Genomic DNA, 227519 nt, shown 5'->3' with positions numbered 1-227519 from the left:
CGAACGTTCGAGGGGGATGGCATGGCCACCGTTGAACTCCGCTTCAGCGCCCAGCCTGAACATGTCAGGACGGCCCGCCTGGTGGCGGCCGCCGTGGCGCGCCGGGCCGGCGTGGACGAGGCGGTGCTCGACGAGGTCAGGCTCGCCGTCGGCGAGGCGTGCAGCCGCGCGGTCGGGCTGCACCGCAGTCACGGCATCACCGCGCCGGTCAGCGTCGCGTTGACCGAGGAGGAGAAGGCGTTCTCCATCGAGGTCGGGGACAGCGTGCCCGGCCCCGGCGGCGATTCCGCCGAGCCCGGGGCGCACGACGCCGCCGGTGCCTCTGGAACCGGGCTGGACCGGTCCGACTCCGAGTCGGACGGTGAGGGCGAGGACGAGATGGGCCTCGCGGTCATCAGCGGTCTCGTCGACGACGTGGAGGTCCGTTCCGGTGCGGGCGGCGGAGTGATCCGCATGAGCTGGCCGACGGCCGTCGCAGCGGTACGCCCCTGAGGCCGCGCCCGCAGGCCGTGAGCCCTCGCGCCCGGAGGCTCTGAGAACCCGGCCTGGAGGCTGTGAGACCCGCCCGAGGCCCTGAGAGAACCCGTGACCGACGGTCGCGGGCTGGCCGGAGGGTCCTGGCCACGCGCCCAGGCCGCCCTGAGGCCAGGCCCGCCAGGCGCTGTGCCCGCGCTTGCGAGCCCGGCCGAGTCTGTCCTCGCGCATCGAGGCTGCGCCCGTACTCGTGAGCAGGTGTCGCGACCCGCGCCCGTGATTCCCAGGCCCTGAGGGCCGTGCCCGCGATCCCTGGGCGATGCTGAGGCTCGTCTTGCGGTCTTGCGGCCCTGTGGTCCTGCGGCCCGATGGTCCTGCGGTCCTGTGGCCCTGTGCCTCCGAGGTCCTGCGGACTGTGGGGCCCGAGGTGTGCGGGGGATGTGATGTTTCGTTTTGCCGGGCCCTGTTGAGCAGGGCCTTTTTCGCTTGAGGCCGCGCGGTAATGCGTCTGCCCTATTACTGCATTCGAGCAGTATCTCTCCGCTGATCTTTCGGCGTTGGGGGGAGAGCGATCAATTCTCTTCCCGCCCACTGTTTTGATCAGGTTCCGCTCCCTACAATCCGTCCACGACTTGAGCGCTGAGCGTCAAGGAGGACGTATGGCGGAGTTCTTCACCACCCCAATGGCAGCACTGACGCAAGAATCCGCATTTTCCGACCGGCCCGTCTCCCTCGCGGCGGCGGTACTCACGGACGGCAACCGGCTGATCGTCATCGTGGTGGCGGTCGTCGCCGTCGCCGCGCTGATCGTCGCCCGGCTGCTCGTACGCCAGGTCCTGGCGGCCGGCGAGGGCACCGAACGTATGAAGGAGATCGCCGCGGCGGTCCAGGAGGGCGCGAACGCCTATCTGGCCCGACAACTGCGCACGGTCGGTGTTTTCTCCGTCGTCGTGTTCTTCCTGTTGTTCCTGCTGCCGGCCGACAACTGGTCGCAACGCGCGGGGCGTTCCCTCTTCTTCCTGGTGGGCGCGCTTTTCTCGGCGGCGACCGGATACATCGGCATGCGGCTCGCCGTACGGAGCAATGTGCGGGTGGCCGCGGCCGCGCGTGAGGCGACCCCGGCGGAGGGCGAACCGGAAAAGGATCTCACCGCCGTCTCGCACAAAGCGATGAAGATCGCTTTCCGTACCGGTGGCGTGGTCGGGATGATCACGGTGGGACTCGGTCTGCTCGGGGCCTCCTGCGTGGTGCTCGTCTATGCCGCCGACGCGCCCAAGGTGCTGGAGGGGTTCGGCCTCGGCGCGGCGCTGATCGCCATGTTCATGAGGGTCGGCGGTGGGATCTTCACCAAGGCCGCCGACGTGGGCGCCGACCTGGTGGGCAAGGTGGAGCAGGGCATTCCGGAGGACGATCCGCGCAACGCCGCCACCATCGCCGACAACGTGGGCGACAACGTCGGTGACTGCGCGGGCATGGCCGCCGACCTCTTCGAGTCGTACGCCGTGACGCTCGTCGCCGCGCTCATCCTCGGCACGGCGGCGTTCGGCGACTCCGGTCTCGCCTTCCCGCTGATGGTTCCGGCGATCGGCGTCGTCACCGCGATGATCGGCATCTTCGCGGTCGCACCGCGTCGCGCCGACCGCAGTGGGATGACCGCGATCAACCGAGGCTTCTTCATCTCCGCGGTGATCTCGCTCGCCCTGGTGGCCGTGGCCGCGTTCTCCTATCTGCCGTCCTCGTACGCCGATCTGGACGGGGTCAGCGACGGGGCTATCACCGAGCACGGTGGCGATCCGCGGATCTTCGCCCTGGTCGCGGTGGCCATCGGCATCGTCCTGGCCGCGCTCATCCAGCAACTCACCGGCTACTTCACCGAGACCAACCGCCGCCCGGTCCGGGACATCGGGAAGTCCTCGCTCACCGGTCCGGCCACCGTGGTGCTCGCGGGCATCTCCATCGGCCTGGAGTCGGCGGTCTACACCGCGCTGCTGATCGGCCTCGGCGTCTACGGGGCGTTCCTGCTGGGCGGTACGTCGATCATGCTGGCGCTCTTCGCGGTCGCGCTCGCCGGAACGGGGCTCCTCACCACGGTGGGCGTCATCGTGGCCATGGACACCTTCGGGCCGGTCTCGGACAACGCCCAGGGCATCGCCGAGATGTCCGGAGACGTCACGGGGGCCGGCGCCCAGGTCCTCACCGACCTGGACGCGGTCGGCAACACCACCAAGGCCATCACCAAGGGCATCGCCATCGCGACCGCCGTTCTCGCGGCGTCCGCGCTCTTCGGCTCCTACCGTGACGCCATCGCGACGGCCGTCGCGGACGTCGGGGCCGGTGCGGGCGAGCTGGGGCTGAGCCTGGACATCTCGCAGCCCAACAACCTCGTCGGCCTGATCCTGGGCGCCGCGGTCGTCTTCCTGTTCTCCGGGCTCGCCATCAACGCGGTGTCCCGGTCCGCCGGCTCCGTGGTCTACGAGGTCAGGCGGCAGTTCCGCGAGCACCCCGGGATCATGGACTACTCGGAGAAGCCGGAGTACGGGCGCGTCGTCGACATCTGCACCCGCGACGCCCTGCGTGAACTGGCCACACCGGGCCTGCTCGCGGTGCTGGCGCCGATCGCGGTGGGCTTCACCTTCGGCGTCGGCGCGCTCGGCTCGTATCTCGCCGGCGCGATCGGCACCGGAACGCTGATGGCGGTGTTCCTCGCCAACTCCGGCGGCGCCTGGGACAACGCCAAGAAGCTCGTCGAGGACGGCCATCACGGCGGCAAGGGCAGCGAGGCCCATGCCGCGACCGTCATCGGCGACACGGTCGGCGACCCGTTCAAGGACACGGCGGGCCCGGCGATCAACCCGCTCCTCAAGGTGATGAACCTGGTCGCTCTGCTCATCGCTCCGGCGATCGTGCAGTTCAGCTACGGCGCGGACGCGAACCCCTGGGTGCGGGCACTGGTGGCCGTCGTCGCCATCGGGATCATCGTCGCCGCCGTGTACGTCTCCAAGCGGCGAGGCATCGCCGTGGGTGACGACGACGCCTCGGCAGGCGACGGGCCCTCGGTCCCCGCGCCGGACCCCGCGGCGGCTCCGTGATCCGTACGTACGGTCCTGACCAGTGACGAGTGACGTGCGTCGCGTGTGATGGGGGATCAGCGAGTGGGCGGGCGGTGCGTACTGATGTGCCGTCCGCCCACGCCCTGTACCCCGGGGCAATGATCAGGAGCAGCCTTTCGGGTGAGTTATCGCTCGTGCGTCCGATTCTCTGCGTGAGTGGCATCTCCCTCATTTCCCTTGGTGCAAATGGCTTCAAAAGCGTGCACACCGGATGACCGGCACCCGGCTGTCGCCCCCTCGGCGTGTAAGTTCCGGGGCCGAGAGCCTTGGAAGGGACCACTCCGGTGAACAAGAAGCTTGCAGCCGCACTGTCCGGCGGTGCGGTACTCGTACTGACGCTGTCGGGTTGCAGCGACGACAGCGACAACAAGGTCAACGACTGGGCCAAGAAAGTCTGCGACCAGGTTCAGCCGCAACTGCAGAAGATCGCCAACGCCAACGCCTCCATCCAGCAGCAGACCGCGGACAACAGCAAGCCCGCCGACGTCCAGAAGACCGACTCGGCCGCCTTCCAGCAGATCTCCCAGGCGTACAAGTCGCTGGGCGCCGCGGTGGACTCGGCGGGTCCGCCGCCGGTCGACGACGGCGAGACCACGCAGAAGGAAGCGGTGAAGGAGCTCAACGCCTCCTCCAAGGCGTACGCCGACCTCAAGACCGACGTCGACGCGCTCGACACCAAGGATCAGGCGAAGTTCGCCGACGGGCTGAAGGGCATCGCCGACGATCTGAACAAGATCAGCACCAGCGGTGACCAGGCGCTGAAGAAGCTCCAGTCCGGCGAGGTCGGCGTTGCCATGTCGAAGCAGAAGGGCTGCCAGAAGCCGACCGCCTCGACCGGCCCCTCCGGCTCCGGGGCGGCCGACGCCGACGCGTCCCCGGAGGCCTCGGCCCCCGGGAAGAAGGAGTCCTCGGAGAAGGACTCGGCCGAGAAGGACTCCGAGAAGACCGAGAAGGACTCCGAGAAGACCGAGAAGGACGCCGAGGAGTAGAAGGCCTGAGCGCCGTTCTCCCGGCCCGGACACCCGCCGGGTGTCCGGGCCGCTGCCGTTGTCGGTGGGACCGGACACAATGGGTGGGTGAGTAAGAGCAGCCTTCCCGCACCCGACCACGCCGCCGGCCTCCGTGAGGCCCTGCTCGCCGCGGACTTCACCGCGGACGGGCTCCTCGACCGCCTCGGCGCGCCCGCCTATGCCGCCCTCGCCCGCAGCGAGACCGTCCCCGCGCTGCGGGCCACCCGGGGCGACACCCCGCTCGACACGCTGGTGCGGCTGTTCCTCCTGCAGCGGCCCGTCGCCGAGGAGCGGGCCCGCGCCGCCCTGCCGCTGGACGAGTGCGTCGCGGACGGCTGGGTGACCCGGGCGGCGGACGACGGCACGGTCCGCGCGAGCGTCGACGTACGGCCGTACGGGGGCCCGGACGGCGAGGACTGGTTCATCGTGTCCGACCTCGGCTGCGCGGTCGGCGGTGCGGGCGGGATCGGCTCGCGTGAGGAGGGCGTCGTCCTCGGCGTCGGCGGGGCCTCCACGACCCTCGCCGGCATCACCGTCCGTACGCCGGTCGCCTCGGCCCTCGACCTCGGTACGGGCTCCGGCATCCAGGCGCTGCACGCCGCCCAGCACGCGACCCGGGTCACCGCCACCGACCTCAACCCCCGCGCCCTGGAATTCACCCGGCTCACCCTCGCCCTGTCCGGCGCCGACCCCGCCGAGCTGCGCGAGGGCTCCCTCTTCGAGCCGGTGGGCTCCGACACGTTCGACCTGATCGTCTCCAACCCGCCCTTCGTCATCTCGCCCGGCGCCCGCCTCACCTACCGGGACGGCGGCATGGGCGGCGACGACCTGTGCCGCACGCTGGTGCAGCAGGCGGGCGACCATCTGAACGACGGCGGATACGCCCAGTTCCTCGCCAACTGGCAGCACGTGGAGGGCGAGGAGTGGCAGGACCGGCTGCGCTCCTGGGTGCCGTACGGCTGCGATGCCTGGATCGTCCAGCGTGAGGTGCAGGACGTCACGCAGTACGCCGAGCTGTGGCTGCGGGACAGCGGGGACCACCGCAGCGATCCGGCGGAGTACGACGAGCGGTACGAGGCGTGGCTCGACGAGTTCGAGGCACTGGGCGCCACGGCCGTCGGGTTCGGCTGGATCACCCTGCGCAAGTCCGCCGCGGCGGCGGACGGGAACCCCTCGATCGTCGTCGAGGAGTGGCCGCACGCGGTGCAGCAGCCGCTCGGGCAGGCCGTCCAGGACCACTTCGCCCGCCAGGACTACCTCCGCGACCAGGACGACGCGGCGCTGCTCGCCGGGCACTTCTCCCTCGCCGCCGAGGTCGTGCAGGAGCAGGTCGGCCTGCCCGGCGCGGAGGACCCCGAGCATGTGGTGCTGCGTCAGCACCGCGGCATGATGCGGGCGACCAAGGTCGACGCGGTGGCCGCCGGGTTCGCGGGTGTGTCCGACGGCTCGCTGCCCGCCGGGCGGATCCTGGACGCCATCGCGCAGTTGATGGCGGAGGACCCGGTGCTGCTGCGCGACCGCACCCCGCAGGCGATCCGGCTGCTGGTCGAGGAGGGCTTCCTGGAGCCGGTGCCCGGCGTCGGACAGCAGGGCGTGCGGGGCGCGTAGGCCCTGCCCGTACGGCCGGGCGTAGGCCCTGCCCGTACGGCTGCCTTCCCGTCCCGGCCGGGGCCGCCCGTACGGCTGTCTTCCGGTACGGGCCGGGGCCGCTCCCCGTTCGGGCGGCGGTGACCTTGTCACCAGTGTGTTCGTACTCGGCGCTCCCTCCGACGCGCCCGGACCGCGTATTCCGGTCGCGGTCGGACCACGCGGTCCGGGCGCGGTGCCCGGGACGGTCCCGCCTGCGTTCTCCGGAGGCCGGTCCATGCCGGTCCGTAAGCGGCCGATGGTGTTCCGCCGGGCGGCGGGAGAGTGCTGTTCACCCCGGGTTCGTGTGGACGATGCCCCGGAGTGACAACCTCCCCGTGCCGGACCGCCGAGGTCCGGATCCGACGGGCCGGCCGGCCCGTCCCGGGCGGGTCCGCCCGACGGGTCACACGACGGTCCAGGAGTACGACATGGAGAGCGTCTCAGCAGTCTTCGCCGGTACGGCCCTGGCGCTGTTCGGCGCCGCCCTCCTGATCTGGACAGGGGCGCGAGCCCTGCACCGCGCGCCGGTGGCGCACGGTGTGAGCCCCGTCGCCTCCACCGCACTCACGACGCTCTTCGGCGTAGTTTTCCTCGGCCTCGGCGTGTGGTGCTTCACGCTCGTCTGATCCTCGCCTCCGGCCGGGCGGAGCCCGGGACGACAGGTCTTCCGAAGGTCACCGTGACCGCCTCCGAAAGGCCGCAGGCCGAAGCTCCGCACGGCGCGGACCCGGCGGTCCGGGCGGCAGGAATGGCGGAAGTCGGGTTACCGTTCGAGTGGCCGTTGCGGGCTTTTGCCGTTTGACACGGGGGCGGGTTGTACCGTCACACTCCGCAGCGACAGCACCGCGGGCAGCGTCACGACGCTGCCCGGATGCCCACCGAGTGTCGACCGGAGAGAAGAGCGAAGTTGTCCCCGACCAGCGAGACCGCACAGGGCGGCCGCCGACTCGTCATCGTCGAGTCGCCTGCCAAGGCGAAGACGATCAAGGGCTATCTCGGCCCCGGATACGTCGTCGAGGCGAGCGTCGGGCACATCCGCGACCTCCCGAACGGCGCGGCCGAGGTCCCGGACGAGTACACCGGCGAGGTCCGCCGCCTCGGGGTGGATGTCGAGCATGACTTCCAGCCCATCTATGTCGTCAACGCCGATAAGAAGGCCCAGGTCAGGAAGCTCAAGCAGCTGCTGGCCGAGTCCGACGAACTCTTCCTCGCCACCGATGAGGACCGCGAGGGCGAAGCCATCGCGTGGCACCTCCAGGAAGTGCTGCGGCCCAAGGTCCCGGTCCACCGGATGGTCTTCCACGAGATCACCAAGGACGCGATCCGGGCCGCCGTCGCCAACCCGCGCGAGCTCAACCAGCGCATGGTCGACGCCCAGGAGACCCGCCGTATCCTCGACCGCCTCTACGGCTACGAGGTCTCGCCGGTCCTGTGGAAGAAGGTCATGCCGAAGCTCTCGGCGGGCCGCGTCCAGTCCGTCGCCACCCGCCTCGTCGTCGAGCGGGAGCGCGAGCGCATCGCCTTCCGCTCCGCCGAGTACTGGGACCTGACCGGAAAGTTCGCCACCGGCCGCACCGGTGACGCCTCCGACCCCTCGACCCTCACCGCCCGCCTCAGCGCGGTCGACGGCCGCCGCATCGCCCAGGGCCGCGACTTCGGCCCCGACGGGCAGCTGAAGGCCGGCTCCGCCCAGACCCTGCACCTGGACGAGACGAACGCCCGCGCGCTCGCCGCCGCGCTCGCCGACTCCTCCTTCGCGGTCCGGTCCGTCGAGTCGAAGCCGTACCGCCGCTCCCCGTACGCCCCCTTCCGGACCACCACCCTCCAGCAGGAGGCGAGCCGCAAGCTGGGCTTCGGGGCCAAGGCGACCATGCAGGTGGCGCAGAAGCTGTACGAGAACGGCTTCATCACCTATATGCGTACGGACTCCACGACCCTCTCGGACACCGCGGTCTCTGCGGCCCGGGCCCAGGTCACGCAGCTGTACGGGGCGAGCTACCTCCCCGACAAGCCGCGTACGTACGCCGGCAAGGTCAAGAACGCGCAGGAGGCGCACGAGGCGATCCGCCCCTCCGGCGACCGCTTCCGCACCCCCGCCGAGACCGGGCTCACCGGCGACCAGTTCAGGCTCTACGAGCTGATCTGGAAGCGGACCGTCGCCTCCCAGATGAAGGACGCGACCGGTAACTCCGTCACCGTCAAGATCGGCGGCCGGGCGAGCGACGGCCGCGACGCCGAGTTCTCCGCCTCCGGCAAGACGATCACCTTCCACGGCTTCATGAAGGCGTACGTCGAGGGCGCCGACGACCCGAACGCCGAGCTGGACGACCGCGAGCGCCGACTGCCGCAGGTGGCCGAGGGTGACGCGCTGTCCGCCGACGAGATCACGGTCGACGGGCACGCCACCAAGCCCCCGGCCCGCTACACCGAGGCCTCGCTGGTCAAGGAACTGGAAGAGCGCGAGATCGGCCGCCCCTCCACGTACGCCTCGATCATCGGGACCATCCTGGATCGCGGTTACGTCTTCAAGAAGGGCACGGCACTCGTCCCGTCCTTCCTGTCCTTCGCCGTGGTCAACCTGCTGGAGAAGCACTTCGGCCGGCTGGTCGACTACGACTTCACCGCCCGCATGGAGGACGACCTCGACCGCATCTCGCGGGGCGAGGCCCAGTCCGTGCCGTGGCTCAAGCGCTTCTACTTCGGCGCCGGCTCCGGTGACGACACCGCCGGAGCCGGATCGGCCTCCGACGCGGGCAACGGCGACGGCGACCACCTCGGCGGCCTGAAGGCACTGGTCACCGACCTCGGTGCGATCGACGCCCGGGAGATCTCCTCCTTCCCGGTCGGCAACGACATCAAGCTCCGCGTCGGCCGCTACGGCCCGTACATCGAGCGGGGCGAGAAGGACGCCGAGGGCCACCAGCGCGCCGATGTGCCCGAGGACCTCGCGCCCGACGAGCTGACCGTCGAGCTCGCCGAGGAGCTGCTGGCCAAGCCGAGCGGCGACTTCGAGCTGGGCGCGGACCCGGTGACCGGCAACCAGATCATCGCCAAGGACGGCCGCTACGGCCCGTACGTCACCGAGGTGCTGCCCGAGGGGACGCCGAAGACCGGCAAGAACGCGGTGAAGCCGCGGACCGCCTCGCTCTTCAAGACCATGTCCCTGGACACGGTCACCCTCGCCGACGCCCTCAAGCTGATGTCGCTGCCGCGCGTCGTCGGCGAGGACGCCGAGGGCGTCGAGATCACCGCGCAGAACGGCCGCTACGGCCCGTATCTGAAGAAGGGCACCGACTCCCGGTCGCTGACCTCCGAGGACCAGCTCTTCGACATCACCCTCGAAGAGGCCCTCGCGATCTACGCCCAGCCCAAGCAGCGCGGCCGGGCCGCGGCCAAGCCGCCGCTGAAGGAGCTGGGCACCGACCCGGTCAGCGGCGCGCCCGTCGTGGTGAAGGACGGCCGCTTCGGCGCGTACGTCACCGACGGCGAGACCAACGCGACGCTGCGGACCGGTGACAGCGTCGAGGAGATCACGCCGGAGCGCGGCTACGAACTGCTCGCCGAGAAGCGTGCCAAGGGTCCCGCCAAGAAGAAGACGGCCAAGAAGGCCCCCGCGAAGAAGGCGACGGCCAAGAAGACGGCCGCGAAGAAGACGACGGCCACCAAGACCACGGCCGCCAAGAAGACCGCGGCGAAGAAGACGACGACGGCCAAGAAGGCGACAGCCACGAAGACGACCGCCAAGAAGACGACGGCTGCGAAGAAGACGGCTTCGGCGTCCGCCCCGTCGGACGACTGACGGCCGCACCGAGCGGATCGCACCCCGCCCGGCGTCCGGATCCTCGTGATCCGGACGCCGGGCGGCGGTGCGTCAAGGGCCTGCGGGCGCCATGGCCGAAACTGTCTGCGTCCATATGTTCGGACGGGCCGACAGCCGCCGCACCGCTGCCGATAGGCTGGGCGGATGACGCGAGCCGAGCAGCCAACGGTCGTGAGCCCCACCTCCGACACACTTGCCGCAGACTCACGCGAGCGCGCCGTACGGGCCCTGTTGCGCATTCCCCCGCTGAAGCGGTTGTGGAGTGCCCAGCTCGTCGGCGGTATCGGCGATGCACTCGCCCTTCTCGTGCTGGTGCTGCTGTCGCTGCAAGCGGCGGTCCTTGAGGGCTCATTCGGCACCGGATACCGCGGGGCGGCCTTCGCCGTCGCCGCCGTCTTCGGTGCCCGGATCCTTTCCACCCTGTTCTTCGGAGCCGTACTCCTGGGGCCCCTGACGTCCCTCACGGGGCCCGGCGGAAAGCTGGACCGGCGATGGCTGATGATCGGGGTGGACGGGCTGCGCCTGGCGCTGCTGGTCGTCGCCCCGCTGTGGATCGACTGGACGCCCGACAAGGCGCTCATGATGATCCTCATCACCGTCTTCGTGACCGGCGCCGGTGAGCGCCTGTGGGCCGTGGCCAAGGACAGCGCCGCCCCGGCGCTGCTGCCCGCCCCGCCCCTCGAAGGCGCGGCAGTACGCCCCCTGCCCGACCACCACGACGCCCTGCGCCGTCTGTCGCTCCGCACCAACTTCCTCGCCGTGCCCGCCGCCGCGGTGGTCCTGCTGGTCGCCACACTGGTCGGCAACCTCCTCGGCTCGGGCCTGGAGTGGTTCTCCTTCCACCAGGCGGCCCTGGGGTCCTACGTCGCGGCCGGACTCTTCTCCGCCTCCATCTCCACCCTGTACTTCCTGGAGTTCCCGGCCACCCAGACGCCCCGGCCGCGCTCCCCGCTGGAGGGCCTGCGCCGCCCCGTCACCGGCAACGGCCCCGACAAGGGCCGCACCGGCGCCGTGCCGCTGCTCGTCGCGGTCTGCGCGGCCGTCGCCGGAGTCGTCGCCGCGGCCGCGGCCGTCTCCGTGCTGCACGCCTACGACCTGGGCGGCGGCCCGGCCACCTTCGCGCTGCTGATCCTCGGACTGACCGGCGGCACCGCGCTCGGCATCCGTACGGCACGCCACGTACTGCCCACCCTGTCGCGCCGCCGCCTGCTGGCGCTGGCCACCGCTGTCACGGGCCTCGCGCTCCTCGCGCTCGGCCTGGTGCCGGACACCGCGACCGGGATCGCCATCGCGCTGCTCGCCGGCTACACCGCCGGGGTCGCCGCCAACACCGGGCACACCCTGATCGACCAGGAGACCGAGGCGTTCCGGCAGGCCCGGACCACCGAGCACCTCCAGGCCGTCGTCCGGGTGCTCGTGGCACTCGGCGCGGTCGCCGGTCCGCTGCTGGCCGCCGCGATCGGCCGGCACCGCCTGGTCGCCGGTGACTTCGTCTTCGCCCACGGCGGGGCCGCCTTCACCCTGATGCTGCTCGGCGCGCTGCTGCTGCCCGTCGCCGCCGTGGTCCTCGCCAAGACGGACGACCGGGCGGGTGTGCCGCTGCGCCGGGACCTGCGCGAGGCGCTGCGCGGCGACGAACCGGCCGTCGCGCCCGCTGCCACCGGCTTCTTCCTCGTTCTGGAGGGCGGCGACGGAGCGGGCAAGTCCACCCAGGTCGAGGCGCTCGCCGAATGGATCCGGGCCAAGGGCCACGAGGTCGTCGTCACCCGCGAGCCCGGGGCCACCCCCATCGGCAAGCGGCTGAGGTCGATCCTGCTGGACGTGTCCTCCGCCGGTCTCTCCAACCGGGCCGAGGCCCTGCTGTACGCCGCCGACCGCGCCGAGCACGTCGACTCCGTCGTCCGCCCGGCGCTGGAACGCGGCGCGATCGTCATCTCCGACCGCTACATCGACTCGTCCGTCGCCTACCAGGGCGCGGGCCGCGACCTGGCCCCGACCGAGATCGCCCGGATCTCGCGGTGGGCGACGAGCGGCCTCGTACCGCATCTGACGGTGCTGCTGGACGTCGACCCGGCGACCGCGCGGGAGCGGTTCACGGAGGCGCCGGACCGGCTGGAGTCGGAGCCGGCGGAGTTCCACGAGCGGGTGCGGTCCGGGTTCCTGACCCTGGCCGCCGCCGACCCGACGCGTTATCTGGTGGTGGACGCCGGCCAGGAGCCGGAGTCGATCACCACGGTCGTACGGCACCGGCTCGACCAGCTCCTTCCGCTCTCCGAGGCCGAGATCGAGGCCATCGAGGAGGCCCGGCGCAAGGCCGAGGAGGAGGCCCGGCGCAAGGCGGAGGAAGAGGCCGCCCGCAAGGCCGAGGAGGAGCGCCTGGAGAAGGAGCGCCAGGAGCAGCTCGCCCGGCTGCGCGCCGAGGAGGAGGAGCGCAAGCAGCGCGAACTGGAGGAGGCCCGCCGCCGCGAGGCCGAACGCCAGGCGGAGGAGGCCCGGCAGCGTGCCGAGGAGGCCCGCCGCCGCGCCGAGGAGGACCGGCTCCGGCTGGAGGCCGAGGAGCGGGTCCGCGAGGCCGAGCAGGAACGTCTGCGCAGGCAGGCCGAGGAGGAGGCACGGCAGCGCAAGGAGGCCGAGGCCCAGCGGCTGGAGAAGCAGCGCAAGGCCGAAGAGGCCCTGCTGCGCGCGGAGGAGGCCCGCCGCCGGGCCGAGGCCGAGGCCGCCGCCCGTACGGAGGCGGCGCGGGCCGAGGCCGAGCGGGTATCGCGTACGTCCGGTACGGAGACGTCCTCGCGCTCCGAAGGCGCGTCGGGTCCGACGGTGCCGGAGAACGAGCTCACGGTGCCCACACCGATCGTGAACCCGAACGAGATCACGCAGCCGGTCCCGACGGCGCGTCCGGAGGACGACCGCCCTTCCGGATCCGGTACGGGCACGGGGTCTCGTTCCGGTTCCACTTCCGGTACGGGTACGGGTTCTCGTTCCGGTTCCGGCGCTGCTTCCGGGGACGACGAGACGGCGATGCTGCCGCGCTTCACGGACCAGCGGTCGGGGGACCCACGGCAGGCCCGGGACGCGGACGAGACGGCCGTGCTGCCGCCCGTGCCCGCCGACCAGCCCTCCGACCGGGTGCCCCAGGGCTTCTTCCGGGACGAGAGCCCGGCGGCCGCGCCCGCGGAGAGGGAGAACGAGCGCACCCGCGAGCTGCCGCAGGTCGAGGACCCGAACGCCGGGGCGACGCCCGACCGGAAGCAGAGCCGCCGCAAGCGCCCCCGCCCGGACTGGGCGGAGGAGACTCCGCTGGACGATCTGCCGACCCTGGCGGACGAGCTGCTCGGCGGCCAGGACGACGAGGGCCCCGGGGGCCGGGGGCGTCGCCCGCGCGGCTGACGTACCCGCCGCACAGCCGACGGTGAAGTCCCGGCCCGTCCGTCCCTGCGGGGGCGGGCGGGCCGGACTGTCAGTGGCGTCCTCCACAATGGACAGCGACGACGCACCGCGGTTCGCGGGAAGTGCACGACACCACCGGAAGGGCGGTGACCCATGACCGTATGGGACGACCTGGTCGGACAGGACCGAGTGCAGGAACAGCTCGCCGCTGCCGCCCGGGACGCCGATGCGCTGGTCACCTCCGTGTCCGACGGCAAGCCGCTGGACCAGGGCTCGAAGATGACGCATGCCTGGCTGTTCACCGGACCGCCCGGTTCCGGCCGGTCCACGGCGGCGCGGGCCTTCGCCGCCGCGCTCCAGTGCACCAGCCCGGACCGGGCGCTGGGCGGCGCACCCGGCTGCGGTTTCTGCGACGGCTGCCACACGAGCCTGATCGGTACGCACGCCGACGTCCAGGTCATCCGCACGGACCTGCTCTCCATCGGTGTGAAGGAGACCCGTGACCTGGTCCGGCGCGCCCAGCTCTCCCCGGCGGTCGGGCGGTGGCAGGTCATCGTCATGGAGGACGCCGACCGGCTCACCGAGGGCGCGGGCAATGTGCTGCTGAAGGCCGTCGAGGAGCCCGCGCCGCGCACGGTCTGGATGCTGTGCGCACCCTCGCTCGAAGACGTCCTGCCCACGATCCGTTCCCGCTGCCGGCACCTGACCCTGAGCACCCCTCCGGTGGAGGCCGTGGCCGACGTCCTGATCCGCCGCGACGGCGTCGACCCCGAGCGGGCGCACGCGGCGGCGCGGGCCACCCAGGGGCACATCGGCCGGGCCCGCCGCCTGGCCACGGACGAGCGGGCGCGGGCGCGGCGGGCGGCGGTGCTGAAGGTTCCGCTGCGGGTCGCCGATGTGGGCGGCTGCCTCAAGGCGGCCCAGGAGCTGATCGACACGGCCACGGACGACGCCAAGCAGATGGCGGAGGAGGTCGACGCCAAGGAGACCGAGGACCTCAAGGCGGCGCTCGGCGGGGTCGCCGGGGGCCGGATGCCGCGCGGTACGGCGGGGGCGATGAAGGAGCTCGAGGACAAGCAGAAGCGCCGCAAGACGCGTACGCAGCGCGACAGCCTGGACCTGGCGCTGACCGAGCTCACCGGGTTCTACCGCGATGTGCTGGCACTCCAGCTCGGTTCGAAGCTGGCCATCGCCAATATCGACGTGCAGGACTCCCTCGACCGGATCGCCGAGTCCTCGACGCCCGCGCAGACCCTGCGCAGGATCGAGTCGGTGATCGCCTGCCGGGAGGCGATGGACCGCAACGTGGCGCCGCTGCTCGCGGTGGAGGCGATGACGATGTCGCTGCGGGCGGGCTGAGGGATCCTCCGGCACAGCTGCCCCTGTTCACCCGAATGAGCAGGGAATCGGACGACTCGTCACCCGCCGGATACGCTCCCTGAATGACTACCAGGCGGCTGCTCCGCACCTTCGCCATCGGGATCGGCACTGCCGGCCTGCTCATCTCCGGCTGCAGCGGCAGCGGCTCCTCGCCGAACGCCTCGGCCACCGGCACCGCCGCTCCCGAGGGGTTGTCGTCGTACTACACGCAGAAGCTGAGCTGGCGCGACTGCGGGGTGGAGGGCTTCGAGTGCACGACGATGAAGGCGCCGAAGGACTACGACAAGCCGGATGACGGCGACATCGACCTCGCCGTCTCCCGCAAGAAGGCCACCGGACCGGGCAAGCGGATCGGTTCCCTCCTGGTGAATCCGGGCGGCCCGGGCGGCTCCGCGATCGGCTATCTCCAGGGGTACGCGGCACTCGGCTATCCGGCCCAGGTGCGGGCCCGTTACGACATGGTGGCCATCGACCCGCGCGGCGTGGCCCGCAGCGAGCCGGTCGAGTGCCTCACGGGCCCGGAGATGGACGCCTACACCCAGGTCGACCAGACGCCCGACGACGACGCGGAGGTCCGGAAGCTGAGCGCGTCCTTCGAGAAGTTCGCGACGGGCTGCGAGAAGCGGAGCGGCGAGATCCTCCCGTACGTCTCCACCGTCGACACGGCCCGCGACATGGACGTCCTGCGGGCCCTCCTCGGCGACGAGAAGCTGCATTACGTCGGAGCGTCGTACGGGACCTTCCTGGGCGCCACGTACGCGGACCTCTTCCCGAAGCGGGCCGGCCGCCTGGTCCTGGACGGGGCGATGGACCCGTCCCTGAAGGCCGTCGACATGAACCGCGACCAGACCGCCGGCTTCGAGGGGGCCTTCCAGTCCTTCGCCGCCGACTGCGTGAAGCAGCCGGACTGCCCGCTCGGCACCACGTCCACCGCCGACGCGGCGACCGCCCTCAAGCGGCTCTTCACGGACCTGGACGCGAAGCCGATCCCGACCGGCGACGACCGCGAGCTGGGCGAGTCCCTGGCCACCACCGGGGTGATCGCCGCCATGTACGACGAGGCGGCCTGGCCGCAGCTCCGCGAGGCGCTGGCGGGCGCGCAGCGCAGCGACGGCTCCGGCCTGCTGTCCCTGGCCGACAGCTACTACGAGCGCGAGCCGGACGGGAAGTACGCGAACCTGATGTTCGCCAACGCCGCCGTGAACTGCCTCGACCTGCCGCCCGCCTTCGACGGCCCCGATGCGGTCGAGAAGGCGGTCCCGGACTTCGAGAAGGCCTCCCCGGTCTTCGGCCGCGGCTTCGCCTGGGCCTCCCTGAACTGCACCTACTGGCCGACGAAGGCCACCGGAACCCCGCACCGCACCGAGGCGAAGGGCGCCGCCCCGATCGTCGTCGTCGGCACCACCCGCGACCCGGCCACCCCGTACAAGTGGTCCGAGTCCCTCGCCGAGCAGCTCTCCTCCGGCACCCTGCTCACGTACGACGGTGACGGCCACACCGCGTACGGCCGGGGCAGCGACTGCATCGACACGGCGATCAACACGTACCTCCTGGAGGGCACCCCGCCCACCAACGGCAAGAAGTGCAGCTGACCCACTCTGAACAGCACAAACGCCTCCGGGGGTGCCGTGTACGGAGCACCCCCGGAAACTGTGTAGACTTGGCTCCGCTGCTGATCGCACCATAGTGCGACAGGGCGCGCCGCCTTAGCTCAGTTGGCCAGAGCAACGCACTCGTAATGCGTAGGTCTCGGGTTCGAATCCCGAAGGCGGCTCAGAAAAACCCCAGGTCAGACCTATGACCTGGGGTTTCTTGTACTGGCTGACCTTGGGATTCGGGCCAATCGGGCGCGTGTGGTCTGTGCATCGCAATGCGTAGGTCGACCTTTCACATGCTGTTGTCGATAGGCTGCCGCAACGCTGTGAGCTGCTGTTTTGCTCGGCTGAACCACGAAGCCCGTCAGATCTCGGAATCTTCGGTGGACAGCCGGTGGACAGCTGTGTGTGATGGTCAGTCAGGAGTTCTCTGGCCGAGTCCGGGTTCTGTCGCCGGTCGGGCGGTCCGGGTGCTGCGATCAGCGGTCTCGGTCCTGTGTCGTTCCGACAGCCGTAGGCGGAATCGACGGTCCCGCGATACATATGGGGAACGGCCTCGGGGTGGCGCTCAGCGGCGGAGGGCGACGACCTCGCCCTCCGCGTTCATGGCGCGGAGCCGTCATGCAGACTGGAGCAGGGAGACTTGCGCGAAGGTGAGCCGGACTTCGTCTGATAGGGCGACTCGGGACAGCCCTCTGGTGGTCGTGGACGCCTTCGTGGGCGCGGCGAGCTCATCGCGAAGCGGCTGAACCCTGGTGGCGTGCTCGCGTTCAGCCGTGCAAAGCCCATCAGGGGCTACGAGGGCCCACATGCGCTGTATGGCAACCTACTGAAGTCCCTTGACCTGATCCTTGGCCCACCACAGGAACGCGGCGGCGTGCTGCTGGTTGGCGAAGCCCTGGCCGACGAGGTCATTCAGGAGGTCGTTGCTCCAGAGGATGAGACGGCCGAGAGTCCAGTTTACCGACTCGGGTGGCGGCAGCTCCAGTCCGTAGACCATTCGCGCGATCTCGCGCTTGCCGCCCGCCTCCGTCGTGTACTTGAGGATCGTCAGGAACCGGTCGGGGTACATCACGCAGAGAACCCTCGTGAGAAGGGCCTCCTTGAAACCGGTCATGGCGAACGGCTTGGTGCCGTCCAGCAGATGCTGGAGCCGGTCTTCGAGCGGCACGTCGTCAGGGCCGTACAGGAGGTACTCGATCGTCCTGCGGGTCGCCTCCCCGGCCGTGGCATCGCCCATGTCGTTCCACGCGGAGTTGAAGGTGGCTTGATTGCCGGGGCGGGCTCCGACCTCGGAGTTGGCGAAGTCCTTGAGAACTCTGGGATCGCATGCCCACAGCCCTTTGGGGGAGAAGATCCGCTGGTACTTCGACCAGTAGGCCGCCACGTCGGTGGCGAAGTCCGGCTTGACGGCGAGGTACTGCTCCTTCAGTCGGACTACGCGCTCCAACTGCTCGGGATCGGCGTCCTCGGGTTTCGGGAAACGGGCCTTGAGGTCGTCGAAGGTGCGGAGCGGGTTCCTCTGCGGGACGGTGGGCTCCTTGTGCTCCCATTCGTAGCCGCACCGGTGCTTCACGAGACGACGTCCGCCGTCGAGTGTGCGGGTCACCTCAATGTCCTCGTCGTCGCTGCACATTGGACATATAACCAACGCCATGGCTACCCCCGTTCCAACAGTGCTCGTGCCCACCCCGAGCCGATGCACTTGTCCACCCAAGGGCCGCATTCTTGCATTCGGTAAAGGTGGGCGGGATGTGGGGCCATCCAGAGAGACTGGGATCGGGGACCTCCTGTCCGTCGGATTCGCCTGTCGCCGGCTGCGGTCGTCCTGGTCCTCGGCGCCCCATGGCAGCCTGGGCAGCGCGCCGCCCTTCCCTCGGACACGGTTCGAGCGGGGTGTCTCTCACTACGAGAACAGGAGCGCCGTGCGGGGCAAGGCTGGGCGTCCCGAGCAGCAGCTTCGTTGGTGCGCGGGAGGTGGCGCTGTTCCACGTCGGCGAACTGGCGGACCAGGTTGTCTACTCGCGCCGCCCGGTCCGCGGGCATGAAGGCGCATTACTCGAAGACACCATCCGGACCATCACGCGCATCGCTGCTCAGCAGAGGGCAGTGCCCGTCCTTTCAGACGCGCCATGCACATAGGATGCGCACACTCTTCATACTTTGGTTCCATCAGTTCAGCGAGGTGGCTCGTGCCCGCATCCGCCGTGACGCCCGACGATGTTGTCCGCCACGTCTTCCGTTACCTCGCGGAGGTGGGTGAGAGCCGCACCAAGCCGGTGCGGACGCACGACGACGCCAGGCATCAGGTGTGGTTCGCCGATCTGCCCGCGCAGTTCGGCTCCTTCCTCACTGACGCCGTCCCCGGTGACACGCCGTTGTGGCTGCGGGCCGACCGACCCGTACGGCACGAACCGCCGACTCCTCCGCTGCCGCTCGCCCACTGGCTGGCCGACCGGGAGATCCACGACTCGGCACGGGAAACGCCCCCCGAACTGCGGGCCGAGACGGACATACCGGCGGAAGAGATCTCCGCCGAGGGAAGCGCACGCACCCGGCACATCACCGTGTCCCTGGCCGACTCGCCCCAGCGTGACACCGTGTACGCCCAGTACCGTGCCTGGTCTCGTGAATGGGAAGGGTGGGCACGTCGCGACCGCGTAATGAAGCCCGTCATACGTGCCTACGACCGCCTCTACCGCCTGTGCGTGGACGCCTCCGAACTCGGCGAGACCTTCGAACTGGTCGTCGGATTCGGCTACCTCACCTGGTCGGCGCAGGGCGAGCCGATCCGCCGCCATCTCGTCACTTGCCGGGCCGTCATCACCATCGACCCCGACACCGGAGCCATCACCGTCGGACCCGATCCCGAGCACGGCAATCCGGTGCTGGAGGAGTCGATGCTCGACCCCGGGCAGAAGGCGCGTGCGGACACTCGTGCCCTTGTACGGCAGGAGCTGGAAGCCGGCGGGGACACCACGGATCCGCAGCTCGCCGACCACCTGCACCGGGCCCTCACCACCTGGATCATCGCGGCCCACGAAGCAGGACGCTACGACCGCGCACCGAATCGGCATCGAGCAGCGGGAGACCCCGCCGTACCGGTCGTCAGCTTCGCGCCGGTGTTGCTGCTCAGAGAGCGCACCCGGCGCAGCATGCTCGAAGCGCTGCGCGCCGTCGCCGTGTCCATCGAGCAGGGCGCCGAGCCCACCGCTCTGCTGCGGGCGATCGCCGGTGCGGGCGGTGACCGCCCGCTGGGGGAGCCGGTCAGCGGTGACGCAGCAGGACCGCCGCCGGAGCTGTACTTCGCGCTGCCCTCCAACGACGAACAGCGCACCATCGCCGAGCGGCTGCGGGACCGGGATCTCGTCGTGGTCCAGGGACCGCCCGGCACCGGCAAGACGCACACCATCGCCAACCTGGCCACCGACCTTCTCGCGCACGGCAACCGCGTATTGATCACCAGCCATACGGCACGTGCCCTGAAGGTCCTGAAGGACAAACTCCCCGTCGGCATCCGCGAGCTGTGCGTGAGCCGTACCGACGACGGAGCCGGGCAACTGGAACTGGAGCAGTCCGTCAAGGCCGTCCTCGACCGGCAGGGAGACTTCTCCTCACAGGCGTACCGGCGACGCATTCAGGGGCACGAAGAGCGCCTCAGATCCGCCCGGTCCGCGCAGGCGCTCGCCCTGAAGGCGCTGCGTGCGCTGCGGGAGCAGGAGACATACCACCATCCGGCCGAGATCGGCGACTACGAGGGAACCCTCGCCCGGATCGCCCAGCGGCTCGCCGAGGAACACCCGCGGTTCGGCTGGATCGGCGCCGTCCCCGCTGACGCCCCGACGCTGAATGCCGAGGTGCTCACGCGCCTGCGCCGTGCGGCGCTCGCCTTCACCGACCGGCACCGTGCTCTCGCCGCATCGGTGAGTGCCTCGCTGCCCGAGCCCGGGCAACTGCCCACGGTGCCCGCCTTCGCCGAGGCGGTCGAGACGGCCAAGGCGGCAGAGGCCGACCTCGCCGCTCTCCGGCAGGACGGCCCCGTCTCCCACCTCGACGACGCCGTGTCCGCCCTCGCGCCAGCACAGCAGGACCAACTGACCACCGCACTCGACCACTTCACTGCCGCAGCCAGGGCGGCCACCTCGATGCCGGCCGCGTGGGCCGCCGAGCTGCGTGACGAAATCCTCGCCGGACAGGACCTCGGCGCGCGCAGCCGCCACGAGCGCACCACCGCGGCCCTGACCACGATCGAGGAGGCGGAGCGTGCCCTCGGCACCACCCTGGTCACTGGGCTGGAGGCATACGACGTGCCGATGGCCCTCGGTCTCGCCGGCACCCTCCGGGACGGGCTCGCGTCCGGTGCGAAGCTGCGCGGAGCCCTGGGCATGAAGACCAAGCTGCGCAAGGCTGTCGGCGACTTCCCCGAGGCCGTGCGCGTCGACGGCCGCGCCGTGGAGACAGCGACCGCCGCGTCCGCCGTGCTGCACCGCGTCACGCTGGAGCGGCACCTCCAGGACATCGAACAGGAGTGGGGCGACGGCCACGACGCATGGCAGGCCACCGCCCGGCGCAGCGCCCGCCTGCGCCAGGACATCGCCACCCTCACCACTCTGACCGCTCTCGCCGACATGCGCCACGCCGTGGTCAGCACAGCCGCAGCCGCACCAGGGCTGGCCGGCGTCGGCTGGGGCGACCCGGAGCGGGCCACCACCGTGCGAAACCTCCTGAAGGCCAGAGCAGCGCGCAGGAACGCCGACCCTGCCCGCACTCTGATCGACGACGCCCTGCGTGTACTGCGCGCCGCAGCCCACCGCAGGGGAGCCTCGGCAGCCCTGGAACGAGCCCGCGCCGCGGTCGAGTCCCGCGACCCGGCGGCCTATAGCGCCGCGGTGAACGACGTGGACGACCTGCGGGAGGCACTCGCGCGCAAGAAGGCATGTGACGACGCCTACCGGCCGGCCGCGGCCGAACTCCCAGACCTCGCCGACAGAGTGGAGTCCACACCCGAGGACGAAGAGTGGGACACCCGGCTCGCGGACTTCGAGGCCGCGTGGGCGTGGTCGGTCTGGTACGACCGAATGAAGGAGCTGACGGATCCAGAGGCCGAGGCCCGGCAGATGAGGCTGCTCGCCGAGGCGGACGTCGAGATCCGCATCGGCCTGGAACGGCTGGCGGCCGACAAGGCCTGGTTCAGCTGTCTGTCCCGGCTCACGGACGACCAGGCCGTGGCCCTCACCTCGTACCAGCAGAACGTCCGCAAGCTGGGCAAGGGCACCGGCAAATACGCGGCCACCTACCGCAGACAAGCCCGGGAGAGCTTGCAGGCCAGCCAGGCGGCGGTGCCCGCCTGGATCATGCCGCTGCACCAGGTGACCGAAACCGTGCCGATGGATCAAGCCGGTCGCTTCGACGTCGTGATCGTCGACGAGGCCAGCCAGTCCGGCCCCGAGGCCCTGCTGCTCGCCTGGCTGGGTGCGAAGGTGATCGTCGTCGGCGACGACCAGCAGGTCAGCCCCGCCCAGGTGGGCGTGGACCACGACGAGCAGTTCGCGCTCCAGCGACGGCTCCTCGCCCAGTTGCCCGCCGCCCGCCGCAACCTGTTCACACCGACCGCCAGCCTCTTCGACATCGCGTCCGGTCTGGCCGGAGGCCGCGGCAGGCTGATGCTCCAGGAACACTTCCGGTGTATGCCGGAGATCATCGGATTCTCCAACGAGCTCTGCTATGGCGGTCGGCTCCAGCCGCTGCGACAGTACGGTGCCGACCGGCTGCGGCCCTTGCGCCCGGTGCATGTACCCGATGGCTATGTCGAAGGGAGCGGGCAGAAGCAGGTCAACCGGTCCGAGGCGGTGCGGCTGGTGGATGAGGTCGCCAGGTGCATCGCCGACCCCGCATACGCGGGACGCACCATAGGTGTGATCACCCTGCTCGGCGCAGGACAGAAGTACCTCATCGAAGACCTGCTGGCCGACCGGATCCCGCTGGATGAGAGACAGCGCCGACGCCTGCGCGTGGGCAACGCCGAGGAGTTCCAGGGCGACGAGCGCGACATCGTCTTCGTCAGTACGGTCGTGTCGCTCACCGGTCCTGACGGGCCGCGCCGCATCGGCTCCTTCAGCAGCTCCCTGAACCGGCAGCACCTCAACGTGGCCGCATCCCGGGCCCGCGACCAGGTGTGGTTGTTCCACAGCTTCACTCTCACGGAACTCGGCGAGACCGATCTGCGGCGTGCCTATCTGGACTGGTTCTCCCGCCCGGCCGAGGAGCAGAACGGCCTCGGACTCGGCGAGGTCCGGCCGGACGTTCCGCACGAGGCATTCGACAGCCTTTTCGAGCAGCGTGTCTACCTGGCTCTGCGAGCCCGGGGCTACCGGGTGCGGCCGCAGTATCCGGCCGGCCGCTACCGCATCGACCTCGTCGTCGAGGGCGGTACCAGACGCCTTGCCGTGGAGTGCGACGGCGACGCGTTCCACACGGAGGAGAACGCCGACGCGGACGCGGCACGCCAGCGCGAACTGGAGCGCGTGGGATGGACGTTCGTCCGCATCCGGGGCAGCCGCTTCTTCCTCGACCCGGAACGGGCACTCGAACCGCTGTGGACGGAACTCGACCGACTCGGCATCGAGTCGGCGGCGTACCCACCTGGCGGCGGGCTGCGGGCAGCGTCGCCCTTGAACCGAGCCCCTGAGGACAGGGTTGCGGGCCCGACCGGTGACCTTGTGGACCCGACCGGGGACGACGGCGCGGTCCCCGATGGCGGTACGGTTCCGACAAATGACGGCAGTACAGCCCCCAGGCGCGACGGCGACACGGACCCGCTCGGCCACAGCCCTACGGTCCCTACCGGCCACAGCGACGACGCCGCAATTGGCAGCGTGGAGCCCGACGTCATCGAGAGACTGATGCGCGGCGCATCCAATGCGGGCGTCATCAGTCAGCGGGCCTTCGCCCTGGAGGCGGACCGACTCGGGCTGAGGACCGATGAACAGCAGCAAAGACTTCGTGACGGGCTGGCCGCTGCTGGCATTCACGTAAAGGTGTCGCGCCGGGGAGGCGTGAACCTCCATCCCCCGCACGGCGCCGAGGAGGCGCAGCCTCAATTCGTGACCGTGGCACGGTTGCACCGCGACGAGGTCAATGCGGCCCAGCACGCCTTCAGTATGCGGGCGACTGTGCCTGGGGCCGCGCTCTTTCTCAGGGGGGCGGGCGCGCCAGGCTTCCCGGAGGCCGACGCCGTGGACATCCTGCGCGAGGGGCATGCCGTCGTGAGGGTCGCCCACCCCGAGGTGCAGGCCATGATCCGCGCTGCGATCGCCCGATTCGAGGTACCCGTACTGAGCAACGACGGTCAGGTAGGGCTGGCGCGGCACCATGCCCCTGGATCCTCCGTCGCCTCCCTCGCCTCAATAGACCGCACGATGGAACTCCTGCGTGCACGACCGCCGGCCGACCGGGCCCCGGCGAAGAGGCTTCCGGCAGTGCCGCGCCAGGCACCCCGTGGCGCCGAACCCGCCACCGGTACGGCATCCACGGTGCCCGGAGGAACCAGGTCCTCCCTCCGGCTCCCGGTCGCCCGGCTCAGCGTCGCCGCCCATCGACGGGTGCAGCGCGAGCTCCAGCGCGTGCAGGACGCGCTGGACCGGCCGCTTCCGGAGATCGTGGCTGTGGACTCGTCCTCCAGGAAGGCCCAGCTGGCCGACCACGACAGGCGGCGCCAGGCCCTGCGGGAGCGACGCAGCCACCTGCGTGCCGTGCTCGACCAAGTGGTCCCTGACTCCTCCGTGACGGGCGGGGCGATGGTCGTCCCCGGCTGCCTCGTCGGAGTTGAGGACCCGGACGAGCCCGGCATCATGACGTACGAGATCGCGATGCTCGCGGGTGACGAGGCGGAGCGGCTGAGCCCCGAGACCCCGCAGGGGAAGGCGCTGATGTGGCGAGAGGTCGGGGACGAGGTGAGCTGGCAGACGGAGCGGGGCACGCGCATGCGCGTCATCGTCCGGTACATCCAGGACTGAGGGACCGCAGCGGAGCGGGGCTGCGCGGCGGCTGCGGGGCGGTCCGTAGCTGGTTGTGCCCAACGGCCCGGCGTCCCACCAGGCCAGTTTGCTGGCGTGCGTGACCCGGGAGCGCTCCGCAACCGCGATGAGCCGGACGCGCTCTGTCGCCACTCGCGGCCCGGTCCTCCAGCGCCATCAGGTAAATCCGGCGGATACGGAGCGTCAGGCCGGTGGCGACGGGCTTGGTCGCCGTCCCGAGCAGAGGTGGAACAGGCGGAGGAGGGCGCTTGCGATCGGCGCCAGGAAGAAGATGGCGAGGGCCGGTTCGACGAGGCCTACCCCGGCGGGTCCAGCCCAGGACCTGCAGGGCTCCACACAGCTGGGCTGTACAGGGTGACCAGTGCGCTGACGCAGGCCGGCTGCCGAACTCCCCAGCGACCATTCGATGGGGGCACCAGACAACTCATCGGAGGTGAGGAAGGCTGGCATCCTCATCGGTCGGCGCTGCCGGGCGGGACGACCCATTCGGTGGGTTGGCCGGTGAGGGAGGCGATCATGTCGAAGTCCCCGTCGTAGTGGAGGACCGTTCGCCGGTTCAGTTCCGCTGTGGCGGCGATCAACAGATCGGGGAGGGACAGAGCGCGGTGGAAGCCTGAGTTGAGGGCAAGGCGCTGGATCTCGAGAGCGCGGGTGAAGATGTCGTCGTCGGTGCGGAGGTAGTCGAAGGCGTGGAGCCACGTGCTGATCCGTGTTGCTTCCGAGCTGTCCCGTGCTGAGTGGATCATCTCGAACTCGGTGGGCTGGGATACGGCGAGGAGGTAGCGCTCGTGCAGAGGCTTGAGCACCTCCTTGACGCTCGGCTTCGTCCAGCGGGCGAGGGCGGACTTGTCGATCAGGTAGCTGTCCTGCATCAGGCGGCCCGGCCTCCGGCGCGGTTACCGGTGCGCTGGAGGGAGCCATCGGCATTGCGGGGGCCGGTGTTCTCGACGATCTCGCTGAAGTCGAGCTCACCGGCCTCGATGGCGTCGAAGCCCTCCTGTCGCAGGTGCCTCTTGACGGCGTCCTCCATGGCGAGGCGGACAGCTTTGGCCTTGGTCTTGGTGCCGAAGATGCGCATGGCCTCGGTGACCATGTCTTCGTCGAGGTCGATGACGGTTCTGGCCATGCGAATGGTCCCTTCGCGAATGCTTCTGCCATGAAAACGATAGCATCGATCGCCGATGGTAGATATCGTTTTGAGGGGGGCTGTCGTTGTGGATGAGGCCTCGGCGCCTGGCTGCGTGTGGCGCTGTCGCCGGGATCGCCCCTTGTAGGAGACGGACAGTCGTCCTCATGGCAGGCTCTGCCCATGTCGGGAGTCTCGCCAGAATGGATGCGGCGGGCGATGGGTAGCTGATCGGGCGGCCCCGCCGGTGGACAGCCGGTGGACAGACGCCTTTGGACCGTGCATCACGGGGTGGCATAGGTCAACTCGCAGCACATGCTTTGATCAGACAAAACGTCACCGGGCAGCATGGCGGGGCACCACTCAGCACGATCGCTCGCGGTCTCGTAATGCGTAGGTCTCGGGTTCGAATCCCGAAGGCGGCTCAGAAAAACCCCAGGTCACATAGCCCGTGACCTGGGGTTTTCTGTTGCTCGGGGCATGGCGGGTCACACGGCCGAGTTGCCGTGACGTTGCTTGCGTGAGCGATGCGTGAGCGGAGCCGCTCGGGACCTACTTCTTGGGCTTGCGGCGTGTGGCCTTCTTGGCGGCCTTGGCCTGGGCTTTCGCCTGGTCTTCCTTCGGCTTGCCGCCCTTGCCAGCGTCGGCCTCCTTGGCCGCAGCCTTCCTGGCCTTCTCCTTCTTCGCGGCCTTGCGCGCGGCCTTCGCGGCCTCGGCCTTGCGCTGGAGGGGGACGAGCTTCGCGGTCGCCTCGGCGGCGCTCTTCCCCACGTGGGGGAGGACGCTTTGGCAGATGTCGCGCGTGATCCGGGTGTCGCTGTGCCCGAGGGTGTCCGACACGATCTTGATGTCGATGTCGGCGGCGAGCATGAGGGTGGCCGCGCCGTGCCGCAGGTCGTGTAGGCGGATCGGCGGGAGGCCGGAGGCGGCGACGAGGCGCTCGAAGAGGTCGGTCACCTTGCCGGGGTGGAGCCAGGAGCCGTCTTCCTGGGTGAAGACGTGGCCGGTCTCGACCCAGGCAGTGCCCCACTTCTCGCGGGCCGTTTCCTGCCGTTCGCGGTGGTGCTTCAGGACGTCGACCGTGTCGTCGTCGAGGGCAACGACGCGGGAGCCGCTGTCGGTCTTGGGGTCGGACGCCTCCACCTCCCAGCCGTCCTGGACGAGTTGAGAGGAGACGGTGAGGGAGTGGGTGTCGAGGTTCGTCTCCGACCACGGCTGGCCGCACGCCTCGCCACGGCGGAGGCCGCGGAAGGCGATGAGGTGCCACATCGCGTACAGCCGGTCCTCAGCGACGAAGTCGAGGAAGGCGCCGGTCTGCTGGGGCGTCCAGACCATCACGGGGGACGGCTTCTCGCCCGTCTGCTCCCATTTGGCGACCCGCTCGTCGGTCCACACCAGCGCCTTCGGCTTGCGTACGGGGTCGATCTCGACGTGGGCGGCCGGGTTGAACGTGATGATCTGCTGCCCGATCGCCTCGTTCAGGGCCGCACGAAGAGTGGCCTTGACGTGCAGGCGCGTGGCCGGTCCGGTGACACGCCTGAAGGGCGGCATCTCGTCGATCGCGGCCTTCATCGCCTTGCGACGAGCCCGGTTTCCGACGCCCTTCCACGGCACCGTCGCCAACTCGTCGAGTGCGGCCCTTCGCTGGGCGTTGTCCTCCAGGATCTGGGCGTTGGCCTCGCGGATGTCGGTGAACATCTCGCTGAGGTGGCTGACGCGCAGCCGGTCCAGGCGCCGGTTGCCGATGCGCGGCTTCAGGTGGACGCGGATGTCGGTCTCGTAGCGGTTGAGGCCGGATTTGCGTATGCGCTTGCCGGCCAGCCACCGGTCGAGCCATTCGGCGACGGTCAGGCTTCCGATGAGGTCCTGACCGGAGTTGAGGCGCCGCCGCGTCTCCTCGACCTCGGGCAGAGGTGACCGCTCTCGACTTACCTCGGCCAGCATCTCGGCGAGCAGTTCGGTGCCCTCGGGGTCGTCCGAGTCGGCGAGCCCGAGGAGGGCGCGTACGCGGTCGAGGTCGGCCTGGGCGGCCTTGAGACTCGCGTACCCGCCACGGGCGAAGGAGCGGCGGCTGCCGTCCTCGCGGGGTGAGAGCTCCTGGCGTACGGAGTAGGTGCAGTGGTTCCTGCTGTTGCGCTTGGGGCAGGAGGTGCCGAGTTCCCTGCCGGTCCTCGGGTCGCGGCAGGAGCAGCGGCGATAGGTGGAGCCCTTCAAAGATCATTCTCCTCGCGGGTTTCGGGATCGCTCCCGGATGAGTCGATTACGTCGGCCAGGTCGGGCCACAGGAACGGGGGCGTGACGCCCTCTTCCTCGATGAAGGCGCGAACTCTGCGCAGGCGGTCTTCGGCGTCGTCGGCCGTCTCGGCGGCACGGGCCTGGGAGCGGAGGGCCTCGGCCTTCCGGTCGGCATTCGGGGCGGTCTGGGCGTGGTAGCGCGCGTACTCCTCGTCGCGTCGCGCACTTCGAAGCCGCTCCTGGGCGGCGTGATGGGCTCGGAAGTAGCGGAGCATGTCGTCGTCCGCGCCGAGATCGGTCTCCTCTCCGGTGAACCAGCGCAGCGCATCCAGAGTGGAAGTGGAGTCCTGGAGCGGGAGCCGCTGCACGTCCTCGATGTAGCCCACGGGATAGAGCAGGCAGATGGGTGGGGTGTTCAGTGCTTCGGCCAGCACCATGACGTCGACCAAGGGCAGGTTGGAGCGGCGTCCGGACTCCATGTTGGCGATGACGTTGCGGGGGATCGGATGGTCGATCTCCGCGCATCTGTCGGCCAAGTCCTGTGCGCTCCATCCCAGTTCCTTCCGTCGTCTGCGGACCTCGGCGGCCACGGTGGCCATGACCTGGTCCACCCACTCCGGGACGTCGTCCTCGTCGTCGGCCTTGCTCGATCCATGGTGACTCCGGCGTTGTGTCATGCAGACACATTAGCTCGCTTAGCGTTGATTCCAAGACCTGGAGACGGGCGCGGAGGTCGCGTTCGCCGTGGGCTCAGTCATGGATGGAGTGCGCATGCGCCAGAACGAAGACGCCGGAGGGGCGAAGGGGATGAGTCGCGAGGAGCTTCTGGGGCTCCCGGCGGCCGTTGACCTGGAGACGGGTAACCGCGCGCTGGGGCTCGGCCGGAGCAAGGGCTACGAGCTGGCCAAGCGCGGCCAGTACCCGTGCAAGGTGCTCAGGCTCGGGAACGCCTACCGGGTGGTGACCGCAGACCTGTTGGCCTTGCTGGGGCTGGCCGCATGAGGCACCTGATGCGCCGTAGGCACTTCTGCGCTGAGCTGACACAGAAGCGCTGGACTGTGGCACGGCGTGGACGTACTGTCCGTGGTCGCTCGCGGTACCGAAACCCCCGCGAGAAGAGGGAGAGCCTCCGGCGGTCCAACGCCGGAGGCTCCAGGACTCCCCAGCAATCCCGTGAGATCCGACCCGGCGGCAAGGGCGTGCAAGCCCGACACCGCCAGACGAGGAGCCGCCCAGTGCAACCCGAGAATCCCGACTCCTATTCCACCCCCGCCCGAGCGGGATGGCCCGCCACTGCCATCCCCGGGCAGCCCGGCGCTCATCTGGGTCCGGCCCAGGCCGCCTATGCCACAGCGGAGATGCACGATGGTCCGGCTGGCGGCAGCGAGGCGGATCCGGCAAGGAGCCTGGAGACCATTCCCGACGCGGAGCCGACGCCAGGCTCGGATCTGCTGGACGAACTGCGCTCCCAAATAGCCCAGTTCGTGATTCTGCCCTCTCCCGAGGCGCTGGACGCGACCACCCTGTGGGTGGCGGCGACGCAGCTCCAGCCCGCCTGGCAGCACGCCCCACGGCTGGCAGTGGTGGGACCTGCGAAGCGGTGCGGGAAGTCCCGGCTCCTGGACGTGCTGACCGAAACGGTCCACGAGCCGATGCTCACCATCAACACCACACCAGCGGCCATCTTCCGCTCGATCAACGAGGAGGAGCCGCCGACGCTGCTGGTGGACGAGGCCGACACCATCTTCGGCCCCAAGGTCGCGGAGAAGAACGAGGAGACACGCGGCCTCCTCAACGCCGGCCACCAGCGCGGCCGGTACGTCACCCGGGTCGTTGGCAACGACCACACCCCGCACAAGTTCGCCACCTTCGCCATGGCGGCCATCGCGGGCATCGGTGACCTGCCGGACACCGTCATGGATCGATCCGTCGTCATCCGCATGCGCCGCAGGGCCGAGGGCGAGAAGGTCAAACCCTTCCGCTCGCGACGCGGCATCCCCGCTCTGCACGAACTGCGCGACCGTATCCGCGCCTGGGCCCTCCCGCTACTGGAGGACGCTGCGAGCCTGGAGCCGGAGATGCCGGTCGAGGATCGAGCCGCCGACACCTGGGAGCCTCTTGTGATCGTTGCGGACCTGGCCGGCGGCCGCTGGCCACGGCTCGCGCGGATCGCGTGCGCACGGATGGTCGCGGCCGAGGTGGCGGCCGAGGAGGACCACCCGAGTGGGGCGCGCATCCTCGCTGACATCCGACGGGTCTTCTTCGCGCAGCGGGAGGCGGACAGCCTCTCCACCGAAGACCTCCTGCACCACCTGAACGCGGACGCCGAAGCCCCGTGGGGAGAGCGTGGACGCTACGGCCTGACCTCCCGGGAGCTCAGCGGGATGCTGCGCGACTACGACATCCGGCCCGGCAACGTGCGCATGGCCGACCGGACTCAGCGCAAGGGCTACACGCGCAACAAGTTCCTGGACGCCTGGCGGCGCTACTGCCCGACCGTCCACCCGGTCGACGCTCGTCGCGGCGAAAGCTGACCCCCACCTCCCTGGTTGCCGTACTTGCCGTCCCTGCCGTGATCGTGCAGGTCAGGGCCCACATCAGCAAGACGGCAGCCGAGGGCAAGACGGCAGCGCACGCGCCTGAGCACGTGCAGCCAGCAGGGGCACGGCGTCCAGATCCGTCTTGCCCCGTCCCAGGCGTCTTCGCCGTATCGCAGCAGGTCACAGTCCTGCTCGCTGGGACGGCTGCCGCGACCGGCCGTCCCAGCGGATGCAGGCGCTCGGACACGAGCCGGGGCGGATCCGCCTCACCCCTGTCCCGAGTCGGGACAAGACGCCAGAGCTTCTGCCAAGACGGCACGTCCGGCGCGCTGCCGTACCGCGCTGACCTGCACGTGCAACGCACAAGACGGCAAAGACGCCCCTCACCCACTACCCCCAAGGAGATTCCCGCTTGACCGCCCCGCCCCTCACCACGTCATCGCCGCAGACCCGAGATGACGTCCCAGCCGAAGAGCAGCGACCGAAGCGTGCCGACGCAGAACAGCTCGCGCTCGGCGCGGCCGGCATCGTCATCGTGGCCCTGACAGCCGGAGCGTTCTGGCTGTCCTACGCGCACCTCGCCGATGTCGCCGGCCAGCACGGGCTCGGCGCATCCCCCATCCGCCGGTGGGCTTGGCCTGCCACCTTGGACGCGTTCATCGTCGCCGGCGAACTGCTCATGCTGCGTGCTGCGCTCCGGCGTACGACCGACCTCTGGGCGGTCGCCGTGACCGCTGCCGGATCGGTCGGCTCTATCGCACTGAACGTCGCTGGGGTCAGCGGCGCGGACAACGGACGCAGCGTTCCGCTCCTCGACTACGTGGTCGCTGCCGTCCCTCCGGCCGCCGCGATGGTCGCGTTCGGCGTGCTGATGCGACAGATCCACCAGCTTGTGGCACCAACCGATGCCCCATCCGGTATCGGCTCCGTAGCTGTGCGGAACCGGCCGGTCGGTGAGCACGGTGAGGGTCGATGGCAGGACGCTGCCGCCGAGGATCCGCAAGTTTCTGGCGAGGAGCGGACGGAATTTACGTCCTCGGTGCCAGAGGCCAAACCAGTTGGCGGCCGTCCTCCGAAGGCGACCATCGCGGAACTGGAGGCCATCGGTCGGGCCGCCGGTCGTCAGCACGGCAAACTCACGCGTGACCTGCTGCGAGCTGCCGTGAAAGAACGGAATCTGACGATCGGAAGCGCGCGGCAGACCGAAGTCATGGAGTCGCTCCGGCCGGAACTCGAAGCCGCTGGCGTCAAGGTCTCCGGCGGTTGACGCCTCGCGTGCTCGGGTGACCGGAACCCTTCCGGTCACCCGAGCACCCGCCGGTCGCCCCGCAGATCCCCACACCTGTGGACAACGCAATGGCTCGCGCCACCGGGTCGCCGTGACCCTGTCCGCCGAGCCGCATTTGGAGCATCTTCCATGCAGCACAGCCAGCACCTACCTGACGACACGCCCGCTGAGCCGTCCGCCTCGACACGGCCCCCTACGCTGCTGTCCCGTCTGCGTCGGGCATTTTGGCGGACGGCCCCGGGCGGAGCCAGTAGTACCCCGAGTCCGACTCAAGGCCGGTCTTCGGGGATCTCCGCCCCGGGGGTGGCGGAGACGGCCCAGCGCCAAGGGGCGCCTGGCCGGCAGGTCGGGGCCGAGGGCGGCCCCGACCAGGACGAGCTCCACGCCGTCCAGCAGCAGATCCTTCGCCCAGCACATGCCACCGAACCGACGGCCGGCGAACGAGCACCGCAGAGCGTGCAGCCGACGATTCGCCGCTTCACCGGCACCAAGCGGACCGTCCGTGTCGGACCGCTGCGCTTCACCGGCGACGAGCACGCCGCGCTCCAGGAGGCAGCAGCCGAGCACGGCTACAAAGGGGAATCCGGCTTCACCGCGGACATTGCCCTCGCCTTCATCACCGGTCGGTTCACGGCGAACCTGCCGCTGTCCGAGGACCGCCGCCGCACCCACATGTTCCGCGCTCAGGTGCTGCGCGAGCTCAACCGGATCGGCGTCAACGTCAACCAGATTGCCCGCGCCCTCAACAGCGACCTCACCCCGCCCGACGTACGTGACCGTCTCGACGAGCTGCACCACCTGCTGGACCTGCTCGCCGGGGCCCTGTGTGAACCCGCCGAGGCGGAGAAGGAGAAGGCCGCGTGATAGCCGCCATCAAACCGGCCGGAGCCAACACCCGTGGCCTGCTCGCCTACCTCTACGGCCCCGGCCGCCAAGACGAGCACCTCGACCCGCACATCGTCGCCGGCTTCGCGATGCTCGGCATGCCCGACCCCGGCCGGAACCCGGACGCCACCCTCACCCAGCTCGCCCACCACCTGGACGAACCCGTGCACCTCCGGAACAGCGAGTTCGGGAAGAAGATCACCGACCACGTCTGGCACTGCCCCGTCCGCGCAGCCCCCGAGGACCGGCACCTCTCCGATGCCGAGTGGGCCGACATCGCCCAGCGCATCGTCGAAGCCGCAGGCATCGTCCCGCCCGGCGACGACCTCGGCTGCCGCTGGATCGCGGTGCGCCACGCGGACGACCACATCCACATCCTCGCCACCACCGTCCGCGAAGACGGCCGCTGCCCCAAGCTCCACGGCAGCGGTATCCGTGTCGGCGATGCCTGCCGCCAGATCGAGACCGACTACGGCCTGCGCCAACTCAAGAAGGGCGACCGCACCGCCGGAAAGCGCCCCAGGCAGGCAGAGATACACAAGGCCCAACGCCTCGGCTGGGAGCAGACCAGCGGCGACTGGCTCCAGGACCGCATCCGCGCCGCCATCCCCCACGCCAGCAACGCCGAGGAACTCCTCGCCTACCTCGAAGCCGACGGCATCGCGATCAAACCCCGCCGCGGACCGTCCGGAGACCTCCTCGGCTACGCCGCCGGCCGCCCCGGCGACCTCAACAAGAACGGGAAACAGATCTTCCACCCCGGCGGAAGGATCGCCCCTGACCTCACCCTCCCCAAGCTCAAGGCCCGCCTGGAAACCACCGCATCCGAAGAACACCCCACCGCACGCCGACAGCGCCCCACCACCCCCTGGCACCAAGCCACCGACGCCCTCGACACCCTCCACCAGGGCATGACCGACGACACCCACGCCCAGGCCCACATCACAGCGCTCGGCGAACTCATCGAAGCCACCGCACAGAAAGCACCTGACCACTCCCGAGCCGAACTGCGAACCGCAGCAAGGACATTCGCCCGCGCCCAGCGCTCCCAGATCCGAGCCGAGCACCAAGCCGCCCGTACCCTGCGCCGCGCGACCCGCGACATCGCCCACACCGCCACCGGCCCCGACGGCAGCGCCTTCGCCGCCCTGCTCGCCGCCCTCGTCTGGGCCACGATCGTCGCCGCCCGCTGGCACGAGGCGAAGAACCACGCCCACCAGGCCGAAGCCGCCCGTCAGGCCCTGCACCAACTACACACCGCCGCCGACCACGCCCTCGTCCCGGTCATCGATAGCCTCGCCGCTCGTCAGCCGAGCGACCATGCCCGCCGAACCCTGGCCCATGACGTCCGGGCCGCCGTCCCCGACCACGCCGACCGCATCCTCACCGACCCCGCCTGGCCGGCCCTCGCCACCGTCCTCGCCGACGCCGAAGCCGGCGGCCACAAACCCCACCAGCTCCTCATGGAAGCCGCCGCTCAGCGCGAACTCACCACCGCTCGCCAACCCGCCCGCGTCCTGATCACCCGCATCCAGCACACCAGCCGTAACCCCGCACCCAACCCCCGCGCCGAAGCGGCTCGCAGGACTACGACCATGCGACTGTCCGCGACTGCACTGTCGGCCGGTGTGGCTGAGCCCGCACGGTCGGCGGTCCCGGCCGAACAGAAGCACCGTCCACGTCTGTGAGGCAAGAGGCGTTCCTTGGCTCGGAAGTCCTGCATCCAGGCAAGATCCAGTAGGTCGTGGAGCCTGGTGCTCTCCCGCAGTTCCCCGCCGGAACTTGGAGCGGCCTACGCGGACAAGGTCCCGTCGAGGTAGTCCTGCACCGGCTCGAACAGCCCGTACGGCACGTACTCCGGGATGTCGCCATGGGATACCCAGGCAAGCTCGGCAAGCTCCTCGGTATCGGCGACGTGAGCTGTGCCGCCCAGGATCTGGCACGCGGTGTAGGACATGAGGCGGCCTGTCTTGGGGTGAACGCGCTCGCCGAGCAGCTTGACCGCCTCGACGGTCAGCCCTGTCTCCTCCTGGGTTTCCCGTACGGCGGCGGCCTCACGTTCCTCGCCGGGCTCGACCTCTCCGGCGGGGAACTGCCAGGAGAGTTGCCCCTCGCTCACCCGGCGGCGGACCATGAGCACGCGGCCCTCGTGAACGACGATGGCGGCGGCGATGCCCGGCCGCTCGTCCATGGTCTGCTGCGTCACGACTGCTCCTCCAAGAGGTCCAGGATGGGTGGGAAGACCGTATGGGTGGACGTGAAACGGTCGCTGCGTTGTCAGACCGTTCGTCTCGGAGCTTCCGTCGAAGGCGCGCACGCCAAGGACCCGCCCCGGCCACGGGCTCTCGCTGCGGGGGACAGCGGGCGCCAGCGTGAACGGGGCGGGGGCTTAACTGCGGCGGAAGAGCCTGCTCTGGCCCCGATGCTTGCCGGTTCTCTTGCCGGAGGTCGACTGCCCCACCTCGGCGGATTCGCTTGGCTGGCTGGAGCCGGCAGGGCGGTTCTCGTTGAAGAAGGATTGCCAGACCCGTTCCTGCAGCTCGCCGATGCAGGCGCCGCACGCGTACATCGGGGCTTGGGCCCCGGCGACTCTGGCGGGGCCGATCCACAGGACGCGCGTCCACCGCTGTCCGCAGTAGAGCCAGCAGAGTCCGTCGACCCACTCGTTGCCGTCGTCGGTGGCCGCAGGTGAGGGCAGTCCTCCTCGGGCGAACTCGGCGATCCCGGGGATCACCCTGTGCTGTAGGGCGACTTCCGTCAGCATCGCTCGTCTCCCTCCGTGATCAACGGTCCTGAGTCGCAGGAGAAGCGTCTTTCTGCTTCTCGGCTTCGGAGAACAGGAGCGTGGGCTCGACGAGGATGTCGCGGCTGGACTCGCTCTTGTAGATCTCGTCTACGCTGCCGAACCGGGCCTCGGAGTAGTCGAGGTCCAGCAGCGCGGCGGCCTGGCGCACCGACGCCTCGTCGGGTCCTTCGATCTCCAGAAAGGTGGGAAGGTCCGGCCAGCTGTCGAAGTCGAAGGCGACCTCGCCCAGGCGCCATTCCTCGCGGTAGTTCTCCTGGTACCGGACCTCGGTGAGGCCGACCCGGCGCAGGATGTCGGCCATGGCGTGCAGGTCGGTGACCTCGGTTTCGATCTCCTTGGTGCCGTCGATCGTCGTGGCGTCGGTGACCTGCTTGAGGGTGAGCGTCGAGCGGGTGCCCTCGTCCCGCAGCCGAATCCAGGCCCCGCCGTCAAGGGAGTCGTTCTCGAAGATCTTGCGGGTGAGGAGAGTGCGGGGGAACGCCTGGACGGCACCGAGGGCGCTCAGCTTGGTCTGGACGTCGGCGACGTCCACGGCCAGGAACTTTGCCTCGTACTCGTGCTTCATGGGGCCTTCTCTCAGAAGTGGTCGGTGAGGGTGGACGTCCGGGCCGCGAGCAGCAGGCCCATGCGGTGGGTGTGGTCGTGCAGCTGGCCGACGTGGGGCCGCTCGGTGAACTCGGTGGTGCGCAGGGTGAGCAGGACTTCCCAGTCGCCGATGAAGTGGGGGGCGAAGGCGTTCCGGGGAGGTGTAGTGCTCGATCATGTGGTGCCGTCTTTCGACGGGCATCATGAACTCCGCGCCAAATACACCGGCCGGGCGGACCAGGCGCCGCATGCGGTCGACGAACTCGCCGAGCGGGCGGTGGTGGTTGGCACTGTAGTGCCACGAGCAGCTCGTCCAGACCGCGTCGCACTGCAGGTCCCGGGCGACCAGGCAGGCGTGCTCAGAACTGCCGCCATCGCCGACAGGGTCCCCGTACCGGTTGCCCTCTCCGGGACCGGAGGGTCGCTGAACACGGTGCCGAGGACTGAGCTCACGGCCGCCACGGCGGCTTCTCCGTCGGTGTGCGACGACGCTCGCCGCCTTGCGTGACCGGTCTCCGGCCTATCCTGAGCGGGCGTCAACGACCGCACGGGATAAGGCCATCGGGGGATCGGTTCAGCATGGGCAAGGGCAAGGACAGCGGGCGGTACACGGCGATGGAGGGCATACGGCCGCTCGTGGCCGGTGATCCGGTGCGGATCGGGCCCTATCCGTTGCTCGGCCGGCTCGGTGCGGGCGGGATGGGCCGGGTGTATCTGGCCCGTTCGGCGGGCGGGCGCACCGTGGCCGTGAAGGTGGTGCACGAGGAGCACATCGCGAACGGGGAGTTCCGGGCCCGTTTCCGCCGGGAGATCGAGGCGGCCCGCCGGGTCGGCGGGCGCTACACCGCCCCCGTGCTCGACGCCGGCCCCGACGCCGAGCAGCCGTGGGTGGCCACCGGCTATGTGCCAGGCCCCTCTCTGGAGCAGGCCGTACGGGAACACGGCCCGCTGCCCGCCGCCTCGGTGAACGCCCTGGCCGAAGGGCTGTTGAGGGCGCTGCGGGGCATTCACGCGGCCGGGATCGTCCACCGCGACCTGAAACCGTCCAACGTGCTGCTCACCGTCGACGGCCCCCGTGTCATCGACTTCGGCATCGCCCGCGCGCTCCAGGTCTCGGTGGAATCGCTGTTGACCAGTACGGGCATGGTCATCGGCTCGCCCGGTTTCATGGCGCCCGAGCAGATCCTCGGCGAGGAGACCGGCCCCGGCGCGGACGTCTTCTCGCTCGGCTGTGTGCTGATGTACGCGGCCACCGGGCAGCTGCCGTTCGGCGCGGGCGTGAGCAACCAGCACGCCGTGATGTTCCGGATCGTCCAGTCCCCGCCGGACCTCACCACGGTGTCCGACGCACTCTTGCGCGCACTGATCGAACGCTGCCTGACCAAGGACCCGGCCGAACGTCCCGGCGTGGAGGCTCTGTTGGAGAGTCTGACGCCCGAGCAGTCCTCGGATGTCGCGCGCGGCGCGTGGCTGCCGCCGGTACTCCTGGCCCGGCTGGCGCAGCAGTCGGCCCTGCTGCTCGACGCGGAGGTGCCGGACGCCCCGGATGTCGCTGAGGGTGCGGACGAGCCGGAGGGTCCGGTCTCGCCGGCCGCTGCGGATGTGCCGGGGGCCGAGGGCGTACCGGAAGCCGAGGGCGCACCGGAGGCCGGGGACGTAACGGAGGCCGAGGGCGCGGAGCCTGCTGCTGGTCCAGGGCCCGGCCCTGGCCCCGCTCCCGTATCCGCTCCTCGTGACCTCGGCACGGTCGATCTGCGGCCGGCATCCGCATCCGCATCCGAGTCGGCACCTGCACCGGAATCACCGGATGCGGCAGCCGGGCCGAGCCCCGAACCGGCCGGTGCCGCCGCGGCTGTTCCGGTCGCCGCGCCGGTCGCCGGCGGGCCACGGCGTAGCCGTCGGCGGGCCTGGGTCGTCGCGGCCGCCGTGGTCGCCGTTCTGGTCGCCGGTGGGACCACGGCCTTCCTCACCCGCGGTCCCGGCGGCGGCGCGCCCGGGGCGGAGAGTCCACCGCCCCGCCCGCCGCCGGTGCCACGGCCTCGCCCTCCGGGAAGGGCGACGACGAGGACGACAAGGGCAGTGAGGAAGAGAAGGCCAAGGACAAGGTGGAGGAGAGGGAGAAGGAGAAGGAGAAGAGGAACGGCGACGACGGGGACCAGGGCGGTGACGCCGGTGGCGGGCAGGGCGCCGGAAGCGGCGACGGCTCCGCTTCCGGCGGGGGATCGTCCGGGGACGAGGGGTCCGGCGCCTCCGGCGGAGGCGGCGCGCAGGGAGGGGCCGGTTCGTCCGCCTCGGGCGGGTCCGGAGGCGCCGCGAAGCCGCCCGCCGCGGACCCGGACCCCGCCCCGGACGGCCGGGTGCCGCAGCACTTCGTCGGGACCTGGTCCATCGCGTCCCAGTACGACGCACTCCAGCCGCACACCGTGGTCATCCGGCGGGTGTCGCCCGGGCAGTCGGCGGTGACCCTCATCGCCGACGTACAGGGCTCGGGGCACTGCGAGTACACGGCGAAGCTCGGCTCCGTGGCGGACGGCGGACAACGGATCAACGTCGGTACGGCCGTGGTGGACCAGGCCCGTTCCACCGGTATGTGCCGCGACACCGACCCCTCGTTCTTCACCGTCGCCGGGTCCGGCATCCTCCACGACGTCGGCCCCGCCCACGGCAGCGGCTACCGCTACAACCGCGCCTGAGCGGGGCGGAAACCCGGGCCGGATCAGTCCGCGGTCTCGCCCGGGTACGCGTTCTCGAACGCCGCGTGGAACAGGGCCGTGACGTCCTGGCCGGTGAGGCCTTCGGTACGGGCCTGGACCAGCCAGTCGGCGAGCGCGGCGCGCAGCGGTGAGTCGGGGCCGGACTGGGGCTGCGCCAGGGTGCGGGTGATGAACGTGCCCGCACCCTGGCGCACTTCGGCGAGGCCCATGCGTTCCAGTTCGCGGTAGGCCTTGAGGGTCGTGTTGGGGTTGACCTTCGTGGTCGCGGCGACCTGGGCCGCGGTGGGCAGCCGGTCGCCCTCCTCCAGCGCGCCCATGCGCAGCGCCTGCTCGACCTGCCGGACGATCTGGAGATAGGTCGCCACTCCACTGCGCCGGTCGATGCGGAACACGACCACGGACTTCACCTTCCGCTCGATTGCCGACACTTTACGTAGGGGGGCCGGGGCGTGCTCACAGAGGGCGGCGCGAGACCCGCCACAGGGTGAACGCCGTCAGCAGGGCCGTTCCGGCGAGCAGGAGGCCCGCCGCGGCCCACTGCATCGACGCCATCTGGCTGTAGTCGAGGTACTCGATGACGTTGTTGACGATGCCGTGCTCCTTGATGCACGCGTTCTGCGCCTTCTCGGTCGCCTCGGCGCAGGTGCCCCAGCCGTACAGCGTTCCGTCCGCGCTGCCGACCCAGCGGTCCATCTCGTACGCCTCGCCGAAGCGGGCGGGCAGTTCGGAGTCCAACGGGTACGTGAACATCTGCGTGGAGCCGAGCCGTACGCGTACCTCGTCCCAGACGAACATGGTGGTGATCGCCGTGAAGAGGAACGTGACCACCATCGCCGGGAGCACCCGGCGGACCAGGACGCCGATCGTGATGCCCGCGGCGGTGAGGAACAGCAGGAACGCGGGCAGGACGGGCCCGGTGTTGTCGAAGATGACGCCGTCGATCCACTCGCTGAGGAAGACGGAGCGGTACGGCTTCCACCACCAGGTGAACAGGACCGAGAGCACCAGGCCGGAGACCAGCGCGAGGGTGTAGGCCAGGCCCAGCTTGGCGATCAGCCACTGCCGGCGGGTGACGGACTGGGTGGTGACGAGCTGCGCGGTGCCGTTCTCCTGATCGCCCGCGATCAGCGGGGCGCCGATGAAGACGGCGAGGATCAGCGGCAGGCCGTTGATGATGCTGGTGATGTAGTTGTAGCCGCGGTTGTTCTCCATCGGCTGTCCGGCGTCCTTCTCCGGCCAGCCCTTCGCATCGAGCAACTGCACCAGTTCGTTGCGCTCGTACAGGATCCACAGCGAGGTCAGCAGGGTGAGGCCGAGGACGCAGGCCAGCGCGACCCGGTGCTGGCGTACGACGAGCCATGGCATGCCGCGCAGCAGGCGGCGCCCGGAGCTGATCTCGGAGGGCTTGTCGGTGAGGGTGGTGCTCATGCGGCCTGGGTCCCTTCGGCCTCGACGCGGGCGCCCTGGGTGTAGAGGGAGGGCGCGTCCGGGGAGCGGAGATGGGCGAGGAGGACTTCCTCCAAGGAGGGTTCGGCCGTCTCCCAGTCGGCCGGGAGCGGGCCCTTCGGCCGGATCATCGCCTGGAACTGCCGTCCCTGGAGGCGGGTTTCGACGACCGTGTGGTGGTCGAGCTCGGGCGGCAGCGCGCCGTCCCGGGCCACGCCGGTGACCAGGGCGTGGGCCGGGACCAGCGCGTCGGCGTCACCGGCCATCCGGATCCGGCCTTCGGCGACCACCAGCAGGTAGTCGCACATGTCCTCCAGCTCGGTCAGCATGTGCGAGGACATCACCACCGTGGTGCCGCGTTCGACGGCCTCCGCCATCAGCAGGGTGCTCATCTCGTCGCGGGCCAGCGGGTCGAGGTCCGACATCGGCTCGTCCAGGAGCAGCAGGTCGGGCCGCTTGCCGAAGGCCAGCGCGAAGGCCACGCGGGTGCGCTGACCGCCGGAGAGCGTGCCGACCCGCGCGTCGAGCGGGACATTGCCCGAGCGGACGATCCGCTCCGCCGCCACCGCGTCCCAGCCGGGGTTCAGCTCGGCGCCCATCCGCAGGGTCTCGGCCACGGTGAACCGCTTGAACAGCGGCTTCTCCTGCCCGAGGAACGCGAAGGTGGGCATCACAGCGGGGTCGTCGACCGGTACGCCGAAGATCCGCAGCTCGCCGGTGGTCGGCTGCACCTGTCGGGTCGCCAGCCCGAGCAGGGTGCTCTTGCCTGCTCCGTTCGGGCCGACCAGGCCGCAGATGCGGCCGGCCGGGATCCGGAAGGAGCAGTCGCGCAGCGCCCAGCCGCGCCGGTAGCGCTTGCCCAGGCCGCGGGCTTCCAGTGCCCAGCTGCCGGACGTCGCGTTCGGGGTGCTCGTGTGTGCCACGCGCCTCACCTCGGTTCCGTGAATCCGTGATCGTGATTCCATGAATCAATTAATGGAATCATGGAGTCGTGAGGGAATGGCTGTCAAGCGCGGCAGGTCGGGGAGGGGGGAGGGCGGGAGGGAGGTGAGTGTGCCGGGGGGCGCTCCGGTCGGGGCCGATCCCGGCGGCCGGGGCCTCGCACCCGCTAGGCTCGCCCCATGGGCAGTCACCCGGAAAGTCTTCCGAACCCGACCACCCCGGCCGGCCGCGAGGGGCTCGACGCCGTTCTGGCCCGGCCCGACCGTGCGGTCGTCGCCCTCGACTTCGACGGCACGCTCGCCGACATCGTCCCGGACCCCGAGCAGGCCCGCGCCCACCCCGGGACCGTCGAGGCGCTCGCCGCGCTCGCGCCGAAGGTCGCCGCGATCGCCGTGATCACCGGCCGCCCGGCGGGCGTCGCCGTGCGCTACGGCGGCTTCGCGGGCGTCCCCGGTCTGGAGCACCTCGTCGTGCTCGGACATTACGGGGCCGAGCGCTGGGACGCCGTCACCGGCACCGTCCACGCGCCCGCCCCGCATCCGGGCGTCACCGCCGTACGCGCCGAACTCCCCGGCGTACTGCACGAGTTCGGCGCGTGGAACGGCACCTGGATCGAGGAGAAGGGGCAGGCCGTGGCCGTGCACACCCGGCGCGCCGAGGACCCGCAGGCGGTCTTCGAGACGCTGCGCGGACCTCTCGGCGAGCTGGCCGCGCAGCACGGGCTGATCGTCGAACCGGGCCGCCTGGTCCTGGAATTGCGCCCGCCCGGCATGGACAAGGGCGTCGCGCTCGCCGGGTTCGTCGCCGAGCTGGACGCGGAGTCCGTGATCTACGCGGGCGACGACCTCGGGGACCTCGCCGCGTTCGCCGCGGTGGAGAAGCTGCGGAGCGAGGGCCCGGACGGCATCCCCGGTCTCCTGGTGTGCAGCGGCAGCGCCGAGGTGCCCGAACTGGCCGAGCGCGCCGACCTGTCGGTGCCGGGCCCGGCCGCGGTGGTGGACTTCCTGGCAGCCCTGGCGGACCGCCTGTAGGCGGCCGGAGCGGCAGCCCCGGCGGACCGACTCCGAGGCGTGCGGGCGAAGCCCCTCACTCCTGCCGCAGCGCCTCCAGCTGGTCCAGGAACCACTGCTGCGGCGGGAGCGCGGTCGCCGCCTCCGCGAGCCGCTTCGTGCGTCCCGACCGCTCGTCCCCGCTCATCGTCAGCGCCTCGTGCAGGGCCTCCGCCGTGCCCGTCACGTCGTACGGGTTCACCACGATCGCGTCCTCGCCCAGTTCCTCGTACGCCCCGGCCTCCCGCGACAGCACCAGCGCGCAGCCGTGGTCGGAGACGACGGGCACCTCCTTGGCGACCAGGTTCATGCCATCGCGGATCGGGTTGACCAGAGCCACGTCCGCCAGCCGGTACGCGGCCAGCGAGCGGGCGAAGTCGTCCTTGACGTGGAGAATCACCGGGGTCCAGCTCTCCGTGCCGTACGCCGCGTTGATCTCCGTAGCCAGAGTCTGCACCGCCGCCGTGTAGTCCCGGTAGACGGAGAGGTCCTGGCGGGAGGGGTAGGCGAAGGCGATGTGGACGACGCGCCCGCGCCATTCGGGGCGGGTCTCCAGCAGCGTCCGGTACGCGTGCAGGCCGCGCACGATGTTCTTGGACAGCTCGGTGCGGTCCACCCGGACGATGGTCTTCCTGTCCTCGCCCACCTGCTCCCGCAGGGCCGCCATCCGCTCGTCCACGTCCGCCTCGTGCGAGCGGCGGCGCAGGAAGTCCGCGTCGGCCCCCAGCCCGTGCACCCCGATCCTGGTCCGGCCCGTGCCGCCGAGGATCTCCGTACAGCAGCCGATGAACGCGTCCGCCCAGCGCCGGGTCAGGAACGCGGCCCGGTCCGCGCCGAGGATGCCGCGCAGCAGCTGTTCCGCGATGTCGTCGGGCAGCAGCCGGAAGTAGTCCACCGGGGCCCACGGGGTGTGCGAGAAGTGGCCGATCCTCAGGTCCGGGCGCAGCTCGCGGAGCATGCCGGGGACCAGGGCCAGGTGGTAGTCCTGGACCAGGACCGCCGCCCCCGGCCCCGCCTCCTGGGCCAGCGCCTCGGCGAAGGCCCGGTTGTACGTCTCGTACGCCGCCCACTGCCGCCGGAACTCCGTGTCGAAGACCGGCTCGACGGGGGTCTGGTACAGCAGGTGGTGGACGAACCACAGCACCGAGTTCGCGATGCCGTTGTACGCGTCGGCGTGCACCTCGGCGTCGATGTCGAGCATCCGGACGCCCTCCTCGCCGACTCCGCGGCGCACCGCCTCGCGGTCCCCGTCGCCGAGGGCCGCGCAGACCCACAGCTTGTCGTCGACGGCGCTCAGCCCGGAGACGAGACCGCCGCCGCCGCGCTTGGAGTCCAGCGTCCCGTCCTCGCCGAGCGTGTACGTGATCGGGCCGCGGTTGGACGCGACGAGAACCTGGGCATTCGAGGAAGACGTGTGCTCGGAGACCATGTAGCGGAACCTAGCCCGTTCGGGAAGCCGTCAAACGCCTCGGAGGGGCACGCGCCCCACCCGCTCACGCCGCGTGGCGCTCCGCGTACTCCGCGATCTCCCGCATCGGCGGCCGCTCCTCCGTGTCCACCGCATGGGTGCGCGGCACGAAACCGTCCTCGCCGCGCTCGAACTGGGTCAGCGCGGGCCGCACCAGATGGCCCCGGGAGAGCCGCAGCTGCGCCGTGCGGTAGATCGCCGCCGCCATCCGGCCCAGCGCCTGCCCGTCCTGGTGGCGGTGGATGCGCACGCCGACGTCGACCTGGCCCAGCGCGTCCAGGCCCACCGTGTGCAGCGCGTCGACCAGCAGGCCCAGCTCCACTCCGTAACCGACCGGGAACGGCAGTCGCTCCAGCAGGGACCGCCGCACCGCGTACTCGCCGCCCAGCGGCTGTACGAATCCGGCCAGCTGCGGCCAGTGCAGATTGAGCAGCGGGCGTGCCACCAGTTCGGTGACGCGACCGCCCTGCCCCGCGCTGTCGCCGAGCGGGCGGTCGTACATCGCCTTGACGAACTGGACGGCCGGATCGGTGAGCAGCGGCCCGACCGTGCCCGAGACGAAGTCCGCCGAGAAGTCCTTGAGGTCGGCGTCGACGAAGCAGACGATCTCGCCGCTGGTCACCAGGAGCGACCGCCACAGCACCTCGCCCTTGCCGGGCAGGGGCGGGATCCGGGGCAGGATCGCGTCCCGGTGGACCACCCGGGCGCCCGCCGCCCGCGCCACGGCGGCGGTGGCGTCGGTGGAGCCGGAGTCGATCACCACGAGTTCGTCGACCAGCCGGACCTTCTCCATCAGCTCCCGGCGGATCGTCGCCACGATCGTGCCGACCGTGGCCTCCTCGTTCAGCGCGGGCAGCACGACGCTCACCGACGTGACGCGCGGATCGGCGTTCCGGGCGTCGGTGAGCCGGTTCAGCGGGCGGTCGCCGGACGACCAGGAACGCCTGGTCAGCCAGCGTTCCACCTCTTCGAGCACGGTCGGCACTCCCTGTGTGTGATCCATCTCGCGGTTCGGACGACTATCTCAACGGTCCGATGCTTCGGTTACAGTCTTGAACAACGCGTATGGCCGTCGCATGTCGGGGTCGGACCGCACATAAACGCCTGGATCGAAGATCCAGCGCCATAGAGCTCATCCAGAGGGACTGAGGGAACGGCCCGTTGAAGTCCCGGCAACCCTCCTGCCGACCGCGAGGTCACGGTGGGGAAGGTGCCAATTCCGTCTTGTGGCGAAATGCGTCGCAAGGAAGATGAGGAGAAAGGGCCTCCGCCATCATGGCTGTTCAGACCGTTGCAGGTACTGCCACCACCGCCCCCGTGGACCTCGGTCCCGCCGCGGCGCTTTCCTGCCGCGAGTGCGGCGAGCGTTTCGAGCTCGGCCCGCTTTTCGCCTGTGCGTCCTGTTTCGGACCGCTGGAAGTGGCCTACGACCTGCCCACCGGCTCCCCGGAGGAGCTGCGGAAGCGCATCGAGGCCGGTCCGAACAACATCTGGCGCTACGCACCGCTGCTGCCGGTGCCCTCCGACGTCGCGGAGAAGCCCAACATCAACCCCGGCTTCACCAAGCTGGTCAAGGCCGACAACCTCGCCCGTGAGCTGGGCGTCACCGGCGGCCTGTACGTGAAGGACGACTCCGGCAACCCGACGCACTCCTTCAAGGACCGCGTCGTCGCGATCGCCGTCGAGGCCGCCCGCGCCTTCGGCTTCACCACCCTCTCCTGCTCCTCCACGGGCAACCTGGCCGGAGCCGTCGGCGCCGCCGCCGCCCGTGCCGGACTGCGCTCCTGCGTGTTCATCCCGCACGACCTGGAGCAGGGCAAGGTCGTCATGGCCGCGGTGTACGGCGGTGAACTGGTCGGCATCGAGGGCAACTACGACGACGTCAACCGCTTCTGCTCCGAGCTCATCGGCGACCCGCTCGGCGAGGGCTGGGGCTTCGTCAACGTCAACCTCCGCCCGTACTACGGCGAGGGTTCCAAGACGCTGGCGTACGAGATCTGCGAGCAGCTCGGCTGGCGGCTGCCCGACCAGATCGTCATCCCGATCGCGTCCGGCTCCCAGCTCACGAAGATCGACAAGGGGCTCCAGGAGCTGATCAAGCTCGGCCTCGTCGAGGACAAGCCGTACAAGATCTTCGGCGCCCAGGCCGAGGGCTGCTCCCCGGTCTCCGCCGCCTTCAAGGCCGGTCACGACGTCGTACGGCCCCAGAAGCCGAACACCATCGCCAAGTCGCTGGCCATCGGCAACCCGGCCGACGGCCCGTACGTCCTGGACATCGCCCGCCGCACCGGCGGCGCGGTGGAGGACGTGAACGACGAGCAGGTCGTCGACGCGATCAAGCTGCTGGCGCGCACCGAGGGCATCTTCGGCGAGACGGCGGGCGGGGTGACGCTCGGTGTGACGAAGAAGCTGATCGAGGCCGGCGTCATCGACCCGACGCTCACCACGGTCGTCCTGAACACCGGCGACGGGCTCAAGACGCTCGACGCGGTCTCCGCGACCTCGCAGGCCACGGCGACCATCAAGCCGAGCCTGGACGCGTTCCGCGCCGCGGGCCTCGCCTCCGCCTGACCACCCCAGACCGCAGGAAGAGAAGGGCATCCACCATGAGCGTCAAGGTCCGCATCCCCACCATCCTCCGCACGTACACGGGCGGCCAGGCCGAGGTCCCGGCGGAGGGCGCGAAGCTCTCCGAGGTCATCGAGTCCCTGGAGAAGGACCACCCGGGCATCGCCGCCCGCGTCCTGGACGACCAGGGCAAGCTGCGCCGCTTCGTGAACGTGTACGTCAACGACGACGACGTGCGCTTCGAGGGCGGACTGGACGCGGCCACGCCGGACGGCGCGGGCGTCTCGATCATCCCCGCGGTCGCCGGCGGCTGCTGAACCGCCCCGGGCCGTCCCACGGCGGCCCCCACCGCACCTCTGTGTGACCACGATTGCCCCCTCCGCGAGAGAAGCGGAGGGGGCAATTCTGCATGGTTGAGCACGGTACAGTTGGGGAAGCCCCATCCGCTGCCCGTGCCGCCCGCATATGAGAATGCGCCCGGCCCCGATAAGAAGCAGCCAAAGTGCGTGAACCTCTTGTGGCATAAGTGCCCTTTGCCTGGCCCGACTTGCCCGTAAATCTCAGCAAACCCGCATATTCGCGTGTTCTCCCGCGCCCAGAATTCTCGTCCGATTGACCTGTTGCAGAGGGCAGTTGGGCGGATACATTCGGCCGCGGTCGACGCGCTGCGGCGCCGCACACCCTCTCCTGTCGGAGGGTGAGTTCCGACCCGGGTCCGCGAAGTGCGGTCCCGTGCAAGGGCCAGTAATAGGGGAGTTAGGCATGGCTCAGGGCACCGTCAAGTGGTTCAACGCGGAGAAGGGGTACGGCTTCATCGCGGTCGACGGTGGTGCGGATGTTTTCGTCCACTACAGCGCGATCCAGATGGACGGGTACCGCACCCTCGAAGAGGGTCAGCGAGTTGAATTCGAGATCTCGCAGGGCCAGAAGGGGCCCCAGGCCGACATGGTCAAGCTCGCCGTCGGCTGAGCTCGGCGCGGTCGTCCGACGACACCACTCACGCACGTAGGGCCCGAACCCCGGATCAGGGGATCGGGCCCTACGCGCGTCCGGCGACCCGGTCCGGCGACCCGGTCGCCGGGGGCGCGCCGCCGTCCGCATCCGACGTCGCCGCCGTCCGCATCCGACGCCGCCGATGTCCACATCCGACGCCGCCGATGTCCACATCCGACGAGGGACGCTTGCACTCGCAGGGGTCGAGTGCTAATCATTGGCGTTAGCACTCTCCAGGTGAGAGTGACAGAAACTTGGACCGGGCCGGTGAGGCCCGCAGGCGCGGTGGGGCAAGGAACCACCACGCACGCAGGCCGTCCGTCGCGGGCGCCTCTCGGTCCGGAGAAATCCACCCCTGTCCGGGAGGACCACTTCACATGGCCAAGATCATCGCGTTCGACGAGGAGGCACGGCGCGGTCTCGAGCGCGGGATGAACCAGCTCGCCGACGCCGTCAAGGTCACCCTCGGCCCCAAGGGCCGTAACGTCGTCCTCGAGAAGAAGTGGGGCGCGCCCACGATCACCAACGATGGTGTTTCCATCGCCAAGGAGATCGAGCTCGAGGACCCGTACGAGAAGATCGGTGCGGAGCTGGTCAAGGAGGTCGCCAAGAAGACGGACGACGTCGCCGGCGACGGTACGACCACCGCCACCGTTCTGGCTCAGGCTCTCGTCCGCGAGGGTCTGCGCAACGTCGCCGCAGGCGCCAACCCGATGGCCCTCAAGCGCGGCATCGAGAAGGCCGTCGAGGCCGTCTCCGCCGCTCTGCTGGAGCAGGCCAAGGACGTGGAGACCAAGGAGCAGATCGCTTCGACCGCCTCCATCTCCGCCGCCGACACCGAGATCGGCGCCAAGATCGCCGAGGCGATGGACAAGGTCGGCAAGGAAGGCGTCATCACCGTCGAGGAGTCCCAGACCTTCGGTCTGGAGCTGGAGCTCACCGAGGGTATGCGCTTCGACAAGGGCTACATCTCGGCGTACTTCGCCACCGACATGGAGCGTATGGAGGCGTCGCTCGACGACCCGTACATCCTGATCGTCAACTCGAAGATCGGCAGCGTCAAGGACCTGATCCCGCTGCTGGAGAAGGTCATGCAGTCGGGCAAGCCCCTGCTGATCATCGCCGAGGACGTCGAGGGCGAGGCGCTCTCCACCCTGGTCGTCAACAAGATCAAGGGCACGTTCAAGTCCGTCGCCGTCAAGGCCCCGGGCTTCGGCGACCGCCGCAAGGCCATGCTCGCGGACATCGCCATCCTCACCGGTGGCACCGTGATCTCCGAGGAGGTCGGTCTCAAGCTGGAGAACGCCGGCCTGGACCTGCTCGGCCGCGCCCGCAAGGTCGTCATCACCAAGGACGAGACCACGATCGTCGACGGTGCCGGTGACAGCGACCAGGTTCAGGGTCGCGTCAACCAGATCCGTGCCGAGATCGAGAACTCCGACTCGGACTACGACCGCGAGAAGCTCCAGGAGCGCCTCGCGAAGCTGGCCGGCGGCGTGGCCGTCATCAAGGCCGGCGCCGCCACCGAGGTGGAGCTCAAGGAGCGCAAGCACCGCATCGAGGACGCGGTGCGCAACGCCAAGGCCGCCGTCGAGGAGGGCATCGTCGCCGGTGGTGGCGTGGCTCTGCTCCAGGCCTCGGCCGTCTTCGAGAAGCTCGACCTCACGGGCGACGAGGCGACCGGCGCCAACGCCGTGAAGCTCGCGCTGGAGGCCCCGCTCAAGCAGATCGCCGTCAACGGTGGTCTCGAGGGTGGCGTCGTCGTGGAGAAGGTCCGCAACCTGCCGATCGGCCACGGCCTCAACGCCGCGACCGGCGAGTACGTCGACATGATCGCCGAGGGCATTCTCGACCCGGCGAAGGTCACGCGCTCCGCCCTGCAGAACGCCGCGTCCATCGCCGCGCTCTTCCTCACCACCGAGGCCGTCATCGCCGACAAGCCCGAGAAGGCCGGCACGGCCGCTCCGGGCGGCATGCCGGGCGGTGACATGGACTTCTGATCAGCCACGGAGGCTCCGGCCTCCCCGCCTGATCGAAGTTCCGCGTACGTCCCCGTACGTGCGCAGTACGTCCCACAGGGGCGGCATCTCCTTCACGGAGGTGCCGCCCCTGTGGCGTTTCCGGCCGCGCTGGAAGAATGCGCCGGGGGTCGGGGGCCGGTGGACCGGTCGCCGCGAGAACGGGGGACGGGGACGGGATGACCAGGGACTGGAAGGGGGCCTCGTTCGTGCTGGGCGGGGCCGTGCTGTTCGTGCTGGGGCTGTGCGTCGTGGTGACCGGGACGGGGCTCTCCGGCGCCCTCGGCATGCGGGTCGAGACCTTCGGCCGGATCGGCTGCCACGACACGCGTACGAAGAAGGGGCAGACCGTCCGGCACTGCTTCGGCGAGAGCCCGGCCCAGCAGCGCGCCAACGACGCGGAGCGCAAGAGGGTGGCCCTGGAGTCGCTGCGCGCCCATGTGGACGGCACGCCCGAGCCGGCGGATATCCAGCGCGTCAGGATCCTCTTCGCCGACCACGACGGTCGCAACGACCCCGAGACCATCACCGCGGCCCAGGTGTTCGACGGCGGACGGTGGTACGCCCACTCCTCGACGGTCGTCGGCTACGGAATGATCCCGCTGCTGCTGGGGGCGGGAGCGGCGGCCTGGGGCGGCTACCGGCTGCGCAGCCGGTAGGCGTGTGGCCGAATGCGTACTTGTAGCGCCCGGTGCCGTACCGCACCGCGGGTTCACCCGGTTTCGGCGATGTCGGTGGCGCGCCGGCGACCGGTGAGGTAGGGCCGCCGCGCGGGCTGCCGGGCCCTCGCCCGCCGTGGTTCCTCCGTTCCGTCGGATGCCGCCGGCTCTCTTGGCAGCTCAGTGCCCGGTCGGGCCGTCGCGTACAGCCATTGGTCCAGTCCACTGCCTCGTCGCACCCCGGTGCTGTGCGACTGCACATGCCGACCGGTCGGTGCCCCGCGGTCCCGTGGAGAGGCCCGCAGCGGCCCTGCGCCCAGGCCTCGGCCCTCACGCTATCCAGCCAACTTCGCACGGTAAGTCGGAATCATGCGTACCGGATCGGCAGCGGGACATGATGGCTCTGGTGTTCACGTGGTGAACACCAGTCGCACGAATAACTTCAGTTATGCAGACGCAAGTTGGGCATAACGGTCGTCAACCGCACAGAAGGGAAGGTGTCATGAAGCAGCAGAAGAAGGCTTACGTGAAGCCGTCGCTGTTCAAGCAGGGCGACTTTTCGAAGAAGACCGCCGGTTACTTCTACGGCTCGTACAAGGAGTACTGGGTCCGCCGCATCATCTGATCCGGCCCCCGGTTTCCAGTGCGTCGTACGAGAACTTCCGGAAGGTGAACATGCCCGGCCAACTGCGTGACTACTTCGTCGTCCTGCCGGACAGCGTGGCGGGAGCGGCGGTGGCCGGGCAGCTTCCTCCGGGGGCGGGCGGGGCGCCGGTGGTCGCCCACGCATCCGGGCGGCCCTGGATCCTCGCCCGCCCGCTGGTCCGCGAGGTGAGCCACCTCCGCCGGGGCGGCGACGCCCTCGTGCTCATCGGCCCGGACCGGGTCTCCGACGCCGTGCTCTCCGGTCTGCTGGAGGGGGCACGCGACCGGGCCGGCCTGGAACGCCGTCTCGCCCGGCTGCCCGGCCTCCACCATGTGATCGCCCAGCTCTCCGGAGAGACCTGGATCCGGGGCACCGCCTCCGGGCTGCGCCGGATCTACCACGCCCGGCACCCGGAGGCCGGAACCATCGCCTCCGACCGGGCCGCCGTCCTCGCCCGCCTGATCGGCGCGCCCCTGGACGACGGCGCACTGGCCCTGCGCATGCTCGACTTCCTGCCGCACCCCCTGAGCCGCCGCGTCGTGTGGCGCGGCGTGCACGAGACCGGCGCCGGGTACGGCCTGGCCCTGCCCGTCGCAGCACCGGGCACGGCCGCCGTCCCCGGCCCCACGGAGCACCGCTGGTGGGAGCCGCCGCCCGCCGAACTCTCGCTGGCCGAAGGGGCCCGGGCACTCGGCGACGCCATCGCCGCCTCGGTACGGGCCCATGTCGGCGGCCTGGACCGGATCAGCTGCGAGCTGTCCGGCGGCATGGACTCCACGGCCCTCACCTTCGCCGCCCACGCGACCGGCCCCGCCGAACTCTCCCTGCTCACCGTCGCCGCCCGCGACCGCTACAGCGAGGACGAGACCTGGGCGCGCAGAGCGGTGGAGGCTGCGCGAGGCGGCGAGGCGACGCGGAAGGCCGGCGGCGTCACCGGCCTGGACCACCACATCGTCCCCGCCGACGACGCCCCCTACTTCTACGCCGATCTCGCCTCCACCGCGGACGAGTTGAACGACGAACCGCTCCCCGTGGCCCCCGGCCGGGCCCGCGCGCACCTGCTCCTGAGCCGTGCCTACGCCACCGGCTCGCGCTACCACCTCACCGGCTACGGCGGCGACGAACTCTTCCTCGGCCTGCCCCACGCCTACCAGGACCTCTTCCACGGCAACCCGCTCACCGCCTGGAACCACCTCGGCGGCCTGCGCCACCAACTCGGCTGGCCGCTCCTGCCGACGCTGAAGGCCCTGCTGAGCCGCTCCACGTTCCCCCGCTGGCTCGCGGGCGCGATCACCGCCGAACCCCAGCCGGTCACCCGTACACCGCTGCTCTCCTGGGGCGTACGGCAGTCGCTGCGCCCCTGGTTCACGGACCACGCGAACGCCCTGATCACCGAGGAGTTCCGGGCCGCCGCCGAGCACGCCGAGCCGATCGACCCGTGGCGCGGACGGCACGTCGACATCGACGCCGTACGGATGGGGGCCCGGCACTTCCAGGCGATGGAGGACATCGGCATGACGATCGGGCTGCCGGTCGCCGCGCCCTTCTACGACGACCGGGTCCTGGAGGCGACCCTCGCCGTACGCCTGGCGGAGCGCATCAGCCCGTGGCGCTACAAGCCGCTGCTCGTCGAGGCGATGCGCGGTGTGGTCCCGGACGCGCTGTCTGCCCGCACGACGAAGGACCACATGTCCTCCGACGAGCACCAGGGCCTGCGTCAACACGCCTCGGAACTGGCCGGCCTGTGGACGGGATCGCGACTCGCCGAACGCGGCCTGGTCGACTCCCGCCACCTTCTCCGGCTCGCCGCCGAACCCTTCTCGCCGGTCCTGGTCGAGCACTCCATCAGCTCCACCGTGGCCGGCGAGACCTGGCTCCGCACCGCCGAGAACGCCTGGCCGCCACCGTCACCGGCACCGTCGCCGCCACCCCACCGCACCTCCAGGACCAGCGAGGCAACCCTGTGAAGCTCAGAAAAGGCATCGCCGTCACGACCACCGAGTACGGCGGCGTCCTCCTCGACGAAAAGGACGGCAGCTACTGGCAGTTGAACGACACCAGCATCATCGTCGTCGACACCCTCGCCGCCGGACACACCCCCGACATCGCCGTGGAGCGGATCCTCGCCGCGTTCGACGTCGAGCGAGCCGAGGCGGAGTCGGACGTCGCGGAACTGACCCGGCAGCTCGTCGACGCGAAGATCCTGCGCCCATGACCACCGAGATGACGATGCCGCGCCGGGGTGCGGGAGCGGGCGGGGTGCGGCTGCGCACGGCCATCGTCGCCGCGTTCGTCCTGGCCCGCCTGAAGCCCGGACGGCTGCGCCGGGTGCTGGCCAGGTGCGCCCGGGGCGCGCGCCCGGCCTCGTACGCGGAGACGCTGGAGGTGCTGGAGGCGGTCGTCACCACCAGCCGCCGCTGCGCGAGCCGTTACGGCTGCCTGCCCCGCTCGGTCGCCGTCGCCCTGGCCTGCCGGATGTCCGGCGTCTGGCCCGACTGGTGCGCCGGGGTGCGGTCGGCCCCACCGTTCGCCCCGCATGCGTGGCTGCAGGCGGAGGGCCGTACGGTCGGGGAACAGGCGGAACCGGCGGATCTGCGTCCCTTGATGGTGGTGACGGCGGAGGCGGTCGCGGCAGGCGGAGGGGTACGGGATGAGCGCGGTGTCGGGGACGACGGAAGCGGGCAGAGGGTCTGAGGACGCGGGGACGGCGGTGGGGCCCGCCGGTGAGCCGGTAAGGCCCGGTGAGCCGGTAGGGCCCGGGCGGCCCGCCGGGGAGGCGGCGGTCCCCGAGGGACCGGCCGGTGGGTCCCGCACGGAGACCACCGGGAACCCCGATCAGGGCAGGACCGGCCCGTCCCCCCTCCGCCTCCTCCTGGCCCGGGTCCGCCCGCACCGGGGCGTACTGATCCGCGCGGGCCTCCTCTCGCTCACCGGCTCCGCGGCCGGCCTGGCGATGCCGCTGATGGCGAAGTACGCCGTCGACGCGTTCGCCGCCGACCGCTCGCCCGTGGCCCCGCTCGTCGCGCTGACCGCCCTCGTACTCGCCGGAGCCTGCATCTCCGCGTACGGGCGCTACCTCATGGCCCGTACGGGAGAAGGCGTGGTGCTCCGGGCCCGCAACCAACTCGTGGGCCGCATCATGCGGTTGAAGGTGCCGGCGGTGGACCGGCTCACCCCCGGGGACCTGCAGTCCCGGGTGACCAGCGACACCACTCTCCTCCGGACGGTCCTCTCCAGCGGCCTGGTCGAGTCGTTCAACAGCGTGCTGATGCTGCTGGGAACGGTCGCGTTCATGGCGTACATGGACGTGACGCTGCTGGGCGTGACGCTGGTCGTCATCGTCGGCATCGGAGCCGTAACGGCCTTGCTCATGCCGCGTATTCAGCGCGCGCAGCTCCGGGCGCAGGAGTCCGTCGGGGCGATGGGCGCGGCCCTGGACCGGGTGCTCCAGGCGTTCCGAACGGTCAAGGCGAGCGGTGCCGAGGAGCGGGAGACGGCGGCGGTCGCGGAGGCGGCCCGGCGCGCGCACGACCGGGGCGTCTCGGTGGCGAAGTGGTCCTCGGTCTCGGACGTCACGATGATGATGTCGATCCAACTGGCCTTCCTGGCCGTGCTGGGCGTCGGCGGAGCGCGGGTCGCGTCGGGCTCGCTGGAGATCTCCTCACTGATCGCGTTCCTGCTCTACCTCTTCTACCTGATGGGTCCGATCGGCGGCCTGGTCGAGGGCTGGACGGGCCTGCAGAGCGGCCTCGCGGCGGTGCGCAGGATCGACGAGGTGGAGTCGCTGCCGGGTGAGACCTCCACCGGCCCCGGGGCCGTGCGGCGGGAGGGCACCCCGCTCGGGGTCACCTTCCAGGACGTGACCTTCGGGTACGGGGACGAGCGCGCCCCCGCCCACAAGGGGGTGACGTTCGACGTTCCGGCCGGTGGACTCGTCGCGCTGGTGGGCCCGTCCGGTGCGGGCAAGTCGACGGTGTTCAGCCTGCTGGAACGGTTCTACGACCACGACGGCGGCACCATCACCGTGGACGGCCGGGACATCCGCGACTGGCCGCTGGCCGAGCTGCGCGCCTCGCTCGCGTACGTGGAGCAGGACGCCCCGGTCCTGGCCGGGACCCTCCGCGAGAACCTCCTCTTCGCCGCCCCGAATGCGGAGGGCAAGGCGCTGGAGGACGCGGTGACCCGCACCCGCCTGGACGCCCTGGTCGACCGGTTGCCGGACGGCCTGGACACGGCGGTCGGCCACCGGGGCGTCACGCTCTCCGGCGGCGAACGCCAGCGGATCGCCATCGCCCGCGCCCTGCTGCGCCGCCCCCGGCTGCTCCTCCTCGACGAGGTGACCTCGCAACTGGACGCGGTCAACGAGCAGGCGCTGCGCGATGTCATCCTCGAAATGGCCGAGCGGACAACGGTGTTGGTGATCGCGCACCGCCTGTCCACGGTCCGTCATGCCGACCGGATCGTGGTCCTGGAGGAGGGCCGGGTCCGTACGGCGGGCACGCACGAGGAGTTGATCGCCGGGGACGACCTGTACCGCGAGCTGGCGACGACGCAACTGGCGGCGGACACGGTGGACGTGGCGGATACGGCGGACTTGGCGGATACGGCGGACACGGCGGACACGGGGGACGTGGCGGATACGGCGGTTGCGGCGGATGCGGCGCGATGACGGTTCGGCGGCGAATGCCACGATGGGGGACATGGGAACCGGAACCGGAACCGTCGAAAGCCCCGAAACCCCCGCGACCCTTTACGGGCCTGTCTCGCTGGGCCTCGGTGTCGTCGCGCTGATCGCCGCGTTCTTCCTCGGCCTTTTCGCCCTCCTGGCCGGGAGTCTGGCGATCACCTTCGGTGTGCTGGGCCTGATCAGCGGGTTCAACCGGACCCAGTGCCTCGCGGGCCTCGTCCTGGGAGCTGCGGGCGTCCTCTACCCGCTCTCGTTCCTCTTCGCCTTCACGGGCGGCTTCTGACCGCGTCGGAACCGAGGGCAGCGGGTCAGCGGGCGTAGTCCTTGAGTTCCTCGGTGTCCAGGGTGATGGGCACGGGGTGCACGGTCATCGGTATGTCCTTTCGGATCGAGGGACGAGCCCCGCCCGGACCGCGTTCATCCGGTCCCGTACGCCGGGCGGCTGCACGGTTCCCGGCGGGCCCACCGGCGGCTCCGGAGACGGCCCCCGGCACGGCCGGCAGAGGCCGCCGAGGAGGGCTTCGGGCGGTCCAGGCACTCCGCACTCGCCGCATTCGAGGGTGCGCAGGACGGTCCGGGGCCCCGGCAGGACCGGCTCGGGCGGCAGCTTGTCGCGCAGCCGCCGTTCGACGAGGCGGGCGGCGCAGTGGACGGGGGACGGCAGCCCGCTGGTGAGGGCGTGCAGCAGCTCCGCCTCGGTCGCGCCCCGGGCGATCCACTCACCGACCTGCGGCTCCAGGCGTACGCAGTCGGCGGCGGACAGCGTCAGCGCTGGGGCCGTCCGCCCCAGGGCTGCCAGCAGGATGAACGCCCGCGAGCGGGTGGGCCGTTGCGGCTCGTCCGGCGGGGCGTCACCCCGGGTGCAGGCGTCCCACCAGGCGTCCTCGCGTGCGGTGCGGGAGAAGAAGGTCCGGGTCACCCAGAGCATGACCTCGTCGGTGATCACGCACTCGCTGCCGCGCCGTAAGTGCCCGGCGGCCTGGAGCCGGTTGAGGGTGGTGCGCAGGGCGCACTGGCCGTACGGGAGGTGCTTGGCCAGCGTCTTCACGGAGATGTCGGATCCGTCGGGCAGCCGGTCGATGTAGGTGGCGACGGCGGCGTCACGGGGGAGGAGGTGGGCGAAGTCGCGGTCGGTGCGCGGACGTTCGCCGGGCGCGGAGCGCTTGCCGTAGCCGGGGTTGGCCATGGGGTGCGGGCTCGCGGGCGGGGTCTCGCGCGGAGCGCGGGGGGCATCACTAAACTGGCTGTCAGCCATGGGGATCGCTTTCTTCGCTTTCTCGATCTTCGGTGGCTAGACCCCTGTCGGTGTTGGAGCACCGGTGGGGGTCGTCTTTTGCCTGGTCGTGGTCTTCCCGCACGCTAGAGCCTGGCGACCGTGCGTCGCAACTCGATCACAAACGGTCAACTTCGCGGCCAGGGTGGGCGGGTGGGACTACTGACCCATCCACCCCATCACTGTTAAGAGCGCTCGGATCTCGCTGCTTGAGCTCCGGGAGATGCGGCGTGGGGAGCGTCGGGGCGCGGGGGCCTGGGCCGTTCGGGTCCTGTGACGACCGTCACCCCGGATGTGTGGCGGGTGGTGTCGACCGGATGGCGCGCGCCGGGCGTATACCCGGTGAAGCGAAAGATCCGGGAGCAACTTTTGACCGTCGAGGAGTTCGAAGAGTTCTACGCCCAGGCGGTCGCGCGTCTCACAGGCCAGCTGTACGTGATGACCGGCGATCTCCAGGAGGCGCAGGACGTCGTGCAGGAGGCCTTCGTCAAGGCGTGGGTCCGGCGCGGGCGGCTGGAGCGGGACGGGCAGCCGGAGGCGTGGATCCGTACGGTCGCCTGGCGGCTGGCGGTGAGCCGTTGGCGCTTCCGGCGGCGTTCGGCGGATGCCTGGGGCCGGGGGAGCGGTGCGCCCCAGCACGTGGAGCCGCCGGACCCGGGCCATGTGGTGCTGGTCGACGCGCTCCGGGAACTGCCCGCCCAGCAGCGGCGGACGCTGACCCTGCACTACCTGTGCGACCTCACGGTCGAGCAGATCGCCGGGGAGACCGGGCTTTCCACCAGCACGATCAAGACGCATCTGGTCCGTGGACGGGCGGCGCTCGCGCACCGTCTGCAAGACCCCCGCATCGAGGAGGCTCCTGATGTCTGAACCGCGGGATCCGAGGGATTCGAGGGATCCGTTGCGATCCCTGTTCCGGGAGGCCGGTGACTTCGGGCAGGTCCGCTCGGTGGCGGACCCGGCGTCGAGCATCACCGAACGCGGCATGCGCGCGCAGCGCCGCCGGATGGCCGTGGTCGCGGTGGGCGTGTGCCTGGCCGTCGGCGGGGGCGGGGCGGTCGCGGTGGGCCTGCTGCCGGTACGGCCGGAACCGGTCGCCCCGGCGACGAGTCCGTCACCGAGCTACCCCTCGCCGGCACCGTCGGAGGGCCTGTCGACCGAGCAACCGTCGCCGCCCCCCTCGCCGAGCAACACGCTGCCGGGCGGTCTGCCCACGGGTATGGGCACGGGTGCGCCTACGGGCACGAGCCCGACCACGACGAAGCCGCCGCCGACGACGTCCGAGTCCGCATCGGCGACGGCGACGACGACCGGCGGAGCCACATCGATGCCCTGACCCGGCAGCCCGTACCCCGTACACCCCCTCCCTTCCACTTCCCTTCCGCGCCCCGGCGGCTTCACCGGGCGACCCCGCACGCCTTCGCGGCGACGTGTCCGTGAGGCGTGCCCGAAAGGTGCCCGAGTGGCCGACCTGTCCACGCTCTCCTCCGAGCTGCGCACCTCTGCTGCCGTACGCCCTGAGCCCCGGGCCGAGGCCCCGCCACCCGAGCCCCGGGCGGGCCGGCTCCGCCGGGCGGCCGCGCGCCTGACCGCTGCCGACCGCAGCGTTCTGTGGCTGTACCTCCTGACCCGTATATCCCTGTGGATCACGGCCCACCTCGCCCGCTGGCTGTTCCCGGCCCACCCCGGAACGCGGAAGGCGGCACCCGTCCTCGCGCCCTTCCAGCACTGGGACGCGAACCACTACCTCCACATAGCGCGCGACGGCTACTTCCCGGCCGGTACGGGCCCGTGGACGAGCGGCTGGGACAACCGGGAGGCGTTCTTCCCGGGCTACCCCTTCCTCCTGCGTGCCGTGCACACGGTCGTCCCGGACTGGACGGCGGCCGGGCTGCTGATCTCGTTCGTCGCGGGTGCGGTGGCGGTGCTGGCCCTGGCCCGTATCGCGCGGGCGTACCTGCCGGAGGATGCGGCGGGCCACCGTACGGCTGTCCTCTTCCTGCTCTCGCCGTGCGCGGTGTTCCTGGCCGCCGGCTACACGGAGGCGCTGTTCCTCGCGTTCGCCCTGCCCGCGTGGCTCGCGGCGATGCGGCACCGGTGGGCGCTCGCCGCCGTACTGACCACGCCGGCGACGACGGTGCGCGTCAGCGGTCTGTTCCTCGCCGCCGCGGTCGCGCTGCTGTTCGTGCTGTCCGCCCGGGCGGGGAGGCACTGGCGGGCGGCGGGCTGGACGCTGGTTCCGGCACTGCCCCCGGCCGCGTACAGCTGGTACCTGCACGCGCACACCGGCGACTGGATGGCGTGGAAGCACGCGCAGGAGCGGGGCTGGTACCGCACGTTCCACACCCCGTGGGAGGCGTGGACGAACACGTGGCACGGGGCGTTCGAGGGTACGCAGTCGACGGGGTACGCGTTCATGTTCCAGGCCGAGCTGGCGGCGATGCTGGTGGGCCTGGCGCTGGTGGCGATCCTCCTGCGCCGTCGTCGCTGGCCCGAGGCGGTGTACGTGGCGCTCAGCCTGTGGGCGCTGGGCACCTCGTACTGGTACACGTCCATTCCGCGCGCGACGCTGCTGTGGTGGCCGCTGTGGATCGGCCTTGCGGCGGTGAGCCTGCGGCGGCCGTGGTTCACGACGGCGTACCTGTGCGTGGCCGCGCCGGTGACGACGATCGTCGCGCTGACGTTCCTGACGGGGAGGTGGGCGGGGTGAGGAGGTAGGCGTACGGCCTCGGCCACGCACCCACCGGGGCGGCGCGTGTCAGACCACGGCGAGCCGGTCCACCAGCAGTTCCACCCTCCGCTCGCTGTCCTCCGGCGGCAGCCGTCCCGCGCGGGTGAGGGTGGCCAGCCCGTGCAGGGATGCCCAGAACAGCTCGGTGAACAGCCCTGGGTGAACGCCGTCCCCTGCCACTTCGCCGAGGGGTTCCAGGAGGGCGGCGAAGGCGTCCTTCAGTGGCTCCGGGGTGTCCTCCTCCGCGAAGGCCAGGCCGCCGTCGAGCCGGAACATGGCGTCGTAGACCGCCGGGTTGGCTGCGGCGAAATCCAGGTAGGCGCGGGCGAGGGCGGCGACCCGGGCGCGAGGCCCGTCCGTGGCCGAGGTCGCGGCCCGCAGTGTCCCGGCCATCTCGGCGGCGCCTTCGAGGGCGACGGCGCCGATGATCTCGCGCTTGCCCCGGAAGTGGCTGTAGAGGACGGGCTGGCTGTATTCGATGCGCTCGGCGAGCCTGCGGGTGGTGACCGCGTCCCAGCCCTGCTGCTCGGCGAGTTCGCGGGCCGTCGCCACGATGAGCCGCTCGCGGCCCGCCCGTTCGCGCTCCTTGCGTTCCTGTACCGACATGATGCGATCCTAGCACCGCTAGACAATCGAGCGGCAGTAGGTCTAGCGTTGCCTCATCATCTAGCACCGCTAGATTCCAGGAGGGGTCATCATGCTCAACGCGCTTGAGATCGTCACCACCGTGATCGTCGGACTGCTGGTGGGGGTGGAGCTCTCCGTCGCCTTCGTCATCAACCGGATCCTCGACGCGCTGCCCGACGACAGCACTCAGCTCGGCCGAAGCCACGGGGGCCGGATGCTGGGGGCGGTGATGCCGTTCTGGTACATCGGCTCGCTGGTCCTGAGCGCGATCTGGGCCATAGCCGGATGGGGGGAGGTGGGCGTCGGTCTGGTCGTCACTGCGGGCGGGCTGTTGCTCCTGAGCGTGGTGATGTCGGTCCTGCTGCTCGTCCCGATCAACAACCTGGGCAGGACGTGGACCCCTGAGAACCGGCCCGCGGACTGGAAGGAGCAGATGAACCGCTGGGACCGGTACCACTACATCCGCGTCGCAGTTCTGATCGCCGCCTTCACGCTACTGGTCGCGGCTCTGGTCTGAGTCCGCCCAACCGCTCCAACTCCAGCCGCACCGGCGGTGGGAGCGGCCCGGCGGCCGGTGTGGCGCGGAACGACTCCAGCAGGTAGCCCACCAGCCGGCGGGACGCGGCGGCGGCCTCCGGGCCGGCCCCGTTCGCCACGCCGTTGTTGGCCAGCAGGGCCAGCACCACGTCGGAGACGTCGAAGTCCGGGCGCAGCGCTCCCGCCTCCTTCGCCCGGCGGACCAGCAGGGCCAGGCCCTCCTCCGCCCGGTCGCGCTCCCCGGTGTACGCCGTGTCGCCCGGGAAGCGGGCCAGGAAGGCGTGGGTGAAGCCCCGGTCGGCGGCCTGCATCGCGCACACCTTCCGGAGTGCCGTGCACAGGCCGCGCCAGGGGTCCGGGTCCTCCAGGGCTTCGTCCAGCGCGCCCGCGCACTCGGTCAGCTGCTCCGTGAACGCCTCGGTGATCAGCGCGCCGCGGGTGGGGAAGCGGCGGTAGAGGGTCGCCACGCCGACCCCGGCCCGGCGGGCGATGGCGCTGATCGGTACGTCGATGCCTTGCAGCGCGTACGCCTCGCGGGCGGCCCGCAGGATGCGTTCCCGGTTCTCCCGGGCGTCCGCCCGCAGCGTCTCGGGGCCGGGGTCCGGAGTGCCTGGGGGCGGGTTGTGAGAGGGCTGAGCTGGCATGTCTCTCACTTTACGGTAAATGGAGGGGGTCTTCCGTTTATCTGCCTACCGTGGAGTGAGGGCAGGGCTTCCCCCTCCCCGTACCGACGGAACAGACAGGACCCCTCCACCGTGAACGACGACATGCGCGCGGCGCTCTACGACAGCTACGGACCGCCCGAGGTCCTCTACGAGGGCCGGGTGCCGGTGCCGGTGCGCAAGCCCGGTGAGGTGCTGGTCCGGGTCCACGCGGCGAGCGTCAACGGCGGTGAGCTGTACGGGCGCGCCGGGCGGGTCCGGTTCGTCACCGGCCGCCGGTTCCCGCAGCGGACCGGGCTCGACTTCGCGGGCGAGGTCGCCGAGGTGGACCCCGGCCTCACCGGTCTCCGCGTGGGCGACCGGGTGTGGGGCACCCTGGGGCGTACCTTCGGCAGCGCGGCCGAGTACGTCTCGGTCCGGCCGCGCCAGATCGCGTACGCCCCCGAGAACGTCACCCTCACCGAGGCCGCCTCGCTGCCCGCCGGGGGCACCACCTCCCTCACCGCCCTGCGCGACAAGGCCGGTCTGCGGGCGGGCGAACGCCTGCTCGTGCGCGGGGCGTCCGGCGGCGTCGGCAGTGTCGCCGTCCAGCTCGGCAAGGCCCTCGGCGCGCATGTCACCGGTCTCGCGGGGGCCAAAAACGCCGACTTCGTGAGGGAGTTGGGTGCGGACGAGGTGCTGGATCACCGGGCCACCGCCCTGGCGGACCTGGACCGCTACGACGTCATCATGGACACCGTCGGCACCGAACACCGGGCGCTGCGGCAGCGGTTGGCTCCCGGCGGCCGTCTGGTCTCCATCGCCTTCGACATCGACCACCCGGTCCGGAGCATCGGCTGTCTGCTGGGCTCGGCCGTGCACGGCAGGCGGCGGGTCCGCTTCTTCAGCGGCAACCCGAAGCACGACCTGTTCGCCGAGCTGACCGCGTACGTGGAGCGCGGTGACCTGCGGCCCGTCGTCGACACGGTCCACCCGCTGTCGGACATCGCCGCCGCCCACCGCGCCCTGGAGGAGGGCGGGGTGCGGGGCAAGCATGTGATCCGGGTGGTGTGAGGTCGCTCCCCGTCGGATGTCGGACGATGCGCGGAATGACCTCGTTGCGCTTGGCCGACCAGTTGGTGACGACCGGCTTGTCGACGGTGGGCGCGTCGGGCAGCTCGACCTGGGCGGGGTTCGGGTCTCCCTCGGAGGTGGCGATGATGACGTGCTCGAACTGCTTGCCGCCGTCCCCCTCGGCGGAGGATGAAGAAGTGGAGGAGGGGGCGGCGGGCGCGCCGTTCTCCCTGGGGTCCTCGGGTCCGGGAGACGAGGATGTCCGGCGTCCCTCTGTGAGCCGGATCACGGTCGTCCGCGGTCCGGACCGGTCGGCGGGCCGTGGTTAGGATGGATGTGCTCGGCCCCGTGGTCGAGGTGGTCAGACCCGGCCGTCCGGTGTCCGGTCCGAGGCTTGAAACCTCCGGCGCTCGTCAGACAGAACCCCGGAGGTTTTTTCGTGTCTGTCCCCCTGCCGTCCCGGCCCACCGATCCTGACCCCCGCCGCTGGTGGGCGCTGGCCGTGATCGCCCTGACGCAGCTGGTCGTCGTGCTCGACGCGACGATCGTCAACGTGGCCCTGCCCCAGGCCCAGCTCGAACTGGAGCTGAGCGACACCGAGCGGCAGTGGGTCATCACGGCGTACGTCCTCGCCTTCGGCGCGCTGTTGCTGCTCGGCGGACGCGTCGCCGACTACTGGGGGCGAAAGCGCAGCTACATGGTCGGGATGCTCGGCTTCGGGGCCGCCTCCGCGTGGGGCGGTCTCGCGCAGAGCGGGACCGAGCTGATCGCGGCGCGCGGCCTGCAGGGCGTGTTCGCGGCGCTGCTGGCACCCGCGGCGCTCGCGTTGCTGACGGTCACGTTTCCGGCCGGGCGTGAGCGCGGAACGGCGTTCGCCGTCTTCGGCACCGTCGCCGGTACCGGTGCCGCCGTCGGCCTGGCACTCGGCGGTGTCCTGACCGAGTTCGCCGACTGGCGCTGGTGCCTGCTGGTCAACATCGTCTTCGCCGTCGTCGGCCTGGCCGGCGCCCTGATGTTCGTCTCCGAAAGCCGGGTCGAGGGCGGCAACGGATACGACGTCCGGGGCACCCTGGCCGTCACCCTCGGCCTGGCCGCCCTCGTCTACGGGTTCACCCTCGCCGAGTCCGGATGGACCGAACCGGACACCATCGGCTTCCTCGCCGGCGGTCTGGTGCTGCTGGCGGCGTTCGTGTGGATCGAGGCCCGTGCCGCGCAGCCGCTGCTGCCGCTGCGGATCGTGCGGGACCGCGCACGCGCCGGGGCGTTCCTCATCCAGGCGACGATCGGCGCCGTCTACATCGGGATGACCCTCTACCTGATGTTCCACCTGCAGATCGTGCTCGGGCTCTCCCCGCTGATGGCCGGACTCGCGAGTCTCGCGATGACCTTCGCGACCATGATCACCGCGCCCGTCGCCGCCAGGCTGCTGCCCACCAGGGGCCCGCGCGTCCTGATGACCGGTGGGCCGCTGATCGCGGCGGCCGGGATGCTGTGGCTGACCTTCATCACCGCCGACGGAAACTACTGGACCGAGGTCTTCGGCGGGCTGGTGGTCGTCGGCATCGGGATCGCCTTCGTGATCATCCCTGTGCAGAACGTCGCCCTCGCCGGCGTCGGCCACCATGATGCCGGTGCCGCATCGGCCCTGGTCAACTCCGCCATGCAGATCGGTGGTTGCGTCGGTCTGTCGGTGTTCACCACGATCTACCTCGGCGCCGTCGAACGTTCCGCCGCGGCCGGCGGCGGCCGGGCGGCCGCGCTCACGGACGGTTACTCCGCGGTCTTCCTCGCCACCGCCGTCACCCTGGTGGTCGCGGCGGTCATCGCCGCGACCATGCTCCGCGGTCCCCGCCTCGCGGCCACCCCGCACCAGCCCGCCGAGGTGCCGGCCCACGCGGCCGCGCATTGAAGACCGGGTGTCTACGAGTGACCCGGTTGACGTTTGACCAGAGTCGTGAGGCCCTCGATGAGTGGGGCGGGGTCGAGGTCCGGGTCGAGTGTGCGCTGGAGCAGGAAGCCGTCAATCGCTGCGGTGAGGGTCACTGCCGCTGCGAGCGGGTGGGCAACACCTTGCTCGGCGAACCAGTCGTGCAGTCGTTGTCGGAGCTGGGACAGGGAAGCGGCGATATCGCTGCGTAGCTGTTCGTCCCGGTTCGCCGCTACGAGGGACTCGTACAGCAGGAGCAGTTCCGGTTCATGTGCGTCGCCGGTGCACAGCGAGCGGACGATCAGTTCAACGGCCACTGCGGGATCCTGTGGTGAAAGGGCTCCGTTGATGCGGTCGAGGAAGAACATCCGGATCTTGCCCACTGCGGCGATGCGCCGGAGTTCGTCGATGCTTCCGACGTGGTAGTGGATCACGCCGGTGCTTACCCCCGCACGCTCCGCGACACGCCTGCTGGTCACTCCACCCCAGCCCACGTCGGGAATGAGGGAGGCCGCAGCCTCGATGATTTTCTCCCGGGTGCTCGTTTCGGCAGGGGGAACGGCGTTCACAGTCGAATCCCTTGGATCGCGATCACGGCGCCCACGCCGGCGGACGCCAGCGCGATGGCTTCAAGGACGAGCAGTTGGACCGGGAGTGGATCGGGCACGACGGGGAACACCGCGCCGAGGTCGGCCGCGAAGACCGCGGCGTAGCCCAGGGCCAGGACCAGTGACGGCACGAATACCCAGTCATGGCCCGCCATCGCGAACCCAGCTACCACGAAGCTCGCCAGCCCCAAGGAGGTGAGGTAGACGTTGAACCCGTTGTACTGCCAGCGAGGGAGAGAGGAGAAATCCCTCGTATCGACAAGCTTGCCCGGGACCATGGGGATCAGCAGGAGTGCTTCCCAGACCAGAAATGCCCCGGTCAAGGTTGCCAGCAGGGAATGTTCCATCACGTTCTCCAGAGGTGCAGAGAATAGTTCGATCGGCTCATTTGGACGATAGTCCTGGACGGTCGTCCAAATCAAGTCGGTCGAGACCAGGTTCGCCCGCCCCTGGGTATCCCGAACGCTGTGACCGTCACGCACATCGGTGAAGCCGCCCCTGGGCGGCCATGATGAGCATGGGTCGCCTCGTCGCGGTCCGGGCACACCAAAAGGGCTCCGGGGTGTGCACCCCGGAGCCCCTGGACGGAACGCCGGCAGAGAGCCCACAGGCCCGCAGGCGACTCGGGCCCGCAGGCCGTCACCCCCTCGGGCGGCTCAGCCCCTCACCCCTCCAGCCCGCCCCGCGCGATCAGATCCGCGTACCACCGCGCGCTGTCCTTCGCCGTACGCCGCTGCGACGCGAAGTCCACGTGCACGATGCCGAACCGCTTGCTGTAGCCGTACGCCCACTCGAAGTTGTCCAGCAGCGACCACAGGAAGTACCCGCGCACGTCCACCCCGTCCGCGATCGCCCGGTGCACGGCCGCCAGATGGGCCTCCAGGTACGCCACCCGCTCCGGGTCGTGGACCTCGCCCTCCGGGTCGGCGTAGTCGTCGTACGCCGCGCCGTTCTCCGTCACCAGCACCGGCACGGAAGGGAGTTCGTCGCGCAGGCGGGTCAGCAGTTCGTACAGGCCGTTCGCGTCCACCGGCCAGTCCATCGCCGTGCGCGGGCCCGCCGCCGGGGTGAACGCCACATGCTGCTCCGCGCCCGCCCACGGCGAGGGCGACTCCGAGACGCCCGCCGAAACCACGCTGGGGGAGTAGTAGTTGATGCCCAGCGAGTCGATCGGGGTCGACGTGACCTCCAGGTCGCCGTCCTTCACGAACGACCAGTCCGTCACCGCCGCCGTGTCCTCGACCAGGTCCTGCGGCAGCCGGCCGTGGAAGACCGGGTCCAGGAAGATCCGGTTCGCCACCGCGTCGATCCGGCGCACCGCGTCCCGGTCCGCCGCGGTGTCGGTCAGCGGGCGCAGGGCGTGGAGGTTCAGGGTGAGCGAGATCTCCGCCGACTCCGGGAGGCGGTCGCGCAGGACCCGCGCGCCCGCGCCGTGCGCCAGGTTCAGGTGGTGGGCGGCGCGCAGGGCCGCGAGGTCGCTGGTCCGGCCGGGGGCGTGGACCCCGTTCCCGTACCCGAGGAACGCCGCGCACCAGGGCTCGTTGAGTGTCGTCCAGGTCGGCACCCGGTCGCCCAGCGCCCCCGCCACCAGGCCCGCGTACTCCGCGAACCGGTGCGCCGTGTCCCGCTCCGGCCAGCCGCCCGCGTCCTCCAGTTCCTGCGGCAGGTCCCAGTGGTAGAGCGTCGCCACCGGTCTGATGCCGGCCGCCAGCAGCTCGTCGACCAGCCGGCGGTAGAAGTCGAGGCCGCGCTCCACCGCCGGGCCCCGGCCGGTCGGCTGGACCCGGGGCCAGGAGACCGAGAACCGGTAGTCCGTGACGCCGAGCTCCTTCATCAGGCGTACGTCGTCCGGCATCCGGTGCAGATGGTCGGCGGCGATGTCACCGGTGTCGCCGTTGCGCACCTTGCCCGGCGTCCGGCTGAAGGTGTCCCAGATCGACGGCGTACGGCCGTCCTCGGCGGCCCCGCCCTCGATCTGGTAGGCGGCGGTGGCCGTGCCCCACCGGAAACCGGTCGGGAAGCGGAGCACCGTACCGGCCTCGGGGCGGGCGCCTGTGGAGGTCGCCGGGCGGGCATCGACAGCGGTCATGAGACTGACACTCCAGGAAGTGAGGGGGCGAGCAGAGGGGGGAGCGCGGATCAGCCCTTGACCGCGCCCTGCATGATGCCGCCGACGATCTGCCGGCCCAGCAGGCCGAAGACCAGCAGCACGGGCAGCGTGCCGAGCAGCGTGCCGGCCATGATCACCGACTGGTCGTTGACGTAGCCGCCGCCGAGCTGACGCAGCGCGACCTGCACGGTCGGCTCCTGCGAGGACAGCGCGATGATCGGCCAGAAGAAGTCGTTCCACGCCGTCATGAACGTGAGCATCCCGAGCACCGCCATCCCCGGCCGCGCGATCGGGACCACGATCGACCAGAAGATGCGGGCCGTGGACGCGCCGTCCACCCGGGCCGCCTCGATCAGTTCGTCCGGCAGCGACTGCACCAGGTACTGGCGCATGAAGAAGACACCGAAGGCGGAGACCAGGCCCGGCAGGATCACCGCCTGGAGCTGGTTCACCCACTGGAGTTCGGCGATCAGCATGAAGAGCGGGATCACACCGAGCTGCGGCGGGATCATCATCGTCCCGATCGTGAGCGTCAGCAGCGCGTTGCGGCCCTTGAACTTCAGCTTGGCGAAGGCGAATCCGGCCAGCGTGCAGCACAGCACCGTGCCGATCGTGATCGAACCCGACACGATCAGCGAGTTCAGCAGCGCCTTGCCGATGTCCGCCTCTTCGAGGACCTGCTCGAAGTTCTTGATCAGGTTCGGGCCCGGCAGCAGGCTCGGCGGGACCTTCGCCATGTCCGCGTTGGACCGGCTGGCCGTGACGATCGTCCAGTAGAACGGGAACGCCGAGATGAGGAGGGCGAAGCCGAGGATCAGGTAGGAGAGCCAGCCGCCCTTCATCGTGCGGCCCGCGCCTCCCTTGCCGACGCGCCTGCCCGACGGCGGGCTCTGCGGCGGATCGCCCTTCTCGGGCGCGGTCGGCGGTGCGGCGAGCGCGGTCATCGGCCGGCCTCCTTGCGTGCGCGGCGGCGCACGAACAGGGCGTTGACCCCGACGAGCACCACGATCAGGACGAACATCACCCAGGCGATGGCCGCGGCCCGGCCCAGGTGGAAGAAGCCCCAGCCCTGCTCGTACATGTACAGGCCGAGGGTCTGGTACTGATGCGAGATACCGCCGGAGATCGACCCCTCGAACAGCAGCGGCTCACCGAAGAGCTGGGTCGCGCCGATCGTCGAGATGATGACGGTGAAGACGATCGTGGGGCGCAGACCGGGCAGCGTCACGTGGAGGAACTGCCGCCAGCGCGACGCCCCGTCCATCTCGGCCGCCTCGTACAGCTCGTGCGGGATGGACTGCATGCCGGCCAGGTAGATCAGCGCGTTGTACCCCGTCCACCGCCAGACCACGATCGTCGACACCGCGATCTGCGAGGCGACCGTGCCGGTCTGCCAGTCCACCGGATCGAGGCCGACCAGCCCGATCACGTAGTTGATCAGCCCGAAGTCCTTGCCGAAGAGCTGCGCGAAGACGAGGGTCGCGGCGGCGACGGAGGTCGCGTACGGGAGCAGGATCGCGGTGCGGATGAAGGTCCGGCCGCGCAGCTTGTAGTTGAGCAGATGCGCGAGACCCAGCGCGATCGCCAACTGCGGGACCGTGGACAGCACGCCGATGGTGAACGTGTTGCGCAGCGAGGTCCAGAAGTACTCGTCCGTGAACAGCGCCGTGTAGTTGGCGATGCCCCGCCACTCCATCTCGCCGCTCGTCTGGAGCTCGACCCGGTAGAGCGAGACGAACGCGGTGTAGAGGAGCGGGAAGAGGCCGAAGGCCAGGAAGAGCGTGAAGAACGGGGCGATGTAGGCGTACGGGGAGGCCTTGCGCCAGGTGCGCCGGAGCGCGGCGGCCCGGCCGTCGTCGGGGCCGGGCCCGGTTCCGGCGGGGCCGGGGGGCCCGGCCTTCGCGGTGGCGGTGAGGGACACGGTGCGGCCCTTCGGGATCGGGGGCGGTCTGTTACGGAGGTACAGGGGTACGGGGGTGGGGCCGGGCCACCGTGGTGTGCACCGGTGGGCCGGCCCCAGGGACGGGCGGGGAGGGAGCGGGACCGTGCGGACCGGCGGGTCAGCCGATCACGTTGTCCACACCCTTCTTCGCGGTCTCCCACGCCTTGTCCGCCGGCTTGCCCTTGCGCTCGACCTCGCTCAGCGCGTTCGTGATCTGCTGCATCACGTTCTGGTCGTGCACACCCAGCACCTGGACCGGGGACTCCTTGGCCGCGTCACCGAAGATCTGGCCGATCGGGGCGCCCGAGAAGTACTCGTCCTTGGCGTCCGAGATCGTCTCGATGGCCCCCGTCGAGGACGGGAAGTTGCCCTGCTTCTGGAAGACCTTCGCCTGCTGCTCGGGGGCGGTCAGCCACTCGATGAGCGCGTACGCCTCCTTCTTGTGCTTGGCCGCGCGCGGGATGGAGAGGTACGAGCCGCCCCAGTTGCCCGCGCCGCCGGGCAGCTTGGCGATGTCCCACTTGCCCTTGCCGGCGTCACCGGCCTGGCCCTTGACGTAGCCGAGCATCCAGGCCGGGCACGGGATCGTCGCGAACGAACCGGCCGCGAACGCCTGGTTCCACTGCGGCGACCACTGGTCGAGCTTGGCGCTCAGGCCCGCCTCGGCCGCCGCCACGGAGGTGTCCCAGGCCTCCTTGACCGCCGGGTTCTTCTCGTAGATCAGCTCGCCGGAGGCGTCGTAGTACCGCTCCTCCTCCTGGCCGATCATGATTCCGTAGAGCGAGCCGACGCTGTCCAGCCAGGCACTCTTGGCGGGGGCCTTCTTCTTGTACTCCTTGCCCAGCTCCAGGTAGCCGTCCCAGGTGGCCCACTTCTTCGCGAGCTCCTCGCGGTCCGTGGGCAGCCCGGCCTGCTTGAAGAGGTCGGTGCGGTAGCACATCGCCTCCGGGCCGACGTCCGTGCCGAGGCCGAGGATCTTGCCGTCCTTGGTGGTCGCCGCCGACCACTTGGCCTCGGCGAACTCGTCCTTGAGCTTGTCGGCCCCGAATTCCTTCAGGTCCTGGAACTTGTCGGCCTGCTGCTGGGTGACCGACGCGATGCGGCCCACCTCCACGCCCTGCACGTCCGCGAGACCGCCGCCGCCCGCGAGACGGGTCTGGAGCGACTTCCAGTAGTCCGCCTCGTCCTGGGTGTCGCTCTGCTTGATCGTGATGTTCGGGTTGAGCTTCTGGTACTCCTCGTACAGCCCGGCCTCCTTGAAGCCGAACGACCCGAAGAGGTCGACGTTGAGCGTGACCTTTCCGCCCGCGCTGTCGGACGAGTCCGACGAGTCGCCGGATCCACAGGCGGCGAGGAGGGCCCCGGCGAGGACGACCGCGCCGAGGCGGACAGTGGCTCGCTTGGCGGCTCGGGCGATGGGCATGGGAAGCCTCCCTTGGCTTCGGGATGAACCGAGCGCCTTGAGAGCGCTCTCAAAACCTGCGTCTGGAGCGTCCCCCACCACCCCCGCCCCGTCAAGACTCGAACGCATAACAGCTTGGGGTTACAGCGGACTACCGCCCAACTGCCTTCGTTGTGCGTTCTCTTGACACTTACGTTTCAGGAGTTTTACGTTCCTTGACACTTGAGAGCGCTCTCGAACGCGCTCTTCGCCCCCCCATGATCGAGGTGCTGCTCGTGCTGACCTCCCTCTCCGGACTCGTTTCCCGAGTCACCCCCAGACCCGCCGCGGCGGCGCTCCTCGCCGTCGCCGTGGCCGCCGTGGGCCTGGGCCCCGCCGCATCGCCCGCTGCCGCCGCCACCATCCCCGCCGGCGCCGGCAGCTACACCGACAGCCGCCCCGCCGGCACCTCGGGCCCGACCACCAACACCGGCGCGCCCGTCACCCCGAAGGTCACCGCCGCCGCGCGGAACAAGCCGGTCCCGACCAACGACTGGTGGTCCTCGCTCGCCTTCCAGCGCTACGGCGACAACCCGTACAGCACCCCCATGTACGGCCACCCCCTCACCTACCAGGCGACCTCCGGCGGACTGGAGGTCGGCTACCCGACCACGCCCGCGATCGTCGGCGACGGCCGCCAGTACGAGTACGCCCACAAGGCCGACCTCACCGTCGGGCTCTCCGGCCTGAACTCACCCGACACCAAGGCCGACGCCTGGTCCGACTGGACGGTCACGCCGTACTGGGCCGACGGCTCGCGCACCTTCCGGGCCACCATCGGCCACGGCATGCCCTTCGTGTACGCCAAGGGCTCCGGCGGCGACGCCCGCGTCACGACCGCCTCCGCGCCCACCGTCTTCTCCGACCAGGGCAACGTCCTCGGCATCACCGTCGCCGGCCACCACTACGCCCTCTTCGCCCCGGCCGGCAGCGACTGGAACGTCTCCGGCTCCACGATCACCGCGGGCCTCGGCTCCAAGGACTACTTCTCGCTCGCCGTCCTGCCCTCCACGGACGCGCTGGCGACCTACCGGAAGTACGCCTTCAGCTTCGTCACCGGCTCCCAGGTGGCCTGGCAGACCACCGGCGGCAACGTCCGGGCGACCTACAGCCTGACCACCGAGGCGAAGGAGGGCACCGAGCGCGGCACGCTCCAGGCCCTGTACCGCCACCAGTGGCTGCACACCACCGACGCGCTGACCCCGTACACGTACGTGTCGCCGCGCGGCACGATGAAGGTGCGTGAGTCCGCCACCTTCACCACCAGCCAGAGGAACAACGGCGTCGTGCCCGCGCTGCCCGCCTCCAGCGGCGTCGACAAGGCCCGGCTGACCGGCTACCTCAACGAGGTCGCCAACGCCTCGGACCCGTTCTCCGGCGCCTCGGACACCTACTGGACCGGCAAGGCGCTCGGCCGTCTCGCCCAGCTGGTGCCCGTCGCCGACCAGATCGGTGAGACCGCCACCCGCGACAAGCTCCTCGGCCTGATGAAGGGCCGGCTCCAGGAGTGGTTCACGGCGGGCGGGGCGAGCGAGTTCAGCTACGACAAGGACTGGAAGACCCTCACCGGCTACCCGGCCTCGTACGGCAGCGACACCGAGCTCAACGACCACCACTTCCACTACAGCTACTACGTCTACGCGGCGGCGATCATCGCCCAGTACGACCAGGCCTGGGCGGCCGACTCGGCCTGGGGCACGATGATCAAGCACCTGATCCGCGACACCGCCAACCCCAGCCGCACCGACTCCGCCTACCCCTTCCTGCGCGGCTTCGACGTGTACGCCGGCCACAGCTGGGCCTCCGGCCACCAGGGCTTCGCGGCGGGCAACAACCAGGAGTCGTCATCGGAGTCCATCAACCTCAGCGCGGGGCTCGTCCTCTGGGGCTCGGCCACCGGTGACAACGCGCTGCGGGACCTCGGCAGTTACCTGCTGACGACGGAGTCCGAGGCCATCACCCAGTACTGGTTCGACGCGAACGAGCAGGTCTTCCCCTCCTCCTTCGGCCACGACACGGTCGGCATGGTCTGGGGCAGCGGCGGCGCGTACTCCACCTGGTGGACGGCGAACCCCGAGGAGATCCACGGCATCAACGTCCTCCCGGTGACAGGCGGTTCACTCCACCTCGCCCGCGAGAAGGCGGCCATCAAGCGCAACATCGCCGAGATGGAGCGCGAGAACGGCGGACCCGCCCAGGAGTGGCGCGACCTGCTCTGGGAGTTCGAGTCGCTGGCCGATCCGGCCGCCGCCAAGGCCAAGTGGGACGGTGTGAACGGGAACTACGAGCCGGAGCAGGGTGAGTCCAAGGCGCACACCTACCACTGGATCAACACCCTCGCCTCCGTCGGCGCCCCCGACATGACGGTCAGCGGCGACATCCCGACCTCCGCCGTCTTCGCCAAGAACGGGACGCGCACCTACACCGCGCACAACCACGGCTCGACCGCCCGTACGGTGACCTTCTCCGACGGCAAGACGCTGTCCGTACCGGCCCGTTCGACGGCCACGAGCACGGGACCCGGCGGCAGCGACCCCGACCCGGAGGAGCCCGGCCCGTCCACCGGCAACACCTTCCGCCTCAAGACCGGCGGCGTCCTCACCACCGCCACCACGGACCCGGCGGGCACGGACACGATCGCCTCGGCCGACGGCGTCAACCGGGACGGCACCCCGTACCGGCCGACCGTCTACGAGGTGAAGCAGGTCAACGGCAAGGTCTCCGCCGGGGCCGCAACCGCGTTCCGCCTCCGGGTGGACGCGGGCACGGCGGTCGGGCTCGCCCCGCAGGTCCGGGTCAGCTACGACCTCACCGGCGACGGCACGTTCGACCGGGCCGAGACCTTCCGCTACTTCGCGACCGACCCGGTCACGGGCTGGGAGGAGTACACACAGGCGGCGGGCGTCCAGGCGGCCACCGGCAGCCTGGGCGAGCTGAAGAACGGCACGGTCCGGCTGGAGATCTGGAACGCGCTCGGCAACGGCACGTCCCGGGTGCAGACCGGGACGGACGCGGCGGTGCTGCGGATTCCGTACCAGTGACCGCTGCCGGTCATCGGCCGGCCGACGGCCGGCCGATGACCGGTGGGCGGTGATCCTTACCGGCCGACCCCTGGGGGACGGCCGGCACGGGTGACGCAGAGCGCGGCGGGTCTCCGGTTCCTCAGGCGGAGGCCCGCCGTACCAGGGTGACCGGGGTGATCACCGACTGCGGGACCTCGCCGCTGCCCGTACGGTCCCGGTCCAGCGCGCGCAGCAGCAGCCGGGCCATCAGCCGCCCCTGCTCCTCGATCTCCTGGCCGATGGTGGTCAGCGGCGGGTCGGTCTCCGAGGCCACCGAGTCCATGTCGTCGAACCCGACCAGCGCCACCTGATCCGGCACGGCGATCCCGCGTTCGCGCAGGACCCGCAACGCGCCCGACGCCATCAGGTCGTTGGCGACGAACACCGCGTCCAGATCGGGCCGCCGGTCCAGCAGCTCCGTCATCGCCCGCGCCCCGCTCTCCACGGTGAACGCCCCGGCGGCGACGAGCGTCGGGTCCACGTCCAGCAGCACGTCCCGGTAGCCGTCCAGCCGGTCCATCGCCGAGGTCTGGTCGGAGGGCCCGCCGATGTGCGCGATGTGCCGCCGCCCGAGGTCCTTCAGATACTGCACGGCCAGCCGCGCCCCGCCCCGGTTGTCCGCGTCGACGTACGGCACGGCCTGGTCGCCCGGGTCGGCGGTCCAGCTGGGCCGGCCGCCGTACACCGCCGGGATCCCGGCCCGCCGGGTGATCGCGGGCACCGGGTCGTCGGTGTGCAGCGAGAACGCGAGCGCCCCGTCCACATGCCCGCCGGACAGATACCGCGCGATCCGGTCGAAGTCGCCGGGGCCCTCCACGAGCAGCAGGACGAGCTGGGTGTCGTGGGCGGTGAGCTCCTTGCTGATACCCCGGATCTGCTGGGAGAAGAACGGGTCCGAGAAGAACCGGGTCTCCGGCTCGGCGATGACGACGGCCACCGCGCCGGTGCGACGTGTGACGAGGGTCCGCGCCGCGTGGTTCGGTATGTAGCCCAGCTCCTCGACGGCCTTGAGCACCTTGTCCACGAGTGGCTTGCGGACTCCGTCGCCCCCGTTGACGACCCGCGAGGCGGTGGCCCGGGACACCCCCGCACGTGCCGCGACGGCTTCCAGGGTGGGCCGGGACCCGGGGGACTGCTCGGGCAAGGCGGTCGCTCCTCGTCGACGGGGGCGGCGATACGCGGGCTGGTGCGCGGGGACGCGCGTGGGTGCGCGCGTGGTGCGTCGTGCGCGTGTCGTGTGCTCGGTGTCGCCGCCGGATCGGCTACAGCCTAGCGCCGGGCGCCGACAGCGCTGAGAGCGCTTCCAGGGAGAGCCGGCGGAGGCGATGACCGTTCCGGGGCCGTACGGGGCGACGTCGGGGTTGCCGGAACTGCGCCTCTTACGGGCCAACTGCGCGTTGAACACGCTGGGTATGCATGGTCATCACTCAGAGTGGAAGGTGTGCGGCATGGAAGCGATGGAGCGGCGCAGGGCGGCGGCGGACCGTGTGCGGACGGCGGAGGACGCCGTGGAGCGGTTGCGGGAAGGCTTCGCGGAGCACGGGGTGAAGCTGCCGTCCCTGCGGATCGATCCGGTCTCGTGTGCGGGCGACGAACCGGCGCCCCTGGTCGACCTGGGCCGCTGCAACATCGACACCGTGTTGCGGCTGTGCGAGGTGCTGGCGGAGAAGGAGAGCGGTCATGACGGGTGAGGGATGTGAGCCGGGTGCGCCGGAGGCGGGCGCGTTCGCGGTGGACGGGCGGGACGGGCGGGTCGGCCGGGTGACGGGCCGGTCCGGGCCGAACGTGCGGCTGCGGCCGCCCGGCGGCGGGCCGGAGTGGGAGTGTCCGGCGGAGGCGGTGCGGCCGGCGTCCCCGGGGGTGGTGCTGCGGGCCCGGGTGACGGAGATCAACCGGGAGGGCCAGCTGCCGCGTTGAGGCCGGGCGGGGTGCGGTCGGCCGGGCGGCCAGCTGCCACCCGCTCGCCGGGCGGGGTGCGATCGGCACTCGTTACGCTGCCCCGATGGCCGGTGACGAGGGAATGCGGGCGGGGGCGCGGGCGGCGCGCCGTCTGGCGGAGCTGGGTGTGTGCGAGCTGGGGCCGGGGCTGAGCGATGCGGAGTTCGGCCGGATCGAGGCGGAGTACGGCATCGTCTTCGCCGACGACCACCGGGGCTTCCTGGCGGCCGGGCTGCCGGTGGGCCGGGCGGGGCGGCCGGAGGAGGGCGAGCCCCCGCGGAACCCGTGGCCCGACTGGCGCGACGGCGACCCGGCCCTGCTCCGGGAGCGGCTGGAGGGGCCGGTGGAGGGGCTGCTGTTCTCGGTGGAGCACGGCTGGTGGCTGCCCGGCCGGTGGGGGGTGCGCCCGGCGGACCCGGTGGAGGCCGTCGCGATGGCGCGGGCCGCGCTCGCCTCCGTACCGAAGCTGATCCCGGTCCACGCGCACCGGTACCTGCCGTCGAAGGAGCCGTGCGGCAGCCCCGTGCTCTCGATGCAGGGGGCCGACATCATCCACTACGGGCGGGACCTGGCGGACTGGGTGGAGCGGGAGTTCGTGGGGTGGGAGGCGGGCGCGGCGGATGGGCCGTCCCCGGCGGACGGGAGCGGCCCGCCGTTCTGGTCGGACCTGGTCTTCTGAGGAGCGCCGGGGAACGTACGGGGCGGCGGGGCCGACCCCTCCTCGGGGCCGGGCCCGCCGCCGTTCGGGGGCGTACACCGGGTCGCCGTCACATGATGCGGAACGCCAGGTAGTACGCGGACAGTTGCTCGTGGTAGCCCGGGTCCTCGGCCTGCCGGTGGCGGTCGAACTCCGGGGAGTCCTTGACCTGTTCCCTGGTGAGTTCGACGTAGACCTTCCGCTCCTCGGGGTCGATGCGCTTCACCGTGCCCGCGGGCAGCAGGACGTCCTTGCCGAAGATCCAGACCCCGGTGTCGACGAGCAGATAGGCCGAACCCACCTCGTCGGAGTGCTTGTCGACCTTTCCGATACTGCCGTCGGTCGCCTCGACCGAATAACCGGTCAGATCGGCGCCCGCGGTATGACCGCTCGACGGCTGGTAGCCCCACAGCGAGTCGCTCATTGTGGCTCCTTTCGCGAAGGCCGCCCGGATTATTATTGCGGCGGTTCGTCGATGCGTTATTGATATTCCGCTGAACGTCGTGTGCCCGGGGAACGACGGCCTACACCTGGCCCGTGTGCCGGGACGGAAAACGGGGGCGGGACCGGGCGCTCGCCCGGTCCCGCCCCCGTTTTCACTGGTCAGAGCCGTTTATTGGGCGACTACCAGCGGTACCACCGACCTCGTCGGCCACCGCTTGCGGCGGGGCGGACGAAGAACCCTATGAGCCAGAGGACCAGCACGATCACGGCTATCCACCAGAGAGCCTTGACCGCGAAACCAGCACCGAAGAGAACCAGGGCGAGCAGAAGAACGAGTAGCAGGGGAACCATGATTATCAACCTCCAGAAATTCAGGTTCCCGCTGTTCTTTCTTCTACACGCGGAGGGTGCGGAATCATTGATGAACGGCGGCAGCCGGCGGGCGGGTGACCACCTTGATGTTGAAGGTGTGGGAGCCCACCCCGCCCGCGATGCCCATGAACAGAAACGCGAAGTGCTCCTGGCCGCGCGCCGTGGTGATGCCTCCGATGTCGAGCTGGGAGGACTCCGGCCAGCCGAGGTCGGTGAGCAGCCGGCCGGTGGTGCGCTTGGCCTCGGCGTCGTCGCCGGAGAGGAAGACCGTGCCCGGCTCGGTGAGGTCGCCCGGGGCGGTCATGGTGGTCGAGTCCATCGTGCAGAGCGTCTTGACGACGGGCGTCAGGGGGAAGGCCTCCTGGATCAGTTCGCCCAGGCTGCTGTTGGGGTGGGTGAGGGCACTGAAGTCGTCGGAGAGGCCGACCCCGACGTCGATCAGCAGGGTGCCCGCCAGGGCCGGGGCCCCGATGGAGCGCAGCAGCTCCACGGAGACGCCGCCCGGGGTGGCGTTGACCAGGACCTCCGCATGCGCGGCCGTCTCGTCGAGGCCCGCGACGGGGAGGCCGAGGCCGGTGCGTTCCTTGGGCCGACGTGATCCGAGGAGGACGTCGTGCCCTGCGGCGCGCCAGCCGTGGGCCAGGGCGCGGGCGACATTTCCGGTGCCGAGCAGTCCTATACGCATGGGGACGACGCTAGTCAGCGGGGCTGCCGGGGCGGATCGGCCGATGGGCCCACGCGAGGCCGGACCTATGGTGTAGTCCGCTGGGCGGGCGCCGGTGCGCGGCGTCAGCGGTGGTCGGCCGCGCGGGCGTCACTTCCCATGGCTCCGGCCGCCGCACACGCGGCGGCCGGAGCCATGACGGCTGGACTGTACGCGGACGTTCGCCGGCCGCTACCCGGCGGTCAGACGCCGGCCGGTGTCTTGGCCGGGTCGGTGCCGGGGTCCGTGCCGTCGGGGCCGCCCGGTCGGTCCGCGTTCGGTGCCGGGTGCGGGCCGCCCGTGGCGGCGACCGTGGACGGGGCCGGTTCCTGGGAGACGTTGAACTCGGTCAGCAGGTCCTTGCCGAAGCCGAAGAAGTACGTGGCGAGGAAGCCGGCGACGTAGCCCACCAGCAGGCCGCCCCCGTAGATCGCGATCGTCGAGCCCAGGCCGTGGTTGCCGTCCAGGAGCGGGAACAGGGCCCAGCCGGACGGGCCGATGGCCGTCGAGCCGACCGTGTCGCCGAGCTGGTTGAACAGGCCGACGAATCCGCCGCCGAACGCGCCGCCGACGCACGCCGTGATGAACGGGCGGCCCAGCGGCAGCGAGACGCCGTAGATCAGCGGTTCGCCGACGCCCAGCAGGCCAGCCGGGAGCGCCGACCTGATGGTGCGGCGGATCGACTCGTTGCGGGGGAGGCGGAAGTAGACCGCCATCGCCGCGCCGACCTGGCCCGCCCCGGCCATCGCCAGGATCGGGAGCAGGACCGTGTAGCCCTGCTGCTCGATGAGCGTCGTGTGGATCGGGATCAGTGCCTGGTGCAGGCCCAGCATGACGAGGGGGAGGAAGAGGCCGCCGAGCACGAAGCCCGCGCCCGCGCCGCCGTTGGAGAGCAGCCAGTCGGCGAACGTACCGATGGCGGAGGAGATCTCCCCGGCCACGTACATCAGGCCGAAGATCGTGACCAGGCCGGAGATCAGCACCGTCAGGGTCGGGGTGACCAGGACGTCCAGTGCCTCCGGCACCCACCGGCGGCACCACTTCTCCACGTACACGGCGAGGACCGCGGCGCCCAGGGCGCCCAGTACACCGCCCTGGCCGGGCGAGAGGGTCTGGCCGAAGGCGTCGATGTTCGCGACGCCCGGGAAGACGATGATCGCCGCCACCGCACCGCCCAGGATCGGCGTGCCGCCGAACTCCTTCGCCGTGTTGTAGCCCACGAACACCGCGATCAGCGCCATGAACCCGGACGCCATCGCCGCCAGCGCGGGCGTCACGGCGGGCAGCCACTCCAGGTTCACCAGCAGACCGTTGAGGCCCGCGATGATCCCGCAGCCGATGAGCGCCGGGATCAGCGGCACGAAGATGTTGGCGATCTTGCGCAGGAACAGCTTGAAGGGGGTGGCGTTCTTCGCCTTCTGCTGTGCCTTGATCGCCGCGCCCTGTGCCGCCAGATCGTCGGACGGGACGGCGGCCGGGCCACCGGGTCCGGGGGCCGGGGCCGTCTCGCGTTCCTCCTCGACGAGCTGCTCGAACTCCGGGGTGACCCGGGCGACCGTGCCCGGACCCAGCACGATCTGGTACGTGTCGTCCTCGACGACGCCCATCACGGCGGGGAGAGCCTTCAGCGCCTCGTCGTCGACGAGGGACCTGTCGTGCAGCCCGAGGCGGAGCCGGGTCATGCAGTGGGCGATGGAGGCGACGTTCGCGGCACCGCCGACGAGCGGCAGGATCGCGGCGGCGGTGGCGCGGTTCTTGTCTTCTGTGGCCATGGTGCTCGGTGCCTTGCTGTGCGGGGGGTGGGATACCCGGTGGGTCAGGTGGTGCGTACGGCCGCGAGGGCGGCGCGCAGGTGGCCGTCGGACTCGGTGAGGAGCCCGGTGGCGGTGGGGCCGTCGACCTGGCCGAGGATGACCAGGATCGCGTTCTTGACCTCGCCGTCGGTGGCGGTGAGGGCGGCCTCGATGTCGGCGTCGGACGCGCCGGTGGCCAGGGAGACGATGTGCCGGGAGCGGGCGCGCAGCTTCTCGTTGGAGGCGCGTACGTCGACCATGAGATTCCCGTACGTCTTGCCGAGCCGGATCATCGTGATCGTCGAGATCATGTTGAGGACCAGCTTCTGCGCCGTGCCCGCCTTCAGCCGGGTGGAGCCGGTGAGCAGCTCGGGGCCGGTGACGATCTCCAGGCCGTGTTCGGCCGCCGCGGCGAGCGCGGAGTCCGCGTTGCAGGAGAGCCCGATGGTCAGGGCGCCCTGCGCGCGGGCGTGCTCGACCGCGCCGATCGCGTACGGCGTGCGGCCGGAGGCGGAGATGCCGATCACCGTGTCGTCGGCGCCCAGCTTCAGCGCGTCCAGGTCGGCGGCGGCCAGCTCCTTGCTGTCCTCCGCGCCCTCGACGGCCGTGACCATGGCGGAGGGGCCGCCCGCGATCAGACCGATGACCTCGGACGGGTCGGTGTTGAAGGTGGGCGGGCACTCGCTGGCGTCCAGCACCCCGAGCCGCCCCGCCGTGCCCGCGCCCGCGTAGATCAGCCGTCCGCCGCGGGCCATCCGGGCGGCGGCGGCGTCGATGGCGGCGGCGATCTGCGGCAGCCGCTCGGCGACGGCGGCCGGGACGGTGGCGTCCTCGCCGTTCATGATCCGGGCGATCTCCTGTGTGGCCAGCCGGTCGATCTCGGCCAGCTCGGGGCGGAACGCCTCGGTGGTGAGGGTGGCCAGCTGGGCGCGGAGCTCGCCGTACGTGCCGGAGGACCCGGGGGTGTCGGTGGCGCCGGGGGTGTCGGTGGTGGAGGTCATGAGGTGCGGCTCAGCTTTCTCGGTTTTCTCGGGGTGCTCGGTCTCGTACGCGTACGGGGGGTGCGTGGCCCGTGGTCGGCGGGCCCGGGACGGTCAGCGGGTGCGTGGGGTGTGGCGGTGGGCGAGAGCCTCGTAGGAGGCGGCCAGGGCGGGTGCGGCGGTCTCGTACGTCCGCTGCGCGACGCCTATGAACAGGCAGTCCACGACGAGCAGCTGGCTGGTGCGGCTCGACATCGCGGCGGGGCGCAGCTCGCTCTCGCGCGCGGTGGACGTGGTCAGCACATGGTCCGCGTACTGCGATACGGGCCCGTCGGGCCGCCCGGTGATCGCGATGGTGGTCGCCCCACGGTCGAAGGCGACCCGCAGCGGCTCGATGACGTCGCCGGTGGAGCCGGAGTGCGTGATCGCGATGGCCACGTCACCGCTGCGCAGCTGCACGGCGTTGGTCACCGCGAGGTGCGGGTCCATGTGGGCGTGGGCGATCAGGCCGATCCGGAGCAGCTTCTGCGCCAGGTCCTGGCCGACGAGGGAGGATGCCCCGACGCCGTAGATGTCGATGCGGCGGGCGGTCGACGCGGCGGCGACGGCGGCCCCCAGCTGTACGGTGTCGAGCCCGGCGGCGGTGTCGGCGAGGGTCTGCTGCTCGTCGTAGGCCAGCTTGGCGACCACGTCGGCGATCGGGTCGTCGACCGCGATGTCGGCGGTGACGGCGGGGGCCCGGCCGGACTCCTGGTGCGCGGCGAGGCCGGCCAGCGCGAGGCGCAGATCCCGGTAGCCCGGGTAGCCGAGGAGGCGCGCGGTGCGGACGACGGTGGCTTCACTGGTGCCGGTGAGCTCGGCGAGACCGGTGACGGTGAGGGCGGCGCAGCCGGCCGGGTCGCCCGCCACCGCTTCGGCGACCAGCTGCATCGAGCGGGTCATGGAGGGGGCGAGGGTCCGGACCTTGGCGGCGAGGGCCGCGGGGGCCGGCGGGGAATCGCCGCTGAAAATTTCCTTCACGTCACTGGTCACATCTGAAAGATATTTTCAACCTCGTGGTCCGTCAACCCCCCTCCGGTCCCTACCTCTGGCGGCGCCTCCGGCGGCTCCTCGCGCACAATGGGGGCATGGAGTTGAACCCCCTGGAGCAGTCCCTGCACACCGCCCGCGCGCTCGTGATGGCCGATCTGGCGGCGGGCGACGTGGCCGAGGCGGACGTCGTCTCGCTGGTCGAGGACGCGGTGACCCACCGGCGGTGGTGGGTGGAGCAGTGGCCCGAGGGGGCGGAGTTCGTCGCCGGTCTGGTCGCCCAGGACGTCCAGGACGCGCTGCTGGAACGGTACGGGCGGTGGCCGCTGTGCCCCGCGTGCTCGCCGGAGGAGGAGCCGCACGCCCTGGACGTCGAGCCGGAGCTGGGGCCCGACCCGCACTGGGTCTGCACCAAGGCGGCCGTCGCGGTGGCGCCGGTGGGGGCGCTCGGCGAGGTGCTGCGGCGGTGACGGTCTATATCGACCCGCCCACCTGGCCCGGACACGGCCGCCTCTGGTCGCACCTGGTCAGCGATGAGTCGTTCGAGGAGCTGCATGCCTTCGCCGCCGCGATCGGCTGCCCGCCGCGCGCCTTCGAACGCGATCACTACGACGTGCCGGAGGCGCACTACGCGGACGCCGTACGGGCCGGGGCGCGGGAGGTCGGCTCGAAGGAGCTGGTCCGGCGGCTCACGGCGGCGGGCCTCCGGCGGCCGAAGGGGCGGCCGGCGCCGGGGTAGCCCGCCCCGGCGGCCCGCCGCCCGGCCGCTCCGTCGACAGGGCCCGCTAGGAGAGCGTGCCGTCGTAGTCCGGGAGCTTGAAGCCGCGTTCGGCGTGGCCGCCGACGATGTCGGTGGTGTTGTTCCCGATGTTGGCGATGATCTTGTAGCCCTTCGCCTCGATCGCGGCCCGCTGCTCGGTCTTGTAGGCGCTGACCTCCTCGAAGAGGTCGGGCAGGCTGCGGACGTACAGCCCGTCGACCGGGTAACCGGCCTTCTTCAGGTTCCAGTCCGTGAGGGAGTGGATGATGCCCGGCCGGGCCGTGACGAAGAAGACGGCCACACCGCGCGCGTCGGCGTACCGGGCCAGTTCGCGGACGTCCCCGACGGCCGGGGTGGGCAGCTCCCAGAACGGGTGGAAGTGCGTCTCCAGCGCGGTGTTGTCGATGTCGAGGACGATCGCCTGCTTCTCGCTCCCGGCACTCTCCGACCGGGCTTCGATCCAGGGGCGCGCCTCGGCGACGACCGCCGCGACGTCCTTTCGCCAGGTGCCGTAGTCGACATCCGCGGCGAGGGCGGAAGCGGCGGGTGCGGTCGCGGGAGCGGTACGGGCCGGGGTCTGCGTCTCCGTCGCGCCGGCCGAGGTGACGGGGACCGCGACGAGGGCGAGCGTCGCGGCCAGTGCCGCGGCGGTGCGCTGGATGGTGGCGCCTGCATGCATGGGGACTCCTGGGTGGGGAACCTGCCAATGGCCCGTACGCCGTGACCCGGCGACGGGTTGTCATGCTCGCGCTCAATAATGAAGGGCGGGTGGATATCTCACTACTGATCGGTAGCGTCTTTTTCGGCTGCTGTTCGGCTGCCCGGCGGAAATCGGCCGGGCGGGTGGCCGGGAGTGGCTCGGTGAGCCCGGGGCTACGGAGTCACCCGGCCGTCGGCGGGTACGGAATCGACCCGCGCCGGTCGCCCCGTCCCTCTCGCCACGCTCTTCGCGATCAGCCGTGAGCGTGAGCGCGTCCGGTCGCCGTCGCCGTCGCCGCGCTGGAGGCGCAGTGCCACCCCCACCGCCGCCAGGGCCAGGGCCGTCATCGCCGCGCCCGCCCAGGCCGTGGACGCGAAGCCGAAGTCCAGGTCGATCACCGTGCCGCCGAGCCACGGGCCGCTCGTGTTACCGAGGTTGAACGCCGCCGTCGTGGTGGCTCCGGCCAGGGTCGGGGCGGCTCCGGCCACGTTGAACATCCGGGCGTTCAGCGCGGGGGCCGTGAAGAAGGCGGACAGGCCCAGCAGGAACGCCAGCGCGACCACCGCGAACTGACCGGCCGCGAACAGGGCCAGCGCCACCAGGAACACCGTGGACGCCGTGATGCCGCTCAGCATCACCCCGAAGAGGTGCGCGTCCGCGACCCGGCCGCCGATCATCGTGCCGATCAGCGCGCCCACGCCGAACAGACCGAGGATCCACGGCACCCAGCCCGAGTCGAGGCCGGCCACGTCCGTGAGCAGCGGCGCCAGATAGCTGAACGCGCAGAACACCCCGCCCGCCGCGAGCGCGGTGATCACGATGGCCAGCCAGACCTGCCGGTCCCGGTAGATCGCCAGCTCCCGCTTCAGCTCGGGCCTCTTGTCGGGCAGCGGGATGTGCGGGATGCGGGTGGCTACGCCGACCAGGGCCACCGCCGAGGCCGCGCCGACCGCCCAGAACGCCGAACGCCAGCCGAGGTGCTCGCCGAGGAAGGCGCCCAGCGGCACGCCCAGCACGTTCGCGACGGACAGGCCGCCGATCATCACGGCCATCGCCCGCGCACGCTGGTTCACCGGGACCATCGCGATGGCCACGGCCGCGCCGACCGCCCAGAAGCCCGCACAGGCGAGCGCGCTCACCACCCGGGAGACGAAGAGGACCTCGTACGTCGGGGCCAGCGCACCGGCGATCTGGCCGAGGCCGAACACCGAGATCAGCGCGATGAGGGTGGTGCGGCGCGGCAGCCGCAGCGTGGCGACGGCCAGCAGCGGGGCGCCGACCACCATGCCGATCGCGAACGCGGATATGAGGAGTCCGGCCTGCGGAATCGACACGTTCATGTCGTCGGCGATCGGTGGGAGCAGGCCCGACAGCATGAACTCGCTGGTGCCGAGTGCGAAGACCGAGAGGCCGAGAATGTATACGGCTACGGGCATGGGTGCGCGGCGGGAGGCGGAGTCGGGCATGACTCGTCACAACGCCAGGGAACGCTTCCGCATTCCCCGGCGCCGGGTGGTGGGCACGCTTCTTCATGCCCCTGTTACAGGCTCCTGTTACGGGAGCGGGAGAAGGGCGTGCCCCGTCACGCGGGCAGGGCGTGCAGCTTCTTGCCGTGCAGGGCGAAGACGTGCTTGCCGTCGGTGGCCACCAGCCACGCGTGGAAGTCGCCGGACTTGTCGTTGAACGTCCAGCGCAGGGCGCCGGTCTTCGCGTCGAAGGCGTGGACGCCGCCCTGCTTGTCGAGGTCGGTGGCGCCGTAGAGAACGCCGCCCGCCTTCACGAACTGCCGCGGCACCTGCGCGCCCGAGTCCTTGAGCGCCGTGGACTGCCAGACCTTCTTCCCGGTGCCCGGCTGGAGGGCCCACAGCGTGCGGCCGCTGTCCGCGATGTACAGCACGTCCTCCACGAGGCTCGGCTCGCGGAACGTGGTGAACTTCTCGGTCTCCACCGACCACTTCTCGGACCCGTCGGACAGGGCGAACGCCTGGATCCGCCGGCCCTGCGGGACGATCACCAGATCCTGGTGGACGACGAAGGGCCCGTAGCTCGTCTTCGTCGTCTTCTGCGTCCACACCTGCCGGCCGGTGGCGGTGTCGCGGACCGTGAGGTTCTTCTTGAAGTCGGTGTAGACGAGATAGCGGCCCTGCACGGCGGCGTGCACGCCGTTCTGCTGGGTGCCGAGGTCGCGCTGTTCCTTCCAGACGACCTTGCCGGTGCCGCTGTTCAGCGCGGCGATCACATTGGTGTGGGACGAGCTGTCGGGTTCGAGGATCTCGGCGATGACGTACACCTGGTCCGCGTCCACCGCGACCGGCCTCGGCTGCCGGTACTCCTTGCCCAGGTGGCTGCGCCAGGCCTCCTTGCCGGACCCCGGTACGTAGCCGATGACGTTGCCGTCGTACTTGCCGCTGGCCAGGTACAGGGTGCCGTCGCCGAGCAGCAGCGGTGCACCGGGGACCGCACCGCCCGGCAGCGACCACCGCTCCTCGCCGCTCGTCGCGTCGAAGGCGGCGAGCGGATCGCCGCTCGCGATCACCACGCCGTCCACGGTCACCAGTTCGTCGTTGTCGCCGTAGGTCTGCGCCGAGGTCGCCCTCGTCCACAGCGGTGCGGGGGCCTCCCCGTCCTTCGGCGCCTTGCCCTCCTCGGGGGAATCGCCGCGCGGCGGCGGCGTGCTGCCATCGCCGCCGGTCGCGAGCTCGTCCTCGCAGCCGGTCAGGCCGGCTCCGAGCGCCGCCACCGTGACCCCGACTCCGGCCAGTCGCAGTATTCGCCGTCGTGAAGGCCTGCCGGCCTTCGTGCCGTGTCCCGCGGTTCCCTTGAACATGTCGCCGTACCCCCGGTGGAGTCATCAAAGTGTGTGCAACTGCGATGCCAGACGTTAGCGGGCGTGCCGCGGCACAGGCCGGGGCAGGTCATGACCGGAACAACTCCGTGAAGGAACCGGAACATTTACTCATCGGAACCCGACCGGCTGCCGGTCACCGCGGACCGGACGGACCCAGCAGCTCCAGCTCCGTCGCCAGATTGTGCCGCGCCCGCGCCTCCCACTCCGCGGCACCGTACGGCGTACGGAACAGCCGGGGCAGGTCCAGGAGTTGCCGCAGCACCGCCGCCCGGCCCGCCCGGAACGCCTCGTCGGGCACGAAACCGTACTCCTCGCGGACCTGGGCCGCGTAGGCCCCGTACGCCTGCGGGCCGCCCGCCAGGACCGCGAGGTCCGCGTCGCACAGCACCTCGCCGTTGCGGTCGCCGTCCGCCGGGTCGTGCGTGACGGTGAGGCGAACGAGCCGGGCCACCTCCGCCACCGCCGCGTCCGGCACCCCCGCCTCGGGCAGCGCGCGCTCGGCGAGGGCGGCGCTGCGCTCCTCGTTCTCGCTGCGGTCGGGCCGGTACACCGCGTCGTGGAACCAGGCGGCGAGGCGTACCGCGTGCACATCGTCGGCGTGCCCGGCCAGGGCGTCGATGCCGTCCAGGACGGCGATCAGGTGGGCGGTCGTGTGATAGCGGCGCTGCGGTTCGGCCCAGCGGGCGAGGAGGTTCTCGGCGTACGGGAGCGGATCGGGCCCGTCCGCCCCGGCACGCGCCGCCAGCAGCGTGTCGTGCCAGCGGCGCCGGAGGCCGGCGTCGTCCCGGGACGCGGTGTCGCCGGGGCCGGCGTCGTCCGGGGAGGCGGCTGCGTGGGGCGGGCGGGGGCTCTCCGTCATGGGGGCGACTCTAGACGCCCTCCGGGGCGGGTGGGGCGCCCCCGTACCGGCCCTGCGCCCGTCCCCGTTCCGTCCTCCGGACCGCCCCTTGTCGCTCCGGCCGAACGGTCATTACCGTGCGCCCGTGATGATGGATCTCAACGCGGACCTCGGTGAGGGCTTCGGCAACTGGACCCTGACCGACGACGACGCGCTCCTCGCCTGTGTCACGAGCGCCAACGTGGCCTGCGGCTTCCACGCGGGCGACGCCTCCGTGATGCGGCGGGTCTGCGACGCTGCGGCGGCCGGCGGGGTACGGATCGGGGCGCAGGTCTCCTACCGGGACCTGGCCGGGTTCGGGCGCCGGTCGATGGATGTGCCGGCCGCCGAGCTGACCGCCGAGATCGCCTACCAGATAGGCGCGTTGCGGGTCTTCGCGGAGTCCGCCGGGTCCGTCGTCTCCTACGTCAAGCCGCACGGCGCGCTCTACAACCGGGCCGTCTGGGACGACGAGCAGGCGGCCGCGGTCGTCGCGGGCGTACGGCTCGCGGGCGGCGATCTGGCGGTGCTCGGGCTGCCCGGATCCCGGCTGCTCGCCCACGCGGCCGACGCCGGACTGCCCGCCGTGGAGGAGGCCTTCGCCGACCGCGCGTACACCCCGCAGGGCACCCTCGTACCGCGCGGTGAACCGGGTGCGGTGGTGCACGACGCGGACGACGTCGTACGACGGAGCGTCGGCATGGCCGTCGAGCGGGCCGTGACCGGGGCGGACGGCAGCCGGATACCCGTCGCGGCGCGCTCGCTCTGCGTCCACGGCGACACCCCGGGCGCGGCGGCCCTCGCCCGCCGGATACGGGCCGCGCTGGAGGAAGCGGGCGTCGCGGTACGGGCGTTCGTGTGACCGGCCCGGCCGGTACGGGAGGCGTACGCGTCCTGCCCGCCGGGCCGCACGCGCTGCTCGTCGAGCTGGCCGACGGCGAGCAGGCCGAGGCCTTCCACGCCGAAGTGCTCCGCCGCCGCGAGCACGGTGAACTCCCCGCCGTACGCGAGATCGTCCCGGCCGCCCGGACCGTCCTGCTCGACGGGATCGAGGAGCGTACGCCCGGAGCGCGGGACCGGCTCGCCCGGGAGCTGGTCTCCTGGCGGATACCGCCGCCGCGCCGCGCGGGCCGCGACGCGGTGGAGATCCCCGTCGTCTACGACGGCCCCGACCTGGACGAGGTCGCCGCGCTCTGGGGCGTCCCGGCCGCCGAGGTGGCCGCCGTGCACTCCCGTACCGCGTTCCGGGTGGCGTTCTGCGGGTTCGCCCCCGGGTTCGGCTATCTCACCGGGCTGCCCGAGCCGTTGCACGTGCCCCGGCGCACGAGTCCGCGCACCCGGGTCCCGGCCGGGGCGGTGGCCCTCGCCGGGCCCTACACCGGGGTGTACCCGCGCCCCTCGCCCGGCGGCTGGCGGATCATCGGGCGGATGCCGGACCCGGGCGAGCTGTGGAACCCGGGCCGGGAACGGGCGGCGCTGCTGGAGCCGGGTACGCCGGTGCGGTTCGTGGCGGTGGGGGAGGGCGCCGGTGGTGCGGTGCCGAGTCCTCGGGCGGCGGGCTCATGATGCCGTCCGTCGGTTCCGGTGCGTCCCACGCCACCGCCGGCCCGCCCGTCGGCTCCCGTCTGCGCGTCGTCCGGGCCGGGGCGTTGACCACCGTGCAGGACGCGGGCCGGCCCGGCTGGGCGCACCTCGGGGTCGGGCGGGCCGGGTTCCTGGACGCGCCCGCCGCCCGACTGGCCAACCGGCTGCTGGGCAACCCGCCCGACGCCGCCGTCCTGGAGACCACGCTCACCGGGTGCGCGGTCCGCCCGGACCGGACGGTCGTGGCCGTCGTCGGCGGGGCGGGCTGCCGGGTGACGGTCGACGGGCGGCCGGTGGCGTGGGGCGCGCCGGTACGGATACCCGCGGGCGCGGTGCTGGACGCGGGCCCCGCCACGTACGGCCTGCGCGGCTATCTGGCGTTCGCCGGCGGCCTGGTGCCGGAAGCGGTGCTGGGCAGCCGTTCGGCGGACCTCCTCTCGGGGCTCGGGCCCGCCCCGCTGAGTGAGGGCGACGAACTCCCGCTGGGCGAACCGGCGTCGGGCGCTCGGCTGCCGCCCGCCGGGCCCGTTCCCTGGCCGGGCGCCCCCGCCGAGCTGGTGCTCCCGGTCCACTCCGGGCCCCGGCACGACTGGTTCACCGAGGCCACGCTCCGTACGCTCCTCACCGCCGCCTACCGGGTCTCGCCGCACAGCAACCGCATCGGGCTGCGGACGGAGGGCCCGGCGCTGGAACGGTCCCGTACGGGCGAACTGCCCAGCGAGGGCATGGTGCTGGGCGCGATCCAGGTGCCGCCGGACGGCCGGCCCGTCGTCTTCCTCAACGACCATCCGACGACCGGCGGTTACCCGGTCGTCGGCGTCGTCCCCGAACGGTCCCTCGCCGCGGCGGCGCAGGCGGTGCCGGGAACCCGGCTGCGTTTCGTACGCGCGTGAGCGCGGCGGGACCGAGGGGCCCCGCCGCGCCCGGACGTCGTGTCCCGGGCCTCACACGCCCTTGAAGGTGCGCAGCCGCAGGGAGTTGCCGACCACGAAGACGGACGAGAACGCCATCGCGGCTCCGGCGATCATCGGGTTGAGGAGTCCGGCGGCGGCCAGCGGAAGGGCGGCGACGTTGTAGGCGAAGGCCCAGAAGAGGTTGGTGCGGATGGTGGAGAGGGTGCGGCGGGAGAGGCGGATCGCGTCGGCGGCGGCGTTGAGGTCGCCGCGGACCAGGGTGAGGTCGCCCGCCTCGATGGCGGCGTCGGTGCCCGTGCCCATCGCGAGGCCCAGGTCGGCCTGGGCGAGGGCGGCGGCGTCGTTGACCCCGTCCCCGACCATCGCGACCGAACGGCCCTCCGCCTGAAGGCGCTTGACCACATCGACCTTGTCCTGCGGCATGACCTCCGCGTACACCTCGTCGATGCCGACCTCGGCGGCCACCGACTCCGCCACGGCCCGGTTGTCACCGGTGAGGAGGATCGGGGTCAGGCCGAGGTCACGGAGCCGGCGGACGGCCTCGGCGCTGGTGTCCTTCACCGCGTCGGCGACCTCCAGCACCGCGCGCGCCTCCCCGTCCCAGGCGACGGTGATCGCCGTACGCCCGGCGGCCTCGGCGGCCTTCTTCGCCTCGGCGAGAGGAGCGGGGAGACGGATCTCCCACTCGGCCAGCAACTGTTCGCGCCCGACGAGGACGGCGTGGCCCTCGACGACGCCCTGGACGCCGAGTCCGGGGATGTTCTGGAAGTCCTCGGGGGTGGGCAGCGGGCCGGTGGCGTCGGCCGCGGCGGTGGCGACGGCCTGGGCGATGGGGTGTTCGGAGGCGTTCTCCAGCGCGCCTGCCAGGCGCAGGACTTCGGCCTCGGTGGTGGTGTCGGTGGTGTGGGTGGTCTGGAGGGTCATGCGGCCGGTGGTGACGGTGCCGGTCTTGTCGAGGACGATGGTGTCGGCGCGGCGGGTGGTTTCCAGGACTTCGGGGCCTTTGATGAGGATGCCGAGTTGGGCGCCGCGGCCGGTGCCGACCATGAGGGCGGTGGGGGTGGCGAGGCCGAGGGCGCAGGGGCAGGCGATGATGAGGACGGCGACGGCCGCGGTGAAGGCGGCGGTGAGTCCGGCGTCGTTGCCGAGCCAGAAGCCGAGGGTGGCGAGGGCGAGGGCGATGACGATGGGGACGAAGACGGCGGAGATGCGGTCGGCGAGGCGTTGGGCTGATGCCTTTCCGTTCTGGGCGTCTTCGACGAGGCGGGCCATGCGGGCGAGTTGGGTGTCGGCTCCGACGCGGGTGGCTTCGACGACGAGGCGTCCGCCGGCGTTGAGGGTGGCTCCGGTGACGGTGTCGCCGGCCGAGACCTCGACGGGTACGGACTCGCCGGTGAGCATCGAGGCGTCCACGGCGGAGGAGCCCTCGACGACGGTTCCGTCCGTCGCGATCTTCTCCCCGGGGCGGACCAGGAAGCGGTCCCCGACCTGCAACGCGGCGGTCGGGATCGTCGTCTCGACGCCGTCGCGCAGGACCGTGACCTCCTTCGCGCCCAGCTCCATCAGCGCCTTCAGCGCCGCCCCGGCCTTCCGCTTCGAACGTGCCTCGAAGTAGCGCCCGGCGAGGATGAACGCCGTCACCCCGGCCGCGGCCTCCAGATAGATGTTCCCGGCGCCGTCGCTGCGGGCGATGGTCAGCTCGAAGGGGTGCGTCATCCCGACCATGCCCGCGGTCCCGAAGAACAGCGCCCACAACGACCACAGGAACGCGGCCGACGTGCCGACGGAGATCAGCGTGTCCATCGTCGCCGCACCGTGCTTCGCGTTGGTCCAGGCGGCACGGTGGAACGGCCAGGCGGCGTAGGTGACGACCGGTGCGGCCAGGGTCAGCGAGAGCCACTGCCAGTAGTCGAACTGGAGCGCCGGGACCATCGCCATCGCGATCACCGGGACGGACAGGAGGACGGCGGTGACCAGGCGCTGGCGCAGGGTGGTGAGCCCGTCGTCCTCCGCGCTCTGTGCCGCCGAACCCGCCGTGCCGGCCGCGCCCGCCGTCTCCGTACCGTTGCTCCCGGGGGAAGCGGGCGGTGCGGGTGGCGCGGGTGGCCGGGCGGTGTAGCCGGTGGCCTCGACGGTCGCGATCAGGTCGTCGACGGACACATCGGCGCCCAGGTAGGTGACCTTCGCCTTCTCGGTGGCGTAGTTCACGGTGGCCTCGACGCCGTCCATCCGGTTGAGCTTCTTCTCGATACGGGCGGCACACGAGGCGCAGGTCATCCCGCCGATCGCGAGCTCGACCGCGGTGGTGCCGGCCTCGGAGCCGGCGGTGGTACCGGCGGTGGTGGCGGAGTGCGCGGACACGGGGTCCTCCCTGAAGCCGTCTGGATACCCCTAGGGGGTATCTCTTTCTCTCCTCATGTATACCCCCCACCCCTATGAAGTGCAAGGTGTGGCGGGAGAGGTTGCGGAGGGAGTGCCGACGGCGCGGGTCACTCGTCTGCGGGGCCGGCTCGCGCGCCGCCGCGGTCGTGCGTTGAGATGGAGGGCTGGGCTGTCCGTCTACCGACCCGTAGGCTGGCCATTGGACTAGACCTATAGCTGTGTATCGGAGGAATGGGGACCCATGAGCAACCGTGCAGTCCTGGAGGTGATCGCTCTCGACGCGGAGGACGCGGTCGCTGCCCAGGCCGGTGGTGCAGACCGCCTCGAACTGGTCACCGACATGGCCGCCGACGGTCTGACACCGTCACGGGAGACCTTCACGGCGATCAGGTCCGCCGTGGACATCCCGCTGCGCGTGATGCTCAGGGTGGCGGACGGCTTCGCCGCCGGTGACATCGATGTACTGATCGGCAAGGCCCGCGAGATGCGGGAGGCGGGGGCCGACGAGTTCGTGCTCGGCTTCCTCGACGAGGAGGGCCACCCCGACCTCGTCGCCGTCGAACGGCTCGTCGCCGAGCTGGACGGCTGCCGGTGGACGTTCCACCGGGCGATCGACCGGGCCGCCGACCGCGACGCCCTGCGCAAGCAGCTCGCGGACCTGCCCGGGCTCGACACGTTCCTCACGGCGGGTTCGGCGGCCGGGGTGGACGCGGGCATTCCGACGCTCCTGGCCGAGGCGGCCCGTACCGGCGAGCCCGGATACGAGGCGCAGGTCCTGGTCGGCGGCGGGCTCCACCTGCACCACCTGCCGCAGCTGCTGGCCGCCGGGATCGACGCCTTCCACATCGGCGGCGCGGCCCGGCCCCGGGGCTGGTCGGCGCCGGTGGACGCGGCAGCGGTACGGGAGTGGCGCGAGGCGCTGGACGCCTGAGGCCCGCCCGGGGAGCCGGGGGCGGGACCGGAAGTCCCGCTCCCCCTCACGGTCCTACGCCGCCAACGCCTCCGGCAACGGGGCCGCGTGCAGCACGGTCAGCCCCGACACCGCACGGGTCAGCGCCACGTACAGCCGCCGCAGCCCGGTCCGCTCGTCCGGTTCGCCGTCGACCACGGCCGCCGGTTCGTCGAGCACCACGTAGTCGTACTCCAGGCCCTTGGCCAGCGACGCGGGCACCAGCGTCAGCCGGGACGCGGCGGTGGTCTCCTCACCGGGGGAGAGATACGCGTGGCCCGCCGCCGTCAGGGCCGCGCCCAGCCCCGGGATCCGGGCGTCGGCGGCGATCAGCCCGATCGACCCCTCGTGGCCGAGCGACTCCTCGCAGGCGGCGACGACGGCCGCGTCCAGCTCCTTGGCCGACGCCACCTCCCGTACGGACAGGGAGCCCGGCGACTCCCGCACCGACTCCACCGCCGCAAGCCCCGGCGAGATCGCGGGCAGCAGCCGGGAGGCGTACGCGATGACCTCGCGCGGCACACGGAAACCGGCCGTCAGCTCCTCCACCACCGCGTCAGCCTTGCCCAGGTGGAACAGCGCCTCGCCCCAGCTCTCCGTGGACCACGGCGTCGTCCCCTGCGCGAGGTCGCCGAGGACGGTGGCCGAACCGGTCGAGCAGCGCCGCCCCACCGCCCGGTACTGCATGGGGGACAGGTCCTGCGCCTCGTCGAGCACGACATGGCCGAGCGAGTGCGTCCGGGCGATCAGATCGCTCGCCTCGTCGATCAGCACGGCGTCCGCCGCCGACCACTTCGCGGACTTCACACTGCGGGCGGGCTTCGCCCACAGCAGCCGCTTCTGCTCGTCCTCGCTCAGCAGGCCTTCCGCGTGCGCGGCCAGGAACTCCGCGTCGGAGAGCAGCCGCAGCACCAGCTTCGCCGGGTCCACGGCGGGCCAGACCGCCTTGACGGCCGCCTTCACGGCGGGGTTGCGGGCCACGGCGTTCTGCACCCGGTCGTCGGGCGCCTCCCCGGCCTCCTCCATCCGTACGAGGACGGCGTGCGCGATCCGCTGCGGCAGCGCCTCGTGCGCCGCCCCGTACCGCATGTCGCGGGCCAGCAGCTCGTCGACCATCTCCTGGATCTCGTACACCGGCACCCGCCAGCGCCGGGAGCCGCGCACCACGACGACGGGCTCGGCGGGGGCGGTCACATGGGAGCGGACGGCCCGCCGCAGCACCTCGGCCATCCGGGCGTCGCCCTTGACGACGGCAGTGGCCGCCTCGTCCTCGCCCCGGACCTCGACGCCGGTGCGCACCAGATCGTCGACGGTGGCCTGCCTCACCTCCAGCTCGCCGAGCGCGGGCAGGACCTGCTCGATGTAGTGCAGGAAAGAACGGTTCGGCCCGATGACGAGGGTGCCGGTGCGGGCGAGCCGGTCGCGGTGCGCGTAGAGCAGGAACGCGACCCGGTGCAGGCCGACGGCGGTCTTCCCGGTGCCGGGCCCGCCCTGCACGCAGACGGTGCCGCCGAGGCCGCTGCGGACGATCTCGTCCTGCTCGGGCTGGATGGTGGCGACGATGTCGCGCATCGGGCCGACGCGCGGCCGCTCGATCTCCGCCTGGAGGAGCCGGCTGGTGTGTTCGGCCCCGGGGCCGTCCTCGGCGGGATCGGTGAGGTGCTCGTCCTCGTACGCGGTCAGCTCGCCGGCCGTGTAGCCGAAGCGGCGGCGGAGTCCGACGTCCTGCGGGTTCTTCCGGGACGCCTGGTAGTACGGCTGGGAGACCGGCGCACGCCAGTCGATGACCATCGGGTCGCCGGCGGCGTCGTGGACATGGCGGCGGCCGATGTAGAACCGCTCGCCGTCCGCGCCCTCGGCCGGCTCGCCGCCGACGGCGTGCAGATAGTCGAGACGGCCGAAGAACAGCGGGGTGTGCGAGAGATCGGCGAGCGCCTTGATGCGGTCGTCGATCTGGGACTGGAGCACTTCGGCGTTGACCCAGTTCGCGGTGACATCACGGATGTCGAGGGCCTGGACGTCCTCGCGCATCCCGCGCAGTGCGGCGCGGGACGCGGCGAGATGGGCGCGTTCGTGCGCCAGCGGGTCGACGGGGTCCGGGGGGTCGGTCGGGTCGGGGGTGGAATCGCTTTCTGCTACGTGCGCGGGCACGGTGATGCCTCCGGCTCTTCAACGCAGGACGGCGGACCGCGCGCCGGCACCGGCTGAGGCCGGAGCAGGGCGGTCCGCTCGGAAGGTCGCTTCGCGTGGTTGTCGGCCGGTTTCCGTCCGGCCGGCGGCGCTCCCCCGGCTGCCGGCAGCGAAAGGCCGGTACCACGGTTCGGGAGGCGGGCAGACCGGCGATTGTAGCCACAGGGCGGGGCTCGGTCGAAACGGAATACGGGCTCCGCCGGAGGCGGCGGTCCAAGGGATACCCGTAGGGGACGCCGGGCCCCGGCATGGCACCGCAGACCTACGCGCCCGCTCACCGGGTTCCGTCTGCGGGCCGACGCGCCCGAACGGGTGACGGGAGCACCATGGATACATGAGCACAGCCACCCTGAACCCCCGCACGACCGGCCCCGCGCACGGCGCGACCGCGGCGACCGGTGACCACCGACCCCACCGCGTCGGCGACGCGCTGCGCGCCGTGAAGGTCTTCGTGACCACGGCGTTCGGCGTCGTCGTCCTGGGGGAGTACGCGGAAGAGGCGGGCGTCGTCGGCCGCGGCCGCTGAACGCCCGCCCCTTCCGGAGGCGTCAGTTGCCCGCGAGCAGCTCGTCCGCGTCGACGATGCGGTACGCGTACCCCTGCTCGGCCAGGAACCGCTGGCGGTGCGCCGCGAAGTCCTGGTCGATGGTGTCCCGGGCGACGACCGAGTAGAACCGGGCCTCGTGCCCGTCGGCCTTCGGCCGCAGGACGCGGCCCAGTCGCTGCGCCTCCTCCTGGCGTGACCCGAAGGTTCCGGAGACCTGGATGGCCACGGTGGCCTCCGGCAGGTCGATGGAGAAGTTGGCGACCTTGGAGACGACGAGGACGCTGATCTCGCCCTGGCGGAACGCCTCGAAGAGCTTCTCGCGCTGGGCGTTGCTGGTCTCGCCCTTGATGACGGGCGCGTCCAGGTGTTCCCCCAGCTCGTCGAGCTGGTCGATGTACTGCCCGATGACGAGGGTCTGCTCGCCCTGGTGCTTGCGTACCAGCGCCTCGGTGACCTTCCGCTTGGTGGCCGTGGTCGCGCAGAACCGGTACTTCTCTTCCGTCTCGGCGGTCGCGTACGCGAGCCGCTCGGAGTCGGTGAGGTTGACCCGTACCTCCACGCAGTCGGCGGGCGCGATGTAGCCCTGCGCCTCGATCTCCTTCCACGGGGCGTCGAACCGCTTCGGGCCGATGAGCGAGAACACATCCGACTCCCGCCCGTCCTCCCGCACCAGGGTCGCGGTGAGACCCAGCCGCCGCCGGGCCTGGAGGTCGGCGGTGAACTTGAAGACGGGCGCGGGCAGCAGATGCACCTCGTCGTAGACGACGAGCCCCCAGTCGCGGGAGTCGAAGAGCTCCAGGTGCGGGTAGACGCCCTTACGCCGGGTGGTCAGCACCTGGTAGGTGGCGATGGTGACCGGCCGGATCTCCTTGCGGGTCCCGCTGTACTCGCCGATCTCGTCCTCGGTCAGCGAGGTCCGCTTCACCAGCTCGTGCTTCCACTGCCGGGCGGAGACGGTGTTGGTCACGAGGATCAGCGTGGTCGCCTTGGCCTCGGCCATGGCGCCGGCCCCCACCAGCGTCTTCCCGGCCCCGCAGGGCAGCACCACGACCCCCGACCCACCGTGCCAGAAGCCCTCCACGGCCTGCTTCTGGTACGGCCGCAGCGCCCAGCCGTCCTCGGCCAGCTCGATCGGATGGGCCTCGCCGTCGACGTAACCGGCAAGGTCCTCCGCGGGCCACCCCAGCTTGAGCAGGGTCTGCTTGACCTGCCCGCGCTCGGAGGGGTGCACGGCCACGGTGTCCGGGTCGATCCGGGCCCCGACCAGCGGCTGGACCTTCTTCGACCGGAGGATCTCCTCCAGCACGGGCCGGTCGGTGCTGGTGAGCACGAGCCCGTGCACCGGGTGCTTGGACAGGGTGAGCCGCCCGTACCGCGCCATCGTCTCGGCGATGTCGACCAGGAGCGCGTGCGGCACGGGGTAGCGGGAGTACTCGACCAGGGCGTCGACGACCTGCTCGGCGTCGTGCCCGGCGGCACGGGCGTTCCACAGCCCGAGCGGGGTGACCCGGTACGTGTGGATGTGCTCGGGCGCACGCTCCAGCTCCGCGAACGGCGCGATGGCACGACGGCAGGCGTCCGCCTGGTCGTGGTCGACCTCGAGGAGCAGCGTCTTGTCACTCTGGACGATGAGGGGTCCGGTCACGCGCTTCGGCCCTTTCTGCGGGGTACGGCCACGGCTGCGGCCAAACGTCCAGTGTGCCGCATCGCGGGGCGGGGCGGGGCGGGGTGGGCGTGCGCGCAGGGGCCCGCCCCACGGACTGCGGCCGGTCAGCCGATCACGTGTCGGGCTGCGACGCCCGGACGATCCCCGGTCACGTCGACTCCGGCGGGTGCTCCTCGACGGCGGCCAGCAGCTTCCGCAGGGTCGCGTCGAATGCGTGCGCCTCGTCCTCGGTGAGCAGGGAGAGGAGGCGGTTCTCGTTCGCGGCGTGCTCGGTGACGGCCGCGTCGACGAGCACGATCCCCTCGGGCGTGAGGCAGATCCGGAGGCTGCGGCGATCCTCCGGGTCGGCGCGCCTGGTGACGAGGCCGCGCGCCTCCAGGCGATCGACGCGCTTGGTCATCCCCGCGCGGGTGATCAGGAGGATCTCCGCGAGCTGCGAGGGCGGCATCTCGTGCGGCGCGCCCGTACGGCGAAGGCTGGCCAGGACGTCGAACTCCCCGCGGTCCAGGCCGTGGGCGGCGAAGACCGCGTCCACACGGCGACTGCCGGCGATGTGGAGTCGGGCGAAGCGCGCCAGCGTGGCCATCGCGGTGAAGTCGAGATCGGGGCGCTCCCGTTCCCAGTGGGCGACGGCGACGTCGGCGAAGTCGGGGCGGATGTCGGAACTGTCGGCCATACCGCTATGGTACCGGACTCGTTATTCGGTATATGGTCAACTGGTTAATCAAATGAGGAAGGTGCTCTGATGAAGCCCATCGCTGTGCGCTCCACGGCCGTTGTGCAGGCTCCCGCGGGGTTCGTGTGGGATTTCCTCCGCGTCTACGGCAATGACCTGGAGTGGCGGTCCGGTCTGGAGAGAATGACCCAGAGCCCGCCGGGCCCCGTGCGGGACGGAGCCCGGGTGGAGGAGACGCTTCGTGTGCTGGGCAGGGTCGTGGAGAGCCTGGTCGAGGTCTCGGACGTGCGTGAGGGGCACTCCTTCGCGTGGCGGGTCGTCGAGGGCGCGACCGCCGAGGGCAGCCGCTCGGTGACCGCGACCGGCGAGGACACGTGCCGGGTGGAGATAGTCAAGCGCGTGACCCTGACCGGGAGCGATCGCCTCCTGCGCCCCCTGATCGCCGCCGTGGTCTCGCGCACCGAACGGGGGGATCTCCGACGGGTTCAGGAGATGCTGGAACAGGCTTGGCGGAGCCGCTGAGTTCACAGCCGGACAGCGGGTGTGCGCGGGGGCGGCGCATCGGCGGCGGGGTCTGGTTCGCCGTGGACCGGGGGAGCGAGAGCGGCGGCGACGACGCCAAGTCACCGACGACCGTGGGGACCCCGAGCGCGTCCGGGGCCGACGGGAGCACCGGGGAGAGCCCGGAGGCGACGGACCCGACGACGGGCCCGGACGTTGAGCCGTCCGCCTCGCCGCCCGCACGCTCGGACAACCCGCTCGTGCCTCAGCCCACCGGCACCGGGCTCCAGGCGGTGTGGAAAATGCCGGACTCCACGATGCTCGGGCTCGGCGAGGCGCACACCGACGAGCCCGCGAGGATCAACGCGATCCTCAGCATTCGCGACGGGTTGCAGTGCAAGGGCCGCTGGCAGGAGGACGAGAGCGGTGACTTCCTGGAGACGGCTCTGCTGTGCGAGGAGAACGGCGTCCGGGGCAAGAGCAAGGACCGGGTCGGCTACCTGCGGCAGAACGGCGGCACGTTGACCGTCACCTGGAAGAAGGGCGCCACGGGGGCGGACACCTTCGAGCGGTTCTCGGACACGGCTCCCGCCTGACGGCCGTACCGGCCCGGGGCCCGGGGCCGCCGAGGCCTCAGGTCCCGCGCCGCTGCGGCCCGAAGCGCACGGGGACGCCGGGGGAGTACAGCACGCTGACCGGATCGCCGACCGGCGCGGGCAGCCCTCCGGCGGCCACCAGGTCCTCGTCGCACTCGGCCAGCTCCGCCCGGTGCAGGGGCCACCGGGGATGGACGTTGGGCAGATGGACGGTCCGCCCGAAGAACGAGCTGTGCAGGGCCCAGCGGGCGGTCAGGAAGTGCTCCAGGGGGGTGGGTTCGTCGATCACGTCCCCCGTGCGCAGCACGATCCTGCTCCGCGCACCGCGTGGACCGGGCCACCGCCGGGTGCTCGTGTACGTGAGGGTGTCGCCGGAGCGCGCGATGTCCATCCGGGACCACACGTACGGCAGCCGGAACGCGGTCCGCGCCACGGTGACCGGAATCAGGCGCGAGGCGTCGAGGGACCGGAAGACGACGCCGCGCCGACCGCGTTCGTCCACCGAGTACAGCCGGACGTTGGTCTCGGGGAACGTACCCAGGTACGGAATCCCCGGCAGCCCGAGCCCGCTCACCCGGTGCATCCGGAACGCCACGAGCCCCACGTAGGTCGCCCCGTCGAAGGTGTCCGGCACGGTGCCGCGCGGCAACAGCGGTGCCACGTACGCCGGATCGACGGCCCAGTGCAGGAACGCCAGATCCAGCCAGGACTGCGTGAGCAGCGGAGGCATCGGCGCGGCGGGCGGGATGGGCGACACGGGTTCGGGGGTCATCGGCCCGGGTGTCACGGTCTCCGGCGGCACCCGCTTCGGCTCGGGGACGTGGTCGGCGAAGGACATGCCCGCAGCATCGCAGACGGCCCCCACCCGGCTGTCAGGACTTCCCGTCCTCCGCCAGTTCCGCCACCCCCGTGATCCGGTGCAGCGGGTAGGTGCGGACCTCGTCGGCCGTGTGGTCGTACGCCGTGACGAAGCCGCCCTCCACGCGGACCGGGGCGATGACGCGCTGGCTGGCCGCGCCGTCCGCGTTGACGTAGCCGATCCAGACCGTGGAGCCCGTCATCGCCGCGGCCTGGACCGTGGCCAGGGTCTCGGCGGGGGTGGTGCGGGGGAGGGAGCCGGAGGGGGCATGCGAGGAAGGGGCATCCGCCGGTTCCTTGCGGACCGCCGTGGCGGCCGTGTCGCCCGCGCGGATCGCCCGGACCGCCGCGCCGAGCAGCGTGTCGTCCGGGACCGGCGGGCCCTCGGGGACCGGGACCGGAGGTGTGCGGGGCGGGGTGCGGCGGGCGGTCGGAGAGTTCTCCAGGGGCGAGGGTTCCACACGTACGGCAACCGGAACGCGGGCCGCGCCACGAGGAACCGGGACCGGTCGCGAGGCGTCGAGCGACCGTAAATCCACCCCGCGCCGATCGTGCCCGGCCATCATCCACATGCCTGATAGAACTGGTGTCCAAGGAGAAACCATCTCGACGCGTACCACGGGGGCAGCAACGATGGGATTCGACGAGGAATGGGCCCAACTGCGCGGCGAGGCGGCCGCACGCCAAGACGACCGCATGCGCCTCAATCAACTGGCCCCGGCAAGCGGCGGGGGCGGCGGGTCCGACTTCGGTACGGACTCGGCGCAGAAGAAGGCGGCTTCCGGCAAGCTGGCCGGCGAGATCAGGACCCAGACCGAGAACGCGGGAAAGAAGAGCGACGAGGAGACGGCCGTCGCGATCACCGCCTTCGCGGGCTGGGACACGGCGGCGGGGCTGAAGACGGCCGAGGAGACCTGGAACAAGCAGGTCAAGAACCTGCTGGGCCGCCTGGCCACGGAGTCCCACAACCTGGGCGTCGCGCGGAGTATGTACCTCGGGAGTGAGCTCGAGGCGTACGCGGAATTCCAGCTACTGAAGAGGCAACTCCCTTTCAACGGCGCGTACGGCTGGCAGGAGCGGTAGGACATGGGGCTCACGTACAAGAAGATCATGACGACCAGCTACGGCAAGCTCACCGCTGCTGCCAAGGCCTGGGACGACATGGCCGCCGAATTCAAGAAGGCGGAGTCGGCCTACGCGGCCGCCACCGGGCCACTCGCGAGCGGCAACAACTGGCAGGGCGAAGGCCAGCGCAGTGCCTACACGAACTTCGCGGGCACGCAGTACGAGTACGCGGCGGCCCGGACGCAGGCGAAGGCCATCGCGAGTCTGCTGCGGGACGCGCACGGACAGTTCACCGAGCTGAAGCAGCGACTCGAGTCGCTGGTGGCGGACGCCCGAAAGGACAAGATGGCCGTCGATGATGAGGGAAACGTCCGCCCCGCTCTGAGTGACAAAGAACGCTTCAGGTACGTCCACGACCCCGACGGCCAAGCGGCGCTAGCGCAGTACGACAAGGCGGCGAACAGCTGGGCCGGGCAGATCAAGAAGTACGTCACGGCGTTCGAGGACGCCGACGCCGGTGTGAAGCTGGCCCTCCAGGCTGCCGTGAAGGACAGCAACAAGGATGCCGTCACGGGTCAGGACGCCACACGCAACGGCTTCAACGCGGGTGCCAAGAGCGACATCGAGCAGTACGAGCTGGAGTATGTCAGGGACGTGTCCACCCGGCTCAACAACGGCCAGGACGTCTCGAACGCCGACGTTGAGGGATTCGCGCGCATCGTGCGTGACAACAACAACCCGGCCTTCGCCCACCGCACGGAGTTCAGTCGCGACTTCGTCTCCGGCCTGGGCGCCGAGGGCACGATCAAGCTCGCCAACACGCTGAACAACGTCGCGCATTCCGGTGACGCCGGCCGTAGGGGTCTGTACGGCGAGACGAACAAGCTGCTGGCGAACACCCTGTCCACCGCGACGCAGATGGTCTTCGTCGAAGGGAAGAGGAACCCTGCGTACGGCACCAAGGAGTACCAGGATGCGTTCGCGAAGTGGTCGAAGACCGAGGACGCGAAGTTCTACAACGACTTCATGACCGACCTGAAGAAGACGGGCCTCGACAGGTTCGAGCTTGATGTCGCGGCCGAAAAGGCCCCCCTGACGCGGGGCCAGGACCAGGAGATCCGCGGCTACCAGGGACTGGCCACCCTCATGCAGCAGGGCAGCGGCTACTCGCCGCAGTTCCTAGGCGACCTCACGGACCAGATGATCGAGGCCGAGACGAAGGACCAGGATGTCTGGGACCTCTACGGCCGGTTCGAGGGCAAGAACGACGGCTGGTTCGCCAACGACCCCGTCGACGGCGCGCTGGAGATCATGAGCCGCGACCCCGAGACGGTGACCGGTTACCTCGACCCGGCGGCGGACGGCGACAAGAATCGCCTGGAGTACCTGCTGACGAAGCGCGACTGGGACATCGCCAACACCGTGGACTGGCGCGGCAACCTCGAGATCCCCGGCAAGGACACATTCGACAAGGACATCCGGGCCGGACTGGGCCTCGCCCTCGAAGCTGCCACCACGGGGCGCCCGCCGGGCTCGCCGGGCGAGGAGCTCGGCCGCCACACCGAGGCCGAGGCTCGCATCATGCACGACACGATCAACCTGCTCGACTACGGCGACGCCGAGGGCAAGGAGGGCAAGGCGGACCGCATCGGCAAGGCCGACGAAGTGCTCAAGAAGGAGGAGTACGCCAACATGCGGGATCCGCTGGCCAACGCGCTGCTCACCTACACGCAGGACACGGGGGACATCCTGGCGGGCAACGGCACCGGTGGCCGGGTGGGGAGGGACGACGAGTACGCTCACGGAGACGATTCGAGGATCCAGAACAGCCAGACCAGCGTTCTGCGCTTCATGCGAGGAATCTCCGACGTCCCTGAGGGCGAAGAGCCCGAGAACTTCGTCAAGCTGTATCAGGGGCAACTCGGCTACATGGCGGAGCAGCTCGCGTCCGACACGTACGCCGACGGCGACGCGATCACTCCTCGTGCGGCGAAGATCGGCGAGGTCTTCGGCAGCATGACCGCGCTCGGCGGAGACCTCCGCATCGGGCAGCTGGAGCAGGCGAACTCGGATGCCGCCGACAAGAGGTTCTACGGCTACCACGTCGGAGGCGGTCTGATCACCGGGATCCCCGTGATCGGCGATATCGCGCAGCGCTCGGTCGACATCGGAGCCAACCAGTGGCTCACCGCGGTCACGAATGAGAACGGAATGGTGGCGCGGGAAGACCGGTCGACACGAAACGCCGTAGCCATGGACGCACTCGATGCCTTCTTCGACAACTGGCACCAGGAGCAGCCGGGCGCAGCGTCCAATGCCGTGACGGAGGTCGCCAAGAGCGAGGCCCAGCAGAGCTATGCCGCTGGCCGCGGCATCACCATCGACGCGCTCAAGCCGAAGGTCTAGAACAGGAATCCGGCCCGGAAGCAGGATCAAGGCATGAAGAACAAGAAGGCGATCGCCGCCGTCGCGAGCGGCACGGGCCTGTCGGTCCTAGCCGGGCTGTTCCTGTGGTGGGACACGAACGTGTTCGCCGCCACGGAACTGTGCGCGGGAAAGCTGACCGGCGAGCAGGCCGAGTCGCTCCTCGACACCCGGGGCCGTATCTCGGACGTGACGGAAGGCATCAGCGACGAGGTGTCGTTCCGCTGCACGGTGAGCCGCACCAGCAGGATCACGGGGGCCGAGGAGCTGGAGATGGTGATGAACACCGCCGTCCACCCACCGGATTTCCAGTTCAGTACGCACGCCTGGGACAACTCCTCAAGCAGGTCCTTCCTGTCGGGGGGAGTCACCGGGGCCGTCTCCGGGAGCCGCGGCTGGGTCATGCTGCCCGAGAAGTGCCGGTACAAGGTCCGCGGGGTTCTGGACGGCGGCGTGAAGTTGGCCCCGGTACCCGACAACGCCCAGGTCGTCGAGGTGGAACTGAGAAGGGGAACCGTGGACCCCCAGAAACTCACGAGCGTGCTCGTGGACGCAGCGCAGAAGGTCGCCGCCGCTGCCGGGTGCTCCGACGACACTCCGTTGCAGGCACCCAAGGTGCAGCCGCCTACGAGCCCGGAGGCGATCACAGCCGATTCGATATGCGAGATCCCCGGATTCCATCTGCCGGGCAGAGCCGTGGCCAAGGGCGATGCCACGCTCGAAGTGCAGCGCACCAGCGGAGCACCCTCGGACTCCTGGGCCTGCGACCTCTACCAGTCCGGCGGTCAGGACGAACCCCAGTTGTCGTTCGGTTCCACCTTCGACCCGAACATCGTCAACGAACGTCTCAAGACAGGCGTGGGCTTCGAGGACCTGCCGGACGGCACGGGTGTGGTGGACGGAAACAGCAGGGCCATCCTGAAGTGCGGAGGCAAGGACCTCTACCTCGGCGTGCACTGGGACCATCGCTACCTGAAACGGTTGTACCGCTCGGATCCGTTGGACTCGGCCTCCCGAGACGTCTTCCAAGCCTTCCTCGACGCCGCCGGCAAGCAACACGGCTGCCCCTCCGTGAAGCTCCCGTCCAACTGACCGGTCCCATGCCGCACGAGGTCGTTCCCACGTCACTCACAGGCCGGGAAACTCCCTCCTACCCCTTCCCGTCCTCCGCCAGTTCCGCCACCCCCGTGATCCGGTGCAGCGGGTAGGTGCGGACCTCGTCGGCCGTGTGGTCGTACGCCGTGACGAAGCCGCCCTCCACGCGGACCGGGGCGATGACGCGCTGGCTGGCCGCGCCGTCCGCGTTGACGTAGCCGATCCAGACCGTGGAGCCCGTCATCGCCGCGGCCTGGACCGTGGCCAGGGTCTCGGCGGGGGTGGTGCGGGGGAGGGAGCCGGAGGGGGCATGCGAGGAAGGGGCATCCGCCGGTTCCTTGCGGACCGCCGTGGCGGCCGTGTCGCCCGCGCGGATCGCCCGGACCGCCGCGCCGAGCAGCGTGTCGTCCGGGACCGGCGGGCCCTCGGGGACCGGGACCGGAGGTGTGCGGGGCGGGGTGCGGCGGGCGCCGGCGCGGGTGATCAGGACGTCGCCGTCGGCGGATTCGGCGGCCGGTGCGTAGCCCATGTCGCGCAGGGCTTCGAGGAGGGAGCCGGGGTCGGACTGGGAGGCCAGGACCGTGGGGGCGAGGCGGCGGAGCCGGAGGCCGGTGGAGCGGCGGTCGGCCAGGATCTCGTTGAGGACCGCCTCGTCGTCGCAGCGTACGTACGCGGACGCCGCCCCGATCCGCAGATGGCCGTGGCGGCGGGCCACGTCGTCGATCAGATAGCTCAGCGGCTGCGGCACCGGCGTACGGCTGTGCGCGGCCAGGAACGCGTGCAGGTCCGACGCCGCCTGCCCGGCGTCCAGGGCGCGGCGCACCGAACCGGGCGTGAAGCGGTACACCGTCGCCCCGCCCTTCGACTCCACCTCCGCCAGGACCGAGAGCGTGTCCGCCAGCGGGCGTTCCAGCGGACCCGGCGCCACCGCCGTCAGGTCGGCCTGGAGCAGGACGTGGTCCAGGGGGTCGGGGAGGAGAGGGGCGAGGCGTGCCGCGGCGGCTTTCTCGCCCTCCGCCAGCAGTGCGCGGGCCTGTGCGGAGAGCGCGCCCCGGCCCGTGATGCCCAGCAGCTCCGCCTCGTTGAGCGTCCACAGGGCGAGGCGCGAGCGGAGGTCCGTGCCCTCCGGGCCCTGACCGGTGGCCGACGCGGTCGGTCCGCCGCGCAACGGGCGTTCCCAGCGCAGCCGTCGCAGCAGCGTCTCGGCGTCCGGCGCGGTGCCCGGCGGGAGTTCGGCGAAGAGGGCCAGGACCCGGCGGCGTACGTCGGGGGCGGCCGAGCGGTCCAGCTCCGGGCCGAGCGTGGACAGGGCCCGGCCCTTGGCGTCCTGGCCGCCGACCAGGCCCGGGGTCCGGGTGGCGGCGAGCCAGGCGGTGGCGAGGTGCGTCCAGCGGTCCTCGGCGGGCAGGTCGAGCCACTCGTCGGAGGCGGGCGTCGGCGCGTACCGTTCGTCCGTCTCGCCGTCGGGCGCCAACAGGCCGGCACCGTAAGCGAGTTCGATCCAGAAGGCGGCGATCGGCTCCGTCACGTCCAGGGCGTTCGCGGCGCGCTTCAGCTCCCGTACGCTCAGCCCGCCCGCGCGCAGGATCGCGGGGCCGCCGCCGTTCCAGAGCTTCAGCAGCTCCTCGACGGTCGACAGCGCGGTGAACGCCTGGCCCGCCGCCGCCCTGTCCACAGCCTGTGGATCGCGTTCCGCGGCCGCCGCGACGGCCGGGGGGACCGGTTCCGGTACGCGGTGCGCGCGCCCGGCGCGCAGATGCAGCGCCGCCTCGCGCGGCAGGACCACCGTCCGGGTGGAGACCGGCAGCAGCAGGCCCCGGTCGCGCAGCCACTTCACCGGTGGGGTGGGGTTGGGAGTGACCTCGCCGTACGGCGGGCCCCACACCAGCCGGTCCAGGACCGACAGCGCCTCCACCGGGGCGGTGTCCAGCAGCGCCGCCATCCGCGTCCGGTCCGTGAAGAGGGACGAGAGTGCCGCCACCGCCGAGACCGGGTCGTGCGTGGCGGGCAGCCCGGTCGCCGCCAGGATCTCCTGGAGCCGGCCCGGCGACATGCCCGCTGTGGCCTCGGCGACCGTGGGGCCGAGGCCCGTGGGGGAGGGGTGCTGCGGGGACGGGGCGAGCAGTTCGCGGGCCGTGCGCACCAGCCGCAGCCGGTCGTCCTCGCCCCAGACGAGGGCCTGTTCGCGCAGCGTCGCCAGCGCGCCCGGCAGCGCGGCGGTGATCGCCGCGCCCGCGTCGTCGCGCTGTTCGCCGTCGTCGAGCCCGTCGCCGGTGAGCAGGGAGAGCAGGGTGTCGTACGGGGCCGGGTCCGGGGCCACCGCCAGCGCCTCGGCGGTCTGCAGCGCGAACCGGTCCAGGTGCTCCAGCGCGCGGACGACGGACGCCCGGGTGCCGGCCCGGGTGGCGAGCTGGGTGATGTCGTTCGGCACCGGGTTGAGGAGGTCGGGGCGGGCACGCAGCAGCCCTGCCAGCGATTCGTCGCCCCGGGCGCGCAGGGCTTCGGCGAGCGTGCGCGGTGGTGTGGTCGTCCCCATCCGTCCCACGGTAGCCGCTGGAACGCTACCGTCGGGGCAGGGCCGGTAGAGGGGATGCACCGCGTGGGGATCGAGAGCGACCAGCTCGTCTACGACTACCTGAGCCGGGTCGGCGACCTGGCTCAGCAACAACAGCTGTCGTCGGGCGCCCGGATGCGCCTGGTTTCGACGCTCCGGGGCGAGATCGACCGGCAGCGCGGCACGGAGGGCGCGGACTCCCCGGCGGCCGTGCGGCGCATCATCGGCAGGCTGGGCAGCCCGGACGAACTGGTCGCCGCGGCCGCCGGGTCGGCGGACGGCACGGTCCCGCTGCCGTCCGCCCGGACCGGGCCGGGCACCGGCGAGCAGCAGCGGCGCGGCCTGCCCCGGCCCCGGAGCGGACTCCTCCGCAAAGGGCCGGGAGGGCCCAAGGAGACCGCGCCCGGGGCCGGCGGGAGCCGGGAGGCCCAGAGCCTCGGGAAGCCGAAAGCCGGTTTCGGGCGGGGCGCGTCGCGCCGCGATGCCGAGGACACGCCGGACAGCCGTACGGACACGACCGCCGACACGGCCGCCGTACCCCACCCCTCGACCGCCCCCGACGACGCCGACGTACCGGTCCGCGACTGGCCCGACCCCAACGCCCCGCACATGCTCGGCCAGGACCGACAGGGGGACACGGACGGCGCGGCCGACTGGTGGCGCCTGGAGCCGGGCCCCTTCGACGAGGGCACCGCCATCCCCGGGTTCTTCGGCGGCATCGAGGCCCCGGAGCTGCTGGGCCGCCGACCGAGCCCCCTGGAAAAGGACGAGAAGAAGGAAGAGAAGCAAGGCGACGGGAAGGAGCCCGAGGAGGGCGAAGCAGCGGAGGACGGGGCCGCCGGGACCGCCCGGCGCCGCCGCGCCCTGCGCCTCGTGAAGCTCCGCCGCCGCAAGGCCGCCCCCGTCGTCGCCGAGCCCGAGGCCGCCGCCCCCGGCCCCCGCGGCGGCTTCGCGCACCCGCTGCTGGTCCTGGCCGCCGTCCTGCTCATCGCCGGCGTGGTCACCGGCTCCTGGCTGCCGCTGGCGGGCGGCTGGCTGATCGCGTACAGCTCGCGCACCCTCTCCCGTACGGAGGCGAAGTGGGCGGCGCTGGGCCTGCCGGGCGTCGTGGCGGCCACGGCCCTCGTATGGATCTGGGGCCGGATGGAGGGGCGCTGGGGCGAGCCGATCCGCGAGGGCGCGATGCGGGACGTCCTGCTGGACACCTGGCCGGTGGTCGTCCGGGTCGCCGCCGTCGCCTCCGCGCTCTACCTGGTGTGGCGGGCGCGGAGGCGTACGGGGTGACGGCCGGGCCCACCTCCTCCAGGGCCTGTCGTCCAACTGCCGCCGTCGCCCGGCAGGCGGCAGTTCGACGAAGGTCCTACCTACGGCATGTCCGGCGGACTACTTCGTCAGGCTCTTGTGGAGTTCGCCGAGGATCTTGTCGGCCGCCGTGTAGCCGATGCCCTGGATCCACAGCTGGTCGTCGACCGCGAAGACCTTGCCGTTCCTCACCGCGTCCATGTTCTTCCACAGGCCGCTGCCGGTGGTCTCCGTCTCCTTGGACTTCTTAGGGTCGCCGTACGTCGAGTGGAAGACCACGTCCGCGTCCGCGAGGTCGATCTTCTCGGGGCTGACGTCGTAGGAGAAGCCGTCCTCGGCCTTGTCCGTGATCGCGGGGCGGCCCAGGCCCACGTCGGCCAGGATCGTGGCGATGTAGTTCTTCTTGCCGTAGATCCGGATGTCCGCGCCCTCGACGAAGCGGACCATGTTGACCTCGGTCGCGGCGGCCTTGTTCTTGCCGCCGAGTGCCTTGGTCACGTCCGCCACGTGGTTCGCGTAGTCGTCGGCGACCATCTTCGCCTCGGTCTGCTTGCCGAGGGCCTCCGCGTGGAGCTGGAAGTTCTCCTTCCAGGGGTGGCCGGTGTTCTCCGTCATCACGGTCGGCGCGATCTTCGACAGCTCGTCGTACTTGTCGCCGTGCCGGATCTTGCTGGTGAGGATGAGGTCGGGCTGCAGGGCGGCGATGGCCTCCAGGTTCGGGGTCATCATCTGACCGACGTCCTTGATGCCCGAGAGCTGGTCCTTCGGCAGGTAGTTCAGGAAGCCCGACGTCACGTCCGCATGGGTCGCGCCGACCGGCTTCACACCGAGGGTGAGGGCCGAGTCCAGTTCGGCGGTGTCCAGGACGACCACCCGCTCGGGGGCCTTCTTGACCTTCACGTCGCCCATCGGCGTCCTGACCGTACGCGTGGAGCCGCCGGAGGAAGCGGAGCCGGATGCGGAACCGGAGTCCTCGGACCCACCGCAGGCGGCCAGGGTCAGAGCGGCGACCGTGGTCAGGGACACGGCGGCCAGGGCGCGGGGAAGGAAGCTGCGCTGGGTCATGGGTCAGAGGACCTTTCCGGGAGTCGGGTCGGAGGCTGAGACGGACGGGGCGGGCGACGTGGTGAGCGCCGGGGCCCAGGGGGCGCTCGGGACGACGAGCGGCGAGCCCGTCACCGGGTCCGGGACGATCACCGCCTCCAGGCCGAATACCTCGCGGACGAGCTCGGCCGTGACGATGTCCCCGGGGGCGCCCTCCGCGACGATCCGGCCCTCCTTCATGGCGACCAGGCGGTCCGCGTACCGGGCCGCCTGGTTGAGGTCGTGCAGCACGGTGACGACCGTACGGCCCCGGGTGCCGTCCGCGGCAGGTGAGGCCAACTGCCTTACCAGGTCCAGGACTTCCACCTGGTGTGCGATGTCCAGATACGTCGTCGGCTCGTCGAGCAGCAGCAGGTCCGTGTTCTGGGCCAGGGCCATCGCGATCCACACCCGCTGGCGCTGGCCGCCCGACAGCTCGTCCACCGACCGGTCGGCCAGCGCCGTCACATCCGTACGGGACATGGCGTCGGTCACCGCGCGCTCGTCCTCGTCCGACCACTGCTGCCACCAGCTCTGGTGCGGCTGGCGGCCCCGGGCGACCAGGTCGGAGACGGTGATCGCCTCCGGTGCGACCGGGGTCTGCGGGAGCAGTCCGATGGACCGGGCGATCTGCTTCGTCGGTATCCGCGCCAGCTCCGTGCCGTCCAGCAGGACCGCCCCGCCGCGCGGCTTCAGCAGCCGGCCGAGCGCCCGCAGGGTGGTGGACTTGCCGCAGGCGTTCGGGCCGACGATGACGGTGACCTGCCCGTCGGGCACGGTGAGGTCCAGCTCGTGGACCACGGTGCGGTCCTCGTACGCGAGCGTCAGGGCGCGGGCCGCGAGGCGGCCGGTCCGCTGTGCTGCGTCGGATGTCGTCGGGCTCATGCGGTGCCTCCACTGCGGCCGCGGTGACCGCGGATGATCAGCCAGATCAGGTACGGGGCGCCGACCGCCGCCGTGAGGACGCCCACCGGCAGTTCGGTGGGCGAGAACAGCCTGCGGGCGAGCAGATCGCCGAGGACGACGATCACCGCGCCCAGCAGCGCCGAGGACAGCAGCGGGATCTGCGCGGTCCGGGTCATCCGGCGGGCGATCTGCGGGGCGAGCAGCGCCACGAAGTCCACCGGGCCGGCCGTGCCCGTCGCCACGGACGCCAGGACCACACCGAGCGCGACCAGACCGAGCCGTACCCGCCCCAGGCGCACGCCCAGCGCGGTGGCGGTGTCGTCGTCCATCGTGACGGTGCGCTGCGCGCGGGCCGCCCAGGCGATGGCGGGCAGCAGCACCAGCAGCGTCCAGCCGATCGGGGCGGCCTCCGACCAGCCCCGACCGTTCAGCGAACCGGTCATCCAGATCTGCGCCTGCTGGGCGACCAGGTAGTCGCCCTTGGTCAGGAACAGTGTGGTCACCGACCGCAGGGCGACGGCGAAGCCGATGCCGATGAGGACGAAGCGGGTGGCGTGCAGGCCGCCGCGCCAGGCGAAGACGTAGACGAGCGCCGCCGCGGCCACTCCGCCGATGACGGAGAGGTAGGGCAGGACGGTGTACGAGGTGATGCCGAAGGTCATCGCACCGACCGTGAGCGCGCTCGCGCCCTGGCTGATGCCGATGATGTCGGGGCTGGCCAGCGGGTTGCGGGCGACCGTCTGGATCAGCGCCCCGGCGACCCCGAACGCGGCGCCGACCAGCAGCCCGACGACCATGCGCGGCAGCCGGAGCGTGCCCACGACCAGCTCGGCCGAGGACGGCTGCCCGAGGATCACCTTCACGACCTCGCCGGGCGCGACGAAGCTCTCGCCCACGCAGAGGTAGGCGACGCACACGGCGGCCAGGAGGACGACCAGGGCCGCCGCCGCGACGGACGCCCTGCGGTGCAGCAGGAACCGGCCGCGCGGCCCGGCCTTCACGACGGCGTACCCGGCGGGCCGGACCCGTACGGGCTGCACGGTCTTCTCGGGCGTACGGGCGACACTCATGCCGGCACCGCCTTCCGGCGTACGAGGGCGACCAGGAACGGCACCCCGATCAGTGCCGTCATCACGCCCGCCGGGACCTCGCTCGGCGGGAAGACGATCCGGCCGACGACGTCCGAGACCAGCAGCATCACGGGCCCGATCAGCGCCGCCATGGGCAGCACCCAGCGGTGGTCGTTGCCGACGACCGCGCGGGCGATGTGCGGGACGGCGAGCCCGATGAACGCGATCGGACCGGCGGCGGCGACCCCGACCCCGGTCAGCACGGTCGCCCCGATGCCACCGACGATCCGGACCGCCGCGACGTTCTGCCCGAGTCCCTTCGCCACGTCCTCGCCGAGCGCGAGCGCGTCCAGGCCGCGGGCGACGGAGAGCACGAGGACGGTGCCGAGGAGCAGGAACGGCCACACCTGCTGGACGACGTCCGCCTCCCGGCCCGCGATCGAGCCGACCTGCCAGAAGCGGAACTCGTCCAGCGCGGACGCCTTCGTCGTGAGGATCCCCATCGTCACCGACACCAGCAGCGCGTTGATCGCCGCACCGCCGAGCGCGAGCTTCACCGGGGTCGCGCCGCCGCGTCCGCGGGAGGCGATGGCGTACACGGCGACCGAGGCGAGCGCCGCGCCCGCGAAGGCGAACCACACATACCCGGTGAGCGTGTGGACCCCGGCGAACGCGATGGCCATCACCACCGCCACCGACGCGCCCTGGCTGATGCCGAGGATGCCGGGGTCGGCGATCGGGTTCCGGGTGATGCCCTGGAGCACCGTGCCCGCGAGCGCCAGCGCCGCGCCGACCATCAGCCCGATGAGCGTGCGCGGCACCCGCATCGTGCGGATCACCTCGGCGGCGTCGGAGTGCCCGCCGTGCAGCAGGGCGTCCAGCACCTCGCCCGGCGGGATGGAACGCGCGCCGACGGCGAGGCTCAGCAGGATCGCGAGCAGCAGGGCGACGACGGCCGCGACCGTCGCGGTCGCGCGTCGGGAGAGGCGGGGTGCTCGGGGCACTCCGGGTGGCGCGGCGGCCCGCACCGGTGCTGACGCTGACATCTGAACCCATCGTGTCGGCCCGGTGCGTGAGGGTGACCGGGCCGGGGCTGGTAAGGCTTGGCTAAGTACGGGCCTCAGTCTAGGCGGCGGGATTTCCGGTCCGACGGGGGCTTCCGGACCGCCCCGGGCCCGGCCCCGGCAGGTCGGCACAATGGCAGGCATGACGTCCACCGCTCCGCACTCCGTCCAGCACCCGCACCGGCGCCCCCTGACGGTCGGCTTCGACCTCGACATGACGCTCATCGACTCCGGCCCCGGCATCGCCGCGACCTACCGGGCGCTGTCCGCCGAGACGGGCGTGCCCATCGACGTGGACCTGGTGGTGAGCCGGATCGGGCCGCCGCTGGAGACGGAGCTGGCGCACTGGTTCCCGGCCGACCAGGTGGACGCGGCCGCGGACCGCTACCGGGAGATCTACCCCGACCACGCGATAGCCCCGTCCACGGCCCTCGCCGGAGCGCGGGAGTCGGTGGCCGCGGTGCGGGCGCTCGGCGGCCGGGCGATCGTCGTCACGGCGAAGTACGAGCCGAACGCGAAGCTGCACCTGGACCACCTCGGCATCGAGCCGGACGCGGTCGTCGGCTGGCTGTGGGCGGAGGCCAAGGGTGAGGCGCTGCGCGAGAACGGCGCGCAGGTGTACGTCGGCGACCACACCGGCGACGTGCGCGGGGCGCGGGCGGCCGACGCGCTGTCGGTCGCGGTGACGACGGGCCCGTGCGACGTGGCGGAGCTGCGGACGGCGGGCGCGGACGTGGTCCTGCCGGATCTGACGGGCTTCCCGGCCTGGCTCGCCGCCTTCGACGCGGACCGCACGGCGTAGGCCGGCGGACCTGACGGCGTACGTCAGGGGCGGGAACGGGCCAAGATCGTCAGAGGCGGTTCGCGGCCCGTTTCGGAGAGTTGGCCCAGGCCGAGCGGACGACGCCGGCCCCGGCGATCAGGAACCCGACGCCCATCAACATGCAGACGGCGTAGGCGACCGGAGGGAACGGGTCCGTGCCCAGGAACAGCGGAGCCACCGTGACCAGCGTGGCCAGTGCGCCGACGAAAAAGACGATCGCGCCGACCTGAACAAGCCGGTCACCTGCGCCTGAAGGAGTAGTACTCACGCGACCAGGGTAGTTCCCAGCCCGGAGGAACTCTCCGGCGACGTCTTGTCACCGGCCGTAGGGCCATTAGCCTGGGACCGGGCGGGTCACGGTGACCCGCTGTACTGCTATCCGGAGCCGTTTCCCCTGGTGCCCGAGGGGGACCGGCTCTTCCGCACACCGACGAGTACGAGGACGAGGACAGACGTGCCCACCGGCAAGGTCAAGTGGTTCAACAGCGAGAAGGGCTTCGGCTTTCTCTCCCGCGACGACGGCGGCGACGTCTTCGTCCACTCGTCGGTACTCCCTGCCGGAGTCGACGCGCTCAAGCCCGGCCAGCGCGTGGAATTCGGCGTGGTCGCGGGCCAGCGCGGCGACCAGGCCCTTTCCGTGGTGGTCCTCGACCCCACCCCGTCCGTCGCGGCCGCACAGCGCCGCAAGCCGGACGAGCTGGCGTCGATCGTGCAGGACCTGACGACGGTCCTGGAGAACATCACGCCGCAGCTGGAGCGGGGCCGCTACCCCGACAAGGCCGCCGGAGCGAAGATCGCGGGCCTGCTGAGGGCGGTCGCCGACCAGCTCGACGTCTGACCCGAAGCGGTCGGCGGGCTCAGGGGAACGCCAGCGCGTCCGGGCCGAGGGGCGGTACGAGCCCCTCGGCCGCCGCGCGGGTCAGCAGGCCGCGGACCGCCGCGTAGCCGTCCTCGCCGAGGTCGGCGGTGAACTCGTTCACGTACAGCCCGATGTGCTGGTCCGCGACGGCCGGGTCCATCTCCTGGGCGTGCTCCAGGACGTACGGCCGGGAGACCTCCGGGTGGTCCCAGGCGAGGCGGACCGAGCTGCGGATCGTGTCGGCCAGCCGGCGCAGGGCCTCCTCGCCGAGCGAACGCTTGGCGATGATCGCGCCGAGGGGGATCGGGAGGCCCGTGGTGTCCTCCCAGTGCCGGCCCATGTCGGCGAGGTTGTGCAGACCGAAGTTCCGGTACGTGAAACGGGCCTCGTGGATGACCAGACCGGCGTCCACCTTGCCGTCCCGTACGGCGGGCATGATCTCGTCGAACGGCATCACGACGACCTCGCCGACACCGCCCGGCACCATGTCCGCCGCCCAGAGCCGGAACAGCAGGTACGCCGTCGAGCGCTCGCTCGGCACGGCGACCGTCCGGCCGGTCAGGTCGAGGCCCAGCTCCTTGGTGAGGACCAGCGGACCGCAGCCCCGGCCCAGCGCCCCGCCGCACGGCAGCAGGGCGTAGTCGTCGAGGACCCACGGCAGCACGGCGTAGGAGACCTTCAGGACGTCCAGCTCACCGCGCTCGGCCATGCCGTTGGTGATGTCGATGTCGGCGAAGGTCACCTCGGGCGCGGGCGCGCCGGGGACCCTGCCGTGCACCCAGGCGTCGAAGACGAAGGTGTCGTTGGGGCAGGGCGAGAAGGCGATCTCGATCGCTTCGCCGGCCGGGCCCGGGTTCGCTTCAGTGGTCATGCCGGTTCCAACCTTCCAGTACGGGTGCCGTCTTCCCGAACGCGTCCGTGAGCGCCGCCAGCGCGTCGCCGATGCGCCAGGCGTCGCGGTCGCGGGGTCCGACGGCGTTCGAGACGGCCCGCAGTTCCAGTACGGGCACACCGGCCCGGGCGGCGGCCTCCGCGACCCCGAAGCCCTCCATCGCCTCGGCCAGCGCCCCCGGGTGCGCGGCGAGCAGGCCGGCGGCGCGTTCGGCGGTGCCGGTCACGGTGGAGACGGTGAGGACGGGGCCGGCGCCGGCGCCGGCGGTGGCCGCCACACGCCGTACGAGGGCGGGCGGCGGGGCGAACCGGTCCCGGCCGAAGCCGAGCGCGGTGACCGGCAGAAAGCCGTCGGGCGTGTCGGCGCCCAGGTCGGCGGCGACGATGTCGCTCGCCACGACCAGCGAGCCGAGCGGCGTCAGCGGGGTGAACGCGCCGCCGATCCCGGCCGAGACGACGAGACCGTACGGCACGGGGGCCGACGCCCCGGCGGCCAGGGCGAACGCGGTGGCCGCGGCGGCGGCGGCCGGGCCCGCACCGCCGGCCAGGACGTCGAACGCCCCGCTGCGGTGCAGCTCCGCCCCCGGCACCGCCACGGTCTGCGGGGCGCCCCCGAACGCACGCGTGACCGCGTCCCGTTCCACCGGGACAGCGGTCACGACGAGCACACGCACGGATTCAGCCTCGGGTCGAGGACGGGGGAAGAACAGGGGAAGTGCTCTCCGGGCGGCCGGGTCAGTCCTTCTTGAACTCGAACTGCCAGATGCCCGTGAGCTTCTTGCCCTTGGTCTCCACGATGGAGATGTTCGTCTTGTCGGCCGGCTGGCCGGTCTGGCTGGCGAAGAAGGCGTTGCCGGGGATCGTCCGGTAGGTCTTCTTGAACGGCTCCTGCTCGGCCTGCTGGCCGTTGATGAAGAGCGTCCAGCCGTTCTCGGCGATCTCCGGGTCGACGCCGAAGCGGACCTGGTCGTCCATGGAGACCTTGATGGTCTTGTCGGCCTTCTTGTTCAGGCAGCCCTGGATCAGGGACTCCTTGATCGCATCGCCGTCGTTGTAGCAGGCGGCCTCGGTGTTCACCGAGTCACTGCCGACCGTCACGGTGGCGAGCGGCGTCGGCTTGTCGCAGGCGGACAGGACAAGGAGTCCCGCGGACACGGCACCAAGAGCGACGCCGATTCGACGGCCCTTACCGGAGAAGAACGCAACGGTCATGGGCCGAAGGCTATCGGTCGCCTCCGCTCACGCCACGCGGGGGTGCGGCGTGCCGCGCCGCGCGGCCCCCAGGAGGCCCCGTACGGAGGTGGCCGCGCCGAGCGCGAGGATGCCCGCGGCCACCGACATACCGACCACCGCGTTGAGCGGCAGCGCGATGCCGATACCGCCGCCGACCACCCACGCCATCTGGAGCAAGGTCTCGGACCGGGCGAACGCGGAGGTACGGACCTCCTCGGGCACGTCCCGCTGGATCATCGCGTCGAGTGACAGCTTGGAGAGGGCCTGGGTGAAGCCGGCGACCGCGCCGAGCGCGGCGACCAGCAGGGTCGAGAAGAACACGGCGGCCAGGATCGCCACGCCGAGCGCGAGCCCCAGCACCGTCGCGATGATGATCTCGGGGCCGCGCGCCCGGAGCCAGGAGCCCACCGCCGTACCGCAGGCGTTGCCGACCCCGGCCGCCACGCCGACGATGCCGAGCGAGACCGCCGCGCTCTGCCCGGCCAGCGGGTGCTCGCGCAGCAGGAACGCCAGGAAGAAGATGAGGAAGCCGGAGAGGGCCCGGTGCGCGGCGTTGGCCTGGAGCCCGTGCAGGACGGACCCGCCGACGGACCGCAGACCCGGCGGCCGCTCCTTGGCCGGTTTCTCCCCGTTGCCGCCCCTGCGGAGGCCGGCCCGGGTGCTGCCCTTGCCGGGAGCGGGGCGCGGTACGGACTCCTCGCCGTGGTGCGGGTCGATCAGCCGCGCCCGGCGCTCGCCCTTCGCGGAGTCGACCTTGGGCGGCAGGGTGAAGGCGAGGAAGGTGCCCGCGACGAAGATCGCGCAGGCGCCGTAGAGCGGCCAGGGGGAGCCGATGGTCTGGAGGCCGGCCCCGATCGGGGCCGCCACCCCGGTGGCCAGCAGCCCCGCCAGGGTGACCCGGGAATTGGCCTTCACCAGGGAGAACTTCGGTGGCAGCAGACGTGGCACGACCGCGCTGCGCACCACGCCGTACGCCTTCGACGAGACCAGGACGCCCAGCGCGGCCGGATACAGCTCCAGACCCCCCGTGGCGACCGCGCCCGACATGGTGATCGCCAGCAGCGCGCGGGCCAGCATCGCGCCCGCCATCGCGGCGCGGCGGCCGTGCGGCAGCCGGTCCAGGAGCGGGCCGATCACCGGGGCGAGCAGGGTGAAGGGGGCCATGGTGATGGCGAGGTAGAGGGCCACCCGGCCCCGCGCCTCGTCCGTCGGCACCGAGAAGAAGACCGTGGAGGCGAGCGCGACGGTGATCATGACGTCGCCCGCGCCGTTCACCGCGTGCAGCTCGATCAGTTTGCCGAGGCCGGATTCGCCCGCGCCGTGGGCGTGGGTGGCCTTGCGGATACCGCGCGCCGTACCGGTGAACGGGGCGCGCAGGGCACGGCCCGTCGCCCGTCCCGCCCTGCGGAGCGGGCCGGGACCGTCGTGCGACCTGGCGGCAGTCACCCCGTCATAGTGCCCCAACCCTGGCCGGTATGAACGGTGATCGCGTGCGGACGCGCGTGTGACGCCCTGTTGGACGCGCTGTCGATACCGGCGTCCGCCGGAACGGACCGGAACGGATACGGCACGTTTGGGGCGGGCAGGTGGGCGCGGAGCGGCGGAGAGGGTAGCGTGCGTAACGCGCCACCGGCGGTTGTTCTTGGCCGCGCGCCTCTCGGCGATCCCGCAGAATGGGTGGCAGAAGGCGCGCCCGAGGCAGGCACAACGGGTGTGGACGTCGACGCGGCCCCCAGGTCCGCTCCGCCCGCACCTGTCTGGCCGAAACGGCAATCGTGCTGCAGCTGGCGCGCTCGTGAGACTGGCGTATGGAGAGAAGCGAAGACCTGTGAGTGCTGCGACGACGACGCGAAGCCGTACGGCCCGGACCCCCGTTCCCGACCGCCTGTGTGCCGAGGCGGTGGACCTCGCGCGCGCTGCCGCCGAGGAGGCCGCCGCGCCAGGTGTGGTCGGTGAACATGCCGGCGTGGTCTCCGAGGGGGACCGGGTCGTCACGCACTACTTCGAGGCGAAGGAGCCCGGCTACCGGGGCTGGCGCTGGGCGGTGACGGTGGCGCGGGCCTCCCGCGCGAAGAACGTCACCCTGGACGAAACGGTGCTGCTGCCGGGGGCCGACGCGCTTCTGGCGCCGGAGTGGGTGCCGTGGAGCGAGCGGCTGCGCCCCGGCGACATGGGCCCCGGCGATCTGCTGCCCACCGAGGCGGAGGACCTGCGCCTGGAGCCCGGCTGGACCGGTGAGGACGAGCCGCCGCCGAACTCCGCGGTCTCCGAGGAGCTGGCGGAGCTGGTCGACTCCGAGGACGCCGAGCTGACCGACCGGCCGGTGGCCGCGACCAGCCGGGGTTCCATCGCCGCGGTGGCCGAGGAGCTGGGTACGCGCCGGGCGCGGGTGCTGTCGCGGTACGGGCTGTACGCGGCGGCCGACCGCTGGGACGAGGCGTTCGGCCCGAAGACGCCGATGGCCCAGGCGGCTCCGGCGACCTGTGTCAGCTGTGCGTTCCTGCTCCCGATGGCGGGCTCGCTGAAGCAGGCCTTCGGGGTGTGCGCGAACGAGTTCGGTCCGGCGGACGGGCATGTGGTGTCGCTGGCGTACGGGTGCGGCGGGCACTCGGAGGCCGCGGTGATGCCGTCCCCGCCGAAGCCGGCGCCGCATGCGATGGACACGATGCGGGTGGACGCGTATTCGCTGCGGCCGGAGCGGGGCGAGGGCTCCGTGCCCGCCGAGACGGACGGCGAGTCGGAGGACCTGGGCCACTCCTGAGCGCCCGCGCATCCGGTGTCCCCGATCGCCGGACGGGCTTGATTTCCCGCATCCGGCCCGTCCGGGCGCCTGCCCAGCCCGTCCGGCGTTCGAGGACGGAACCCTTGCGCAGGTGAGCGGTCGGCAGAACAGGGCCCCGAGAGCCCGGGCACGGGTAGCCGCACCCCGGATCACGGCCACGGTTCCGTCCTCAATCGCCGGACGGGCTTGGGGTGCCCTACTCAGCCCGTCCGGCGTTTGAGGACGGAACCCTTGGCCTGGGTAGCGGCCATCTGAACAGGCACCTGGTGCGCAGGGCCCTGCGGTGGCATCGGACCTGACGTCGACGGTTCCGTCCTCAAACGCCGGACGGGCTTGGCGGCCTGGGACGCCGGGGCGGCGGGCGCGGTACCTTCGGGCGCACACTGGGCCGCAGGCATACGCGGGCCACCCACAACGCGGACGGAGTCGAGAGCGTGAGCATGAAGGCGACCGAGGGGGCCGATCCGTTCGGGACGGCACGGCTGCGGCGCGGCGTGCTCGACGCGTGGGGCGCCGGGCCCGCCCGGTTCCGGGAGGACGCCAACGCCGAGGAGGACCTCGCGCTCGGCGGCTACCGCGACCGCCTCGTCGTCGAGCTGGCCCAGAACGCCGCCGACGCCGCCGCCCGCGCCGAGACCCCCGGCCGGCTCCGCCTCACCCTGCACCCCGCCGCCCCCGGCGACCCGGACGCCCGCTGCGTGCTGGCCGCCGCGAACACCGGCGCGCCGCTCGACGCCACCGGCGTGGAGTCCCTGAGCACCCTGCGGGCCTCCGCCAAGCGCGAGGGCCACGAGTCCGCGGTGGGCCGCTTCGGCGTCGGGTTCGCCGCGGTCCTCGCGGTCAGCGACGAACCCGCGGTGCTCGGCCGGCACGGCGGTGTCCGCTGGTCCCTGGCCGAGGCCCGCGAGCTGGCCCGCCAGGCGGCCGTGGGATCCCCCGGCCTCGGGGACGAGCTGCGCCGCCGCGACGGACACGTACCGCTGCTGCGCCTGCCGCTGCCCGCCGAGGGCTCCGCACCCGAGGGGTACGACACCGTCGTCGTGCTGCCGCTGCGCGACGGGACCGCCGAGGACCTGGTGGCCCGGCTGCTGGCCGCCGTGGACGACGCGCTGCTGCTCACGCTGCCCGGCCTGGACGAGGTCGTCATCGAGACCCCGGACGGCACGCGGACCCTGAGCCGGTCGCAGCACGGCCCGTACACGCACGTCGACGACTCCGCGCGCGGCCTGAACCGCTGGCGTACCGTCCTTCGCCACGGGCCCGTCGAGCCCGCCCTGCTCGCCGACCGCCCGGTCGAGGAGCGGCTGCGTCCGCACTGGTCGGTGACCTGGGCGGTGCCGGTCGACGAGTCCGGCGCCCCGCTCCACCCCCGTACGGCACCGGTCGTGCACGCCCCGACCCCCACCGACGAACCGCTCGGCATCCCCGCCCTGCTCATCGCCTCGCTCCCGCTGGACACCGCCCGCAGGCACCCCGCGCCGGGGCCGCTGACCGACTTCCTGGTGGAGCGGGCGGCGGACGCGTACGCGGAGCTGCTGGGCGCCTGGCGGCCGGTGTCGACCGGGACCATCGACCTGGTGCCGGGCCAGCTGGGCAAGGGGGCGCTGGACGGGGCCCTGCGCGGGGCGATCCTCGCCCGGCTGCCGCGCGTCGCGTTCCTGGAGCCCGCCGCGCCCCGGGACCCCGAGGCGGAGCAGAGCTGGGCGGACGACTGGGACCGGGACCGGGACCAGGAGCGTACGGAGAGCACCTCCGCCCTGCGGCCCGTCGAGGCCGAGATCGTCGAGGGCGTCGGGGCCGGGACCGTGACGGTGCTCGCCGAGGTGCTGCCCTGTCTGCTGCCCGCCGGGCTTGAGCGCCGCACCGAACTGCGTAGCCTCGGCGTCGCCCGCGTACCGCTGACCGAGGCCATCGACCGGCTCGCCGGTCTGGAGCGCGACCCCGCCTGGTGGTACCGGCTCTACGACAGCCTCGCGGGCACCGACCCCGACCGGCTCACCGGCCTGCCGGTGCCGCTCGCGGGCGACCCGGACGAGGAGCGGGCGGGCCGCCCGCCGCGCACCGCGATCGGGCCGCGGCAGATCCTGCTGCCGCTTCCGGACGGGCTCACCGGCCCGGTCCTCGCCCGGCTCTCCCGGCTCGGTCTGAAGGTCGCCCACCCGGACGCCGCGCACCCGCTGCTGGAGAAGCTCGGCGCGCTGCCGGCCACGCCCCGCGCCGTGCTGACGACCCCGCAGGTACGGGCGGCCGTCGCCGGTTCGCTGGACGCGGGGGAGATCTGGGACGAGGACGCGCTCGACGGCGACGAGCTGGCCGAGACCGTGCTCACCCTCGTCCGGGACGCCGAGCTGGCCCCCGGCGACGAACCGTGGCTCGGCGCGCTCGCCCTCCCCGACGAGGAGGGTGAGCCCGCCCCCGCCGGTGAACTGGTCCTCCCCGCAAGCCCGTTCGCCCAGGTCATGCGGGAAGGGGAACTCGCGCTCGTCGACCAGGAGCTGGCCGACCGCTGGGGCGAAGGCCCGCTCACCGCCTGCGGGGTGCTCGCCACCTTCGCGCTCGTACGGGCCACCGATGTCGTCCTGGACCCGGACGAACTGGAGCCCCGCGACAGCGACTTCGCCGAACCGGACGACGCCGGGCTGCTGGACGCCGTCGACGTCTGGTGCGAGGACCTGCTCGACCAGCTGCCCGAGACGCCCGTGCCACCGGTCGCCACCGAGATCGTCGCCGTACGGGATCTCGACCTGGTCGACGACGACGCCTGGCCGCAGGCGCTCGCGATGCTGGCCCGGCCGCCGCTGCGCGACGCGCTGACGCAGCCGGTGCGGGTGCTGCTGCCGGACGGGACGACGCAGTCCGTGCGCCCGTACACCGCGTGGTGGCTGCGCGACCACCCGGTGTTGGACGGCCGCCGCCCCGCCGGTCTCCGCGCCGCGGGCGGCGACCCCCGGCTGACCGGGCTCTACGACGCGGTGGACGCCACCGGCTTCGACGACGCCGAGGTGCTGCGGGCCCTCGGGGTGCGCACCTCGGTGGCCGCGCTCCTGGACGAGCCGGGCGGCGCGGCCGAACTGCTGGGCCGGCTCGCCGACGAGGACCGCCCCGTCACCCCCGTACAGCTGCACGCGCTCTACACGGCCCTCGCCGAACTCGACCCGGACCAGGTGACGTTGCCGGACGAGCTGCGCGCGGTGGTGGACGGGGAGGTGACGGTGGCCGACGCGGCGGACGCCGCGATCGCGGACGCCCCGGACGTGCTGCCGCTGACGGCGGGTCTGCCCCTGCTTCCGGTGGCTCCTTCGCGCGCCGCCGAGCTGGCCGATCTGCTCCAGGTGCGCCGCCTCGGCGAGACGATCGAGGCGGGCGTGACGAGCGAGGGCGAGGAGCACCGCGTACCGGAGCCGGTCCGCGTCCTGCTCGGCGCCGGCACCCCGGACACGTACATCGAGCACCCCGAACTCCGCGCGGGCGGCGTCGAACTGGACTGGCGGCGCACCCCGGACGGTGTCGTCCACGCCGCGACCCTGGAGGGCGTGGCGGCCGGGCTCGCGTGGGCGGCGGGCCAGTGGCCCCGGCGCTTCGAGGTCGCGGCCCTGCTGGAGGACCCGTCCCGGACGGAGGAGCTGGCCCGGGACCGTTGGTTCGACTGAGGGGCGGGGCCCCATCGGGGCGTGAACTGCGACTTCACAGAAAGGTCACAGATCCGCACAACCGTTCACCTGGTTCGCCTGTCTGTTCCATTGAGCCAAGAGGCTCATGGACCAGATGGGCCCCGCCGGGCTGACGACACAAGCGCGCCCCGGGACCCCTTCTCCACTTGGGGACACATGCGTATTCGTGCCACCGTGGCCGCCGTTTCCGGCGCCCTGGCCCTTTCCGCTCTCGCAGTACCGGCCGCGCAGGCCGATGACGGCCGTTCGTGGAACCTGGACCGCGGCTTCACCGCCACCCAGCCCTCGGCCGGGGAGAAGTCGAAGCGCGCGTTCGCCGCCACGAAGGCCGGCGACGCCAAGATCACCTCGGCGGTCGTCAACGGCGGCAAGCCGATCGTCGTCGGCACCAAGTCGAAGGTCACGGTGCCCTACACCGTGACGGCCACCGACGACTCCGGCATCGCCGGCGCCGCCGCGTTCATCTGGATCGGCTCGTCCGTCGACGACGAGAACAGCTTCGGCTTCGGCCCGAACGAGAAGTCGATCTCGTGCAAGGCGGCCGGCGCGACCACCACGACCTGCAAGGGCACCATCACCCTCACCCCGGGTCTGATGCTCAACTCGGACGCGACCTGGTGGCGCGTCGGTGCGGCGGCCGGCGCCAACGACGGCCAGGAGGTGGAGCGTGACGCGGTCTCCAAGGTCCGCGTCCAGCGCTTCTCCAAGCTGACCGTGAACGCCTCCCCGGAGCCCGTGAAGAAGGGCAAGACCATCACGGTCACCGGCAAGCTGACCCGCGCCAACTGGGACACCGGCACGTACAAGGGCTACAGCAAGCAGTCCGTGAAGCTCCAGTTCAAGAAGAAGGGCGCCAAGAGCTACACGACGGTCAAGACCGTCAAGACCAGCTCCACCGGCACCCTGAAGACCACCGTCAAGGCCTCGGCCGACGGCTACTGGCGTTACAGCTTCGCCGGCACCCCGAGCACCCCGGCCGTCTCGGCCAAGGGCGACTACCTCGACGTGAAGTAGCACCCGGCACATTGAAGCCCCCGGGAGGCGCACCGTCCTCCCGGGGGCTTCCGCCTGTCCGCGTCCTACGCCCCGAAGCGCCGGCCCACCCAGCGCCAGGTGAACTCCAGCAGCGCGGCCGCCGCCACCGCGATGCCGACCGCCGCCCACGGCATCGTCGTGCCGACCAGCTTCAGCGCGAAGAAGTCCTGGAGCCACGGCACCACGAGCACGATCAGGAAGCCGAGCCCCATCGCCGCGACCAGGCCGATGCGCCACCAGGTGTACGGGCGGGCGATGATCGCCAGGACCCACATCGAGACCAGGAACAGCGTCAGCGTCGCCGCGCTCGTCTCGGCCTCCAGCGCGCCCTCGCCGCTGTAGTGGTGCCGCGCCACCAGGTACGTCGCGAAGGTGGACGCCGCCGCGATGACGCCCGAGGGGATCGCGTACCGCATCACCCTGCGGACGAAGTGGGGCTGGGCGCGCTCCTTGTTGGGCGCGAGCGCCAGGAAGAACGCCGGGACGCCGATGGTCAGCGTGGACAGCAGGGTCAGATGCCTCGGCAGGAACGGATACTCCACCTGGGTGCAGACCACCAGGATCGCCAGCAGCACCGAGTAGACCGTCTTGGTGAGGAAGAGGGTGGCGACCCGGGTGATGTTGCCGATCACCCGGCGGCCCTCGGCGACCACCGAGGGCAGCGTCGCGAAGCTGTTGTTCAGCAGCACGATCTGCGCCACCGCACGCGTCGCCTCCGAGCCCGAACCCATCGAGACGCCGATGTCGGCGTCCTTGAGGGCCAGCACGTCGTTGACGCCGTCGCCGGTCATCGCGACCGTGTGGCCGCGCGACTGGAGGGCGGCCACCATGTCCCGCTTCTGCTGCGGGGTGACCCGGCCGAAGACCGCGTGTCGCTCCATGGCCGTGGCCATCGCGTCCGGGTCGGCGGGCAGCCGGCGGGCGTCCAGGGTGTTCTCGGCGCCCGCGAGGCCCAGCTTCCCGGCGACCGCGCCGACCGAGACCGCGTTGTCGCCGGAGATGACCTTGGTGGCCACGTTCTGGTCGGCGAAGTAGGCGAGTGTGTCGCCCGCGTCGGGCCGCAGCCGCTGCTCCAGGACGACCAGGGCGGTGGGGGCGGCTCCGGCGGCCGCACCGGGCGCGTTCAGCTCGCCCTGCGCCCGGGCCAGCAGCAGCACCCGCAGGCCCTGCTCGTTGAGGTGCTCGATCTCGGTGAGGGTCGCGTCGCCCTCGGGCAGCAGGACGTCGGGGGCGCCGAGCAGCCAGGCGGAGGCCGTTCCGTCGGCCTCGGTGAACGCCGCGCCGCTGTACTTGCGGGCGGAGGAGAACGGCATCGCGTCGGTGACCGTCCAGGCGGCTCCGTCCCCCTGCGGGTACGCGTCGATGATGGCCTGGAGGCTGGCGTTGGGCCGCGGGTCCGATGCGCCGAACGTCCGCAGCACCTCCTGGACGTACGCCTCGTCGCTCCCGTTCAGCGGCCGGACCTCGGTGACGTCCATGCCGCCCTCGGTCAGCGTGCCCGTCTTGTCCAGGCAGACCACGTCGACCCGGGCGAGGCCCTCGATCGCGGGCAGCTCCTGCACCAGGCACTGCTTGCGGCCCAGACGTACGACGCCGATGGCGAAGGCGACGGAGGTCAGCAGGACCAGGCCCTCGGGGATCATCGGGACGATGCCGCCGACGGTCCGGGCGACCGAGTCCTTGAAGTTGTTGTCCTTCACGACCAGCTGGCTGATGATCAGCCCGATCGCCGTCGGCACCATCATCCAGGTGACGTACTTCAGGATCGTGCTGATGCCGCTGCGCAGCTCCGAGTGGACCAGCGTGAAGCGCGAGGCCTCCTCGGCGAGCTGTGCGGCGTACGCCTCGCGGCCCACCTTGGTCGCGGTGAACGCGCCGCCGCCCGCGACGACGAAGCTGCCCGACATCACCGGGTCGCCCGCCCGCTTGATCACCGGGTCGGCCTCGCCGGTGAGCAGCGACTCGTCGATCTCCAGGCTGTCGGCCTCGGCGACCGTGCCGTCCACGACCACCTTGTCGCCGGGGCCCAGTTCGACCAGGTCGCCGAGGACGATCTCGGAGGTGGAGATCTCGGCGGCGACCCCGTCGCGGCGCACGGTCGGCTTGGCCTCGCCGATCACCGCGAGGCTGTCCAGGGTCTTCTTGGCCCGCCACTCCTGGATGATGCCGATGCCGGTGTTGGCGACGATCACGAAGCCGAAGAGGCTGTCCTGGATCGGCGCGACGAACAGCATGATCACCCAGAGCACGCCGATGATCAGGTTGAACCGGGTGAAGACGTTGGCCCGGATGATCTCGGTGACCGAGCGCGAGGAGCGTACGGGTACGTCGTTGACCTCACCGCGCGCGACCCGTTCGGCGACCTCGGCGGTGCTCAGACCGTCCGGTCGATGGGCCGGTGGCGGTAGCTCGACGGGGTGCACGGGATCGAGTTCCGCCCCCGCGTCGATCATGGCCGGCCGGGAGGGTCCGGGGGTCTGCTCCCCGGAGGAATCGAGTGCCCGCTGCGTCATGGGTCCGACGTTACGGGCGTGCGCGTCGAATCACCCACCGAGGGGGTCGAAGATCCGACCAGGGGAGGACCAGGTCGGTCCCGTGGTCGTACGGAAGCGGAGTCGGGCGGTCCGGTCCGGGCCGGTCGGCTCAGCGGCCGAGCGCTTCGTCCGCCTCGGCCCCGGCGGCGTCCTTGGCCTCGGCCCGGGCCGCGTGGCGCTTGAGGGCGGCGTCGCGCCCGCGGACGTACCAGATGCCGATCAGGCCCAGCCCGGCGCCGGCCAGCGGGGTCCACACCCACCAGGTGTGGCCGCGGTCGGCGAACCAGCCGTAGAAGGGGAGCTGGGCGAGGAAGAGGACGAACCAGAGGATCGTGCCGCCGACGACGGTGGCGACGACGGGGCCCTCCAGAGGTTCGGGCGCCTCGTGCTTCGGTGTCCACTTCTCCATGGGTTCAGTGTATGGGGCCCGGCACGGGTCACTCGATCGGCGGGTTGCGGCCGCTCGGCCCAAGGGTCTACGCGCGGAGATAGCGATCTTCGCTTGATGTATTCATACTGAATCTGCTTTGGGCTGGCTCGAATTGTTCGTCTGAACATCCAAATTCGATCACCTCTCGCCCTTTGCCTCACCTCCCCTACGTACGACTGAGGTCACCCATGCCCCCCTCGGCCACCGCTCCGGTCGACTCCCCGCCCCCGTCGGCTCCGCAGCCCCAGGGCAGCCTGGACCGGTTCTTCAGGATCTCCGAGCGGGGGTCGACCGTCGCCCGTGAGTTCCGCGGCGGCTTCGCCACGTTCTTCGCGATGGCGTACATCATCGTGCTCAACCCGATCATCCTGGGCAGCGCGAAGGACATGTACGGCCACCAGCTCGACAACGGGCAGCTGGTCACCGCCACGGTGCTGTCCGCCGCGTTCTCCACGCTGCTGATGGGCGTCATCGGCAATGTGCCGATCGCGCTCGCCGCCGGCCTCGGCGTCAACACCGTCGTCGCGCTCCAGCTCGCTCCCCGGATGAGCTGGCCGGACGCGATGGGCATGGTCGTCCTCGCGGGCATCGTGGTGATGCTGCTGGTCGCCACGGGGCTGCGGGAACGGGTGATGAACGCCGTGCCGCGCTCGCTCCGCAAGGGCATCGCGATCGGAATCGGCCTCTTCATCCTGTTGATCGGCCTCGTCGACTCGGGCTTCGTCTCGCGCATCCCGGACGCCGCGCACACCACCGTGCCGCTCCAGCTCGGCGGCGACGGCCACCTCACCGGATGGCCGATTCTCATCTTCGTGCTGGGTGCGCTGCTCACGCTCGCGCTGATCGTGCGCAAGGTGCCCGGCGCGATCCTGATCTCGATCGTCGCCATGACGGTCGTCGCCGTGGTGATCGACGCGGTGGCCGGGCTGCCCGAGGGCGCCTGGGGTCTGACGACGCCGTCGTGGCCGGGCAACCCGGTCTCCGCGCCGGACTTCGGGCTGCTCGGTGAGGTCAGTCTGTTCGGCGGCTTCGGGAAGGTCGGCTATCTGACCGGCGTCCTGTTCGTCTTCACCGTGCTGCTGTCCTGCTTCTTCGACGCGATGGGCACCATTCTGGGCGTCGGCGACGAGGCGAAGCTGATGGACCAGGACGGCAACTTCCCCGGCATCAACAAGGTGCTGTTCGTGGACGGCATCGCGGTCGCCGCGGGCGGTGCGAGCTCCTCCTCCGCCACCACGTGCTTCGTGGAGTCCACCGCGGGCGTCGGCGAGGGCGCCCGCACCGGACTGGCGAGCGTGGTGACCGGTCTGCTCTTCTCGGTGGCGCTGTTCCTCACACCGCTGGCGACCATGGTCCCGTCGCAGGCGGCCACTCCCGCCCTGCTGGCGGTCGGCTTCCTGATCATCGCGGGCTCGGTGCGGGACATCGACTGGAGCGACTACACGCTCGCGGTCCCGGCGTTCCTCGCCATGGTGATGATGCCGTTCACGTACTCGATCACCAACGGCATCGGTATCGGCTTCGTCGCCTTCTCCGTGCTGCGCCTGGCGGCCGGCCGCGGCCGCGAGGTGCCGATCGCGATGTACGTCGTGTCGGCGGTCTTCGTCTTCTACTACGCGATGCCGGCGCTCGGCCTCACGTGATCGGTGGCGTCACGCCCCTCCTGGCGTCCACGGGGGGCGTCACGCCTCCCCTGGAGTCGCCGTAGAACTTCTCCGTCTCCTCGACGGCCGCCTTGAAGCGTTCGTCGAAGTCGTCGCGGACGAGCGTCCGGACCACATAGTCCTGGACGCTCATTCCGCGTTTCGCGGCGTGCTGCCGGAGCCGGTCGAGCAGCTCACCGTCTATCCGCAGGCTGAGCACTGTCGATCCCATGTCCAGCAGGGTCGCCGCCGCGGAGCGCTCTTTGCGTCACTTTCCGCTTCCAACTCACTCGTTCGGGTGATCGGAATTTACGGGAGGCTCAAGCGGGTGGTATTTAGATTGGGTAATGAGTTACGCTAACAAACATGCCTGACCTGATCCACGACGGCGACAGTGCCGCCGCCGTGAGCTCCCTCCGCTCCGCCGTGATGCTGCTGGGCCGCCGCCTGAAGCACCAGCGTGTCGACGAGTCGCTGAGCCCCACCGAGATGTCGGTGCTCGGCACCCTGGCCCGCTGCGGATCCGCCACCCCCGGTGAGCTGGCCCGCAAGGAGCACGTCCAGCCGCCGTCGATGACCCGCATCGTCGCGCTGCTGGAGGCGAAGGGGCTGGTCAGGCTGGAACCGCACCCCGATGACCGTCGGCAGAAGAGGGTCAGCCAGACCGAGCAGGCCGAGGCCATGCTCGCGGAGAGCCGCACCAAGCGGAACGCCTGGCTGTCCCACCTCGCCGAGGGCCTGGACGAGGACGAGTGGGAGACGCTTCGGGCCGCCGCGCCCGTCTTGGAGAAGCTCGCCCACCTGTGACCCCACGGGCGCGTCGACGGTGACCCGCCGCCGTACCGGAAGCACGGCATCCGGACCGGCTCGGACCACCGTCGGAGCGCCCGTCGTCACGTCCTCGTCGGACCGAACGCCGCAGACGCCCGAGGAGGCGAACTCTTTTGAGTACGGGATCCGGAGCAGACTCCGCCCCCGCACCGACTTCCACCCACGAGAGCAAGACCGGCGGGACCTTCTCGTCGCTGAAGATCCGTAACTACCGCCTGTTCGCCACGGGCGCCGTGATCTCCAACACCGGTACCTGGATGTCCCGCATCACGCAGGACTGGCTCGTGCTGAGCCTGACGGGTTCCGCCACCGCCGTAGGCATCACCACAGCCCTGCAGTTCCTTCCGATGCTGCTCTTCGGCCTGTACGGCGGCGTCATCGCCGACCGCCTCCCGAAGCGGCAGATCCTGCTCGTCAGCCAGGCCATGCTCGGCCTGTGCGGCATCGCGCTGGCCGTCCTGACCCTCTCCGGGGTCGTCGAGGTCTGGCACGTCTACCTGGTCGCCTTCCTCCTCGGCATGGTGACCGTCGTCGACAACCCGGCCCGCCAGTCGTTCGTCTCCGAGATGGTCGGCCCCGCGCAGCTGCGCAACGCGGTCAGCCTGAACTCGGCGAACTTCCAGTCCGCCCGGCTCATCGGCCCCGCCGTCGCGGGCGTCCTGATCACCACGGTCGGCAGCGGCTGGGCGTTCCTGCTCAACGGCCTCTCCTTCCTGGCCCCGCTCATCGGCCTGCTGATGATGCGCACGAACGAACTGCACGCCTCGGTGACCGTGCCCCGCGCCAAGGGCCAGCTCCGCGAGGGCCTGACGTACGTCCGCGGCCGCCCCGAGCTGATCTGGCCGATCGTCCTGGTCGGCTTCGTCGGCACGTTCGGCTTCAACTTCCCGATCTGGCTGACCGCCTTCGCCGACGAGATCTTCGACGGCGGCGCGGGCATGTACTCCTTCTTCAACATCCTGATGGCGGCCGGTTCGCTGGCCGGCGCACTGCTCTCGGCCCGCCGCCGCTCCTCGCGGCTGCGGATGCTGGTGGCGGCGGGCACGGCGTTCGGCCTGCTGGAGATCGCCGCCTCGCTGTCCCCGTCGGTCTGGCTGTTCTCGATCCTGCTGGTCCCGATCGGCATGCTCGGCCTGACGACGAACATCACCGCGAACACGAGCGTCCAGATGGCCGCCGATCCGGAGATGCGGGGCCGGGTGATGAGCCTGTACATGATGGTCTTCGCCGGGGGTACGCCGGTGGGCGCCCCGATCGTCGGCTGGATCAGCGACACGTACGGCGCCCGCATCGGCTTCGCGGCCGGCGGCGCGATCTCGGTGATCGCCGCCCTGGCCGTCGGCTTCGCCCTCGCCCGCGTCGGCGGCCTCCGCCTGAAGGTCGACCTCCGCCCGGGCCGCCCGCACGTGCGCTTCGTCCCGCGCGAGCAGCTGGCGACGGCGGCGTAGAGGCACGCGAAAGGCGCCCTCCCCCCGGAGAGATCGGGGGAGGGCGCCTTTCGCGTGTCCGGGTCAGTCGCGGGGGAAGGTGTCGGTCTTCAGGACCAGGTCCACGGCGGTGTCGGTGAGATCGACGTCGAGGCCGAAGTCGACGACGACCTTCTTGTGATAGCCGCCGTCCTTCGGCTCCGAGTGGAGGAGGCAGCGACCCACGTACGGGTCGACGATGAGGAACACAGGGACGCCGGCGGCCGCGTAGGCGTCCTTCTTGGGCCCGTAGTCGGCCGCGGCCGTGCCCTTGGAGATGACCTCGCCGACGAACTCGATGTGCTCGGGGAGCCAGCGGCCCTGGCTGTTCTTCGCCGCCTTGTCGAAGAGCTTCACGACGTCAGGGGCGAAGCCGTTGCCTTCGCCGAAGTCGATGCGTACGTCCGAGAGGGCCCTCACGTCCATTCCGAACCGGTCCTCCAGAGCACGGACGATCCTGCGGATGATCTCCCAGTGCGTGTCCCGCTGCGGCGACATGTGGACGGTCCCCTCGACGATCTCGACCTTGAATCCCTCGGGGGTGGGCTCAAGCCACTCGAACATCTCGTCCAGAGTGCGCTCGTCGCTGGTGTCGGCCATGTCGATCCTGTCGGTGTCTACGACGGTCATCGTGCCGCTCCTGCCCGCTGCCGCACGGGCGTGCGGGCAGCCGCGCAGGACCACGATAGGCCCGGCGCCCCGGACACGCCCGGACCTGGAAGACTCGCGCCCATGAGCAGCCGCGATCCCGGTCGTCCGCCCGCCCAGCGCCTCTTCGCCGCCGTCCTGCCGCCCGCGTCCGCCGTGGCCGGACTCCGTACGGCACTCGCGCCGCTCCACACCCTGCCGGGCTCGGAGAGCCTGCGCTGGACGGGCCCCGAGGGCTGGCACTTCACGCTGGCGTTCTACGGGGAGGTGCCCGAGGACGTACGGCCGGAGCTGGAGGCGCGGCTGGAGCGGGCCGCGCGCCGCACCGAGCCCTTCCCGCTCCGGGTGCACGGCGCCGGGCACTTCGGCGGGCGGGCGCTCTGGGCGGGGGCGGCGGGCGGCCTCGACACACTGCGGCTGCTCGCCGAGCGCGCGGACGCCGCCGCCCGGCGGGCCGGGCTGCCGATGGAGGAGCACCGCCGCTACACCCCGCACCTCACCCTGGCCCGGAGCCGCGGTGACGCCGACCTGCGGCCCTTCGCCGCGGCGCTGGCGGGGTTCGAGGGGGAACGCTGGGAGGCCGGGGAGATCAGTCTCGTACGGAGCGAGCTGCCGGTGTCCGGGGTGCCGGGGGAGCGGCCGCGCTACGGGACGGTGCGAGCCTGGCCGCTGGGCGGGTGACCGTTGCGGTTACGCTCGAAGGGTGGACCCGAAGACCAGAAACCGCATCATGGCGGCCGTGCTCGTGCTGATATTCGTCGTCGTCGCCGTGGGGGCCGCCATCGGCGGCTGAGACCGGCGGGCCGCCGGCCGGCGTTCCGCGCCGGTCCGGCCGCCCGGCGCGTCCGGGGCCCGTGCTTGCCTGGAGTGGACTCGAAGGAGTTGGCTTGGGCGTCATGAAGTACACACAGCTCGGACGTACGGGACTCAAGGTCAGCCGGCTCGTCCTCGGGACGATGAACTTCGGCCCGCAGACCAATGAGTCGGACAGTCACGCGATCATGGACTCCGCGCTCGGCGCGGGCCTGAACTTCTTCGACACGGCCAACGTCTACGGCTGGGGCGAGAGCAAGGGGCGCACCGAGGAGATCCTCGGCACCTGGTTCGCCCAGGGCGGCGGCCGGCGCGACAAGGTGGTCCTGGCCACCAAGATGTACGGGAACATGGGCGCCGACGGCGAGGCCTGGCCGAACCACGACAAGCTCTCCGCCGTGAACATCCGGCGCGCGGTCGACGCCTCGCTCAAGCGCCTCCAGACCGACCACATCGATCTGTACCAGTTCCACCACGTCGACCGGAACACGCCCTTCGACGAGATCTGGCAGGCGATCGACGTCCTGGTCCAGCAGGGCAAGATCCTCTACGCCGGGTCCTCCAACTTCTCCGGCTACAAGATCGCCCAGGCCAACGAGCAGGCCGCCCGGCGCGGTTCGCTCGGCCTGGTCAGCGAGCAGTGCATCTACAACCTCGTCGAGCGCCGCGCCGAGATGGAGGTCATCCCGGCCGCGCAGGAGTACGGCCTCGGGGTCATCCCCTGGTCGCCGCTGCACGGCGGACTGCTGGGCGGCGTGATCAGGAAGACGACGGAGGGCGGCCGACGCGCCGCGGGCCGCGCGGCCGACGCCCTGGCCGACCCCGCCACCCGCGCGCAGCTCCAGGCCTACGAGGATCTGCTCGACAAGCACGGCCTTGAGCCCGGCGAGGCGGCCCTGGCCTGGCTGCTGACCCGTCCCGGCATCACGGGCCCGATCGTCGGCCCGCGCACCGCCGAGCAGCTGGACAGTGCGCTGCGGGCACTTGAGCTGGAGCTCCCGGAGGCGGTCCTCACCGGCCTGGACGAGATCTTCCCGGGCCCGGGGCCGTCGCCGGAGGCCTTCGCCTGGTAGGAGCCGCACCGCCTGAGGCCCGCCCCTGGAATGCGCCGGCAGGGGGCGGGCCTCACCGCTGCGTCATCGCCTCGCCGCGAAGCCGTCCAGCGCCTCCAGCACCGCCCGCCGGGTCTCCGTGCCGCCCATGTGGCCCGCGTTGTCGATGACCGTCAGTTCGGCGTCCGGCCAGGCGCGGTTCAGCTCCCAGGCGGTGATCAGGGGGCCGGCGATGTCGAAGCGGCCGTGGATCAGGACGCCGGGGATGCCGGTCAGGCGGTGGGCCTCGGCGAGCAGCCGGCCCTCCTCCAGCCAGGCTCCGTGGGCGAAGTAGTGGGAGCAGATCCGGACGAGCGCCAGCTGCTCGCGGCCCGGACGCCCGCTGTACGGAGCCGGGCCCGGGACCGACTCCATCGAGACGACCGCGTCCTCCCAGGCGCACCAGTCGGCCGTCGCCTTCTCCCGTACGGCGGCGTCCTCGCTCTCCATCCGGCGGGCGTACGCCGCGACCAGCCCGGCCGGGTCGCTCACCTCGGGGACGCCCGCGCGGAAGGCGTCCCAGGCCTCGGGGAAGAGCTGTCCCGCGCCCCGGTAGAGCCAGTCGATCTCGCTGCGGCGGGTCGTCGTCACCGAGGGGATCACCGCCTCCGTGACCCGCCCCGGGTGCTCCTCGGCGTACGCCAGGATCAGGGTCGAGCCCCAGGAGCCGCCGTACAGCAGCCAGTTGTCGATGTTCAGGTGTTCCCGCAGGCGTTCCATGTCGGCGATCAGGTGGGCCGTCGTGTTGTGCGCCATGTCGGTCGCCGGGTCGCTCGCGTGCGGCGTCGAGCGGCCGCAGCCCCGCTGGTCGAAGAGGACCACCCGGTAGCGGTCCGGGTCGAAGTACTGGCGGACGCGGGGCGTGCAGCCGGAGCCGGGACCGCCGTGGACGACCAGGGCCGGCTTGCCGTCGGGGTTGCCGCACACCTCCCAGTACACGAGGTTGCCGTCGCCGACGTCCAGCATGCCGCTGTCGTACGGTTCGATCGGCGGGTACAGGTCGTTCGGTTCGCGGTGCACGGCGTCGTTCCCCTCGGTACGGCGGGCGGGTGGGCGGCTGGCCACGTTACGCGGATGCGGTCGTCGGAGGAGTCCCGTACGGTCCCGCCCATGCCTGTACGCATCGATCTGACCCTGGACTGCACCGACGCCCAACTTCTGCGCGCCTTCTGGAAGTCGGCCCTGGGCTATGTGGACCTGCCACCACCGCCGCCGTTCGCGACCCGGGAGGAGTGGCTCGCCCAGTTCGATCTGCCGGAGGGCGAGACGGCGGACGACGGGGCCTGGCTCTGCGACCCCGAAGGCGTAGGCCCGCACCTCGCCATCCTCAAGGTGCCCGAGCCGAAGACCGCGAAGAACCGGCTGCACATCGATGTGCGGATCGACGGCCACGGCACCCCGGCCGAGCGGTGGGACCGGATCCGGGCGGAGGCCGCGCGGCTCGTGGCGGCGGGCGGGTCCGTGCTGGCGGAGGTCGACGAGCACCATGTGGTGATGGCCGACCCGGAGGGCAACGAGTTCTGCGTGGCCGCGGCCGGCGCGCCCGCCCCGCAGGGCTGAGTGCGCCGGACCGGCGACCGCCGCGAGCCCGCCCCGCCGACGCGGCGTAGCCTGGACGCCGTGAACGCCGACCCCCGGATCCTCGCCGTCCTCGACACGCTCCTCGCCTCCGCCGCCCCCGGCGAGCGCGGAGCGCTGTGGCAGCTGGCGGAGCCGGGGCGGGAGTTGGACGCCAATCTGGTGCGGCTGCCGCCGGACGCCGAGGTCGGTGAGCATCAGGAGGACGTGCTCGACGTGCTCCTCGTCGTCCTGGCGGGCGCGGGCAGCGTCAGGGCGGGCGACGGCCGGGTCCTGGACCTCGCGCCCAGCACCGCGCTCTGGCTGCCCCGCACCTCACGGCGTGCGCTGGCCGCCGGACCGGACGGGCTGGTGTATCTCACCGTCCACCGCCGCCGCCCCGGCCTCGCGATCAAGCCGCCGGGCGGGGCGTACGAGGGCGGCGACGCGCCCTGCATGCTGGACCGGGTCTGCCCGGAGTGCGGGCGCCTTTCGCAGGACCCCGCACCGGTCTTCTGCAGCCGGTGCGGGGAGCGGTTCCCGGAGCGGTGAGCCGGGCCGGCCCGTGCACGGGCCGGGGGGCGACCGGGTCTCAGTACCCCTCGCACTCCGTCAGGTCCGGCAGGCCCGGCGGGTTCTCGTTGCCCACCAGGCCGGACAGGTTCTCCTTGTACATGTCCTCCCAGACCCTGCTGTCCAGGATCGTCCGGAGCGCCGAGCACACCTCGCCCTTCAGCACCGGGGTCTTCGGCCGCATCGCCACGCCGTAGCCCTCCGCGCCCTGGATGTTCTCCAGCCGCCGCACCTTGCCCGGGTTGGCCTCGACGTACCCGGCGAGAATGATGTCGTCCGAGGCCACCGCGTACACGTCGGACTTCGGGTCCAGCAGCTTGTCCAGGCAGTCCTGATAGGTGTTGGGCTGCGACTTCGCCATGGTGAAGCCCTGCTTCGGCAGCGCCTTCTCGTACGTCGACTCCCGTGCCGTGCAGACCTCGACGCCCAGGTCCCGCAGGTCGCTGGAGTCGTTGATCGTGTACTTGGCCGACTTCTCGCGGACCAGGAAGCCCCGGCTCGCCTCGTAGTACGGGCCCGCGAAGTCGACGCTGTAGCCGTCGGGCGCGGCCGTCTTGCGGTCGTCGGTGATGCTGTACGAGGCGATGACCAGGTCCACCTGCTTGGTCTTCAGCGCGGTGCTCCGGTAGTCCGTGGCGACCGTGGTGAAGGCGACCTCGCCCTTGCCGTAGCCCATGCTCTCGGCGACCGCGTACGCCAGGTCGATGTCGTAACCCTTGTACGTGCGCGACTTCTTGTCGAAGATGCTCAGCCCGGGCTGGTCGTCCTTGACGCCGATCTTCAGGGTGGGATGGGTGTCCTTCCACCGCTCCTGGGAGCCGCTGCCCGCCGCCCCGTCGCCCTCGCCCTGGCCCCGCACCGAGCCCGCCCGGTCGCCGCCCCCGTCCTTCTCGCCGTCGCCCTGCGAGACCAGCCAGCCCGCACCGGCCAGCAGCGCCACGCACACCGCCGCGGCGGCCACCTTCCAGCCACGGTGCCGGGCGCGCCGGCCGCTCGCCGCCTGGGGTACGGGAGTCGGCGCGGGCGCCACCGGTGCCGGCGGAGGCGGGGCGGCCGGACCGGACGCGGGCGTCGAAGGGTTCGGCGTCGAGGGGTTCGGTGTGGACATGGCGGTCGGCGGGTGCGTCGCCGAGGCGGCCCGGTGCGCGTGCGGTGCGGCGGGATCGCCGAGCACCTCGCGGAGCATCGCCTCCGCCGTGGCCGCGTCCAGCCGCTCCCGGGGGTCCGGGATCAACAGCCCCTGGACGACCGGGGCGAGCGGACCGGCGTACCGGATGACCGGATCGGGCGACTGCCGGATGTTCTCCTGGACCTCCCAGACCTCGTGCCCGGCGAAGGGCGCCCGGCCCTCGACCATCTCGTACAGCGTGACGCCCAGCGCCCACAGGTCGGAGGCCGGGGTGGGGCCCGGGGAGGCGGGGGCGAACAGCTCCGGCGCGAGGTACGGCGGTGTGCCGATGACGCTGCCGGTCCGGGTGACCCGGTCCGCGCCCTCGAAGGTGGCGATGCCGAAGTCGACCAGGATCGCGAGGCCGTCGTCGCGGACGAGGACGTTGCCCGGCTTCACGTCGCGGTGGACGACCGAGGCCGCGTGGACCGCCCGCAGGCCCTGGAGGATCTGCAGGCCGATGTTCGCGGCCCTCGGTACGGCGAGGACGTGCTGGGCGGTCAACAGGTCGCCCAGGGAAGGCGCTTCGAGCAGCTTCATCACGATCCAGACCTGGTTCTCGGTCTCGACCTGGTCGTGGACCGTCACCACGTTCTGGTGCTCGATCTTCGCGATGGCCTCCGCCTCGCGCCGGGCCCGTTGCAGTGCCGCCGACCGGTTCGCCGCGGTCATGGTGTTCCGGTCGAGCAGGCCCTTCACCGCGACGAACCGGCGCAGCCGCAGATCGTGGGCCTTCCAGACCTCGCCCATCCCGCCGCTGCCGATCGGCTCCAGCAGCTCGTAGCGGCCGTCGATCACGGTGCGGGGGGAGGGCACGGCGTCGCCGATTCTCCCGGACCTGTCTTCGCTGTGCATACGACCCCCTGTGCACTACATGGATTACGCCAGATTAGACGCGACCTCGATGCGCGGAGGTTCGCCGTCGCGCCGGGCCCTACGAAGCCGCGCCGCCGTTGCTCTTCAGCAACTGGCCGTTGACCCACTGCCCTTCGGGCGAGCACAGGAAGTCCACCAGGTGCGCGGTGTCCCGCGGGGTGCCGAGGCGGCCGAGCGGGGTGCCCGCGGCCAGGGTCTCGCGCAGGTCGTCGGTCATCCAGCCGGTGTCCACCGGGCCGGGGTTGACGACGTTCGCCGTCACACCGAGGTGGGCCAGCTCGTGCGCGGCGGCCAGGGTGATGCGGTCCAGGGCGCCCTTGCTCGCGCCGTAGGGGAGGTTGCCCGCGGTGTGGTCGCTGGTGAGCGCGACGATCCGGCCCGTCGCGGTGCCGGGCGCGCTGCGGAAACGCAGCCCGTACTCGCGGATCAGCAGCCAGCTGGCCCGGGAGTTCACCGCGAAATGCCGGTCGAACGCCTCCACGGTGGTGTCCAGCAGCCCCGAGTCCACCGACTCCGCGTGCGAGAGGACGAGCGCGGTCACCGGACCGCCGAGGCGCTGCTCCGCCTCGTCGAAGATGCGGGTCGGCGCGTCGGGGTCGGACAGGTCCGCCTCGACCGCCGCCGTACGGGCCCCGGCCTCCGTCAGCTCCTTCGCGATGGACGCGGCGGCCCCCGGCTCGGCGCCCCAGTCCATGCGGCGGTCGTACGGCGTCCAGTAGGTGAAGGCGACGTCCCAGCCGGAGGCCGCCAGCCGGCGCGCGATGCCCGCGCCGATGCCGATGCTGCGGCCGACGCCGGTGATCAGGGCGATGGGGCGGGCCGGGGCGGGGGTGGGCGAAGGCTGTTCGGTGGTCGTCACGCGGTGATCCTTCGTGACCCGTACGGCGCACGTCAATGGCCTTTCCGGTCACCCGGGCGGCACCGGTGCGCCCGCGCTGACCTGCGGTGACCCATGTTCCTGGTGGTTCGACGCGATCTTTGTGTTTCCCCGTGGCGGGGGCGCGCTCCTAGCGTGGACGACGGAAACTACAACGAACGCCGCATATCGGAATGCGGCCGGTGGAGAGGATCCGTCATGAGTGAGCAGCAGAAGCCGCTGGCCGGCAGGACCGCCGTGGTCGCCGGTGGTGCGAAGAACCTCGGGGGCCTGATCAGTCGCACGCTCGGCGAGGCCGGCGCGAACGTCGTCGTCCACTACCACAGCGAGAACACCGCCGCCGATGCCGAGAAGACGGCGGAGGCCGTACGGGGCACGGGCGCGCAGGCCGTCGTCGTCCGCGAGGACCTGACCCGCGTCGAGGGGGTGCGGAGCCTCTTCGACCAGGCGCTGGACGCCTTCGGCGGGGTGGACGTCGCCGTGAACACCACGGGCATGGTGCTGCGGAAGCCGATCGGCGAGACGACCGAGGAGGAGTACGACCGCATGTTCGCGATCAACTCCAAGGCGGCGTACTTCTTCCTCCAGGAGGCCGGCACCCGCCTCAACGACGGCGGTCGCATCGTCAGCCTGGTCACCTCGCTGCTCGCCGCGTTCACCGACGGGTACGCCACCTACGCGGGCGCGAAGGCCCCGCTGGAGCACTTCACCCGGGCGGCGGCCAAGGAGTTCGCCCCGCGCGGCATCGCGGTGAACAATGTGGCCCCGGGACCGATGGACACGCCGTTCTTCTACCCGCAGGAGACGCCGGAGCGCGTGGAGTTCCACAAGTCGCAGGCCATGGGCGGCCGGCTGACGGAGATCGAGGACATCGCGCCGCTGGTGAAGTTCCTCGTCACCGAGGGCGGCTGGATCACCGGCCAGACGATCTTCGCCAACGGCGGCTACACGGTCCGCTGACCGGCGGCCGTCGGCCGATGGCGTCCGGGAGGACCGCGTGAGTCTGGATCTGCGCAAGCTGGAGCATCTCGTCGCCGTCGCCGAGGAGGGCGGGTTCACCCGGGCGGCCGAACGGCTGCACCTGAGCCAGCAGGCGCTGAGCACCTCCATCCGCACCCTGGAGCGCCATGTCGGCGTCCAGCTCCTGGACCGGGGCCACCAGCACGTCACCCCGACCCCGGCCGGGCAGGCCCTCATCGACGACGCCCGGGCCCTCAGCGCCCAGGCGCTCGCCGCCCTGGACCGCGCCCGCCGGATCGGGCGCGGCCGGGCCGGGCACCTGCGCATCGGCCACACCCCGGCGGTCACCGCCGAGGAGGTCGTGGACCTGCTGACCCGGGCCCGTACGGAGGAGCAGGGCATACAGGCCCACGTCCGCCAGCTCTTCCCCGACGAGCTGCGCGAACAACTCCTCACCGGCGCCTGCGATCTGGGCCTGAGCCGGGCCATGCCCGCCGACACGGGCCTGACCCGGGCCCGGATCGCCGAACACCGCCTGCGGATCGCCGTCCCGGCCGGGCACCCGCTCGCCGCCCGCTCCGTCGTGGCCCTGGCCGATCTGCGCGGCCAGCCGCTCACGGTGTGGGGCGAGCCGGGCTCGTCCGCGTACACGGACCTCCTGATCGGCCTGTGCCGTCAGGCGGGCGTGGAGCCGGACACCCGGCGCAACCCGGTCCAGGGCACTCCGCCGATCACGGCCGTCACCGCGACCGGCCGCATCGCCTTCGTCACGACGCCCCCGGGCCCGGCGGCGGGCGGCGCGGCCCACGTCGTGGACCTGGACCCGCCCGTCCATGTCCCGGTCCACGCACTGTGGCCCGCGCACACGACGTGTCCCGGGCGGGATCTCTCTTCCTCAGCCGGACCGGCGGACGAACCGCATCCGGAGCGGTGAGGGACGGCATGCGGCGGTGAACCCGCCGACAGAGACTCGGGGCAAGGAAGAAGAGAAGGAAGAAAGGGAGCAGCACGATGACCACATCGATCAGCGACCCGGTGGTGGAGAAGTTCATCGCCACGGTGAACGCGGGCGACAAGGACGCCTTCTTCGCCGACGTCCTCACCGAGGACGCCACGATGTCCGACGACGGCAGCGAACGGGACCTGGCGGCCTGGACGGAGAAGGAGATCTTCTCCCCGAAGGCCAACGGCCGTATGCAGGTCGTGGAGGCCTCCGACGACGGCCGGACCCTCGTCGTCGACTACACGAACGACACCTGGGGCACGATGCGGACCCGCTGGGTCTTCACGGTCTCCGGCGACCGCGTCAGCCGCTTCGAGACGGGCCAGGCGCCGGCCTGATCGCTGCCGCCTCGTCCGCCGCAGCTTCGTCCGCCGCCGGTCACAGCCGGCGGTAGGTGCGGCCGCCGCGCCGGGGGAGGGCCGCCGGGTCGTCGGGGCCGTTCCGGGTGGCCCGGAGCGCGAGGTGGAGTTCGGCGCGCACGGTGGCGTCGGCGAGGTTCTGCGCGAGGTGTTCGGCGCACCGGCCGAGCCAGATGGTCAGGGTGGTGCGGTGGACGTGGAGTTCGGCCGCCGCCGGGGCGGTCCTGGCGTGGTGGCGCAGCCAGCAGGCGAGCGCGATCCGCTGATGCGGCTCCAGCCCGCCGACCAGGCCGTACGCCCAGGAGCGGGCCGCCTCGCCGTCCAGCAGGCCGTCCGGCAGCGCCTCCAGCCGGTCCGGGCCGGGCGCTCCGGGCGGCAGGGGCGCGTTGCCGCCGTCGTCCGGGCCGGGCGCGCGCAGGGCGAGCAGCAGATGCGCCTGCACGGTGGCGTCCTCCAGGTCCGCGCCGAGCAGCCGGGCCAGCTCGCGTATCCGGGCCCGTACCGTACCGGCGGACAGACCGAGCGCGGCGGCGGCGCGGGGCTTGCTGCCGGTGCGGAGCCACACCAGGAGCAGGTGCCGGTGGGCCGGGGCCAGCGGACGCAGTACGGACTCCGCCCACCGGGCGTACGGCACGGTGGGCAGGAGGGGCGCGAGCCGGGAGGTGCCGACGGCGTCGGCGGGGACGATCCGGCGGTCGGGTGTGGCGCTGTGCCGGGCGGCGGCGGCTCCGCTGTGGGCGGTGGGCATCTCGGCCAGGGGCAGCGGTCCGGCCATGCCGGCGAGCAGGCGGTGCCGCTCGCTCACCCGGGAGACCAGGCGCAGGACCCTTCCGTCGTCGCCGCCGTGGTGGAGTTCGGCGACGACGAGTTCGCCGGCCAGCCGGCCCAGCAGGGTGCAGGCTTCGGCATGCGGGTCGAGGGAGGGGCGCACGGCCCGCCAGAGGACCTGGTGGGCGGCGGGGACGTCGGCGCCGGTGAGCCGGTAGACCGTGACATGGGTGAGCCGGTTCCCGCCCGGGCCTTCGGTGACGGCTGCGGAGTCGGTGGCGGTGTCTCGGCCGAGGCCCTCGGCGACGGCGGTGTCGCGGCCCAGGGTCTCGGTGACGACGGAGGTGTGGCCGGCCAGCAGCAGCCGGATGAGGGTGGTGTGCAGCCGCATCTGCTCGCCCCGCAGCTCCGCCGCCCGCTGCCCGCGCACCTCCAGGAGGGCCGCGGTGGTCGCGGCGACATGGCCGGTGTGCTCAGCGGGCGTGGTGGGGGCCGGGGCCAGGACGAGGACCGCTCCGGCCGCCGGGAGCTGGACGCAGTACGGGTGTTCCTGCGGGGCGGCGGCCGCGTGCACGCCGTCGGCGGCGGCCGAGGCGGGCGTGCTGTAGACGGCCCCGGCGATCGGGTCGGCGAGGACCGCCCAGCCCTGGACCAGGGCCGCGGCCTCGGCGACCAGATGCGCACCGGAGCGGGTCGCCGCCCGCAGCAGCCGGCCCGCCGTCTCCCGTCCGTCCCGGGCTCCCCACGAGTCGGCGGCCTCGCGGTCGGTGGTGCCTGTGGTGCTCATGCGCAAGCCTCTGCGGGCGGTGCGCACCGCGCACGGGGAAGGCCCGTGCGCGGCGCGGCAGGTGCGGACGTGGTTACGGAACGCGGGCGACCGCGCCCCACCCGGCCCGGGCCGTGGTGGTGCCGGTGTTCGCGTCGGGCCGCCAGTTGGGCCAGGACACCATGCCCGGCTCCACCATCTCCAGCCCGTCGAAGAACGCGATCGTGGTCTCCGGCTCCCGGAAGATGTACGGGATCGCGCCGCTCGCGTTGTACTCGTCCTGCACGGCGCGGTGGGCGTCGTCGGACGCGGTGGAGTGGCTGAGCGAGAGGTAGCTGCCGGAGGGCAGACGCTCCACCAGCCGCCGCACCAGGGACAGGGCGTCGTCCCAGTCCACGATGTGGCCCAGCACGTCGCTGATCACGAGGGCGACGGGCTGCGTCAGGTCCAGGGTCTTGGCCGCCCCGGTGAGCACGGTCTCGGTGTCGCGCATGTCCGCCTCGACGTAGGCGGTCGCGCCTTCGGGGGTGCTGGTCAGCAGCGCGTGGACGTGCAGCAGCACCAGGGGGTCGTGGTCGACGTAGACGACACGGGACTCCGGGGCTATCCGCTGGGCGACCTCGTGCGTGTTGTTCGCGGTCGGCAGCCCCGCGCCGACGTCCAGGAACTGCCGGATTCCGGCGTCGCGGGCGAGGTGGGTGACGGTCCGGCGCAGGAAGTCCCGGGACTCCTTCGCGAACGTCTCGATCAGCGGGTACTTCTCCCGGTAGGCGTCGCCCGCCGCCCGGTCGGCCGGGAAGTTGTCCTTGCCGCCGAGCCAGTAGTTCCAGACACGTGCGGAGTGCGCGACGCTCGTGTCGATCTGCGCGGGCAGTTCAGGCCCATTTCCGGTCGTACTCATCCTGTAACGCCTCTCCTGTTCGGGCCGGCCGCATCGCCATCACGCACGACACGTCCAGCATTCCCTGATACGTCTGTACGGGGTGGGGGCTGTCCCACACCTCCGCGGTGCCGGGCAGTCCGCCCTCCCGGACCACATGGTCGGCGATCTCCCGGATCTCCACCCGGTAGAGGGTCAGCGCCGGAACGCCGGTCAGCGGATGGGGCGGTGTGTACTCGTCGTGCAGCTGCACCGTCACATCCCCGCGCTCCGCGATCTGCTGGAGCGTCCTGAGCTGCTCGCGCATCACCTCGTCGCCGCCGACCCGGCAGCGCAGCGCGGTGACGGGCAGGACCGCCCAGAGCCGGGTCTGCTGTTCCTGGAGCCGCTTCTGACGCTCGACCAGGAAGTCCGCCCGCCGCCGGCGCTCGGCCGCGTCCCGGCCGGGGGACATGATCTCGTCGACGGCCATCGCGTACGCCGGGGTCCGCAGCAGCAGCGGCACCAGCGCCGGATGCCAGGTGCGTACGACGCTCGCCGCGGACTCCACGCTCATCAGGTCCATCAGCCAGGGCGCCATCGCGTCCCGCCACGGATGCCACCAGCCGGGCATGTTCGCGGCGTTGAGCCGTCCCATGATGTCGTCGGCCTCCGCCGCACCCGCCCCGTAGACATCGAGGAGGGCGGACACCTGACCCACGTCGAGGGAGGTCTGCGCCTGCTCCAGCCGCCGCAGCGTCGAGGGATGCCAGCCCAACTGCGTGGCGGCCTGCGGGACGGACAGTCCGACGCCCTCGCGCAGCCGCCGCAGGCGGGCCACCAGGACCAGGTGCTGGGCCGTCCGCCCCGACCTCTCGCGCGCCACGGCTTCCCCCTCCCTGTGTCCGGCTCGATCTATCCGACATTCCGCGCAGTCTGCGCACAGTGCACACAGCGCACCTTGCGACGCTCGCACGGCGCTCTCAAGGTAAGCATGTCCGACCCCGCCGTACGCCAACTCGGTGGGACCGGGCCGATCTTGCCTCTCCCCCGCTCCACCGCCTCGCCCGCCCCCCCCCCCCCCCGACTCGCCCTCCCCGCCGCCCGCCCGCTGCCTCACGCCCCGCCCCAGCCGTTCCGTGCACTGCCGTTCCACGCACCGTCGTTCCGGCGGCCCGTTCTCTGGAGCCCACCCCATGAACCACGTGACCCACCCGACCCGCCCGAACCTCCGGTCCGTCGTCGCCGCCCCGAGGCCCGCTCCGGCCCGCCCTCTCGACCTGCGTGTCCGCGCCCAGCGGATCCAGATCGACGAACTCATCGTCGACGACCCCCGCAAGGTGCTCGCCCACGCCGGACAGGCCGTCCTCGACGACCCCGACGCGGCGGCCCTGCTCGGCCTCGGCCCGGCCGGCCCGCTGCCGCTCCCGGCGGCGGCCGCGCTGCTGTGCGCGCTCTACGACACGGACGTACTCACGGCCATGGGGCTGCGCCTGACCCGCCACACCACCCGCGTCTCCGCCTCCGACCAGCAGACGGAGCCCGTGTCCCTGGTGCGGTCCACCGCCCCGGAGCAGGAGGACTGAGCTGCTCGGCCCTGGCCACGGAACGGGAACGGGCCCTCTACGACACGGTCAAGGAATTCCGCCCGGCACCGCCGTGACGCGTACGCCCGCCCGGAACCGGGAGGTCGTTCCGCGGCTCCGGCTCAGGACGGCGTGTCATCGAGGCCCACTACGGTGGCCCGCATGACCGACACCGATTACTGGACATCTGCGCCGGACCGGATCGTGCGCGGCTCCATGGGGCTTGCCATCTCACCGTGGCCCAGCCGCCGTTCGACGTCGACGCCCGCGGTCTGCCTCCCCAGGACCCGGTGGCGGCACGTGCGTTCGCCGGGGCGTTCGAGGGCGTCGAGGAGGTTCTGGAGGACCTCGGGCCGCGCTCGGTGCTGACGCCGTTGCCGTCGTCCGTGCGCGCCGATCTGGACGTCGTCCACGCCGGCGCGTGGGGCTCCATGCTGAGCATCGTGAATCCGGCGTTCGCGGCCGACGGCAACGACGAGCCGCTGAGGTGACCCGGGCGGCGACCCCACCCCGACGCCGACCCCGTCGGACCCCGGCAAGCCGACCGACCCGCCGTCGTCGCCGGCCCCGGACCCCACCACCCCCGGTGACCACGGCACCCTGGCCCCGCCCGGCAACAAGCCTGACCCGGACGGCGACCTCGCCGACACCGGCAGCAGCGCTCCGGTCGGCCTCATCGCGGGCGTCGCCGCCGCGCTCGCGGTGGCCGGTGGAACGCTGATGTGGTGGATGCGCCGACGCCGCGGGACCGTCCAGGAGTAGCCGGACGGACAGGCAGTACGCACGCACAGGGAAGGGCTCCACCCGCGCCTCGGATGGGGCCCTTCGCCTCGACCTCGTGTGGAGCAGTAGCCCCTTCGGGCGAGGCGGGATCGTTTCCGCTCCCGCCGTCCGGGTGACGGTCGCCCCACGGGCACATCCGGGCGGACACACTGGCCACCCGCAGTACGTCCCCGAGGGAGCGCATCCATGAAGAACCTCCGAAAGGCGCTGGCCGTGGCCGTTGCCGCCGCGGCCCTGTGCACCGTGTCCGCGGCACCCGCCCAGGCGGCGCGAGGATCCTTCGCCTACTACGTGGAGGGGTGGTGGCACGGATTCGAGCTGACCGATCCCGAGGACGGTCGCTGCTACGACATCCTGCAGGGTGAAGCGCACCGGTCGACCAACCACACCGACCGGCTCGCCGTTCTGTTCCGGGGCACGGACTGCCAGGACGGTGCGATCGTGACCTTCCTCGAGCCGGGCCAGAACGCCCCCGACCACTTCGGTTCGGTGAAGTTCCTGGTCAGGTGAGTCGGTACGAGTAAGCAGGGTGTCCGGCCGATGCGCGTCCCGGCCGGACACGAGTGACTCCCCGGGGCCTCAGGCGCCCCACAGCCAGGAGCCGGACTCCGCCGATGCGACGAGTCGGCCCAGGCCGAAGGCGAACGGAACGGGCACGAGCAGGAAGACACCGGCGCGGACCAGGGACGGTCCGACGATGGACACCACGTCGTTGGGCTGGGTGGTCGTGAAGAAGTCACGCCAGCGCAGGATGTCACCGAGGCTGCACGCCCAGAAGAACAGCCCGATCACCAAGAAGACCGCGCCGGTCAGCAGCCCCAGATAGCTGGTCGCTTCCAGCAGGTCGACACGGGCGTCGTGATCCCGCACGACGAACGCGGCGACGACCACGCAGACCGTGGCCCCCACGCCGTACGCCGCGCCGCGCGCCATGACACTGCCCAGCCGTAGACGCGGTTCGATCACCCCGTCCGTACCTCTGCTCATGCGGACCATGTGCGTGCCCCCTGTCGTCACCGCACCGTCGAGCCTGTCGCTACGACGCGGCGAACTCTACGAAGGACGCCCAGGAGGCGGGGGAGACGGCGAGCGCGGGGGCGGTGAGGTCCTTGGAGTCGCGGACGTGGACGGTGTGGGGGCAGGTGGCGACCTCGACGCAGTCGCCGCCCTGGCTGCCGCTGTACGTGGACCTGGACCAGGTGAGTGCCACCTCTACACAGTTGCCGCCCTCGCTGCCGCTGTAGCTGGACTTGAACCAGTGGAGGCCAGTGCTCATAGTTCCTCTGCCATCTTCTCGATCGTCTCCAGCGTCCTCTCCGGAGTGTATGCCTGGGCCCGGGTGACGCCATACTTGCCGAACAGGTTGCCCAGCTGCGGTTGTTCGGTGACGAAGAAGCTGCCGCCCTGCCCCTCGATATAGGCGAGCTGCCGGCGCTTGTCGGTCTCCAGCAGGACGAAGGGGCCGTCGAGCGCCGCGTGGTCCTCGCGGTCCGGATCCATCAGCTGGATCCGTACGTGCCGCAGCCGCGCCACATCGGCGAGGTGGTGGAGCTGGGCCTTCATGACGCGGCGGCCGCCGATCGGCCGGGTCAGCACGATCGTCTCCAGGACGAAGCTGATGTCGGGCAGCGGCCTGCGGGACAGCAGCTTCTGCCGTTCGAGCCGCGCGGCGACCTTCGCCTCGATCTCGTCGTCGTCATAGGTCGGGTACCGGCTCGTGAAGACGGCGCGTGCGTACGCCTCCGTCTGGAGCAGACCGGGCATGACGTGGTTCTCGTACTCGTGCCTCGCCCACGCCTTCTCCTCCTCGTCCGCGAACGGCGTGAACCACCCTGGCAGCGGGTTGCGCCGCTCCGTCTGCTTCGGCGGCTTCGGTGCGGCGACGATCAGTGCACCTTGTGCACCCAGCACCTCGTCCGCCCGCTGCACGAAGACGTCCGTCGGCGGTCGGGCGCCCCGCTCCACCATCGCCACTTGGGACTTGGAGTAGCCGATCCGCTTGCCCAACTGCTCCTGGGACAGTCCGGTCAGCACACGGAAGTGCCGCAGCAGCAGACCGAACATCTCGGCGGTGCTTTCCGGCTGATCACTGGAGTGCACGGGCTCACCTCACAGGTACACCACTGTTCACAACATGCTTGTGACCCTGGTCACCGTACGTGTCTGCCGCAACGCTGAGCGCATGGAACTGAAGAATTCACCGGATCCGGTCCCCTTCTGCCCCTCCTGGATCCCCGCCTCCGGCCACGCACTCCGCCACGTCGGCATCCACTTCGACGCCGTCCGCGCCATCGGTCTGCTCGGCGAGGAAATCGCGTACGAGGTCATGCAGTTCACCGACTTCCGGGCCGGGCCCATCGTCCGCTCCGGCATCGGCGAGCGCAGCATGTACTTCCTGCTCGCGCCAGGGGCCGCCGCCGAGCACCGCTGGCCTCCCGGGGTGGAGGCGATGAGCCGGAGCGCGCGAGGGGACGCGTTCGTCGGGGTGCCCGCGCTGGGCGGCGGCACCTGGCCGCTGGACTGGCGGTCGCGGCCCACGGTCCAGGATCCCTTCGTGGACGGCGCGTTGCTGCACGAGATGGCCTGGTTGCGGGCGGGGTGCGTCGTGAAGGAGTGAGTGAGGCGGAGCTTGACCGGCCGGTGCGCCGAAACCCGTACCTTCCGCCCCGGCGGACGGATCAGCACACTGGTCGCATGCGGTACGAGACGAGATCCGAAAGAGTCAGGATCAGGGCCGTGCAGGCCCTGATCTGGTCGGGCGTTCTCGTCGCCTCCCCCTTGCTGCTGATCGCAGGAGCGCCGATCCGCCGCCGCTACCTCCGCCACATCTACCGCGATGGGGCCCCGCCCCTCCTCGACAAGGAGCGCGGCCACGTCAGCGCCCACTACTTCGTCGCCAACCACCCTCTCTTCGCGTGGCTCGGCCGGGAGTGAACGGCCCTCAGACGACGTCGAATTCGTTGCCCTCGGGGTCCTGCATGGCGGCGGCGTAGAAACCGGTACCCGGGTCGTCCTTGATCCGCAGCACGGTGGCGCCGGCTTCGACCAGCCGCTCCACCGTGGCCCTGACCCGCTGGGTGCGGAGCTCCAGCGGGACGTCACGGCCCCCGCCGACCTTCAGGTCGAAGTGCCACCGGTTCTTGGCGGTCTTCGGCTCCGGAACCGCCTGGAACCACACTCTCGGTCCTCGTCCGGCCGGATCGACGATCGACTCCGGGACGTCCCCGGCGCCGGGCGGCAGCTCTTCCGCGGGCACCCCCATCGACGCCCAGTAGGCACGCCACGTGGCATGTCCGTCCGGCGCGGGCTCGGGTACGTAACCGAGGGCCTCGGACCAGAAGGCCACCATCCTCTGCGGATCGGAGCAGTCGATCGTCAGCTGCAGCGTCGTCTCCATGTCCCGAGCGTCCCAGACGGGTCCGACAGCCGTTCGCCTACCGCACCTCCACCCGGTCCCCGGTCGACGACTTCGCGCCGGAGGTGGTGTTGCCGAAGTACGTCCAGCGCCATGTCCCGGACTTGCCGGCCTTCACCGTGGTCTTGAGCGCCCCCGTGCTGGTCGACTTCACCTTCTTGACCGTCGTGTACGAGGAGGTGCCCGCCGCCCGCCCGGCGTACCCGGTGCTCGTCGTAAGGCCCGAGGCGTTCCAGGTCCGCGCGGGCACCGCCGTGGCCGGTCGCGTACCGCTCTCCGTCCGCCCGGGGGGCCTTCAGCGCTTACGGGACCCGCGCCACGGCCACGTAGATGCCGCTGTGCTCCTGGGCGGGCGCGGGGGTGCCGTTGAACCACTCCGGGGCCATCACCAGGCCGGGGGCGGCGATCTCCAGGCCCTCGAAGAACCGCTCGAACTCCTTGCGGCTCCGCAGCGCCAGCTGGATGCCGCCCCTCTTGTACTCGTCCTCGCTCTGCTGCCCGATCTCCGCGTTCACGTCGGACGCGCCGTGGGACAGCACGACGTAGCTGCCGGGGGCCATGGCGTCCGTGAACGTTCGGATGATGCCGATCGGGTCCTCGGCGTCGGGGAGGAAGTGGAGGAGGCCGAGGAGCGACAGGGCGATCGGGCGGTCGAAGTCCAGGGTCTCGCGGGCCGCGTCGAGGATGATCGCGGGCTCGCGGACGTCGGCGTGGACGTAGTCCGTGACGCCCTCCGGCCGGCTGATCAGCAGCGCCTCCGCGTGACGCAGGACGATGGGGTCGTTGTCGCAGTAGACGACCCGGGCGGAGGGGCGGATCTCCTGGGCCACCTGGTGCAGGTTGGGCGCGGTGGGAATGCCCGTACCGATGTCCAGGAACTGCGTCACGCCCTGGCCCGCCAGCCAGGCCGTCGCGCGGTTCATGAAGGCGCGCTGCTGGTGGGCGCCTATCTTCGCCTCGACGGGCAGGAGTTCGGCCACTTCCTGGTCCACCGGGTAGTTGTCCTTGCCGCCGAGCAGCGCGTCGTAGACCCGCGCCGAGTGGGGCTTGCTGGTGTCGATCGGGGGGTGAGGCGCCTGTGCCGTCATACCGAACTCCAGATACACGTGGTGTGGACCATTCAGTCGACGCAGTCTGCCACACGCCTACGGGGCCCCGGCGGAGACCCAGTGACCCACCAGATCCGCGTAGAGCGGGCTGCTGTCCAGGAGTTGGGCGGGAGTGCCGACGGCCGTGCGATCGCCGTCGAGCACCAGGACGCGCGGCGCGCGCAGCGCGGAGCTGATGCGGTGTGCCACCACGACGAGCGTGGTGCCCCGGTCCGCGAAGGCCCGCTCGGCCCGCTCCTCGGCCGCCGGGTCGAGGTGGCAGCACGCCTCGTCCAGCAGCACGATCGACGCGGGGGACACATGTGCGCGGGCCAGCGCCACCAGCTGCCGTTCACCGGAGGAGAGCGGGGGCCCGTCCAGTCCGACGGGCGCGTCCAGGCCGCCGAGCCGGTCCACGAGGGTCCGCGCGCCCACAGCCGTCGCCGACGCGAGGAGGTCGGCATCCCGGGCCTGCGGATGCAGGTAGCGCAGGTTGTCCCGCACGGTGCCGGTGAACACGTACGCCTCCTGCGGGATCAGGGTCACCGCCCGGTGGAGCCAGGCCCGGTCGACCTCCGTCGCCGGTACGCCTCCCAGGGTCAGCCGGCCGCTGTCCGGCCCGGCCATCCCGGCCAGCAGCGTGGTGAGAGTGGACTTCCCCGCACCACTCGGCCCGACGACCGTCAGATGTGAGCCGGCCGGGATGTCGAGGGAGAGCCCGTCGATGACGGGTGCCGCTCCCGGGCCGTACGCGTAGACGACGTTCACCAGGGACAGGTCCGGGGAGCGCGGGGTCCGTGGGGGGAGGACCGGGCCCGGACCCCTCGGAGGGCCGGGCCGCGCTTCCCGTGTTGATCGGCTCAACTGGCTCAGTACGGTCACCAGTTGCACGCCCCAGGAGCCGAGTACGGTGACGAGCGAGCGCAGGGCCGGAGCCACTCCGCTGACCAGATAGCTGGTCGCGCCCAGCAGTTCGCCCACCGACAGCGCACCGCTGTCCAGGAGCCGCGGGGCCGACAACAGCAGGACCAGCAGCGGGAGATGGCTGCCCAGCGACACCAGCAAGGTGTTGGCCGACGCGGTCCGGGCAACCGCCCTGACCGCGTCCCGGTGGTCGGTGATCCGGGCGGACAGGTCGTCGGCCACCCGGTCCCGGGCACCGCACGCGACGACGTCCCGGATGCCGTCGAAGGTCTCGCCCGCGACCCCCGTGAGGCGCTCCTCCGCCCGCAGCTGGCGGCGCTGGCGGCGGGCGAGGACGCGGAGGCGGGGGACGCAGAGGAGCAGGGTGAGCAGGACCGGGGGCAGGGTGACCGCCGCCACCGGGGCGGACAGGGCGGCCAGGCCCACGAACGCCATCAGCAGGGAGACGCCCAGCTGCCGGGCCGAGCGCAGCAGGGCGGACACCAGCGACCGCACGGTCTCGACCTGGACCGTCAGCCGGGCCACGCCCGCGCCCGCCGTGTCCCGGGCCCCCGCCGCCGCGCGCTGCACGGCCCCTGCGGCCACGGCTGTCACCAGGTCGTCCCGCAGCGGTTCCACGATCCGCCCCAGCCACGGTGTCAGGGTCCGGGTCATCAGGGCGCGGAAGACCATCGCGGCCCCGAGCAGGCCGATCCAGAAGAAGCCTTCGGCGGGCCGTCCCGCGAGGAAGCCCCGGTCCAGGGCGGCGGCGACGAGCAGCCCGGAGGCGAGTGCCGGAACCGCCTCCAGCAGGGACCATCCCGCCACCGCGACCGCCGCCCCGCGGTGTCGGCGCAGGAACCCGGCGAACAGGTGCCGGTCGATGGGGCGCGGGGCTGCCTCGCTCATACCGGCTCCTGGGCGTGCGGGTTCGGGTGCGGGGGCGTGTTCCGGTCGGTCCACGCTTCGGCCCCGGATCCCGTATCGCGGTCCGGGGCGGTCTCCGGGCCGGCGCTCGCCGCGAACAGGGCCCGGTAGTCGTCGAGTTGCCACAGATCCGCGTGCGGGCCCAGGGCGCGGACCCTGCCGTCCTCCAGCCAGGCCACCAGGTCGGCCCGCGCGGCGGTCGACACCCGGTGGGCGATCAGCACCCGGGTACGGCCCGACCAGGCCGAGGCGAGCGCGGAGCCGACCCGTGCCTCCGTGGCGGTGTCCAGGCTCGACAGCGCGTCGTCCAGTACGACCACCGCCGGATCGTGGACCAACGCCCGCGCGAGCCCCAGGCGTTGGACCTCTCCGCCGGAGAGCGGGGCCTCCGTGAGCGGAGTGTCGTAGCCACGCGGGAGGCGGGCGATGAAGTCGTCCGCCCGGGCGGCCGCGGCAGCCGCCGTCACCTCCTCGTGGGAGGCGTCCGGGCGGGCGAAGGCGATCATCCCGGCCACCGTCGTACCCAGCAGCGCGGGCCGCTCGAAGGCGTAGCCGACGGCGGCGCGCAGGGCCTGGGGGGTCAGCTCCCGCAGCGGTACGCCGTCGATGGCGACCAGGCCCGCGTCGGGCTCCCGCAGCCGCCCGATCAGCGCCGCCAGGGTGCTCTTGCCCGCCCCGGACCGGCCGACCACCGCGAGCGCCGTGCCCGCCGGGACGACGAGGTCCACGGCGTCCAGGACGGTCCGGGCGCCCGAACGGACGGTCACCCCCGACAGGGTCACCGTGCCGGGGCGGCCCGCCGGGCGCGCGCGGGTGCCGGGGGCCGGGACCGGCTGGTCGACGACCTCGGCGACCCGGCGCGCACCGGCGGCCGACATGCCGAGCGCGAAGAGGGCGTCGAGCTGGTCCAGTGCGGCCATCGCGAGCGCCGTGTAGCCGACGACCGCGGCGAGTTCTCCCGCGCTGATGTCACCGTGGAGCAGGGCGAGACCTCCGGCACAGAGCACCAGCACCTCCACGGCCGGGATCAGCAGGCCCACCTGCCATCCGGTGTCCCGCTGGAGCGCCCAGACGCGGTGCCCGGTGCGGGACAGCTCCGGGAGAGGATCCAGGACTCGGCGCGTCTCGGCCGCCGCCGTGCCGCTCGCGCCGATGGTCCGGGCCCCGCCGAGCGCTTCCAGCAGCAGGGCGGAGATTCTTCCCTGGGTCTCCTGATACCGGAGGAACAGCCCCGAGCCGCGGTTCATGAACATCCGGGCGATGAGCGCCAACGGCGGTACGCCCAGCGAGAAGCAGAGCCCGATCCGCCAGTCGAGCAGCCACAGCGCGACCACCCCGCCGAGCGAGGTGAGCACCGCCGTCGAGGCGGTGACCAGCGTGACCCCGGCCGAGCCGGCCTGCGCGCACCCCGCGGAGAGACGCCCCGCGAGGTCCCCGGCGGGAAAGTCGGCCGTCCCCGGAACCCCGGCGTCCAGGGCGCGCCGGGCGAGGGTCCGGCGGAGGGCGGCCACCGTGCCGGAGCCGTACCCCCCGTTGGCGAGGGTCTGGAGGGACCCGGCGGTGACGACGAGGGCGAGGAGCGCGGCGCACACGAGGACGGGGCCGGTGACGGACCGCCGGGCGACGACCGCGTCCAGGGCCCGTGCCATGGCCCAGGGGAACGCCAGCGTGCCGGCCGACCCCAGGACGGCTGTGGCGGAGGCGAGGACGAACCAGCCACGCGTCCGGGCGGTCGCGTCCCACACCAGTCGCCGGGGAGACGTCATCGAACTCCTTCCGGCCGTCCGTGGCTCCCGCCCGGGGGCGGACGGGCACGGGTGACGGGCACGGATCGCGGTGAGTCGTGCGTACGGGAGACACGGCGTGCGCCGGACGGGCCCGGGAGGGGCCCGTCCGGCGCACGGCTGCTACTGCTGCTCGATGCTGGTGATGGAGCAGGTCCAGGTACACGTCCGGGTGCAGCCGGCCAGCGCGACGGACTCCTCGCCCTCCAGGGTCTGCAGCTCGTCGACGTCGACGGTCATGGTGTTGTCGATCATGGTGGTGTCCTTTCGTCGTGAGTGATGTGCCCGAACACCGCCGAGGACCGGCGGTGTCGCACGGCCGCGTCGGCGACCGTGAGTTCAGGGGGAGCGAGGGCGAGGCGGCGGTCCGGGGCCCGGGCCGTCAGGAAACTCACCAGCCGGTCGGTGAGTTCGGCGCCGCCCCGCTCCTGGAGCGGGTGGTGGCCCGCTCCCGCGATGTCGAGGCAGTCGTGGGGTGCGTGCTGCGGGCCGCCCGCCCGCGCCAGGGCCTGGCGCAGCCGACGCGTCTCGTCCACCGGCACGACGGGGTCGTCACAGCCGTGCAGGGCGAGCAGCGGTACGCGGATGCGGTGGGCGAGGCGTTCGACGTCCCGGGGGCCGAGGTCGTCGTCCGGCGGCTCGCCCAGGCCGTGCCGGTCGATCAGGGCGCGCACGGCGGGCGACGACCGCTCGCGCAGTCCCCGCGCGGACAGGAACGGGGCGATCACCGCGCAGCGTGCCCAGGCGTACGGGTCGGCGCACACAGCCAGCAGGGCGAGGAAGCCCCCGTAACTGATGCCGAGGAGAACGGGCGGTTCGGCGTCCGGCGGGCGCTGCTCCGTGAGCGTACGGACCAGGGAGCGGATGTCCGCGAGGTCGGGCACGCCCCATGCGCCGTGGATCGCCTCCGCGTGGGCCCGGCCGTAGCCGGTGCTGCCACGCTGGTTGGGGGCCACCACCGCCGCCCCGGCTTCCGACAGGCGCGCGAGCACCGGGTCGTGGCCGAGCGTCCAGTGGTCCTCCGGGCCGCCGTGCAGCGCGACGACGACGGTGGGCGCGGTGCGCCGGTCGCCCAGGACGACGGCCTCGAACCGCCCGGACGGGGTGGCGAACCACTCGGTCGCGGCGTGCGGAGCCCTGGGGGCGTCAGGTGTGCGGGCCGGGGCCTCGCGGGTGTCGGACGGGGCGTCGTACGAGGCGGTGTCCGGGACGGTGACCAGGTCGGCGGGACGGTCCGGGGTCGCGTACACGACGCGCAGCCCGCTCGTGCTCCAGCCGGCGACGGGGTGGAACGCGCCCGGCGGCAGCGCGGCGGGCCGGGACCGGTCCGCCCCCACGTCGTACAGGAAGAGACGGGCCTGCGCGCCCCGGGAGACCCGCAGCGCCACCCGCTCACCCGCCGGGTCGGCGGCCAGCGGAAGGACCGCGCCGTCCAGGGAGTTGAGCCGGTCCGGGAAGCTGAGCCGGGCCCGGTCACCGAGGGCGGCGTGGGCGATTCGCAGCCGTCCGTCGCCGGGATCGCTCGCCGTCAGCAGCAGCCCCGAGGCAGGTGCAGAGAGCAGCAGCCGGTGGATGCGGCCGTTCGCCGGCGACGGGAGAGCGTGCCACTTCCCGTCGCGCAGGTCGAGAGAGACGGGGCGGTATCCGTCGGGCCCTTCGAGGTCCGTGGCGTAGCGGCAGCCCGTCCCGTCCAGCGGCAGGAGGGCGGTGACCCGGCCCGGCAGGATCACGGGATCGCTCAGCCGCAGTGGCGTGGAACGGACCCGCCGGACGCGGGTACGGCCGTCGTGGGCGGTCTCCACCGCCAGCGCGAGCGTGCCGGGCGGCCCGCCGGGCACCAGGCGCAGGCCCCGCGCCTCGACGACCAGGTCCTCGGCAGGGGACGGGTCCTTGAGCTCGGGCCCGGCCTGGTACGGCACCTGGGGCTCGGCGAGCGAAGTCCCGGCGGCCGTGGCCGAGGCGGGCGCGGGGCGGGACAGCAGGAGCAGGTGGCGGCCGGAGCCCGCCGTGCCGCGCAGCCGCAGCAGCCCGCCGTCCTCGGTCGGCAGCACCTGGGTTGCGGTGGTCTCCGCCGGGGCGCCCTCCCGGTAGCGGGGCGTGTCACCGGGGTACGGAGGGTGCGTGCCGTCGAGGTCCCACCACCCCGGGGCCAGCGCGCCGTCGGCCGTGGCCACCAGACAGGCGGCGAACCGGGACCGCGCCGAGAAGCGGAAGCTGATGCGCTCCGGCCGCCGGTTCATCGCACCCCCACCGCGGTACGCGGGTGCCGGCCGGCGGGCGCGGAGAGTTCCGGGGTGTCCGGCATCCAGAGCCGCGGGCCCCCGTCCCGCAGGCGCAGCAGCATGCCGACCGTTCCGGCGACACCGGTCTGGTAGCCGCCCGTGACCGCTTCCAGCGACTCGTCGGGCACCACCAGCAGGCCGTCGCGTCGTACGGCACGGGTGTGGATGCAGGTGGCCAGCTCCCCTGCCTGGTCGCGGTACCGGGGGTCGCCGAGCGCGGCGGACATGTCGAGCAGGAACTCCGCGTTCCCGGCGAGCCCGTGGCAGGCGGCGGGGGAGGAGAGCCACATGGTCTCCCGTACTCCGGCCGCCGCGCGTACGGCTGCCTCCCGGTGGCGTTCGTCGCCGGTCCGGGCCCAGAGCCGGACCAGGAACGTGCCGATGCCCGAGGAGCCGCTGCACCAGTGCGTCTGCCCCACCGGCCCGTCGGCGTCCCGGTCCCCGGCCGGCCAGACCGCCCGGCCGGCCTCGAACCGGGCCAGCTTCACCAGGGTGTCGCCCGCCCTGCCGGCCGCCCAGAGGAGGCCCTCGTGTTCCGCCGCCACCCCGGCGGCCAGCAGGAACGCGCCGATCCCCGCGATGCCGTGGGCGAACCCGTAGTGGCGGGCTCCGGCGAGGTTCGAGTCGAAGGCGGCCGGGACGGGCCAGATCACCCCGGCGGGGTGATCCTCGGCCGCCGAGATGATCGCCTGGGCGCAGGCGACCGCCCGGTCGCGGAAGACCGGATCACCCGTCGTCCGCCAGAAGTGCAGTTGGGTCATGCCGGCCCCCGCCGCCCCGTGGCAGATGTCCCGGTTGGGCCAGTCGAGGGGGACCGCGCGCGCGAGTGCGGACGCCTCGGCGGCGACGTCCTCGTCGCCCAGCAGCAGGGCCGCGTCGAGCAGTGCCCAGGCCGTGCCGGAGCGGCCGAAGTGCAGCCCGGGCAGGAGCGTTCCGTCGGGTGTCCGGCCGGTGGGAAGATCGGCGAGACGCCGCCGTGTCCACTCCGTCAGCTCCGCCACCCCGTGCCGTACGTCGGGCCCCGCGCCCGCCGCCGCGGCCCGGGTGAGCACGGCGAGGACGCCGGCCGAGCCGTACTGGACGTTCAGCGGGTCGGTGGTCGCGCCGAATGCGCTGACGTCCCAGAGGTGTCCGCCGCTGCCGGGCCCGGTGCGGAGCAGGTACGCGATGCCACCGGCGATCAGCCGCTCGCGCTCCTCGCCGGACAGGGCCAAAACGCCGCTCCCACCGGTGGCGCCCGTGCCCGTCCCCCGGGTTCCGCCGGTCTCTCCGCCGGTGGACCGGTGGCCGGTTCCGGGCAGCTCCGCGAGAGCCTTCCGTATGCGGGGCAGCTCCCAGCGTTCCTCGGGGAGCGGGGCGCAGAGGGCGAGAAGCAGGGGCAGAAGCGCTGCGGCCCAGGGGTGATCGGCGATCGCCTGCGTGATCAGAGCCTGTGTACGGTCGCCCATCGGGCGGTCGTCGGGGACCAGGAGCATGTCGACACCCGTCGCCAGGTGGAGCAGCACCGCGCCGAGGCCGTAGAGATCGCCCGCGTACGTGGGAGCCGTGAAGTCGTAGTCCCGCAGCGAGGACACCTCGGGGCCGACATAGCCGGGGGTGTACCCGCGGCGGACCGGGACGCCCTCGGGGGCCAGGTACTCGACGTCGATGAGCCGGACCCGGCCTTCCGGCGTGACCATGAGGTTGTTCGGCGAGAGGTCGCGCAGCACCCGCCCGGTGCCGTGGACGGCCGCCACGATGTCCACGATCTGCCGGCCCAGGGCCAGGAACTCCGCGAGGTCCCGCACCGGGCGTTCCACCAGCCGGTCGCGCAGCGTTTGCCCCGGCACGAACTCCTGGGCCAGGAAAAGGTTGCCGCCCTGGGCGAACAACTCGATCGCGGCCGGGGTGAAGCCCAGCGGGTCCAGCGCCTCCAGCATCTCGGCCTCGTGGCGCAGGGTGTCCTGGAGGTCGGTGCCGTCCATGCGGACGCCCACGTGCGCCCGCGCCTCCTTCACCACGACCTGCCGGCCGGTGGTCTCGTCGGTCGCGAGGTACACCCCGCCCTTGAAGGCGTGCCGGATCGCCTTGGCGACCACGTAACGGCCGTTGAGGCGGACAGACTTCCTCCCCGGTGTCCGCGTCGGCTTCTGCGGTCCGGCCGGCTCCCGCGACGGGCTCGGCGCGGCCTCGGGGGAAGGCGCGGTCTCCGGGGAAGCCGACGGCTCCGGGAACGGCGGCGGTGCCCACGCGGGGGTGGTGACCCAGGCCTGACGCCGGTCCTTCTCCAGCCCGCCGCCGGGGTTGCGCAGCCGTACGTCCGTGTCCCCGTCGTTCGTCGTCGTCCGCACCCCGCCGAACACCCCGTAGCGGTAGTGGACGAGGCTGCCCGGGGCGTACGGCCGGTCCGAGAGGATGCGTGGTCCGCGCAGTCCCAGCGTCGCCGCATGCAGCCGCCGGGCCAGCCGGCGGAACAGCTCCGGGTCGTCGGGGTAGACCGTGATGAACTTGCCGCCGCCGCCGCGGTCGGCGCGCCCTCCCGTCAGCAGGGCGACCCGGTCCAGGGCCCCCGCGAACTTGAACGAGGCCCGTTCCTCGACCAGGACATCGGCCGCCACCGCCAGGACCAGGGCCGCGGACAGCGGTGTGGCCGACAGGTGCAGCTTCCAGCCCTGCTCGCCGCTCCGGTGGCCGCGCGGCCGGGCCGAGCACCAGAACTCCCCCTGCTCGACCGCCCACTGCGTCGCACCGCGCCGGTGCAGCACCCCTTCGACGATGCCGGGCAGCAGGCCGGTGTCCAGCGCGAAGAAGCTGCCGCCGTCGTGTTCGTCGCGGTCGTTGCTCACAGGCGATCCTTCCTTGCCGGTGCGGTGTGGTGGCGGGACCCTGACGGTCCGGGCGGAGCCGGTGCGCGGTGCGGGAGTGGTGTTGACCGCACATGACGAATCGTCATATGCGTTTCGGCCAGGGCGCATCGAAAGATCTGCCGAGTTGTCCGGGAATCGCGGACCGTCCTCGGCCACCTCTGCCTATCGTGGCGGCGAGCGATCCCCCGATCGCCACGGGTGACGTTAGCGGTGTGCCGAGGGGCCGGTGCACCACCCGTTCTGGGGGGTTGCGATCAAGGGGGGCCGTCGGATCGACAGAACCGAAACCGGGCTGCACCGGGCCCGGAAGACCATGGTCATCGCCACCGCGCTGTATCGCGGCAGCCACCTGGTCGCGGGGGGTGTCGTGGTCGCGCAGCACCAGCGCGACCGCCTGTTCCCGTGGCTGGCCCTGAGTGCCGCGATCGCGTCCACCGCGCTCATCTGGTTCATGGCAGCCCGGCACCGGCGGCTCGTTCCCTGGGTCGTGGGACTCGACGTTCTGGTGATCGGCTGCCTGCTGCCCTTCGGCGCGTACGCCTGGGGCGGGGCCCGCACCCAGGAGTCGGTCGCCTGGGTCATGCTCCTGGGCGGATCGGCTTCGGCCATGGCCGCCGTCGCCTTCGGAGCGCGCCTCCTCGCCGTCGCCGTGGCCCTCCTGGTGGCCACCCATCTCGCCGGGTACCTCATGGTGGAGGCGGACGCCGCCGTGACCGGCGCCCATCTGAACGCCCTGGTCTTCTCCGCCGTCGTGTCCTGGGTGCTCACCTGGTACCTCTGCCGACAGGGCGAGCAGGTCGATTCGGCCAACCGGCGGGCGCTTGCCGCTGAGGCACAGCGGGCCAGGTTCGCGGAGCGCGTCGCCCATCACAACGCGCTGCACGACACCGTCCTCGCCACGCTGACGGCCATCGCCCGCGGTGGCGTCGACGCCAACACCTCGATGATGCGCGAGCGTTGCGCGCGGGAGGCCGCCTACCTCAGGAGGCTGGTCGAGCAGGCGGACGACCGTGAGCCGGCCTCCGAGGTGCGGGCGGCACTTGAAGAGTCCGTACGCGCCGCCGAAGCGCTGGGGCTGCGGGTGACCGCCCGCTACCACGAGCCGCCCGCCGTGCCCGGCGAGATAGCGCTGGCCATGGCACGGGCCACGACCGAAGCCCTCAACAACGTGCGGTGCCACGCCGGTACGGGGCACGCCTTCCTGACCGCCGTCGGCGACTCGGGCCGGCTGGTCGTCACCGTGGTCGACCGAGGCCGGGGTTTCGCTACCGGATCAGCCAGACCGGACGATGCGGGCGGAGTCGCCGGACCGAGGGCATCGGGCGGATCGGAGGGGCCGGCCGGTCCCGCCGGGCAGGCCGCCGGCGGAATCGGGCTCGACCGTTCCGTGCACGCCCGGATGCGCGGCGTGGGCGGCCGGGCCTTCGTGGACAGCGCCCCCGGCGAGGGCGTCCGCGTGGAGCTGAGATGGCCGGGGTGATCACCGTCGCCGTGGTGGACGACGACCGGATGCTGCGCGACGGCATCCGTTCGTGGTTCGCGGGAGTCGAGGAGCTGGACCTCGTCGCGTGCGCGGCCACCGTCGACGAGTTGCTCGCGGGCTCCTGGGAGCCGCCGGACGTCGTCCTGCTGGACCTCATGCTCCGGGACGACCGGCCGCCCGCCGACAACATCCGCCGCCTTCGGGCGGCCGGCAGCAGAGTGCTGATGATCAGCGTGGTGGCGGACCGCGACCGGATCGTCGCGGCCATCACCGACGGCGCCGACGGCTTCCTCACGAAGGACCACGAGCTGTCCGTCCTCGTCGAAGCCGTCGGCGAGATCGCGGCCGGGCGCACCCCCCACTCCCCGGAGCTGGCTTTCGCCCTGGCCTACGACCGGGGCTCGACCCGCCCCCGGCTCTCTCCCCAGGAACGCGAGGTGCTGGTGGGGTACGCCTCCGGGCTCACGTTGAAGGCGACCGCCCGCCGTGCCGGGATCACGGTGAACACGGCGAAGTACTACCTGGACCGCGTGAAGGCCAAGTACCAGGAGACGGGGCGGCCCACCTACACCAAGATCGACCTGGCGACCCGGGTCCGCGAGGACGGCTGGCGTTGACCCGCACGCGGGCGGCATCCGAAGATCGCTGGTGTGAGCAACCCTTCTGACCCGCCTCCGCCCTCGCCCGCGCCCTCACCCTCGGGCGAAGCGCCCCGTACGGACGGGCCCCCCTCCCCCTGGGCCCAGCCGCCGCACCCGCCCGCACCGGCCTGGCCGGGCGGGCCGGCGGGGCAGGCGTGGCAGGGCGGGCAGGGCTGGGACAGGCCCCCGGAGTGGAGCCGCCCGCCTTCCGGGCCCGTGCGCGCGCCCGCCGGCTCCCGCTACGACGAGCAGGGGCGCAACGGGCAGGGCGGACGGTTCGGCTGGCTCGGTGAGCTGGCGGTCGTCGTGGCGCTGGTCGTGGTGGGCGTCCTGGTCGTCAGCATCGCCGGGTTCGTCGTCGCGGAGCTGCTGGACGCGGGGCCCGACTCGGCGGACAGCGAACTCTTCTTCGAGGACCCGGTCGCCGATCTCGTCGTCCAGCTCCTCGGCCTCGCGATCGGCATCCCCATCGTCCTGCTGGCCGTCCGGCTGCTGGGTCGCCGCCCCGCCGGAACCGTCTCCTCCGTCGTCGGGCGGATCCGCTGGGGCTGGCTCCTGCGGTGCGCCGCCGTGGCGTTTCCGCTGATGATCGTGCAGATCGGCCTGCTGATCGCGTGGACCTGGAACGACGAGCCGCTCGGGGAGACGGGGACCGGCTTCCCCGGGTGGCCCGTCTTTCTGCTGAGCCTGGCCGTGGTGCTGGCGCTCGTCCCGTTCCAGGCCGCCGCCGAGGAATACGTCTTCCGGGGCTGGCTGGTCCAGGTGATCGGCCGCGCCGTGCGGACGCCGTGGCCCGCGATCGTGATCGCCTCCCTGCTGTTCGCCCTGGCCCACGGGTTCGGCGAACTCTCCGGCTTCCTGCTGCTGTTGTACTCGGCGCTGTGGTGGGGCTGGCTGGTGATCCGTACCGGCGGTCTCGAAGCCGTGATCGTCATGCACGTCGCGAACAACCTGCTGGCCTTCGGCCTGGCGGCCGGTTTCGGTGAGCTGGCCAGTACGGAGACCGCGGCCGACGCGCCCTGGCAGGCCATGGTGATCGAGCTGGTCTTCGCCCCGCTGTACTGCCTGACCATGGCCCGGATCGCGGACCGCCGCGGGGTCGAGCGGGTGAGCCCCTGAGGGGCCGGAGCCGGGGCCGTTGCGCTGCGCGGAGTTCCTCGACCGCTGAGGGGGTGCGGCGGGGCGCGCGCCGGGTCCGTGGAAAGCTACCGCGAAGGGGCGGCCGCGGGGCCGGCCGGGACGGGGGGACCTGTGGAGCGTACGAGGCTGTGGAAGTCCTTCGTCCCGGTGGTGGTGAACCTGATGCTCGGGGTTCCGGCCGTGGTGCCGGTCTTCCTGATCTGGTACGTCCTGTCCAACGGGCCCCTGGCGGAGCTGGGGTGGACCCAGCGGGAACCGACCGAGAACGACGGGATGCTGCCGTGGCTGATCCTCGTCGTGCCGGTGGTGGCCGGCTTCGGAGGTCTCTGGACCCTGATCAACCTGTGGATGCGGCGCCGTCTGATCGCTGCGGCGTCCCCGTACCCGTACTGGTCGGTGTCCGTGACGCTGACTGTCGCCCCGTTCCTCCTGGGCGTGGCCTTCGGCTGAGGAACGCGGCGGTGCAGGCCAGGGCGACGGCGAGACCGGCCGACGTACGCAGGAGCACGGTGACCGACGGGGGCAGGTGTTCCACCGCCGAGCCGTCGGCGTAGACGCAGGCGTTGCGCAGGGGCCAGAACTCCTGCTCCAGGCTCACCAGCGCGGCACCGGACATGTTCATGTCCTCGCACAGTGCCGGGAACGGCCCTCCGAGGGTGACGGAGAACCAGCCGGCGCAGTACACGGCCGTGGCCGCGAAGCCGCAGAGCAGGGCGGCGACCCCGCAGATCCTGGCCGGCGAACGGGGCGGGTTCTTCAGCAGGAGAGCGAGCACCAGGGCGCAGGCGGCCGCGGCCGCCGCGCTGAGCAGCAGAAACAGGCCCGTCAACGGTGTCGGCACGGCCACGTCCTCTCTCGGCCGGGTCAGAAGGGCACGGTCAGTTGCGCCCGGACGTGCGCCCGCAGTACGCCCGCCATGTCCGTCGCGCAGTCGCTGATCAGCCACTGGATCTGGAGGCCGTCCATCAGCGCGATGAGCTGCTGCGCGGCCGCCGACGGATCGACGTCGTCACGGAGTTCGCCCGCCTGCCGGGCCTGGAGGTAGGCGCGTTCGGTGTTGGCGACCGACGTACGGTAGCGGGCCTCGAAGTACGCGTGTGCCGGGTGGTCGGGGGCGGTGGCCTCCGCCGCGACCACCGAGAACAGCTCGACGATCCCGCGCCGCTTGGCGTTCAGCTCCGCGAGGTCGGTCAGCCGGCGCAGATGGTCGATGCCCCGCGTCACGCCCAGGGACAGCCACTCGTCGTCCACGTCGTCACGGCGCTGGAGCACGGCGAGGAGCAGGGCCTCCTTCGTCGGGAAGTGGTGCAGGAGGCCCGGGTGGGAGATGCCGCAGCGGGTGGCGATGACGCGCAGCGAAGCGCCCCGGTAGCCGGCCTCGCCGAACAGGGCCATCGCCTGGTCGAGGATCTCGGTCCGCTTGGCCCGGCCCTTGGCGTAGCCGCGCCGGGTTTCCGGGGTCACGCGTATTCACCCGTTGTCATCGGACGCCTTTCTCGTTCCGCCCCAGATTCTCACAGGGGCGAATACTTACCAAGCGGTCGGGATTGAGCGTACGGTACTGCGGAGTGCCGTCGTGGCCGTCGTGAAAGGAAGTCCTGTGGGTCTCAAGCCGCCGTATCTCGACCCCGAGCTGCCCGTCGGGGAACGGGTCGCCGACCTCCTGGGGCGCATGACGCTGCCCGAGAAGGTCGGCCAGATGCTCCAGCTCAACGCGAAGGAGGGGGTGCGGCACCTCGTCGAGGACCTGCACGCCGGCTCGATCCTGCACGCCTCGCCGGACCGGGTGCGCGAGGCCGCCGCGCTCACCGCGAAGACCCGGCTGCGCATCCCGCTGCTCGTCGCCGAGGACTGCATCCACGGGCACTCCTTCTGGGTGGGCGCCACGATCTACCCGACGCAGCTCGGGATGGCCGCCACCTGGGACCCGGAGCTGGTGGAGCGGATCGCGCGGGCGACGGCGGTCGAGGTCGCGGCGACCGGGGTGCACTGGACGTTCTCGCCGGTGCTCTGCATCACCCGGGACCTGCGGTGGGGCCGGGTGAGCGAGACCTTCGGCGAGGACCCGCTCCTGATCGGTGAGCTGGCCTCCGCGATGGTGCGCGGCTACCAGGGCGACGGCCTCGACGACCCGACCGCGATCCTGGCCTGCGCCAAGCACTTCGCCGGGTACTCCGAGACCCAGGGCGGCCGGGACGCCAGCGAGGCGGACATCTCACGGCGCAAACTGCGCTCCTGGTTCCTGCCGCCGTTCGAGCGGGTCGCCAAGGAGGGCTGCCGTACGTTCATGCTCGGCTACCAGTCGATGGACGGCGTGCCGATCACCGTGAACAACTGGCTGCTCAACGAGGTGCTGCGCGGCGAGTGGGGCTACACCGGGACGCTGGTCACCGACTGGGACAACGTCGGCCGCATGGTGTGGGAGCAGAAGGTCTACGCCGACTACGCGCAGGCCTCGGCGGCGGCGGTCCGCGCGGGCAACGACATGGTGATGACCACGTCGAACTTCTTCGAGGGGGCCCAGGAGGCGGTCGCCCAGGGCGAGTTGTCGGAGACGGAGATCGACGCCGCCGTACGCCGCATCCTGACGCTCAAGTTCGAGCTGGGCCTCTTCGAGAACCCCCGCCACCCCGATGCCGGCCGCCAGGCCGAGTTCATCGGCAGCGCCGCGCACGCCGAGCTGAACCTGGAGGCGGCCCGCCGCTCGCTGGTCCTGCTGACGAACGACGGCACGCTGCCGTTCGCTGGCGGCCTGGAGGCCGGAGAGGAGGGGCGGGCCACGGGTCCCGGTCCCCGTACGGTGGCGGTCATCGGCCCCAACGCGGATGACGCACAGACCCAGTTGGGCGACTGGGCGGGCTCCTCCGGGCAGGCCGACTGGCTGCCGGACGGCCAGCCACGCGCCATGATCCGTACGGTCCTCGACGGCTTCCGCGACCGGGCGCCCGCCGACTGGACCGTCTCGTACGCGCCCGGCGCCCGGATCCTGGATGTCGGGCCCGATCCGGAGGGGGAGTTCTTCCCGGACGGCCAGCCCCGCCCGGAGGTCGTCCACCCGGCCGCCCCCGACGCGGAGTTGATCGCCGAGGCCGTGGCCGCCGCCGAGGCCGCCGACCATGTGGTGGCCGTAGTCGGCGACCGGATCGAGCTGATCGGCGAGGGCAAGTCGACGGCCACCCTCGAACTCGTGGGCGACCAGGTCGCGTTGCTGGACGCGCTGGCCGCGACGGGCAAGCCGCTCGTCGTGGTGGTCATCAGCTCCAAGCCGCTGGTGCTGCCGCCGTCCGCGCTCGGTGCGGCGGCGATCGTGTACGCGGCCAACCCGGGCATGCTCGGCGGTCGGGCCGTCGCCGAACTGCTCCTCGGGCTGGTCGAGCCGACCGGCCGGCTGCCGCTGTCCTTCGCCCGGCACGCGGGCCAGCAGCCGACGTACTACAACCAGGTGCGCGGCCAGCACGGCACGCGCTACGCGGACCTCACCCAGCGCCCGGCGTTCGCGTTCGGTGAGGGGCTGAGCTACTCGACCGTCGCCTACACGGACCTGGAGGTGCTGACGGCGGTGGTCGACGAGTCGGAGTCCGTACGGGCCCGGGTCACGGTGACCAACACCGGTGCGCGGCCCGCGCTGGAGACGGTGCAGGTGTACGTGAGCGACACGGTGACCTCGGTGACCTGGGCGGAGAAGGAGCTGAAGGCCTACCGCCACGTGGAGCTGGCCCCCGGGCAGTCGCGCGAGGTCCTCTTCGAGCTCCCGGCCGCCGACTGCACGCTCGTGGACGCGGCGGGCCGCCGCATCGTGGAGCCGGGCCGCTTCGAGCTGCTGGTGGGCCCGTCGTCCCGCGACGAGGCGCTGCTGCGGGGGGAGTTCACGGTCAAGGGCTGAGCCCCGGACCGTGGCGGCCGAGCCGTCGATGGGACCGTTCCGCGCCAGACCGCGGGAGCGGTCCCATCGGTGATGTCCCCGTAGCCGTCGGACGTCAGCGGACCTCGAAGAAGTCCACGTTGTGCCGGTTGACCTTGATGCCGAGCTTCACGAAGCCGCCCTTGCCGTCCTCGCCCGCGTACTTGCCCCAGTACTGGCAGTGGAAGCCGGTCTCGGTCTCCTCGTCCACGGCCTTGGCCGCGGGCAGCTCCTGGCAGGAGAGCTTGCTGATGTCGGAACGGTTCTTGTTGGCGGCCCAGAGCCGGTCGTAGGCGTTCTCGGCGACCAGGAGCCCCTTCTTCGGGGTGCTGTTGTAGAAGGTCAGGAAGCTGCCCGGCTTGTACTTCTCGCTGATCTCGATCTCGTACGGGACGGTCGCGCCCTCGTAGGTCACGTTGCAGACGCTGACGGCGCCGGCCTTCTGGGTCACCCCGTCCGGGCAGTTCGCGCTGGTCTTCCCCGGCACCTTGAGGCGGCCGAGCAGGTCTTCCTGGAGCTTGTGCTCGACCTTCTCGGTGAACGACGCGCCGTTGGCGGGCTTCGGGGTGACCTTGAGCTTGGGGTCGGAGCTGGACGCGAGGACGTCCGGCTGCGGCCCGGTCACCGGGACCGCGAGGTCCGCGCCCGGCTCGGGAGCCTTGGCGTCCTTGCTGGGGGCCTGGCGGGCGGAGCCGGTCGATCCGGAGGAGCCGGCGGAGTCGTCGCTCGACGAGGAGCCGCAACCGGCCGCCAGAATGCCGACGGCGGCCAGCCCGATGAGGTTCTTGGAGATACGCATAAAGGGAGCCTAAGTTGCGCCTGTGACAACCCTGTGTGGTCGATGGGGCCGCTGGGAGCCCTGAGTGGGTCGGCCAAAAGGTATGTGAAGCACGAGAACGGGGCGTTCCGGTTTGCGAACCGTACGTTCTGTGACCTTGATGGTGGCTCAGTCGAGAAGGACCCGTGGCTCGACTGTGACGGTCGGCTCGGTGACCGGGGCCGGGGTCGGCTCCGGGACGGGCCGACGTTCCCGCCGGCCCGGGGCCGTGCGGCCGGGCGATGGACGGCTCCTCGATCCGGCCCTGGCAGGGCCGGGGTTTCGATGGCTGGGGTGCGGTGACGCTCACCCCTGCCCCGTACGTCAGGGTCGAACCGAAGGGCCGCTGCCGGAGCTCCCGGTGGACCTCGTCAGCTTGTACAGGTCCCAGGAGTCCGGGTCGCCGATGTACTGGTAGAGGGTGGGCCGGCTCTCCGTGCCGCCGATGTTCCATGTGTCGTACGAGCATGCGTCGAAGCTCACGTCGACCCCCTGCGACCAGCGGTTCACGCCGGGCTCGAAGGCCCAGGTGCCCTGCCCCGTACAGCTGTTGTGGGAGTCCGCCGGATCCTCCGCGTCTTCGTCGTCGGGCATGTCCCAGACGTCGAGCGCGTCTTCGTCGACGTCGACGGCGGTGACCCGGCCGTCCGCGGTGAAGGCGAGCGTCCCGCCCCTTCCGTCGGACCAGGTGCCGACGATGTCCGCCGATGTGACCGCCGGTGGGCGGTACTCCCGGAGCAGCCCCGTCGCCAGGCCGACGCCGCCGAGGACGGCGGTGAGAACCACGGCGACCACGCCCCACAGCAGCACGGGCCCGAAGATCCGCTCCCGCCGCGACCGCCAGAGCAGGGCCGGAACGGTGAGCGCGGCCGTGGTCAGGCACCAGCCCAGAACGACGGCGACGGGCCCCGCACCGCCACCGGACAGGACGACGACCACGCCGACCGTCAGGAGCGAGACGGCCGCCGCCACCACCGGAACCCACCACCACACCTCGCGCCCGCCGAACCGGCGTCCCAGCACATCGCTCAACCAGGCGGTCGGGAGGACGAGGGCCAGGGACAGGACGGCTGCGGCACTGGTCGTGAACACGGCGAGCACGGGCAGCAGCAGGACGAACATCGCCGAACCGCCGACGCCGGTGTTCGGCGACTCCTGCGTGACGCCGTACACGATGCTCACGACGAGCGCGATCGCCGCTTCCAGGTGCAGGACCAGGATCGAGAGCAGCAGTGACAGGCCGAACAATCGCTTGTTCTGCACCGTTAAGTCCCCCTTGCGCACGGTGATGTACGCGGCACGCCCGGCCGGGGCGGCAGCTGTGACCATCGTGGCAGAGCTGTTTGAACGTGTTCAACGCGGGGTTCGCCGTGCGATGCGGCGCATGTGAGGGCCGAGCGCTGGGGCGCATCCGGGGCGCGCAAAGAAGAAGCGTTTCCGCGTGCGGGTATTCCCCCGTACGGGTGTGGCGCGGCCGTCCGGACGGCGGTGGGGCGAGCACAATGGGGCGGCGGTTCGTGCAGAGGCGCGCAGGCCCCTCTCCCGCACCTTGCGCTCAAGGAGGACCGGTGGCGGAGAGCTGGACGGTTCAGCGGACCGGGCCCGGGGATGTCGCGCGCGCCCAGGCGCGGGAACAACTTCTGGAAGCAGCCAGGGAGTTGTACGGCGTCAACGGATACCGGGAGACCGCCGAGCACGATGTGTGCGAGGCGGCCGGCGTGCCGGTCGAGGTGCTGCGTCAGGAGTACGGCTCCCGGGAGGGGCTCCTCATCGCCCTCCACAACCGGGTCACGACGACCGGGCTGCGGGCGGCGGAGAGCGCCCTGCTGACCGAGGGCATCGAGGAGTGCTCGATCGCGGAGCGGGTCCGACGGCTCTTCGACGCCTATGTGGAGGCCGTCACCAGCGACCCGCGCGAGGCCCGCGTGACGTTCGTCGAAGTGCTGGGCGTGAGCGCCGTGGTGGACGAGCACTGCAAGCTCTGGCGGGCGCTGTGGACGGAGTTCCTGACCGGCGAGGCCGAGCGTGCGGTGGAGCGCGGCGAGGCGGAGGACCGGGACCACCGGGTCGACGTGATGGTGATGGTCGGCACGGTCCACGAACTGATGGCCCACCACGCCCGCCGCTGCCGCCGGGCCCGCCCCGGCGAGGTCTCGGGCGAACTGACCCAGCTGGCCCTGTCGATGCTGGGGTCGCAGCGCTCGGAGGAGTGAGGGCGCGGACGGGTCAGCCCGACGCCGCCGCCACACCGACCGGTCCGCCCACCGGAACCCGCTGCCCGGCATACGGCCCGCCCAGCCCCCACGCCTGGTGCATCGCGTCGGCGAAGGTGGCGGCGAGCTTGTGTTCGCCCGTCGGGCCCGGGTGGGTGCCGTCGTACGTGTCCGTGTGGATGTCGTAGCCCGGCGGACGTGACGCAAGCAGGAGCGGGGACGACGGTGTGTCGAGGTCGGCCACCACCTTGGCCAGCAGTTCGTTGAAGTGGGCGCAGGAGGCGGCGAAGGGGGCGTCCGTCTCGGCCCGGACGTTCGGTATCACCGGGAGCAGCACCATGCGGATGCGCGGGTTCGCCGTGCGCGCCGCCGTGATGAACGCGCGGGCGTTGGCCGCCGTCTGCCCGGCGTCCGTGTAGAACCCGAGGTCTATCAGGCCGAGCGAGACCAGCAGGACGTCCGCCTCCGTCTCGCGGACCGCGTCCGCGATCACCGGGGCCATGTGCAGCCAGCCCTCGCCCCAGCCGGACAGATGGCGGCGCGCGGCGGGCGGGAAGGACGGGTCGGCGTACGCGTGGGAGAGCGGGGCGCCCGCCCCGGCGTCGTACAGCGTCGAGCGCGGGCCGACGATCTCGTACGGGAGGCCGGCGGATGCCTCCAGGTGCTGCCACATCCGGTAGCGCCAGGTGACGTCGCCGGCGCTCCCGATGGTCATGGAATCGCCGACGAAGAGGAAACGCATGGCGTCATCATGGCCGATCACGGCTCCGGCCTGCGACGTGACGATGGACACTTGGGCCATGCGTTCGTATCCGACCGGCCCGACGGGCACCCGTGCCGCAGCCCTCGCCGCCGCCCTTCTGCTGTTCGCCGGGGCCGGTCCGGCCGTGGCCGACGACGGGCGGCCCGACCGTGACTTCACGATCGAGGACCCCCGCATCACCGAGTCCAGCGGCCTCGCCGCCAGCCGCGCGCACCCCGGCGTCTACTGGACGCACAACGACAGCGACGACGGCCCCTACGTCTTCGCGGTCGACTCCCGCACCGGGAAGACCCTCGCCACCATCACCATGCGCGGCGTGGGCGAGCCGAGGGACGTCGAGGGCATCTCCATCGGTCCGGACGGCGACATCTACGTCGGTGACATCGGCGACAACCTGGACGGCAGCTGGGACCACGTCTGGATCTACCGGTTCCCCGAGCCGAAGCAGTTGCGCGACGCGACCGTCACGGCCGTCCAGTACGACGTGAAGTACGCCGACGGGGCCCGCAACGCCGAGGCGCTGATGGTCCACCCCAAGACCGGCCGGGTCTACATCGCCTCCAAGAACGAGGACGGCGGCGGCCTCTACGAAGGACCCGCGAAGCTGACCGCCGGTTCCACGAACGTGTTCCGGCGGGTGGGCGAGGTGCCGTGGGTGACGGACGGGGCCTTCTCGCCCGACGGCACCCGGCTGGCGCTGCGCTCGTACTTCAGCGCCCGCGAGTACGCCTTCGAGAACGGCCGCCTCGGCGCGGACCGGCCGGTCGCCGCACCGTTCCAGCGGCAGGCGGAGTCGGTGACGTACACGGCGGACGGCTCGGCCCTGATGTTCGGCTCGGAGGGCGCGCGCAGCGGTGTCGTCCGGGTGGAGGTGGAGGGTGGGCCGGGGAACGGTTCGGATTCCGGCTCCGGCTCCGGGGCTCCCTCGAAGGGCGGCGAGCGGGATGGCGCCGACAAGGCAGGTGACGGGGACGGTGGCGGCAGTGCGGCGCTCGGGGCCGCCGTCCTCGTCGGGGTGGCGGCTCTCTGGCTCGCGCTGAAGCGGCGGCGCGGTCAGGGATGAGGCGGCTGTTGCCTCAGGTGTCGTCCGTCACCGGCCACACCTCGTAGTGCAGCGTCCGGTCCCGCTTCAGCCGGTGCGCGAGCGGGACCAGCACGCCCTGCACGATCGGGTATTTGCGCGACATCATCCGTGCCGCGTGCGTGTTCTCCTTCGTGCCCGGTCGCAGCAGCCGCGCGTGCGCCCTGATCTGCGGTCCGGTGGGTCTGCCCCGGACCGTGCAGGGGGCGAGCTCCACCTGCGGGTGGTTGCGCATCCGCTCGACCTTCCAGGCGGAGGAGAACGTGCGGATGAACGCGTGATCGCCCTCGACGACGATGTTGACCGGTGTGCCGACGGGGGTCCCGTCCTGCCGGTGGGTGCTCAGCAGGACGGCGTACTGCTTGACGAAGGGAGCGAGCTCCCGGCTGGCGTCCATATATCCATTGGGGCACGGGCCGGGAGCATTGTCATGTCCGGGCTGCTGTTCAGCCCGAGGTCCCCGCCGTCTCCGACGTATTCTCCGATGCCCGCTCCGTCGTCCGCTCCGCGACCAGGGCCTCGAATCCGGCGATCAGCCGTTGCAGCCCGAACTCGAAGTGGTCGAACTCGGGGCTGAAGGTGTCCTCCGACATGCCCGCCATCATCGGGTACGCGCCGCTGAGCATGGCCCGTTCCAGGTAAGGGCGCTGGTTGTCCCAGAACTCCTCGTCGCTCAGCCCGGTCTGCGCCACCGCCTCCGCCTCGTCGGCCCGGGTGCGGGCGAGGCCTTCCACGAAGCTGTTCACCGTGATGATCACGCTGATCAGCTCGGGGTCGCGCAGCCCCATGGACCGCAGCGAGGTCAGCGAGAGCTCCAGCCCGCGCAGGGCGCTGGGGCCGAGCACCGTACGGGCCTGGTTGATCTTCAGCAGCCAGGGGTGGCGGCGCAGGTTGTCCAGGTAGGTGCGGGCCATGGTGTCGATCGCCGCCCGCCAGTCGGCCGGGGCGTCGGCCGGTTCGGCGGGTGCCCCGGGCGTATCGGCGGGGTCCGTGCCCGTGTCCGAGGGGAGGGGCTCGCCCAGTACCCGGTCGAGCATCAGGTCCAGCAGTTCGGCCTTGCCGGGGACGTACCGGTAGAGCGACATCGTGCCCGTGCCGAGCTCGGTGGAGAGCCGGCGCATGGAGACGGCGGCCAGCCCTTCCGCGTCCGCGACGGCGACCGCGGCCGTGACGATCCGGTCGAGCGTGAGGCCCGGTTTGGGGCCGCGGCTGGGGCGTTCCCCGGTGCCCCACAGGAGTTCCAGGCTGCGCGCGATGTCGCCGCTCCCGGTGGCCGTGCCGTCCGTCGCCGCTGTCGATCCGTCTTTCGCCATGGGGTCAGCGTAATGCGCCGGAACGGATGTGGGTACGCCGTACTCGAATCGAGGTACGCCGTACTCAGTTTGGGGTACGGTGTACTCAATTGGCTTCCGCTCGGTCGGAGAAACAGGGGGTAGCGCCATGCCTGTGCCCACATCCATGTCCACATCCATGTCGTCCACGTCCATGTCCATGACGGAAACCGCGTCCGGGTACGCGGTGCTCGCCGAGGGCGTGGTGAAGCGGTACCGGGGGAAGGGCGGGACGGAGAAGCGGGCGCTCGACGGATTCGACCTCGCCGTCCGCCCCGGCACCGTCCACGGACTGCTCGGCCCGAACGGGGCCGGCAAGACCACCGCCGTGCGGGTCCTCGCCACGCTCCTGCGGTACGACGCGGGCCGGGCCGAGGTCGCCGGGCTCGACGTGGCCCGCGAACCCCGCCGCGTACGGAGCCGGATCGGGCTCACCGGCCAGTACGCGGCCGTCGACGAGGGCCTCACCGGGCGGCAGAACCTGGAGATGTTCGGGCGGCTCTTCCACCTCGGCAACCGCCGGGCCCGGCAGCGCGCCGGGGAGTTGCTGGAACGGTTCGACCTGGTCGAGGCGGCCGACAGGAGCGCCGGCGAGTACAGCGGCGGCATGCGGCGACGGCTCGACCTGGCCTCCTCGATGATCCTCTCGCCCGACGTTCTCTTCCTCGACGAGCCGACGACCGGGCTCGACCCGCGCGGCCGGGGCGAGGTCTGGGACGCGGTCCGGGCCCTGGTGGCGGGCGGTACGACGGTGCTGCTGACCACGCAGTACCTGGACGAGGCGGACCGCCTGGCCTCGCACATCACCGTCATCGCCCGGGGGCGGGCCATCGCCGACGACACCCCGGACGCGCTGAAGGACCGGGTCGGCGGCGACCGGATCGAGGTCGTGGCCGCCGACGCGGACGGGTCGGCGTAGGGTCGAGGGCCGTGCCGACCACCACCGGGCCCCTGCCCTTCACCACACCTCGCCTCGACGCGCTGCCCCTCGATCCGGCGTACGCCGAGGAGATGGCGGCGGTCCTCGCGGATCCCGCGCTGTACGTGTTCACCGGGGGCGGCCCGCCGGACCCGGCCGCACTGCGGTCCCGGTACGAGCGGCAGTGCGCCGGTTCGCCGGACCCCGGCGAGCTGTGGTGGAACTGGGTGCTCCGGGTCCGTGCGGACGGGCGCCTCGCCGGATACGTCCAGGCGACCGTACGGGGTCCGCGTGCGGAGATCGCCTGGGTGGTCGGGACGCCGTGGCAGGGCCGGGGCTATGCGAGCGAGGCGGCGAAGGGCCTTGCGGCACACCTGACTTCGGCCGGGGGAGTCCGGACGCTCGTCGCCCATGTCCACCCCGACCACGCCGCGTCGGAGGCGGTGGCGTCGGCGGCGGGGCTCGCGCCGACGGGGGAGTGGGAGGACGGCGAGCGACGCTGGACGGGCAACCCGCCCGTGCCGGGGTCCCGTTAGGGCCTACCAGGCCGGATGACCTCGTGCGGGTCTCGTAGCCATACGTGCTGGCTTCGGTCGGTGACGGTCAGCCCGAACTGTTCGGCGTCGGGCCGACCTTCCGTCTCGTACTCCCACCAGGTCTGTTCGATCTCTTCCCAGAGGAACCCGGGCCCGTACTGCCACACCTCTGCTCCGGTGGCGGCTGTCGCGGCGGCTCCGTTCTCGCGGGTCGCCCAGACCTGGACGCCGTTGTCGGTGTTCTGGTGGATGAGGCGTACGCCGGGGAGCCGGGCTCCGGCGTAGAGGGCGAATCCGAGGTCGAGGAGGAGAGCGGGGTCCAGGCCTGCGGCACGCGCCCGCCCTTTCCCGTGTACGTCGTGGAGGTCGGGCACGCGATGCGCTCTCATCGGCATGTACGTGGCTCCGCCGCGGAACGGGCCGGTCGCGGTGCCGTCGTCCTGGACGTGGAGCTGGACCAGCGCGCCCGACCAGAACTCCCGGCCGAGCGGGGCGACGACGATCCCGCCGGGGCGGACTTGTCGGAGCAGTGCGTAGGGGATGTAGCGCAGGGCGCAGGTGGCGATGAGCCGGTCGACCGGGCCCAGGCCGGGCCAGGGCTGTTCACCGTCGCCGACCCGCAGATGCGGCCGGTACCCGGCCTGCGCCAAGGCCTCGGCCGCCTGTCGTGCCACGCCCGGGTCCAGCTCGACACTATGGACCAGGTCGTCACCGAGCCGCTCGCAGAGCAACGCGGCGACGTACCCGGTGCCGGTGCCGATCTCCACCACCCGCTGACCGTCCTCGATGTCGAGCAGGCCGAGCATCCGGGCGACCATCGAGGGCATCGAGTTCGACGACGTCGCGATGCCGGGTCCGTCCTCGTCCCCGTCGTCGAGCTGTGTGACGACCGGCTCGTCACTGTTCACCAACGCCAGCCACGCGTCCGTGCCCACGACCGGCTCGCACCGGTCCGGGAGTTGCCGCCACACATCGGCCGGGACGAACCGGCTGCGCGGCACAGCATCGAACACCTGCCGCCAGCGGGCAGTGAGCAGCCGACGATCGGCCAACTCCTGTACCAGCGCCGTGTACGTAGGGACCTGGTGTGCGGTGCTCATGGCTGCTGCACGAACTGGGGCCGGCTGCCGTCCGGTGACGGCTTCGGCTCCTGGGGCGGAGTCCACGGCTTGTCCGCCGGCGGCCCGCCATGCTTGCCGGCCTCGACGGGTACGGGGGTGCTGGTCATCGTCCATCTCCTCTGATCGGTGCAGCTGACTGGTTGAGAGGGTGGTGCAGTCGGTAGATCCCGTACGGCGGAAAGAGGTCGACCCGACGCGGACAGCCACCCTCGGCACACGCCCGGCACAACGAATCCCGGCCAAGGGCGGTGTGCCGGACGGCGGTCACCGGTGCTCGCCAGCACGCCTCACACGTACGGACATCCGAGACCGACAAGTCGGGGGTCATCCCGCATCCCGGAGAGCAGGGGTCAACACGTGGCACGGGCAGGTGCACTCCGGCAAGCGGCACAGGGCATGCACGTCGGCCAGGTCCGTCACCAACCCGCTACGGCAGACAACGCTGCACGGACCCTCCACACCTACCGACAGCGCGTCCAGAGCAACGACCGACCCTCCGGACAGATCGGCGGCAGAGATCGGATCACCACGCCACAACAGCGTCACCCCATGCTCCGGACAGTAGGCACCCGTGCCGTCCTCGGACAGCACCTCGTGCACGACCCCCTCCGCGAAACACCTCATCCGCGCCGCGCCTCCCGCCAAGCACGCCCCAACCGCACAGCCATCGGGCAGGAGACCCCGGCACGGCAGGCGGCACAGCACAGGGTGTGCCCGAGCCACGTTCTGTACGTGGCGTCGCCGCTCTCGCTCCGGCTGCTCCTGGCGCGGCGTGGCCCGGCATGCGGCCGGGCGGTGCGCAGTTCCTCTACGGGCACGGAAATGTTCATCCGGTCTCCTTACAACTGCCTGTCTGGCGCGGACAGGTAGAGCATCGGTGGCAGGACGACACCTGACTGCTACGGCGTGTAGCAGCGCGCACGGTTCAGACGGCTCCGGCCCAGTGGGCGAAGTGCGTCAGGCTCTCGGCGTCAGAGCGATGGAAGCGGCGCAGGTTCCGGGCGACCTCGCGCGTCCATGGATGCTCCCGTGTGTGCTGAGGAGCCGCAGCACGTGCCATCCGGAGGCTGGTGAAGGCCTCTACGGGGCGACCCGCCCAGTCCTGAGCCCTGGCGAGTTCGATGTAGAACCCGCTGCGACGCTCGGCAGGCAGATCGACGCCGGGTGCCCAGGTGGCAGCAGCGCGAAGGGCCCGGTCCGCGTGGTCAGGTCCGAGGCTGACGGCGACGGACACTTCGTGGATACGAACGCTTTCAGGTCCGAAGGCCGTGCCCAGATAGCAGCCTTCTCGGCCGACTTGTCGGCTCAGCTGCCGCGCGTGAGCCAGATGAGTTTCCGTCCCGGCAGCGTTCTGCGCTCGGCTCGCAAGCACTGCGGCTCTCATGTGGAGTGCACCGCGAGCGGCTGCCTGCGTACGCCCGTCCGGTGGCGGGGCGGCCTCGATGGCCTGCTCCAGCGCTACCAGGCCGGCGGCATGAGCGCGGGTCGCGAAGAACGTCTCGGCGCGGACGTACGAGGCTGTGGCCTGGACGAGGGGGTCGTCTGCCCGGTCCGCTGCCCAGCGCATCAGGTCGCTGAGCCGCGCCGAGAGATCGTGCGCCCCGTGCTTGAAGGCGACGGCATCCGCGGTCCGGGCAGCTGAGGCCAGCATCCGCGCGGCGTCCTGGTGTTCAGTCCTGGGCGCTGTATGGACGTACCGAATTGCGTCGGCCAGCAGCCCAGGGATGACGGCGGCAATCCGGCCGTACTGGGCAGCGAGACGCCAGCCCACCGCCGCAGTGATCTCATCGGCCAGTTCATCCGGTCTACGTGTCGGCGGCCCCAGAGCAAGGTCGTACCCGGCGATCGCCTCCGACAGGGCGGGCAGCGCCCGATGGACACGACGCTCCGTGCCGACGTGATCCGCGCAGACGCGCGACATCCACCTCAAGGGCATCCGCGATCGCTTCGAGCACCTCGTCGCTGGGCCGCCGGGCGCCTCGCTCGATGGCGCGAACCATGGCGTAGGACACGTGAGAGGCCGCGGCAAGTGCGGTCTGGGTGTAGCGGCGTGCGCGGCGGCATGCGGCAATCCGCCTGCCGATCTCCTGCGGGCTGTCGGAGGACACCCACTGACCGTACGCGGGCGATGACGCTACGGAAGACGTTTCCCGCTACTTACCAGTGATGTCGGTAAGTTCCATGAGTGAGTGGATCACCCACTCGGCGGTCGAGTTGACTTGGTCGTCACCGGCCCAGAGGTGTCCCCAGGGGCCCCGGCGGATGTGCGCGGTGCGGAGTCCGGCCCTGGCGGCGGGGAATGTGTCGTTCGCGGGGTGGTCACCGACGTACACGGTGTCGCGCGCAGGGGCACCGGACACCTCCAGGACCTTCGCGAAGAACTCTGCCGAAGGCTTGGCGCAGTTCCACTCCCCGGAGGTCACGATGAGGTCGGCGGGCAGGTCGAGATCACGGAGCAACTCGCCTGCGCGCACAGTCTGGTTGCCTGCGATGACGACGCGCATGCCAAGGCGGCGAAGTTCCGCGAGCGCGGGGCGGACGTCTTCGTACAGGTCGCTTTCGTCGAGGTACTCGCCCCGCCCTGCTGCCTCGCGGGCCGCGTACTCGGCCGGAATGTCGATGCCAGGCTTCACCAGCTTCAGGGCTTCGGAGTTGTCGAGCCCTTGGGCTGTCACGGCACCGACGAGGGCGGACAGCGTGTGCCGGGGCGTGCCGAGCCAGTCGGCCCAGGAACCCCAGTAGCGGTCGTCGCGGATGAGAGTCTCACCGATGTCGAACACGAACGTCTTCACACGTCGAGCCTAGGGGCGCCATTCGGCAGCCGCGACATCGTCGATGATCGGGAACTGGGGAGCATCCGGTACGCGATCCGCCTCGCCGAGGCGTGAGAGGAGTGGGGCGTGGCTGAGGTCGGTGCTCACCCTGTCGAAGCTACCGCCTTTGCGAAATCAGCGGTGCGGGTCGCGTGGTGCCAGGCCGCGTCTCGCGCCTGACAGGCAGCTGCGACCTCGGCCGGGTCCTCGCTGAGGATGACGCCGAGCGTTGTGTCGTTCTCGTCGAAGTCGAACCGTGCGACGAGCCTGGAGTCGAACAGCCAGAAGTCGTGGTCCGGCAGGCCGATGCGCTCCGCCTCGTCCCGGGGCAGGTTGCGGATGTCCTCGCCTGCCGACACGTTGCTGTGCCCACTGGCGAGAAGGAACCGTTGCCCCTCGGTGAGCGGCTGGTCGACCAGTCGGACCCGTTCGAACCGCTTCCCCTCCGCTGTCTGCGCGCGGACGTTCTCGCGCCATGCGTTGTCCGGTTCCGTCGCGATGTCCGCGCCGCTCTTCCATCGTTCCCACTTCGGGCCGTTGCGGTCGGAGGCGTATCCGCGCCGGCTCTCCAGCCGGAACGCGGTGTGCTTGAACTCGCGGAACAGCGGGGCGGTCTCGGAGAACGGCACCATCTCGGGATGGGCGGTGCGCGGAGCGAAGCGGACCAGGAGGTCGCGTGGCACCAGCACGAACGTCTCGCTGTCCTTCACATCGCGGAGCCGGGCAAGTTGCTCGGGGTCGGTCACACGGTCGCCCTGGACAAGGATGTCGGTGGTGCCCTCGACCTCGTAGAGCGTGGGGCAGTCTCCGTCGTCGCTGGTGGTACCGAGGAACCTGAGGTGCGCCATCGTGCCCTCCGTCTGCGCTGGGTGGGAATCCAGGATGCTGCGGATAGCTCAAGGCCGCCGATGTATTGCGCGGAATTGCAGATCGTTCTGCAGGCACGACAGTTGCGCGCAATTGACCGTAGGTGACCGGTCGATCAGGGTCCAGAGCTTGGCAGCGCGTTCCGATCCGGCCCGCCCAAGCGCCTTGCCCGCCCCGAAGCTCGGGTCCTGAGCCGCAAGCCTCGGGCCTCGGGGACGGCCGGGTCACTCTTCCGGGGTTACGTGAACGGCGCTCCGGCCCGAAGCTCGGGACCCGGGACACGGGTTTCGGGATGCGAGACCCGTGACACGAGATCCTTCTTTAACCGGTAGGTAGATGAAGAGGGTTAGGGAAAACCTTCCCTCCCTCCCCGCCCCGTCACGGCCAGGAAGTATGACTAATCGTGACAGCTTGCGGCGCAGCGTGACCGCCGCTTACGGTGCGAGAACTAATCGACCCCGACGCGGTGTTACAGCACCAGGCCGGGGTCTCACCGCAAGATCGACACACACCAGAAAGCCGACCTCGTGGCTACAAAGCACACTAGCTCCGCCCTGCCCGCCCCCGCACTCTCCGCCGCGTACCCGATGGCCAATCCCGGGTACGGCAAGCGCTCCGCACCCGGCCAGCAAGCCCGCACGCGCACCGACTTCTGCCTCCTGCCGACGCGCGAACGCTACGTCGCCGGATTCGTCGACCACCTCCCCGAAGGTGCCGCGATGAGCGTGAAGCAGCTGGCCAAACAGCTCCCGCTCTACGGGCAGCAAGCCATCTCCACCGCCCTGAACGCCCTCTCCGTCGCCGGGCACCTGCGCCGCGTCCGGTGCTCCGTCACCAGCGCGAGCGACGAAACCCGCTGGGTCTACCGCACCTTCTGGTCCCGCACCGCCCGCGACAGCGAATGGTGGAACGCCTACCTCGCCACCGAGAACAGCACCTTGGTCGCGAGTTCCGGACCGGACATCCCGGCGTCCGACGCGGCGCTCCCGCCGCTCAGGGGCCTGGTCGAGGAACCGCCGCCCGCCCCGGAAGACCCTGGTACGGAACAGGCGCCCGAACTCCCCGCCGTACCGCACCAATGCACCCCGGACCAGGAACCGGCCCCGGACGCCGAGCCCGCGCCCCCTGCCCCGGAAGCGGCCACCTCGACGTCCCCCGCCTACCTCGCCCTCGCCCGCCTCGGCCGCGACGATCACCGGCTGACGCTGTCCGCCGCCGACTGCGCCGCCCTGGAAGCGCAGGCGACGGAATGGCTCGACCGGGGCGTGACCGTCGACTATCTGACCGGCGCCCTCACAGCAGGGCTTCCCGCCCGGGTCGACAGCCCCCTCGGCTTCGTCCGCCGCCGTCTCGTCGACAAGATCCCTCCGCGGCTACCCATCGAGAACGCCCGGTCCAGCAGCCCCGGCCCGGCCCGCCGCATCCTCATGGAATGCACCGACTGCGGCCGGCCCGGCCGCCCCGAAGCCCTCTTCGACGGGCTCTGCCGCCCCTGCCGCGAAGCCCACTCCCTGGGCGAGGAGGACGCGACCCGCACCGCCGAGATCGCCGACGTCAAGCTACGCATGAGCAACCTCCGCGAACTGCTCAAGCCCGTCTGAGCCTGCCTCGCTAGCCGATGCATACGACGCGGCGCTGTCCGGAGCCGGTCAGTCGGGCTGCTTCTCCATATGCGCGAGGACGCGGTTCGCGATGCGGGCGAGGGCGTCCAGCTCTTCCAGGGTGAGCGCGTCGATGAACAGCCGCCGGACGTGTTCGACGTGCAGGGGCGCGGCCTCCTCGATCGCCTCCCGGCCGGCCGGGGTGGCGACGATGAAGGACCCGCGTCCGTCGTCGGGGCATTCCTCCTTGGTCACCAGGCCGCGCTTCGCCATCCGCGCCACCTGGTGGGACATGCGGCTCTTCTCCCACTCCACCAGTTTGGTGAGGTCCATGAAGCGCATGCGTCCGCCGGCCTCGGTGAGTTTGGCCAGCACGATGTAGTCGGCGGGGGACATCCGGGATTCTGCCTGGACCTGGCGGGAGAGCCGTCCGATGAGCTTCTCCTGCATGCGGATGAAGCCGTCCCAGGCGGCCTGCTGGTCCGGGGTGAGCCAGCGAGGCGTCGCGTTCATGCGAGGAGCGTAGCGAGGCCGTACGGCCCGTCTCCACCGGATGCTCGACATGGGGCGCCAAGTCGCCCGGCCCGAGTGGTGGTTGACCCATCAACCATCCATGCCTAATGTGGATGACGCGTCAACCAATCGATGTCGGAATGCCGGTCGTCGCCCGGATCCACGGGCGCGACGCTCCAGAAGGGGAACCCATGAGCACCCAGAACAAGGCCGGACTCGATGCGCTGCTGACGCCCGAGGAGAGCGTCCTGGTGCTGATCGACCATCAGCCGTTCCAGGTCGCCAACCTGAACAGCCATGAGCCGACGATGGTCGTCAACAACGTCGTCGGGCTCGCCAAGGCCGCCAAGGCGTACAGCGTCCCGACCATCCTGACGACGGTGCTGGAGGAGCGCGGCGGCCTGCTGATCCAGGGCGTCCAGGACGTGTTCCCGGAGCAGAAGCCGATCAACCGGACGCTCATCAACACCTGGCAGGACGAGCGCGTCGTCGACGCCGTCAAGGCGACCGGCCGCAAGAAGCTGATCCTCGCCGGGCTCTGGACGGAGATATGCCTCGCGATGCCGGCCATCCAGGCGGCGGGGGAGGGGTTCGAGGTCTACGCCGTCACCGACGCGTCCGGAGGTGTGTCGGCCGAGGCCCACGACATGGCGGTGCGGCGCATGGTCCAGGCGGGCGTCGTGCCGATCACGTGGCTGGCCGTGATGGCCGAGTGGCAGCGCGACTGGGCCCGCGAGGAGACGATCACGGGGGCCATCGAGGTGCAGGCCCAGCACGGCGGAGCCTCGGGTATCGCCTTCGCCTGGGAACAGCAGCTCCTCGCGACGAACCCCGGCGGCGCTGCCTGACGGGGAGCCCACTTGACGGCGGACGGGTGGGGAGGGAGGGGAAGGGGAGGCATCAGAACTCCGCTTCCCCTCCCTCTCCCCTTCGCTCTCTCCGCCTAGAGTGACGGCCATGACCATCTCCGGCCCGGCCACCGACTTCCAGCGCGCCACCCGTGACTCGTACGACGCCCTGGCCCCCGCCTACGCTGAGTTCGCGCGCGGCGAGCTGGCCGCCAAGCCTCTGGAACGCGCGCTGTTGGGTACGTTCGCGGAACTCGCGGCGGCGAGCGGCGGCGGCCTCCCGGTGGCCGATGTCGGCTGCGGAACGGGCCGGGTGACCGAGTACCTCCACGGACTCGGCCTGGGACTGGACGTGTTCGGTATCGACCTCTCCCCGCGGATGATCGCGGTGGCGCGGCAGGAGCACCCCGGGCTGCGTTTCGAGGAGGGCTCCATGCTCGCCCTCGGCCTGCCGGACGCGTCGCTGGGCGGACTGCTCGCCTGGTACTCGACGATCCACGTCCCGGACGAGGAACTGCCGCGCGCCTTCGCGGAGTTCCGCCGCGTGCTGGCGCCCGGCGCCCACGTACAGCTGGGCTTCCAGGTCGGCGACGAGCCGTTGCGTATGTCGGAGGCGTGGGGCATGGAGATCTCCCTCGACTTCCACCGGCGGCAGCCGGAGAGGATCGCCGAACTGCTGCGGGACGCGGGCCTGGAGGTCGTGTCCCGCGTGTGGCGGGAGCGGGAGACGGGCGGACCGTTCCCGGAGCGGGCGCCGCAGGGGTTCGTCCTCGCGCGCAGGCCGATTGTCAGTGGTGGCTGTGAGGATGGGGACACCAACACAGCGGATTGAGGGGGACCCCATGGGCGCCTGGGACATCGGCCACTTCGACAACGACACCGCCGCCGACTTCGGCGGCCGGGTCGACGACGCGGAGGCGGCGAAGAAGGCGGACGTGCTCCGGGACGTCCTGACCGCCGTCGCGGACAGTGGGCCGGAGGACTATGCGGACGGCGGTGAGGAGGCGGTGGCCGCCGCCGCGCTGATCGCCGCCCAGTGCCCCGGCGGCGAGCCCGTCACCACGGCGTACGGCCCGAAGGAGCCCCTGCCGCCGCTCCCCGCCGACCTGCGCTCGCTCGCCGTCCGTGCCCTGGACCGCCTCACCGCGAAGAACGCGGAGCCGCTGGACCTGTGGGCGGACGCCGGAGCGGACCAGGAGTGGCTGGCGGGGATAGCCGCGCTGCGGGCGGTGCTGGCGGGCGCGCCGGGGGAGTGACCTCCGAGGACTCTCAGCGTTTCGGGCTGCCCGCGTGTACGAGTTCTTCGACGTCCAGGGAGACTTCGGCGCCGATGGAGTCGGGGAGGGTGACCGTTTGGCCGGGCGCGTAGACCTGGTGGTTGTCGTAACCACCGGCGAGCGGTTCGGTCAGGACGTGGACCCGGCTGTGCTTGCGGTCGAGGATGACGTAGACCGGGATCTTGGCCAGGGCATAGGCGGTGACCTTGTTGCGGAGATCGTTCTGGTAGTTCCCGGAGGTGACCTCCAGCACAAGACGGAAGACGCTGGGGTCGTAGGTTGCGTTCTCGGCCTGATGGTCTCTGTAGTCCGCGTCGACGAGCGCCAGATCGGGGATGGCATAGTCGTAGGGGCCACTGGGCAGCCAGAGACCGGCCCCTTGAAGGATTCTGGACTTCTGGCCGTGGAGCCCCGCGGCTCCGAACAGGAGCGCGAGTGTGGTCAGCGCGTCGGCGTGCGGGCCGTCCGGGGATGGGGCCACGGTGATGACGCCTCCGATGATCTCGACGCGGCGACCCGGGAGCTGATCGGACAGTTCGTTGGCGCTGTCCAGCAGCGAGAATTCCGGCTCACCGTCACAGGGGTGCTCGACTGCTGCTGCAGACATTGCGGGCCTCCTGGAATGGGCTGGTGTCGAGAGCATCATCGTAGGGCGGGTCTGCCCGAGATCGCGCTTCTGGCATATGCCACCCGGTCGAGTGAAGCAGAAACGGCCCGGCACCCACGTGGGTGCCGGGCCGTCTCCGTACAGCCGTACAGAACCGAAGAGCTACAGCTTCTCGATCACGTAGTCGACGCACGCCGTCAGCGCCTGCACGTCCGCCGGGTCGATCGCCGGGAACATCGCCACGCGCAGCTGGTTGCGGCCGAGCTTGCGGTACGGCTCGGTGTCCACGATGCCGTTGGCGCGCAGCACCTTGGCGACGGCCGCCGCGTCGATCTCGTCCGCGAAGTCGATCGTGCCGATGACCTGCGAGCGCTTCGCCGGGTCCGTGACGAACGGGGTGGCGTACTTCGACTCGTCGGCCCAGCCGTAGAGGTGGCCCGACGAAGCCGCCGTGCGGCCGGTCGTGAAGTCCAGGCCGCCCTGGGTGTTCATCCACTTCAGCTGCTCGTTCAGCAGGAAGAGGGTGGCCAGCGCCGGGGTGTTGTACGTCTGGTTCTTCAGGGAGTTGTCGATCGCCGTGGGCAGCGAGAAGAACTCCGGGATGTGCCGGCCCGAGGCGTGGATCCGGGCGGCGCGCTCCAGGGCGGCCGGGGAGAAGACACCGATCCACAGGCCGCCGTCGGAGGCGAAGGACTTCTGCGGGGCGAAGTAGTAGACGTCGGACTCGGTGATGTCGACCGGCAGGCCGCCCGCGCCCGAGGTGGCGTCCACCAGGACCAGCGCGCCCTCGTCGGCGCCCGCGACGCGCTTGACCGGGGCGGCGACACCGGTGGAGGTCTCGTTGTGGGTGAAGGCGTAGACGTCGACGCCGGCCTCGGCCCGCGGGTCCGGGTGGGTGCCCGGGTCGGAGGCGATGACGGTGGGGTCGGACAGCCAGGGTGCGAGCTTCGCGGCCTTGGCGAACTTCGACGAGAACTCGCCGAAGTTCAGGTGCTGGGACTTCGAGTCGATCAGACCGTGCGTCGCCACGTCCCAGAAGGCGGTGGAGCCGCCGTTGCCCAGGATGACCTCGTAACCCTCGGGGAGGGAGAAGAGGCTGCGGACGCCGTCCCGTACCTCGCCGACCAGGTTCTTGACCGGGGCCTGGCGGTGGGACGTACCGAGGAGAGAGGTGCCGGTGGCGGCCAGCGCGTCGAGCGCCTCCGTCCGCACCTTGGAAGGACCGGCGCCGAAGCGTCCGTCGGCGGGCTTGATGTCAGCGGGAATCTGGATGTCGGCCACGGGACGGAGCGTAGTCCCTCGGTGGCACGGCTTCGTAACCGTGTCCGTCCGATGAGACGTGCGCTCCGACCCGTGGACCCCGGGCGGAGGAGGGCGTTCCCGGCCCGTGGACGTCACCTGCGGCGAGCGGTCAGGCGTCGCCGCCGAACGGGCAGCCCAGCTTCACCGGCAGCTCGTGCAGGTCGTTCTGCGTCACGATCGGCTTGTTGCGCAGCTCGGACGCCGGGACCGCCAGGTCCAGTTCCGGGAAGCGCTCGTAGAGGGCGGGGAGCGCGATGCCTGCCTCCAGGCGGGACAGCGCCGCGCCCGGGCAGACGTGCGGGCCGTGGCCGAAGGCGATGTGGCGGTTCGGGGTGCGGGTGGCGTCGAACTCGCCCGCCGTCGGGCCGTACTGCTCCTCGTCCCGGCCCAGCGCGCCGAACGAGATGATCAGGCCCTCGCCCTTCGGCAGGACCTTGTCGCCGACCTCGATGTCCTCCGTCGCGAAGCGGATCAGGACGTGCGAGGTCGGGGTGTTCCAGCGCAGCGTCTCCTCGATCACGCCCTCCCAGCCGATCTCGCCGTCGAGGACCTTCTTGCGCTGCTCCGGGTGGGTCTGGAGCGCCTCCACGACGTTGACGATCAGGCTGATCGTGGTCTCGTGTCCGGCGGCGATGATCAGCTGCAGCGTGTTGACGATCTCCTCGTCGGTGAGGTGGTCGCCGTTCTCGGAGGCCGCGATCAGGGCGCTGGTCAGGTCGTCGCCCGGGTTCGCCCGCTTGGCGTCGACGATCTTCGTGAAGAGCGTTCCGAGGTCCGCCATCATCTGCGGGACCTCCTCCGGCGGCGTCTGCGTCGAGAAGAACTTCTCGAACAGCTCCTTCAGCCGCGGGTGGTCCGCCGCGTCCACGCCCATCAGCTCGCTGATGACGTTCATCGGGAGGGGGTAGGCGAACTCCGCCTTCAGGTCCACCGGCTCCCCGGCCGGGAGGGCCGCCAGCTTCTCCAGGCTCGCGTTCGTGAGCGCTTCGATGCCCGCCCGCAGCCGCTCCACCCGCTTCACCGTGAGCGCCTGCGCCACCAGCGTACGGAGCCGGCGGTGGTCGGCCCCGTCGACCGTCAGCATCGAGCGGCCCGGGTTGGCCAGGCCGATCAGCGGCCAGTCCATCGGTATCTCGCCGCGCTGCCAGGCGCCCCAGACGTTGATGTCCTTGACCACCCGGCTGTCGGTGAGCAGCGCGCGGGCCTCCGCGTGGCGGGTGACCGCGTACACGTGCACACCGCCCGGCAGCTCCACCTCGGCCAGCGGACCGGCGGCCCGCAGTGCGGCGCTCTCGCCGTCGAGGTCGGTGACGAACGGGTCGAGCGCGATGCGGGTCATGCGGGGCCTCCGAAGTGTCCGGGTCTGCCGAGGGCGGGCGTGGGCGTGAAGGTCACCGGCAGGTCCGTCAGACCGCGCAGCCACGGTGACGGGCGGCGGGTGAGCTGCTCGGGGACGACGGCGAGGTCCACGTCCGGCAGCCGGTCGAGCAGGACCTCGATGCCGGTACGGGCGATGACCTCGGCGGTCTCCTGGGCCGGGAACGGGCAGCGGTGCTCGCCGTGTCCGAAGGAGAGGAAGGCGTTGTTGCCGCCGGTCAGCGCCGAACCGTCGGTGCGCACCTGCGGGTCGCCGTTGGCGGCGGCGAGGCCCAGGAGCAGCAGGTCGCCCGCGCGGACGTGGCGGCCGCCGATGTGGGTGTCGCGGGCGGCCCAGCGGCCGGCCACGTTCTGCGTCGGGGTGTCCTCCCAGAGGACCTCGTTCATCGCCTCGGCGACGCTGTGCCGGCCGCCCGAGAGCGAGGCGGCGAACCGGTCGTCGGTGAGCATCAGGCGCAGTGAGTTGCCCATCCAGTCGGCGGTCGGCTGGTGGCCGGCCGCCATCATCACCATGAGGTCCTGGGCGACCTCCTCGTCGGTGAAGCCGCCCGCGTCCGCGATCATCCGGCTGGCGACGTCGTCACCGGGCTCGGCGTGCTTGTCCGCCAGCAGCTGGAACATCGAGGTGCCCAGGTGCTGCTGTCCGACGAGCGCCCGCTCCCCGCCGTCGATCATGTCGTTGATCGCGCCGACCAGCGGGTACGCCTCCTCGTCGGAGAAGCCGTAGATCCTGGCCAGGACCAGGGCGGGCAGCAGCTTGGCGTAGTCCGCGATGATGTCGACCGAGCCCTTGGTGCAGAACCGGTCGATCAGCTCGTCCGCGAACTCCTCCGCGTACCGCTTCAGGGAGAACGGGTCGACGCCCTCCAGCGCGTTGCTGATCATCATGGCGCGGACGCTGTGGCGCTCGCCGACGGTGTAGAGGATCGAATTCTGCTTGCGCCCGATCATCGGCAGCAGCGGCCAGTCGTCCGGGATGCGGTCCCACTGGTTCCACAGGTCGGAGTCCCGGCTGAAGAGGACCGGGTCGCCGGTGACCTGGTGCAGCTCGCGGTAGCCGAGGACGAGCCAGGCGGGCACGTCGCCGTCCAGCACGACCGGGGCGATGGCCCCGTGTTCGCGTCGCAGGTCCCGGTAGAGCTGGACCGGGTCGATCTGGAAGCGGGGCCCGGACAGGGGGACGGACGCGTGGGTGACGGGGCAGCCGGAGACAGTGGTCACGGGGCGGACTCCGGGGTCGGGCCGGCCGCCGCCAGGGCCGCCGCGGGAGCGGCCGCCGCGGAGGCGGTCGTTCCGGTGGCCTGGAGACGGGCGGCGGAGAGCGCGGCGAGGTGCTCGACGAGCGTGATGAGCACGTACTTGCTGGAGGACCGGTCGCGGGCGTCGCACTCCACCAGCGGCACGTCCTCCGAGAGGTCCAGGGCCTCCCGGATCTGCTGCTCGCTGTGGAGCGGGCCGCCGAAGTCGTTGCACGCCACGATGAAGGGGGTGCCGTGGTGCTCCAGGCGGTCGATGGCGTACCAGGAGTCGGCGAGCCGGCGGGTGTCGACGAGGACGACCGCGCCGAGCGTGCCCGAGAACAGCCGGTCCCACAGGAACCAGAAGCGTTCCTGTCCGGGCGCGCCGAAGAGGTACAGCACGGAGCGTTCGTCGAGCGTGATCCGGCCGAAGTCGAACGCCACCGTGGTGGACGTCTTGGCCTGGACGCCGTCGAGGTCGTCGACGGCCTCGCCCGCGCGGGTCATGGTCTCCTCCGTGTTGAGCGGACGGATCTCGCTCACGGATCGGACCATGGTGGTCTTGCCGACCCCGAAGCCGCCGACGACAACGATCTTGAGTCCGTTGTCGGCCGTCGCGCTCAGGGCGGCGCGGTCAGAGGTTGCGGAGTCCAACGAGCACCTGTTCCAGGATGTCGGGGTCGGGGAGCCGGTCCGCGACACGGGCTGTACGGGGGTGGCGGGCGCTGATCCGGCCGGTGTCGAGCAGATCGCACAGCATGATGCGGACGATGCTGACCGGCAGGTTCAGGTTCGCGGCTATCTCGACGACGGCGGTGGGGCCCTGGCACATCCGCAGGATCGCGACGTGCTCGGACTGCATCCCGGGGGCCGGATCGCACTCGGCGACGACGAGCGTCACCAGGTCGAAGGCGGCGGAGTCGGAACGGCTGCGGCCACCGGTGAGGGTGTACAGCCGGTCCGGATCGTCGTCGCGGCCCGGTCGGGGGCGGGGTGCCGTCGTCATACGGCCGAACTCTCTGCCACGGGTGAGCGCGGCGGGGCGACCAGATGCTCACCGAGCTGCTCGACGAGCTCGCTCATGTTGTGGCCGACGAGGCCGACGTCGGAGTCCTCGTCGGCGACGACGGCCAGGTGGGCCCCGGCCCCCGCCTCGACGATGAACAGCACGCCGCCGTAGAACTCGGCCATCGCGGACCGTACGCCGCCGGTGCCGTCGCCGAACTCGACGGACGCCCCGTGCGACAGGCTCTGGATCCCGGCGGAGATCGCGGCCAGCTGGTCGGCCTGGTCGACGGAGAGCTCGGGGGTGCGGCACAGCTTGAGGCCGTCGCGGGACAGGACGAGGGCGTGGCGGGTACCGGGGGTGCGGTCGAGCAGCCCCTCCAGCAGCCAGTTGAGCTTCTCGTCGGTGGTCGCGGTCATCGGGTGTTGCCTTCCGGGTGCGGGGAGTTGGCTCGTACCGCCTTGCTGAAGGTGCTGAAGCGCGCGGCCTGGACCTTCGGGTCGGTGGTACGGGCCCGGGGGGTGTCGGCTCCGCCGGGGGTGGCGTTGCCGGTACGGGCTTCGGCGGCGGCCAGGGTGCGGCCGCGTCGGCGCTTGGGCAGGCCGCTCTCGCCGAACGCGGGCACGGCGCCGGTGGACTCCGACTCCGACTCCGCCGCCGGGGTCGGGGGTGTGGAGGCGTCGTCCTCGGCGAGGGACCGGGCCGTGGGGGCGGCGTCGGCGGTGTCCGCTCCGGCGGCCGAGGCGTGCGAGGGCTCCGGCTCGGCGGGGGCGGTGGCCGGTGCGGTGGTGCCGGCCTGGTCCTGGGCCCGGTCCGGGCCCGTCGCCGTCGGGGCCACCGCGGTCGGTGCGGTGGCGCGGGAGATCAGCTCCTGCGGGAGCATCATCAGCGCGCCGGTGCCGCCCCGGGCGGACGGCCGGAAGGCGACGGTCAGGCCGTGCTTACGGGCCAGCCGGCCGACGACGGCGAGCCCGAGGCGGGTGCCGGAGAGGTTGGTGAGGTCCTGGTTCTCGGCCGAGACGGCCCGCTCCGCACGGCGCAGCTGCACCTCGCTCATCACGAGCCCGCTGTCCTCGACGGTGATGACGATGCCCGCCGGGACCTCCTCCACGTACACGTGGACCTCGGCGGTGGGCGGCGAGAAGTTGGCAGCGTTGTCGAGGAGTTCGGCGAGCGCGTGCATGACGCCCTCGGCCGCGTGACCGGCGATGGCGACATCGCTGGTGGAGTGCAACCGGACCCGCTGGTAGCTGCCGATCCGGCCCATCGCGCCCCGCAGGATCGACTCCATGACGATCGGCTTGGCCCAGCGCCGCCCGGAACGGGCCCCGGTCAGCACGGCGATGGAGTCGGCGAGGCGGCCCGCCTGGGCGGTGCGGTGGTCCAGGTGGAGCAGGTCCCCGAGCACGGACTCGTCGGAGTGCCGGTGCTCCATCTCGCGGAGGTCGGCCAGCATGCTGGTGGCCAGAGCCTGCATCCGCCCCGCCGCGTTGGCGCAGGCGGCGACGGCCGCGGAGCGCTCGGTCTCGGCGCGGGTGGCGCGGGCGGCCAGCCGGTCGACGGTGACCTTGAGCCGGGCCTGCTCGGCGGCGGCGTCCGCGGCGATCCGCTCGTTCTCGGCGCGGGCCTCGGCGGCGACCCGGGCGGTCTCGGCGGAGGCGGCGCCCTTGATCCTGGCCGTCTCCGCGGTGAAGCGCTGGGCCTCGACGGCGGAGGAGGAGACCAGCCGCGAGGTCTCGGAGGTGAACCGCTGGGCGTCGGCGGCCCGCAGGGCGCGCAGCGTCCGCGCGGTACCCAGGGTGTGGACGGTGACGGCCACGCAGACGCTCAGCAGCACGGCGGCTGCGCCCGCGCCCCAGGCCAGCGGAGTCCGTACCGTGTCGGGGGCCGCGGCGACGCCCCACAGGGTCAGCGTGCCGGTTGCGGCTGCCGAGATCAGCAGGGCGAGTGCGGTGGGCCGGTGTGAGGGGCGCAATCGGAGTCCTCGGTGGCGGACGGTGCGGGCGGTATGGGGCAGTGCGGGCGGTACGGGCAGAGCGGGTGGTACGGATCGAGCGAAACCGACCAGTCGAATTCAGGACAGTTCGGCACGGGTACGGGCGATCATGCACAACTGGAGCTGATAGTTCCTGCGCAAGTCTTGGTCACTATAGGAGACTTGACGGTCTGTTTGGGAAGATCTTGTGGGCTTTTTTGTGCGGCTTACGCACGTTCGTCCGCGTGGATCCCAAGAGTTCACCTGTACCGACGGCATGCTGAAGGAATGGCCGAACAGCATCGACCGCATCCCGGACCTTCCCCGGCTTTCGTCGCCGCGCTCCGCTCCGCCGTACGCGGCACGAGCGACTTCGGGGCCGCCGCACGGGCGTTGACGACCATGGACGCCTCCAACCACCGCCGCGTTCCGCTCGGCGTGCTCGCCCCACGCGACGCCGACGACATCGCCGCCGCCCTGGCCGTCTGCCGGGAGCACGGGGTGCCGGTGGTGGCGCGTGGCGGCGGCACGTCCATCGCGGGACAGGCCACCGGCACCGGCCTCGTCCTCGATCTGACCCGCCATCTGCGCACGGTCCTCGACCTGGATCCCGTCGCCCGCACCGCCGTCGTCCAGCCCGGAGTGATCCTGGACGACCTGCGGGCCGCCGCCGCACCCCACGGCCTGACCTTCGGCCCCGACCCCTCCACCCACAGCCGCTGCACCCTCGGCGGAATGATCGGCAACAACTCCTGCGGCGCGCACTCGGTGGCCTGGGGCACGACGGCGGACAACGTGCGGGCGCTGTCGGTGGTCCGCTACGGCGGCGAGGCGCTGCGTCTGGAGCAGGGGGGCGGAGAGCACCCCGAAGGCGTCACCGAACTGATCGCCTCCCACCTGGCCCTCCTCCGCACCGGCTACCCCGACCTCCCGCGCCGCATCTCCGGCTACGCGCTCGACGCCCTGCTCCCCGAACACCCCGGCGGCCCCGACCCGGTCCGGGCGTTCTGCGGCAGCGAGGGCACCCTCGGCGTCGTCACCGAGGCCACCGTGCGCCTGGTCGAGGCCCCGCGCGCCCGCGCCCTGGCCGTCCTCGGCTACGCCGACGAGTCCGCAGCCGCCGACGCCGCCCCGGGTCTCCTCCCGTACGGCCCGCTCACCGTCGAGGGCATGGCCGCCGACCTCGTACGGGAGTCCGCCGGGCTGCCGCGCGGAGCCGCCTGGCTGTTCGTCGAGATCGGCGGCGACACCCCGGCCGAAGCGAGGGCGCACGCCGAGCGCATCCTGCGGGCCGCCGACGCCGTGGACGGCACGGTCGTCACGGACCCGGCCGGGCAGCGGGCCCTGTGGCGGATCCGCGAGGACGCCGCCGGCACCGCGACCCGGATGGCCGACGGCAGTGAGGCCTGGCCCGGCTGGGAGGACTGCGCGGTGCCGCCCGCCCGGCTCGGCGCGTACCTCCGCGACTTCCGGGCGCTGCTCGCCGAACACGGCCTGCGCGGCACCCCGTACGGCCACTTCGGCGACGGCTGCATCCACGTCCGAATCGACTTCGACCTGATCAGCCCGGAAGGGGTGGCCCGCTTCCGCCGGTTCTCCGAGGAGACGGCCGACCTCGTCGTCGCGCACGGCGGCTCCCTCAGCGGCGAACACGGCGACGGCCAGGCGCGGGCTGAGCTGCTGCCCCGGATGTACGGAGACGAACTCGTCGCCCTCTTCGGCACGTTCAAGGACCTGTGGGACCCGTCCGGCGGCCTGAACCCGGGCATCCTCGCCCGCCCGGCCCGCCTCGACGAGAACCTGCGCTTCGCGGTCCTGCCGAAACGCCCGGTGGACGTGGAGTTCGGCTATCCGCAGGACGGCGGGGACTTCGCGGGTGCGGTCCGCCGCTGCGTCGGCGTCGCCAAGTGCCGTACGACGGAGGCGAGCGGCGCGGGCGTCATGTGCCCGTCCTTCCGTGCGACCGGTGAGGAGGCCCACTCGACCCGGGGCCGGGCCCGGCTCCTCCACGAGATGCTGGCCGGTGAGGTCATCACGGACGGCTGGGGCAGCACCGAGGTCCGGGACGCGCTCGACCTGTGCCTCTCCTGCAAGGGCTGCCGCAGCGACTGCCCGGTGAGCGTCGACATGGCCACGTACAAGGCGGAGTTCCTGCACCACCACTACCGGGGCAGGATCAGGCCCGCATCGCACTACGCGATGGGCCGTCTCCCGCAGTGGCTGCGGCTGGCCGCCCCGTTCGCCCGCCCGCTCAACGCGCTGGCCCGGCTGCGGCCGCTCGCCGCGCTCGCGAAGCGGGCGGCGGGGATCGCACCCGAGCGGGCGATCCCGGTGCTGGCGACCGAGACGTACAGCCGGTGGCTGCGCGCGCGGCAGGGCACGGGGACGCACGTCCTGTCGACGGACCGGGTGGTGCACCTCTGGGCCGACACCTTCACCGAGCATCTCTCCCCGCAGGTCGGCCGGGCGGCGGTGCGGGTGCTGGAGGAGGCGACGGGGCGTACGGTGCTGCCGCCGCCGCGCGGGGTGTGCTGCGGGCTCACGTACGTATCGACCGGGCAGCTCGACGCGGCCCGCAGGGTGATGCGCCGCACCCTGGACCGGCTGGACCTCTTCCCCGGGCAGCCGCTCGTCGTCCTGGAGCCGAGCTGCGCCGCGACCCTGCGCACCGATCTGCCCGAACTCCTCCCCGACGACCCGCGCGCCGCCGAACTGGCTTCTTCTGTACGGACGTTCGCCCAGTACCTGGAGGAGTACGCCCCCGACTGGACACCGCCCCGCCTGGACCGCCCGGCCGTCGGCCAGACGCACTGCCACCAGCACGCGGTGCTCGGCGACGCGGCGGAACGGCGGCTGCGGGAACGGCTGGGCCTGACCGGCGAACTCAGCGGCGGCTGCTGCGGGCTCGCCGGGAACTTCGGCTTCGAGAGGGGGCACTGGGAGGTGTCGGTCGCCTGCGCGGAGGAGCGGCTGCTCCCCGCCGTACGGGAGGCGGAACCCGGGACGGAACTCCTCGCGGACGGCTTCTCCTGCCGTACGCAGCTCGACCAGCTGGCCGGCCGCAGGGCCCGGCACCTCGCGGAGGTCATCGCGGAGGCTCTCCCGGAGCCCGTCCCGGGGGCCGGCGCGTCGAGTCCCGGGCGATGATCTCCCGGGCCAGCGAGATGAGCCGGGGGAGCGCCGGGTGCCCGGGGGCGTCGCGGCGGGCGAGGAGGACCGGGACGGCCGGGGCGTCGTCGAGCGGGACGTAGGCGACCCCCGCGTGCGGGTGCAGGTCCGCGGTCGACGCGGTGGACACCCCGCTGCCGCGCCCGGCGGCGATGGCGGTGAGCCAGTCGTCGGTGTTGCCGACGGTGAGGGTGGCGGCCGGGCGGGCGTGCGGCGGCCACAGGTCCACGGTGGTCGTGCCGGAGACGGTGTTCAGGACGACCGGGCCGTCCGCGAGGTCGGCGAGTGCGAGCGAGGTGCGCGCCGCGAGCGGCCCGTCCGCGGTCACCGCCGCCACCCGTACCTCGGTGAACAGCACCTCGGTGACCAGCCCCGGCGCGTCCACCGGCCCGCGCAGCAGCGCCGCGTCCACCTCGCCCCGGGTCAGCCCGGCGGTGCGGTCGTCGATCCGGAGCAGCTCCAGCGGGGTGCCCGGGAAGCGTTCCTGCCAGGTCCGCAGCAGCGGTGTGGTGTACGGCCCGAACGCGGACCAGGCGTGCCCGAGCCGCAGCGGCCAGGTGCGCAGCCGCCCGGGGTCGAGCGCCTCGTCGAAGGCGGTGACCGCGGCGGCGGCCTTGTCGCGGAAGGCGACGCCGTCGGGGGTGAGGGCGAGGTGGTGGGTGGAACGGTCGACGAGCCGGACCCCGAGATGCCGCTCCAGCGCGGCGAGGGTGCGGGACACGGCGGGCTGGGTCAGCCGGAGGCGGGCGGCGGCGCGCGTGATGTTGAGCTCGTCGGCGACCGCGAGGAAGGCCCGCAGATGCCGGAGTTCCACGGGGCGGCCCGTGGTCGGTTCCTCGCTCATGCGCCGGAAGCATAACGAGAGCGTGATCGGCATTTCACGGAACGCGCGGGCGTCCTTACGGTGAAGGGAAACCCATGGCGGACGTAGTTCGTCATCCTGTACCGTCCAGTGCATTGCAGTGCACTTATTCGCTCGTCCCCGGAAGGCCCCCCGTGAACGACCAGCGCAGCGCCGCCGAACCGGCCGCCGCAGCCGTCGCCGTACCCGAAGCGGTGACGGCACTCGAAGGCGCCGGACGGTCCTGGTCGGACCGCCGGGCGGCGCTGACGCCGATCGCGCTGGTGGTCGCCGGCGGCCTGTCCGTCCAGTTCGGCTCGGCGGTCGCGGCGCTGCTGATGCCGAAGGCGGGTGCGCTGGGCGTCGTCACCCTGCGGCTGGTGGCCGCCGCGCTGATCCTGCTGGTGATCTGCCGCCCGAAGCTGCGCGGCCACTCGCGAGCGGACTGGGGCACGGTGCTGGCCTTCGGTCTCGCGATGGGCGGCATGAACACGCTCTTCTACCTGGCGCTGGACCGGATCCCGCTCGGTATCGCCGTCACCCTGGAGGTGCTCGGCCCGCTCGCCCTCTCGGTGTTCGCCTCCCGCCGCCTGATCAACGTCCTGTGGGCCGGGCTCGCCCTCGTCGGCGTCGTGCTTCTGGGCGGCGGCGGCTTCGACCGCCTCGACCCGGTCGGCGCGGCCTTCGCCCTGGGGGCCGGGGCGATGTGGGCGGCGTACATCGTCTTCAGCGCCCGCACCGGCCGCCGCTTCCCGCAGGCGGACGGGCTCGCGCTGGCGATGGTGGTCGCCGCGGTCCTCTCGCTGCCGCTCGGCATCATCGAGTCCGGGGCGAAGCTCACGGTCCCGTCCACGGTGGCGCTCGGCGCGGCGGTGGCGGTCCTCAGCTCGGTGCTCCCGTACACCCTGGAGCTGATGGCCCTGCGCCGGCTGCCGGCGCCCACGTTCGCCGTGATGATGAGCCTGGAGCCGGCCATCGCCGCCGGTGCGGGCTTCCTGATCCTGGACCAGGCCCTCTCCACGACGGATGCCCTCGCCATCGCCCTGGTCATCGGGGCGAGCATCGGCGCGGTGCGCAGCCGGTCGGGGGCGGCGCCACGACGCGAGGCGTGAGCCGTGGCTCGTCCGCGGCCCTGGGGGTCCTCAGCAGTCGGCGGGCAGGATCCGGAAGGAGTCCAGCCCGGGAGTCAGCGGTGACACCGCGCGGAAGTCGCGCTGGTCCAGGGTGAGGATGCGATCTGTTCGGCAGCGGTCGGCCAGGACCACTCCGACCGCGTCGGCCAGGTCGAGCCGCAGCCCCTCGTACTTCTGCCGGACCTCATGAGCGGTGTGCAGGTCCGCGAGCTTGAGCTCGGCGAGGCGGTACTGCCCGTCGTCGATGCGGGAGTTCAGCGCCTCCATCGCCTGGAGGGCGCCGGGAACCCCCAGGTAGCCCCGCCTGGCGCAGGGTGGTGGGTGCGGGGAACCCGCTGCTCGGGCGGCACACGGAGCGGCCGCACAGCGCCGTCCGCACGCCCCGCCCCCACCGCCCTCACCACCCCGCGTATGCGCCGCATGTGCGCACCGCTCCGCCCGCGCGGTATTCCGCCTGGATGAGGGCCGCCGAGGATGGCACTCGGAACCACCCCACGGGGCGGTTCCGCATCCTCGGCGAAGGGAGGTGAAGACAAATGAACCTTGTTCGCGCATGGAAGGACCCCGAGTACCGGGCCACCCTCAGCGAGGCTCCCGCCAACCCGGCGGGCCTCGTCGAGCTGGCCGACGACCAGCTCGACGGTGTTGCGGGCGGGACCACCTGGGCGTGCGCAACGATCACTCTGACTGTGACCGTGTGCTCCCCGACCGGAACCCTCTGCGGCAGCTGCAGCATGGGCACGCGCGGCTGTTGCTGAGCCTGCCCGATTCCTGACAAGGAGTGATGTACGTGGACATAGTCCGGTCCTGGAAGGGCGCCGATTACCGGCTGTCCCTCGGGAGTGAGGCCCCCGCCCATCCGTCGGGCGAAGGCCTCACCGCAATCACCGACGAGGAGCTGACCGAGATCAACGGAGCCGGCTCCGGAGTTCTCGGCACTCTCGGGTGCTGCTCGTGCCTGCCGTGGTATTCGGGTTGGACCGTCTGCGGTCTCGCCTGCAACCCCGGTAAGCCCTGCAAGAACTAGCAGCGTACCGAAGAAACGGCGTGACCGGCAGGGGCGGGCGTTCGTGCGCCCCCGCCGGTCATGTTTCATGCCCCAGGAGGAAGAGCGGAATGCCTGACGACGCAAGCGAGCACCCCACCGTCCGGCCGGCCGGGGCCCACCTCCCCTGGCACCGGGCCGCCACCCTGAGCGAGAGGCTCGCCGGGACTCCGTCGCAGTCCGACCCGGTACGGGGCGAGAAGCGCCTGTCCATGTGGCGGGAGCTGGCACCTCTGACCGGCGGACGGGCCACCCTGGACACGCGGCTGGAACCGCTGGGCGTCGACGCGGACCGGCTGACCTCGCTGCTCGGTGAGGACGATGCGTCCCTGGCCGGCCGCATGGCGGACGAACCCGACTGGCACCGCACCTTCCGGGGCTGGTGGGACGAGGGCATGGCCACCACCGACGCCACTCGCCGCCTCGACCCCGACATGGGCCTCCTGGAAGTGATCCGCCCCCTCGTGGAGGGCGCCGTCCACGAACTCGACGTGCTCGTCGAGGAAGCCGTACGGACCAGTGACGACCCCGTCATGGCCGACCCCGGGCACATCCTCGACATCGTCCGCGCGACCGCCCCGGCCGCCGACCTGCTCAGTCACGTCCAGCGGACCCTCGTCCTCGAACTCAACATCGCCCGGGTCGAGGACCGCCTCGTCGGCGAGACCCCCGAGGAACGTTTCTCCTCCTACGTCGAACTGCTGCGCTCGGAGGGCAACGCCCTCGCCATCTGGGACGAATACCCGGTCCTGGCACGGCTGATCGTGGTCCAGCTTCGCTTCTGGATCGACACCCGGGCCGAGCTGATCACGGCCCTCGTCGCCGACCTCCCCGTCCTGCGCGAGACCCTGCTCGCCACCCGCCCGCCCCAGCGGCTCGACCGCCTGGAGTTCGGCGCCGGTGACAAGCACCGGCGCGGCCGGTCCGTCGCCATGGTCGAGTTCGACACCTGCACCCTGGTCTTCAAGCCCCGTTCGCTGGCCATGGACACCGCGTTCGACGGACTTCTCGCCTGGGTCGGGCAGCAGGACCCCACCCACGACCTGGCCCGGATCGGCATCCTGGAGCGCGGCGACCACGGCTGGGTCGAGGAGGTCGACACCACCGTGACCACCGACGCCGCAGGCGGCGACCGCTACGCCTGGCGGCTGGGCGCCCTCACCTCGCTCCTCTACCTCCTGCACGCCACGGACTTCCACTTCGAGAACGTACTGGCCGCGGGCGAGTACCCGGTCCTCGTCGACCTGGAGGCCCTGCTCCACAACGACAAGACCGCGGCCGTCGTCAAGATCGACGGCGAGACCGACATCGCTGCGGTCACCCTCGCCGACTCCGTGCAGTCCGTGGGCATCCTGCCCAACCACCTGCTGGTGCGCGGCGAGGACGGCACCTTCGGTTTGGACGTCAGCGGACTCGCGGGCCACGGGGGACAGTTGACCCCCATGCCGGTGCCGATGTGGGAGGACAGCGGCACCGACCGCATGCGGCTGGTCAAGCGCCGTATGGAGATGGACGCCGAGCGCAACCACCCGATGACCGCCGACGGCGAACCGATCGACCTGGTCGGCCGGGTCGACTCGTTCGTCGAGGGATTCACCCACGTCTACCGGCTGCTGGAAGCGGGCCGTCCCGAACTGCTGTCCCCCAACGGCCCGTTGGCTGCCTTCGGTCCCGTCCGGACCCGGCTCATCGCCCGGCCGACCCACATCTACGGCCGCCTGCTGCTGGAGAGCACCCACCCGGACTTCCTGCGCGACGGCCTGGACCACGCGCGCTCGCTCGCCCGGCTGGCCGGCGGGCACGTCGAGATGCCCGAGTCCCGCATCGCGATGGTCCTGGACGAGGTCGCCGAACTCACCCTCGGGGACATCCCCATGTTCACCGTCGACGCGGACTCCGGAACCCTGCGCGGCGGGCTGGACGGCGAGCCGATCGGCACCCGCTACCCGCCCCTCATCGCCGTACGGGAACGCCTCACGGCCCTCGGCGACGCGGACCTTGCCTTCCAGGAGCGGGTCATCCGCTCGTGCGTCGCCGCCACCGCCATGGGCGAGAGCGATGCCCGTTGGCCCAACTGGCACCGGCCCCGGATGGACGGCGCCGCCGACCCCGGCGACTTCGCCGAGGAGGCCCTGCGCCTGGCCCACCGGCTGTCGGACCTGTGCGTCCGCGACGAACACGGCCTCGGCTGGATCGGCCTCGACCTGGTCGACGAGAAGTACTGGCAGTACGCGCCCGCCCCGATCGGCCTCTACACCGGAACGGCCGGCATCGCGCACGCCCTGGACGCCGTCGCGGCCGTCACCGGCGACGAGCGCACCGGCGAGCTGGCCCAGGCCGCCTTCGACCAGGTGGCGAAGCGCTCGGTGCTCATCGCCGAGACTCTGGCGGGCCTCGCGAAGAAGCCGGGAGCCGACGAGTTCGGCATCGGCGCCTTCGGCCCGTTCGGCGGTGCGATCTACGCCCTGGCGCACGCCTCCGTGCGCCACGGCCGGCCCGAGTACGCCGAGGCCGCGGCCACCCTGCTGCCCGCCATCGACGAACTCGTCGAGGAGGACCCGCTCCTGGACATCGTCTCCGGGTCCGCGGGTGCCATACTCGCCCTCCTCGCCCTGGAGACCGCCCGGCCCGGCACCGGAGCCGCCCGGATCGCGGAACGCTGCGCCGAGCGTCTGCTGGCCACCCGGCAGGAGTTCGGAGACGGCTGGGGCTGGGCCACCCCGATCAACCCCGAGCAGCCGCTCGCCGGCTTCTCGCACGGGGCCTCCGGCATCGCGTACGCGTTCGCCCGCCTGGACCGGGCCGCGCCCCGCGCGGAGTACCAGGAGGCCGTCCGGCACGCGCTGACGTACGAGCGGACCGTCTTCGACCCGGAGCTGCGCACCTGGCGCGACCTGCGGCCGGCCAATCTCGGCGGACGTACGGTCATGAACGCCTGGTGCCACGGGGCCCCGGGCATCGCGCTGGCCCGCAACGCGTTCCAGGAGCTGGGCACCGCCCCGGAGCTGGCCGACCTCATCGAGAGCGACCGGCACACGGCGGTCCTCGCCGCCATCTCCACGGGCCTGGACCTCGACCCGGTGTCGGGCCTCGGTAACCACAGCCTGTGCCACGGGGACATCGGCAACCTCCTCATCATCGACGCGGCCACCCGGGCCGACCAGGAGCCGGAGGTCTCCGGGCTGCTGCCCAAGGTGTGGAAGACGCTGCTCCACGAGGGCCGGGAGAACGGCTGGCTGTGCGGCGTCCCCAAGGGCGTGGAGACCCCCGGGCTCATGACCGGTCTGGCCGGCATCGCCTGGGGCCTGGCGCGCAAGGCCGCCCCCGAGCGGGTGCCGGACCTGCTGACGCTGGCCGCCCCGGACATCGGGAGGACGGCGTGCTGAACAGCGGGCCCGCACCGGCGGCCCCGCCGGACGGGGCCATCGCGGAGGGCGTCTACCGGCCGAGCATGGTCGCCGCCTACCGCGCCAACCCGCGCGGCGCCGCCCGCACCGGCTTCCACCCCGAGGCGATGCGCCCCCGCTGGCGCTGGGCGCTGGCCGGAGCCCTGATCCTGGCCGTCACGGTGACCGCGGGCCTCGTGGTACGAGTGCCGGTCGGGCCCACCGGCACCCTGGCCGGCACCAACGGACGCCAAGGTGTCCTCGCCTTCCCGGACTTCAGTCCGCCGGCGAAGGACAGCGACGTCCGGCTGAGTGTGGGCGGCGAGCGGGTGGAGGGCCGGGTCAAGGACTTCCAGACCGGTCAGGGCGGGGCCCGGGTCACCATGCTCCTCGTCGAACTGCCTGCCGGCGTCGCCGAGGAGCTGGAGGAGGGGGCATCCGTGGTCCTCGACCAGGGCACCCGCCCCCTGCTCATGGATCTCTGGGATGAAAGGAGCGAAAAGTGAGCATCATCCGCCGCCGTGTGCCCGTGCGGTTGCAGTCGACCTCGGTCGAGTGCGGCGTCGCCGCCCTTGCCATGGTGCTCGGCTACCACGGCCGCTCCACCGCCGTCGCCGAGCTGCGCGACCGGATGGTCCTGTCCCGCGACGGGGCGAGCGCCGCGTCCATCGCCCGCCAGGCACGCGAACTGGGCATGAAGGTGCGGGCCTTCCGCGCGGAACCGGACGCGCTGCGCGAGCTCCGCCTGCCGCTGATCGCCCACTGGGGCATGAACCACTTCGTCGTCATCGAACGGTTCACCCGGCGCGGGGTCGACATCGTCGACCCCGCGTCCGGGCGGCGGCACATCGGCTACGCGGAGCTGGACGCCTCCTTCACCGGGGTGACGCTGGAGCTGGAACCGACCGAGGACCTCGAACGCCGCGACGGCGTCGAGACCGGACTCTGGTCCTTCGTCCGCCCCTTCCTGCCCCGTTCCGTGCCCATCGTCTCCGCCATCATCGGCGCCTCCGCCACGCTCACCCTGCTCGGGCTGCTCCCGGCCTTCCTGACCGCGTACGTCGTCGACCGCGTCCTGCCCGGACGCAGCGAGGACACCCTGCTGGTCCTGGCGGCCGGTCTCGTGGCCTACACCGTCAGCCACGCACTGATGACGCTGGCGCGGGCGGAGCTGCTGCTCTGGCTCCAGACCCGGATGGACTGGTCGATGATGGGGACGTTCCTCAGACATCTGATGTCCCTGCCGTACAAGTTCTTCCAGTTGCGCACCGGCGGGGATCTGCTCGTGCGGGTGTCGAGCATGACGTACGTCCGGGACGCCGTCTCCAGCCAGCTCCTGGCGGTCTTCCTCGATGTGGCCCTGCTGGGCGTCTACCTCGTGGTGATCGGCTTCAAGTCCCTGCTGTTCGTCGCCGCGATCCTCGCGGTCGCCGCCGTCCAGCTCGGGGTCATGTTCGCCTCAGCCCGGGCCGCCCAACGGCTGACCGAACGCGAACTGCAGGCGCTCGGGGAGGCTCAGAGCACCCTGCTGGAATCGGTGACCGGCGCCGAGACGGTCAAGTCCTCCGGAGCCGAACACGTCGTGGTGCGCCGGTGGTCGCAGAAGTTCACCGAGCAGCTGGACGCCTCTGTACGCCGGAGCCGGCTCGACAACGGGATCGACAGCGTCCTCGGCATGCTGGGCACCGCGTCGCCGCTGCTCATGCTCGTCCTCGGCGCCTCTCTCGTGTTCAGCGACAACCTGTCGCTCGGAACGATGCTCGCGCTCATCGCCCTGGCCGGCGCGGCGCTCGCCCCGGTGGCCCAACTGGGCCGCAGCATCAAGACGTTCCAGACCATCCGGGTTCACCTCGACCGGCTGCGCGATGTGCTGAACGAGCCCGCGGAGTCCGTGGGCCAGGGGGACGCGAAAGCTGACCTGAACGAGCCGATCACCCTGACCGACGTCGGCTTCCGCTACTCGGGGGACGGACCGGAGGCCCTGTCGGGCATCTCCCTCACCGTCCGGCCGGGCGAGAAGATCGCCATCGTCGGCAGCAGCGGTTCGGGGAAGTCCACCCTGGCCCGCCTCATCCTCGGGCTCTACGATCCGACCGACGGGGAGATCACCTACGGCTCCACCCCGCTGACCGACCTCGACCTTGGCCATCTGCGCCGCCAGTGCGGCGTCGTCACCCAGGACGCGGACATTTTCAGCGGATCGGTCCTGACCAACATCGCGCTGGTCATGCCCGAGGCCACCCTCGACGACGTCGTCGAGGCCGCCCGGCTCGCGGCGGTCCACGAGGACATCACCCACATGCCGATGGGGTACGAGACGATCCTCGGCGAGGGCGGCAACGGCCTCTCCGGCGGACAGCGCCAGCGCGTGGCCCTGGCCCGCGCCGTCGTACACCGGCCGCGGGTCCTGCTGCTCGACGAGGCGACCAGCCACCTGGACGCCACCACGGAGGCGATCGTGCACGAGAACCTCTCCGAGCTCGACTGCACCCGCATCGTCATCGCGCACCGTCTGAGCACCGTGCGGGACGCGGACCGCATCCTGGTCATCGACCGCGGCCGGATCGTCGAGCAGGGAGACCACGACGAACTGGTCGCGCGGGACGGCGCGTACGCGGCGCTCGTCGGCCAACAACTGGTCCATGACTGAGGGTTCGCGCCGACCGCCCCACCGGGCGGCCGAGGTGCGCGATGCTGGCGGCGTGACCCCTGAGACACGTTCCCGCACAGCGCTCCTCGGCCGGCTGCGGACCCTGGCCGTGCTGGAGGTGCTGAACATCGCCCTGATCGGCTGGGCCGTCTTCGTGGCCCTCGGAGCACCGTTCAGCACGCCCAACGCGGTCGGCTTCGCGCTGGTCGCCGTCCTCCTGCTCACCGGGGCCGCGTACTGGGCGCTGAAGCTGCGCCAACTGCGCACCGGCGCAAGGCGACCGCCCCTGATCGGACTGTTCCGTGCGCTCCGGCCGCTGTGCGCGGGCGCCCTGACGGTCGGCCTCGTGGCCATCGCCGCGGCCGCGCCCGGCCGGCCGGCGTCCGAGTGGGCGGCCGGCCTGGTGCTGTACGGCCTGGCCGTGGCGGAGTACGTCAACTACTTCCACCTGCAGCTGATGCATGACACCCGGGCGGACTGGCGCCGCCTGCTGCGCACCCGCCGGCTGCGCGGCTCGCATCTGGCGGAGGACCTGCGCGTCCACCGCACCACGTGATTCCAGCGGCCCCCACGGCCGCGCCCGGGATACCCGGCACGGCAGCCGCGCGAAGGTAAGGAAACAGAGCACATGACCTCACCGGCAGTGCAGGACGCCCCGGCCCCGGCCGACGGGCGCACCCTGGAGTTCCGCGGCCTGTCGAAGCGGTACCGCGACAGAAGCGCCGTGCAGGACCTTTCCTTCACGGTCCGCCCCGGACGCGTCACCGGTTTCCTCGGTCCGAACGGGGCGGGCAAGACGACGACGCTCCGGATGCTCCTGGGACTGACCGCCCCGACCTCCGGGACCGCGACCATCGGCGGACAGCGCTACCGGGACCTGGGGCAGCCGCTCCGAACCGTCGGGGCGATGCTCGACGAGTCCGGCACGCACCGCAGGCGGACGGGCCGTGACCACCTGCGCGTGCAGTGCGCGGCGACGGGGCTGCCGGCCCGCCGCGCCGACGAGGTGCTCGACCAGGTCGGACTGGCCAGGGCGGGCGGGCGACGCTACGAGGAGTACTCGCTCGGCATGCGGCAACGCCTCAACCTGGCCCAGGCTCTGCTCGGCGACCCACCCGTGCTCATCCTCGACGAACCCGCCAACGGGCTCGACCCCGAGGGGATCGCCTGGATGCGCGCCCTCCTGAAGGGGCTGGCTGCCGAAGGCCGTACGGTGCTCGTCTCCAGCCACCTCATCTCCGAGGTCGAGCAGACCGCCGACGACCTCGTGATCATCAGCCAGGGCCGGCTGGTCGCCGAGGGCGCGAGCCGCGACATCGCCGCGCGGGTACGGGGCGAGTCCCGGGTACGGGTCCGCTCCTCCCGGCCGGCGGAACTGGCGGCGGCGCTCGCGGCGGCGGGAGCGACCGTGACGGACCCGCCCGCCGAGGACGGGCTGCTGTTCGTCGGCGGTCTGGGGACGGGGGCGGTGGCCGCACTCGCGGCAGCCCACGGCGGAGAACTGTACGAACTGACCGAGGACGCACCCGACCTCGAGCAGGCGTTCCTGCGGCTTACGCAGGGAAAGGCGGAGATCCGGTGAAGGCCCTCGTCAACAGTGAGCTGCTCAAGCTCCGTACGCTGCCCACCTGGTGGGTCGCCGGCCTGGCGATGGCCGTCATCGCGGTGCTCCTGGCGGGATGGAACAGCTGGCAGGCCCATACCTTCATGCAGCCGTTCGAGGACTATCTGGCAGGTGCGGTCCTGACCCCCCGCGAGGACATGTCGGCCGAACAGGTCGCGTCGATGCGCGACCTCTGGGAGACCCAGGGGGACCCGGGGCGCATCGCCGCCACGCTCTACACCTCCGGGCAGGTCTTCGGTCTCCTGCTGGCCGGTGTGCTCGCCGTCCTCCTGGTCACGAACGAGTACCACTACCGGACCCTGACGGCCACGTTCCTGGCGGCGCCCCGCCGGGGTCGCGTCATCACGGCCAAGCTCGTCGCCGTGCTCATCGCCTCGGCCGGGCTCTGGCTGGTCGCGACCTCGGTCGGCCTCGTCGTCGGCGGGATCTTCCTGTCCTCGCAGGGCGCCGGCCTCGGGCTCGGGAGCGGGGACGTGCTCGGCGCGGTCCTGCTGAACCTGGCCGCCTACATGGTGTGGGGCGTGTTCGGCTTCTGCCTGGGCGTGCTCATCCGCAGCCAGACCGCCGCCACCGTCACCGCGGCTGCGCTGTACTTCCTGTCCTCGGTGGTCGTCGCGTTCGCCTTCCAGGCGGTCCACGACCTCCTCATCGAGGAGGACTGGGTGCTCCAGGCCCAGGTCCTGCTGCCCGGAGTCGCGTCCCAGATCATGACGACGCCGGGCGAGCTCTTCGCCGGAGCCCCCGCCGCTTGGACCGGTGCCGTCGTGCTCCTCGCCTACAGCCTGATCGGCGGGCTCACGGGAACGCTGCTCCTGCTCCGGCGCGACGTGACCTGAGTCCGGTGGCCGGCCACCGGACGCCCGTCGCGTCTTCCGTGTCAGGGGGAGGAGGGGTGTGAGGGTCTTCGGCACCTGCACCCCTCCGCCGAGGCCCGCGTCCTCGACGCGACGAGCCGCATGGCCTCGTCGCGGTCCCAGTTGAGCGCCGCCGTCCGCATGGCCTCGATCCCCGGCGGCAGATCGAGCCCCAGGTCCTCCGCGAACAGCTTCTGGCAGCGACCGACCACCGACAGCGTGCTGGCGGTGTCGCCGTGCAGACAGTGCACCGCGGCGAGCAGTTCCCAGAGATGCTGCCGGTAGGGAGCCTCGGCGATCAGGCTCTCTATGCGGTAGGGCAGCATGCTCGTGCGGCCGGCGAGAACGGACGCGGTGAAGAGGTCCTGATAGGCGTCCAGCCGGAGGTTGTTGAGCCCCGCCGTGTGGGAGCTGAACCACCGCGTGGGCGGCAGGTCCTGTCCGAAGGGGCCGTTCCAGAGGTCTACCGCCAGTTCCAGGGCGTCGACGGCCGACTCACTGAATCCATTCAGCAGCCAATTTCGGCCACGTTCGACAGCCGCCGTGAACCGGGGAAGGTCGAATTCCTCGGCGGCGATCTCCAATCCGTATCCGCTCTGGCCGCCCCGGTAGGTCTTCACCCGCTCGCCGAGTCCCTCCTCGATCTCGTCGAGCTCCCTCCGCAGTCCCGTCACATGGCTGCGGAGGTTCGCCGTGGCCGATACCGGTGGGTCGTCCCACAGGATCTCGCTGAACTCCGCGATGCCGATGGGCCGTCCGAAGCGGAGCAGGCACGCCGTGAGAACGGCCCGCCGGACGGGTGAGGTGACGGACATCGTCCTGCCGCGGACCGAGAGCTGCCCGAGAACGCCGAAACAGGGGGCGGCGCGTATGTCGGGGGTGTCGTGCGGTGGCGCCGGGGTGGGGAGGGCGGCGGGCCCTGGGGTGTTCCGAGCGGTGGGGGGGACGGAGCCGTCGGAGAGACCGGCTCGTGCGCGGTTGATCAACAGGTACCCTCCCGCCGGTGCGACGTGAGCGGAGCGTCGATACCGAGACGGAGAGGCTCTGCTGTCCGGTTCTCGCCGTCAAGTGGAACGGCGGGAGGGGTCCTGTGCGCGGGGTGCGCCGCGATCCTGCTCAAGTGCGTCATGTCGTCTCCTGCTTGGTCAGGGCAGGGGGAACGCACACAAGTGTTCCTCAGTCGTTCCCCCGTTGGAACGTGGCTCACGCTGTCAGAGCTGATGTGATCCGGCTAGCACCAGCGTGTGATTGACTTGAATCTTTCCCTAAGGAACCTTCCGATCCGTTCTACTGGGAGGTAAGGTCCGCCGCTTCTCCTCGGTGGAGACGCCCCGGGGCCGCCGACCCGTTCCCGTTACCGCTGCCTTTACGGATCTCCGGCACGCTGCGCACAGAAAATCATGCAAGCGCGCTTGATTGTTTTCCGGCGCGCTGCCATGCTCCTGGGCACCACACCCGGTCCCGAGGGGGGGCGCACGTGTCCGCTGTCGTAGCCGTGATCGACGATCTGCGCGAAGAGAGCGACGAACTCGACGAGCTGGTGAGGGAGTTGAATGCCTCGGACTGGCGCGGGCCGACCCCGGCCGAGCGGTGGACCGTGGCCCACCAGATCGCCCATCTCAGCTGGACCGACGAGGTCGCGGTGCTGGCGGCCACCGAGCCGGACCGGTTCGGCGACGAGGTGACCAGGGCCCTGGCCGCCCCCGACTCCTTCGTCGACGAGGCGGCCGACGCCCTGGTCGCCGCCCACGCCCCGGACGCCCTGCTCGCCCGGTGGCGGGAGGGCCGGAAGCGGCTCGACAAGGTCCTCCGCGACGCCCCGGACGGGACCCGGATCCCCTGGTACGGGCCGCCGATGAGCGTGGCGTCCATGGCGACCGCCCGGCTCATGGAGACCTGGGCGCACGGCCAGGACATCGCCGACGCCCTCGGCGTGACCCGGACCCCCACCGCCCGGCTCCGGCACGTGGCGCGGATCGGCGTACGGGCCCGGAACTACGCCTACGCGGTACGCGGCATCACCGCCCCCGAGGTCGAGTTCCGCGTCGAACTCCGCACTCCGGACGGCGAGCTGATCGCGTACGGCCCGGAGGACGCGGCCCAGCGCGTCACCGGGCCGCTCCTCGACTTCTGCCTCCTGGTCACCCAGCGCGCCCACCGCCGTGACCTCGCGGTCACCGCCGAGGGACGCGACGCCGACCAGTGGCTCTCCCTCGCCCAGGCCTTCGCCGGGCCTCCCGGACCGGGCCGGCTGCCCCGCGCGGAGCGCGCCGGACAGGACGGCCACCGGTGAACACCCCAGCTCCGGATCGCACTTCCACCCCCGGCCCCGTCCTCGCACCCCTCCGGATCGGCAACGCCTCCGGCTTCTACGGCGACCGCTTCGACGCGCTGCGCGAGATGCTCACCGGCGGCCCCCTCGACGTCCTCACCGGCGACTATCTGGCCGAGCTGACCATGCTCATCCTCGGCCGCAGCCGCCTCAAGGACCCGGAGAAGGGCTACGCCACCACCTTCCTGCGCCAGTTGGAGGAAGGGCTCGGCCTCGCCCATGAGCGCGGGGTGAAGATCGTCGCCAACGCGGGCGGCCTCAACCCGGCCGGACTCGCCGACGACGTGAGGAAGTTGGCGGCCACGGTCGGTGTGCCCGTCGCCGTCGCGCATGTCGAGGGCGACAGCCTGCCCGTCCCGGACGGATTCCTCACCGCCAACGCCTACTTCGGCGGCACCGGGATCACCGCCTGTCTGCGGGCCGGGGCCGATGTCGTCGTCACCGGCCGGGTCACCGACGCGGCCCTGGTCACCGGTCCCGCCGCCGCCCACTTCGGCTGGGGCCCGGACGACCTGGACGCACTCGCGGGCGCCGTGGTCGCCGGGCATGTCCTGGAGTGCGGTACGCAGGCGACCGGCGGCAACCACGCCTTCTTCCGCGAGCACGACCCCGCCCGCCTCCGTCGCCCCGGCTTCCCGCTCGCCGAGATCCATGCCGACGGCTCGTCCGTCATCACCAAGCACGACGGCACGGGCGGGGTCGTCGACCTCTCCACCGTCACCGCCCAACTCCTGTACGAGACCGGCGGAGCCCGGTACGCGGGCCCCGACGTCACCGCCCGCCTCGACACCGTGACGCTCACGGCCGACGGCCCGGACCGGGTCAGGATCGACGGCGTACGCGGCGAGGCCCCGCCGCCCACCCTCAAGGCCGGGCTCACCCGGCTCGGCGGCCGGCGCAACGAGGTCGTGTTCGTCCTCACCGGCCTGGACATCGAGGCCAAGGCGGACCTGGTGAAGGCCCAGTTCGCCGACGCCCTGGAGCGCGGCGGCACCCGCCCGCCCGCCGAGGTGCGCTGGGAGCTGGCCCGTACCGACCACCCCGACGCCGACACCGAGGAGCGGGCCAGCGCGCTGCTCCGGCTCGTCGTCCGCGACCAGGACGCCGACGCGGTCGGCCGGGCCGTCTCCGGGGCCGCCGTCGAGCTGGCCCTCGGCAGCTACCCCGGCTTCCACGTCACCGCCCCGCCCGGAAAGGGCGCGCCCTACGGGGTGTTCGAGGCCCGGCCCGTACCGGCGGGCGATGTCGAGCACACCGCCGTGCTGCCGGACGGAAGCCGACTGGTCATGGAACCGCCCGGCCTCACGCAGGAGCCGGCCGAGGTCGAGGAACCGCCGCTGCCCGACCCGTACCCCTCCGCCGCCACCCGGCGCGTCCCCCTCGGGCTGATCGCGGGCGCGCGCAGCGGCGACAAGGGCGGCGACGCCAACGTCGGTGTCTGGGTGCGCGGTGAGGACGCCTGGCGGTGGCTGGCGCACGAGCTGACCGTCGAGCGGTTCAAGGAACTGCTCCCGGAGACCGCCGACCTGACCGTCGTCCGCCATGTCCTGCCCAACCTGCGCGCCCTGAACTTCACCGTCCGCGGCCTCCTGGGCGAAGGCGTGGCCGCCCAGGCCCGGTTCGACCCGCAGGCCAAGGCGGTGGGGGAGTGGCTGCGGTCCCGGTGGCTGCCCGTCCCCGTACCGCTGCTGGAAGGCATCCCCCTCCCGGAGGTGACCGCATGACCGTCCTGCCCACCGCGCTCGACACCACCAGTCCCGAGTACGCCACGAACCGGGCCACCCTGCTGGCCAAGCTCGCCGAGCTGGAGACCGAGCACGCCAAGGCGCTCGCGGGCGGCGGCGAGAAGTACGTGACCCGGCACCGGGGGCGCGGAAAGCTTCCGGCGCGCGAGCGGATCGAGCTGCTCGTCGACCCCGACACCCCGTTCCTGGAGCTGTCGCCGCTGGCCGCCTGGGGCAGTGCCTCCCCCGAATACGCGGTCGGGGCCTCGCTCGTCACCGGGATCGGGGTGGTGGAGGGCGTCGAGTGCCTGATCACCGCCAGCGACCCGACCGTGCGCGGCGGGGCGTCCAACCCCTGGACGCTGAAGAAGGCCCTGCGCGCCAACGAGATCGCCTTCGCCAACCGGCTCCCCGTCATCAGCCTGGTGGAGTCGGGCGGGGCCGATCTGCCGTCCCAGAAGGAGATCTTCATCCCGGGCGGGGCGCTGTTCCGGGACCTCACCCGGCTGTCCGCCGCCGGAATCCCCACCGTGGCCGTCGTGTTCGGCAACTCGACGGCCGGCGGCGCGTACGTCCCCGGCATGTCCGACCACACCGTGATGATCAAGGAGCGGTCCAAGGTCTTCCTCGGTGGACCGCCCCTGGTGAAGATGGCCACCGGCGAGGAGAGCGACGACGAGTCGCTCGGCGGGGCCGAGATGCACGCCCGTACCTCCGGGCTCGCCGACCACTTCGCCGTCGACGAGCAGGACGCGATCCGCCAGGCCCGCCGTATCGTCGCCCGCCTCAACTGGCGCAAGGCGCACACCGATCCCGGACCCGCCGAGCCGCCGAAGTACGACGAGGAGGAGCTGCTGGGCATCGTGCCGGGCGATCTGAAGGTGCCGTTCGACCCGCGCGAGGTCATCGCCCGGCTGGTGGACGGCTCGGACTTCGACGCGTTCAAGCCGCTGTACGGGACGAGCCTGGTGACGGGGTGGGCGCGGCTGCACGGCTATCCGGTCGGGATCCTCGCCAACGCCCAAGGGGTGCTGTTCAGCGAGGAGTCGCAGAAGGCCGCCCAGTTCATCCAGCTCGCCAACCAGCGCGACATCCCGCTCCTCTTCCTCCACAACACCACCGGCTACATGGTCGGCAAGGAGTACGAGCAGGGCGGCATCATCAAGCACGGCGCGATGATGATCAACGCGGTGGCGAACTCGAAGGTCCCGCATCTGTCGGTCCTGATGGGCGCGTCCTACGGGGCCGGCCACTACGGCATGTGCGGCCGCGCCTACGACCCGCGCTTCCTCTTCGCCTGGCCCAGCAGCAAGTCCGCCGTCATGGGCCCGCAGCAGCTCGCGGGTGTGCTGTCCATCGTCGCCCGCGCCTCGGCGGCGGCGAAGGGACAGCCGTACGACGACGAGGCCGACGCCGGGCTGCGCGCCATGGTGGAGCAGCAGATCGAGTCGGAGTCGCTGCCGATGTTCCTGTCCGGGCGGCTGTACGACGACGGGGTCATCGATCCGCGCGACACCCGGACCGTCCTCGGCATGTGCCTGTCCGCGATCCACACCGCACCGGTCGAGGGCGCCCGCGGCGGCTTCGGCGTCTTCCGGATGTGACCCGCCCATGAGGAGTGACGTGATCCACACCCTGCTCGTCGCCAACCGGGGCGAGATCGCCTGCCGGATCTTCCGCACCTGCCGTGACCTGGGCATCACCACGGTCGCCGTGTACTCCGACGCGGACGCGGAGGCCCTGCACGTACGGGAGGCGGACCTCGCCGTACGGCTGCCGGGGGCCGCGCCCGCCGACACCTATCTGCGCGGCGACCTCGTCGTGGCCGCCGCGCTGGCCGCCGGGGCGGACGCCGTGCACCCCGGCTACGGCTTCCTCTCCGAGAACGCCGCCTTCGCCGCCGCCGTGCAGGACGCGGGGCTCGTCTGGGTGGGCCCGCCGGTGAAGGCCATCGAGCTGATGGCGTCCAAGACCCGGGCCAAGGAGCTGATGGCCGGGGCCGGGGTGCCGCTGCTCGCCCCGGTGGACCCGGCGGCGGCGGGCGAGGACGATCTGCCGCTGCTGCTCAAGGCGGCCTCCGGCGGCGGCGGCCGCGGCATGCGCATCGTCCGCGAACTCGACGCCTTGCGCGGTGAGTTGACGGCGGCGGCCGCCGAGGCGGCGTCGGCCTTCGGCGACGGCGAGGTCTTCGCCGAGCCGTACGTGGAACGCGGCCGGCACGTCGAGGTCCAGGTGATGGCCGACGAGCACGACACCGTGTGGGCGCTCGGCACCCGCGACTGCTCGCTCCAGCGCCGCCACCAGAAGGTCATCGAGGAGGCCCCCGCGCCCGGCCTGGACGAGGCCCTGCGCACCCGGCTCCACGAAGCGGCGGTGGCGGCGGCCCGTGCCGTGGACTACCGGGGCGCGGGCACCGTGGAGTTCCTGGTCTCCGCCGACGGCCGCCCGTACTTCCTGGAGATGAACACCCGCCTCCAGGTCGAACACCCGGTGACGGAAGCCGTGTCCGGGCTCGACCTGGTCGCCCTTCAACTGCGCGTGGCCGATGGCGAGCCGCTGCCGTCGACCGCACCCCCGGAGCCGTCCGGCCACGCGGTCGAGGCCCGGCTCTACGCCGAGGACCCGGCCCGCGACTGGCAGCCGCAGACCGGGGCCCTGCACGCACTGGAGGTGCCGGACGCGCCGGGCCTGCGCCTGGACACCGGATACACCGGCGGTGACACCATCGGCGTGCACTACGACCCGATGCTCGCCAAGGTCATCGCCCACGCCCCGACCCGCGCCGAGGCCGTCCGGCTGCTCGCCCGCGCGCTGGAGAGGGCCCGGATCCACGGGCCGGTCACCAACCGCGAGCTGCTCGTACGGTCGCTGCGCCACCCGGACTTCGCGGCGGCGCGCCTGGACACCGGGTTCTACGACCGGCACCTGGCCGCCCTGACCGCACCGGGATCCGGCGACCCCGCCACCGCCGCCCTCGCCGCCGCCCTGGCCTCGGCCGTACGCAACACCGCCGCACCCGGCGGCCCGGCCCCCACCCGCTTCGGGGCCTGGCGCAACGTGCCCTCGCAGCCCCAGCACAAGCGCTACCGAAGCGAACCCGAAGGGACCGAACACGAGGTCGCCTACCGCACCGGACGCACCGGCGCCCCGGAACCGCAGGACGCCCCCGGCATCCGGGTCCTGGCCACCGCACCCGACCGTGTCACCCTCGAAGTCGGCGGCGTGACCCGGCACTTCTCCATCAGCGCCCACGGCGACCGGATCCACGTGGACACCACCGGCGCCTCGCACACCTTCACCGCCCTGCCCCGCTTCACCGACCCCGCCACCCACACCGCCCCCGGCTCCCTGCTCGCCCCGATGCCCGGGACCGTCGTCCGCCTCGCGGAGGGCCTGACCGCCGGGGTTCCCGTCGAGGCCGGGCAGCCGCTGATCTGGCTGGAGGCGATGAAGATGGAGCACCGCATCCTCGCCCCCGTCACCGGCAACCTCACCGCCCTGCACGCCGCCCCCGGCCACCAGGTCGAGGTCGGCGCGCTGCTCGCCGTGGTCCAGGAGGACCCGGCCGCCACCCCCGTACCCGTTCCCGTACCGGAGGAGACCGCATGAGCACCGCACGCACCGCCCTCGAAACCGAAGAGCACCAGGCACTGCGGGCCGCCGTCGCCGCCCTCGGAAAGCGGTACGGGCGCGACTACATGACCACCGTCATCCGCGAGGGCAACCACACCGACGAGCTGTGGGCGGAGGCCGCGAAGCTCGGCTACCTCGGCGTGAACCTTCCCGAGGAGTACGGCGGCGGGGGTGGCGGCATGGCCGAACTCTCCATCGTGCTCGAAGAGTTGGGTGCGGCCGGCTCGCCGCTCCTGATGATGATCGTGTCGCCCGCGATCTGCGGCACGGTCATCGCCCGCTTCGGCACGGAGGAACAGAAGCGGACGTGGCTGCCGGGCCTCGCCGACGGCAGCCTCACCATGGCCTTCGGCATCACCGAACCGGACGCGGGCTCCAACTCGCACCGCATCACCACCACCGCCCGCCGCGACGGCGACGACTGGCTCCTCACCGGCCGCAAGGTCTTCGTCTCCGGCGTCGACATAGCCGACGCCACGCTGATCGTCGGCCGCACCGAGGACGCCCGCTCCGGGAAGCTGAAGCCCTGCCTGTTCATCGTCCCGCGCGACGCCCCCGGCTTCGGCCGGAACCAGATCGACATGGAACTCCACGCCCCCGAGAAGCAGTTCGAACTCGTCCTGGACGACGTACGGCTGCCCGCCGACGCGCTCGTCGGCGACGAGGACGCGGGCCTGCTCCAGCTCTTCGCCGGGCTCAACCCCGAACGGATCATGACGGCCGCGTTCGGCATCGGGATGGGCCGCTTCGCCCTCGGCAAGGCCGTGGAGTACGCCCGTACCCGCCAGGTCTGGAAGGCCCCCATCGGCTCCCACCAGGCCATCGCGCACCCGCTCGCCACCGCGCACATCGACCTGGAGCTGTCGCGCCTGATGATGCAGAAGGCGGCCCGGCTGTACGACGAGGGCGACGACATCGGGGCGGGCGAGGCGGCGAACATGGCGAAGTACGCCGCCGGGGAGGCGTGCGTGAAGGCCGTCGACCAGGCCGTGCACACCCTCGGCGGCAACGGCCTGACCCGCGAATACGGCCTCGCGTCCCTGATCACCGCGTCCCGGGTGGCCCGGATAGCCCCGGTCAGCCGCGAGATGATCCTGAACTACGTCTCGCACCAGACGCTGGGCCTGCCGAAGTCCTACTAGGGCCTGTCGTTCGGATCAGGCCCTGACCGCGCCGTGATTCTTCGCGCTGTCCGACCCCTCCCCATCCCTCCCCCGCAGGGGTGATTCTGACCCTCCACACCCGCACGGCGTCCCGCGCCTCCGCCACGGCGGCACGGGAAGCCGCGACGACAGGGGACCGCCATGGTGTTCCGCAGCGAGTACGCAGACGTACCGGCCCTCGACACGCCCATCCACGACGCGGTCCTCGGCGAGGCCGCCGGGTTCGGTGACACCGTCGCCCTGATCGACGGGACGAACGGCACCTCCCTCACGTACACCCAGCTCGACGGCTTCCACCGGCGCATCGCCGCCGAGCTCGCCGAGGCGGGGCTCCGGAAGGGCGACGTCCTCGCCCTGCACAGCCCGAACACCATCGCCTACCCGGCGGTCTTCTACGGGGCCACCCGCGCCGGGGCCTCCGTCACCACCGTGCACCCGCTGGCCACGCCCGAGGAGTTCGCCAAGCAGCTCGCCGACAGCGGCGCGAAGTGGATCGTCACGGTCTCACCGCTCCTGGCGACGGCCCGCCGGGCGGCCGAGCTGACCGGCGGCGTAAAGGAGATCTACGTCTGCGACCAGGCGGAGGGCCACACCTCCATCCTGGACATGCTGGCCTCCACGGCCCCCGAACCGGAGATCGCGATCGACCCCGGCGAGGATGTCGCGGCGCTCCCGTACAGCTCCGGCACGACGGGCACGCCCAAGGGCGTGATGCTCACGCACCGGTCGATCGCGACCAACCTGGAGCAGCTGAGACCGTTCATCCCCATGGGCGAGGGCGACCGCATCCTGGCCGTCCTCCCCTTCTTCCACATCTACGGCCTCACCGCCCTGATGAACGCGCCGCTGCGCTGCGGCTCGACGGTCGTCGTCCTGCCCCGCTTCGACCTGGCACAGTTCCTGGAGGCCATCCGGACGCACCGGATCACCGGCCTGTACGTGGCCCCGCCGATCGTGCTGGCGCTGGCGAAGCACCCGCTGGTGGGGGAGTACGACCTGTCCTCGCTCCAGTACATCGTCAGTGCGGCGGCCCCCCTGGACGCCGAGCTGGCGGCGGCGTGTTCGGCCCGGCTCGGGGTCCCTCCGGTGCGGCAGGCGTACGGGATGACGGAGCTGTCGCCGGGCACGCACGTGGTGCCGCTCTCCGTCGAGCAGCCGCCGCCGGGCACGGTCGGCAAGCTGCTGCCGGGCACCGAGATGCGGATCGTGTCGCTGGAGGACCCGGCGAAGGACGCCGAGCCGGGCGCGGACGGCGAGATCCTCATCCGCGGCCCGCAGGTGATGAAGGGCTACCTGGGCCGTCCCGACGCCACCGCCGACATGATCGACGCGGACGGCTGGGTGCACACGGGCGACGTCGGCCGGACCGACGCGGACGGCTGGCTGTACGTCGTCGACCGGGTGAAGGAGCTGATCAAGTACAAGGGCTACCAGGTGGCCCCCGCCGAGCTGGAAGCCCTGCTCCTGACCCACGAGCAGGTGGCGGACGCCGCGGTGATCGGGGTGTACGACGCCGAGGGCAACGAGATCCCGAAGGCGTTCCTGGTCCGGGGCCCGGCGGCGGACGGCCTGACGGAGGACGACGTGATGGCGTACGTCGCCGAGCGCGTGTCCCCGTACAAGAAGGTGCGGCAGGCCGAGTTCATCGAGGCGGTGCCCCGGGCGGCCTCCGGCAAGATCCTCCGGCGCGAGCTGCGCGACCGCGAGAAGACGGATCGTTCGGGACCATCGGAGGAGAAGTGACTCTGATCGCCACATCCCGGGAGCGGGGCATCGCGACGCTGACGCTCGACTCCCCGGCCAACCGCAACGCGCTCTCGGCGGCGCTGGTGGCGGAGTTGCGCGACGCCCTGGCGGAGTGTGCGGGCGACGACACCGTACGGGCGGTGCTGCTGGCCCACACGGGGTCGACGTTCTGCGCCGGGGCGGATCTGAAGGCGCCGCCGGACCCGGCGGCGTTCGTGGGCCTGATGCGGGAGATCATGGCGCTGCCGAAACCGGTGGTGGCCCGGGTGGACGGCCATGTCCGGGCGGGCGGTCTCGGCCTGCTCGCGGCGTGCGACATCGCGGTGGCGGGCGAGGCGTCGTCCTTCGCCCTCACCGAGTCCCGCCTCGGCCTGGCCCCGGCGGTCATCTCGCTCACGCTGCTGCCGCGCCTGGACCGTACGGCCGCGCACCGCTACTACCTCACCGGTGAGCGCTTCGACGCGGCGGAGGCGGCCAGGATCTCGCTGGTGACGGTGGCCGCCGAGGACGTGGACAAGGCGCTCGTCCCGGTCCTCGACGGGCTGCGCCGGGCCTCGCCGCAGGGGCTGGCCGCATCGAAGGAGCTGGTCACGGCTACGGTGCTGAGGAGCTTCGACCAGTACGCCGAAGACCTCATCGCCCGCTCAGCAGCGCTGTTCGCCTCCGACGAGGCGAGAGAGGGGATGACGGCCTTCCTGGAACGACGGGACCCAGCGTGGGTGCGGTGACCTCCTCCTCCACCACTCCTCGGGCTGCTCACGCGCCCAAGCAGGACCGCAGCCGGGCGACCCGGCAGCGGCTCCTGGAGGCCGCGGTGGCCTGCCTGGCCGAACACGGCTGGGCGGGCTCCACCGTCTCCGTCGTCGCCGAGCGGGCCGGCGTCTCGCGCGGCGCGGCCCAGCACCACTTCCCGACCCGCGAGGACCTGTTCACGGGTGCGGTGGAGTACGTCGCCGAGGAACGCTCCGCCGCCCTGCGCGCACTGCCCGTCCAGGGCCGGGCCGAGGTGGTCGCGGCACTGGTAGACCTCTACACCGGCCCGCTGTTCCGGGCGGCGCTCCACCTCTGGGTGGCCGCCGCCAACGAGGCCCAGCTCCACCCGCGCGTCACGGAGCTGGAGGCCCGGGTGGGCCGCGAGACCCACCGCATCGCCGTCGAACTCCTCGGCGCCGACGAGTCCCGCCCCGGCGCCCGCGAGACGGTCCAGGGCCTGCTGGACATGGCCCGCGGCCTCGGCCTCGCCAACCTCCTCACCGACGACACCGCCCGGCGGGCGCGGGTGGTGGCGCAGTGGGCGACGCTGGTGGAGGAGGGGCTGGGTCCCCGGGGCTGAGCTGGTGCGGACCTTCCGGTGTACGGGAGTCGACGCGGGGATGAGGAGTGGGCGGCGAACGTTCGCACGGCCGTCCGAACACCCTTGGGCCGCCGAACCGCTGGCTACGTTGACGCTGTGCGGAGGCAGCAGTGGTCAGCGAACGACGGCGCGGGCGCGAGCGCGCGGGGTGTGTCCACGGACGCCGAGCAGCTGCGCCGGGAGGCGCGGCGGCCGTCCGGTCCGGCCGGACCGGGGGTCTTCGGCGGTGGTCCCGGCGGCCTGATGCCCCTGCAGCGGATGCTGGGCAACGAGGCCACCACCCGGGCGCTGCGCCGCGGGAAGCGGCCCGCCGCACCGCCCCCGGCCATCGACGAGCGGGCCGAGCAGGGGCTCGTGCTGCCGCCGTACCTGATGGACCTGGAAGCGGGCGGACTGTCCACCGCGTACGGGCTGACCGGGCAGGAGTTCGTGAGCAGCGCCGTCGCGGCCGTCGTGGGCCACGGCGGCGGCACGGTGGCCGCCGTCGCCGCCGAACTGGCCGGGCGGCCCGAGTCGTTCTACGGCCGGGGCCGCGCGTTCGCGGTGGAGGGCGCACAGGGCGGCGACGGGTTCGACGTCACCGTGCGCATCGCGCCCGCGCCCGACGACCGGCCGCCCACCTTCCACCCGGCCGCCGACCTGCCGTCGGCCGCACCGGACCCGGGCGGGGCGCCGCTCGCCGCGGTGGACGAGGCGGAGGGCAAGGAGACCAAGGTCGACGTCCAGCACAACAGCGGGGCCACCACGAGCAGAACGGCCGGCAACTCCTCCAGCACCGGCGCCGGCGGCACGGCGTTCGGGCTCGCCCCGGTCGCACCGGGGCTGTGGCTGGGCGGCGCGGTGACCGGCAGCGTCCAGCCCTGGCAGTCCTCACGGGACTCCCGCGCCCAGCGCGGCGTCGCCGAACCACGCGTCCTGCGCAGCGACAAGGGCTCGGTGGAAGTGCCTCGCCGAGTGGTGTACGTCGTACGGATCCGGCCCCAGGCGGGCGGGGACGAGCAGACCTTCCGGGGCTCGGGCGGCCTCACCCAGCGGGTGCCCACCGAGCACCTCGTCCCGGCCGGCACCGGGGCGCCGGCCCGGCCGCAGCCGGTGGCCGACGACCTCGCGCGGCGGGTCGCGCTGGCCGACTCGCTGGCCCCGGTCGCCGTCTCCGACACCGAGGGGCCGCACCAGGGCGGCGGCGGCCTGTTCGACGCGGTCGCCTCCGTCCTGCACCCGTCGCTGACCGCGCCCGGCGCCCCCGGCCGCTCCCGGCTGTACGAGGCGACCGCCACCGCGACCGTGCTGGAGGACCTGCCCCGGCTGCTGGGCAGCGGCGTCACCGGCGACGATCTGTACTCCAAGGACGGCAGCAGCGCCGGCAGCTACCGGATGCGCGCGGTCGTCACCGGTCTGTCGCCCGCCTGGGCCACCGGCAAGACGCAGCTCCGCACCCATCAGCAGGCCCAGCACACCGCGACCGAGTCGGCGGGCAAGGGCCGCGCCGTCGCGGGCGGCGTCGGCCCGGCGATCGGGGTCGGGGCGGCGGCCAACGCGGCCGTGGTGCGGGCCACCGCGATGCCGGTCGCCGCCGCCCGCAAGGCCCGGTTCAGCGTGAACGAGCAGACCGTCTCCAGCCGCCAGGGCGCGGAGGTGCGCGGCGTGAAGGTGCTGTACCTCGGGACGGTGGAGTTCGCCGTGGAGGGCACCGGGCCCCGGTCGGTCCGGGCGATCCTGCGCCCGGAGGCGCGGGAGGCCACCCACGCGATGCGGGTCTGGGTCGGACTACGGGCGGACGAGGCCCAGGAGTTGGGCCTGCCGCTGCCGCCCGGGGTGACGGCGGGCGAGTTCATCAAGGGCCCGGAGCGGCCGCAGCGGGCGGGATCGGGGGCGAACGCCGAAGAGGGCGAAGGAGCGGCGGAAGGCGAACGGCACCTGCCCTTCGGCGCGATGGGATCGAGCGTGACGCTCGGCCGGCTCGACACCGCGCCCATGCTGAAGGCCGTGCAGGAGCTGTTCGCCACCGACCCCCGGCTGACCGGCTATCTGCCCGCCTTCGGCGCCACCGCGCCCCCGGCGGGCCTCAGCAGGGAGGAGGACGAGGCGCAGCGCATCAACCACCGCGAGCTGATGGCCGCCCTTTCCGAGGCCAACCTGCGGGTGAACAAGGACCAGTTGCTCTCCACCGGCATCCGGGTACGGCTGCGCCGCAAGACCGCGATGCACTCCCATGACGTACAGCTGCGCGTCCACGGCGAGCTGGGCGAGGCGGCCCACCTCGGCGACATCGACGACTGGCTGGTGCGCGCCCACTCCGGTGTCGCGGCCAACGCGCAGAGCGGGCGCAGCAGTTCACGCTCCATCGGCGGCATGGTGCTGGCCCAGGCCCGGCTGGTGCCGGGCGTCCTCACCGGCTCGGCCCGCTACGAGCGGCAGAGCTCGGGCTCCCGCCGCAACCAGGGCGGACCCACCACCCGTACCGACGTCCTCACCAACGGGTCGGAGAAGGCGAGCGCGTTCGGGGCGGCGCTGCGGCTGAACGTGGACGTCACCATGACCTCACGGCAGCGCAAGCTGGCCCGCGCCGTGACCCCGGGCGGCCCCGGCCGGGACGCGCCGGAGGCCGGGCTGCTGTCCGGACTGCACATGGAGGAGCAGGAGATCCGGCTGCTGACGCCGTCCGAGTTCACCGTCGGCACGGACGAGAAGGCACGGCTGGACGCGGGCGCCGGCCAGGCCCCCGGCCCGGAGCGGGCCGTCGGCGCGGCGGGCATCGGCGAACTGTCCCGGGTGGCCCCGGCCCCGGCCACCGGGCAGCTCGTACGGGACTGGCAGCTGGTGGAGACGATCGGCGACGGGCAGCCGGTCCGCGACCTCGCCCTGGCCCTGCTGTCCCGGGCCGCCGCCCGGGGCCGGGCGGGCCGCCAGGACCCGGCGCTGGCCGCGGAGGGCCTGGCGCCCCGGCTGGCGGTCGAGGAACGCTTCAGCCCCCGGGCGATCACGGCCGCGCTGCGGCAGGCCGCGTCCTCCGGATGGGTGGTGAAGAACCTGCGGTACCCGCGCCGGCTGGCCGCGCTGAACGGCGCGGTGGGCACCCGGCTGGCGCTGGCCGCCCCGCAGCTGGTGCACGAGGCGGCGGGCCCCGGCACCGAGACGTTTCTGCTGGGCGGCCACCAGGCCGGAGGACAGCAGGGGGAGGGCACCTCGAGCACGGTCCAGGTCGGGGCCACCGGCGTGCAGAACGGCGCGGAGTGGCGGGTCGGCGAGGGGCTGTCGGGGTACCGCACGACGGGCAAGGGGGACAGCGAGGCCGCCACGGTGTCGGGAACCGTGGAGCGCAACGCCCACACCCCCAAGAAGGCCCCGCTGTATCTCGTACGGTGCGATCTGCTCGTCACGATGGTCGCGGAGGTCAAGGTCACCGGCGGCGGCCCGTACGTCGCCGACGCGGCCCGGACCCTGCCGGGCGCGGCGGCGGTGTGGCTGACGGCGGAGCAGCTGCGGGCGGCGGGGGTGGACCTGCCGGAGTCGGCGCGGAAGGCGCTGAAGCTGGATGCGGAGGCATCGACGTCGGCCGAGGCATCGACGTCGGCGGCACCGGCGGTGGCGTCCACGTCAGCGGCGGCCCCGGCCTCGACATCGGCAACGGCATCGGCATCCGCGTCCGGTGGGCAGGCCCGCCCGGGACCGACCCTGGCCCGCGACCTGCCGCTCGGCTTCGGCATGATCGAGGAGCTGCCGGACTTCGTGCCGCTGCTGGAGCGACTGCGCGGCACTCTCGCGCGGACCGGCCGACAGGATGTGGCCGACGACCTGTTGCCCCGGCAGCAGCTCCGCGACCGTAACGACAACGTGCAGCGCCTGCTGCGGGTCCTGGACCGGGACGGCTCCACCGGACTGCTGGGCAGCGCCATGGACGGCGGCGTCACTGTGGAGCTGCTGGACGGCCGCAGGACGCCGTACTGGGCGGTGTTCAAGGTGGACCGGGTCGGCGCGGGCTCCTGGGAGGGGGCGGCGGACGACGGCCGGGACATGGAGTACATCACCTCGGCCGCCGCCCAGCAGGCCACCTCGCACGACGAGGGGGCGACCACCGGTGTGGAGGGCATCCTCGCGGGCTCCGGCAAACCGGACGGCGGAGCGGGGCCGGTCAAGAGCGCCGGGGCCGCCGCCGGGCTCGGTGTCGCCTCGGGCTCCGGACGCCGCCGGGGCGAGGCCGCGCGGAGCCAGCTGGGGACGAAGACCGTCGCCGAGGCGAAGACGGCGAAGGCGGCGAAGATGCGGGTACCGGTCATCGCCACCCTCGAACTCCACCGGGGAGACCGCCGGCTGGCGTTCGCCGCCACGGGCCGTACGTCGCTGGTCCACCGGATCCTGGAGAGCGACCTCACGGCGCTGCACCGGATGACCGCCCCCCGCCGGGCCCCCGTACGCGCCCGGTCGGACAGGCCGCCGGGCGACCCGGCCGGGCTGGGCGCCTGGCGGGCCGACGGGGTGCCGCTGCCGATGGAGGCACAGGTGAACGGATTCCAGGGAGCACCGAGCGTAAGGGAGTTGGTGAACACGGCGGTACGGGCGGCGGGCGGCGGCGACCGCTTCCGGCAGAAGGGCCAGGCCGCCGCCTACACCCTGGGCGAGGCGGTCTCCACCGAGTGGCTGATCTCCGCCCTGCCGCTGCTCACCAACGCCGGGGCGGAGCTGCCGCCGGTGCACGCGAGCGGGGCGTCGGGCCAGGACCTCCAGGCCTCGGTGCACGCGCGACTGCGGGCGGGCAGGGTGCTGGGCGCCGGGGACAAGATGACGTTCGAGACCGTCGCCCAGAGCCACCTGGGGGCGCCCCGCCCCACCCAGGGCGAAGGCCAGAGCGCGGCCGAACAGAGCCGCCAGGCACGCGGACTCCTCGGTGCGGGCGTGCTGAACGCCGACGAGTTCCGCCTCAACCAGTTGATGGGCAACACGGGCGGCGCGGGCTCGGCGAGCGGCGCGGCGGCGCACGGCGCGGGCTCGATGCCGCTGCACAAGCCGAAGTTCACGTCGGTGCTGGTGCAGTTCACGTTGGACGTACGGGTGGTGGCCCGGGTGACGGACCGGGTGCGCACTTCCCGTACGGCGGTGGCGGAGCGCGAACTGACGCTGCCCCGCCCGGTGGTGGTCCGCATGCCGCTGCCGACGGCGACCCGCCTGCTGGCCGCCCACCCGGACGCCGTCACCGACCCACGCGACCACCTGGGCCTGCGCACGCCGGCCGCACCACCGCTGACGGGGCCCTGACGGGTGCCTGGCCTCAGGGAGTGTTGCGCCCCTGGGAGGCGCTGCCGTCGTAGACGTGGCCCGGGGTGGCGATCTGCGTCACCGCGCGGGCGAGCAGGGTGGACGGCTCCTGGCTCCCGCTGAGGGAGTCCGTGTTGATCATGATGACCATGGTGGCCTTCTGCGCGGGCAGGTAGACGGTCACGGTCTCGTACCCCGGCAGCGAACCGTTGTGCCCGATCCACCCGCCGGTCTCGAAGATGCCCAGGCCGTAGCTGAGCCCCGGGAACCCGGTCGGCAGGGTCGTGAGCCGCTGTGCCTGGGTCTCCGGGCTGAGCAGCTCACCTGTGGCGACGACCTTGGCCCAGCGCCGCAGGTCGTGCAGATCGGAGATCATCGCCCCGGCGGCCCACGCCCAGCTGGGGTTCCAGTCCGTGGCGTCCTCGGTCTCACCGCTCAGCGTCTGGTCGGTGTAGCCGTGGGCGTGCGGCTCGGGGAACTCCGCCCCGGTCGGGAAGAGCGTGCTGTGCAGGCGGGCGGGGCGGAGCACCCGCTCATGGATGACGCGGTCGAGGCTCTGACCGGTGACCTTCTCGATCACCAGGCCGAGCAGGACGAGGTTGGAATTGGAGTACTGGAACTCCGCGCCCGGCTTGAAGGTGTTCTTGTGCTGCATGCCGTACGCGAGCACGCCGCGCGGGGTGAACGAGCGGTACGGATCGCTCAGCAGGTCGTGCACGAAGCCGGCGTCCGCGGTGTACGGGAACAGACCGCTGCGCATCCCGGCGAGCTGGCGGAGCGTGATCCGGTCGCCGTTGCGCACGCCGGAGACGTAACGGGAGATCGGGTCGTCCAGCTTGACGAGCTTGTCGTCGACGAGCTGGAGCAGCGCGGTGACGGTGAACGTCTTGGTCTCACTGCCGATCCGGATACGGGTGTCGGCGGACATCGGCTCACCGGTGACCGTGTTGCCGACGCCGCTCGCGTGGACGTAGCTGCCCTTGCCCGGCATCCACAGCCCGACGACGGCACCCGGGATGCCGACCTGTTCGCGGACGTCCTCGATGGTCCTGTCGAGCTTGGCGGTCAGCGCGGGGTCGAGACCGCCGGTCGGACAGCGGTCGTCGTCGCCGCGCCGATCGTGTCTGCCGCCCTGATCGTGCTGAACGCGCTGGTCGTGCTGGTCGAGGGCTGCGGCGTGGACCGCCGGGGCGGGAGCCAGGGCCAGCGGGGCCAGGACGGACGCCGCGAGCAGCATCGCGGCGAACGGACGTCGGGCGGGGGAGCGTCGCATGTGGGGGTGCCTCTTCCGAGCCATGGGGGAGGGGGGCGGAACGGACGGCAACGACACCATCCGCCCCCGGACCTCCGTTCCGCATCCCGCCCGCGCCCTGCCAAGTCCACTCGTTCGGAGCCGCGCGGACTCAGGCGTGCCCGGAGCCCTCACCACGCGGAACCGGCGTCCCCTGGTGGTAGTACAACCGCCAGGCCGTCTCCCCGTCCCGCCTGCGCCACAGCGAACTCCGACGGGCCCGTTCGCCGCCGACGACGGTCTCGTACGTGAGATGCACCAGCCCGGGCGCCAGCACCACCCCGGTCATACCGGAGGCCTCGAAGCGCGGCCCGTCCGCATTTCCGCCGTCCAGGTCGGGGAGCGCGGCGATCATCTCCTCGTACGTCCACCGCTTCCCGGAGGCCCCGACCTCGACGAACTCCGGGTCGAGCAGGGTCGCGGCGAGCGACCGGGAGAGACGTACGGCGGAGTCCAGCAGCCGCAACTCGCCGTCGATGGCCGCGCTCACATCTGTGCTTTCCTGGTTCTCCTGATTCATTCGCTCATGATCGCCGGTGGGCCCTCCCCCCCCCGTGAGCAGGATGACGACCTCGGCCGGAGTGCCGAGCGGCCTCGGGCAAGTGAGGCGCGCCGCCCCGTCGCCGTCACGTGCACAGGGCGGTATCGAGGAGCGCGTCGACACGGCCGGGGCCCTGCTCGGTGGGCGCCCGGTCGGCGGTGACGGCGATCGCGGCGGCGCGGCCGTCATCGGTGGCCGCGGGGCGCGTGGCGTAGCCGGGGATATCGCCGCCGTGCCCCCACATCAGGCCGCCGCAGCTCAGCGGCGTACTGGTCAGTCCCAGTCCGAACCGGACGCCGGAATCGTCGAAGTCACTGTCGCCGATCTCGACGGTGGTGCGCATCTGGGCGAGCTGCGCGGGTGCGAGCAGCCTTCCTCCGAGCAGAGCGGTGAGGAAGCGGTTCAGGTCGCCGGGGGTGGAGACCAGCTGTCCGGCGGCCCACCCCCAGGACGGGTCGAGCTCCGTGACGTCCTTCAGCGGAGCGCCGGGCTTCGCCGCGAAGTAGCCCTTGGGGTGGGCCTTCCGCATGCGTTCCTCGCCCACACCGGGGAAGTAGGTGCGGCGCAGCCCGATGCGGTCGATGACCCGGTGGGTGATCTGCTCGGCCAGCGGGCGGCGGGTGACCTTCTCGATGATCAGGCCGGCCAGTATGTAGTTGGTGTTGCTGTACTTCCAGCTGGTCCCGGGAGCGAAGTCCGCCTTGTGCGCGAACGCCTGGTCGAGCAGGGCGCGGGGCTGGACGTAGGTGTGGCGGCCCTCCCCGGCGAGGTCCTCGTCGCTCATGTGGTCGGTGTAGTTGGGCAGTCCGCTGGTGTGCTGCAGCAACTGGCGCACGGTGATGTGGTTGCCGTCGATGTTCTCGCCCCGCACCAGGTTCGGCAGGTAGTCCTCCACCGGGTCGTCGAGAGCGACCTTTCCTTCGCCGACCAGCTGGAGGACGACCGTGGCGACGAAGGTCTTGGTGTTGCTCCCCGCCCGTACCTGCCCGTCTACCGGTACGTTCGCTCCGGTCCTCAGGTCCGCGACGCCGGACGTGTAGTGGCGGGTACGGCCGTCACGGCCGACGGTGGCGGCCAGAGCCGCGGGGTACCTGTCGTCGTGGACCAGGCGGTCCAGCCCCCGCTGTACGACGCCCCCGGGGCCGCGCCCCTGGGGGGCCGCGGACGCGGGCAGCGTGCCGACCACGGCCAGGGCGGCCGCCATCACGGCCGCCACCGCGATGCCTCGCCGCCGCCCTCGGCCCGCTGACGACGACACGGCACGGATACGCCGGACCTGATACGGACGATCGGTCATGGAGAACCCTCCTGGTGCAACCGCTGGATGCTTCGGAAATCCCGATGCGTCCAGCCTGCGGGCTCAAGATCGATTCCTCGATCCGGGCAGCGGGCCCATGCGCGGTAGGGCTAACCCCCGCGCTTCGAAGGGGCGGGGCAGGTCGGTTCACCGCCGTGGAGAAGGCCACCGGTTGAAGAAGGCGCTCGAACCTCGGGTCCCGCATCCCGAAGCCCGAAGCCCGGGCCCCGAGCCTCGGGCCGCCGCCTTCAGACATCAGAGGCCGGAGAGCCCGGCTCGCCGCAGATGGAGTTCGGAGCGTACGAGTTCGAGAAGGCGGCCCGTCCAGTTGCGGCCCCGGCCGCCGCTGTCGCCCCAGTAGGCCGAGTCCACGTCTTCGTAGATCAGGGTGGCGTCGTCCGTTGCCAGCAGGATCTCGGCCAGCTCGGGATGCTGGTCGTACTTGGCGCGCAGCAGGCTCGTCATGACGGCGGTGCGGACGTGCGTCCAGTCCTCGCGGCGCGGTGCTCCGGCCGCCAGCTTGCGTGCTGCGGCAGAGGTGTCCGCCGCGGCGACCGCGTCGTGGGTCTCCGGATCGGCGACCGACAGCGCCCAGTAGGCGTGGGCGACAGAGGGGTAGACGATCTCCTTCACGGTGATCGGGGCGGGGTAGTCGTTGCGCAGGCCGAGCTGACCGGGGCGGGCTTCGGGCTCGCGCGGAAAGGAGTGGTGGAGCTGGACCGCCGGGCTCCGGGGAGCTGTCGGTCCGTCCGCGCGGGCCTGCGTGTCCCGTACGGCCATCCAACGGGCCCGGTCCTCGAAGTACGCGAGAGCCCGGTCGTACGAGTCCTGGGTGACCGGCGGGTCGCCCGGCAGGTACGTCGTGCCGCCGGGCCCCGCCACCAGCGTGCGCAGCGGCCAGTCCTTGCTGTCCATGTCCCCCAGGGCGTAACGGCGTTTCGATGACGGGATGGACAGGAAGGCGTCGCGGACCGCTTCTCGGTTCGCCTCCGTCCGGTCGGCGAGGAAGACGTCCAGGGAGGCCAGGCAGCGACCGGTCGAATTGGGGCGATCGTTCAGCCGGTCGATGGTGTCGCGGACCTCGGCGGCGAACAGCTCGGGGGTGAGCCGGCTCCGGGGCTCGCCGAACGTCCAGCGCGCCAGACCATGTGCGGACGCCTCGGCGCCTTCCGGGAACGTGGTGGCCACCCAGCCGGTCCGGAGCTTCTCCTCGAACTCCTCGAAGGTCACCAGACCCCAGCAGTCGATGAGCCCGTCGGCGTAGATGACGAGGTCGGTGAGGAAGTAGGAGCTTCCGTTACGGATGAAGGCATGGCGCCAGGTGCCGGGTATGCGGACGCCGTCCGCTGTGCGCTGGGTGATCCGTCTGCCGGTCATCCGGCCATTGTGCCGCGCCGGTCGCGGGAGGGCGCCGGCGTTTCGGATGCCCTGTGTCCCGTGCTGTCCCGTGCTGTCCCGTGCCCCGCTGGGCATCGCTCCCTGCCCGGCCGTGCGCACGACCGGTGATGACCTGCCCGGCCGTGCGCTTACGCCCTCACTCCTCACGCAGGCCCGTGATCAGCTCGCGGGGCAGGCCGTGCGTGTCGTGGAGGTAGTGGAAGTCCTCCTCGGTCAGCGGGCCCCGGAACCTGGGCCTGGCGAGCACGCTCCGGCCGCGTTCCAGGAGGCGGCCGAACCTCTGCTCCTCGTCGATCAGCGTCCGGCGCACGTCGCTCGGGCGCATGTCCTGCCGGAAGTGGTCCAAGGTGTGCCGGATCAGCTCGTCCGGGAGGTCGCCGATGCCGTGCGAGGGGGCCTCCCCCTGCCGGAGCACGGTGAGTACGCGTCGTAGCAGGCGGCGCAGCACGTAGCCCCGTCCCGTGTTGGCCGGGCGCACGCCGTCGCCCAGCAGCACGACGACCGAGCGCAGGTGGTCGCAGACCAGGCGCAGCGAAGGTTCGTCCAGCGTCCACAGGGCCGGTACGAGGCGGCGCCAGGGGTCGAACACGTCGCACTCGAAGACGGAGGACCTGCCCTGGAGCAGGGAGGCCAGCCGTTCCAGGCCGAGTCCGGTGTCGACGTTGCGCTGGGGCAGCGGTACGAGAGAGCCGTCGTCGAGGCGGCGGTGGGTCATCGTCACGTGGTTCCACACCTCCACCCAGCGGTCGTCACGGGTGGGCGTCGACTGCGGCGGGCCGTCGCCGCTCCACAGGAAGAACTCCGAGTCGGGTCCGCACGGGCCCACCGGCCCGTTGGACCACCAGTTGTCCTCGACGGTGAGTTCCACGGGGACGCCCAGGCGCTGCCACAGCTCGACGGAAGCCGTGTCCGGACCCGTCCGGTCGTCACCGGCGAAGGCGGTGGCGTGCAGCAGGCCGGGATCGATGCCCAGGCCTTCGGTGAGCAGCCCGTACCCCCAGTCGAGGCTGCGCGGGCCCTCGTAATCGCCGAGCGACCAGGTGCCGAGCATCTCGAAGACGGTCAGGTGGGTGGCGTCCCCGACCTCGTCCAGGTCGGTGGTGCGCAGGCAGCGCTGTACGTTGACCAGCCGCTTGCCCAGTGGGTGGGGGCGGCCCTCCAGATACGGGGTGAGCGGGTGCATGCCCGAGGTGGTGAAGAGCACGGAGCCGCCGGGTGGCGGCAGCAGTGTCGAGCCGGTGATCCGGCGGTGGCCGCGCTCTTCGTAGTACTCGACGAACGTGCTGATCAGCTGGTCCGTACGCATGGGAGTGGCTCCTTCGCGTCGCAGCGGGGAGGCACCGGAGAACGGACCCGTTCAGTCACCCGGCCGGGGCCAGAGGCGCCACGGCACTGCCGACGGACCGTTTCCGGTCGCCGGGGGGGGATGAGGAAGGTCAGGCGGCGGCGGCCGGCGAGCTGGTCGCTCGCGCGGTCGCGGTGGTGTTTGTGCCGGTGACGTTCATGTCATCGACGATAGCGCGGTCCCGCCCGACGAAGCACATGAATTCGCCGGCACCGGGGCTCTGGGTCCCGCCGGTCGACGCGCCTGCCCCGCCGAGGGGAGCGGCCACGCGGTCAGCCCGTGATCAGCCTCGGACGCGCGAAGTCCGTGTTGTCCACGACCGCGTCCATCCTCGGCAGCGGGTCCACCTCCGCGAGGTACAGGCGCTCCGCCACCAGGTAGCGGTCGCGGTGGATGGCCTCCGCGTCCGAGCCCGCCCAGTTCTGGTCGCGTTCCGCGCCCCGGCGTACGGAGAGTTCGGCGTCCACGTCCATCCAGATACGGAAGTCCCAGTACGCGTCGATCTCCGGACGGAACGCGAACACGCCGTCCACGATCAGCACCGAGTCCGGGGTGAGCGGGGTCGTGTCGGCCGTGTGGTTCCGCTGGGTCAGCGGGTCGATCGA

The 227519-nt window shown here is 71.8% G+C and carries 202 protein-coding genes, 1 tRNA gene, 4 pseudogenes and 1 riboswitch (1 of these 208 only partly in view); of the genes and pseudogenes, 107 read left to right on the top strand and 100 right to left on the bottom strand.

From position 1 onward, the window contains the following. The first annotated feature begins 21 nt into the window (after positions 1 to 21). The 10 genes from AC0VY3_RS33370 (at position 22) to AC0VY3_RS33325 (ending at position 16584) form a co-directional block, all read left to right on the top strand. Entirely contained in the window at positions 22 to 492 is a 471-nt protein-coding gene (locus AC0VY3_RS33370) for an ATP-binding protein (RefSeq protein ID WP_103508605.1), read from the top strand. A 641-nt stretch (positions 493 to 1133) separates the two neighbouring features. Then, positions 1134 to 3563, top strand: a complete 2430-nt coding sequence (locus AC0VY3_RS33365; RefSeq protein ID WP_475551303.1) for a sodium-translocating pyrophosphatase — start codon at positions 1134 to 1136, stop codon at positions 3561 to 3563. 305 nt (positions 3564 to 3868) lie between these two features. Beyond that, positions 3869 to 4573: a prolipoprotein diacylglyceryl transferase gene (locus tag AC0VY3_RS33360; protein WP_103508576.1), complete on the top strand. Its 705-nt coding sequence runs from the start codon at positions 3869 to 3871 to the stop codon at positions 4571 to 4573. An 87-nt stretch (positions 4574 to 4660) separates the two neighbouring features. After that, positions 4661 to 6202, top strand: a complete 1542-nt coding sequence (locus AC0VY3_RS33355; RefSeq protein ID WP_475551302.1) for a DUF7059 domain-containing protein — start codon at positions 4661 to 4663, stop codon at positions 6200 to 6202. 449 nt (positions 6203 to 6651) lie between these two features. Then, positions 6652 to 6849 carry a hypothetical protein gene (locus AC0VY3_RS33350; RefSeq protein WP_032791540.1) on the top strand — a complete coding sequence of 66 codons (198 nt, stop codon included), beginning with the start codon at positions 6652 to 6654 and terminating at the stop codon, positions 6847 to 6849. A gap of 281 nt (positions 6850 to 7130) precedes the next feature. Beyond that, on the top strand, positions 7131 to 10022 hold the full coding sequence (topA, locus tag AC0VY3_RS33345) for a type I DNA topoisomerase (RefSeq protein ID WP_475551301.1): 2892 nt from the start codon (positions 7131 to 7133) through the stop codon (positions 10020 to 10022). Between the two features lie 165 nt (positions 10023 to 10187). Continuing rightward, a complete protein-coding gene (gene tmk / locus AC0VY3_RS33340) occupies positions 10188 to 13430 on the top strand; it encodes a dTMP kinase (protein WP_475551300.1) in 3243 nt (1080 codons plus the stop codon). A gap of 153 nt (positions 13431 to 13583) precedes the next feature. Continuing rightward, the gene (locus AC0VY3_RS33335) at positions 13584 to 14789 is read left to right on the top strand and encodes a DNA polymerase III subunit delta' (RefSeq protein WP_103508572.1); all 1206 of its coding nucleotides are present in this window, start codon (positions 13584 to 13586) and stop codon (positions 14787 to 14789) included. Between the two features lie 83 nt (positions 14790 to 14872). Continuing rightward, positions 14873 to 16402 carry an alpha/beta hydrolase gene (locus AC0VY3_RS33330; RefSeq protein ID WP_475551299.1) on the top strand — a complete coding sequence of 510 codons (1530 nt, stop codon included), beginning with the start codon at positions 14873 to 14875 and terminating at the stop codon, positions 16400 to 16402. A 108-nt stretch (positions 16403 to 16510) separates the two neighbouring features. Further along, positions 16511 to 16584, top strand: a tRNA-Thr gene (locus AC0VY3_RS33325). 647 nt (positions 16585 to 17231) lie between these two features. Here the strand turns inward: AC0VY3_RS33325 and AC0VY3_RS33320 are convergent. After that, a complete protein-coding gene (locus AC0VY3_RS33320; protein WP_360455750.1) occupies positions 17232 to 18014 on the bottom strand; it encodes a hypothetical protein in 783 nt (260 codons plus the stop codon). A gap of 583 nt (positions 18015 to 18597) precedes the next feature. On the opposite strand from AC0VY3_RS33320, the gene AC0VY3_RS33315 reads away from it, so the two are divergent. Next, positions 18598 to 24420: an AAA domain-containing protein gene (locus AC0VY3_RS33315; protein ID WP_475551298.1), complete on the top strand. Its 5823-nt coding sequence runs from the start codon at positions 18598 to 18600 to the stop codon at positions 24418 to 24420. 473 nt (positions 24421 to 24893) lie between these two features. Here the strand turns inward: AC0VY3_RS33315 and AC0VY3_RS33310 are convergent, their stop codons facing one another. The 4 genes from AC0VY3_RS33310 to AC0VY3_RS33295 all read right to left on the bottom strand — a co-directional run bounded on the left by AC0VY3_RS33310 (position 24894) and on the right by AC0VY3_RS33295 (position 28479). Continuing rightward, positions 24894 to 25313 carry a PIN domain nuclease gene (locus AC0VY3_RS33310; protein ID WP_360455755.1) on the bottom strand — a complete coding sequence of 140 codons (420 nt, stop codon included), beginning with the start codon at positions 25311 to 25313 and terminating at the stop codon, positions 24894 to 24896. Further along, entirely contained in the window at positions 25313 to 25567 is a 255-nt protein-coding gene (locus AC0VY3_RS33305; protein ID WP_360455758.1) for a type II toxin-antitoxin system VapB family antitoxin, read from the bottom strand. The genes AC0VY3_RS33310 and AC0VY3_RS33305 overlap by 1 nt, the downstream gene beginning before the upstream one ends. Positions 25568 to 26119: 552 nt before the next feature. Beyond that, a complete protein-coding gene (locus AC0VY3_RS33300; protein WP_475551297.1) occupies positions 26120 to 27781 on the bottom strand; it encodes a site-specific integrase in 1662 nt (553 codons plus the stop codon). After that, complete coding sequence (locus AC0VY3_RS33295) at positions 27778 to 28479, bottom strand: helix-turn-helix domain-containing protein (RefSeq protein ID WP_475551296.1); 702 nt, start codon at positions 28477 to 28479, stop codon at positions 27778 to 27780. Before AC0VY3_RS33295 ends, AC0VY3_RS33300 begins: the two co-directional genes overlap by 4 nt. A gap of 94 nt (positions 28480 to 28573) precedes the next feature. On the opposite strand from AC0VY3_RS33295, the gene AC0VY3_RS33290 reads away from it, so the two are divergent. The 5 genes from AC0VY3_RS33290 (at position 28574) to AC0VY3_RS33270 (ending at position 34203) form a co-directional block, all read left to right on the top strand. Next, entirely contained in the window at positions 28574 to 28804 is a 231-nt protein-coding gene (locus tag AC0VY3_RS33290; protein ID WP_037630553.1) for a hypothetical protein, read from the top strand. 233 nt (positions 28805 to 29037) lie between these two features. Continuing rightward, entirely contained in the window at positions 29038 to 30336 is a 1299-nt protein-coding gene (locus AC0VY3_RS33285; protein WP_475551295.1) for a DUF3631 domain-containing protein, read from the top strand. 418 nt (positions 30337 to 30754) lie between these two features. Continuing rightward, entirely contained in the window at positions 30755 to 31609 is an 855-nt protein-coding gene (locus AC0VY3_RS33280; RefSeq protein ID WP_475551294.1) for a DUF2637 domain-containing protein, read from the top strand. A gap of 324 nt (positions 31610 to 31933) precedes the next feature. Further along, entirely contained in the window at positions 31934 to 32494 is a 561-nt protein-coding gene (locus tag AC0VY3_RS33275; protein ID WP_355158710.1) for a MobC family plasmid mobilization relaxosome protein, read from the top strand. Continuing rightward, entirely contained in the window at positions 32491 to 34203 is a 1713-nt protein-coding gene (locus tag AC0VY3_RS33270) for a relaxase/mobilization nuclease domain-containing protein (protein ID WP_475551293.1), read from the top strand. Before AC0VY3_RS33275 ends, AC0VY3_RS33270 begins: the two co-directional genes overlap by 4 nt. Before the next feature lie 104 nt (positions 34204 to 34307). Here the strand turns inward: AC0VY3_RS33270 and AC0VY3_RS33265 are convergent, their stop codons facing one another. The 3 genes from AC0VY3_RS33265 to AC0VY3_RS33255 all read right to left on the bottom strand — a co-directional run bounded on the left by AC0VY3_RS33265 (position 34308) and on the right by AC0VY3_RS33255 (position 35886). Next, positions 34308 to 34721: an NUDIX hydrolase gene (locus AC0VY3_RS33265; protein WP_475551292.1), complete on the bottom strand. Its 414-nt coding sequence runs from the start codon at positions 34719 to 34721 to the stop codon at positions 34308 to 34310. Positions 34722 to 34904: 183 nt separating this feature from the next. Then, positions 34905 to 35279: a hypothetical protein gene (locus AC0VY3_RS33260; protein ID WP_475551291.1), complete on the bottom strand. Its 375-nt coding sequence runs from the start codon at positions 35277 to 35279 to the stop codon at positions 34905 to 34907. 19 nt (positions 35280 to 35298) lie between these two features. Continuing rightward, positions 35299 to 35886, bottom strand: coding sequence for a class IV adenylate cyclase (locus AC0VY3_RS33255; RefSeq protein WP_475551290.1), 588 nt, complete (start codon positions 35884 to 35886; stop codon positions 35299 to 35301). Positions 35887 to 36012: 126 nt separating this feature from the next. On the opposite strand from AC0VY3_RS33255, the gene AC0VY3_RS33250 reads away from it, so the two are divergent. The 3 genes from AC0VY3_RS33250 to AC0VY3_RS33240 all read left to right on the top strand — a co-directional run bounded on the left by AC0VY3_RS33250 (position 36013) and on the right by AC0VY3_RS33240 (position 38599). Next, entirely contained in the window at positions 36013 to 36414 is a 402-nt protein-coding gene (locus AC0VY3_RS33250) for a hypothetical protein (protein ID WP_475551289.1), read from the top strand. A 71-nt stretch (positions 36415 to 36485) separates the two neighbouring features. Beyond that, positions 36486 to 38369 carry a serine/threonine-protein kinase gene (locus AC0VY3_RS33245; protein WP_475551288.1) on the top strand — a complete coding sequence of 628 codons (1884 nt, stop codon included), beginning with the start codon at positions 36486 to 36488 and terminating at the stop codon, positions 38367 to 38369. Next, on the top strand, positions 38366 to 38599 hold the full coding sequence (locus tag AC0VY3_RS33240) for a hypothetical protein (RefSeq protein ID WP_475551287.1): 234 nt from the start codon (positions 38366 to 38368) through the stop codon (positions 38597 to 38599). The genes AC0VY3_RS33245 and AC0VY3_RS33240 overlap by 4 nt, the downstream gene beginning before the upstream one ends. 23 nt (positions 38600 to 38622) lie before the next feature. Here the strand turns inward: AC0VY3_RS33240 and AC0VY3_RS33235 are convergent, their stop codons facing one another. The 3 genes from AC0VY3_RS33235 to AC0VY3_RS33225 are packed head-to-tail and all read right to left on the bottom strand — an operon-like array spanning position 38623 to position 40989. Continuing rightward, positions 38623 to 39027, bottom strand: a complete 405-nt coding sequence (locus AC0VY3_RS33235; protein WP_475551779.1) for a GntR family transcriptional regulator — start codon at positions 39025 to 39027, stop codon at positions 38623 to 38625. Positions 39028 to 39073: 46 nt separating this feature from the next. Continuing rightward, entirely contained in the window at positions 39074 to 40048 is a 975-nt protein-coding gene (locus AC0VY3_RS33230; RefSeq protein WP_242736802.1) for an ABC transporter permease, read from the bottom strand. Then, positions 40045 to 40989: an ABC transporter ATP-binding protein gene (locus tag AC0VY3_RS33225; RefSeq protein WP_103510501.1), complete on the bottom strand. Its 945-nt coding sequence runs from the start codon at positions 40987 to 40989 to the stop codon at positions 40045 to 40047. The genes AC0VY3_RS33230 and AC0VY3_RS33225 overlap by 4 nt, the downstream gene beginning before the upstream one ends. 198 nt (positions 40990 to 41187) lie before the next feature. Here AC0VY3_RS33225 and otsB point away from each other — a divergent pair, with 198 nt between their 5' ends. Then, positions 41188 to 42039, top strand: coding sequence for a trehalose-phosphatase (otsB, locus tag AC0VY3_RS33220; protein ID WP_103510500.1), 852 nt, complete (start codon positions 41188 to 41190; stop codon positions 42037 to 42039). Between the two features lie 55 nt (positions 42040 to 42094). Here the strand turns inward: otsB and AC0VY3_RS33215 are convergent, their stop codons facing one another. Further along, complete coding sequence (locus AC0VY3_RS33215) at positions 42095 to 43486, bottom strand: alpha,alpha-trehalose-phosphate synthase (UDP-forming) (protein ID WP_475551286.1); 1392 nt, start codon at positions 43484 to 43486, stop codon at positions 42095 to 42097. Positions 43487 to 43550: 64 nt separating this feature from the next. Continuing rightward, positions 43551 to 44501 (bottom strand): glucosyl-3-phosphoglycerate synthase, encoded by a 951-nt coding sequence (locus tag AC0VY3_RS33210; RefSeq protein WP_475551778.1) that lies wholly within the window; start codon positions 44499 to 44501, stop codon positions 43551 to 43553. A gap of 153 nt (positions 44502 to 44654) precedes the next feature. Then, positions 44655 to 44782: riboswitch (SAM riboswitch) on the top strand. A gap of 18 nt (positions 44783 to 44800) precedes the next feature. Here AC0VY3_RS33210 and thrC point away from each other — a divergent pair. The 11 genes from thrC (at position 44801) to AC0VY3_RS33155 (ending at position 55379) form a co-directional block, all read left to right on the top strand. Beyond that, positions 44801 to 46096: a threonine synthase gene (gene thrC, locus AC0VY3_RS33205; protein WP_103510498.1), complete on the top strand. Its 1296-nt coding sequence runs from the start codon at positions 44801 to 44803 to the stop codon at positions 46094 to 46096. A 35-nt stretch (positions 46097 to 46131) separates the two neighbouring features. After that, the gene (locus AC0VY3_RS33200; protein WP_003967347.1) at positions 46132 to 46410 is read left to right on the top strand and encodes a MoaD/ThiS family protein; all 279 of its coding nucleotides are present in this window, start codon (positions 46132 to 46134) and stop codon (positions 46408 to 46410) included. Positions 46411 to 46855: 445 nt separating this feature from the next. Continuing rightward, a complete protein-coding gene (locus AC0VY3_RS33195) occupies positions 46856 to 47062 on the top strand; it encodes a cold-shock protein (protein WP_003967346.1) in 207 nt (68 codons plus the stop codon). A gap of 401 nt (positions 47063 to 47463) precedes the next feature. Next, positions 47464 to 49086 (top strand): chaperonin GroEL, encoded by a 1623-nt coding sequence (gene groL / locus AC0VY3_RS33190; protein WP_103510497.1) that lies wholly within the window; start codon positions 47464 to 47466, stop codon positions 49084 to 49086. 197 nt (positions 49087 to 49283) lie between these two features. Further along, positions 49284 to 49763: a hypothetical protein gene (locus AC0VY3_RS33185; RefSeq protein ID WP_258047257.1), complete on the top strand. Its 480-nt coding sequence runs from the start codon at positions 49284 to 49286 to the stop codon at positions 49761 to 49763. 502 nt (positions 49764 to 50265) lie between these two features. Further along, the gene (locus AC0VY3_RS33180) at positions 50266 to 50388 is read left to right on the top strand and encodes a keywimysin-related RiPP (protein ID WP_018511015.1); all 123 of its coding nucleotides are present in this window, start codon (positions 50266 to 50268) and stop codon (positions 50386 to 50388) included. A gap of 50 nt (positions 50389 to 50438) precedes the next feature. Then, complete coding sequence (locus AC0VY3_RS33175; protein WP_103510496.1) at positions 50439 to 52376, top strand: asparagine synthase-related protein; 1938 nt, start codon at positions 50439 to 50441, stop codon at positions 52374 to 52376. Next, positions 52373 to 52624, top strand: coding sequence for a lasso peptide biosynthesis PqqD family chaperone (locus AC0VY3_RS33170; RefSeq protein WP_030087127.1), 252 nt, complete (start codon positions 52373 to 52375; stop codon positions 52622 to 52624). The genes AC0VY3_RS33175 and AC0VY3_RS33170 overlap by 4 nt, the downstream gene beginning before the upstream one ends. Further along, entirely contained in the window at positions 52621 to 53103 is a 483-nt protein-coding gene (locus tag AC0VY3_RS33165; protein ID WP_103510495.1) for a lasso peptide biosynthesis B2 protein, read from the top strand. The genes AC0VY3_RS33170 and AC0VY3_RS33165 overlap by 4 nt, the downstream gene beginning before the upstream one ends. Further along, positions 53060 to 55078, top strand: coding sequence for an ABC transporter ATP-binding protein (locus AC0VY3_RS33160; RefSeq protein WP_475551285.1), 2019 nt, complete (start codon positions 53060 to 53062; stop codon positions 55076 to 55078). The genes AC0VY3_RS33165 and AC0VY3_RS33160 overlap by 44 nt, the downstream gene beginning before the upstream one ends. Positions 55079 to 55109: 31 nt before the next feature. After that, positions 55110 to 55379, top strand: coding sequence for a hypothetical protein (locus AC0VY3_RS33155; RefSeq protein WP_475551284.1), 270 nt, complete (start codon positions 55110 to 55112; stop codon positions 55377 to 55379). Positions 55380 to 55463: 84 nt separating this feature from the next. Here AC0VY3_RS33155 and AC0VY3_RS33150 read toward each other — a convergent pair whose 3' ends face one another. Beyond that, the gene (locus AC0VY3_RS33150) at positions 55464 to 56282 is read right to left on the bottom strand and encodes a hypothetical protein (protein ID WP_181010961.1); all 819 of its coding nucleotides are present in this window, start codon (positions 56280 to 56282) and stop codon (positions 55464 to 55466) included. Positions 56283 to 56738: 456 nt separating this feature from the next. On the opposite strand from AC0VY3_RS33150, the gene AC0VY3_RS33145 reads away from it, so the two are divergent. The 3 genes from AC0VY3_RS33145 to AC0VY3_RS33135 all read left to right on the top strand — a co-directional run bounded on the left by AC0VY3_RS33145 (position 56739) and on the right by AC0VY3_RS33135 (position 59079). Further along, positions 56739 to 57239, top strand: a complete 501-nt coding sequence (locus tag AC0VY3_RS33145; protein WP_103510493.1) for a SigE family RNA polymerase sigma factor — start codon at positions 56739 to 56741, stop codon at positions 57237 to 57239. Next, complete coding sequence (locus AC0VY3_RS33140) at positions 57232 to 57705, top strand: hypothetical protein (protein WP_103510492.1); 474 nt, start codon at positions 57232 to 57234, stop codon at positions 57703 to 57705. Before AC0VY3_RS33145 ends, AC0VY3_RS33140 begins: the two co-directional genes overlap by 8 nt. A 135-nt stretch (positions 57706 to 57840) precedes the next feature. Continuing rightward, positions 57841 to 59079: a mannosyltransferase family protein gene (locus AC0VY3_RS33135; protein ID WP_475551777.1), complete on the top strand. Its 1239-nt coding sequence runs from the start codon at positions 57841 to 57843 to the stop codon at positions 59077 to 59079. Positions 59080 to 59127: 48 nt separating this feature from the next. On the opposite strand, the gene AC0VY3_RS33130 is transcribed toward AC0VY3_RS33135, so the two are convergent. Continuing rightward, on the bottom strand, positions 59128 to 59706 hold the full coding sequence (locus AC0VY3_RS33130; protein WP_475551283.1) for a TetR/AcrR family transcriptional regulator: 579 nt from the start codon (positions 59704 to 59706) through the stop codon (positions 59128 to 59130). A gap of 91 nt (positions 59707 to 59797) precedes the next feature. Between AC0VY3_RS33130 and AC0VY3_RS33125 the strand changes: the two genes are divergently transcribed. Then, on the top strand, positions 59798 to 60244 hold the full coding sequence (locus AC0VY3_RS33125) for an anthrone oxygenase family protein (protein ID WP_475551282.1): 447 nt from the start codon (positions 59798 to 59800) through the stop codon (positions 60242 to 60244). Here AC0VY3_RS33125 and AC0VY3_RS33120 read toward each other — a convergent pair. Beyond that, the gene (locus tag AC0VY3_RS33120; protein ID WP_475551281.1) at positions 60216 to 60908 is read right to left on the bottom strand and encodes a TetR/AcrR family transcriptional regulator; all 693 of its coding nucleotides are present in this window, start codon (positions 60906 to 60908) and stop codon (positions 60216 to 60218) included. The two genes, AC0VY3_RS33125 and AC0VY3_RS33120, sit on opposite strands and share 29 nt — an antisense overlap. 123 nt (positions 60909 to 61031) lie before the next feature. Here AC0VY3_RS33120 and AC0VY3_RS33115 point away from each other — a divergent pair, with 123 nt between their 5' ends. Both AC0VY3_RS33115 and AC0VY3_RS33110 read left to right on the top strand, forming a co-directional pair. Next, positions 61032 to 61979, top strand: coding sequence for an NAD(P)-dependent alcohol dehydrogenase (locus AC0VY3_RS33115; RefSeq protein WP_475551776.1), 948 nt, complete (start codon positions 61032 to 61034; stop codon positions 61977 to 61979). A gap of 439 nt (positions 61980 to 62418) precedes the next feature. Next, on the top strand, positions 62419 to 63888 hold the full coding sequence (locus AC0VY3_RS33110; RefSeq protein ID WP_258047255.1) for an MFS transporter: 1470 nt from the start codon (positions 62419 to 62421) through the stop codon (positions 63886 to 63888). A gap of 11 nt (positions 63889 to 63899) precedes the next feature. On the opposite strand, the gene AC0VY3_RS33105 is transcribed toward AC0VY3_RS33110, so the two are convergent. The 6 genes from AC0VY3_RS33105 to AC0VY3_RS33080 form a co-directional block, all read right to left on the bottom strand. After that, entirely contained in the window at positions 63900 to 64475 is a 576-nt protein-coding gene (locus tag AC0VY3_RS33105; protein WP_103510486.1) for a TetR/AcrR family transcriptional regulator, read from the bottom strand. Further along, entirely contained in the window at positions 64472 to 64861 is a 390-nt protein-coding gene (locus tag AC0VY3_RS33100; RefSeq protein ID WP_475551280.1) for a DUF8051 family protein, read from the bottom strand. Before AC0VY3_RS33100 ends, AC0VY3_RS33105 begins: the two co-directional genes overlap by 4 nt. 317 nt (positions 64862 to 65178) lie before the next feature. Further along, positions 65179 to 66603, bottom strand: coding sequence for a GH1 family beta-glucosidase (locus AC0VY3_RS33095; RefSeq protein WP_475551279.1), 1425 nt, complete (start codon positions 66601 to 66603; stop codon positions 65179 to 65181). Between the two features lie 50 nt (positions 66604 to 66653). Beyond that, complete coding sequence (locus AC0VY3_RS33090; protein ID WP_103510483.1) at positions 66654 to 67568, bottom strand: carbohydrate ABC transporter permease; 915 nt, start codon at positions 67566 to 67568, stop codon at positions 66654 to 66656. Next, entirely contained in the window at positions 67565 to 68545 is a 981-nt protein-coding gene (locus AC0VY3_RS33085) for a carbohydrate ABC transporter permease (protein ID WP_475551278.1), read from the bottom strand. The genes AC0VY3_RS33090 and AC0VY3_RS33085 overlap by 4 nt, the downstream gene beginning before the upstream one ends. 139 nt (positions 68546 to 68684) lie before the next feature. Further along, positions 68685 to 69989 carry an ABC transporter substrate-binding protein gene (locus AC0VY3_RS33080; RefSeq protein WP_030077517.1) on the bottom strand — a complete coding sequence of 435 codons (1305 nt, stop codon included), beginning with the start codon at positions 69987 to 69989 and terminating at the stop codon, positions 68685 to 68687. Positions 69990 to 70225: 236 nt separating this feature from the next. Here AC0VY3_RS33080 and AC0VY3_RS33075 point away from each other — a divergent pair, with 236 nt between their 5' ends. Next, positions 70226 to 73048: a glycosyl hydrolase gene (locus AC0VY3_RS33075; protein ID WP_475551775.1), complete on the top strand. Its 2823-nt coding sequence runs from the start codon at positions 70226 to 70228 to the stop codon at positions 73046 to 73048. 121 nt (positions 73049 to 73169) lie between these two features. Here AC0VY3_RS33075 and AC0VY3_RS33070 read toward each other — a convergent pair whose 3' ends face one another. After that, positions 73170 to 74213: a LacI family DNA-binding transcriptional regulator gene (locus AC0VY3_RS33070; protein WP_103510480.1), complete on the bottom strand. Its 1044-nt coding sequence runs from the start codon at positions 74211 to 74213 to the stop codon at positions 73170 to 73172. Positions 74214 to 74517: 304 nt separating this feature from the next. On the opposite strand from AC0VY3_RS33070, the gene AC0VY3_RS33065 reads away from it, so the two are divergent. From AC0VY3_RS33065 to AC0VY3_RS33055, 3 genes are all read left to right on the top strand, one after another. Further along, positions 74518 to 74760: a hypothetical protein gene (locus AC0VY3_RS33065; RefSeq protein ID WP_103510479.1), complete on the top strand. Its 243-nt coding sequence runs from the start codon at positions 74518 to 74520 to the stop codon at positions 74758 to 74760. Continuing rightward, complete coding sequence (locus AC0VY3_RS33060) at positions 74750 to 74986, top strand: hypothetical protein (RefSeq protein ID WP_242736767.1); 237 nt, start codon at positions 74750 to 74752, stop codon at positions 74984 to 74986. The genes AC0VY3_RS33065 and AC0VY3_RS33060 overlap by 11 nt, the downstream gene beginning before the upstream one ends. An 85-nt stretch (positions 74987 to 75071) precedes the next feature. Continuing rightward, on the top strand, positions 75072 to 75686 hold the full coding sequence (locus AC0VY3_RS33055) for a hypothetical protein (protein WP_475551277.1): 615 nt from the start codon (positions 75072 to 75074) through the stop codon (positions 75684 to 75686). Between the two features lie 88 nt (positions 75687 to 75774). Here AC0VY3_RS33055 and AC0VY3_RS33050 read toward each other — a convergent pair whose 3' ends face one another. The 6 genes from AC0VY3_RS33050 to AC0VY3_RS33025 form a co-directional block, all read right to left on the bottom strand. Further along, positions 75775 to 76128: a PRC-barrel domain-containing protein gene (locus AC0VY3_RS33050; protein ID WP_103510477.1), complete on the bottom strand. Its 354-nt coding sequence runs from the start codon at positions 76126 to 76128 to the stop codon at positions 75775 to 75777. A gap of 200 nt (positions 76129 to 76328) precedes the next feature. Continuing rightward, positions 76329 to 76499: a DUF5670 family protein gene (locus AC0VY3_RS33045; protein WP_010071635.1), complete on the bottom strand. Its 171-nt coding sequence runs from the start codon at positions 76497 to 76499 to the stop codon at positions 76329 to 76331. Positions 76500 to 76563: 64 nt separating this feature from the next. Beyond that, positions 76564 to 77205: an NADPH-dependent F420 reductase gene (locus AC0VY3_RS33040; protein ID WP_103510476.1), complete on the bottom strand. Its 642-nt coding sequence runs from the start codon at positions 77203 to 77205 to the stop codon at positions 76564 to 76566. 221 nt (positions 77206 to 77426) lie between these two features. Continuing rightward, the gene (locus tag AC0VY3_RS33035) at positions 77427 to 78995 is read right to left on the bottom strand and encodes a PTS transporter subunit EIIC (RefSeq protein ID WP_103510475.1); all 1569 of its coding nucleotides are present in this window, start codon (positions 78993 to 78995) and stop codon (positions 77427 to 77429) included. Positions 78996 to 79039: 44 nt separating this feature from the next. Beyond that, positions 79040 to 80017, bottom strand: a complete 978-nt coding sequence (gene murQ, locus AC0VY3_RS33030; protein WP_475551276.1) for an N-acetylmuramic acid 6-phosphate etherase — start codon at positions 80015 to 80017, stop codon at positions 79040 to 79042. A gap of 93 nt (positions 80018 to 80110) precedes the next feature. Continuing rightward, on the bottom strand, positions 80111 to 81028 hold the full coding sequence (locus AC0VY3_RS33025) for a MurR/RpiR family transcriptional regulator (protein WP_030077545.1): 918 nt from the start codon (positions 81026 to 81028) through the stop codon (positions 80111 to 80113). Between the two features lie 95 nt (positions 81029 to 81123). Between AC0VY3_RS33025 and AC0VY3_RS33020 the strand changes: the two genes are divergently transcribed. Both AC0VY3_RS33020 and AC0VY3_RS33015 read left to right on the top strand, forming a co-directional pair. Then, the gene (locus tag AC0VY3_RS33020; protein WP_103510473.1) at positions 81124 to 81495 is read left to right on the top strand and encodes a hypothetical protein; all 372 of its coding nucleotides are present in this window, start codon (positions 81124 to 81126) and stop codon (positions 81493 to 81495) included. After that, entirely contained in the window at positions 81492 to 81764 is a 273-nt protein-coding gene (locus AC0VY3_RS33015; RefSeq protein WP_103510472.1) for a DUF4031 domain-containing protein, read from the top strand. The genes AC0VY3_RS33020 and AC0VY3_RS33015 overlap by 4 nt, the downstream gene beginning before the upstream one ends. A gap of 46 nt (positions 81765 to 81810) precedes the next feature. Here the strand turns inward: AC0VY3_RS33015 and AC0VY3_RS33010 are convergent, their stop codons facing one another. From AC0VY3_RS33010 to AC0VY3_RS32995, 4 genes are all read right to left on the bottom strand, one after another. Beyond that, positions 81811 to 82464 (bottom strand): HAD family acid phosphatase, encoded by a 654-nt coding sequence (locus AC0VY3_RS33010; RefSeq protein WP_103510471.1) that lies wholly within the window; start codon positions 82462 to 82464, stop codon positions 81811 to 81813. 194 nt (positions 82465 to 82658) lie between these two features. Beyond that, on the bottom strand, positions 82659 to 83921 hold the full coding sequence (locus AC0VY3_RS33005; protein ID WP_181010960.1) for a Cmx/CmrA family chloramphenicol efflux MFS transporter: 1263 nt from the start codon (positions 83919 to 83921) through the stop codon (positions 82659 to 82661). Positions 83922 to 84067: 146 nt separating this feature from the next. Beyond that, positions 84068 to 85312, bottom strand: a complete 1245-nt coding sequence (locus tag AC0VY3_RS33000) for a PQQ-binding-like beta-propeller repeat protein (RefSeq protein WP_475551275.1) — start codon at positions 85310 to 85312, stop codon at positions 84068 to 84070. 154 nt (positions 85313 to 85466) lie between these two features. After that, positions 85467 to 86192, bottom strand: a complete 726-nt coding sequence (locus AC0VY3_RS32995; RefSeq protein ID WP_475551274.1) for an HD domain-containing protein — start codon at positions 86190 to 86192, stop codon at positions 85467 to 85469. A 130-nt stretch (positions 86193 to 86322) separates the two neighbouring features. Here AC0VY3_RS32995 and AC0VY3_RS32990 point away from each other — a divergent pair, with 130 nt between their 5' ends. From AC0VY3_RS32990 to AC0VY3_RS32980, 3 genes are read left to right on the top strand one after another with little or no spacing between them, the layout of a single operon-like run. Then, entirely contained in the window at positions 86323 to 87072 is a 750-nt protein-coding gene (locus AC0VY3_RS32990) for a LamB/YcsF family protein (RefSeq protein WP_103510505.1), read from the top strand. Next, positions 87069 to 87776, top strand: a complete 708-nt coding sequence (locus AC0VY3_RS32985) for a 5-oxoprolinase subunit B family protein (RefSeq protein ID WP_103510467.1) — start codon at positions 87069 to 87071, stop codon at positions 87774 to 87776. The genes AC0VY3_RS32990 and AC0VY3_RS32985 overlap by 4 nt, the downstream gene beginning before the upstream one ends. Continuing rightward, on the top strand, positions 87776 to 88687 hold the full coding sequence (locus tag AC0VY3_RS32980) for a 5-oxoprolinase subunit C family protein (RefSeq protein WP_103510504.1): 912 nt from the start codon (positions 87776 to 87778) through the stop codon (positions 88685 to 88687). The genes AC0VY3_RS32985 and AC0VY3_RS32980 overlap by 1 nt, the downstream gene beginning before the upstream one ends. Before the next feature lie 51 nt (positions 88688 to 88738). Here the strand turns inward: AC0VY3_RS32980 and AC0VY3_RS32975 are convergent, their stop codons facing one another. After that, positions 88739 to 91069, bottom strand: a complete 2331-nt coding sequence (locus tag AC0VY3_RS32975) for a heavy metal translocating P-type ATPase (protein ID WP_475551273.1) — start codon at positions 91067 to 91069, stop codon at positions 88739 to 88741. Positions 91070 to 91331: 262 nt separating this feature from the next. Between AC0VY3_RS32975 and AC0VY3_RS32970 the strand changes: the two genes are divergently transcribed. Further along, positions 91332 to 92021 (top strand): copper homeostasis protein CutC, encoded by a 690-nt coding sequence (locus AC0VY3_RS32970; protein ID WP_103508863.1) that lies wholly within the window; start codon positions 91332 to 91334, stop codon positions 92019 to 92021. Between the two features lie 54 nt (positions 92022 to 92075). On the opposite strand, the gene AC0VY3_RS32965 is transcribed toward AC0VY3_RS32970, so the two are convergent. Continuing rightward, positions 92076 to 94190, bottom strand: coding sequence for a HelD family protein (locus tag AC0VY3_RS32965; RefSeq protein ID WP_475551272.1), 2115 nt, complete (start codon positions 94188 to 94190; stop codon positions 92076 to 92078). 373 nt (positions 94191 to 94563) lie between these two features. On the opposite strand from AC0VY3_RS32965, the gene AC0VY3_RS32960 reads away from it, so the two are divergent. Further along, positions 94564 to 94755, top strand: coding sequence for a hypothetical protein (locus AC0VY3_RS32960; protein ID WP_086780261.1), 192 nt, complete (start codon positions 94564 to 94566; stop codon positions 94753 to 94755). Between the two features lie 22 nt (positions 94756 to 94777). Here AC0VY3_RS32960 and AC0VY3_RS32955 read toward each other — a convergent pair whose 3' ends face one another. Then, positions 94778 to 96421 carry a DNA repair helicase XPB gene (locus tag AC0VY3_RS32955; protein ID WP_103508861.1) on the bottom strand — a complete coding sequence of 548 codons (1644 nt, stop codon included), beginning with the start codon at positions 96419 to 96421 and terminating at the stop codon, positions 94778 to 94780. Positions 96422 to 96590: 169 nt separating this feature from the next. Then, entirely contained in the window at positions 96591 to 97118 is a 528-nt protein-coding gene (locus AC0VY3_RS32950) for a MarR family winged helix-turn-helix transcriptional regulator (protein ID WP_103508860.1), read from the bottom strand. A gap of 69 nt (positions 97119 to 97187) precedes the next feature. Between AC0VY3_RS32950 and AC0VY3_RS32945 the strand changes: the two genes are divergently transcribed. Both AC0VY3_RS32945 and AC0VY3_RS32940 read left to right on the top strand, forming a co-directional pair. Beyond that, positions 97188 to 97640, top strand: a complete 453-nt coding sequence (locus AC0VY3_RS32945; protein ID WP_258047131.1) for an SRPBCC family protein — start codon at positions 97188 to 97190, stop codon at positions 97638 to 97640. Further along, the gene (locus AC0VY3_RS32940; protein WP_258047130.1) at positions 97625 to 98215 is read left to right on the top strand and encodes a hypothetical protein; all 591 of its coding nucleotides are present in this window, start codon (positions 97625 to 97627) and stop codon (positions 98213 to 98215) included. Before AC0VY3_RS32945 ends, AC0VY3_RS32940 begins: the two co-directional genes overlap by 16 nt. Positions 98216 to 98252: 37 nt before the next feature. Here AC0VY3_RS32940 and AC0VY3_RS32935 read toward each other — a convergent pair whose 3' ends face one another. After that, entirely contained in the window at positions 98253 to 98945 is a 693-nt protein-coding gene (locus AC0VY3_RS32935; protein ID WP_103508865.1) for a YqjF family protein, read from the bottom strand. Positions 98946 to 99087: 142 nt separating this feature from the next. Then, a pseudogene (locus AC0VY3_RS32930) lies at positions 99088 to 99504 on the bottom strand (WYL domain-containing protein); the annotation flags it as partial. A 202-nt stretch (positions 99505 to 99706) separates the two neighbouring features. On the opposite strand from AC0VY3_RS32930, the gene AC0VY3_RS32925 reads away from it, so the two are divergent. From AC0VY3_RS32925 to AC0VY3_RS32915, 3 genes are read left to right on the top strand one after another with little or no spacing between them, the layout of a single operon-like run. Next, on the top strand, positions 99707 to 100156 hold the full coding sequence (locus AC0VY3_RS32925; RefSeq protein ID WP_475551271.1) for a hypothetical protein: 450 nt from the start codon (positions 99707 to 99709) through the stop codon (positions 100154 to 100156). 3 nt (positions 100157 to 100159) lie between these two features. Then, entirely contained in the window at positions 100160 to 102544 is a 2385-nt protein-coding gene (locus tag AC0VY3_RS32920) for a hypothetical protein (protein WP_475551270.1), read from the top strand. A gap of 33 nt (positions 102545 to 102577) precedes the next feature. Beyond that, complete coding sequence (locus tag AC0VY3_RS32915; protein ID WP_475551269.1) at positions 102578 to 103654, top strand: hypothetical protein; 1077 nt, start codon at positions 102578 to 102580, stop codon at positions 103652 to 103654. Positions 103655 to 103712: 58 nt separating this feature from the next. On the opposite strand, the gene AC0VY3_RS32910 is transcribed toward AC0VY3_RS32915, so the two are convergent. Next, on the bottom strand, positions 103713 to 106193 hold the full coding sequence (locus AC0VY3_RS32910) for a helicase-associated domain-containing protein (protein ID WP_475551268.1): 2481 nt from the start codon (positions 106191 to 106193) through the stop codon (positions 103713 to 103715). A 54-nt stretch (positions 106194 to 106247) separates the two neighbouring features. Between AC0VY3_RS32910 and AC0VY3_RS32905 the strand changes: the two genes are divergently transcribed. Further along, on the top strand, positions 106248 to 107495 hold the full coding sequence (locus tag AC0VY3_RS32905) for a hypothetical protein (protein WP_475551267.1): 1248 nt from the start codon (positions 106248 to 106250) through the stop codon (positions 107493 to 107495). A 99-nt stretch (positions 107496 to 107594) separates the two neighbouring features. Here the strand turns inward: AC0VY3_RS32905 and AC0VY3_RS32900 are convergent, their stop codons facing one another. The 4 genes from AC0VY3_RS32900 to AC0VY3_RS32885 are packed head-to-tail and all read right to left on the bottom strand — an operon-like array spanning position 107595 to position 111618. Continuing rightward, complete coding sequence (locus AC0VY3_RS32900; protein ID WP_103508857.1) at positions 107595 to 108578, bottom strand: ABC transporter substrate-binding protein; 984 nt, start codon at positions 108576 to 108578, stop codon at positions 107595 to 107597. 3 nt (positions 108579 to 108581) lie between these two features. Then, positions 108582 to 109481, bottom strand: a complete 900-nt coding sequence (locus AC0VY3_RS32895; protein WP_475551266.1) for an ABC transporter ATP-binding protein — start codon at positions 109479 to 109481, stop codon at positions 108582 to 108584. Next, entirely contained in the window at positions 109478 to 110572 is a 1095-nt protein-coding gene (locus AC0VY3_RS32890; protein ID WP_103508855.1) for a FecCD family ABC transporter permease, read from the bottom strand. Before AC0VY3_RS32890 ends, AC0VY3_RS32895 begins: the two co-directional genes overlap by 4 nt. Next, a complete protein-coding gene (locus AC0VY3_RS32885; protein WP_103508854.1) occupies positions 110569 to 111618 on the bottom strand; it encodes a FecCD family ABC transporter permease in 1050 nt (349 codons plus the stop codon). Before AC0VY3_RS32885 ends, AC0VY3_RS32890 begins: the two co-directional genes overlap by 4 nt. Positions 111619 to 111778: 160 nt before the next feature. Here AC0VY3_RS32885 and AC0VY3_RS32880 point away from each other — a divergent pair, with 160 nt between their 5' ends. Then, positions 111779 to 112438, top strand: a complete 660-nt coding sequence (locus AC0VY3_RS32880; RefSeq protein WP_475551265.1) for an HAD family hydrolase — start codon at positions 111779 to 111781, stop codon at positions 112436 to 112438. Positions 112439 to 112487: 49 nt separating this feature from the next. Here AC0VY3_RS32880 and AC0VY3_RS32875 read toward each other — a convergent pair whose 3' ends face one another. Further along, positions 112488 to 112727, bottom strand: a complete 240-nt coding sequence (locus AC0VY3_RS32875) for a hypothetical protein (RefSeq protein ID WP_475551264.1) — start codon at positions 112725 to 112727, stop codon at positions 112488 to 112490. A 186-nt stretch (positions 112728 to 112913) separates the two neighbouring features. Between AC0VY3_RS32875 and AC0VY3_RS32870 the strand changes: the two genes are divergently transcribed. Continuing rightward, positions 112914 to 113297, top strand: a complete 384-nt coding sequence (locus AC0VY3_RS32870) for a cold-shock protein (RefSeq protein ID WP_006126557.1) — start codon at positions 112914 to 112916, stop codon at positions 113295 to 113297. A gap of 19 nt (positions 113298 to 113316) precedes the next feature. Here AC0VY3_RS32870 and AC0VY3_RS32865 read toward each other — a convergent pair whose 3' ends face one another. The 4 genes from AC0VY3_RS32865 to AC0VY3_RS32850 all read right to left on the bottom strand — a co-directional run bounded on the left by AC0VY3_RS32865 (position 113317) and on the right by AC0VY3_RS32850 (position 116888). Then, positions 113317 to 114189 carry a 1,4-dihydroxy-6-naphthoate synthase gene (locus AC0VY3_RS32865; protein WP_475551263.1) on the bottom strand — a complete coding sequence of 291 codons (873 nt, stop codon included), beginning with the start codon at positions 114187 to 114189 and terminating at the stop codon, positions 113317 to 113319. After that, positions 114179 to 114883 carry a futalosine hydrolase gene (locus AC0VY3_RS32860; protein WP_475551262.1) on the bottom strand — a complete coding sequence of 235 codons (705 nt, stop codon included), beginning with the start codon at positions 114881 to 114883 and terminating at the stop codon, positions 114179 to 114181. Before AC0VY3_RS32860 ends, AC0VY3_RS32865 begins: the two co-directional genes overlap by 11 nt. Positions 114884 to 114944: 61 nt before the next feature. After that, complete coding sequence (locus tag AC0VY3_RS32855; protein ID WP_103507978.1) at positions 114945 to 115421, bottom strand: DUF2771 domain-containing protein; 477 nt, start codon at positions 115419 to 115421, stop codon at positions 114945 to 114947. Between the two features lie 27 nt (positions 115422 to 115448). Continuing rightward, a complete protein-coding gene (locus AC0VY3_RS32850; RefSeq protein WP_103507979.1) occupies positions 115449 to 116888 on the bottom strand; it encodes an MFS transporter in 1440 nt (479 codons plus the stop codon). Between the two features lie 439 nt (positions 116889 to 117327). Between AC0VY3_RS32850 and AC0VY3_RS32845 the strand changes: the two genes are divergently transcribed. The 3 genes from AC0VY3_RS32845 to AC0VY3_RS32835 all read left to right on the top strand — a co-directional run bounded on the left by AC0VY3_RS32845 (position 117328) and on the right by AC0VY3_RS32835 (position 122909). After that, positions 117328 to 118203 (top strand): DUF3027 domain-containing protein, encoded by an 876-nt coding sequence (locus tag AC0VY3_RS32845; RefSeq protein ID WP_181010766.1) that lies wholly within the window; start codon positions 117328 to 117330, stop codon positions 118201 to 118203. 461 nt (positions 118204 to 118664) lie between these two features. Next, the gene (locus AC0VY3_RS32840; protein ID WP_475551774.1) at positions 118665 to 121874 is read left to right on the top strand and encodes a sacsin N-terminal ATP-binding-like domain-containing protein; all 3210 of its coding nucleotides are present in this window, start codon (positions 118665 to 118667) and stop codon (positions 121872 to 121874) included. 177 nt (positions 121875 to 122051) lie between these two features. After that, the gene (locus tag AC0VY3_RS32835) at positions 122052 to 122909 is read left to right on the top strand and encodes a DUF5707 domain-containing protein (RefSeq protein ID WP_475551261.1); all 858 of its coding nucleotides are present in this window, start codon (positions 122052 to 122054) and stop codon (positions 122907 to 122909) included. Between the two features lie 65 nt (positions 122910 to 122974). On the opposite strand, the gene AC0VY3_RS32830 is transcribed toward AC0VY3_RS32835, so the two are convergent. Together AC0VY3_RS32830 and AC0VY3_RS32825 are read right to left on the bottom strand one after the other, a co-directional pair. Further along, positions 122975 to 125443: an HAD-IC family P-type ATPase gene (locus AC0VY3_RS32830; protein ID WP_103507983.1), complete on the bottom strand. Its 2469-nt coding sequence runs from the start codon at positions 125441 to 125443 to the stop codon at positions 122975 to 122977. Between the two features lie 130 nt (positions 125444 to 125573). Continuing rightward, positions 125574 to 125873: a DUF2530 domain-containing protein gene (locus AC0VY3_RS32825; protein WP_103507984.1), complete on the bottom strand. Its 300-nt coding sequence runs from the start codon at positions 125871 to 125873 to the stop codon at positions 125574 to 125576. Between the two features lie 209 nt (positions 125874 to 126082). Here AC0VY3_RS32825 and AC0VY3_RS32820 point away from each other — a divergent pair, with 209 nt between their 5' ends. Further along, positions 126083 to 127537 carry an NCS2 family permease gene (locus tag AC0VY3_RS32820; RefSeq protein WP_475551260.1) on the top strand — a complete coding sequence of 485 codons (1455 nt, stop codon included), beginning with the start codon at positions 126083 to 126085 and terminating at the stop codon, positions 127535 to 127537. Here the strand turns inward: AC0VY3_RS32820 and AC0VY3_RS32815 are convergent. After that, positions 127530 to 127769, bottom strand: coding sequence for a hypothetical protein (locus tag AC0VY3_RS32815; RefSeq protein ID WP_475551259.1), 240 nt, complete (start codon positions 127767 to 127769; stop codon positions 127530 to 127532). The two genes, AC0VY3_RS32820 and AC0VY3_RS32815, sit on opposite strands and share 8 nt — an antisense overlap. Before the next feature lie 134 nt (positions 127770 to 127903). Between AC0VY3_RS32815 and AC0VY3_RS32810 the strand changes: the two genes are divergently transcribed. Both AC0VY3_RS32810 and AC0VY3_RS32805 read left to right on the top strand, forming a co-directional pair. Then, positions 127904 to 128344 carry a MarR family winged helix-turn-helix transcriptional regulator gene (locus AC0VY3_RS32810; RefSeq protein ID WP_007452526.1) on the top strand — a complete coding sequence of 147 codons (441 nt, stop codon included), beginning with the start codon at positions 127904 to 127906 and terminating at the stop codon, positions 128342 to 128344. Positions 128345 to 128481: 137 nt separating this feature from the next. Then, on the top strand, positions 128482 to 129816 hold the full coding sequence (locus AC0VY3_RS32805) for an MFS transporter (RefSeq protein ID WP_103507986.1): 1335 nt from the start codon (positions 128482 to 128484) through the stop codon (positions 129814 to 129816). A gap of 63 nt (positions 129817 to 129879) precedes the next feature. Here the strand turns inward: AC0VY3_RS32805 and AC0VY3_RS32800 are convergent, their stop codons facing one another. Continuing rightward, positions 129880 to 130464 (bottom strand): Uma2 family endonuclease, encoded by a 585-nt coding sequence (locus tag AC0VY3_RS32800; RefSeq protein ID WP_475551258.1) that lies wholly within the window; start codon positions 130462 to 130464, stop codon positions 129880 to 129882. Positions 130465 to 130566: 102 nt separating this feature from the next. Here AC0VY3_RS32800 and thpR point away from each other — a divergent pair, with 102 nt between their 5' ends. Beyond that, a complete protein-coding gene (thpR, locus tag AC0VY3_RS32795) occupies positions 130567 to 131163 on the top strand; it encodes an RNA 2',3'-cyclic phosphodiesterase (protein ID WP_475551257.1) in 597 nt (198 codons plus the stop codon). Positions 131164 to 131378: 215 nt separating this feature from the next. Then, a complete protein-coding gene (locus AC0VY3_RS32790; protein WP_103507989.1) occupies positions 131379 to 132368 on the top strand; it encodes an aldo/keto reductase in 990 nt (329 codons plus the stop codon). A gap of 63 nt (positions 132369 to 132431) precedes the next feature. On the opposite strand, the gene pip is transcribed toward AC0VY3_RS32790, so the two are convergent. Beyond that, positions 132432 to 133406, bottom strand: coding sequence for a prolyl aminopeptidase (pip, locus tag AC0VY3_RS32785; RefSeq protein ID WP_103507990.1), 975 nt, complete (start codon positions 133404 to 133406; stop codon positions 132432 to 132434). Between the two features lie 90 nt (positions 133407 to 133496). Here pip and AC0VY3_RS32780 point away from each other — a divergent pair, with 90 nt between their 5' ends. Beyond that, positions 133497 to 133946, top strand: a complete 450-nt coding sequence (locus AC0VY3_RS32780; RefSeq protein ID WP_103507991.1) for a VOC family protein — start codon at positions 133497 to 133499, stop codon at positions 133944 to 133946. Positions 133947 to 134006: 60 nt separating this feature from the next. Continuing rightward, the gene (locus AC0VY3_RS32775; protein ID WP_103507993.1) at positions 134007 to 134495 is read left to right on the top strand and encodes a hypothetical protein; all 489 of its coding nucleotides are present in this window, start codon (positions 134007 to 134009) and stop codon (positions 134493 to 134495) included. A 40-nt stretch (positions 134496 to 134535) separates the two neighbouring features. Here the strand turns inward: AC0VY3_RS32775 and AC0VY3_RS32770 are convergent, their stop codons facing one another. Then, positions 134536 to 136539, bottom strand: a complete 2004-nt coding sequence (locus tag AC0VY3_RS32770) for a serine/threonine-protein kinase (protein WP_475551256.1) — start codon at positions 136537 to 136539, stop codon at positions 134536 to 134538. A 79-nt stretch (positions 136540 to 136618) separates the two neighbouring features. Next, complete coding sequence (locus AC0VY3_RS32765; RefSeq protein WP_103507729.1) at positions 136619 to 137419, bottom strand: SDR family oxidoreductase; 801 nt, start codon at positions 137417 to 137419, stop codon at positions 136619 to 136621. 216 nt (positions 137420 to 137635) lie between these two features. On the opposite strand from AC0VY3_RS32765, the gene AC0VY3_RS32760 reads away from it, so the two are divergent. The 3 genes from AC0VY3_RS32760 to AC0VY3_RS32750 all read left to right on the top strand — a co-directional run bounded on the left by AC0VY3_RS32760 (position 137636) and on the right by AC0VY3_RS32750 (position 139738). Further along, a complete protein-coding gene (locus tag AC0VY3_RS32760) occupies positions 137636 to 138397 on the top strand; it encodes an SDR family oxidoreductase (RefSeq protein ID WP_103507728.1) in 762 nt (253 codons plus the stop codon). A 37-nt stretch (positions 138398 to 138434) separates the two neighbouring features. Further along, positions 138435 to 139331 carry a LysR family transcriptional regulator gene (locus AC0VY3_RS32755; protein ID WP_475551255.1) on the top strand — a complete coding sequence of 299 codons (897 nt, stop codon included), beginning with the start codon at positions 138435 to 138437 and terminating at the stop codon, positions 139329 to 139331. A gap of 77 nt (positions 139332 to 139408) precedes the next feature. Beyond that, on the top strand, positions 139409 to 139738 hold the full coding sequence (locus tag AC0VY3_RS32750) for a hypothetical protein (RefSeq protein ID WP_030087430.1): 330 nt from the start codon (positions 139409 to 139411) through the stop codon (positions 139736 to 139738). A gap of 40 nt (positions 139739 to 139778) precedes the next feature. Here AC0VY3_RS32750 and AC0VY3_RS32745 read toward each other — a convergent pair whose 3' ends face one another. The 3 genes from AC0VY3_RS32745 to AC0VY3_RS32735 form a co-directional block, all read right to left on the bottom strand. After that, positions 139779 to 141314: a helix-turn-helix domain-containing protein gene (locus AC0VY3_RS32745; RefSeq protein ID WP_103507726.1), complete on the bottom strand. Its 1536-nt coding sequence runs from the start codon at positions 141312 to 141314 to the stop codon at positions 139779 to 139781. Positions 141315 to 141387: 73 nt separating this feature from the next. Continuing rightward, positions 141388 to 142194 carry an SAM-dependent methyltransferase gene (locus AC0VY3_RS32740; protein ID WP_103507725.1) on the bottom strand — a complete coding sequence of 269 codons (807 nt, stop codon included), beginning with the start codon at positions 142192 to 142194 and terminating at the stop codon, positions 141388 to 141390. Next, positions 142169 to 143038, bottom strand: a complete 870-nt coding sequence (locus AC0VY3_RS32735) for a helix-turn-helix domain-containing protein (RefSeq protein WP_103507724.1) — start codon at positions 143036 to 143038, stop codon at positions 142169 to 142171. Before AC0VY3_RS32735 ends, AC0VY3_RS32740 begins: the two co-directional genes overlap by 26 nt. A 310-nt stretch (positions 143039 to 143348) precedes the next feature. Here AC0VY3_RS32735 and AC0VY3_RS32730 point away from each other — a divergent pair, with 310 nt between their 5' ends. The 4 genes from AC0VY3_RS32730 (at position 143349) to AC0VY3_RS32715 (ending at position 145031) form a co-directional block, all read left to right on the top strand. Further along, positions 143349 to 143738, top strand: a complete 390-nt coding sequence (locus AC0VY3_RS32730) for a hypothetical protein (protein WP_475551254.1) — start codon at positions 143349 to 143351, stop codon at positions 143736 to 143738. A 236-nt stretch (positions 143739 to 143974) separates the two neighbouring features. Next, positions 143975 to 144229 carry a DUF6333 family protein gene (locus tag AC0VY3_RS32725; protein WP_475551253.1) on the top strand — a complete coding sequence of 85 codons (255 nt, stop codon included), beginning with the start codon at positions 143975 to 143977 and terminating at the stop codon, positions 144227 to 144229. Positions 144230 to 144338: 109 nt separating this feature from the next. Next, positions 144339 to 144500: an LAETG motif-containing sortase-dependent surface protein gene (locus tag AC0VY3_RS32720; protein ID WP_475551773.1), complete on the top strand. Its 162-nt coding sequence runs from the start codon at positions 144339 to 144341 to the stop codon at positions 144498 to 144500. Positions 144501 to 144707: 207 nt separating this feature from the next. Next, entirely contained in the window at positions 144708 to 145031 is a 324-nt protein-coding gene (locus AC0VY3_RS32715) for a hypothetical protein (RefSeq protein ID WP_242736645.1), read from the top strand. A 69-nt stretch (positions 145032 to 145100) separates the two neighbouring features. Here the strand turns inward: AC0VY3_RS32715 and AC0VY3_RS32710 are convergent, their stop codons facing one another. Genes AC0VY3_RS32710 through AC0VY3_RS32700 form a run of 3 tightly spaced genes read right to left on the bottom strand, consistent with a single transcriptional unit; the run spans position 145101 to position 146621 of the window. Then, on the bottom strand, positions 145101 to 145508 hold the full coding sequence (locus AC0VY3_RS32710) for a DUF6336 family protein (RefSeq protein ID WP_475551252.1): 408 nt from the start codon (positions 145506 to 145508) through the stop codon (positions 145101 to 145103). A gap of 49 nt (positions 145509 to 145557) precedes the next feature. Beyond that, entirely contained in the window at positions 145558 to 145797 is a 240-nt protein-coding gene (locus AC0VY3_RS32705; RefSeq protein ID WP_103512065.1) for a DUF397 domain-containing protein, read from the bottom strand. Then, positions 145794 to 146621 carry a helix-turn-helix domain-containing protein gene (locus AC0VY3_RS32700; protein ID WP_103512064.1) on the bottom strand — a complete coding sequence of 276 codons (828 nt, stop codon included), beginning with the start codon at positions 146619 to 146621 and terminating at the stop codon, positions 145794 to 145796. The genes AC0VY3_RS32705 and AC0VY3_RS32700 overlap by 4 nt, the downstream gene beginning before the upstream one ends. An 82-nt stretch (positions 146622 to 146703) precedes the next feature. Between AC0VY3_RS32700 and AC0VY3_RS32695 the strand changes: the two genes are divergently transcribed. Both AC0VY3_RS32695 and AC0VY3_RS32690 read left to right on the top strand, forming a co-directional pair. Continuing rightward, positions 146704 to 147138: a hypothetical protein gene (locus AC0VY3_RS32695; protein WP_103512076.1), complete on the top strand. Its 435-nt coding sequence runs from the start codon at positions 146704 to 146706 to the stop codon at positions 147136 to 147138. A 119-nt stretch (positions 147139 to 147257) separates the two neighbouring features. Then, entirely contained in the window at positions 147258 to 147455 is a 198-nt protein-coding gene (locus AC0VY3_RS32690) for a hypothetical protein (RefSeq protein ID WP_258047386.1), read from the top strand. A gap of 7 nt (positions 147456 to 147462) precedes the next feature. On the opposite strand, the gene AC0VY3_RS32685 is transcribed toward AC0VY3_RS32690, so the two are convergent. The 8 genes and pseudogenes from AC0VY3_RS32685 to lanL all read right to left on the bottom strand — a co-directional run bounded on the left by AC0VY3_RS32685 (position 147463) and on the right by lanL (position 157745). Continuing rightward, the gene (locus tag AC0VY3_RS32685; protein WP_103512062.1) at positions 147463 to 147918 is read right to left on the bottom strand and encodes a VOC family protein; all 456 of its coding nucleotides are present in this window, start codon (positions 147916 to 147918) and stop codon (positions 147463 to 147465) included. Between the two features lie 37 nt (positions 147919 to 147955). Continuing rightward, positions 147956 to 148150: pseudogene (locus tag AC0VY3_RS32680) on the bottom strand (hypothetical protein); the annotation flags it as partial. Positions 148151 to 148238: 88 nt separating this feature from the next. Next, a complete protein-coding gene (locus AC0VY3_RS32675; protein ID WP_103512060.1) occupies positions 148239 to 149024 on the bottom strand; it encodes an SAM-dependent methyltransferase in 786 nt (261 codons plus the stop codon). A gap of 57 nt (positions 149025 to 149081) precedes the next feature. After that, positions 149082 to 150836, bottom strand: a complete 1755-nt coding sequence (locus tag AC0VY3_RS32670; protein ID WP_103512059.1) for an ABC transporter ATP-binding protein — start codon at positions 150834 to 150836, stop codon at positions 149082 to 149084. Next, on the bottom strand, positions 150833 to 152620 hold the full coding sequence (locus AC0VY3_RS32665; RefSeq protein WP_103512058.1) for an ABC transporter ATP-binding protein: 1788 nt from the start codon (positions 152618 to 152620) through the stop codon (positions 150833 to 150835). Before AC0VY3_RS32665 ends, AC0VY3_RS32670 begins: the two co-directional genes overlap by 4 nt. A gap of 141 nt (positions 152621 to 152761) precedes the next feature. After that, a complete protein-coding gene (locus tag AC0VY3_RS32660) occupies positions 152762 to 152893 on the bottom strand; it encodes an ALQxL family class IV lanthipeptide (RefSeq protein WP_189460106.1) in 132 nt (43 codons plus the stop codon). Further along, positions 152890 to 154878: an alpha/beta hydrolase family protein gene (locus tag AC0VY3_RS32655; RefSeq protein WP_475551251.1), complete on the bottom strand. Its 1989-nt coding sequence runs from the start codon at positions 154876 to 154878 to the stop codon at positions 152890 to 152892. Before AC0VY3_RS32655 ends, AC0VY3_RS32660 begins: the two co-directional genes overlap by 4 nt. Further along, a complete protein-coding gene (gene lanL, locus AC0VY3_RS32650; protein ID WP_475551250.1) occupies positions 154875 to 157745 on the bottom strand; it encodes a class IV lanthionine synthetase LanL in 2871 nt (956 codons plus the stop codon). Before lanL ends, AC0VY3_RS32655 begins: the two co-directional genes overlap by 4 nt. 334 nt (positions 157746 to 158079) lie before the next feature. Between lanL and AC0VY3_RS32645 the strand changes: the two genes are divergently transcribed. The 4 genes from AC0VY3_RS32645 to AC0VY3_RS32630 all read left to right on the top strand — a co-directional run bounded on the left by AC0VY3_RS32645 (position 158080) and on the right by AC0VY3_RS32630 (position 161480). Beyond that, positions 158080 to 159246 (top strand): sensor histidine kinase, encoded by a 1167-nt coding sequence (locus tag AC0VY3_RS32645; RefSeq protein ID WP_475551249.1) that lies wholly within the window; start codon positions 158080 to 158082, stop codon positions 159244 to 159246. Next, positions 159234 to 159866 (top strand): response regulator, encoded by a 633-nt coding sequence (locus AC0VY3_RS32640; RefSeq protein ID WP_475551248.1) that lies wholly within the window; start codon positions 159234 to 159236, stop codon positions 159864 to 159866. Before AC0VY3_RS32645 ends, AC0VY3_RS32640 begins: the two co-directional genes overlap by 13 nt. A gap of 240 nt (positions 159867 to 160106) precedes the next feature. Next, the gene (locus AC0VY3_RS32635; protein WP_475551772.1) at positions 160107 to 161009 is read left to right on the top strand and encodes a lysostaphin resistance A-like protein; all 903 of its coding nucleotides are present in this window, start codon (positions 160107 to 160109) and stop codon (positions 161007 to 161009) included. A 132-nt stretch (positions 161010 to 161141) separates the two neighbouring features. Next, positions 161142 to 161480, top strand: a complete 339-nt coding sequence (locus AC0VY3_RS32630) for a hypothetical protein (RefSeq protein ID WP_103512053.1) — start codon at positions 161142 to 161144, stop codon at positions 161478 to 161480. Positions 161481 to 161894: 414 nt separating this feature from the next. On the opposite strand, the gene AC0VY3_RS32625 is transcribed toward AC0VY3_RS32630, so the two are convergent. Then, entirely contained in the window at positions 161895 to 162494 is a 600-nt protein-coding gene (locus AC0VY3_RS32625; RefSeq protein WP_103512052.1) for a TetR/AcrR family transcriptional regulator, read from the bottom strand. A gap of 136 nt (positions 162495 to 162630) precedes the next feature. On the opposite strand from AC0VY3_RS32625, the gene AC0VY3_RS32620 reads away from it, so the two are divergent. Beyond that, positions 162631 to 164913, top strand: coding sequence for an exo-beta-d-1,3/1,6-glucosidase (locus AC0VY3_RS32620; protein ID WP_475551247.1), 2283 nt, complete (start codon positions 162631 to 162633; stop codon positions 164911 to 164913). A gap of 94 nt (positions 164914 to 165007) precedes the next feature. Here AC0VY3_RS32620 and AC0VY3_RS32615 read toward each other — a convergent pair whose 3' ends face one another. Beyond that, entirely contained in the window at positions 165008 to 165730 is a 723-nt protein-coding gene (locus AC0VY3_RS32615; RefSeq protein WP_475551246.1) for a hypothetical protein, read from the bottom strand. Between the two features lie 342 nt (positions 165731 to 166072). Further along, complete coding sequence (locus AC0VY3_RS32610; protein WP_475551245.1) at positions 166073 to 167077, bottom strand: hypothetical protein; 1005 nt, start codon at positions 167075 to 167077, stop codon at positions 166073 to 166075. 239 nt (positions 167078 to 167316) lie between these two features. Here AC0VY3_RS32610 and AC0VY3_RS32605 point away from each other — a divergent pair, with 239 nt between their 5' ends. Next, a complete protein-coding gene (locus tag AC0VY3_RS32605; RefSeq protein WP_242736698.1) occupies positions 167317 to 167961 on the top strand; it encodes a TetR/AcrR family transcriptional regulator in 645 nt (214 codons plus the stop codon). A 13-nt stretch (positions 167962 to 167974) separates the two neighbouring features. Here AC0VY3_RS32605 and AC0VY3_RS32600 read toward each other — a convergent pair whose 3' ends face one another. Continuing rightward, a complete protein-coding gene (locus AC0VY3_RS32600) occupies positions 167975 to 168763 on the bottom strand; it encodes a GDSL-type esterase/lipase family protein (RefSeq protein ID WP_475551244.1) in 789 nt (262 codons plus the stop codon). Between AC0VY3_RS32600 and AC0VY3_RS32595 the strand changes: the two genes are divergently transcribed. Beyond that, the gene (locus AC0VY3_RS32595; RefSeq protein ID WP_475551243.1) at positions 168762 to 169787 is read left to right on the top strand and encodes an SdiA-regulated/phytase-like domain-containing protein; all 1026 of its coding nucleotides are present in this window, start codon (positions 168762 to 168764) and stop codon (positions 169785 to 169787) included. The two genes, AC0VY3_RS32600 and AC0VY3_RS32595, sit on opposite strands and share 2 nt — an antisense overlap. Positions 169788 to 169800: 13 nt before the next feature. Here the strand turns inward: AC0VY3_RS32595 and AC0VY3_RS32590 are convergent, their stop codons facing one another. Continuing rightward, positions 169801 to 170202, bottom strand: coding sequence for a PPOX class F420-dependent oxidoreductase (locus tag AC0VY3_RS32590; RefSeq protein ID WP_103512046.1), 402 nt, complete (start codon positions 170200 to 170202; stop codon positions 169801 to 169803). Positions 170203 to 170251: 49 nt separating this feature from the next. Further along, positions 170252 to 171118: a TetR/AcrR family transcriptional regulator gene (locus tag AC0VY3_RS32585; protein ID WP_475551242.1), complete on the bottom strand. Its 867-nt coding sequence runs from the start codon at positions 171116 to 171118 to the stop codon at positions 170252 to 170254. 172 nt (positions 171119 to 171290) lie between these two features. Here AC0VY3_RS32585 and AC0VY3_RS32580 point away from each other — a divergent pair. Both AC0VY3_RS32580 and AC0VY3_RS32575 read left to right on the top strand, forming a co-directional pair. Next, positions 171291 to 172040 (top strand): annotated as a pseudogene (locus AC0VY3_RS32580) (ATP-binding cassette domain-containing protein); the annotation flags it as partial. A gap of 26 nt (positions 172041 to 172066) precedes the next feature. Then, the gene (locus AC0VY3_RS32575; protein WP_103512043.1) at positions 172067 to 172591 is read left to right on the top strand and encodes a GNAT family N-acetyltransferase; all 525 of its coding nucleotides are present in this window, start codon (positions 172067 to 172069) and stop codon (positions 172589 to 172591) included. On the opposite strand, the gene AC0VY3_RS32570 is transcribed toward AC0VY3_RS32575, so the two are convergent. The 6 genes from AC0VY3_RS32570 to AC0VY3_RS32545 form a co-directional block, all read right to left on the bottom strand. Next, positions 172588 to 173691 carry a methyltransferase domain-containing protein gene (locus AC0VY3_RS32570; RefSeq protein WP_475551241.1) on the bottom strand — a complete coding sequence of 368 codons (1104 nt, stop codon included), beginning with the start codon at positions 173689 to 173691 and terminating at the stop codon, positions 172588 to 172590. The two genes, AC0VY3_RS32575 and AC0VY3_RS32570, sit on opposite strands and share 4 nt — an antisense overlap. Continuing rightward, on the bottom strand, positions 173688 to 173819 hold the full coding sequence (locus AC0VY3_RS32565; RefSeq protein ID WP_475551240.1) for a hypothetical protein: 132 nt from the start codon (positions 173817 to 173819) through the stop codon (positions 173688 to 173690). The genes AC0VY3_RS32570 and AC0VY3_RS32565 overlap by 4 nt, the downstream gene beginning before the upstream one ends. An 818-nt stretch (positions 173820 to 174637) precedes the next feature. Beyond that, positions 174638 to 175633 (bottom strand): transcriptional regulator, encoded by a 996-nt coding sequence (locus AC0VY3_RS32560; RefSeq protein ID WP_475551239.1) that lies wholly within the window; start codon positions 175631 to 175633, stop codon positions 174638 to 174640. Continuing rightward, complete coding sequence (locus tag AC0VY3_RS32555) at positions 175518 to 175820, bottom strand: helix-turn-helix domain-containing protein (RefSeq protein WP_475551238.1); 303 nt, start codon at positions 175818 to 175820, stop codon at positions 175518 to 175520. The genes AC0VY3_RS32560 and AC0VY3_RS32555 overlap by 116 nt, the downstream gene beginning before the upstream one ends. A gap of 45 nt (positions 175821 to 175865) precedes the next feature. Continuing rightward, positions 175866 to 176504: an HAD family hydrolase gene (locus tag AC0VY3_RS32550; protein WP_103512038.1), complete on the bottom strand. Its 639-nt coding sequence runs from the start codon at positions 176502 to 176504 to the stop codon at positions 175866 to 175868. Between the two features lie 125 nt (positions 176505 to 176629). Further along, positions 176630 to 177373 carry a DUF6879 family protein gene (locus tag AC0VY3_RS32545; protein WP_475551237.1) on the bottom strand — a complete coding sequence of 248 codons (744 nt, stop codon included), beginning with the start codon at positions 177371 to 177373 and terminating at the stop codon, positions 176630 to 176632. A 546-nt stretch (positions 177374 to 177919) separates the two neighbouring features. Between AC0VY3_RS32545 and AC0VY3_RS32540 the strand changes: the two genes are divergently transcribed. After that, positions 177920 to 178993 (top strand): MarR family transcriptional regulator, encoded by a 1074-nt coding sequence (locus tag AC0VY3_RS32540; protein ID WP_475551236.1) that lies wholly within the window; start codon positions 177920 to 177922, stop codon positions 178991 to 178993. A gap of 48 nt (positions 178994 to 179041) precedes the next feature. Here the strand turns inward: AC0VY3_RS32540 and AC0VY3_RS32535 are convergent, their stop codons facing one another. Further along, a complete protein-coding gene (locus tag AC0VY3_RS32535) occupies positions 179042 to 179506 on the bottom strand; it encodes a MarR family winged helix-turn-helix transcriptional regulator (protein ID WP_475551235.1) in 465 nt (154 codons plus the stop codon). Positions 179507 to 179697: 191 nt separating this feature from the next. Between AC0VY3_RS32535 and AC0VY3_RS32530 the strand changes: the two genes are divergently transcribed. The 3 genes from AC0VY3_RS32530 (at position 179698) to AC0VY3_RS32520 (ending at position 181610) form a co-directional block, all read left to right on the top strand. Next, complete coding sequence (locus AC0VY3_RS32530) at positions 179698 to 180354, top strand: hydrolase (protein ID WP_475551234.1); 657 nt, start codon at positions 179698 to 179700, stop codon at positions 180352 to 180354. A 109-nt stretch (positions 180355 to 180463) separates the two neighbouring features. Continuing rightward, the gene (locus AC0VY3_RS32525) at positions 180464 to 181186 is read left to right on the top strand and encodes a class I SAM-dependent methyltransferase (protein ID WP_475551233.1); all 723 of its coding nucleotides are present in this window, start codon (positions 180464 to 180466) and stop codon (positions 181184 to 181186) included. Between the two features lie 10 nt (positions 181187 to 181196). Further along, positions 181197 to 181610: a DUF4259 domain-containing protein gene (locus tag AC0VY3_RS32520; RefSeq protein WP_103512032.1), complete on the top strand. Its 414-nt coding sequence runs from the start codon at positions 181197 to 181199 to the stop codon at positions 181608 to 181610. Positions 181611 to 181623: 13 nt separating this feature from the next. Here the strand turns inward: AC0VY3_RS32520 and AC0VY3_RS32515 are convergent, their stop codons facing one another. From AC0VY3_RS32515 to AC0VY3_RS32480, 8 genes are all read right to left on the bottom strand, one after another. Beyond that, positions 181624 to 182238, bottom strand: coding sequence for a Uma2 family endonuclease (locus AC0VY3_RS32515; protein ID WP_103512031.1), 615 nt, complete (start codon positions 182236 to 182238; stop codon positions 181624 to 181626). A 162-nt stretch (positions 182239 to 182400) separates the two neighbouring features. Beyond that, positions 182401 to 183519 (bottom strand): phosphoserine transaminase, encoded by a 1119-nt coding sequence (gene serC, locus AC0VY3_RS32510; RefSeq protein ID WP_103512030.1) that lies wholly within the window; start codon positions 183517 to 183519, stop codon positions 182401 to 182403. 130 nt (positions 183520 to 183649) lie between these two features. Next, the gene (locus AC0VY3_RS32505) at positions 183650 to 184879 is read right to left on the bottom strand and encodes a cytochrome P450 family protein (protein ID WP_242741758.1); all 1230 of its coding nucleotides are present in this window, start codon (positions 184877 to 184879) and stop codon (positions 183650 to 183652) included. Continuing rightward, the gene (locus AC0VY3_RS32500) at positions 184876 to 186138 is read right to left on the bottom strand and encodes a cytochrome P450 (RefSeq protein WP_475551232.1); all 1263 of its coding nucleotides are present in this window, start codon (positions 186136 to 186138) and stop codon (positions 184876 to 184878) included. Before AC0VY3_RS32500 ends, AC0VY3_RS32505 begins: the two co-directional genes overlap by 4 nt. Further along, positions 186135 to 186809, bottom strand: a complete 675-nt coding sequence (locus AC0VY3_RS32495; RefSeq protein WP_103512027.1) for a GTP-binding protein — start codon at positions 186807 to 186809, stop codon at positions 186135 to 186137. Before AC0VY3_RS32495 ends, AC0VY3_RS32500 begins: the two co-directional genes overlap by 4 nt. After that, positions 186790 to 187161, bottom strand: coding sequence for a DUF742 domain-containing protein (locus tag AC0VY3_RS32490; RefSeq protein ID WP_030083166.1), 372 nt, complete (start codon positions 187159 to 187161; stop codon positions 186790 to 186792). The genes AC0VY3_RS32495 and AC0VY3_RS32490 overlap by 20 nt, the downstream gene beginning before the upstream one ends. Continuing rightward, positions 187158 to 187580, bottom strand: coding sequence for a roadblock/LC7 domain-containing protein (locus AC0VY3_RS32485; RefSeq protein WP_030083168.1), 423 nt, complete (start codon positions 187578 to 187580; stop codon positions 187158 to 187160). Before AC0VY3_RS32485 ends, AC0VY3_RS32490 begins: the two co-directional genes overlap by 4 nt. Continuing rightward, the gene (locus tag AC0VY3_RS32480) at positions 187577 to 189136 is read right to left on the bottom strand and encodes a sensor histidine kinase (protein WP_103512025.1); all 1560 of its coding nucleotides are present in this window, start codon (positions 189134 to 189136) and stop codon (positions 187577 to 187579) included. Before AC0VY3_RS32480 ends, AC0VY3_RS32485 begins: the two co-directional genes overlap by 4 nt. A gap of 288 nt (positions 189137 to 189424) precedes the next feature. Between AC0VY3_RS32480 and AC0VY3_RS32475 the strand changes: the two genes are divergently transcribed. Further along, the gene (locus tag AC0VY3_RS32475; protein WP_475551231.1) at positions 189425 to 192283 is read left to right on the top strand and encodes an FAD-binding and (Fe-S)-binding domain-containing protein; all 2859 of its coding nucleotides are present in this window, start codon (positions 189425 to 189427) and stop codon (positions 192281 to 192283) included. On the opposite strand, the gene AC0VY3_RS32470 is transcribed toward AC0VY3_RS32475, so the two are convergent. Beyond that, positions 192222 to 193148, bottom strand: a complete 927-nt coding sequence (locus tag AC0VY3_RS32470; protein WP_475551230.1) for a LysR family transcriptional regulator — start codon at positions 193146 to 193148, stop codon at positions 192222 to 192224. The genes AC0VY3_RS32475 and AC0VY3_RS32470 overlap by 62 nt on opposite strands. Positions 193149 to 193300: 152 nt before the next feature. On the opposite strand from AC0VY3_RS32470, the gene AC0VY3_RS32465 reads away from it, so the two are divergent. Continuing rightward, positions 193301 to 194257 carry an EamA family transporter gene (locus tag AC0VY3_RS32465; RefSeq protein WP_103512023.1) on the top strand — a complete coding sequence of 319 codons (957 nt, stop codon included), beginning with the start codon at positions 193301 to 193303 and terminating at the stop codon, positions 194255 to 194257. 30 nt (positions 194258 to 194287) lie between these two features. Here AC0VY3_RS32465 and AC0VY3_RS32460 read toward each other — a convergent pair. Continuing rightward, a pseudogene (locus AC0VY3_RS32460) lies at positions 194288 to 194572 on the bottom strand (VapC toxin family PIN domain ribonuclease); the annotation flags it as partial. A gap of 242 nt (positions 194573 to 194814) precedes the next feature. Between AC0VY3_RS32460 and AC0VY3_RS32455 the strand changes: the two are divergent. From AC0VY3_RS32455 to AC0VY3_RS32420, 8 genes are all read left to right on the top strand, one after another. Next, positions 194815 to 195036: a mersacidin/lichenicidin family type 2 lantibiotic gene (locus tag AC0VY3_RS32455; RefSeq protein ID WP_030709583.1), complete on the top strand. Its 222-nt coding sequence runs from the start codon at positions 194815 to 194817 to the stop codon at positions 195034 to 195036. 26 nt (positions 195037 to 195062) lie between these two features. After that, complete coding sequence (locus AC0VY3_RS32450) at positions 195063 to 195305, top strand: mersacidin/lichenicidin family type 2 lantibiotic (RefSeq protein ID WP_475551229.1); 243 nt, start codon at positions 195063 to 195065, stop codon at positions 195303 to 195305. Positions 195306 to 195394: 89 nt separating this feature from the next. After that, entirely contained in the window at positions 195395 to 198709 is a 3315-nt protein-coding gene (locus AC0VY3_RS32445; RefSeq protein ID WP_475551228.1) for a type 2 lanthipeptide synthetase LanM family protein, read from the top strand. Then, the gene (locus AC0VY3_RS32440; RefSeq protein ID WP_475551227.1) at positions 198703 to 199215 is read left to right on the top strand and encodes a hypothetical protein; all 513 of its coding nucleotides are present in this window, start codon (positions 198703 to 198705) and stop codon (positions 199213 to 199215) included. Before AC0VY3_RS32445 ends, AC0VY3_RS32440 begins: the two co-directional genes overlap by 7 nt. Continuing rightward, complete coding sequence (locus AC0VY3_RS32435; protein WP_103512020.1) at positions 199212 to 201359, top strand: peptidase domain-containing ABC transporter; 2148 nt, start codon at positions 199212 to 199214, stop codon at positions 201357 to 201359. Before AC0VY3_RS32440 ends, AC0VY3_RS32435 begins: the two co-directional genes overlap by 4 nt. Positions 201360 to 201411: 52 nt before the next feature. Then, a complete protein-coding gene (locus AC0VY3_RS32430) occupies positions 201412 to 201915 on the top strand; it encodes a multidrug transporter (protein ID WP_475551226.1) in 504 nt (167 codons plus the stop codon). Between the two features lie 72 nt (positions 201916 to 201987). Further along, a complete protein-coding gene (locus AC0VY3_RS32425; RefSeq protein ID WP_103512019.1) occupies positions 201988 to 202941 on the top strand; it encodes an ABC transporter ATP-binding protein in 954 nt (317 codons plus the stop codon). Next, positions 202938 to 203819, top strand: coding sequence for an ABC transporter permease subunit (locus AC0VY3_RS32420; RefSeq protein WP_103512018.1), 882 nt, complete (start codon positions 202938 to 202940; stop codon positions 203817 to 203819). Before AC0VY3_RS32425 ends, AC0VY3_RS32420 begins: the two co-directional genes overlap by 4 nt. Positions 203820 to 203860: 41 nt before the next feature. Here the strand turns inward: AC0VY3_RS32420 and AC0VY3_RS32415 are convergent, their stop codons facing one another. Next, positions 203861 to 204652, bottom strand: coding sequence for an AfsR/SARP family transcriptional regulator (locus AC0VY3_RS32415; RefSeq protein WP_475551225.1), 792 nt, complete (start codon positions 204650 to 204652; stop codon positions 203861 to 203863). Between the two features lie 662 nt (positions 204653 to 205314). On the opposite strand from AC0VY3_RS32415, the gene AC0VY3_RS32410 reads away from it, so the two are divergent. The 9 genes from AC0VY3_RS32410 (at position 205315) to AC0VY3_RS32370 (ending at position 221042) form a co-directional block, all read left to right on the top strand. After that, positions 205315 to 206130, top strand: a complete 816-nt coding sequence (locus AC0VY3_RS32410; RefSeq protein ID WP_103512016.1) for a TIGR03084 family metal-binding protein — start codon at positions 205315 to 205317, stop codon at positions 206128 to 206130. Then, positions 206127 to 207893, top strand: a complete 1767-nt coding sequence (locus AC0VY3_RS32405) for an acyclic terpene utilization AtuA family protein (protein ID WP_475551224.1) — start codon at positions 206127 to 206129, stop codon at positions 207891 to 207893. The genes AC0VY3_RS32410 and AC0VY3_RS32405 overlap by 4 nt, the downstream gene beginning before the upstream one ends. Then, positions 207890 to 209497, top strand: a complete 1608-nt coding sequence (locus AC0VY3_RS32400) for an acyl-CoA carboxylase subunit beta (RefSeq protein ID WP_103512014.1) — start codon at positions 207890 to 207892, stop codon at positions 209495 to 209497. The genes AC0VY3_RS32405 and AC0VY3_RS32400 overlap by 4 nt, the downstream gene beginning before the upstream one ends. Before the next feature lie 7 nt (positions 209498 to 209504). After that, positions 209505 to 211502 carry an acetyl/propionyl/methylcrotonyl-CoA carboxylase subunit alpha gene (locus AC0VY3_RS32395; RefSeq protein ID WP_475551223.1) on the top strand — a complete coding sequence of 666 codons (1998 nt, stop codon included), beginning with the start codon at positions 209505 to 209507 and terminating at the stop codon, positions 211500 to 211502. Next, the gene (locus AC0VY3_RS32390; protein ID WP_103512012.1) at positions 211499 to 212668 is read left to right on the top strand and encodes an acyl-CoA dehydrogenase family protein; all 1170 of its coding nucleotides are present in this window, start codon (positions 211499 to 211501) and stop codon (positions 212666 to 212668) included. Before AC0VY3_RS32395 ends, AC0VY3_RS32390 begins: the two co-directional genes overlap by 4 nt. Before the next feature lie 162 nt (positions 212669 to 212830). After that, on the top strand, positions 212831 to 214432 hold the full coding sequence (locus tag AC0VY3_RS32385; protein WP_475551222.1) for a 4-coumarate--CoA ligase family protein: 1602 nt from the start codon (positions 212831 to 212833) through the stop codon (positions 214430 to 214432). Further along, positions 214429 to 215163: an enoyl-CoA hydratase family protein gene (locus AC0VY3_RS32380; RefSeq protein ID WP_475551221.1), complete on the top strand. Its 735-nt coding sequence runs from the start codon at positions 214429 to 214431 to the stop codon at positions 215161 to 215163. The genes AC0VY3_RS32385 and AC0VY3_RS32380 overlap by 4 nt, the downstream gene beginning before the upstream one ends. Continuing rightward, positions 215151 to 215768 carry a TetR/AcrR family transcriptional regulator gene (locus AC0VY3_RS32375; protein ID WP_103512009.1) on the top strand — a complete coding sequence of 206 codons (618 nt, stop codon included), beginning with the start codon at positions 215151 to 215153 and terminating at the stop codon, positions 215766 to 215768. Before AC0VY3_RS32380 ends, AC0VY3_RS32375 begins: the two co-directional genes overlap by 13 nt. A gap of 117 nt (positions 215769 to 215885) precedes the next feature. Then, complete coding sequence (locus tag AC0VY3_RS32370) at positions 215886 to 221042, top strand: hypothetical protein (protein WP_475551220.1); 5157 nt, start codon at positions 215886 to 215888, stop codon at positions 221040 to 221042. A gap of 13 nt (positions 221043 to 221055) precedes the next feature. Here AC0VY3_RS32370 and AC0VY3_RS32365 read toward each other — a convergent pair whose 3' ends face one another. From AC0VY3_RS32365 to AC0VY3_RS32340, 6 genes are all read right to left on the bottom strand, one after another. After that, on the bottom strand, positions 221056 to 222315 hold the full coding sequence (locus AC0VY3_RS32365; protein WP_103509240.1) for a serine hydrolase domain-containing protein: 1260 nt from the start codon (positions 222313 to 222315) through the stop codon (positions 221056 to 221058). A gap of 130 nt (positions 222316 to 222445) precedes the next feature. Then, a complete protein-coding gene (locus AC0VY3_RS32360; protein WP_103509239.1) occupies positions 222446 to 222853 on the bottom strand; it encodes a nuclear transport factor 2 family protein in 408 nt (135 codons plus the stop codon). Between the two features lie 106 nt (positions 222854 to 222959). Beyond that, positions 222960 to 224171: a serine hydrolase domain-containing protein gene (locus tag AC0VY3_RS32355; protein ID WP_103509238.1), complete on the bottom strand. Its 1212-nt coding sequence runs from the start codon at positions 224169 to 224171 to the stop codon at positions 222960 to 222962. Between the two features lie 255 nt (positions 224172 to 224426). After that, positions 224427 to 225548, bottom strand: coding sequence for an NADAR family protein (locus tag AC0VY3_RS32350; RefSeq protein ID WP_103509237.1), 1122 nt, complete (start codon positions 225546 to 225548; stop codon positions 224427 to 224429). A gap of 157 nt (positions 225549 to 225705) precedes the next feature. Then, positions 225706 to 226875 carry an alanine--tRNA ligase-related protein gene (locus AC0VY3_RS32345; protein ID WP_103509236.1) on the bottom strand — a complete coding sequence of 390 codons (1170 nt, stop codon included), beginning with the start codon at positions 226873 to 226875 and terminating at the stop codon, positions 225706 to 225708. 311 nt (positions 226876 to 227186) lie between these two features. Then, positions 227187 to 227519 carry the 3' end of a nucleoside/nucleotide kinase family protein gene (locus tag AC0VY3_RS32340; protein WP_103509235.1) on the bottom strand. 396 nt of this gene lie beyond the right edge of the window, so only the last 333 of its 729 coding nucleotides appear in the window; its start codon lies beyond the right edge, outside the window; the stop codon is at positions 227187 to 227189.

Source organism: Streptomyces sp. iso_384 (assembly GCF_056172905.1).
Note: the sequence above shows the minus strand (reverse complement) of the source record. Positions and strands in the feature narration are given on the sequence as shown.

Bases quoted from the DNA above. Each gene is read 5' to 3' on its own strand.
- AC0VY3_RS32590 (WP_103512046.1), bottom strand. From the start codon at position 170,202: ATGGACGCCAGCCGGGAGCTCGCTCCCTTCGTCAAGCAGTACGCCGTC.
- tmk (WP_475551300.1), top strand. From the start codon at position 10,188: ATGACGCGAGCCGAGCAGCCAACGGTCGTGAGCCCCACCTCCGACACA.
- AC0VY3_RS32545 (WP_475551237.1), bottom strand. From the start codon at position 177,373: ATGGCGCACCTCAGGTTCCTCGGTACCACCAGCGACGACGGAGACTGC.
- AC0VY3_RS32390 (WP_103512012.1), top strand. From the start codon at position 211,499: ATGAGCACCGCACGCACCGCCCTCGAAACCGAAGAGCACCAGGCACTG.
- AC0VY3_RS32445 (WP_475551228.1), top strand. From the start codon at position 195,395: ATGCCTGACGACGCAAGCGAGCACCCCACCGTCCGGCCGGCCGGGGCC.
- AC0VY3_RS33120 (WP_475551281.1), bottom strand. From the start codon at position 60,908: ATGCCAGCTCAGCCCTCTCACAACCCGCCCCCAGGCACTCCGGACCCC.
- AC0VY3_RS32910 (WP_475551268.1), bottom strand. From the start codon at position 106,193: ATGGGGACGACCACACCACCGCGCACGCTCGCCGAAGCCCTGCGCGCC.
- AC0VY3_RS32415 (WP_475551225.1), bottom strand. From the start codon at position 204,652: ATGTCCGTCACCTCACCCGTCCGGCGGGCCGTTCTCACGGCGTGCCTG.
- AC0VY3_RS32865 (WP_475551263.1), bottom strand. From the start codon at position 114,189: ATGACCACTGAAGCGAACCCGGGCCCGGCCGGCGAAGCGATCGAGATC.
- AC0VY3_RS33195 (WP_003967346.1), top strand. From the start codon at position 46,856: ATGGCTCAGGGCACCGTCAAGTGGTTCAACGCGGAGAAGGGGTACGGC.
- AC0VY3_RS32665 (WP_103512058.1), bottom strand. From the start codon at position 152,620: ATGACGTCTCCCCGGCGACTGGTGTGGGACGCGACCGCCCGGACGCGT.
- AC0VY3_RS32475 (WP_475551231.1), top strand. From the start codon at position 189,425: ATGGCCGAACAGCATCGACCGCATCCCGGACCTTCCCCGGCTTTCGTC.
- otsB (WP_103510500.1), top strand. From the start codon at position 41,188: ATGGGCAGTCACCCGGAAAGTCTTCCGAACCCGACCACCCCGGCCGGC.
- AC0VY3_RS33125 (WP_475551282.1), top strand. From the start codon at position 59,798: ATGCTCAACGCGCTTGAGATCGTCACCACCGTGATCGTCGGACTGCTG.
- AC0VY3_RS33180 (WP_018511015.1), top strand. From the start codon at position 50,266: ATGAAGCAGCAGAAGAAGGCTTACGTGAAGCCGTCGCTGTTCAAGCAG.
- AC0VY3_RS32920 (WP_475551270.1), top strand. From the start codon at position 100,160: ATGGGGCTCACGTACAAGAAGATCATGACGACCAGCTACGGCAAGCTC.
- AC0VY3_RS32800 (WP_475551258.1), bottom strand. From the start codon at position 130,464: ATGACCGTCGTAGACACCGACAGGATCGACATGGCCGACACCAGCGAC.
- AC0VY3_RS32485 (WP_030083168.1), bottom strand. From the start codon at position 187,580: ATGACCGCGACCACCGACGAGAAGCTCAACTGGCTGCTGGAGGGGCTG.
- AC0VY3_RS33350 (WP_032791540.1), top strand. From the start codon at position 6,652: ATGGAGAGCGTCTCAGCAGTCTTCGCCGGTACGGCCCTGGCGCTGTTC.
- AC0VY3_RS32750 (WP_030087430.1), top strand. From the start codon at position 139,409: ATGACCACATCGATCAGCGACCCGGTGGTGGAGAAGTTCATCGCCACG.
- AC0VY3_RS32360 (WP_103509239.1), bottom strand. From the start codon at position 222,853: ATGAATCAGGAGAACCAGGAAAGCACAGATGTGAGCGCGGCCATCGAC.
- AC0VY3_RS33090 (WP_103510483.1), bottom strand. From the start codon at position 67,568: ATGACCGCGCTCGCCGCACCGCCGACCGCGCCCGAGAAGGGCGATCCG.
- AC0VY3_RS32770 (WP_475551256.1), bottom strand. From the start codon at position 136,539: ATGCACAGCGAAGACAGGTCCGGGAGAATCGGCGACGCCGTGCCCTCC.
- AC0VY3_RS33155 (WP_475551284.1), top strand. From the start codon at position 55,110: ATGGGAACCGGAACCGGAACCGTCGAAAGCCCCGAAACCCCCGCGACC.
- AC0VY3_RS32745 (WP_103507726.1), bottom strand. From the start codon at position 141,314: ATGAGCACCACAGGCACCACCGACCGCGAGGCCGCCGACTCGTGGGGA.
- AC0VY3_RS33060 (WP_242736767.1), top strand. From the start codon at position 74,750: ATGACGGGTGAGGGATGTGAGCCGGGTGCGCCGGAGGCGGGCGCGTTC.
- AC0VY3_RS32830 (WP_103507983.1), bottom strand. From the start codon at position 125,443: ATGACGCAGCGGGCACTCGATTCCTCCGGGGAGCAGACCCCCGGACCC.
- AC0VY3_RS32995 (WP_475551274.1), bottom strand. From the start codon at position 86,192: ATGACGGAGAGCCCCCGCCCGCCCCACGCAGCCGCCTCCCCGGACGAC.
- AC0VY3_RS32345 (WP_103509236.1), bottom strand. From the start codon at position 226,875: ATGCGTACGGACCAGCTGATCAGCACGTTCGTCGAGTACTACGAAGAG.
- AC0VY3_RS32470 (WP_475551230.1), bottom strand. From the start codon at position 193,148: ATGAGCGAGGAACCGACCACGGGCCGCCCCGTGGAACTCCGGCATCTG.
- AC0VY3_RS32730 (WP_475551254.1), top strand. From the start codon at position 143,349: ATGAACCACGTGACCCACCCGACCCGCCCGAACCTCCGGTCCGTCGTC.
- AC0VY3_RS32925 (WP_475551271.1), top strand. From the start codon at position 99,707: ATGGGATTCGACGAGGAATGGGCCCAACTGCGCGGCGAGGCGGCCGCA.
- AC0VY3_RS33055 (WP_475551277.1), top strand. From the start codon at position 75,072: ATGGCCGGTGACGAGGGAATGCGGGCGGGGGCGCGGGCGGCGCGCCGT.
- AC0VY3_RS32780 (WP_103507991.1), top strand. From the start codon at position 133,497: ATGCCTGTACGCATCGATCTGACCCTGGACTGCACCGACGCCCAACTT.
- AC0VY3_RS32710 (WP_475551252.1), bottom strand. From the start codon at position 145,508: ATGAGCAGAGGTACGGACGGGGTGATCGAACCGCGTCTACGGCTGGGC.
- AC0VY3_RS33140 (WP_103510492.1), top strand. From the start codon at position 57,232: ATGTCTGAACCGCGGGATCCGAGGGATTCGAGGGATCCGTTGCGATCC.
- AC0VY3_RS33305 (WP_360455758.1), bottom strand. From the start codon at position 25,567: ATGGCCAGAACCGTCATCGACCTCGACGAAGACATGGTCACCGAGGCC.
- AC0VY3_RS33150 (WP_181010961.1), bottom strand. From the start codon at position 56,282: ATGGCCAACCCCGGCTACGGCAAGCGCTCCGCGCCCGGCGAACGTCCG.
- thrC (WP_103510498.1), top strand. From the start codon at position 44,801: ATGGCTGTTCAGACCGTTGCAGGTACTGCCACCACCGCCCCCGTGGAC.
- AC0VY3_RS32505 (WP_242741758.1), bottom strand. From the start codon at position 184,879: ATGACCCGCATCGCGCTCGACCCGTTCGTCACCGACCTCGACGGCGAG.
- AC0VY3_RS32810 (WP_007452526.1), top strand. From the start codon at position 127,904: ATGCCTGACCTGATCCACGACGGCGACAGTGCCGCCGCCGTGAGCTCC.
- AC0VY3_RS32820 (WP_475551260.1), top strand. From the start codon at position 126,083: ATGCCCCCCTCGGCCACCGCTCCGGTCGACTCCCCGCCCCCGTCGGCT.
- AC0VY3_RS33095 (WP_475551279.1), bottom strand. From the start codon at position 66,603: ATGACCGCTGTCGATGCCCGCCCGGCGACCTCCACAGGCGCCCGCCCC.
- AC0VY3_RS32890 (WP_103508855.1), bottom strand. From the start codon at position 110,572: ATGAGTGTCGCCCGTACGCCCGAGAAGACCGTGCAGCCCGTACGGGTC.
- AC0VY3_RS32980 (WP_103510504.1), top strand. From the start codon at position 87,776: ATGCCGTCCGTCGGTTCCGGTGCGTCCCACGCCACCGCCGGCCCGCCC.
- AC0VY3_RS32905 (WP_475551267.1), top strand. From the start codon at position 106,248: ATGCACCGCGTGGGGATCGAGAGCGACCAGCTCGTCTACGACTACCTG.
- AC0VY3_RS32595 (WP_475551243.1), top strand. From the start codon at position 168,762: ATGCGTTCGTATCCGACCGGCCCGACGGGCACCCGTGCCGCAGCCCTC.
- AC0VY3_RS33100 (WP_475551280.1), bottom strand. From the start codon at position 64,861: ATGGAACATTCCCTGCTGGCAACCTTGACCGGGGCATTTCTGGTCTGG.
- AC0VY3_RS33175 (WP_103510496.1), top strand. From the start codon at position 50,439: ATGCCCGGCCAACTGCGTGACTACTTCGTCGTCCTGCCGGACAGCGTG.
- AC0VY3_RS32945 (WP_258047131.1), top strand. From the start codon at position 97,188: ATGAAGCCCATCGCTGTGCGCTCCACGGCCGTTGTGCAGGCTCCCGCG.
- AC0VY3_RS33075 (WP_475551775.1), top strand. From the start codon at position 70,226: ATGATCGAGGTGCTGCTCGTGCTGACCTCCCTCTCCGGACTCGTTTCC.
- AC0VY3_RS32760 (WP_103507728.1), top strand. From the start codon at position 137,636: ATGAGTGAGCAGCAGAAGCCGCTGGCCGGCAGGACCGCCGTGGTCGCC.
- AC0VY3_RS32425 (WP_103512019.1), top strand. From the start codon at position 201,988: ATGACCTCACCGGCAGTGCAGGACGCCCCGGCCCCGGCCGACGGGCGC.
- AC0VY3_RS33365 (WP_475551303.1), top strand. From the start codon at position 1,134: ATGGCGGAGTTCTTCACCACCCCAATGGCAGCACTGACGCAAGAATCC.
- AC0VY3_RS32355 (WP_103509238.1), bottom strand. From the start codon at position 224,171: ATGACCGATCGTCCGTATCAGGTCCGGCGTATCCGTGCCGTGTCGTCG.
- AC0VY3_RS32660 (WP_189460106.1), bottom strand. From the start codon at position 152,893: ATGATCGACAACACCATGACCGTCGACGTCGACGAGCTGCAGACCCTG.
- AC0VY3_RS32515 (WP_103512031.1), bottom strand. From the start codon at position 182,238: ATGTCTGCAGCAGCAGTCGAGCACCCCTGTGACGGTGAGCCGGAATTC.
- AC0VY3_RS32990 (WP_103510505.1), top strand. From the start codon at position 86,323: ATGGATCTCAACGCGGACCTCGGTGAGGGCTTCGGCAACTGGACCCTG.
- AC0VY3_RS32530 (WP_475551234.1), top strand. From the start codon at position 179,698: ATGAGCACCCAGAACAAGGCCGGACTCGATGCGCTGCTGACGCCCGAG.
- AC0VY3_RS32610 (WP_475551245.1), bottom strand. From the start codon at position 167,077: ATGGTCACAGCTGCCGCCCCGGCCGGGCGTGCCGCGTACATCACCGTG.
- AC0VY3_RS32400 (WP_103512014.1), top strand. From the start codon at position 207,890: ATGACCGTCCTGCCCACCGCGCTCGACACCACCAGTCCCGAGTACGCC.
- AC0VY3_RS32645 (WP_475551249.1), top strand. From the start codon at position 158,080: ATGGTCATCGCCACCGCGCTGTATCGCGGCAGCCACCTGGTCGCGGGG.
- AC0VY3_RS32450 (WP_475551229.1), top strand. From the start codon at position 195,063: ATGTACGTGGACATAGTCCGGTCCTGGAAGGGCGCCGATTACCGGCTG.
- AC0VY3_RS32815 (WP_475551259.1), bottom strand. From the start codon at position 127,769: ATGGGATCGACAGTGCTCAGCCTGCGGATAGACGGTGAGCTGCTCGAC.
- AC0VY3_RS33115 (WP_475551776.1), top strand. From the start codon at position 61,032: ATGCGCGCGGCGCTCTACGACAGCTACGGACCGCCCGAGGTCCTCTAC.
- AC0VY3_RS33165 (WP_103510495.1), top strand. From the start codon at position 52,621: ATGACCACCGAGATGACGATGCCGCGCCGGGGTGCGGGAGCGGGCGGG.
- AC0VY3_RS32685 (WP_103512062.1), bottom strand. From the start codon at position 147,918: ATGGAGACGACGCTGCAGCTGACGATCGACTGCTCCGATCCGCAGAGG.
- AC0VY3_RS32970 (WP_103508863.1), top strand. From the start codon at position 91,332: ATGAGCAACCGTGCAGTCCTGGAGGTGATCGCTCTCGACGCGGAGGAC.
- AC0VY3_RS32385 (WP_475551222.1), top strand. From the start codon at position 212,831: ATGGTGTTCCGCAGCGAGTACGCAGACGTACCGGCCCTCGACACGCCC.
- AC0VY3_RS33010 (WP_103510471.1), bottom strand. From the start codon at position 82,464: ATGCATGCAGGCGCCACCATCCAGCGCACCGCCGCGGCACTGGCCGCG.
- AC0VY3_RS33290 (WP_037630553.1), top strand. From the start codon at position 28,574: ATGCGCCAGAACGAAGACGCCGGAGGGGCGAAGGGGATGAGTCGCGAG.
- AC0VY3_RS33310 (WP_360455755.1), bottom strand. From the start codon at position 25,313: ATGCAGGACAGCTACCTGATCGACAAGTCCGCCCTCGCCCGCTGGACG.
- AC0VY3_RS32835 (WP_475551261.1), top strand. From the start codon at position 122,052: ATGCGTATTCGTGCCACCGTGGCCGCCGTTTCCGGCGCCCTGGCCCTT.
- AC0VY3_RS33130 (WP_475551283.1), bottom strand. From the start codon at position 59,706: ATGTCGGTACAGGAACGCAAGGAGCGCGAACGGGCGGGCCGCGAGCGG.
- AC0VY3_RS33020 (WP_103510473.1), top strand. From the start codon at position 81,124: ATGGAGTTGAACCCCCTGGAGCAGTCCCTGCACACCGCCCGCGCGCTC.
- AC0VY3_RS32740 (WP_103507725.1), bottom strand. From the start codon at position 142,194: ATGAGTACGACCGGAAATGGGCCTGAACTGCCCGCGCAGATCGACACG.
- AC0VY3_RS32855 (WP_103507978.1), bottom strand. From the start codon at position 115,421: ATGACCGTTGCGTTCTTCTCCGGTAAGGGCCGTCGAATCGGCGTCGCT.
- AC0VY3_RS32350 (WP_103509237.1), bottom strand. From the start codon at position 225,548: ATGACCGGCAGACGGATCACCCAGCGCACAGCGGACGGCGTCCGCATA.
- AC0VY3_RS33200 (WP_003967347.1), top strand. From the start codon at position 46,132: ATGAGCGTCAAGGTCCGCATCCCCACCATCCTCCGCACGTACACGGGC.
- AC0VY3_RS33230 (WP_242736802.1), bottom strand. From the start codon at position 40,048: ATGAGCACCACCCTCACCGACAAGCCCTCCGAGATCAGCTCCGGGCGC.
- murQ (WP_475551276.1), bottom strand. From the start codon at position 80,017: ATGACCTCCACCACCGACACCCCCGGCGCCACCGACACCCCCGGGTCC.
- AC0VY3_RS33035 (WP_103510475.1), bottom strand. From the start codon at position 78,995: ATGGCCACAGAAGACAAGAACCGCGCCACCGCCGCCGCGATCCTGCCG.
- AC0VY3_RS32885 (WP_103508854.1), bottom strand. From the start codon at position 111,618: ATGTCAGCGTCAGCACCGGTGCGGGCCGCCGCGCCACCCGGAGTGCCC.
- thpR (WP_475551257.1), top strand. From the start codon at position 130,567: ATGAGCAGCCGCGATCCCGGTCGTCCGCCCGCCCAGCGCCTCTTCGCC.
- AC0VY3_RS32675 (WP_103512060.1), bottom strand. From the start codon at position 149,024: ATGACGGCACAGGCGCCTCACCCCCCGATCGACACCAGCAAGCCCCAC.
- AC0VY3_RS32950 (WP_103508860.1), bottom strand. From the start codon at position 97,118: ATGGCCGACAGTTCCGACATCCGCCCCGACTTCGCCGACGTCGCCGTC.
- AC0VY3_RS33245 (WP_475551288.1), top strand. From the start codon at position 36,486: ATGGGCAAGGGCAAGGACAGCGGGCGGTACACGGCGATGGAGGGCATA.
- AC0VY3_RS32525 (WP_475551233.1), top strand. From the start codon at position 180,464: ATGACCATCTCCGGCCCGGCCACCGACTTCCAGCGCGCCACCCGTGAC.
- AC0VY3_RS32840 (WP_475551774.1), top strand. From the start codon at position 118,665: ATGAAGGCGACCGAGGGGGCCGATCCGTTCGGGACGGCACGGCTGCGG.
- AC0VY3_RS33065 (WP_103510479.1), top strand. From the start codon at position 74,518: ATGGAAGCGATGGAGCGGCGCAGGGCGGCGGCGGACCGTGTGCGGACG.
- AC0VY3_RS32670 (WP_103512059.1), bottom strand. From the start codon at position 150,836: ATGAGCGAGGCAGCCCCGCGCCCCATCGACCGGCACCTGTTCGCCGGG.
- AC0VY3_RS33000 (WP_475551275.1), bottom strand. From the start codon at position 85,312: ATGTTCAAGGGAACCGCGGGACACGGCACGAAGGCCGGCAGGCCTTCA.
- AC0VY3_RS32715 (WP_242736645.1), top strand. From the start codon at position 144,708: ATGAAGAACCTCCGAAAGGCGCTGGCCGTGGCCGTTGCCGCCGCGGCC.
- AC0VY3_RS32455 (WP_030709583.1), top strand. From the start codon at position 194,815: ATGAACCTTGTTCGCGCATGGAAGGACCCCGAGTACCGGGCCACCCTC.
- AC0VY3_RS33255 (WP_475551290.1), bottom strand. From the start codon at position 35,886: ATGAAGCACGAGTACGAGGCAAAGTTCCTGGCCGTGGACGTCGCCGAC.
- AC0VY3_RS33260 (WP_475551291.1), bottom strand. From the start codon at position 35,279: ATGCTGACGGAAGTCGCCCTACAGCACAGGGTGATCCCCGGGATCGCC.
- AC0VY3_RS33330 (WP_475551299.1), top strand. From the start codon at position 14,873: ATGACTACCAGGCGGCTGCTCCGCACCTTCGCCATCGGGATCGGCACT.
- AC0VY3_RS32615 (WP_475551246.1), bottom strand. From the start codon at position 165,730: ATGCGTATCTCCAAGAACCTCATCGGGCTGGCCGCCGTCGGCATTCTG.
- AC0VY3_RS32655 (WP_475551251.1), bottom strand. From the start codon at position 154,878: ATGAACCGGCGGCCGGAGCGCATCAGCTTCCGCTTCTCGGCGCGGTCC.
- AC0VY3_RS33160 (WP_475551285.1), top strand. From the start codon at position 53,060: ATGAGCGCGGTGTCGGGGACGACGGAAGCGGGCAGAGGGTCTGAGGAC.
- AC0VY3_RS32490 (WP_030083166.1), bottom strand. From the start codon at position 187,161: ATGACGACGGCACCCCGCCCCCGACCGGGCCGCGACGACGATCCGGAC.
- AC0VY3_RS33295 (WP_475551296.1), bottom strand. From the start codon at position 28,479: ATGACACAACGCCGGAGTCACCATGGATCGAGCAAGGCCGACGACGAG.
- AC0VY3_RS32825 (WP_103507984.1), bottom strand. From the start codon at position 125,873: ATGGAGAAGTGGACACCGAAGCACGAGGCGCCCGAACCTCTGGAGGGC.
- AC0VY3_RS33215 (WP_475551286.1), bottom strand. From the start codon at position 43,486: ATGGTCTCCGAGCACACGTCTTCCTCGAATGCCCAGGTTCTCGTCGCG.
- AC0VY3_RS32570 (WP_475551241.1), bottom strand. From the start codon at position 173,691: ATGAGCACCGCACACCAGGTCCCTACGTACACGGCGCTGGTACAGGAG.
- AC0VY3_RS32895 (WP_475551266.1), bottom strand. From the start codon at position 109,481: ATGAGCCCGACGACATCCGACGCAGCACAGCGGACCGGCCGCCTCGCG.
- AC0VY3_RS32365 (WP_103509240.1), bottom strand. From the start codon at position 222,315: ATGCGACGCTCCCCCGCCCGACGTCCGTTCGCCGCGATGCTGCTCGCG.
- AC0VY3_RS32535 (WP_475551235.1), bottom strand. From the start codon at position 179,506: ATGAACGCGACGCCTCGCTGGCTCACCCCGGACCAGCAGGCCGCCTGG.
- AC0VY3_RS33045 (WP_010071635.1), bottom strand. From the start codon at position 76,499: ATGGTTCCCCTGCTACTCGTTCTTCTGCTCGCCCTGGTTCTCTTCGGT.
- AC0VY3_RS33080 (WP_030077517.1), bottom strand. From the start codon at position 69,989: ATGCCCATCGCCCGAGCCGCCAAGCGAGCCACTGTCCGCCTCGGCGCG.
- AC0VY3_RS33040 (WP_103510476.1), bottom strand. From the start codon at position 77,205: ATGCGTATAGGACTGCTCGGCACCGGAAATGTCGCCCGCGCCCTGGCC.
- AC0VY3_RS32935 (WP_103508865.1), bottom strand. From the start codon at position 98,945: ATGCCTCCGCTGCTCACGCAGTCCTGGCTGGATCTGGCGTTCCTGCAC.
- AC0VY3_RS32900 (WP_103508857.1), bottom strand. From the start codon at position 108,578: ATGACCCAGCGCAGCTTCCTTCCCCGCGCCCTGGCCGCCGTGTCCCTG.
- AC0VY3_RS32705 (WP_103512065.1), bottom strand. From the start codon at position 145,797: ATGAGCACTGGCCTCCACTGGTTCAAGTCCAGCTACAGCGGCAGCGAG.
- AC0VY3_RS32790 (WP_103507989.1), top strand. From the start codon at position 131,379: ATGAAGTACACACAGCTCGGACGTACGGGACTCAAGGTCAGCCGGCTC.
- AC0VY3_RS33335 (WP_103508572.1), top strand. From the start codon at position 13,584: ATGACCGTATGGGACGACCTGGTCGGACAGGACCGAGTGCAGGAACAG.
- AC0VY3_RS33005 (WP_181010960.1), bottom strand. From the start codon at position 83,921: ATGCCCGTAGCCGTATACATTCTCGGCCTCTCGGTCTTCGCACTCGGC.
- AC0VY3_RS32395 (WP_475551223.1), top strand. From the start codon at position 209,505: ATGAGGAGTGACGTGATCCACACCCTGCTCGTCGCCAACCGGGGCGAG.
- AC0VY3_RS32960 (WP_086780261.1), top strand. From the start codon at position 94,564: ATGAGCACAGCCACCCTGAACCCCCGCACGACCGGCCCCGCGCACGGC.
- AC0VY3_RS32565 (WP_475551240.1), bottom strand. From the start codon at position 173,819: ATGACCAGCACCCCCGTACCCGTCGAGGCCGGCAAGCATGGCGGGCCG.
- AC0VY3_RS32695 (WP_103512076.1), top strand. From the start codon at position 146,704: ATGGAACTGAAGAATTCACCGGATCCGGTCCCCTTCTGCCCCTCCTGG.
- AC0VY3_RS33185 (WP_258047257.1), top strand. From the start codon at position 49,284: ATGACCAGGGACTGGAAGGGGGCCTCGTTCGTGCTGGGCGGGGCCGTG.
- AC0VY3_RS32560 (WP_475551239.1), bottom strand. From the start codon at position 175,633: ATGTCGCGCGTCTGCGCGGATCACGTCGGCACGGAGCGTCGTGTCCAT.
- groL (WP_103510497.1), top strand. From the start codon at position 47,464: ATGGCCAAGATCATCGCGTTCGACGAGGAGGCACGGCGCGGTCTCGAG.
- AC0VY3_RS32915 (WP_475551269.1), top strand. From the start codon at position 102,578: ATGAAGAACAAGAAGGCGATCGCCGCCGTCGCGAGCGGCACGGGCCTG.
- AC0VY3_RS32520 (WP_103512032.1), top strand. From the start codon at position 181,197: ATGGGCGCCTGGGACATCGGCCACTTCGACAACGACACCGCCGCCGAC.
- AC0VY3_RS33370 (WP_103508605.1), top strand. From the start codon at position 22: ATGGCCACCGTTGAACTCCGCTTCAGCGCCCAGCCTGAACATGTCAGG.
- AC0VY3_RS32585 (WP_475551242.1), bottom strand. From the start codon at position 171,118: ATGGCGAAAGACGGATCGACAGCGGCGACGGACGGCACGGCCACCGGG.
- AC0VY3_RS32640 (WP_475551248.1), top strand. From the start codon at position 159,234: ATGGCCGGGGTGATCACCGTCGCCGTGGTGGACGACGACCGGATGCTG.
- AC0VY3_RS33050 (WP_103510477.1), bottom strand. From the start codon at position 76,128: ATGAGCGACTCGCTGTGGGGCTACCAGCCGTCGAGCGGTCATACCGCG.
- AC0VY3_RS32600 (WP_475551244.1), bottom strand. From the start codon at position 168,763: ATGGCCCAAGTGTCCATCGTCACGTCGCAGGCCGGAGCCGTGATCGGC.
- AC0VY3_RS32880 (WP_475551265.1), top strand. From the start codon at position 111,779: ATGACGTCCACCGCTCCGCACTCCGTCCAGCACCCGCACCGGCGCCCC.